Annotated in this window: 217 protein-coding genes, 2 tRNA genes, 1 other RNA gene, 3 pseudogenes and 1 other annotated feature (2 of these 224 cut by a window edge); of the genes and pseudogenes, 115 read left to right on the top strand and 108 right to left on the bottom strand. The window is 58.2% G+C overall.

Annotated elements, in window-relative coordinates; translation table 11 throughout:
* The 4 genes in view from yidC to rpmH are tightly spaced (at most 15 nt apart) and all read right to left on the bottom strand, a layout consistent with a single transcriptional unit that may run on beyond the window.
* On the bottom strand, positions 1-1,028 hold the 5' portion of the coding sequence (gene yidC, locus AC6CWS_RS03650) for a membrane protein insertase YidC (RefSeq protein ID WP_023291460.1). The gene continues 619 nt to the left of window position 1, outside the view; the window shows 1,028 of its 1,647 coding nt (coding positions 1-1,028); the start codon lies at positions 1,026-1,028; the stop codon falls past the left edge of the window.
* A 2-nt stretch (positions 1,029-1,030) separates the two neighbouring features.
* A complete protein-coding gene (gene yidD / locus AC6CWS_RS03645) occupies positions 1,031-1,288 on the bottom strand; it encodes a membrane protein insertion efficiency factor YidD (protein ID WP_004151536.1) in 258 nt (85 codons plus the stop codon).
* A complete protein-coding gene (gene rnpA, locus AC6CWS_RS03640; RefSeq protein ID WP_004151535.1) occupies positions 1,252-1,611 on the bottom strand; it encodes a ribonuclease P protein component in 360 nt (119 codons plus the stop codon). Before rnpA ends, yidD begins: the two co-directional genes overlap by 37 nt.
* 15 nt (positions 1,612-1,626) lie before the next feature.
* Entirely contained in the window at positions 1,627-1,767 is a 141-nt protein-coding gene (gene rpmH, locus AC6CWS_RS03635) for a 50S ribosomal protein L34 (RefSeq protein ID WP_000831330.1), read from the bottom strand.
* Positions 1,768-2,388: 621 nt separating this feature from the next.
* On the opposite strand from rpmH, the gene dnaA reads away from it, so the two are divergent.
* The 13 genes from dnaA to AC6CWS_RS03570 all read left to right on the top strand — a co-directional run bounded on the left by dnaA (position 2,389) and on the right by AC6CWS_RS03570 (position 18,273).
* The gene (dnaA, locus tag AC6CWS_RS03630; RefSeq protein ID WP_017899658.1) at positions 2,389-3,792 is read left to right on the top strand and encodes a chromosomal replication initiator protein DnaA; all 1,404 of its coding nucleotides are present in this window, start codon (positions 2,389-2,391) and stop codon (positions 3,790-3,792) included.
* Positions 3,793-3,796: 4 nt separating this feature from the next.
* Positions 3,797-4,897 (top strand): DNA polymerase III subunit beta, encoded by a 1,101-nt coding sequence (dnaN, locus tag AC6CWS_RS03625; protein WP_004145090.1) that lies wholly within the window; start codon positions 3,797-3,799, stop codon positions 4,895-4,897.
* Positions 4,898-5,041: 144 nt separating this feature from the next.
* Positions 5,042-6,115, top strand: coding sequence for a DNA replication/repair protein RecF (recF, locus tag AC6CWS_RS03620; RefSeq protein ID WP_023291459.1), 1,074 nt, complete (start codon positions 5,042-5,044; stop codon positions 6,113-6,115).
* A gap of 28 nt (positions 6,116-6,143) precedes the next feature.
* Complete coding sequence (gene gyrB, locus AC6CWS_RS03615) at positions 6,144-8,558, top strand: DNA topoisomerase (ATP-hydrolyzing) subunit B (protein ID WP_004202281.1); 2,415 nt, start codon at positions 6,144-6,146, stop codon at positions 8,556-8,558.
* Between the two features lie 200 nt (positions 8,559-8,758).
* Positions 8,759-9,571 carry a sugar-phosphatase gene (yidA, locus tag AC6CWS_RS03610; protein WP_023291455.1) on the top strand — a complete coding sequence of 271 codons (813 nt, stop codon included), beginning with the start codon at positions 8,759-8,761 and terminating at the stop codon, positions 9,569-9,571.
* Positions 9,572-9,721: 150 nt separating this feature from the next.
* A complete protein-coding gene (locus AC6CWS_RS03605) occupies positions 9,722-10,804 on the top strand; it encodes a porin family protein (protein WP_023291454.1) in 1,083 nt (360 codons plus the stop codon).
* A 20-nt stretch (positions 10,805-10,824) separates the two neighbouring features.
* The gene (locus AC6CWS_RS03600) at positions 10,825-11,940 is read left to right on the top strand and encodes a BamA/TamA family outer membrane protein (RefSeq protein ID WP_165476275.1); all 1,116 of its coding nucleotides are present in this window, start codon (positions 10,825-10,827) and stop codon (positions 11,938-11,940) included.
* A gap of 229 nt (positions 11,941-12,169) precedes the next feature.
* The gene (gene dgoR / locus AC6CWS_RS03595; protein WP_032454431.1) at positions 12,170-12,859 is read left to right on the top strand and encodes a D-galactonate utilization transcriptional regulator DgoR; all 690 of its coding nucleotides are present in this window, start codon (positions 12,170-12,172) and stop codon (positions 12,857-12,859) included.
* Positions 12,856-13,734 (top strand): 2-dehydro-3-deoxygalactonokinase, encoded by an 879-nt coding sequence (locus AC6CWS_RS03590; RefSeq protein WP_065883532.1) that lies wholly within the window; start codon positions 12,856-12,858, stop codon positions 13,732-13,734. Before dgoR ends, AC6CWS_RS03590 begins: the two co-directional genes overlap by 4 nt.
* A complete protein-coding gene (locus AC6CWS_RS03585; RefSeq protein ID WP_044525097.1) occupies positions 13,718-14,335 on the top strand; it encodes a 2-dehydro-3-deoxy-6-phosphogalactonate aldolase in 618 nt (205 codons plus the stop codon). Before AC6CWS_RS03590 ends, AC6CWS_RS03585 begins: the two co-directional genes overlap by 17 nt.
* The gene (dgoD, locus tag AC6CWS_RS03580) at positions 14,332-15,480 is read left to right on the top strand and encodes a galactonate dehydratase (RefSeq protein WP_032454428.1); all 1,149 of its coding nucleotides are present in this window, start codon (positions 14,332-14,334) and stop codon (positions 15,478-15,480) included. The genes AC6CWS_RS03585 and dgoD overlap by 4 nt, the downstream gene beginning before the upstream one ends.
* A 177-nt stretch (positions 15,481-15,657) precedes the next feature.
* Positions 15,658-16,995 (top strand): MFS transporter, encoded by a 1,338-nt coding sequence (locus AC6CWS_RS03575; RefSeq protein ID WP_032447014.1) that lies wholly within the window; start codon positions 15,658-15,660, stop codon positions 16,993-16,995.
* A 51-nt stretch (positions 16,996-17,046) separates the two neighbouring features.
* Positions 17,047-18,273, top strand: coding sequence for a YidR family protein (locus AC6CWS_RS03570; RefSeq protein WP_065883531.1), 1,227 nt, complete (start codon positions 17,047-17,049; stop codon positions 18,271-18,273).
* A 1-nt stretch (position 18,274) separates the two neighbouring features.
* On the opposite strand, the gene AC6CWS_RS03565 is transcribed toward AC6CWS_RS03570, so the two are convergent.
* The gene (locus tag AC6CWS_RS03565; RefSeq protein WP_023291451.1) at positions 18,275-18,607 is read right to left on the bottom strand and encodes a YceK/YidQ family lipoprotein; all 333 of its coding nucleotides are present in this window, start codon (positions 18,605-18,607) and stop codon (positions 18,275-18,277) included.
* Between the two features lie 245 nt (positions 18,608-18,852).
* Positions 18,853-18,929 (top strand) — a sequence feature (ROSE (Repression Of Heat Shock gene Expression) occurs in the 5'-region of heat shock genes and acts as an RNA thermometer to modulate expression.).
* Between AC6CWS_RS03565 and ibpA the strand changes: the two genes are divergently transcribed.
* The 3 genes from ibpA to AC6CWS_RS03550 all read left to right on the top strand — a co-directional run bounded on the left by ibpA (position 18,923) and on the right by AC6CWS_RS03550 (position 21,688).
* Positions 18,923-19,336: a small heat shock chaperone IbpA gene (ibpA, locus tag AC6CWS_RS03560; protein WP_004151523.1), complete on the top strand. Its 414-nt coding sequence runs from the start codon at positions 18,923-18,925 to the stop codon at positions 19,334-19,336. It overlaps the preceding feature by 7 nt.
* Before the next feature lie 116 nt (positions 19,337-19,452).
* Positions 19,453-19,881, top strand: coding sequence for a small heat shock chaperone IbpB (gene ibpB / locus AC6CWS_RS03555; RefSeq protein WP_023291450.1), 429 nt, complete (start codon positions 19,453-19,455; stop codon positions 19,879-19,881).
* A gap of 145 nt (positions 19,882-20,026) precedes the next feature.
* A complete protein-coding gene (locus AC6CWS_RS03550; RefSeq protein WP_065883530.1) occupies positions 20,027-21,688 on the top strand; it encodes a putative transporter in 1,662 nt (553 codons plus the stop codon).
* Here AC6CWS_RS03550 and AC6CWS_RS03545 read toward each other — a convergent pair.
* The gene (locus tag AC6CWS_RS03545; protein WP_032454424.1) at positions 21,656-22,402 is read right to left on the bottom strand and encodes a GntR family transcriptional regulator; all 747 of its coding nucleotides are present in this window, start codon (positions 22,400-22,402) and stop codon (positions 21,656-21,658) included. The genes AC6CWS_RS03550 and AC6CWS_RS03545 overlap by 33 nt on opposite strands.
* A gap of 298 nt (positions 22,403-22,700) precedes the next feature.
* Between AC6CWS_RS03545 and AC6CWS_RS03540 the strand changes: the two genes are divergently transcribed.
* The 5 genes from AC6CWS_RS03540 to AC6CWS_RS03520 all read left to right on the top strand — a co-directional run bounded on the left by AC6CWS_RS03540 (position 22,701) and on the right by AC6CWS_RS03520 (position 26,939).
* A complete protein-coding gene (locus AC6CWS_RS03540) occupies positions 22,701-24,323 on the top strand; it encodes an alpha-glucoside-specific PTS transporter subunit IIBC (protein WP_023291447.1) in 1,623 nt (540 codons plus the stop codon).
* Complete coding sequence (locus AC6CWS_RS03535; RefSeq protein ID WP_017899668.1) at positions 24,320-25,642, top strand: 6-phospho-alpha-glucosidase; 1,323 nt, start codon at positions 24,320-24,322, stop codon at positions 25,640-25,642. The genes AC6CWS_RS03540 and AC6CWS_RS03535 overlap by 4 nt, the downstream gene beginning before the upstream one ends.
* Positions 25,643-25,742: 100 nt before the next feature.
* A complete protein-coding gene (locus tag AC6CWS_RS03530) occupies positions 25,743-26,090 on the top strand; it encodes a YidH family protein (protein ID WP_004202264.1) in 348 nt (115 codons plus the stop codon).
* A complete protein-coding gene (locus tag AC6CWS_RS03525) occupies positions 26,080-26,442 on the top strand; it encodes a DUF202 domain-containing protein (protein WP_023291446.1) in 363 nt (120 codons plus the stop codon). Before AC6CWS_RS03530 ends, AC6CWS_RS03525 begins: the two co-directional genes overlap by 11 nt.
* Positions 26,439-26,939 (top strand): radical SAM protein, encoded by a 501-nt coding sequence (locus AC6CWS_RS03520; protein WP_077269670.1) that lies wholly within the window; start codon positions 26,439-26,441, stop codon positions 26,937-26,939. Before AC6CWS_RS03525 ends, AC6CWS_RS03520 begins: the two co-directional genes overlap by 4 nt.
* Before the next feature lie 3 nt (positions 26,940-26,942).
* Here AC6CWS_RS03520 and dsdA read toward each other — a convergent pair whose 3' ends face one another.
* Together dsdA and dsdX are read right to left on the bottom strand one after the other, a co-directional pair.
* Positions 26,943-28,271, bottom strand: coding sequence for a D-serine ammonia-lyase (dsdA, locus tag AC6CWS_RS03515; RefSeq protein ID WP_065883523.1), 1,329 nt, complete (start codon positions 28,269-28,271; stop codon positions 26,943-26,945).
* A 17-nt stretch (positions 28,272-28,288) separates the two neighbouring features.
* On the bottom strand, positions 28,289-29,626 hold the full coding sequence (gene dsdX / locus AC6CWS_RS03510; RefSeq protein WP_065883521.1) for a D-serine transporter DsdX: 1,338 nt from the start codon (positions 29,624-29,626) through the stop codon (positions 28,289-28,291).
* Positions 29,627-29,852: 226 nt separating this feature from the next.
* Here dsdX and dsdC point away from each other — a divergent pair, with 226 nt between their 5' ends.
* Complete coding sequence (dsdC, locus tag AC6CWS_RS03505; protein ID WP_044525088.1) at positions 29,853-30,776, top strand: DNA-binding transcriptional regulator DsdC; 924 nt, start codon at positions 29,853-29,855, stop codon at positions 30,774-30,776.
* 184 nt (positions 30,777-30,960) lie between these two features.
* Here dsdC and emrD read toward each other — a convergent pair whose 3' ends face one another.
* From emrD to tisB, 4 genes are all read right to left on the bottom strand, one after another.
* Positions 30,961-32,145: a multidrug efflux MFS transporter EmrD gene (emrD, locus tag AC6CWS_RS03500; RefSeq protein WP_065883516.1), complete on the bottom strand. Its 1,185-nt coding sequence runs from the start codon at positions 32,143-32,145 to the stop codon at positions 30,961-30,963.
* Between the two features lie 175 nt (positions 32,146-32,320).
* Positions 32,321-33,154: an EamA family transporter gene (locus tag AC6CWS_RS03495; RefSeq protein ID WP_065883514.1), complete on the bottom strand. Its 834-nt coding sequence runs from the start codon at positions 33,152-33,154 to the stop codon at positions 32,321-32,323.
* Between the two features lie 66 nt (positions 33,155-33,220).
* A complete protein-coding gene (locus tag AC6CWS_RS03490; RefSeq protein WP_004202251.1) occupies positions 33,221-33,667 on the bottom strand; it encodes a GNAT family N-acetyltransferase in 447 nt (148 codons plus the stop codon).
* 90 nt (positions 33,668-33,757) lie between these two features.
* Complete coding sequence (gene tisB, locus AC6CWS_RS03485; RefSeq protein WP_004145059.1) at positions 33,758-33,877, bottom strand: type I toxin-antitoxin system toxin TisB; 120 nt, start codon at positions 33,875-33,877, stop codon at positions 33,758-33,760.
* A 630-nt stretch (positions 33,878-34,507) separates the two neighbouring features.
* On the opposite strand from tisB, the gene ivbL reads away from it, so the two are divergent.
* From ivbL to nepI, 9 genes are all read left to right on the top strand, one after another.
* Complete coding sequence (gene ivbL, locus AC6CWS_RS03480; protein WP_002923286.1) at positions 34,508-34,603, top strand: ilvB operon leader peptide IvbL; 96 nt, start codon at positions 34,508-34,510, stop codon at positions 34,601-34,603.
* Between the two features lie 104 nt (positions 34,604-34,707).
* Positions 34,708-36,396: an acetolactate synthase large subunit gene (ilvB, locus tag AC6CWS_RS03475; protein ID WP_065883511.1), complete on the top strand. Its 1,689-nt coding sequence runs from the start codon at positions 34,708-34,710 to the stop codon at positions 36,394-36,396.
* Positions 36,397-36,399: 3 nt separating this feature from the next.
* The gene (gene ilvN, locus AC6CWS_RS03470; RefSeq protein ID WP_017899675.1) at positions 36,400-36,687 is read left to right on the top strand and encodes an acetolactate synthase small subunit; all 288 of its coding nucleotides are present in this window, start codon (positions 36,400-36,402) and stop codon (positions 36,685-36,687) included.
* A 150-nt stretch (positions 36,688-36,837) separates the two neighbouring features.
* Positions 36,838-37,431: a response regulator transcription factor UhpA gene (gene uhpA / locus AC6CWS_RS03465; protein WP_023291438.1), complete on the top strand. Its 594-nt coding sequence runs from the start codon at positions 36,838-36,840 to the stop codon at positions 37,429-37,431.
* Between the two features lie 17 nt (positions 37,432-37,448).
* Positions 37,449-38,930 (top strand): signal transduction histidine-protein kinase/phosphatase UhpB, encoded by a 1,482-nt coding sequence (gene uhpB, locus AC6CWS_RS03460; RefSeq protein ID WP_072199062.1) that lies wholly within the window; start codon positions 37,449-37,451, stop codon positions 38,928-38,930.
* Between the two features lie 11 nt (positions 38,931-38,941).
* Positions 38,942-40,270, top strand: a complete 1,329-nt coding sequence (locus AC6CWS_RS03455; RefSeq protein WP_017899678.1) for an MFS transporter — start codon at positions 38,942-38,944, stop codon at positions 40,268-40,270.
* A gap of 145 nt (positions 40,271-40,415) precedes the next feature.
* Positions 40,416-41,807 (top strand): hexose-6-phosphate:phosphate antiporter UhpT, encoded by a 1,392-nt coding sequence (gene uhpT / locus AC6CWS_RS03450; RefSeq protein WP_065883505.1) that lies wholly within the window; start codon positions 40,416-40,418, stop codon positions 41,805-41,807.
* Between the two features lie 136 nt (positions 41,808-41,943).
* Entirely contained in the window at positions 41,944-42,396 is a 453-nt protein-coding gene (locus AC6CWS_RS03445; RefSeq protein WP_002923278.1) for a DUF1198 family protein, read from the top strand.
* A gap of 261 nt (positions 42,397-42,657) precedes the next feature.
* Positions 42,658-43,851: a purine ribonucleoside efflux pump NepI gene (nepI, locus tag AC6CWS_RS03440; RefSeq protein ID WP_065883499.1), complete on the top strand. Its 1,194-nt coding sequence runs from the start codon at positions 42,658-42,660 to the stop codon at positions 43,849-43,851.
* Here nepI and phnX read toward each other — a convergent pair.
* Together phnX and phnW are read right to left on the bottom strand one after the other, a co-directional pair.
* Entirely contained in the window at positions 43,848-44,657 is an 810-nt protein-coding gene (gene phnX / locus AC6CWS_RS03435) for a phosphonoacetaldehyde hydrolase (protein ID WP_044525083.1), read from the bottom strand. The two genes, nepI and phnX, sit on opposite strands and share 4 nt — an antisense overlap.
* Positions 44,658-44,666: 9 nt before the next feature.
* Positions 44,667-45,770: a 2-aminoethylphosphonate--pyruvate transaminase gene (gene phnW / locus AC6CWS_RS03430; RefSeq protein ID WP_048298587.1), complete on the bottom strand. Its 1,104-nt coding sequence runs from the start codon at positions 45,768-45,770 to the stop codon at positions 44,667-44,669.
* A 141-nt stretch (positions 45,771-45,911) separates the two neighbouring features.
* Between phnW and phnR the strand changes: the two genes are divergently transcribed.
* From phnR to phnV, 5 genes are all read left to right on the top strand, one after another.
* Positions 45,912-46,631, top strand: a complete 720-nt coding sequence (gene phnR, locus AC6CWS_RS03425; protein WP_023291430.1) for a phosphonate utilization transcriptional regulator PhnR — start codon at positions 45,912-45,914, stop codon at positions 46,629-46,631.
* 176 nt (positions 46,632-46,807) lie between these two features.
* The gene (gene phnS, locus AC6CWS_RS03420) at positions 46,808-47,821 is read left to right on the top strand and encodes a 2-aminoethylphosphonate ABC transporter substrate-binding protein (protein ID WP_023291429.1); all 1,014 of its coding nucleotides are present in this window, start codon (positions 46,808-46,810) and stop codon (positions 47,819-47,821) included.
* 5 nt (positions 47,822-47,826) lie between these two features.
* The gene (phnT, locus tag AC6CWS_RS03415) at positions 47,827-48,939 is read left to right on the top strand and encodes a 2-aminoethylphosphonate ABC transport system ATP-binding subunit PhnT (RefSeq protein WP_032454410.1); all 1,113 of its coding nucleotides are present in this window, start codon (positions 47,827-47,829) and stop codon (positions 48,937-48,939) included.
* Positions 48,939-49,799, top strand: coding sequence for a 2-aminoethylphosphonate ABC transporter permease subunit (gene phnU / locus AC6CWS_RS03410; RefSeq protein WP_032454409.1), 861 nt, complete (start codon positions 48,939-48,941; stop codon positions 49,797-49,799). Before phnT ends, phnU begins: the two co-directional genes overlap by 1 nt.
* Before the next feature lie 2 nt (positions 49,800-49,801).
* The gene (gene phnV / locus AC6CWS_RS03405; protein ID WP_032454408.1) at positions 49,802-50,599 is read left to right on the top strand and encodes a 2-aminoethylphosphonate ABC transport system, membrane component PhnV; all 798 of its coding nucleotides are present in this window, start codon (positions 49,802-49,804) and stop codon (positions 50,597-50,599) included.
* 326 nt (positions 50,600-50,925) lie between these two features.
* Here phnV and AC6CWS_RS03400 read toward each other — a convergent pair whose 3' ends face one another.
* The 4 genes from AC6CWS_RS03400 to AC6CWS_RS03385 form a co-directional block, all read right to left on the bottom strand.
* Positions 50,926-52,305, bottom strand: coding sequence for a carbohydrate porin (locus AC6CWS_RS03400; RefSeq protein WP_080901405.1), 1,380 nt, complete (start codon positions 52,303-52,305; stop codon positions 50,926-50,928).
* Positions 52,306-52,450: 145 nt separating this feature from the next.
* Entirely contained in the window at positions 52,451-52,753 is a 303-nt protein-coding gene (locus tag AC6CWS_RS03395) for a PTS lactose/cellobiose transporter subunit IIA (RefSeq protein ID WP_004205145.1), read from the bottom strand.
* Positions 52,754-52,851: 98 nt separating this feature from the next.
* On the bottom strand, positions 52,852-54,174 hold the full coding sequence (locus AC6CWS_RS03390; RefSeq protein ID WP_065882907.1) for a PTS sugar transporter subunit IIC: 1,323 nt from the start codon (positions 54,172-54,174) through the stop codon (positions 52,852-52,854).
* Positions 54,175-54,185: 11 nt separating this feature from the next.
* Positions 54,186-54,500 carry a PTS sugar transporter subunit IIB gene (locus AC6CWS_RS03385; protein WP_023291423.1) on the bottom strand — a complete coding sequence of 105 codons (315 nt, stop codon included), beginning with the start codon at positions 54,498-54,500 and terminating at the stop codon, positions 54,186-54,188.
* On the opposite strand from AC6CWS_RS03385, the gene AC6CWS_RS03380 reads away from it, so the two are divergent.
* Together AC6CWS_RS03380 and AC6CWS_RS03375 are read left to right on the top strand one after the other, a co-directional pair.
* Positions 54,493-54,810: a hypothetical protein gene (locus AC6CWS_RS03380; protein WP_124070018.1), complete on the top strand. Its 318-nt coding sequence runs from the start codon at positions 54,493-54,495 to the stop codon at positions 54,808-54,810. The genes AC6CWS_RS03385 and AC6CWS_RS03380 overlap by 8 nt on opposite strands.
* Positions 54,794-55,735 carry a LacI family DNA-binding transcriptional regulator gene (locus AC6CWS_RS03375; RefSeq protein WP_065882906.1) on the top strand — a complete coding sequence of 314 codons (942 nt, stop codon included), beginning with the start codon at positions 54,794-54,796 and terminating at the stop codon, positions 55,733-55,735. The genes AC6CWS_RS03380 and AC6CWS_RS03375 overlap by 17 nt, the downstream gene beginning before the upstream one ends.
* 64 nt (positions 55,736-55,799) lie before the next feature.
* Here AC6CWS_RS03375 and AC6CWS_RS03370 read toward each other — a convergent pair whose 3' ends face one another.
* The 8 genes from AC6CWS_RS03370 to eefA form a co-directional block, all read right to left on the bottom strand.
* Positions 55,800-56,090 carry a YicS family protein gene (locus AC6CWS_RS03370; protein ID WP_023291415.1) on the bottom strand — a complete coding sequence of 97 codons (291 nt, stop codon included), beginning with the start codon at positions 56,088-56,090 and terminating at the stop codon, positions 55,800-55,802.
* A gap of 106 nt (positions 56,091-56,196) precedes the next feature.
* Positions 56,197-57,099: an EamA family transporter gene (locus tag AC6CWS_RS03365; RefSeq protein ID WP_065882905.1), complete on the bottom strand. Its 903-nt coding sequence runs from the start codon at positions 57,097-57,099 to the stop codon at positions 56,197-56,199.
* Positions 57,100-57,251: 152 nt separating this feature from the next.
* Positions 57,252-58,682 (bottom strand): PTS N-acetylmuramic acid transporter subunit IIBC, encoded by a 1,431-nt coding sequence (gene murP, locus AC6CWS_RS03360; protein WP_023291414.1) that lies wholly within the window; start codon positions 58,680-58,682, stop codon positions 57,252-57,254.
* Between the two features lie 24 nt (positions 58,683-58,706).
* Complete coding sequence (gene murQ, locus AC6CWS_RS03355) at positions 58,707-59,609, bottom strand: N-acetylmuramic acid 6-phosphate etherase (protein WP_065882904.1); 903 nt, start codon at positions 59,607-59,609, stop codon at positions 58,707-58,709.
* A 161-nt stretch (positions 59,610-59,770) separates the two neighbouring features.
* Entirely contained in the window at positions 59,771-60,934 is a 1,164-nt protein-coding gene (locus tag AC6CWS_RS03350) for a multidrug effflux MFS transporter (RefSeq protein ID WP_065882903.1), read from the bottom strand.
* 45 nt (positions 60,935-60,979) lie between these two features.
* A complete protein-coding gene (eefC, locus tag AC6CWS_RS03345) occupies positions 60,980-62,344 on the bottom strand; it encodes a multidrug efflux RND transporter outer membrane subunit EefC (RefSeq protein WP_032454402.1) in 1,365 nt (454 codons plus the stop codon).
* Positions 62,345-62,347: 3 nt separating this feature from the next.
* Positions 62,348-65,455 (bottom strand): multidrug efflux RND transporter permease subunit EefB, encoded by a 3,108-nt coding sequence (gene eefB, locus AC6CWS_RS03340; protein ID WP_101994775.1) that lies wholly within the window; start codon positions 65,453-65,455, stop codon positions 62,348-62,350.
* Positions 65,455-66,579 carry a multidrug efflux RND transporter periplasmic adaptor subunit EefA gene (gene eefA, locus AC6CWS_RS03335; RefSeq protein WP_032454398.1) on the bottom strand — a complete coding sequence of 375 codons (1,125 nt, stop codon included), beginning with the start codon at positions 66,577-66,579 and terminating at the stop codon, positions 65,455-65,457. The genes eefB and eefA overlap by 1 nt, the downstream gene beginning before the upstream one ends.
* A gap of 206 nt (positions 66,580-66,785) precedes the next feature.
* Here eefA and AC6CWS_RS03330 point away from each other — a divergent pair, with 206 nt between their 5' ends.
* Positions 66,786-66,908 carry a hypothetical protein gene (locus AC6CWS_RS03330; protein WP_032454401.1) on the top strand — a complete coding sequence of 41 codons (123 nt, stop codon included), beginning with the start codon at positions 66,786-66,788 and terminating at the stop codon, positions 66,906-66,908.
* Here the strand turns inward: AC6CWS_RS03330 and AC6CWS_RS03325 are convergent.
* On the bottom strand, positions 66,868-66,984 hold the full coding sequence (locus AC6CWS_RS03325; RefSeq protein ID WP_065882911.1) for a hypothetical protein: 117 nt from the start codon (positions 66,982-66,984) through the stop codon (positions 66,868-66,870). The two genes, AC6CWS_RS03330 and AC6CWS_RS03325, sit on opposite strands and share 41 nt — an antisense overlap.
* Between AC6CWS_RS03325 and AC6CWS_RS03320 the strand changes: the two genes are divergently transcribed.
* Complete coding sequence (locus AC6CWS_RS03320) at positions 66,959-67,375, top strand: GNAT family N-acetyltransferase (RefSeq protein WP_004205120.1); 417 nt, start codon at positions 66,959-66,961, stop codon at positions 67,373-67,375. The two genes, AC6CWS_RS03325 and AC6CWS_RS03320, sit on opposite strands and share 26 nt — an antisense overlap.
* A gap of 630 nt (positions 67,376-68,005) precedes the next feature.
* Here AC6CWS_RS03320 and AC6CWS_RS03315 read toward each other — a convergent pair.
* A complete protein-coding gene (locus tag AC6CWS_RS03315; RefSeq protein ID WP_023291407.1) occupies positions 68,006-68,653 on the bottom strand; it encodes a TetR/AcrR family transcriptional regulator in 648 nt (215 codons plus the stop codon).
* Between the two features lie 80 nt (positions 68,654-68,733).
* Between AC6CWS_RS03315 and AC6CWS_RS03310 the strand changes: the two genes are divergently transcribed.
* Positions 68,734-70,227 carry an MDR family MFS transporter gene (locus AC6CWS_RS03310; protein ID WP_032454395.1) on the top strand — a complete coding sequence of 498 codons (1,494 nt, stop codon included), beginning with the start codon at positions 68,734-68,736 and terminating at the stop codon, positions 70,225-70,227.
* On the opposite strand, the gene AC6CWS_RS03305 is transcribed toward AC6CWS_RS03310, so the two are convergent.
* Positions 70,224-71,138: a LysR substrate-binding domain-containing protein gene (locus AC6CWS_RS03305; protein WP_023291405.1), complete on the bottom strand. Its 915-nt coding sequence runs from the start codon at positions 71,136-71,138 to the stop codon at positions 70,224-70,226. The two genes, AC6CWS_RS03310 and AC6CWS_RS03305, sit on opposite strands and share 4 nt — an antisense overlap.
* Positions 71,139-71,233: 95 nt before the next feature.
* Here AC6CWS_RS03305 and AC6CWS_RS03300 point away from each other — a divergent pair, with 95 nt between their 5' ends.
* Together AC6CWS_RS03300 and AC6CWS_RS03295 are read left to right on the top strand one after the other, a co-directional pair.
* Positions 71,234-71,866, top strand: a complete 633-nt coding sequence (locus AC6CWS_RS03300) for a pyridoxamine 5'-phosphate oxidase family protein (RefSeq protein WP_048298581.1) — start codon at positions 71,234-71,236, stop codon at positions 71,864-71,866.
* On the top strand, positions 71,863-72,333 hold the full coding sequence (locus AC6CWS_RS03295) for a nuclear transport factor 2 family protein (RefSeq protein WP_023291403.1): 471 nt from the start codon (positions 71,863-71,865) through the stop codon (positions 72,331-72,333). Before AC6CWS_RS03300 ends, AC6CWS_RS03295 begins: the two co-directional genes overlap by 4 nt.
* 20 nt (positions 72,334-72,353) lie before the next feature.
* Here the strand turns inward: AC6CWS_RS03295 and AC6CWS_RS03290 are convergent, their stop codons facing one another.
* Positions 72,354-72,890, bottom strand: a complete 537-nt coding sequence (locus tag AC6CWS_RS03290) for a carboxymuconolactone decarboxylase family protein (protein ID WP_032433699.1) — start codon at positions 72,888-72,890, stop codon at positions 72,354-72,356.
* Positions 72,891-73,008: 118 nt separating this feature from the next.
* Between AC6CWS_RS03290 and AC6CWS_RS03285 the strand changes: the two genes are divergently transcribed.
* The 3 genes from AC6CWS_RS03285 (at position 73,009) to AC6CWS_RS03275 (ending at position 75,730) form a co-directional block, all read left to right on the top strand.
* On the top strand, positions 73,009-73,914 hold the full coding sequence (locus tag AC6CWS_RS03285; protein WP_023291401.1) for an AraC family transcriptional regulator: 906 nt from the start codon (positions 73,009-73,011) through the stop codon (positions 73,912-73,914).
* Between the two features lie 127 nt (positions 73,915-74,041).
* Positions 74,042-74,851, top strand: a complete 810-nt coding sequence (gene nlpA / locus AC6CWS_RS03280; protein WP_023291400.1) for a lipoprotein NlpA — start codon at positions 74,042-74,044, stop codon at positions 74,849-74,851.
* 24 nt (positions 74,852-74,875) lie between these two features.
* Positions 74,876-75,730 carry a DMT family transporter gene (locus AC6CWS_RS03275; protein ID WP_023291399.1) on the top strand — a complete coding sequence of 285 codons (855 nt, stop codon included), beginning with the start codon at positions 74,876-74,878 and terminating at the stop codon, positions 75,728-75,730.
* On the opposite strand, the gene AC6CWS_RS03270 is transcribed toward AC6CWS_RS03275, so the two are convergent.
* A complete protein-coding gene (locus tag AC6CWS_RS03270; protein ID WP_023291398.1) occupies positions 75,720-76,280 on the bottom strand; it encodes an NUDIX hydrolase in 561 nt (186 codons plus the stop codon). The genes AC6CWS_RS03275 and AC6CWS_RS03270 overlap by 11 nt on opposite strands.
* Positions 76,281-76,448: 168 nt before the next feature.
* Here AC6CWS_RS03270 and AC6CWS_RS03265 point away from each other — a divergent pair, with 168 nt between their 5' ends.
* Both AC6CWS_RS03265 and AC6CWS_RS03260 read left to right on the top strand, forming a co-directional pair.
* A complete protein-coding gene (locus AC6CWS_RS03265; protein ID WP_023291397.1) occupies positions 76,449-77,228 on the top strand; it encodes an MBL fold metallo-hydrolase in 780 nt (259 codons plus the stop codon).
* Between the two features lie 21 nt (positions 77,229-77,249).
* Positions 77,250-78,203 carry a GlxA family transcriptional regulator gene (locus AC6CWS_RS03260; protein WP_023291396.1) on the top strand — a complete coding sequence of 318 codons (954 nt, stop codon included), beginning with the start codon at positions 77,250-77,252 and terminating at the stop codon, positions 78,201-78,203.
* Here AC6CWS_RS03260 and AC6CWS_RS03255 read toward each other — a convergent pair.
* Entirely contained in the window at positions 78,200-79,249 is a 1,050-nt protein-coding gene (locus AC6CWS_RS03255) for an NAD(P)-dependent alcohol dehydrogenase (RefSeq protein WP_044525064.1), read from the bottom strand. The two genes, AC6CWS_RS03260 and AC6CWS_RS03255, sit on opposite strands and share 4 nt — an antisense overlap.
* 362 nt (positions 79,250-79,611) lie before the next feature.
* Here AC6CWS_RS03255 and AC6CWS_RS03250 point away from each other — a divergent pair, with 362 nt between their 5' ends.
* Entirely contained in the window at positions 79,612-80,310 is a 699-nt protein-coding gene (locus AC6CWS_RS03250; protein ID WP_048335600.1) for a winged helix-turn-helix transcriptional regulator, read from the top strand.
* Between the two features lie 49 nt (positions 80,311-80,359).
* On the opposite strand, the gene AC6CWS_RS03245 is transcribed toward AC6CWS_RS03250, so the two are convergent.
* From AC6CWS_RS03245 to AC6CWS_RS03200, 10 genes and pseudogenes are all read right to left on the bottom strand, one after another.
* Entirely contained in the window at positions 80,360-80,650 is a 291-nt protein-coding gene (locus tag AC6CWS_RS03245) for a putative quinol monooxygenase (RefSeq protein WP_048335598.1), read from the bottom strand.
* A gap of 1 nt (position 80,651) precedes the next feature.
* The gene (locus AC6CWS_RS03240) at positions 80,652-81,659 is read right to left on the bottom strand and encodes a zinc-binding alcohol dehydrogenase family protein (RefSeq protein WP_023291392.1); all 1,008 of its coding nucleotides are present in this window, start codon (positions 81,657-81,659) and stop codon (positions 80,652-80,654) included.
* Between the two features lie 112 nt (positions 81,660-81,771).
* Positions 81,772-82,239 (bottom strand): DUF3237 domain-containing protein, encoded by a 468-nt coding sequence (locus AC6CWS_RS03235; RefSeq protein ID WP_032454383.1) that lies wholly within the window; start codon positions 82,237-82,239, stop codon positions 81,772-81,774.
* Positions 82,240-82,708: 469 nt separating this feature from the next.
* A complete protein-coding gene (locus AC6CWS_RS03230; protein WP_048981054.1) occupies positions 82,709-82,996 on the bottom strand; it encodes a hypothetical protein in 288 nt (95 codons plus the stop codon).
* A gap of 1,071 nt (positions 82,997-84,067) precedes the next feature.
* Entirely contained in the window at positions 84,068-86,401 is a 2,334-nt protein-coding gene (locus AC6CWS_RS03225; RefSeq protein WP_498256385.1) for a primase-helicase zinc-binding domain-containing protein, read from the bottom strand.
* 14 nt (positions 86,402-86,415) lie between these two features.
* On the bottom strand, positions 86,416-86,736 hold the full coding sequence (locus AC6CWS_RS03220) for a DUF5375 domain-containing protein (RefSeq protein ID WP_004098169.1): 321 nt from the start codon (positions 86,734-86,736) through the stop codon (positions 86,416-86,418).
* Complete coding sequence (locus AC6CWS_RS03215; protein ID WP_004185275.1) at positions 86,733-86,960, bottom strand: hypothetical protein; 228 nt, start codon at positions 86,958-86,960, stop codon at positions 86,733-86,735. Before AC6CWS_RS03215 ends, AC6CWS_RS03220 begins: the two co-directional genes overlap by 4 nt.
* Positions 86,957-87,151, bottom strand: coding sequence for a host cell division inhibitor Icd-like protein (locus AC6CWS_RS03210; protein WP_498256386.1), 195 nt, complete (start codon positions 87,149-87,151; stop codon positions 86,957-86,959). The genes AC6CWS_RS03215 and AC6CWS_RS03210 overlap by 4 nt, the downstream gene beginning before the upstream one ends.
* A gap of 24 nt (positions 87,152-87,175) precedes the next feature.
* Positions 87,176-87,502 (bottom strand): annotated as a pseudogene (locus AC6CWS_RS03205) (ash family protein); the annotation flags it as partial.
* 2 nt (positions 87,503-87,504) lie between these two features.
* Complete coding sequence (locus tag AC6CWS_RS03200) at positions 87,505-87,771, bottom strand: helix-turn-helix transcriptional regulator (RefSeq protein WP_004174792.1); 267 nt, start codon at positions 87,769-87,771, stop codon at positions 87,505-87,507.
* A 560-nt stretch (positions 87,772-88,331) separates the two neighbouring features.
* Here AC6CWS_RS03200 and sid point away from each other — a divergent pair.
* The 4 genes from sid to AC6CWS_RS03180 all read left to right on the top strand — a co-directional run bounded on the left by sid (position 88,332) and on the right by AC6CWS_RS03180 (position 91,623).
* Entirely contained in the window at positions 88,332-89,069 is a 738-nt protein-coding gene (gene sid, locus AC6CWS_RS03195) for a capsid size-determining scaffold Sid (RefSeq protein WP_498256384.1), read from the top strand.
* Positions 89,066-89,311 carry an ogr/Delta-like zinc finger family protein gene (locus AC6CWS_RS03190; RefSeq protein WP_004185270.1) on the top strand — a complete coding sequence of 82 codons (246 nt, stop codon included), beginning with the start codon at positions 89,066-89,068 and terminating at the stop codon, positions 89,309-89,311. Before sid ends, AC6CWS_RS03190 begins: the two co-directional genes overlap by 4 nt.
* 17 nt (positions 89,312-89,328) lie before the next feature.
* Complete coding sequence (locus tag AC6CWS_RS03185; RefSeq protein WP_498256383.1) at positions 89,329-89,895, top strand: phage polarity suppression protein; 567 nt, start codon at positions 89,329-89,331, stop codon at positions 89,893-89,895.
* Between the two features lie 666 nt (positions 89,896-90,561).
* Positions 90,562-91,623, top strand: a complete 1,062-nt coding sequence (locus tag AC6CWS_RS03180) for a hypothetical protein (protein WP_048979339.1) — start codon at positions 90,562-90,564, stop codon at positions 91,621-91,623.
* 103 nt (positions 91,624-91,726) lie between these two features.
* Here AC6CWS_RS03180 and AC6CWS_RS03175 read toward each other — a convergent pair whose 3' ends face one another.
* From AC6CWS_RS03175 to AC6CWS_RS03160, 4 genes are all read right to left on the bottom strand, one after another.
* The gene (locus AC6CWS_RS03175; RefSeq protein WP_048979340.1) at positions 91,727-92,689 is read right to left on the bottom strand and encodes a HEPN domain-containing protein; all 963 of its coding nucleotides are present in this window, start codon (positions 92,687-92,689) and stop codon (positions 91,727-91,729) included.
* 14 nt (positions 92,690-92,703) lie between these two features.
* Positions 92,704-93,876 carry a tyrosine-type recombinase/integrase gene (locus tag AC6CWS_RS03170; RefSeq protein ID WP_498256382.1) on the bottom strand — a complete coding sequence of 391 codons (1,173 nt, stop codon included), beginning with the start codon at positions 93,874-93,876 and terminating at the stop codon, positions 92,704-92,706.
* A 162-nt stretch (positions 93,877-94,038) separates the two neighbouring features.
* Positions 94,039-94,133: transfer RNA gene (locus AC6CWS_RS03165), tRNA-Sec, on the bottom strand.
* A gap of 137 nt (positions 94,134-94,270) precedes the next feature.
* Positions 94,271-94,420: a hypothetical protein gene (locus tag AC6CWS_RS03160; protein WP_158240154.1), complete on the bottom strand. Its 150-nt coding sequence runs from the start codon at positions 94,418-94,420 to the stop codon at positions 94,271-94,273.
* Between AC6CWS_RS03160 and AC6CWS_RS03155 the strand changes: the two genes are divergently transcribed.
* Complete coding sequence (locus AC6CWS_RS03155) at positions 94,421-94,612, top strand: hypothetical protein (RefSeq protein ID WP_048335595.1); 192 nt, start codon at positions 94,421-94,423, stop codon at positions 94,610-94,612. It begins immediately after the preceding gene.
* A 31-nt stretch (positions 94,613-94,643) separates the two neighbouring features.
* Entirely contained in the window at positions 94,644-95,366 is a 723-nt protein-coding gene (locus AC6CWS_RS03150; protein WP_023291388.1) for a MurR/RpiR family transcriptional regulator, read from the top strand.
* 108 nt (positions 95,367-95,474) lie between these two features.
* Here the strand turns inward: AC6CWS_RS03150 and AC6CWS_RS03145 are convergent, their stop codons facing one another.
* The 4 genes from AC6CWS_RS03145 to AC6CWS_RS03130 all read right to left on the bottom strand — a co-directional run bounded on the left by AC6CWS_RS03145 (position 95,475) and on the right by AC6CWS_RS03130 (position 101,932).
* Positions 95,475-96,854: a family 4 glycosyl hydrolase gene (locus AC6CWS_RS03145; RefSeq protein ID WP_048335591.1), complete on the bottom strand. Its 1,380-nt coding sequence runs from the start codon at positions 96,852-96,854 to the stop codon at positions 95,475-95,477.
* A 12-nt stretch (positions 96,855-96,866) separates the two neighbouring features.
* Entirely contained in the window at positions 96,867-98,426 is a 1,560-nt protein-coding gene (locus tag AC6CWS_RS03140; protein ID WP_048335589.1) for a PTS transporter subunit EIIC, read from the bottom strand.
* A gap of 247 nt (positions 98,427-98,673) precedes the next feature.
* On the bottom strand, positions 98,674-100,389 hold the full coding sequence (locus AC6CWS_RS03135) for an AsmA family protein (RefSeq protein WP_065882901.1): 1,716 nt from the start codon (positions 100,387-100,389) through the stop codon (positions 98,674-98,676).
* A 151-nt stretch (positions 100,390-100,540) separates the two neighbouring features.
* A complete protein-coding gene (locus AC6CWS_RS03130) occupies positions 100,541-101,932 on the bottom strand; it encodes a nucleobase:cation symporter-2 family protein (protein ID WP_004150226.1) in 1,392 nt (463 codons plus the stop codon).
* 283 nt (positions 101,933-102,215) lie between these two features.
* Between AC6CWS_RS03130 and gltS the strand changes: the two genes are divergently transcribed.
* Positions 102,216-103,418: a sodium/glutamate symporter gene (gene gltS, locus AC6CWS_RS03125; protein ID WP_032454381.1), complete on the top strand. Its 1,203-nt coding sequence runs from the start codon at positions 102,216-102,218 to the stop codon at positions 103,416-103,418.
* Positions 103,419-103,638: 220 nt separating this feature from the next.
* On the opposite strand, the gene glpK is transcribed toward gltS, so the two are convergent.
* Both glpK and AC6CWS_RS03115 read right to left on the bottom strand, forming a co-directional pair.
* A complete protein-coding gene (gene glpK, locus AC6CWS_RS03120; protein WP_004873089.1) occupies positions 103,639-105,150 on the bottom strand; it encodes a glycerol kinase GlpK in 1,512 nt (503 codons plus the stop codon).
* Between the two features lie 21 nt (positions 105,151-105,171).
* Positions 105,172-106,023 carry an MIP/aquaporin family protein gene (locus AC6CWS_RS03115; protein ID WP_012967047.1) on the bottom strand — a complete coding sequence of 284 codons (852 nt, stop codon included), beginning with the start codon at positions 106,021-106,023 and terminating at the stop codon, positions 105,172-105,174.
* A 442-nt stretch (positions 106,024-106,465) separates the two neighbouring features.
* Here AC6CWS_RS03115 and zapB point away from each other — a divergent pair, with 442 nt between their 5' ends.
* From zapB to AC6CWS_RS03095, 4 genes are all read left to right on the top strand, one after another.
* A complete protein-coding gene (zapB, locus tag AC6CWS_RS03110) occupies positions 106,466-106,711 on the top strand; it encodes a septal ring assembly protein ZapB (RefSeq protein ID WP_086075620.1) in 246 nt (81 codons plus the stop codon).
* Positions 106,712-106,863: 152 nt separating this feature from the next.
* A complete protein-coding gene (locus AC6CWS_RS03105; protein ID WP_023291381.1) occupies positions 106,864-107,853 on the top strand; it encodes a sulfate ABC transporter substrate-binding protein in 990 nt (329 codons plus the stop codon).
* Positions 107,854-108,048: 195 nt separating this feature from the next.
* Positions 108,049-108,813 (top strand): CDP-diacylglycerol diphosphatase, encoded by a 765-nt coding sequence (locus tag AC6CWS_RS03100; protein WP_023291380.1) that lies wholly within the window; start codon positions 108,049-108,051, stop codon positions 108,811-108,813.
* Between the two features lie 64 nt (positions 108,814-108,877).
* Positions 108,878-110,182: an SLC13 family permease gene (locus AC6CWS_RS03095; RefSeq protein ID WP_065882900.1), complete on the top strand. Its 1,305-nt coding sequence runs from the start codon at positions 108,878-108,880 to the stop codon at positions 110,180-110,182.
* Positions 110,183-110,273: 91 nt separating this feature from the next.
* Here AC6CWS_RS03095 and tpiA read toward each other — a convergent pair whose 3' ends face one another.
* Positions 110,274-111,041: a triose-phosphate isomerase gene (gene tpiA, locus AC6CWS_RS03090; RefSeq protein ID WP_002922909.1), complete on the bottom strand. Its 768-nt coding sequence runs from the start codon at positions 111,039-111,041 to the stop codon at positions 110,274-110,276.
* A 109-nt stretch (positions 111,042-111,150) separates the two neighbouring features.
* Positions 111,151-111,750, bottom strand: a complete 600-nt coding sequence (locus tag AC6CWS_RS03085; RefSeq protein ID WP_023291378.1) for a YiiQ family protein — start codon at positions 111,748-111,750, stop codon at positions 111,151-111,153.
* A gap of 112 nt (positions 111,751-111,862) precedes the next feature.
* Between AC6CWS_RS03085 and AC6CWS_RS03080 the strand changes: the two genes are divergently transcribed.
* Entirely contained in the window at positions 111,863-112,291 is a 429-nt protein-coding gene (locus AC6CWS_RS03080; RefSeq protein WP_004173894.1) for a DUF805 domain-containing protein, read from the top strand.
* Here the strand turns inward: AC6CWS_RS03080 and fpr are convergent, their stop codons facing one another.
* From fpr to gmk, 7 genes are all read right to left on the bottom strand, one after another.
* Entirely contained in the window at positions 112,292-113,038 is a 747-nt protein-coding gene (gene fpr / locus AC6CWS_RS03075; RefSeq protein ID WP_048298571.1) for a ferredoxin--NADP(+) reductase, read from the bottom strand. It abuts the gene before it with no gap.
* Between the two features lie 150 nt (positions 113,039-113,188).
* Entirely contained in the window at positions 113,189-114,199 is a 1,011-nt protein-coding gene (glpX, locus tag AC6CWS_RS03070; protein WP_023291376.1) for a class II fructose-bisphosphatase, read from the bottom strand.
* Between the two features lie 48 nt (positions 114,200-114,247).
* On the bottom strand, positions 114,248-116,329 hold the full coding sequence (recG, locus tag AC6CWS_RS03065) for an ATP-dependent DNA helicase RecG (protein ID WP_102004401.1): 2,082 nt from the start codon (positions 116,327-116,329) through the stop codon (positions 114,248-114,250).
* Positions 116,330-116,334: 5 nt separating this feature from the next.
* Entirely contained in the window at positions 116,335-117,024 is a 690-nt protein-coding gene (gene trmH / locus AC6CWS_RS03060; protein WP_065882898.1) for a tRNA (guanosine(18)-2'-O)-methyltransferase TrmH, read from the bottom strand.
* A gap of 163 nt (positions 117,025-117,187) precedes the next feature.
* Positions 117,188-119,308: a bifunctional GTP diphosphokinase/guanosine-3',5'-bis pyrophosphate 3'-pyrophosphohydrolase gene (gene spoT, locus AC6CWS_RS03055; RefSeq protein ID WP_065882897.1), complete on the bottom strand. Its 2,121-nt coding sequence runs from the start codon at positions 119,306-119,308 to the stop codon at positions 117,188-117,190.
* A gap of 18 nt (positions 119,309-119,326) precedes the next feature.
* Positions 119,327-119,602, bottom strand: coding sequence for a DNA-directed RNA polymerase subunit omega (rpoZ, locus tag AC6CWS_RS03050; protein ID WP_000135058.1), 276 nt, complete (start codon positions 119,600-119,602; stop codon positions 119,327-119,329).
* 54 nt (positions 119,603-119,656) lie between these two features.
* Positions 119,657-120,280, bottom strand: a complete 624-nt coding sequence (gmk, locus tag AC6CWS_RS03045; protein WP_002922664.1) for a guanylate kinase — start codon at positions 120,278-120,280, stop codon at positions 119,657-119,659.
* A gap of 258 nt (positions 120,281-120,538) precedes the next feature.
* On the opposite strand from gmk, the gene ligB reads away from it, so the two are divergent.
* The gene (ligB, locus tag AC6CWS_RS03040; protein WP_065882896.1) at positions 120,539-122,218 is read left to right on the top strand and encodes an NAD-dependent DNA ligase LigB; all 1,680 of its coding nucleotides are present in this window, start codon (positions 120,539-120,541) and stop codon (positions 122,216-122,218) included.
* Positions 122,219-122,223: 5 nt separating this feature from the next.
* Here the strand turns inward: ligB and AC6CWS_RS03035 are convergent, their stop codons facing one another.
* Positions 122,224-122,841: a trimeric intracellular cation channel family protein gene (locus tag AC6CWS_RS03035; RefSeq protein ID WP_002922654.1), complete on the bottom strand. Its 618-nt coding sequence runs from the start codon at positions 122,839-122,841 to the stop codon at positions 122,224-122,226.
* Between the two features lie 275 nt (positions 122,842-123,116).
* On the opposite strand from AC6CWS_RS03035, the gene AC6CWS_RS03030 reads away from it, so the two are divergent.
* Positions 123,117-124,367, top strand: coding sequence for a chloride channel protein (locus AC6CWS_RS03030; protein ID WP_065882895.1), 1,251 nt, complete (start codon positions 123,117-123,119; stop codon positions 124,365-124,367).
* Positions 124,368-124,425: 58 nt separating this feature from the next.
* Here AC6CWS_RS03030 and AC6CWS_RS03025 read toward each other — a convergent pair whose 3' ends face one another.
* The gene (locus AC6CWS_RS03025) at positions 124,426-125,289 is read right to left on the bottom strand and encodes a YicC/YloC family endoribonuclease (protein WP_002922636.1); all 864 of its coding nucleotides are present in this window, start codon (positions 125,287-125,289) and stop codon (positions 124,426-124,428) included.
* 623 nt (positions 125,290-125,912) lie between these two features.
* Here AC6CWS_RS03025 and AC6CWS_RS03020 point away from each other — a divergent pair.
* The 6 genes from AC6CWS_RS03020 (at position 125,913) to pyrE (ending at position 132,224) form a co-directional block, all read left to right on the top strand.
* Positions 125,913-127,613 (top strand): bifunctional lysophospholipid acyltransferase family protein/GNAT family N-acetyltransferase, encoded by a 1,701-nt coding sequence (locus AC6CWS_RS03020; protein ID WP_065882894.1) that lies wholly within the window; start codon positions 125,913-125,915, stop codon positions 127,611-127,613.
* An 89-nt stretch (positions 127,614-127,702) separates the two neighbouring features.
* Positions 127,703-128,668, top strand: a complete 966-nt coding sequence (locus AC6CWS_RS03015) for an HlyD family secretion protein (RefSeq protein ID WP_065882893.1) — start codon at positions 127,703-127,705, stop codon at positions 128,666-128,668.
* Positions 128,661-129,578, top strand: a complete 918-nt coding sequence (locus AC6CWS_RS03010; RefSeq protein WP_065882892.1) for an ABC transporter ATP-binding protein — start codon at positions 128,661-128,663, stop codon at positions 129,576-129,578. The genes AC6CWS_RS03015 and AC6CWS_RS03010 overlap by 8 nt, the downstream gene beginning before the upstream one ends.
* Positions 129,565-130,704 carry an ABC transporter permease gene (locus tag AC6CWS_RS03005; RefSeq protein WP_064158067.1) on the top strand — a complete coding sequence of 380 codons (1,140 nt, stop codon included), beginning with the start codon at positions 129,565-129,567 and terminating at the stop codon, positions 130,702-130,704. The genes AC6CWS_RS03010 and AC6CWS_RS03005 overlap by 14 nt, the downstream gene beginning before the upstream one ends.
* A gap of 96 nt (positions 130,705-130,800) precedes the next feature.
* Positions 130,801-131,517, top strand: coding sequence for a ribonuclease PH (gene rph, locus AC6CWS_RS03000; RefSeq protein WP_023319338.1), 717 nt, complete (start codon positions 130,801-130,803; stop codon positions 131,515-131,517).
* A gap of 65 nt (positions 131,518-131,582) precedes the next feature.
* Positions 131,583-132,224, top strand: a complete 642-nt coding sequence (gene pyrE, locus AC6CWS_RS02995; protein WP_004205073.1) for an orotate phosphoribosyltransferase — start codon at positions 131,583-131,585, stop codon at positions 132,222-132,224.
* 45 nt (positions 132,225-132,269) lie between these two features.
* Here pyrE and slmA read toward each other — a convergent pair whose 3' ends face one another.
* The 3 genes from slmA to coaBC all read right to left on the bottom strand — a co-directional run bounded on the left by slmA (position 132,270) and on the right by coaBC (position 134,641).
* Positions 132,270-132,866, bottom strand: a complete 597-nt coding sequence (gene slmA, locus AC6CWS_RS02990) for a nucleoid occlusion factor SlmA (protein ID WP_004205072.1) — start codon at positions 132,864-132,866, stop codon at positions 132,270-132,272.
* A gap of 124 nt (positions 132,867-132,990) precedes the next feature.
* Positions 132,991-133,449, bottom strand: a complete 459-nt coding sequence (dut, locus tag AC6CWS_RS02985; RefSeq protein WP_004145270.1) for a dUTP diphosphatase — start codon at positions 133,447-133,449, stop codon at positions 132,991-132,993.
* Positions 133,427-134,641 carry a bifunctional phosphopantothenoylcysteine decarboxylase/phosphopantothenate--cysteine ligase CoaBC gene (gene coaBC, locus AC6CWS_RS02980; RefSeq protein WP_004205070.1) on the bottom strand — a complete coding sequence of 405 codons (1,215 nt, stop codon included), beginning with the start codon at positions 134,639-134,641 and terminating at the stop codon, positions 133,427-133,429. Before coaBC ends, dut begins: the two co-directional genes overlap by 23 nt.
* Positions 134,642-134,813: 172 nt before the next feature.
* On the opposite strand from coaBC, the gene radC reads away from it, so the two are divergent.
* The 4 genes from radC (at position 134,814) to mutM (ending at position 137,065) form a co-directional block, all read left to right on the top strand.
* Positions 134,814-135,479, top strand: coding sequence for a RadC family protein (gene radC, locus AC6CWS_RS02975; protein ID WP_017900054.1), 666 nt, complete (start codon positions 134,814-134,816; stop codon positions 135,477-135,479).
* A gap of 216 nt (positions 135,480-135,695) precedes the next feature.
* A complete protein-coding gene (gene rpmB / locus AC6CWS_RS02970) occupies positions 135,696-135,932 on the top strand; it encodes a 50S ribosomal protein L28 (protein ID WP_000091955.1) in 237 nt (78 codons plus the stop codon).
* 20 nt (positions 135,933-135,952) lie between these two features.
* On the top strand, positions 135,953-136,120 hold the full coding sequence (gene rpmG / locus AC6CWS_RS02965; protein WP_002922510.1) for a 50S ribosomal protein L33: 168 nt from the start codon (positions 135,953-135,955) through the stop codon (positions 136,118-136,120).
* A 135-nt stretch (positions 136,121-136,255) separates the two neighbouring features.
* The gene (gene mutM, locus AC6CWS_RS02960; protein WP_032454367.1) at positions 136,256-137,065 is read left to right on the top strand and encodes a bifunctional DNA-formamidopyrimidine glycosylase/DNA-(apurinic or apyrimidinic site) lyase; all 810 of its coding nucleotides are present in this window, start codon (positions 136,256-136,258) and stop codon (positions 137,063-137,065) included.
* Between the two features lie 122 nt (positions 137,066-137,187).
* Here the strand turns inward: mutM and coaD are convergent, their stop codons facing one another.
* The 7 genes from coaD to rfaQ all read right to left on the bottom strand — a co-directional run bounded on the left by coaD (position 137,188) and on the right by rfaQ (position 144,122).
* Positions 137,188-137,667 carry a pantetheine-phosphate adenylyltransferase gene (gene coaD, locus AC6CWS_RS02955; protein WP_004205067.1) on the bottom strand — a complete coding sequence of 160 codons (480 nt, stop codon included), beginning with the start codon at positions 137,665-137,667 and terminating at the stop codon, positions 137,188-137,190.
* Positions 137,664-138,440: a glycosyltransferase family 2 protein gene (locus AC6CWS_RS02950; RefSeq protein WP_032454366.1), complete on the bottom strand. Its 777-nt coding sequence runs from the start codon at positions 138,438-138,440 to the stop codon at positions 137,664-137,666. The genes coaD and AC6CWS_RS02950 overlap by 4 nt, the downstream gene beginning before the upstream one ends.
* Positions 138,440-139,714: a lipid IV(A) 3-deoxy-D-manno-octulosonic acid transferase gene (waaA, locus tag AC6CWS_RS02945; RefSeq protein WP_004205065.1), complete on the bottom strand. Its 1,275-nt coding sequence runs from the start codon at positions 139,712-139,714 to the stop codon at positions 138,440-138,442. The genes AC6CWS_RS02950 and waaA overlap by 1 nt, the downstream gene beginning before the upstream one ends.
* Before the next feature lie 91 nt (positions 139,715-139,805).
* On the bottom strand, positions 139,806-140,795 hold the full coding sequence (locus AC6CWS_RS02940) for a glycosyltransferase (protein ID WP_498256381.1): 990 nt from the start codon (positions 140,793-140,795) through the stop codon (positions 139,806-139,808).
* Positions 140,796-140,824: 29 nt separating this feature from the next.
* Positions 140,825-141,919, bottom strand: a complete 1,095-nt coding sequence (locus tag AC6CWS_RS02935) for a glycosyltransferase (RefSeq protein ID WP_065882890.1) — start codon at positions 141,917-141,919, stop codon at positions 140,825-140,827.
* 2 nt (positions 141,920-141,921) lie between these two features.
* Positions 141,922-143,049, bottom strand: a complete 1,128-nt coding sequence (locus AC6CWS_RS02930; RefSeq protein ID WP_065882889.1) for a glycosyltransferase family 4 protein — start codon at positions 143,047-143,049, stop codon at positions 141,922-141,924.
* Positions 143,046-144,122 (bottom strand): putative lipopolysaccharide heptosyltransferase III, encoded by a 1,077-nt coding sequence (rfaQ, locus tag AC6CWS_RS02925; protein ID WP_048298566.1) that lies wholly within the window; start codon positions 144,120-144,122, stop codon positions 143,046-143,048. Before rfaQ ends, AC6CWS_RS02930 begins: the two co-directional genes overlap by 4 nt.
* Before the next feature lie 111 nt (positions 144,123-144,233).
* Between rfaQ and AC6CWS_RS02920 the strand changes: the two genes are divergently transcribed.
* Both AC6CWS_RS02920 and AC6CWS_RS02915 read left to right on the top strand, forming a co-directional pair.
* Positions 144,234-145,196 (top strand): polysaccharide deacetylase family protein, encoded by a 963-nt coding sequence (locus tag AC6CWS_RS02920; RefSeq protein ID WP_023291361.1) that lies wholly within the window; start codon positions 144,234-144,236, stop codon positions 145,194-145,196.
* A gap of 18 nt (positions 145,197-145,214) precedes the next feature.
* Positions 145,215-146,294, top strand: coding sequence for a glycosyltransferase family 9 protein (locus tag AC6CWS_RS02915; protein WP_032454363.1), 1,080 nt, complete (start codon positions 145,215-145,217; stop codon positions 146,292-146,294).
* A gap of 44 nt (positions 146,295-146,338) precedes the next feature.
* On the opposite strand, the gene AC6CWS_RS02910 is transcribed toward AC6CWS_RS02915, so the two are convergent.
* From AC6CWS_RS02910 to rfaD, 5 genes are read right to left on the bottom strand one after another with little or no spacing between them, the layout of a single operon-like run.
* Positions 146,339-147,508: an O-antigen ligase family protein gene (locus AC6CWS_RS02910; protein WP_065882888.1), complete on the bottom strand. Its 1,170-nt coding sequence runs from the start codon at positions 147,506-147,508 to the stop codon at positions 146,339-146,341.
* Positions 147,486-148,394, bottom strand: a complete 909-nt coding sequence (locus tag AC6CWS_RS02905; RefSeq protein WP_023291358.1) for a WaaZ-like lipopolysaccharide core biosynthesis protein — start codon at positions 148,392-148,394, stop codon at positions 147,486-147,488. Before AC6CWS_RS02905 ends, AC6CWS_RS02910 begins: the two co-directional genes overlap by 23 nt.
* A complete protein-coding gene (rfaC, locus tag AC6CWS_RS02900; protein WP_065882887.1) occupies positions 148,394-149,365 on the bottom strand; it encodes a lipopolysaccharide heptosyltransferase RfaC in 972 nt (323 codons plus the stop codon). The genes AC6CWS_RS02905 and rfaC overlap by 1 nt, the downstream gene beginning before the upstream one ends.
* A 3-nt stretch (positions 149,366-149,368) precedes the next feature.
* Positions 149,369-150,427: an ADP-heptose--LPS heptosyltransferase RfaF gene (gene rfaF, locus AC6CWS_RS02895; RefSeq protein ID WP_044525043.1), complete on the bottom strand. Its 1,059-nt coding sequence runs from the start codon at positions 150,425-150,427 to the stop codon at positions 149,369-149,371.
* An 8-nt stretch (positions 150,428-150,435) separates the two neighbouring features.
* A complete protein-coding gene (gene rfaD / locus AC6CWS_RS02890; protein ID WP_023291355.1) occupies positions 150,436-151,368 on the bottom strand; it encodes an ADP-glyceromanno-heptose 6-epimerase in 933 nt (310 codons plus the stop codon).
* 213 nt (positions 151,369-151,581) lie between these two features.
* On the opposite strand from rfaD, the gene kbl reads away from it, so the two are divergent.
* The 3 genes from kbl (at position 151,582) to AC6CWS_RS02875 (ending at position 154,771) form a co-directional block, all read left to right on the top strand.
* Positions 151,582-152,775 carry a glycine C-acetyltransferase gene (kbl, locus tag AC6CWS_RS02885; protein ID WP_017900044.1) on the top strand — a complete coding sequence of 398 codons (1,194 nt, stop codon included), beginning with the start codon at positions 151,582-151,584 and terminating at the stop codon, positions 152,773-152,775.
* A gap of 12 nt (positions 152,776-152,787) precedes the next feature.
* Positions 152,788-153,813: an L-threonine 3-dehydrogenase gene (gene tdh / locus AC6CWS_RS02880; protein WP_004205051.1), complete on the top strand. Its 1,026-nt coding sequence runs from the start codon at positions 152,788-152,790 to the stop codon at positions 153,811-153,813.
* Positions 153,814-153,982: 169 nt separating this feature from the next.
* Complete coding sequence (locus tag AC6CWS_RS02875) at positions 153,983-154,771, top strand: glycosyltransferase family 2 protein (RefSeq protein WP_023291354.1); 789 nt, start codon at positions 153,983-153,985, stop codon at positions 154,769-154,771.
* A gap of 5 nt (positions 154,772-154,776) precedes the next feature.
* Here the strand turns inward: AC6CWS_RS02875 and AC6CWS_RS02870 are convergent, their stop codons facing one another.
* Genes AC6CWS_RS02870 through gpmM form a run of 3 tightly spaced genes read right to left on the bottom strand, consistent with a single transcriptional unit; the run spans position 154,777 to position 158,559 of the window.
* Positions 154,777-155,730: a divergent polysaccharide deacetylase family protein gene (locus AC6CWS_RS02870; RefSeq protein WP_065882886.1), complete on the bottom strand. Its 954-nt coding sequence runs from the start codon at positions 155,728-155,730 to the stop codon at positions 154,777-154,779.
* Positions 155,731-155,733: 3 nt separating this feature from the next.
* Positions 155,734-157,005 carry a murein hydrolase activator EnvC gene (envC, locus tag AC6CWS_RS02865; protein WP_023291352.1) on the bottom strand — a complete coding sequence of 424 codons (1,272 nt, stop codon included), beginning with the start codon at positions 157,003-157,005 and terminating at the stop codon, positions 155,734-155,736.
* Positions 157,006-157,014: 9 nt separating this feature from the next.
* Complete coding sequence (gpmM, locus tag AC6CWS_RS02860) at positions 157,015-158,559, bottom strand: 2,3-bisphosphoglycerate-independent phosphoglycerate mutase (RefSeq protein WP_065882885.1); 1,545 nt, start codon at positions 158,557-158,559, stop codon at positions 157,015-157,017.
* A 245-nt stretch (positions 158,560-158,804) separates the two neighbouring features.
* Between gpmM and AC6CWS_RS02855 the strand changes: the two genes are divergently transcribed.
* The 5 genes from AC6CWS_RS02855 (at position 158,805) to cysE (ending at position 162,034) form a co-directional block, all read left to right on the top strand.
* Positions 158,805-159,236, top strand: a complete 432-nt coding sequence (locus tag AC6CWS_RS02855; protein WP_023291350.1) for a rhodanese-like domain-containing protein — start codon at positions 158,805-158,807, stop codon at positions 159,234-159,236.
* A 104-nt stretch (positions 159,237-159,340) separates the two neighbouring features.
* On the top strand, positions 159,341-159,592 hold the full coding sequence (gene grxC / locus AC6CWS_RS02850) for a glutaredoxin 3 (protein WP_002922429.1): 252 nt from the start codon (positions 159,341-159,343) through the stop codon (positions 159,590-159,592).
* A gap of 60 nt (positions 159,593-159,652) precedes the next feature.
* A complete protein-coding gene (gene secB, locus AC6CWS_RS02845) occupies positions 159,653-160,120 on the top strand; it encodes a protein-export chaperone SecB (RefSeq protein WP_002922428.1) in 468 nt (155 codons plus the stop codon).
* Positions 160,120-161,139: an NAD(P)H-dependent glycerol-3-phosphate dehydrogenase gene (gene gpsA / locus AC6CWS_RS02840; RefSeq protein WP_004205045.1), complete on the top strand. Its 1,020-nt coding sequence runs from the start codon at positions 160,120-160,122 to the stop codon at positions 161,137-161,139. Before secB ends, gpsA begins: the two co-directional genes overlap by 1 nt.
* 73 nt (positions 161,140-161,212) lie before the next feature.
* Entirely contained in the window at positions 161,213-162,034 is an 822-nt protein-coding gene (cysE, locus tag AC6CWS_RS02835) for a serine O-acetyltransferase (RefSeq protein WP_002922426.1), read from the top strand.
* Positions 162,035-162,136: 102 nt separating this feature from the next.
* Here the strand turns inward: cysE and trmL are convergent, their stop codons facing one another.
* The 5 genes from trmL to AC6CWS_RS02810 all read right to left on the bottom strand — a co-directional run bounded on the left by trmL (position 162,137) and on the right by AC6CWS_RS02810 (position 166,967).
* Positions 162,137-162,610, bottom strand: coding sequence for a tRNA (uridine(34)/cytosine(34)/5-carboxymethylaminomethyluridine(34)-2'-O)-methyltransferase TrmL (trmL, locus tag AC6CWS_RS02830; protein ID WP_023291348.1), 474 nt, complete (start codon positions 162,608-162,610; stop codon positions 162,137-162,139).
* Between the two features lie 104 nt (positions 162,611-162,714).
* A complete protein-coding gene (lldD, locus tag AC6CWS_RS02825) occupies positions 162,715-163,899 on the bottom strand; it encodes an FMN-dependent L-lactate dehydrogenase LldD (protein ID WP_004205042.1) in 1,185 nt (394 codons plus the stop codon).
* Complete coding sequence (gene lldR, locus AC6CWS_RS02820; RefSeq protein ID WP_004205041.1) at positions 163,899-164,672, bottom strand: transcriptional regulator LldR; 774 nt, start codon at positions 164,670-164,672, stop codon at positions 163,899-163,901. Before lldR ends, lldD begins: the two co-directional genes overlap by 1 nt.
* The gene (lldP, locus tag AC6CWS_RS02815) at positions 164,669-166,324 is read right to left on the bottom strand and encodes an L-lactate permease (protein WP_044525040.1); all 1,656 of its coding nucleotides are present in this window, start codon (positions 166,322-166,324) and stop codon (positions 164,669-164,671) included. The genes lldR and lldP overlap by 4 nt, the downstream gene beginning before the upstream one ends.
* Positions 166,325-166,604: 280 nt before the next feature.
* Positions 166,605-166,967: a YibL family ribosome-associated protein gene (locus AC6CWS_RS02810; RefSeq protein ID WP_002922410.1), complete on the bottom strand. Its 363-nt coding sequence runs from the start codon at positions 166,965-166,967 to the stop codon at positions 166,605-166,607.
* A 272-nt stretch (positions 166,968-167,239) separates the two neighbouring features.
* Here AC6CWS_RS02810 and AC6CWS_RS02805 point away from each other — a divergent pair, with 272 nt between their 5' ends.
* A complete protein-coding gene (locus AC6CWS_RS02805) occupies positions 167,240-167,464 on the top strand; it encodes a hypothetical protein (protein WP_002922402.1) in 225 nt (74 codons plus the stop codon).
* Here the strand turns inward: AC6CWS_RS02805 and mtlR are convergent.
* From mtlR to mtlA, 3 genes are all read right to left on the bottom strand, one after another.
* Positions 167,453-168,049 carry a mannitol operon repressor MtlR gene (mtlR, locus tag AC6CWS_RS02800; protein ID WP_002922401.1) on the bottom strand — a complete coding sequence of 199 codons (597 nt, stop codon included), beginning with the start codon at positions 168,047-168,049 and terminating at the stop codon, positions 167,453-167,455. The two genes, AC6CWS_RS02805 and mtlR, sit on opposite strands and share 12 nt — an antisense overlap.
* Positions 168,049-169,197, bottom strand: a complete 1,149-nt coding sequence (gene mtlD / locus AC6CWS_RS02795) for a mannitol-1-phosphate 5-dehydrogenase (RefSeq protein ID WP_023291346.1) — start codon at positions 169,195-169,197, stop codon at positions 168,049-168,051. Before mtlD ends, mtlR begins: the two co-directional genes overlap by 1 nt.
* Before the next feature lie 100 nt (positions 169,198-169,297).
* Positions 169,298-171,205, bottom strand: a complete 1,908-nt coding sequence (mtlA, locus tag AC6CWS_RS02790) for a PTS mannitol transporter subunit IICBA (RefSeq protein WP_023291345.1) — start codon at positions 171,203-171,205, stop codon at positions 169,298-169,300.
* Positions 171,206-171,743: 538 nt separating this feature from the next.
* On the opposite strand from mtlA, the gene AC6CWS_RS02785 reads away from it, so the two are divergent.
* The 7 genes and pseudogenes from AC6CWS_RS02785 to AC6CWS_RS02755 all read left to right on the top strand — a co-directional run bounded on the left by AC6CWS_RS02785 (position 171,744) and on the right by AC6CWS_RS02755 (position 178,009).
* Complete coding sequence (locus tag AC6CWS_RS02785) at positions 171,744-172,112, top strand: DUF3302 domain-containing protein (RefSeq protein WP_023291344.1); 369 nt, start codon at positions 171,744-171,746, stop codon at positions 172,110-172,112.
* Between the two features lie 3 nt (positions 172,113-172,115).
* On the top strand, positions 172,116-173,252 hold the full coding sequence (locus AC6CWS_RS02780; protein WP_023291343.1) for an HlyD family secretion protein: 1,137 nt from the start codon (positions 172,116-172,118) through the stop codon (positions 173,250-173,252).
* Between the two features lie 92 nt (positions 173,253-173,344).
* Positions 173,345-173,953, top strand: coding sequence for a glutathione S-transferase (locus AC6CWS_RS02775; RefSeq protein WP_004152043.1), 609 nt, complete (start codon positions 173,345-173,347; stop codon positions 173,951-173,953).
* A gap of 105 nt (positions 173,954-174,058) precedes the next feature.
* Positions 174,059-175,447 (top strand): L-seryl-tRNA(Sec) selenium transferase, encoded by a 1,389-nt coding sequence (gene selA / locus AC6CWS_RS02770; protein ID WP_065882884.1) that lies wholly within the window; start codon positions 174,059-174,061, stop codon positions 175,445-175,447.
* A complete protein-coding gene (selB, locus tag AC6CWS_RS02765) occupies positions 175,444-177,285 on the top strand; it encodes a selenocysteine-specific translation elongation factor (protein WP_023291341.1) in 1,842 nt (613 codons plus the stop codon). The genes selA and selB overlap by 4 nt, the downstream gene beginning before the upstream one ends.
* A gap of 33 nt (positions 177,286-177,318) precedes the next feature.
* Positions 177,319-177,414, top strand: a pseudogene (locus AC6CWS_RS02760) (IclR family transcriptional regulator); the annotation flags it as partial.
* Positions 177,415-177,523: 109 nt separating this feature from the next.
* Positions 177,524-178,009, top strand: a complete 486-nt coding sequence (locus tag AC6CWS_RS02755; protein WP_065882883.1) for a 4Fe-4S dicluster domain-containing protein — start codon at positions 177,524-177,526, stop codon at positions 178,007-178,009.
* A gap of 42 nt (positions 178,010-178,051) precedes the next feature.
* Here AC6CWS_RS02755 and avtA read toward each other — a convergent pair whose 3' ends face one another.
* A complete protein-coding gene (avtA, locus tag AC6CWS_RS02750) occupies positions 178,052-179,308 on the bottom strand; it encodes a valine--pyruvate transaminase (RefSeq protein ID WP_023291339.1) in 1,257 nt (418 codons plus the stop codon).
* A gap of 167 nt (positions 179,309-179,475) precedes the next feature.
* A complete protein-coding gene (locus tag AC6CWS_RS02745; protein ID WP_065882882.1) occupies positions 179,476-181,509 on the bottom strand; it encodes an alpha-amylase in 2,034 nt (677 codons plus the stop codon).
* A 313-nt stretch (positions 181,510-181,822) separates the two neighbouring features.
* Between AC6CWS_RS02745 and AC6CWS_RS02740 the strand changes: the two genes are divergently transcribed.
* On the top strand, positions 181,823-182,641 hold the full coding sequence (locus AC6CWS_RS02740) for a protein bax (RefSeq protein ID WP_064757123.1): 819 nt from the start codon (positions 181,823-181,825) through the stop codon (positions 182,639-182,641).
* Between the two features lie 61 nt (positions 182,642-182,702).
* Here AC6CWS_RS02740 and xylR read toward each other — a convergent pair whose 3' ends face one another.
* From xylR to xylF, 4 genes are all read right to left on the bottom strand, one after another.
* Positions 182,703-183,881, bottom strand: a complete 1,179-nt coding sequence (xylR, locus tag AC6CWS_RS02735; protein WP_023291336.1) for a D-xylose utilization transcriptional activator XylR — start codon at positions 183,879-183,881, stop codon at positions 182,703-182,705.
* Between the two features lie 233 nt (positions 183,882-184,114).
* The gene (gene xylH / locus AC6CWS_RS02730; RefSeq protein ID WP_065882881.1) at positions 184,115-185,296 is read right to left on the bottom strand and encodes a xylose ABC transporter permease XylH; all 1,182 of its coding nucleotides are present in this window, start codon (positions 185,294-185,296) and stop codon (positions 184,115-184,117) included.
* The gene (locus AC6CWS_RS02725; RefSeq protein WP_044525029.1) at positions 185,274-186,815 is read right to left on the bottom strand and encodes a xylose ABC transporter ATP-binding protein; all 1,542 of its coding nucleotides are present in this window, start codon (positions 186,813-186,815) and stop codon (positions 185,274-185,276) included. The genes xylH and AC6CWS_RS02725 overlap by 23 nt, the downstream gene beginning before the upstream one ends.
* 64 nt (positions 186,816-186,879) lie before the next feature.
* The gene (xylF, locus tag AC6CWS_RS02720) at positions 186,880-187,875 is read right to left on the bottom strand and encodes a D-xylose ABC transporter substrate-binding protein (RefSeq protein ID WP_065882880.1); all 996 of its coding nucleotides are present in this window, start codon (positions 187,873-187,875) and stop codon (positions 186,880-186,882) included.
* A gap of 496 nt (positions 187,876-188,371) precedes the next feature.
* Here xylF and xylA point away from each other — a divergent pair, with 496 nt between their 5' ends.
* The 3 genes from xylA (at position 188,372) to yiaB (ending at position 191,781) form a co-directional block, all read left to right on the top strand.
* Positions 188,372-189,694, top strand: a complete 1,323-nt coding sequence (gene xylA, locus AC6CWS_RS02715; RefSeq protein WP_023291332.1) for a xylose isomerase — start codon at positions 188,372-188,374, stop codon at positions 189,692-189,694.
* Between the two features lie 92 nt (positions 189,695-189,786).
* The gene (xylB, locus tag AC6CWS_RS02710; protein WP_044525028.1) at positions 189,787-191,241 is read left to right on the top strand and encodes a xylulokinase; all 1,455 of its coding nucleotides are present in this window, start codon (positions 189,787-189,789) and stop codon (positions 191,239-191,241) included.
* A 168-nt stretch (positions 191,242-191,409) separates the two neighbouring features.
* Positions 191,410-191,781 carry an inner membrane protein YiaB gene (yiaB, locus tag AC6CWS_RS02705; protein WP_065882879.1) on the top strand — a complete coding sequence of 124 codons (372 nt, stop codon included), beginning with the start codon at positions 191,410-191,412 and terminating at the stop codon, positions 191,779-191,781.
* 28 nt (positions 191,782-191,809) lie between these two features.
* Here the strand turns inward: yiaB and AC6CWS_RS02700 are convergent, their stop codons facing one another.
* Positions 191,810-192,805, bottom strand: a complete 996-nt coding sequence (locus AC6CWS_RS02700) for an acyltransferase (protein ID WP_065882878.1) — start codon at positions 192,803-192,805, stop codon at positions 191,810-191,812.
* A 179-nt stretch (positions 192,806-192,984) separates the two neighbouring features.
* On the opposite strand from AC6CWS_RS02700, the gene AC6CWS_RS02695 reads away from it, so the two are divergent.
* From AC6CWS_RS02695 to AC6CWS_RS02675, 5 genes are all read left to right on the top strand, one after another.
* Positions 192,985-193,284: a YsaB family lipoprotein gene (locus AC6CWS_RS02695; RefSeq protein WP_072096573.1), complete on the top strand. Its 300-nt coding sequence runs from the start codon at positions 192,985-192,987 to the stop codon at positions 193,282-193,284.
* A gap of 127 nt (positions 193,285-193,411) precedes the next feature.
* Positions 193,412-194,323 carry a glycine--tRNA ligase subunit alpha gene (gene glyQ / locus AC6CWS_RS02690; RefSeq protein ID WP_023291326.1) on the top strand — a complete coding sequence of 304 codons (912 nt, stop codon included), beginning with the start codon at positions 193,412-193,414 and terminating at the stop codon, positions 194,321-194,323.
* Between the two features lie 9 nt (positions 194,324-194,332).
* A complete protein-coding gene (glyS, locus tag AC6CWS_RS02685; protein WP_065882877.1) occupies positions 194,333-196,402 on the top strand; it encodes a glycine--tRNA ligase subunit beta in 2,070 nt (689 codons plus the stop codon).
* A gap of 328 nt (positions 196,403-196,730) precedes the next feature.
* Complete coding sequence (gene hokA / locus AC6CWS_RS02680; RefSeq protein ID WP_065882910.1) at positions 196,731-196,883, top strand: type I toxin-antitoxin system toxin HokA; 153 nt, start codon at positions 196,731-196,733, stop codon at positions 196,881-196,883.
* Between the two features lie 301 nt (positions 196,884-197,184).
* Entirely contained in the window at positions 197,185-198,804 is a 1,620-nt protein-coding gene (locus AC6CWS_RS02675) for an ATP-binding cassette domain-containing protein (protein WP_065882876.1), read from the top strand.
* 98 nt (positions 198,805-198,902) lie between these two features.
* Here the strand turns inward: AC6CWS_RS02675 and cspE are convergent, their stop codons facing one another.
* The 4 genes from cspE to AC6CWS_RS02655 all read right to left on the bottom strand — a co-directional run bounded on the left by cspE (position 198,903) and on the right by AC6CWS_RS02655 (position 201,539).
* Positions 198,903-199,115: a transcription antiterminator/RNA stability regulator CspE gene (gene cspE / locus AC6CWS_RS02670; RefSeq protein WP_000014594.1), complete on the bottom strand. Its 213-nt coding sequence runs from the start codon at positions 199,113-199,115 to the stop codon at positions 198,903-198,905.
* Between the two features lie 253 nt (positions 199,116-199,368).
* Positions 199,369-199,659: an HTH-type transcriptional regulator gene (locus AC6CWS_RS02665; protein WP_004205010.1), complete on the bottom strand. Its 291-nt coding sequence runs from the start codon at positions 199,657-199,659 to the stop codon at positions 199,369-199,371.
* Between the two features lie 244 nt (positions 199,660-199,903).
* Positions 199,904-201,259, bottom strand: a complete 1,356-nt coding sequence (locus tag AC6CWS_RS02660; protein WP_023291321.1) for an MFS transporter — start codon at positions 201,257-201,259, stop codon at positions 199,904-199,906.
* Positions 201,252-201,539 (bottom strand): hypothetical protein, encoded by a 288-nt coding sequence (locus AC6CWS_RS02655; RefSeq protein WP_074442644.1) that lies wholly within the window; start codon positions 201,537-201,539, stop codon positions 201,252-201,254. Before AC6CWS_RS02655 ends, AC6CWS_RS02660 begins: the two co-directional genes overlap by 8 nt.
* 160 nt (positions 201,540-201,699) lie before the next feature.
* Here AC6CWS_RS02655 and AC6CWS_RS02650 point away from each other — a divergent pair, with 160 nt between their 5' ends.
* Entirely contained in the window at positions 201,700-202,410 is a 711-nt protein-coding gene (locus AC6CWS_RS02650) for a DUF3053 domain-containing protein (RefSeq protein WP_002921929.1), read from the top strand.
* Between the two features lie 108 nt (positions 202,411-202,518).
* Here the strand turns inward: AC6CWS_RS02650 and ghrB are convergent, their stop codons facing one another.
* The 6 genes from ghrB to AC6CWS_RS02620 all read right to left on the bottom strand — a co-directional run bounded on the left by ghrB (position 202,519) and on the right by AC6CWS_RS02620 (position 208,482).
* The gene (gene ghrB / locus AC6CWS_RS02645) at positions 202,519-203,490 is read right to left on the bottom strand and encodes a glyoxylate/hydroxypyruvate reductase GhrB (RefSeq protein ID WP_023291320.1); all 972 of its coding nucleotides are present in this window, start codon (positions 203,488-203,490) and stop codon (positions 202,519-202,521) included.
* A gap of 24 nt (positions 203,491-203,514) precedes the next feature.
* The gene (locus AC6CWS_RS02640; protein ID WP_004205006.1) at positions 203,515-204,795 is read right to left on the bottom strand and encodes an MFS transporter; all 1,281 of its coding nucleotides are present in this window, start codon (positions 204,793-204,795) and stop codon (positions 203,515-203,517) included.
* Positions 204,796-204,899: 104 nt separating this feature from the next.
* A complete protein-coding gene (locus AC6CWS_RS02635) occupies positions 204,900-205,835 on the bottom strand; it encodes a sugar kinase (RefSeq protein WP_008806889.1) in 936 nt (311 codons plus the stop codon).
* Between the two features lie 3 nt (positions 205,836-205,838).
* Positions 205,839-206,588: a sugar phosphate isomerase/epimerase family protein gene (locus AC6CWS_RS02630; RefSeq protein WP_049013063.1), complete on the bottom strand. Its 750-nt coding sequence runs from the start codon at positions 206,586-206,588 to the stop codon at positions 205,839-205,841.
* Between the two features lie 111 nt (positions 206,589-206,699).
* A complete protein-coding gene (locus AC6CWS_RS02625) occupies positions 206,700-207,716 on the bottom strand; it encodes a LacI family DNA-binding transcriptional regulator (RefSeq protein WP_023291318.1) in 1,017 nt (338 codons plus the stop codon).
* Positions 207,717-207,819: 103 nt separating this feature from the next.
* Entirely contained in the window at positions 207,820-208,482 is a 663-nt protein-coding gene (locus tag AC6CWS_RS02620) for an OmpA family lipoprotein (RefSeq protein ID WP_023291317.1), read from the bottom strand.
* Positions 208,483-208,649: 167 nt separating this feature from the next.
* Between AC6CWS_RS02620 and AC6CWS_RS02615 the strand changes: the two genes are divergently transcribed.
* Positions 208,650-210,980, top strand: coding sequence for a molybdopterin guanine dinucleotide-containing S/N-oxide reductase (locus tag AC6CWS_RS02615; RefSeq protein ID WP_101994707.1), 2,331 nt, complete (start codon positions 208,650-208,652; stop codon positions 210,978-210,980).
* Here the strand turns inward: AC6CWS_RS02615 and AC6CWS_RS02610 are convergent.
* A complete protein-coding gene (locus tag AC6CWS_RS02610) occupies positions 210,949-211,389 on the bottom strand; it encodes an N-acetyltransferase (protein ID WP_065882875.1) in 441 nt (146 codons plus the stop codon). The genes AC6CWS_RS02615 and AC6CWS_RS02610 overlap by 32 nt on opposite strands.
* Positions 211,367-211,948 carry a DNA-3-methyladenine glycosylase I gene (gene tag, locus AC6CWS_RS02605; RefSeq protein WP_064158048.1) on the bottom strand — a complete coding sequence of 194 codons (582 nt, stop codon included), beginning with the start codon at positions 211,946-211,948 and terminating at the stop codon, positions 211,367-211,369. Before tag ends, AC6CWS_RS02610 begins: the two co-directional genes overlap by 23 nt.
* Before the next feature lie 142 nt (positions 211,949-212,090).
* Here tag and AC6CWS_RS02600 point away from each other — a divergent pair, with 142 nt between their 5' ends.
* The 13 genes and pseudogenes from AC6CWS_RS02600 to bcsA form a co-directional block, all read left to right on the top strand.
* Positions 212,091-212,735 (top strand): lipase, encoded by a 645-nt coding sequence (locus AC6CWS_RS02600; RefSeq protein WP_023291313.1) that lies wholly within the window; start codon positions 212,091-212,093, stop codon positions 212,733-212,735.
* 241 nt (positions 212,736-212,976) lie between these two features.
* Positions 212,977-214,182: an L-lactate MFS transporter gene (locus AC6CWS_RS02595; RefSeq protein WP_023291312.1), complete on the top strand. Its 1,206-nt coding sequence runs from the start codon at positions 212,977-212,979 to the stop codon at positions 214,180-214,182.
* A 242-nt stretch (positions 214,183-214,424) separates the two neighbouring features.
* Positions 214,425-216,119 (top strand): kdo(2)-lipid A phosphoethanolamine 7''-transferase, encoded by a 1,695-nt coding sequence (gene eptB / locus AC6CWS_RS02590; protein WP_023291311.1) that lies wholly within the window; start codon positions 214,425-214,427, stop codon positions 216,117-216,119.
* Positions 216,120-216,210: 91 nt separating this feature from the next.
* A tRNA-Pro gene (locus tag AC6CWS_RS02585) sits at positions 216,211-216,287 on the top strand.
* A gap of 34 nt (positions 216,288-216,321) precedes the next feature.
* A non-coding RNA gene (locus tag AC6CWS_RS02580) (RtT sRNA) lies at positions 216,322-216,454 on the top strand.
* A gap of 838 nt (positions 216,455-217,292) precedes the next feature.
* Entirely contained in the window at positions 217,293-218,900 is a 1,608-nt protein-coding gene (dppA, locus tag AC6CWS_RS02575; RefSeq protein WP_023291310.1) for a dipeptide ABC transporter periplasmic-binding protein DppA, read from the top strand.
* Between the two features lie 134 nt (positions 218,901-219,034).
* Positions 219,035-220,054 carry a dipeptide ABC transporter permease DppB gene (gene dppB, locus AC6CWS_RS02570; protein ID WP_002921786.1) on the top strand — a complete coding sequence of 340 codons (1,020 nt, stop codon included), beginning with the start codon at positions 219,035-219,037 and terminating at the stop codon, positions 220,052-220,054.
* 9 nt (positions 220,055-220,063) lie between these two features.
* Positions 220,064-220,966 (top strand): dipeptide ABC transporter permease DppC, encoded by a 903-nt coding sequence (gene dppC, locus AC6CWS_RS02565; protein ID WP_065882873.1) that lies wholly within the window; start codon positions 220,064-220,066, stop codon positions 220,964-220,966.
* A gap of 10 nt (positions 220,967-220,976) precedes the next feature.
* Positions 220,977-221,960: a dipeptide ABC transporter ATP-binding protein gene (gene dppD, locus AC6CWS_RS02560; protein ID WP_023291308.1), complete on the top strand. Its 984-nt coding sequence runs from the start codon at positions 220,977-220,979 to the stop codon at positions 221,958-221,960.
* Positions 221,957-222,970 (top strand): dipeptide ABC transporter ATP-binding subunit DppF, encoded by a 1,014-nt coding sequence (dppF, locus tag AC6CWS_RS02555; RefSeq protein ID WP_023291307.1) that lies wholly within the window; start codon positions 221,957-221,959, stop codon positions 222,968-222,970. Before dppD ends, dppF begins: the two co-directional genes overlap by 4 nt.
* Before the next feature lie 514 nt (positions 222,971-223,484).
* The gene (bcsO, locus tag AC6CWS_RS02550) at positions 223,485-224,015 is read left to right on the top strand and encodes a cellulose biosynthesis protein BcsO (protein WP_065882872.1); all 531 of its coding nucleotides are present in this window, start codon (positions 223,485-223,487) and stop codon (positions 224,013-224,015) included.
* 1 nt (position 224,016) lies between these two features.
* Positions 224,017-224,809: pseudogene (locus tag AC6CWS_RS02545) on the top strand (cellulose synthase operon protein YhjQ/BcsQ).
* 19 nt (positions 224,810-224,828) lie between these two features.
* On the top strand, positions 224,829-225,736 hold the 5' end (the start) of the coding sequence (gene bcsA / locus AC6CWS_RS02540) for a UDP-forming cellulose synthase catalytic subunit (protein WP_023291304.1). It continues 1,204 nt past the right edge of the window; only the first 908 of its 2,112 coding nucleotides appear in the window; the start codon lies at positions 224,829-224,831; its stop codon lies off the right edge, out of view.

Genomic DNA, 225,736 nt, shown 5'->3' with positions numbered 1-225,736 from the left:
AGCTTGAACAGCGGTTGGGAGATGAACCACAGCCAGCCGTAGTCGACGGTCAGATCCAGGTGCGGCGCGACGGCAGCCATTTTGTCCTGAATCGCCGGGCCGACCCACAGCGTGCTCTGCAGTTTGTCGGTTTGACCAGGCTGCACCAGTACCGGCTGAGATTTATAGCCGATAGCGACAATGCCGTTGCCGAGGTTGGCGGTGTAGAAGTTATTCGTCCCGTTATTCTGCGGCACCCACGCGGTGGTGAAGTACTGCTGCAGCATGGCAACCCAACCGTTTTTGGTGCTGACGTTCAGGTTTTCATTGTCCAGGATGGTATCGAATTTGTATTTTTCGTATTTCGAATCCGCGGTGGAGAACGCTGCGCCACGGAAAGTATGCATCGTGGACAGGCCGCCGGTCTGCGTATCGCGACTGGACGGCAGCGCGGCGGTCTGCTTCAGCTGACCGAAGGTCGAGACTTCCAGCGGTTTCTCGCTGGCGTTCTGCACGCTATAACCCACGTTCACCGCATAATCACCGCGTTTCAGGGTGAAGGTCTTGGTGAAGACGTTGCCGGCTTTGTCGGTATAGGTCAGCGGAATAACGATTTCGTTCTGGCCATCAGCCAGTACATACGCATCTTTATCAGCGTTATACAGCGGACGCGGGCCGTTAGCCGGGTTATCCGGGCCGTCACGACCGGTTAAGCCGCTCTGCGCCTGGTAGATAAACTGTGGCGTAGTTTCCAGTAACTGGAACGGTTCAGTCGATTTCAGCGCTTTCGGGTAAGCCGGAAGCAGCGCTTGCTCAACATCACCACCGCGGGTGTTGATGGTCAGATCAAGCACATCAGTTTTAACCGTAATCAGTTTCCCCTGGCCACTGGCCGGTACGCCCTGGTCGGCGGCGCTACCCGCTGCTGTGGTCGTAGTCTGCGTGGTCTGCTGCTGGGGTTGCGGATTTTTGTCCTGCTCCCAGGCTTGCCAGATCATGAAAGACACGAACAACAAAGCGATGATAAGAAGATTGCGTTGCGAATCCATCGTTAGTGTTCTCTGGTATCAAATGGTCCAGGCGGGACGGGATCGTCACCACCAGGGTGTAAAGGGTGGCATTTTAATACGCGTTTCATCGTCAACCAACTGCCTTTTATCACTCCAAACCTGCGTAAGGCCTCAATTCCGTATTGAGAACAGGTTGGGGTGAAACGGCAATGCGGCCCGAGTAGTGGACTAATCAGGCGCTGATAAACTCGAATCAGGCCGATCAGGACCCGCGAGCCAGGCGACAATGGCGGCGCCATAATTTTTCCAACGCTTCCGAGAGAGCACGGTTATCGAGGTCGGCAACCCCTCTTTTCGCCACCACCACGAAATCCATTGGCGGGAGTTCATGTTGACGCAAACGAAAACTTTCACGCGTCAGACGTTTAATCCGATTGCGTTCATGTGCGCGTTTCACGTTTTTCTTGGCGACGGTGAGACCGATGCGGGGATGCCCCAGCGAATTCAGGCGGCCGAGGATGGTGATTTGCGGCGTGCCAGCCCGTTGTGGCTGCTGGAAGACGAAAGTGAAATGACTGGGAGTTAACAAGCGTAACTCCCTGGGAAATGCGAGCTTAACCACGCAGGGTTAGCTTTATTACTTGGAAACGGTCAGACGAGCGCGGCCTTTAGCACGACGACGTGCCAGAACCTGACGACCATTTTTAGTAGCCATACGAGCACGGAAGCCGTGAGAACGGTTGCGCTTCAGTACAGACGGTTGAAAAGTGCGTTTCATGGCGATTTCTACCTAAACTTGAATAAATTCACTGACTTTTGCGTAGACCCGAACGAACTTCGAACGACTTACGCCTCAGCGTGGGTGATTAAAGAGGCCGGATTGTAATAATTGTACACTCCGGAGTCAATTCTCTTTCCTTATTTCTCGCACCTCGTCGCACAAAAAATAAGCTGAGACGCGTGACGAAAACGGGCATTACGCGCCGGGTGGGGGATTATACGGCCTGGCCAGTAAAGCGCAAGGATCCTGAAGGATCTTTGTTAGATCGTTTCCGCCCAAAAGCGGCATAGCTCATTAATTTTTCCAATATGCGGCGGAAATCGTGCTTCACTCCTCCCAGGATCGATTACACTTACCCGGTTTCGATCCTTCCTGTGGATAAATCGGGAAGAATCTGTTGAGAAACACAAGATCTCTTTCTCAGTTTAGGCTATGATCCCCGGTCCCGATCGCGATCCCCGGATCCGCAGCGGGAAATAACCGCAGATAGCGGTTCGCACGTCACCCCTTTTGTGCAGGGGCTTTTCGGCTAATGCAGGGTCTTGTCGACGTGTGCCAACAATCACGATTGTTTCAGTTTTTCTTTGATATCGATTTTATGTTCGAGTGGAGTCCGCCGTGTCACTTTCGCTTTGGCAGCAGTGTCTTGCCCGATTGCAGGATGAGTTACCAGCCACAGAATTCAGCATGTGGATCCGCCCATTGCAGGCGGAACTGAGCGATAACACGCTGGCACTGTATGCGCCAAACCGTTTTGTGCTCGACTGGGTAAGGGACAAATACCTCAATAATATCAATGGACTCCTCAATGATTTTTGCGGTGCGGACGCCCCGCAGCTGCGTTTTGAGGTAGGAGCTAAGCCCGCCAGCTCGCTGCAGAAAGGGGCGGTAAGCCCGGCCGCAGCGACTATCCCGGCGGCGCAGGTGCAGACCGCGCGCGTGGCGCCGACGATCGTGCGCCCTGGCTGGGATAATGTCCCGGCGCCGGCGGAGCCGACCTACCGTTCTAACGTTAACGTGAAACACACGTTTGATAACTTCGTCGAAGGTAAATCTAACCAGCTGGCCCGCGCGGCGGCGCGTCAGGTGGCGGATAACCCGGGCGGCGCCTATAACCCCCTGTTCCTCTACGGCGGAACGGGTCTGGGTAAAACCCACCTGCTGCACGCGGTGGGGAACGGTATCGTGGCGCGTAAACCGAACGCCAAAGTGGTCTATATGCACTCGGAGCGTTTCGTTCAGGACATGGTTAAAGCGCTGCAGAACAACGCCATCGAAGAGTTTAAGCGCTACTACCGATCCGTTGACGCCCTGCTGATCGATGACATTCAGTTCTTCGCTAATAAAGAGCGATCCCAGGAAGAGTTTTTCCACACCTTCAACGCCTTGCTGGAAGGTAATCAGCAGATCATTTTGACCTCGGATCGTTATCCCAAAGAGATCAACGGCGTTGAAGATCGTCTGAAATCCCGCTTCGGCTGGGGGCTGACGGTGGCGATCGAGCCGCCGGAGCTGGAAACCCGCGTCGCGATCCTGATGAAAAAAGCCGATGAGAACGACATCCGCCTGCCGGGCGAAGTGGCGTTCTTTATTGCCAAGCGCCTGCGCTCAAACGTGCGTGAACTGGAGGGGGCGCTGAACCGCGTTATCGCCAACGCCAACTTCACCGGCCGGGCGATCACTATCGATTTCGTGCGCGAAGCGCTGCGCGATCTGCTGGCGCTGCAGGAAAAACTGGTCACCATCGACAATATTCAAAAGACGGTGGCGGAGTACTACAAGATTAAGGTAGCGGACCTGCTGTCCAAACGCCGCTCCCGTTCGGTGGCGCGTCCTCGCCAGATGGCGATGGCGCTGGCCAAAGAGCTGACCAACCACAGCCTGCCGGAAATCGGCGATGCGTTTGGCGGCCGCGACCATACCACCGTGCTGCACGCCTGCCGCAAGATTGAGCAGCTGCGTGAAGAAAGCCACGACATTAAAGAAGATTTTTCCAATTTAATCAGAACATTATCCTCGTGACGCTATGAAATTTACCGTAGAACGTGAACATTTATTAAAACCGCTGCAACAGGTGAGCGGTCCGTTAGGTGGTCGTCCGACGCTGCCCATTCTCGGTAACCTGCTGCTTCAGGTCGCGGACGGCGCGCTGTCGCTGACCGGTACCGATCTTGAAATGGAGATGGTGGCGCGCGTGGCGCTGGTTCAGCCGCACGAAGCGGGCGCCACCACCGTTCCGGCGCGTAAATTCTTTGATATCTGCCGCGGCCTGCCGGAAGGCGCGGAGATCGCGGTGCAGCTGGAAGGCGATCGCATGCTGGTACGTTCCGGCCGCAGCCGCTTCTCGCTGTCGACCCTGCCCGCTGCCGACTTCCCGAATCTTGACGACTGGCAGAGCGAGGTGGAATTTACCCTGCCGCAGGCGACCATGAAGCGTCTGATCGAAGCGACGCAGTTCTCGATGGCGCACCAGGATGTTCGTTACTACTTAAACGGTATGCTGTTCGAAACCGAAGGCAGCGAACTGCGCACCGTCGCTACCGACGGTCACCGTCTGGCGGTCTGTTCGATGCCGCTGGAAGCGTCGCTGCCGAACCATTCGGTGATCGTGCCGCGTAAAGGGGTGATTGAGCTGATGCGGATGCTCGACGGCGGTGATACGCCGCTGCGCGTGCAGATCGGCAGCAATAATATCCGCGCCCATGTCGGCGATTTTATCTTCACTTCGAAGCTGGTTGATGGCCGTTTCCCGGATTATCGCCGCGTACTGCCGAAAAATCCGGATAAACACCTCGAAGCGGGCTGCGATATTCTGAAGCAGGCTTTTGCCCGCGCGGCGATTCTCTCCAATGAGAAATTCCGCGGCGTGCGGCTGTACGTTAGCGAAAATCAGCTGAAAATCACCGCCAATAACCCGGAGCAGGAAGAAGCGGAAGAGATTCTGGACGTGACCTACGCCGGCACGGAGATGGAGATTGGCTTCAACGTTAGCTACGTGCTGGATGTGCTGAACGCGCTGAAGTGCGAGAATGTGCGCATTCTGCTGACGGATTCGGTGTCGAGCGTGCAGATTGAGGATGCGGCTTCACAAAGCGCAGCCTATGTTGTCATGCCTATGCGCTTATAGAAAATATCGGGCTATCTTACTTGCCATTTTCAACCTGGGCTGTGCTCGTCCCTGTCACGTACTTCGTGTACGCTCCAGGGTCTGCGCGCAGTCCGCGTTGAAACTGGCTGCGCCGATTACGCCCTGGCCCGAAGAAACCCAGATATGTCACTGACGCGCTTACTTATCAAAGATTTCCGCAATATTGAACATGCGGATCTCGCTTTATCTCCCGGCTTTAACTTCCTGGTTGGCGCGAACGGCAGCGGCAAAACCAGCGTGCTGGAAGCCATCTACACGCTTGGCCATGGCCGGGCGTTTCGCAGTTTGCAAATTGGCCGGGTGATCCGCCACGAGCAGGAGGCCTTTGTTCTGCATGGCCGTCTGCAGGGCGAAGAGCGGGAAACCGCCATCGGCCTGACCAAAGACAAACAGGGCGACAGCAAGGTGCGTATCGACGGCACCGACGGCCACAAAGTGGCGGAGCTGGCGCACCTGATGCCGATGCAGCTGATTACGCCGGAGGGGTTTACTTTACTCAACGGCGGCCCCAAATACAGAAGAGCATTCCTTGACTGGGGATGCTTTCATAACGAAGCCGGATTCTTCACCGCCTGGAGCAACCTGAAGCGCCTGGTCAAGCAGCGCAACGCCGCGCTGCGTCAGGTCAGCCGTTATGCCCAGCTGCGGCCATGGGATCTGGAATTAATCCCGCTGGCGGAGCAGATCAGCCGCTGGCGTGCCGAATACAGCGCCGCTATCGTCGAAGACATGGCGGATACCTGTCAGCAATTTTTACCGGAATTCTCGCTCTCTTTCTCCTTCCAGCGCGGCTGGGAAAAAGAGACCGACTACGCTGAAGTGCTGGAGCGGAATTTCGAGCGTGACAGAATGTTAACCTATACCGCCCACGGCCCGCATAAAGCGGATTTCCGTATTCGCGCCGACGGGGCGCCGGTGGAAGATACCTTGTCGCGCGGGCAGCTTAAGCTGCTGATGTGCGCCCTGCGTCTGGCGCAGGGCGAGTTCCTCACCCGCGTCAGCGGGCGGCGCTGCCTGTACCTGATAGATGATTTTGCCTCGGAACTCGATGATGCCCGCCGCGGTCTGTTATCCAGTCGCCTGAAAGCGACGCAGTCGCAGGTTTTCGTCAGCGCCATCAGCGCTGAGCACGTTATGGACATGTCGGACAAAAATTCGAAGATGTTCCGCGTGGAAAAAGGTAAAATAACGGATTAACCCAAGATTAAATGAGCGAGAAACGTTGATGTCGAATTCTTATGACTCCTCCAGTATCAAAGTCCTGAAAGGGCTGGATGCGGTGCGTAAGCGCCCGGGTATGTATATCGGCGACACGGATGACGGCACCGGTCTGCACCACATGGTATTCGAGGTTGTGGATAACGCTATCGACGAAGCGCTCGCGGGTTACTGCAAAGATATCGTGGTGACCATCCACAGCGATAACTCCGTCTCCGTCCAGGATGACGGCCGCGGCATCCCGACCGGCATTCACCCGGAAGAGGGCGTCTCCGCAGCGGAAGTTATCATGACCGTCCTGCACGCTGGCGGTAAATTCGATGATAACTCCTATAAAGTCTCCGGCGGTCTGCACGGCGTGGGCGTCTCGGTGGTTAACGCCCTGTCGCAGAAGCTGGAGCTGGTTATCCAGCGCGATAACAAAGTGCACAAGCAGATGTATGAGCACGGTGTGCCGCAGGCGCCGCTGGCCGTGACCGGCGAGACCGACAAAACCGGCACCATGGTGCGTTTCTGGCCGAGCCTGGAAACCTTCACCAACGTCACCGAGTTTGAATACGATATCCTGGCGAAACGCCTGCGCGAACTGTCGTTCCTGAACTCCGGGGTTTCTATCCGCCTGCGCGATAAGCGCGACGGCAAAGAAGATCATTTCCACTACGAAGGCGGCATCAAGGCGTTCGTTGAGTATCTCAACAAGAACAAAACGCCGATCCACCCGAATATCTTCTATTTCTCTACTGAAAAAGACGGTATCGGCGTGGAAGTGGCCCTGCAGTGGAACGACGGCTTCCAGGAAAACATTTACTGCTTTACCAACAACATTCCGCAGCGTGACGGGGGGACTCACCTTGCCGGCTTCCGCGCGGCGATGACCCGTACCCTCAACGCCTACATGGACAAAGAGGGCTACAGCAAAAAAGCGAAAGTCAGCGCCACCGGCGACGACGCCCGTGAAGGCCTGATTGCCGTGGTATCGGTGAAAGTGCCGGATCCGAAATTCTCCTCGCAGACCAAAGACAAGCTGGTCTCCTCCGAGGTGAAATCGGCGGTTGAGCAGCAGATGAACGAACTGCTGAGCGAATACCTGCTGGAAAATCCGTCCGATGCGAAAATCGTGGTCGGCAAAATTATTGACGCCGCGCGCGCGCGCGAAGCCGCGCGTCGTGCCCGTGAGATGACCCGCCGTAAAGGCGCGCTGGATCTGGCTGGCCTGCCGGGCAAACTGGCGGACTGCCAGGAACGCGACCCGGCGCTCTCCGAACTGTACCTGGTGGAAGGGGACTCCGCGGGCGGCTCTGCGAAGCAGGGGCGTAACCGCAAGAATCAGGCGATCCTGCCGCTGAAGGGCAAAATCCTCAACGTTGAGAAAGCCCGCTTCGACAAGATGCTCTCTTCCCAGGAAGTGGCCACGCTGATCACCGCTCTGGGCTGCGGCATCGGCCGCGATGAGTACAACCCGGACAAACTGCGCTATCACAGCATCATCATCATGACCGATGCGGACGTCGACGGCTCGCACATTCGTACCCTGCTGTTGACCTTCTTCTATCGTCAGATGCCGGAGATCGTCGAGCGCGGCCATGTCTATATTGCTCAGCCGCCGCTGTACAAAGTGAAGAAAGGCAAGCAGGAACAGTATATTAAAGACGACGAAGCGATGGATCAGTATCAGATTGCCATCGCCCTCGACGGCGCCACCCTGCATACCAACGCCAATGCACCAGCGCTGGCGGGCGAACCGCTGGAAAAACTGGTTGCTGAGTTTAACGCCACCCAGAAAATGATTGGCCGCATGGAGCGCCGCTTCCCGAAAGCGCTGCTGAAAGAGCTTATCTATCAGCCGACCCTGACCGAGGCCGATCTGGCGGACGAACAGAAGGTGACCCGCTGGGTGAACACTCTGGTCTCCGAGCTGAATGAGAAAGAGCAGCACGGCAGCCAGTGGAAATTTGATCTCCATGAGAACAAAGAGCTGCAGCATTTTGAACCGGTTATTCGCGTTCGTACCCACGGCGTGGATACCGACTATCCGCTGGATAATGAGTTCATTATGGGGCCGGAATATCGCCGTATCTGTACCCTGGGCGAGAAACTGCGCGGCCTGATGGAAGAAGATGCTTACATCGAGCGCGGCGAACGCCGTCAGCCGGTAGCCAGCTTTGAGCAGGCTCTGGACTGGCTGGTTAAAGAGTCCCGTCGCGGCCTCTCTATCCAGCGCTATAAAGGTCTGGGCGAGATGAACCCGGATCAGCTGTGGGAGACCACCATGGATCCGGACAGCCGCCGTATGCTGCGCGTGACCGTCAAGGACGCGATTGCCGCCGACCAGCTGTTCACTACCCTGATGGGTGATGCCGTTGAACCGCGTCGCGCGTTTATCGAAGAGAACGCCCTGAAAGCGGCGAATATCGATATCTAAGCCGTGTGTTCCCCCGGCGCGAGCTTGACCGGGGTAACGGAATGTCTGAGCCCGGTCGCATAGCGCGACCGGGCTTTTCTTTGCCAGTAAAAGGGGAATCCTCTGCTGCGGTTCCATCCCCCTTTCTGGCCGACACTTTTACTGTTTTTTGAGCGGAATCGCGTTAGCATGAGGGAAGACTCATCTTACCCGGGGATCCTATGGCTATTAAACTGATTGCAATTGATATGGACGGCACGCTGCTGCTGCCCGATCACACTATCTCTCCCGCCGTTAAAAACGCCATTGCCGCCGCCCGTGAAAAAGGGGTGAACGTGGTGCTGACCACCGGCCGCCCTTACGCGGGTGTCCACAGCTATCTGAAAGAGCTGCATATGGAGCAGCCAGGTGATTACTGCATCACCTACAATGGCGCGCTGGTGCAGAAAGCCGGGGACGGCAGCACCGTCGCACAAACCGCGCTGAGCTATGACGACTATCGCTTCCTCGAACAGCTCTCCCGCGAAGTCGGCTCCCACTTCCACGCGCTCGATCGCAATACGCTGTATACCGCGAATCGCGATATCAGCTACTACACCGTGCATGAATCCTATGTGGCGACCATCCCGCTGGTGTTCTGCGAAGCGGAAAAGATGGACCCTGAGATCCAGCTGCTGAAGGTAATGATGATCGATGAGCCGGCGATCCTCGACAAGGCCATCGCCCGTATCCCGGCGGAAGTGAAAGAAAAGTACACCGTGCTGAAAAGCGCGCCTTACTTTCTCGAAATACTGGATAAACGCGTCAATAAAGGCACCGGCGTGAAGTCGCTGGCCGATGCGCTGGGTATCAAACCGGAAGAGATTATGGCGATAGGCGATCAGGAAAATGATATCGCGATGATTGAATTTGCCGGCGTCGGCGTGGCGATGGATAACGCCATTCCGGCGGTCAAAGAAGCGGCGAACTTCATTACCAAATCGAACCTCGATGATGGCGTCGCCTTCGCTATTGAAAAATACGTTTTAGCGTAAGCTTCCTTCAGGTCCGGCGTTCGTCGGGCCTGTCTTCTCTTTTTTCATGAACAGATGTTAATCCGCATTTAAATCCCTTATTCCGCACAGGGGATTCTATAAGCTACCCGCCCTCTTTTTTTGCAATTCAGAACTAACATCAGATTTTTCATGAATAAACGCCATTATTTGATGTTGGTTACGCTGCCATTCGCCTCTGTTCAGATTTGCGCGGCCGCGGAACCAACGACGCCGCTCGAACCAGCGTATGCCTATCACGGCGCCGAGCCCGCGGATCTGCCGGCGCCAGAAAGTCGCCAGCCTGCGGCGACAGCATCGTCCTCGCTACTCCCTTTGCTAGGCGACGAGGCCAGAAAGCGTGGCTACGTCCTGCCGCTGCCGTTTGGCGTCAGCATTAACTATATGGATATGCGGCAGAATATTAATGTCGACAGCATTAGCTTCACCGGCCTGTCGCTGGACGGCCGCAATATCGATTGCGGTAAGGATCCTGTTTGTAAACGCGCCGTGAAGCACATTTTCGGAAATGGGCCGGTCTCGCTGGACAACGCCTTCCAGATTGGCGTCGGTAATACGCGGGAAAGCAGCAAAACCGAGACGCTCAAGCTGGATGCCTGGCTGCTGCCGTTTATGAATGTTTATGGTCTCGTCGGACACACCGAGGGGCACTCCATTTCGCAGATTGCCGTCGGGCTGAAGGGGCCGAACGGCAAAGTGGTGCCGATGCCGGGGATGCAGGACCTCGACTTTCGCCTCGATTTTAAAGGCACCACCTATGGGATGGGCACCACGCTGGTGGGCGGCATCGGCAACTGGTTTACCGTACTGGACGCTAACTACACCCAGACGCGCTTTGATATCCTCGACGGCAGCATCGATGCGTTTACCTTTTCGCCTCGCGTAGGCTATCGTTTCAATACGCCATCGGTCGATGCGCTACATCTCCCGGCCGGAAAGCTGAATCTATGGGTCGGCAGCATGTATCAGGACGTGCAGCAAGAGTTTAAGGGTAGCCTTAACGATCTCTCGATGCCGTCGCCGATGCTGCAAAACATGGTCAACCTGGCCAACCAGGACAATCATGGCCGCTTTGATGTGAAACAGCATCTGCAGTCGCCGTGGAACGTGCTGGTGGGAGCGCAGTATGAGCTGACGCAGAATTTTAATATCACCACGGAGTTTGGTTTTGCCGAGCGTAACAGCTTCTTTATCTCCGGCGAGTATCGCTTTTGAGCCGACCGCTTAACCCTGCTCTGTTGCTTCTGACATGGGCGCTATGCGCGCCGGTCCAGGCGCAGGCCATCAGCCGCGAGCAAATCGACGGCTGGCTGCAGCATCTCGGCGCCAGTGATAGATTCGACGCCAGCAAAGGCATTGACTGGGGCGTGATGCCCGGTCCGTTCTATACGCCGGAGCTGGGGCTGGGCATCGGCACTGCCGTCGTCGGTCTCTACCGTCCCGATCCGCAGGATACCACCAGCCAGAATTCCACGCTGACGCTCAGCGGCTACGCCAGCTCCACCGGCGCCTTCGGCCTTAGCGTGAAAAACTACGCTTTTTTTGACCACGACCGATGGAGAATTTTTGTTGATGGATCGATGGCCAACACCCCGACGTATTTCTGGGGACAAGGCTTTCATGCCGGCGATAAAGACAACGAAAAAGAGAAATATACCGCCCAGGTGCTGACCCTGCGCCCGACGGTCTACCGGCAGCTTATCGACAATGTTTATCTCGGCGCCGGATGGTCGCTGGCGGCGCAGAATGCCGATGAGATGGACCATAACGATCTGCCGAAAATTGAAAATACCCCGCAGGGGCCGTCGGTATTCAGCTCGGGCGCCAGCGTCGCGCTCAACTGGGACGATCGCGACTTCGTCCCCAATCCGCGCCGGGGTCAGTATGCCAACTTCCGTTACACCCACTATGCGCCCGGCTTAGGCAGCGATACCCGCTTTGACGAATTTCAGCTGCACTATAGCCATTATCATGCCCTCAGCGAGAAGAGCGTCCTCGCCTGGGAGGCCGATGGCGCTTTCACCCAGGGCGATGTGCCGTGGAGCATGATGCCCCTGCTGGGCAGCGATGAGCGGATGCGCGGCTACTATCAGGGGCGTTATCGCGACAAAAACGTCGTTAGCAGCCAACTGGAATACCGCCGGCAGCTCACCTGGCGACACGGGATTGTGGCCTGGGCCGGGGCGGGAACCATGGGGCCATCCATGGATTCCCTGAATGACGGACGCTGGCTGCCTTCGGCGGGCGTCGGCTACCGCTTTGAATTCAAACCTCGCGTTAACGTTCGCCTCGACTACGGTATCGGCAAAGGCAGCAGCGGCTTTTACTTCCAGGTTGGCGAAGCGTTTTAACGCGTCCTCCCCTTCTTTTTCTCTCTTATCGCCTCTTGCCAGGGCTGCTGCGTTTTAATTTCCATGGATTGTTCTTTTTGTGATCCAAATTGTAGTACAACACAATAATATTGTACTACAGTACGCTCATGTTGATAACGTACAGCATCACGTTAGTAGTACAAACATGAGGCGAAATTCAGCAGCGACGGTAAAGTAGAGCAGTACACATAGAGCACAAGGACTCTCCATGACTCTCAATAAGACCGATCGCATTGTGATCTCGCTGGGCAGACAAATCGTCAGCGGTAAATACGTTCCCGGTTCGGCGCTTCCGGCCGAAGCGGAACTCTGTGAGGAGTTTGAAACCTCGCGCAACATCATCCGCGAAGTGTTTCGTTCCCTGATGGCGAAGCGGCTGATTGAAATGAAGCGCTATCGCGGCGCGTTTGTCGCCTCCAGAAACCAGTGGAACTACCTCGATACCGAGGTGCTGCAGTGGGTACTGGAAAATGACTATGACCCGCGTCTTATCAGCGCCATGAGTGAAGTGCGCAACCTGGTTGAACCCGCCATCGCACGTTGGGCGGCGGAACGCGCCACCTCAAGCGATCTGGCGGAAATCGAGTCGGCGCTGAATGACATGATTGCTAATAACCAAAACCGGGATGCCTTTAACGAAGCGGATATTCGCTACCACGAGGCGGTGCTGCAGTCAGTACATAATCCGGTTTTGCAGCAGCTTAGCGTGGCGATCAGTTCGCTGCAGCGGGCGGTATTTGAACGGACCTGGATGGGCGATGAAGGCAACATGCCGAAAACGCTCCAGGAACATAAAGCGCTATTTGACGCCATTCGGCATCAGGATAGCGACGCGGCAGAGCAGGCGGCGTTGACGATGATCGCCAGCTCGACACGAAGGCTCAAGGAAATCACATGACGGCTCGCTACATCGCAATAGATTGGGGATCGACGAATTTACGCGCCTGGCTGTACCAGGGCGAAGAATGCCTGGAAAGCAGGCAATCTGAAGCAGGCGTAACGCGCCTGAATGGTCGATCTCCCGCTGCGGTGTTAGCGGAAATCACACAATACTGGCGCGATGGCGCCACACCGGTGGTGATGGCAGGTATGGTCGGTAGCAACGTGGGCTGGAAAATTGCCCCTTATTTGCCGCTTCCTGCCGCTTTCTCGGATATTGGCCAGCAGTTAACTGCCGTTGGCGACAATATCTGGATAATTCCCGGCCTTTGCATTTCCCGTGATGATAACCATAACGTCATGCGCGGGGAAGAAACGCAACTGCTGGGCGCACGCGCCTTAGCCCCTTCGTCTGTCTATGTGATGCCAGGAACCCACTGCAAATGGGTACTGGCCGATCGCCTGCAAATTCACGATTTTCGTACCGTTTTGACCGGTGAGTTGCATCATCTGTTGCTTCAGCACTCGCTGGTGGGCGCCGGCTTGCCGCCGCAGGAAACGTCCGCCGATGCATTCGCGGCCGGTCTGCAGCGCGGTATCAACAACCCCGCCGTCCTGCCGCAGCTGTTTGAAGTGCGCGCTTCGCACGTGCTGGGCGCGTTGCCTCGCGAGCAGGTTAGCGAATTTCTTTCCGGCCTGCTGATTGGCGCTGAAGTGGCCACCCTCAGCGCCACGTTCGCCGGAGAGCAGGCGATTACCCTCGTCGCCGGGTCATCGTTAACGTCCCGCTATCAGCAGGCATTCCGCGCCATTGGCCGCGAAGTCACTGCGGTTGCGGGCGATACGGCATTTCAGACAGGAATAAGGAGCATCGCTTATGCAGTGGCAAACTAACCTTCCGCTTATCGCTATTCTGCGCGGTATTACGCCAGACGAGGCGCTGGCTCACGTTGGCGCCGTTATCGACGCCGGTTTCGACGCGGTCGAAATCCCGCTGAACTCGCCGCAGTGGGAGAAAAGTATTCCGCAGGTCGTCGACGCTTACGGCGAGCAGGCGCTTATCGGCGCGGGCACCGTGCTGCAACCGGAGCAGGTCGATCGGCTGGCGGCCATGGGCTGTCGGCTGATTGTGACGCCAAACATTCAACCGGAAGTGATCCGGCGAGCGGTGGGTTACGGCATGACCGTATGTCCAGGCTGCGCCACCGCCAGCGAAGCTTTCAGCGCGCTCGATGCCGGCGCGCAGGCGCTGAAAATTTTCCCGTCATCGGCTTTTGGCCCGGATTACATCAAAGCGTTGAAAGCCGTGCTGCCGCCCGAGGTTCCGGTCTTTGCCGTCGGCGGCGTGACGCCGGAAAACCTGGCGCAGTGGATTAAAGCCGGCTGTGTGGGGGCTGGGCTGGGGAGCGATCTCTATCGTGCCGGCCAGTCGGTTGAACGTACCGCGCAGCAGGCAGCCGCATTCGTAAAAGCGTATCGAGAGGCAGTGAAATGAAAATAACCAATATCACCACGTACCGTTTACCTCCGCGTTGGATGTTCCTGAAGATTGAAACCGATGAAGGCATCGTCGGCTGGGGAGAACCGGTGATTGAAGGGCGCGCCCGAACGGTGGAAGCCGCCGTTCATGAATTTGGCGATTATCTGATTGGTCAGGATCCGGCGCGGATTAATGACCTGTGGCAGGTGATGTACCGCGGCGGCTTTTATCGCGGCGGTCCGATTATGATGAGCGCCATCGCCGGTATTGACCAGGCGTTATGGGATATTAAAGGTAAGGTCCTGAATGCCCCGGTCTGGCAACTGATGGGCGGGCTGGTGCGCGACAAAATTAAAGCCTACAGCTGGGTGGGCGGCGACCGCCCCGCCGAAGTGATTGACGGGATTAAGAAGCTGCGCGGCATTGGTTTCGATACCTTTAAATTAAACGGCTGCGAAGAGATGGGCATCATTGATAATTCCCGCGCGGTTGATGCCGCGGTGAATACCGTGGCGCAAATCCGCGAAGCGTTTGGCAATGAAATTGAGTTTGGCCTCGATTTTCATGGTCGGGTAAGCGCGCCGATGGCCAAAGTATTAATTAAAGAGCTGGAACCGTATCGCCCATTATTTATTGAGGAGCCGGTATTAGCCGAGCAGGCGGAATATTATCCGCGGCTGGCGGCGCAAACGCATATCCCTATTGCCGCCGGCGAACGTATGTTTTCGCGTTTTGAATTTAAACGGGTCCTTGAAGCGGGCGGGGTGGCTATTTTACAACCCGATCTGTCGCACGCAGGCGGTATTACCGAATGCTATAAAATTGCCGGCATGGCGGAAGCCTATGACGTTGGGCTGGCACCGCACTGTCCGCTGGGGCCGATCGCACTGGCAGCCTGTCTGCACGTTGATTTCGTTTCGCATAACGCGGTCTTCCAGGAGCAGAGCATGGGGATCCACTACAACAAAGGCGCCGAACTGCTTGATTTTGTGAAAAACAAAGAAGATTTCAATATGGAAGGCGGCTTCTTTAAACCATTGACGAAGCCGGGGCTGGGCGTGGAAATTGATGAGGCCCGCGTGATTGAGTTAAGTAAAAACGCGCCGGACTGGCGAAACCCGTTGTGGCGGTATGAGGATGGCTCTGTCGCCGAATGGTAAATGCGCGTCATACTTCGCGCTGGTGATGCGTTGGCTGCATTTTCTTACCCTGGTCACATACGATTGTATGCTCCCAGGGATGCGAAAATTTGCCGCCTTTCCCTAGCACAAATTATTTAGCGCATCGCAACATAGTTATTAATACAAAACAAAAACACCCTCTGTAAATTACCGGGCATGGTGAGCGGCTTCGCTATGCCCAAAATCTGGAGACAGATTGCGATGGATATTTCAGTTACCGCTGTAAAAACCGGGCGTCGCCGTTATCTGACGCTCATCATGATCTTTATTACCGTGGTTATTTGTTATGTTGACCGCGCCAACCTCGCCGTCGCCTCGGCGCATATTCAGGAGGAGTTTGGTATTAGCAAAGCGGAAATGGGCTACGTATTTTCCGCCTTTGCCTGGCTGTATACCCTCTGCCAGATCCCGGGCGGTTGGTTCCTTGACCGCGTGGGGTCCCGGCTTACCTACTTTATCGCCATCTTTGGCTGGTCTGTAGCCACGTTGCTACAAGGCTTCGCCACCGGCTTAATGTCGCTCATAGGCCTGCGCGCTATCACCGGGATCTTCGAAGCACCAGCCTTTCCAACCAATAACCGCATGGTGACCAGCTGGTTCCCGGAGCATGAACGCGCCTCCGCCGTCGGGTTTTATACCTCGGGGCAATTTGTTGGCCTGGCTTTCTTAACGCCGCTGCTGATTTGGATCCAGGAGCTATTGAGCTGGCACTGGGTGTTTATTGTTACCGGCGGTATCGGCATTATCTGGTCGCTGATCTGGTTCAAGGTTTATCAACCGCCGCGGCTGACCAAAAGCATCAGCAAAGCCGAACTCGACTATATTCGCGACGGCGGCGGCCTGGTGGATGGCGATGCGCCGGTGAAGAAAGAGGCGCGTCAACCGTTATCGAAAGCGGACTGGAAGCTGGTCTTTCATCGCAAGCTGGTCGGTGTTTACCTTGGGCAGTTTGCGGTAACCTCGACGCTGTGGTTCTTCCTGACCTGGTTCCCGAACTACTTAACCCAGGAAAAAGGCATTACCGCGCTGAAGGCCGGTTTTATGACCACGGTGCCCTTCCTCGCTGCGTTTTTTGGCGTCCTGCTCTCTGGTTGGCTGGCGGATAAACTGGTGAAAAAAGGCTATTCGCTGGGCGTGGCGCGTAAAACGCCGATCATCTGCGGACTGCTGATCTCCACCTGCATCATGGGGGCGAACTACACCAACGACCCGGTATGGATTATGGCGCTGATGGCGCTGGCATTCTTCGGTAACGGTTTTGCCTCCATTACCTGGTCGCTGGTCTCATCCCTGGCGCCGATGCGCCTGATCGGTCTAACCGGAGGCGTGTTTAACTTTGTTGGCGGCCTGGGGGGCATCACCGTACCGCTCGTGATTGGCTATCTGGCGCAGGATTACGGCTTTGGCCCGGCGTTGGTCTATATCTCCGTGGTGGCGCTGATAGGCGCGCTGTCTTATATCCTGCTGGTCGGCGATGTGAAACGTGTAGGCTAAATTTTTGCGATACGCTACCCTGATGCGTAAGTCTCGCATCAGGGTATCGTTATGAAACAAGTCACTTTTGCTCCCCGTCATCATCAGCTTACCAATGTTAATACCTGGACCCCCGACAGCCAGTGGCTGGTGTTCGACGTCCGCCCGTCCGGTGCGTCGTTCACCGGCGAGACCATTGAGCGAGTGAACGTAACCAGCGGCGCGGTGGAGACCATTTATCGTGCCACGCAAGGCGCGCACGTGGGCGTGGTGACCGTGCATCCAACCCAGGAGCGCTACGTGTTCATTCACGGCCCCGAGCGGCCGGATGCGCAATGGCAGTATGATTTTCATCACCGCCGCGGAGTGGTGGCCTTTCAGGATACCGTCGAGAATCTGGACGCCATGGACATTACTGCCCCTTACACCCCCGGGGCGCTGCGCGGCGGCAGCCACGTCCATGTCTATAGCCCCAACGGCCAGCTGGTCAGTTTTACCTACAACGATCATGTGCTGCACGAGCGCGACCCGGCGCTGGATCTGCGCAACGTCGGCGTGGCCGCGCCGTATGGACCCGTGACGCCGCCGGGCCACCATCCGCGCGAATATGGCGGCAGCCACTGGTGCGTGCTGGTGAGCCGCACGACGCCGACTCCCGCGCCGGGCAGCGATGAGATTAATCGCGCCTATGAAGAGGGCTGGGTCGGGAACCATGCGCTGGCGTTTATTGGCGATACGCTGGCGGAAAACGGCGACAAAGTCCCGGAGCTGTTTATTGTCGAGCTGCCGCAGGATGAAGCCAGCTGGAAGCAGCCCGGCGGGGAGCCGCTGGCCGGTACCGCAACCACGATGCCCGCGCCGCCGGCGGGCGTCAGTCAGCGTCGTTTGACCTTCACCCACCATCACCGTTATCCGGGGCTGGTGAATATTCCACGTCACTGGGTGCGCGCCAATCCACAGGCTACGAGCATCGCCTTCCTGATGCGCGACGACGCCGGTGTGGTGCAGCTGTGGCTGATTTCCCCACAGGGGGGCGAGCCGCGGCAGTTGACGCATCACACGTCGGGTATCCAGTCAGCGTTTAACTGGCACCCGTCGGGAGAGTGGCTGGGCTTTGTACTGGAGGGGCGGATTGCCTGCTGTCATGCCGGCACAGGCGATATCACCTTTTTAACCGAGGCGCATGCTCATGCGCCCTCGGCGGACGCGATCGTCTTTTCGCCAGACGGTAAACAGATTGCCTGGATGGAGGAGGTGGACGGTTATCGCCAGCTGTGGGTCACGCAGACCGGGCGATAACTTACTGGGCAGGCATCGGCGCTGGCGGGATCACCGAGTTGGTCGCCAGCGTGGCCTTCTCGCTCTTTTCGACCCGAGATTTGATTGAGCTGTCGGTGCGGAACATATCCCACGGCAGCAGCAGGGTATCCATGACGGCGGTGAACGGCATGTCCAGCGCCACCAGCGATTTCACACCCCAGTTGGTATTGTTGTCCCCCAGCGTTTGCGCACTGGATCGCGTGCCCGGATAGGTTCCCTCTTTGCCACCGGTATGTGACATTACGCTGGAGCAACCGCTCAGGCTTATTATCCCGCTGAACAGGACCAGCTTTAACAGTCGTCTGCTTTTCATTGTTCTTCCATCGTCGTTTCGGGCGTTGAGATAACCTTTTAGCGGTTATATCGGGCCATCCCGTGAATGCATAGCGTTATTGCGCCGCACTGTGGCGGGCATCGCACTTTGCTTTTTGTGCTCCTCCCCCCAGTCTAAGCAATCATCGGCAAACTGCAAAAAAAAACGCCCTCAATCCCTTGAAAAGCACGGGGAGAAACCCATTTTATAGGTGTAACCCACTGAGAATACGCCTGAGGGGTATTCCGGATTACCGCGGCCTGTCCACGATGGAAGGTCATTTTGATTCTCGCTGATTTTCAGGAGCTATTTATTATGCGTAACTTCGATCTCTCCCCGCTTTATCGTTCAGCCATTGGTTTCGACCGCCTGTTTAACCTGCTGGAAAACAATCAAAGCCAGAGCAATGGCGGCTACCCTCCGTATAACGTCGAGCTGGTAGACGAAAACCACTATCGCATCGCTATCGCGGTGGCTGGCTTTGCTGAAAGCGAGCTGGAGATCACCGCCCAGGACAATCTGCTGATCGTCAAAGGCGCCCACGCTGCCGAGCAGAAAGAGCGGACCTACCTGTATCAGGGGATCGCCGAGCGTAACTTCGAGCGCAAATTCCAGCTGGCGGAAAACATTCATGTCCGCGGCGCCAACCTGGTAAACGGTCTGCTGTATATCGATCTGGAACGGGTGATCCCGGAAGCGAACAAGCCGCGCCGTATCGAAATCAACTAATTGTCCCTCTCAGGCCGCGTGGCGGCCTGATGTAACAACCTGCTCGCCGTCAGGGAGCATATGCGAATTCGCGCAATTCGCAGACATTCACTCGCTTCACAGAAGGAGAAAACAGTATGCGTAACTACGATTTATCCCCCCTGCTGCGTCAATGGATCGGTTTTGACAAACTGGCCAGCGCCCTGCAAACCGCCGGTGAAAGCCAGAGCTTCCCGCCCTATAACATCGAAAAAAGCGACGATAACCACTACCGCATTACCCTTGCGCTGGCCGGTTTCCGTCAGGAAGATCTGGATATTCAGCTGGAAGGCACCCGCCTGGTGGTAAAAGGCACGCCGCAGCAGCCGGAAAAAGAGACCACCTGGCTGCACCAAGGGCTGGTGAGCCAGGCCTTCAGCCTGAGCTTCACCCTCGCCGACAACATGGAGGTCTCTGGCGCGACCTTCACCAACGGTCTGCTGCATATCGATCTGACCCGCCATGAGCCTGAGCAGATCGCCCCGCAGCGCATCGCCATCAGCGAACGACCGGCGTTAAATAGCTAATAAAGCAAACTATTGATAAAGCCCCGATTTTCGGGGCTTTTTTGTGCCGGTCTGTTTGCTGGTATTGTGCGCCAGGCTGCATACAACCCGTCTGGCAGCGGTCATAATCCCTGTTAATAGTAATGTTATTCACAGGGACGATACCATGAGTGAGATAGCATTGACGGTCAGCGTACTGGCGCTGGTGGCGGTGATTGGGCTGTGGATCGGCAATGTCAAAATCCGCGGCGTCGGCTTTGGTATTGGCGGCGTGTTGTTTGGCGGCATTATCGTCGGCCACTTTGTCGATCAGGCGGGAGTCGCCCTCAGCAGCCCGATGCTGCATTTTATTCAGGAATTCGGCTTGATCCTGTTTGTCTACACCATCGGTATCCAGGTGGGGCCGGGCTTTTTCGCCTCGCTGCGGGTCTCAGGCCTGCGGCTCAATCTTTTCGCTATCCTGATCGTGATTCTTGGCGGCCTGGTCACGGCGGTGCTGCATAAACTGTTCAATATTCCTCTCCCGGTGGTGCTTGGCATCTTCTCCGGCGCGGTGACCAACACGCCGGCGCTGGGGGCCGGGCAGCAAATCCTGCGCGATCTCGGGGTGCCGTTCGAGGTGGTCGATCAGATGGGGATGAGCTATGCGATGGCGTATCCGTTCGGCATCTGCGGCATTCTGCTGACCATGTGGCTGGTGCGCCTGTTCTTTCGCATCAATGTTGAGAAAGAGGCTCAGCAATTTGAGGAGAGCAGCGGCAACGGCCATGCCCATTTGCACACCATCAACGTGCGGGTGGAGAACCCCAACCTCAATCAGATGGCGATTCAGGATGTGCCGATGCTCAACAGCGACAATATCGTCTGTTCGCGACTGAAGCGCGGTGAGCTGCTAATGGTGCCTGCGCCGGGCACCCTTATCCAGGCCGGCGATCTGCTGCACCTGGTGGGGCGGCCGGAGGATCTGCACAATGCGCAACTGGTGATCGGCCAGGAGGTGGCCACCTCGCTGTCGACGCGCGGCACCGACCTGAAGGTTGAGCGGGTGGTGGTGACTAACGAGAAAGTGCTGGGGAAGAAAATACGCGATCTGCACGTCAAACAGCGCTATGACGTCGTGATCTCCCGGCTTAATCGCGCTGGCGTCGAGCTGGTGGCCAGCAGCAGCGCCAGCCTGCAGTTTGGCGATATTCTCAACCTGGTCGGCCGTCCGGAGGCGATTGACGCCGTGGCCGCCGAGCTGGGTAACGCCCAGCAGAAGCTGCAGCAGGTTCAGATGCTGCCGGTATTTATCGGCATCGGTCTCGGGGTACTGCTGGGATCTATCCCGTTGTTTATTCCCGGCTTCCCCGCCGCCCTGAAGCTCGGGTTGGCCGGGGGGCCGCTGATTATGGCGCTGATTCTCGGGCGCATCGGGTGCATCGGCAAGCTGTACTGGTTTATGCCGCCGAGCGCCAACCTGGCGCTGCGCGAGCTGGGGATCGTGCTGTTTCTGGCGGTGGTCGGGCTGAAATCGGGGGGCGACTTTGTGGCGACCCTTACCCAGGGCGATGGCCTGAGCTGGATCGCTTACGGCATTTTCATCACCGCCATCCCGCTGCTGACGGTAGGCATTCTCGCGCGGATGCTGGCGAAAATGAACTATCTGACGCTGTGCGGCATGCTGGCCGGCTCGATGACCGACCCGCCGGCGCTGGCCTTCGCCAACAATCTGCACGCCACCAGCGGCGCGGCGGCGCTCTCTTACGCTACCGTCTATCCGCTGGTGATGTTCCTGCGGATTATCACCCCGCAGCTACTCGCCGTGCTGTTCTGGGGGCTGAGCTAGCGGGCTGTGCGCCTGGACGCGGCGCAGATGGTAGTCCACCTGATACTCGCTGGCGTTGCGGAACATGACCGAATAGTTAAGAAACTCGCCGCTGTCGCTGTAGGAAAGGGAGGTAATCCGCAGCAGCGGCGTCTGCTCCGGAACGTTCATTGAGCGCGCCAGCTGCCTGTCCGCCAGCACCGGCGTCAGGGTCTCATAGTTCCCGCTGATGATGATCCCGCACTCCTTCTCAATATAATCAAATTTCGATCCCTCCAGATGGCTCAGCGACAGGTTACGGAACAGCTTCACCGGCATATAGCTATCCTCCAGCATCAGCGGCTTGCCGTCGACGAAGCGCACCCGCCGCGAGAAGTAGATCCGTTCATCAATTTTAATTCGCAGCAGGCTGGCGATGGCCGGCGGGGCAGGCATCACTTCGAAGGCCAGCACCTGGCTTACCACCTCTTTACCCTGCTTGCGCAGCACTTCCGCCAGGCCGGTGAGATTGCTGGTTTCATGATGGACGTCTTTACGCGCCACGTAGGTCCCCGAGCCGTGGCGACGGACCACCAACCCCCAGTCCACCAGCAGGTCGATGGCTTTGCGGATGGTCATGCGCGCCACCCCGAACTCCTCGGCCAGTTTTTTCTCTCCCGGCAGCGGGCTGCCGATGGAGAAGTCGGCAGAATTCAGCCGCAGCCGCAGGCGGTCAGCAATGGATTTGTAGATCACCAGTAGTCCTCTTGTACAGGAAAGAGCGAGGTTATTTTCTTCACCTGTTATTAAAAAATAAGTTTTAAGACAGCAGGTTATTATCCATTCATTAGATCGATTTCATCCTTTGGCTTATCGATGTCTAACTTTTGTTAACGAAGTAGACAACTTTGGCCAAATTAAAACCATGAAAGCGATCACGAATCGCAACGGCGCGGCATGTTGTTGGACGGGCAAATTCCTATTCTCGAGTGAGGCCGGTAATCAAGAAAAAGAAGGCCATTCACCCTACGAGTTGTTACATGAGGATTTCCCAATGCTCAGTCAAATACAACGCTTTGGCGGCGCCATGTTTACCCCGGTTTTATTGTTTCCTTTCGCCGGGATCGTGGTCGGTATCGCCATTATGTTGCGCAACCCGATGTTCGTCGGCGAAGCGCTGACCGCACCCGACAGCCTGTTTGCACAGATCGTTCACATCATCGAAGAGGGCGGCTGGACCGTCTTTCGTAATATGCCGCTGATTTTCGCCGTCGGCTTGCCGATTGGCCTGGCGAAGCAGGCCCAGGGCCGGGCCTGTCTGGCGGTACTGGTGAGCTTTCTCACCTGGAACTACTTTATTAACGCCATGGGGATGACCTGGGGCCACTTCTTCGGCGTCGACTTTTCCGTTGAACCCACGGCCGGCAGCGGCCTGACGATGATTGCCGGGATTAAAACCCTCGACACCAGCATTATCGGGGCGATCGTCATCTCCGGCCTGGTGACGGCTCTGCATAATCGCTATTTCGATAAACCCCTGCCGGTGTTCCTTGGTATCTTCCAGGGCTCATCGTTTGTGGTCATTGTCGCCTTCCTCGCGATGATCCCCTGCGCCTGGCTGACGCTGCTCGGCTGGCCAAAAGTCCAGCTGGGTATTGAATCGCTACAGGCCTTCCTGCGCTCTGCCGGCGCGCTCGGGGTGTGGGTCTACATCTTCCTTGAGCGCATTCTGATCCCCACCGGTCTGCATCACTTCGTCTATGGCCCGTTCATCTTTGGCCCGGCGGTAGTGGAGGGCGGACTGCAGGTCTACTGGGCAGAGCATCTGCAGGCGTTCAGCCAGAGTACGGAACCGCTGAAGACGCTGTTCCCGGAGGGCGGCTTTGCCCTGCACGGTAACTCGAAAGTGTTTGGTTCGGTGGGCATTGCGCTGGCGCTCTACTTCACCGCCGCGCCGGAAAATCGCGTCAAGGTCGCCGGCCTGCTGATCCCCGCCACGTTGACCGCGATGCTGGTCGGGATCACCGAGCCGCTGGAATTCACCTTCCTGTTCATCTCGCCGCTGCTGTTCGCCGTCCACGCGGTGCTGGCGGCGTCCATGGCGACGGTGATGTACATCTGCGGGGTGGTGGGCAATTTCGGCGGCGGCCTGCTCGACCAGTTCTTGCCGCAAAACTGGATCCCGATGTTCCATCACCACGCCTCGATGATGTTCATTCAGATAGGTATTGGTCTCTGTTTCACCGCCCTCTACTTCGTGGTCTTCCGCACCCTGATCCTGCGTCTGAACCTGAAGACGCCGGGCCGGGAAGAGAGCGAAATCAAGCTCTACAGCAAGGCTGATTATCAGGCGGCGCGGGGTAAAACCACGGCGGCAGCCGCGCCAGAGACCCGGCTGGGCCAGGCCGCTGGCTTCCTGCAGGCCCTCGGCGGCGCCAGCAACATTGAAAGTATCAACAACTGCGCCACCCGACTGCGCATCGCGCTGGTCGATATGGCGAAAACGCAAAGTGACGACGTCTTTAAAGCGCTGGGCGCCCACGGGGTAGTACGCCGCGGCAACGGGATTCAGGTCATCGTCGGCCTGCACGTTCCCCAGGTGCGCGACCAGCTGGAAAACCTGATGAAAGATTCTCTTTCGACCGAACATACCACCATGACGGAGGCAGTATCATGAAAAAATTCTCAGTTGTTATCGCAGGCGGCGGCAGCACCTTCACTCCGGGCATTGTCCTGATGCTGCTGGCAAACCAGGATCGTTTTCCGCTGCGGTCGCTGAAATTTTACGACAACGACGGTGCGCGCCAGGAGACCATCGCCGAGGCGTGCAAAGTGATCCTCAAAGAGCAGGCGCCGGAGATTGAATTCAGCTATACCACCGATCCGCAGGCGGCGTTTACCGATGTTGATTTCGTCATGGCGCATATCCGCGTCGGGAAATATCCGATGCGTGAACAGGATGAGAAAATCCCGCTGCGCCACGGCGTGCTGGGCCAGGAGACCTGCGGACCGGGCGGGATCGCCTACGGTATGCGCTCTATCGGCGGCGTGCTGGAGCTGGTGGATTATATGGAAAAATATTCGCCGAACGCCTGGATGCTCAACTACTCCAACCCGGCGGCGATTGTGGCGGAAGCCACCCGCCGTCTGCGGCCAAACGCCAAAATCCTCAACATCTGCGATATGCCGATTGGCATTGAAGGGCGGATGGCGCAGATTGTTGGCCTCAAAGACCGTAAACAGATGCGCGTGCGCTACTACGGCCTTAACCACTTCGGCTGGTGGACTTCGATTGAGGATCTCGACGGCAACGATTTGATGCCGAAACTGCGCGAATATGTGGCGAAATACGGCTATGTGCCGCCTTCTAACGACCCGCATACCGAGGCCAGCTGGAACGACACCTTTGCCAAAGCGAAAGATGTGCAGGCGCTGGATCCGCAGACCATGCCGAATACCTATCTGAAATATTATCTGTTCCCGGACTACGTGGTGGCCCACTCCAACCCGGAACGCACCCGCGCCAATGAGGTGATGGATCATCGTGAGAAAAACGTCTTCAGCGCCTGCCGGGCGATTATTGCCGCCGGGAAATCCTCCGCTGGCGATTTGGAAATTGACGAACACGCGTCGTATATCGTCGATCTGGCGACGGCCATCGCCTTTAACACCCAGGAAAGGATGCTGCTGATTGTGCCGAACAACGGCGCGATCCATAACTTTGACGCTGACGCGATGGTGGAAATTCCTTGCCTGGTGGGTCACAACGGGCCGGAGCCGCTGACGGTCGGCGACATCCCGCACTTCCAGAAAGGGATGATGAGCCAGCAGGTGGCGGTGGAAAAACTGGTGGTCGATGCCTGGGAACAGCGCTCTTACCACAAGCTGTGGCAAGCGATTACCCTGTCGAAAACCGTGCCGAGTGCCTCGGTGGCAAAAGCGATCCTCGACGACCTGATTGCCGCCAACAAAGATTACTGGCCGGAGCTGCATTAATCCCCGCCGTTGACCGGCGCCCTGCGGGGCGCCGATGCTTCTCCCCGGTTCCTGATTTACGCTATGCTGAAGCCTGCTGCGCGATGAACAAGGAACCGTCATGAAAATCTCCCGCCTCGGCGAAGCGCCTGATTACCGCTTTTCGCTGGCTAACGAACGCACCTTTCTGGCGTGGATCCGCACGGCGCTCGGTTTTCTTGCCGCTGGCGTCGGTCTTGACCAGCTAGCGCCAGACTTTGCCACGCCGCTGATCCGTGAAATTCTCGCCCTGCTGCTGTGCCTGTTTGCCGGCGGCATGGCCATCTATGGCTATCTGCGCTGGCTGAACAACGAGAAGGCGATGCGCCTGAAGCAGGATCTCCCCTATACCCGGACGCTGCTGGTGATTAGCATCCTGCTGCTGGCGGTGGTGGTCGCGGTGATGCTGCTGGTGCTGTATGGCGGATAAACGCCGGGCGCGGCGGGAAAGCGACCCGGGGCTACAGCCAGAGCGCACCTCCCTGGCCTGGTTTCGCACCCTGCTGGGCTATGGCGCGCTGATGGCGCTGGCGATTAAGCACAGCTGGCACCGCGCCGGACTGCCGTTCTGGCTGTCGATCGGCGTGCTGGCGATAGTGGCGGGGATCCTTTGGGGCTATACCCGCCGTCGTCATCTGATGGACGTCGACGACAGCGATTTTTTGCAGCCGCGGGCGGTTCGTGACAAATTTTTGATCGCACTCGCAGTACTTTCTCTGGCATTCCTGTTTGCTGTTACTCACCTTCAACAGATCGTTTCATTCATTAGGGATATGTCATGACAGGATGTCCGGCGAATTTGCCTCTCACTCATGCCCCCGGCCAGCAACATGACACTCCCTTTCAGGCGGTAGTGGTCGAGGCGGAGCATTGCCGCCAGCCGCAGGCGTTCTATGCGCAGCTGCGTCAACAGGGGCTTACGGCTATCCATTTTGTTCCGCAGCTGGCGGCTGGCGACGCCGCGCTGTGGGGAGAGTTTCTCTGCGCGGTCTTTCACCGCTGGGTGCGGGAAGATATTGGCCGTATCAATATTTTGCTGTTCAGCGAGACGCTGAGCGCTTGGTGCGGCGAGTTGATAACGCAGGCGGGCGCGCCGGCGGCCAACAGCGCCTGCTACGGCTGTCCGTGGCTACGCCTGTGCCGCTGCGGCGAACAGGAAGACCCGCTGTGCGCGGGTTATCGGCAGTTCTACGATCTCAGCGGGCCCTATATGCGAGTGATGCGGGACCTGCGCCGACAGCAGCGGCCGCCAGAGGCGTTGATGCCGCTGCTGCGCTGAAGATTAGCGCCCCTTCGCCAGATACTGCGCCATCTCCTCTTCCGGCACCATTCCGCCGCCGGTGGCCCACACCAGGTGGGTCGCCTGCTGCAGCTGTTGCTCACTCAGTCCTTGCAGCTGATGGTACGCTTTGCTGGCGCAGACGCGCTGCGGCCCGGCCATCCCGGCCAGCGCAGAGGGCTCAAGGCGGATATTTTCCGCTGTCGCCAGCCAGCCCAACATGTCATACATCGTCTGGTCGTCAAGGGTATAGAACCCGTCGAGCAGGCGCTCCATTGCCCGGCCAACGAAGCCGGACGCCCGGCCGACCGCCAGACCGTCGGCGGCGGTCAGGTTATCAATGCCTAAATCCTGCACCGCTATCTGGTCATGAAGCCCGGTGTAGACGCCGAGCAGCATGCAGGGAGAGTGGGTCGGTTCGGCGAACAGGCAGTGAACGTGGTCGCCAAAGGCCAGCTTGAGGCCAAACGCCACGCCGCCGGGGCCGCCGCCGACGCCGCACGGCAGGTAGACGAACAGCGGATGGTCGGCATCGACCACCCGTCCTGCTTTGGCGAACTGCGCCTTCAGGCGCTCGCCGGCCACGGCATAGCCGAGGAACAGCGTGCGCGAATTTTCATCGTCGATGAAAAAGCAGTTCGGGTCGGATTCCGCCGCCTTGCGTCCCTGTTCGACCGCCACGCCGTAGTCCTCTTCATACTCCACCACCGTCACGCCGTGGCTGCGCAGTTTGGCCTTTTTCCACGCCCGGGCGTCCGCGGACATATGTACGGTAACCTTAAAGCCGATGCGGGCGCTCATGATGCCGATCGACATCCCGAGGTTGCCGGTTGAGCCGACGGCGATGCTGTACTGGCTGAAGAACTGTTTAAACTCCGGCGTCAGCAATTTGCGATAATCATCTGCGGTAGTCAGCAGCCCGGCCTCGAGCGCCAGCTTTTCCGCATGGGTCAGCACTTCATAAATGCCGCCGCGCGCTTTGATCGAGCCGGAGATCGGCAGATGGCTGTCTTTTTTCAGCAGCAGTTCGCCGCCAATCGGCTGGCCGAATTTTTGCTCGAGGCGGTGCTTCATTGCCGGAATGGCGACCACTTCCGATTCGATGATCCCGCCGCTGACGGCCGTTTCCGGGAAGGCTTCCGCCAGATAGGGCGCGAAGCGCTGAAGGCGGGCATGGGCGTCCTGCACGTCGTCGGCGGTCAGGCCGACGTAAGGCAATCCCTCCGCCAGAGGGGTGGTGGCGGGGTTAAACCAGGTGGTTTCTTTCAGGGCGATCAGATCCTGCACAAGCGGGAAGGTCGCGGTCAAGGTAGTCAATTCAGCGTGTTTCATCATACGTCTCTTTGCGCTCAGATAATGAAAGAAAGCAGGAAGGTGGCGGCCAGTGCAAGTAGCGACGCGATAAAAGTCGCCGTCGTGTAGTACTTGAACGTTTCACTGAGGCTTGCGCCGCAGTACTGTTTGACCAGCCAGAAGAGGGAATCGGTGACGATCGTGCAGCCAATGGCGCCGGAACCGATAGCAATAGCGATGATCTCCGGGCTGACGCCGGGATAGAGCGGCAGCATCGGCGCGACGATGGCGGTGGCGCCCATCATCGCCACGGTGGCGGAGCCGACGGCGGCGTGCAGGATAAGCGCCACCAGCCAGGCCAGCAGAATCGGGTGCATATCGAGGTTCGACAGGATCACCGCCAGGCTATCGGCCAGGCCGCTGGATTTTAAGATCGCGTTGAACGCGCCGCCTGCGCCGATAATCAGCAGGATGTTGGCGATCGACCCAAAGCCATTTTCAGTATGGGTTAGCAGGACGCCCATCCCCATTTGCCGACGAATGCCGAGCATGTAATACGCGACAAAGACGGCGATAAACATCGCGGTGATGGGGTTGCCGATAAATTCCAGCACCGTATACAGCGTGCCGCCTTTCGCCATGTTCAGTTCGGCGACGGTTTTCACCAGCATCAGGCCAATCGGCAGCAGTACGGTAAACAGCGTGGCGCCGAGCGACGGCAGCGTCGACGCCTCGCGGACCTCAAGATTGGCAAATTCGGCCGGGACCGGTTTGTACGGCAGGCGGTTGCCTAACGCTCGGAGAAACAGCGGGCCGCCAACCAGCGAGGCGATCAGACCGACCAGCAGGCCATAGACAATCACTGTGCCAATATCGGCGCCCAGTTTGTTAGCGACAAACAGGGCCGCCGGATGCGGAGGGACCACGCAGTGCACCGCCATCAGCGCGGTACACAGCGGAATAGCCAGCTTCAGCAGCGAGGTGTTGGTTTTTTTGGCGATGGAGAAGGCCAGCGGGATCAGCAGGACCACGCCGACTTCGACAAACAGCGTGATGCCGCAGATCAGGCCGACCAGCACCATAATCACGTCCGCCGACAGCCAGCGGCAGCGCTGCAGCGTCAGGCCGATGCGCTCCGCCGCGCCGGAGACCTCCATCATCTTGCCGAGAATGGTGCCGAGGCCGATCACCGCCGCCAGGAAGCCCAGCGTGCCGCCGATCCCGCTCTCAATGGCGTTGACCATCTCCAGCGGGCCCATTCCCATCATCGCGCCGACGAGAAAGCTCGCCAGCAGCAGCGCCAGAAAAGGATGAAACTTCAGTTTGACGATCGTTAAGACGATTAACACGATGCTGATCAGCAGCGTGCTCACAACCCAGACTTGCGAACCCATATTCCACCTCGCCTGTGAAAAATCTGGCCTTATTGAAGCGAGAAACCTCATGGGCTGACAAACGATATAAATGGGCTTTAAGGTGAGGAGAATTGAATCAAATGGGTGATTTGGCTCAAAAACAGACCATTAAACATGCTGTGGGTCAAATTAATTCACCCTTTAGCGGCAAAACCGGCGTGATTTTTTTATCATCAACAGCCACTGTATTAGCCAGGAGCGCGTGATGGATGTGCTAAAAAACATAGGTACCCGGCTGCTGAACGGCTGGCAGCTTTCCAGGCTGTCGACCTTTGAAGTAGCGGCGCGGCACGAGTCGTTTGCCCTGGCCGCCGACGAGCTGGCGCTCACGCCTGGCGCCGTCAGCCACCGGATTAATCAGCTGGAAGCGGAGCTGGGGATCCTGCTCTTTGTCCGCTCGCATCGCAAAGTTGAGCTGACGCGTGAAGGTAAGCGGGTCTACTGGGCGCTGAAGTCGTCGCTGGATGGCCTCAATCAGGAGATCCTCGACATCAAAAACCAGGAGCTCTCCGGCAGTCTGACGGTCTACTCGCGGCCCTCTATCGCCCAGTGCTGGCTGGTGCCGGCTCTGGGAGACTTTACCCGCCGTTACCCGGCCATCTCCCTCACCGTGCTGACCGGCAACGAGAACGTTAACCTGCAGCGGACGGGCATCGATCTGGCGATCTATTTTGATGATGCGCCGTCGTCGCAGCTGAGCCACCATTTTCTGATGGATGAGGCGATCGTGCCGGTATGTACGCCGAATTACGCGCACCAGCGGCAGTTAATGTCGAATCCGGGTAATCTGCGCCACTGTACCTTGCTCCACGACCGCCAGGCATGGAGCAACGATTCCGGCACCGATGAGTGGTATAGCTGGGCGCAGCAGTTTGCGGTGGACCTGCCGCCATCGTCGGGCATTGGCTTCGATCGTTCCGATTTAGCGGCGATCGCGGCGATGAACCACCTCGGGGTGGCAATGGGGCGTAAGCGGCTGGTGCAGAAGCGGCTGGAGAGCGGGGAGTTGATCGCCCCGTTTGGCGATATGACGCTGAAATGCCACCAGCACTACTATGTGACCACCCTGCCGGGTCGCCAGTGGCCGAAAATCGACGCCTTTATCGAGTGGCTGCATAGTCTGACCTGAAAATGAGCCGGGCTACCCCTCTGTGATGTTGGACAGGCCGGGTAAGGCGTGAGCCGCCACCCGGCAACATTACGGTACGGCGCCTGATAACCGCCCGGCGGCGCTGCGCTTGCGCGGGCCTACAGAGGACAGAACGGTAGGCCGGGTAAGGCGTCAGCCGTTATCCGGGGAGCGGCCGCCGCGCTTATACCGGCTGCTGATGATGGGTAAAGCGCGAGGCCAGCGGCAGCCAGCACAGCAGAATCAACAGGCCCATCAGCATCATCAGCAGCCCGAGACTGCTCTGACCGGTTTGCGGCATCATTGCTGACAGCCAGGCCAGCACGCCGGAACCGATATTCTGCAAGCCGCCAACCAGCGCCCCGGCGGTACCGGCGAGGAACGGGAATGGCTCCATCGCGCCGCTGGTGGCCAGCGGGAACAGCATGCCGGCGCCAAAGAAGAACAGCGCCGCCGGCACCAGCAGGGTCCAGACGGTCATAACGCCCAGCAGCCCCGGGATCCACATCATCAGACCCGCCAGCAGGCAGCAGATAACCGATTGCCACATCAGGGTCGGGAAACGCTTGTTCGGCCGGCCGGCAAACCAGGCGCCGAAGAAGGCGGCCGGGATCGGCAGAATAAACAGAATACTCACCGCCATGCTGCTCAGGCCGAGCACCGCGCCCATCAGTACGCCGGAACAGGCTTCGAATACCGCAATTCCCGCCAGGCCGCCGATCAGCATGAGCAGGTAACAGTTAAAGGCGCCGGTGCCGAACAGCGTTTTGTAGCTGGCCAGAAGTTTGGTGCGCGGCGCGCCCTCCGGGCGCGTTTCCGGCATCCATTTCGCCATGCTAAAGGTCACCCCCGCGCACAGCACCAGCAGGAAGGCGTAACAGGCGCGCCAGTTCCACAGGGTGTCGAGGATGCCGCCGAGCAGCGGGGCAATCAGCGGGCTGACCAGAATTCCCATATTTAACAGGCTATTGGCATGACGCAGTTGGGCGCCTTCGTACAGATCGCGGGGCAGGGTGCGCGCCATCACGCCGCCGACGCCGGTGCCCATCCCCTGCATGGCGCTGGCGGCGATCAGCACCGGCAGGCTATGGGTGGTAATGGCTACCAGCGTCGCCAGCATAAAAATCGACATCCCGACGAGGATCACCGGGCGGCGACCCACGCGGTCGGAGAGCGGGCCGTAAAACAGCTGTGAAATACCGTAGGTCAGCAGGTAGGCCGCCATTACGCTTTGTACCGCCCCTTCGCGGACGTTCAGCGTGACCGCCATGTCGGCGATGGCCGGAATATAGATGGTCTGCGCCATCTGGCCGACGGCCACCAGCAGTACCAGCATCAACAACAAATTGAAGTTTTTATGCCGTTTCATGTCGATGAATACTTTGTGAGTAAATAAAAATGAAGAATATGTGACTGGCACACACCGTAAACGATGGAGGAATCTACCATATAAAAATGACATAACAACTGCAAAGTGCCGATTGTTGAGGGAATTCCAGGCAGATTATGTAAACAGGAACGGCAACTAATGTTGCCATTTCAGGCTACGCGAGGCGCAGGAGGATCGCCCCGGCGGCAATCCCGCAGGCGGCGACGATGCGCAGCGGCATCAGTTGCTCTTTCAGGACGATAAACGCGATCAGCGCGCCGAACAAAATGGAGGTTTCACGCAGCGCGGCGACCACCGCCAGCGGCGCCTGGGTCATCGCCCACAGCGCCAGGCCGTAGGAGCCCATGGTGCCGATCCCGCCGAGGATACCTTTTCGCCAGTGCAGGCGCAGATAGCGGCTGGCTTCAGCGCGGCGGGTCATCATTGCCCAACTTAGCAGGCAGAAGCCGTTCATAAAAAAGGTCCACAGGGTGTAGCCCAGCGCCGAGCCCGCCAGCCGGACGCCGGTGCCATCCACCAGCGTATAGCCGGCGATAAAGCAGGCGTTGATCAGCGCCAGCACGATGCCTTTGCGGGAGCTGGCGCGGCCGTTAAAGGCCATCGCCAGAATGGCCAGGCAGATGACGCCGATGCCCAGCCAGGCCAGCGGCGACAAACGATCGCCGAGAAACAGCACGCTTATCGCCGCCACCAGCAACGGGGCAGTCCCCCGCATCAGCGGATAGGTCTGGCTCATATCCGACACCTGATAGGTCTTCGCCACCAGCACCGTATACACCACCTGTAACGCGCACGACGCCAGCAGATAGGGGGCGCTGGCCAGCGTGGGCTGCGGGGCAAAGGGCAGCATCACCAGGGCGATCAGCGCGGCCGAGCCGCTGACGCCGATCGCCGCGTACATTTTATCGCCGCTGGCTTTGACAATAGCGTTCCAGCTGGCGTGCAGCAGGGCGGCGAACAGCAAAATGCAGAATACGGTGAGGGTCATCGCAGACAGGTTCAACAGTGAAGGTCACCGGACTGTAACACGCGCCCGCGCTGCCAGCCAGCGGGGCTACAGCGAACAAAACAGGCGATGCGTCACCCGCGGTTCATCGTACACCGGGCGGAAGCCAAGTCTTTCATAAAAGGGCCAGGCCTGCGCCGGAGCGTGGGTGTTGAGAAAATCGAACCAGGCGCTGGAGTGGGTGATAACCGAGACCAGCAGCTGCTGGCCGATCCCCCGGCGGCGGTAGCGCTCGCTGATGTAGAGGTGGCGAATACGCCCGGCCCGCGGCTGGGGGCTGAAGGGATCGCTATTGATGCCGCATACCCCAACCAGCTGGTGATTCACGAAGGCGCCCAGCAGCGTTTCGCCCGGCGCGGTAAAGCGGTTTTTGCCGCTCTGCCAGTTTTCCGCCAGGCGGCGCAGCATATTGAAATGCTGTTCAAGGCTTTCGGTGCGCAGCGCCGCGAACCCCGGGGCATCCGGCGTCGTGGCGGCAATTAACAGGGGTGGCATAGCTTCCTCCATCAAGTCATCCCGGGACGCCCGGCGGGCGCCTGCAGGGGGGCGGTTTCCCGCCCCCCTCAGGTGCGACTTGAACCTGAATCAGCGGAACTGTTTCAGGACTGCATCAAGTAGTTGCAACACAGCAACCATGAGTTTCAGGATTAAAATAATAATATCCATTCCGCCCATACGCGCGTCTCCTGTGGTTAAGGAGCACAATAAGCTGACGTACCTTTCCGCTGCCCGTTGTCAGCTTATCCCTGCCTGTCGCCGGCGGCGTCGCCCTGGCCTGTGGTGGCTCCTTCCGTGGACGGCTTCCCGGCCCGCCGCCTGCAACGACAGGGGTGCGCAGCGCTGAACCACGCGTTGCCGCGCGGGCCAGTAACTGCACGTTGTTGACGTAACACAGTGTGCTCTCTCGGGGTTAAGGCACTGACGGCACCACCCGTTTCAGCCAGGACTTCGTTGCGCCGGTCAAACTTGCGGCCCCCGAATGGCACACCGTGAACACACCCAGTATAGATAAATACTGTATGGATGAACAGTATTTTTTGGACAAATCCGCCGCGCTATCCCATACTCTATGACAGAGAAAAACCGACCTTAAATTGCGCGAACTGCAGCGATCGCGTATACTTTTGGCGTTGACGTAATACAGTGTGCTTGCGGCTACCACCTGTAACCATGCTGATAAAAACCTCGCTCCGGCGGGGTTTTTTGTTTTCTGCCCTTTTGCGCCGAACTGTGATCTTTCGCGCAAATTTTCGTGGATGAAAATAAATCCATTGTGAAAACGTAAAACCTGTGTTTGTATAAATTCAGCTTATTTTTCGACACAACAGGTCCCTAATGAACGCAACCCTGATCGCTTCGACCCTACTAAAAACCGCGCCTGCCGCGGTGGTCGTCGTGTCTGTGGTGGTCGTCGTCGGCAATGCGCCGTAGGGTCCGGAACAACACGAATTCCAAACCCCGCCGGCGCAAACCGAGCGGGGTTTTTTGTTGGCGAGCCCCCCGGTAAAGTCGGCCCAGAAGAAAAGGACTGGAGCATGGCAAGTTCGGGCACCACATCAAACACAATGCGCTTTACCGGCGCGCAGCTGGTTGTTCATTTACTGGAACGCCAGGGTATCACTATGGTTAGCGGCATTCCGGGCGGCTCCATCCTGCCTATCTACGATGCCTTAAGCCAGAGCACGAAGATCCGCCACATCCTGGCGCGCCACGAGCAGGGCGCGGGCTTTATCGCCCAGGGGATGGCGCGTACCGAAGGCAAACCGGCGGTCTGTATGGCCTGCAGCGGCCCGGGGGCGACGAACCTGGTGACGGCGATCGCCGATGCCCGCCTGGATTCGATTCCGCTGGTCTGCATCACCGGCCAGGTGCCGGCATCGATGATCGGCACCGACGCCTTCCAGGAAGTGGACACCTACGGCATCTCTATCCCCATCACCAAACATAACTATCTGGTGCGCGACATCGCCGAGCTGCCGCAGGTGATCAGCGACGCCTTCCGTATTGCTCAGTCCGGGCGTCCCGGACCGGTGTGGATAGACATTCCTAAGGACGTACAGTCGGCGACCATTGAGCTGGAAACGCTGCCGGAGCCGGGCGAGCGCGCCGCAGCGCCGGCATTCGCCCCCGAAAGCGTGCGCGAAGCGGCGGCGATGATCAACGCGGCGAAGCGTCCGGTGCTCTATCTGGGCGGCGGGGTGATTAACGCGCCGCAGGAGATCCGTGAGCTGGCGGAAAAAGCCAACCTGCCGACCACCATGACCCTGATGGCGCTGGGCATGCTGCCGAAGGCGCACCCGCTGTCGCTGGGGATGCTGGGCATGCATGGCGCGCGCAGCACCAACTTCATTCTGCAGGAGGCGGATTTACTGATTGTTTTAGGCGCGCGTTTTGATGACCGGGCGATTGGCAAGACCGAGCAGTTCTGCCCGAACGCGAAGATTATCCACGTCGATATCGACCGCGCCGAGCTGGGCAAAATTAAGCAACCGCACGTGGCGATTCAGGGCGATGTGGCGGAAGTCTTAGCCCAGCTGAACCCGCAGGTTGAGGCACAGCCGCGCGAGGAGTGGCGCCAGCTGGTGGCCGACTTGCAGCGCGAATTCCCCTGCGCCATCCCGCAGGAAAGCGACCCGCTCTCCCATTATGGCCTGATTAACGCCGTGGCCGCCTGCGTGGATGATGAAGCGATCATCACCACCGACGTAGGCCAGCACCAGATGTGGACGGCGCAGGCCTACCCGCTCAACCGTCCGCGGCAGTGGCTGACCTCCGGCGGTCTTGGCACCATGGGCTTCGGCCTGCCGGCGGCGATCGGCGCGGCGCTGGCGAATCCGCAGCGCAAGGTTATCTGCTTCTCCGGCGACGGCAGCCTGATGATGAATATTCAGGAGATGGCCACCGCCGCTGAAAATCAGCTGGATGTAAAAATTATCCTGCTGAACAACGAAGCGCTGGGGCTGGTGCATCAGCAGCAGAGCCTGTTCTATCAGCAGGGGGTTTTTGCCGCCACCTATCCGGGGATGATTAACTTTATGCAGATTGCCGCCGGTTTTGGCCTGCAAACCTGTGATTTAAATAACGAAGCCGATCCGCAGGCAGCGCTGCAGGCGATCATCGACCGTCCGGGGCCGGCGCTGATCCACGTGCGCATCGACGCGCAGCAGAAAGTGTATCCGATGGTACCGCCGGGTGCGGCTAATACTGAAATGGTGGGGGAATAAGCCATGCAAAAACACTGTGATAACGTCATCCTGGAGCTCACCGTCCGCAACCACCCCGGCGTCATGACCCACGTCTGCGGGCTTTTTGCCCGCCGCGCGTTTAACGTCGAAGGTATTCTCTGTCTACCGATTCAGGGCAGCGAACACAGCCGCATCTGGCTGCTGGTGAACGACGATCAGCGTCTCGGGCAGATGATTAGCCAGATTGAAAAGCTGGAAGATGTCACCAAAGTGGCGCGTAACCAGTCCGATCCCACCATGTTTAACAAAATTGCGGTGTTCTTCGAGTAACGCTCAAGGCTTGAACAGCTAGGCGCTTACCGCTAAGGTAAGCGCCTTTGCCGGATGGCGCTGCGCTAATCCGGCCTACAGGGAGTGAATCCGTAGGCCGGATAAGGCGTTTACGCCGCCATCCGGCGCTTTCAGGCACCAGGAAACACCATGACCACCATCGCCCTTATTGACGATCATTTGATTGTCCGCTCCGGCTTTGCTCAGCTGCTGGGGCTGGAAACTGATTTTCAGGTTGTCGCCGAATTTGGCAGCGGCCGCGAGGCGCTGGCGGGGTTGCCGGGGCGCGGCGTTCAGGTCTGTATCTGCGATATCTCGATGCCGGATATTTCCGGGCTGGAGCTGCTCAGCCAGCTGCCGAAGGGGATGGCGACCATCATGCTGTCGGTGCACGACAGCCCGGCGCTGGTCGAGCAGGCGCTCAACGCCGGCGCGCGTGGCTTTCTGTCGAAACGCTGCAGCCCGGACGAACTTATCGCCGCGGTGCGCACGGTGGCGGCGGGCGGCTGCTATCTCACGCCGGATATCGCCATGAAGCTGGCCGCCGGGCGTCAGGATCCGCTCACCAAACGCGAACGTCAGGTGGCGGAAAAGCTGGCGCAGGGCATGGCGGTAAAAGAGATCGCCGCTGAGCTCGGGCTGTCGCCGAAAACCGTCCACGTTCACCGCGCCAACCTGCTGGAAAAGCTGGGCGTCAGCAATGACGTCGAGCTGGCGCGCCGCATGTTTGACAGCTGGCAATGAAGAACTTACTCCCGCGCCTGCTGTCGGTGATCGGCTGCGCCTTTATCTTCGCCGCCGCCTGGTTTTGTCTGTGGAGCATCAGCCTGCATCTGGTGGAGCGCGCCGATCTGGCGGTGCTGCTGTTCCCCTTCGGCCTGCGGCTGGGGCTGATGCTCCAGTGCCCGCGCGGCTACTGGCCGGTGCTGCTGGGAAGCGAGTGGCTGCTGATCTTCTGGCTGACGCAGGAAGTGGCGCTGGCGCATCCGATAATATTGATGACCGGAAGTCTGCTGACCCTCCTGCCGGTGGCGCTGATCTCGCGATATCGCCAGCAGCGCGACTGGCTGACGCTTCTGCGTCAGGGCGGGGCGTTAATGGCCGCCGCGCTGCTGCAATCGCTGCCCTGGCTGGCGGAGGGGGACGAGGGGCTTAACGCCCTGCTGTTGACGCTCACCGGCGGCCTGACCCTGGCGCCGACCTGTCTGGTGTTCTGGCACTACCTCACCAGCACCGTCTGGCGGCCGCTGGGGCCGTCGCTGGTGGCGCAGCCGGTAAACTGGCGCGGGCGGCATCTGATCTGGTATCTGCTGTTATTCACCATAAGCCTGTGGCTGCAGCTTGGGCTGCCCGCCGAGCTCTCCCGCTTTACCCCGTTTTGCCTCGCGCTGCCGATTATCGCTCTGGCCTGGCACTACGGCTGGCAGGGAGCGCTGATCGCTACGCTGATGAACGCGATCGCCCTGATTGCCAGCCAGACCTGGCACGATCACCCCGTCGATCTCCTGCTTTCGCTGCTGGCGCAGAGCCTCACCGGGCTGCTGCTGGGGGCGGGGATCCAGCGATTGCGCGAGCTGAACCAGTCGCTACAGAGCGAGCTGGCGCGCAATCGGCGGCTGGCGGATCGTCTGCTGGAGACTGAAGAGAGCGTGCGCCGCGACGTTGCCCGCGAGCTCCACGATGATATCGGGCAGACCATCACGGCAATACGCACCCAGGCGGGGATCGTCCAGCGGCTGGCGCCGGACAACGCCAGCGTTCGCCAGAGCGGCCAACTGATTGAACACCTGTCGCTGGGGGTGTATGACTCGGTGCGTCGCCTGCTGGGCCGTCTTCGTCCGCGCCAGCTTGACGACCTGCCGCTGGAGCAGGCGGTACGTTCTCTGATGCGCGAAATGGAGCTGGAGGACCGCGGCATCGTCAGCCATCTCGACTGGCGGATTAACGAGGCGGGGCTGAGCGAAAACCAGCGCGTGACCCTGTTCCGCGTCTGCCAGGAGGGACTGAACAATATCGTCAAGCATGCCAGCGCCAGCGCCGTGACCCTGCAGGGCTGGCAGCAGGAGGAGCGACTGATGCTGGTGCTGGAGGATGACGGCTGCGGCCTGCCGCCGGGCTCCAGCGCGCAGGGGTTCGGTCTGACCGGCATGCGCGAGCGCGTGACCGCCCTGGGGGGCACGCTGACGATCTCCTGCACCCACGGTACACGGGTGTGCGTCAATCTACCGCTGCGTTACGCCTGAGAGGATCGCCGATGTTCGCCTTTTTAAAAGCCCCGCCGGACGCCGCGCCGATTAGCGATAAACGCGAGCTTGATGCGCGTTATCGCTACTGGCGTCGCCATATCCTGTTGACCATCTGGCTGGGCTACGCGCTGTTCTATTTCACCCGCAAAAGCTTTAACGCCGCGGTTCCTGATATTCTCGCCAGCAACGTGCTGACCCGCAGCGATATCGGTCTGCTGGCCACGCTGTTCTACATCACCTACGGACTGTCGAAATTTTTCTCCGGTATCGTCAGCGACCGCTCCGACGCCCGCTATTTTATGGGGCTGGGGCTTATCGCCACCGGGGTGGTGAATATTCTGTTCGGTTTTTCTTCCTCACTGTGGGCCTTCGCCCTGCTGTGGGCGCTGAACGCCTTCTTCCAGGGGTGGGGCTCGCCGGTCTGCGCCCGGCTGCTGACGGCCTGGTATTCACGCACCGAACGCGGCGGCTGGTGGGCGCTGTGGAATACGGCGCATAACGTGGGCGGCGCGCTGATCCCGATGGTGGTGGGAGCGGCGGCGCTACATTACGGCTGGCGCGCGGGGATGACCATCGCCGGCGGCCTGGCGATCCTCGCCGGATTATATCTGTGCTGGCGGCTGCGGGATCGTCCGCAGGCGGTGGGGCTACCCGCCGTAGGCGACTGGCGTCACGATGCGCTGGAGATTGCCCAGCAGCAGGAGGGCGCCGGGCTGACGCGCAAAGAGATCCTCACCCGCTACGTGCTGGCCAACCCCTATATCTGGCTGCTGTCGCTGTGCTATGTGCTGGTGTACGTGGTGCGGGCGGCGATTAACGACTGGGGCAATCTGTATATGTCGGAGACGCTTGGCGTCGATCTGGTGACCGCTAACTCGGCGGTGACCATGTTCGAGCTGGGCGGATTTATCGGCGCGCTGGTGGCGGGGTGGGGCTCGGATAAGCTGTTTAACGGCAATCGCGGGCCGATGAACCTGATCTTCGCCGCCGGAATTTTGCTGTCGGTTGGCGGCCTGTGGCTGATGCCGTTCGCCAGCTACGTGATGCAGGCGGCCTGCTTCTTCACCACCGGTTTCTTCGTCTTCGGCCCGCAGATGCTGATCGGCATGGCGGCGGCGGAGTGTTCGCATAAAGAGGCCGCCGGGGCGGCCACCGGGTTTGTCGGCTTGTTCGCGTATCTTGGCGCGTCGCTTTCCGGCTGGCCGCTGGCGCAGGTAATGGATATCTGGCACTGGACCGGATTCTTCGTGGCGATCGCGATTGCCGCCGGCATTTCCGCGCTGCTGCTGCTGCCTTTCTTAAACGCCCAGGCGCCGCGCGCGGCCAGTGAAGCGTGATGCATCTCACTCTTTCGCCGAGAATGGGGCAAAACTAGGAAATATTCCCGGTTTCACCTGGACGCCGTCTCAGGCCAGACGGCGCGCTGATTTTTACAATGCCTGGCTATGACGCAGGCATAAAAAATCAGCTCAGGAGATACCCATGCTGGCCTTTCTGAATCAGGTTCGTAAGCCGACCCTGGATCTGCCGCTCGACGTGCGGCGCAAAATGTGGTTCAAACCTTTCATGCAGTCCTATCTGGTGGTCTTCATCGGCTACCTGACCATGTACCTGATCCGCAAGAACTTTAATATTGCGCAGAACGACATGATCTCCACCTACGGGTTGAGCATGACGCAGCTGGGGATGATTGGCCTGGGCTTCTCCATTACCTACGGCGTAGGGAAAACCCTGGTTTCCTACTATGCCGATGGCAAAAACACCAAGCAGTTCCTGCCGTTTATGCTGATCCTCTCCGCCATCTGCATGCTGGGCTTTAGCGCCAGCATGGGCGCGGGTTCCACCAGCCTGTTCCTGATGATCGCCTTCTATGCGCTGAGCGGTTTTTTCCAGAGCACCGGCGGCTCGTGCAGTTATTCCACCATCACCAAGTGGACGCCTCGCCGTAAGCGCGGCACCTTCCTCGGCTTCTGGAATATCTCTCACAACCTCGGCGGCGCCGGCGCGGCGGGCGTGGCGCTGTTTGGCGCCAACTATCTGTTCGACGGCCACGTGATCGGCATGTTTATCTTCCCGTCGATTATTGCGTTAATCGTCGGCTTTATTGGCCTGCGCTATGGTAGCGACTCCCCGGAATCCTATGGCCTCGGCACGGCGGAAGAGCTGTTTGGCGAAGCGATCAGCGAAGAGGATAAAGAGACCGAAGAAAACGCGATGACCAAGTGGCAGATCTTTGTTGAGTACGTGCTGAAAAACAAAGTGATCTGGCTGCTGTGCTTCTCCAACATCTTCCTCTACGTGGTGCGTATTGGTATCGATCAGTGGTCCACCGTGTATGCCTTCCAGGAGCTGAAGCTGTCTAAAGAGGTGGCGATTCAGGGCTTTACCCTGTTTGAAGTCGGCGCCCTGGTTGGCACGCTGCTGTGGGGCTGGCTGTCGGACCTGGCCAACGGCCGCCGCGCGCTGGTGGCCTGCATCGCGCTGGCGCTGATTATCGCCACCCTCGGCGTTTATCAACATGCCAGCAACCAGTACGTCTATCTGGCCTCGCTGTTTGCGCTGGGCTTCCTGGTGTTTGGTCCGCAGCTGCTGATCGGCGTCGCCGCCGTCGGTTTCGTACCGAAAAAAGCGATCGGCGCCGCCGATGGGATCAAGGGTACTTTCGCCTATCTGATCGGCGATAGCTTCGCCAAGCTTGGCCTCGGGATGATCGCCGACGGCACGCCGGTCTTCGGTCTCACCGGCTGGGCCGGCACCTTTGCGGCGCTGGACGCCGCCGCCATCGGCTGTATCTGCCTGATGACCATCGTGGCTATCTTCGAAGAGCGTAAAATTCGCCGCGAGAAAAAGAACCGTATTTTGCAGACCGCCTGATTCACCAGGTATTGGGTAACCTTGCCCGGCCTTCGCGCCGGGCTTTTTTATTTCTTGCGCATTATGCCAGGTCCGGCAGTCGACAGCAGGCAAATTCCCATTATGATAGTCAGGCCGCGATTGGATGAGAGGATGCATGATCTGGATAGGACTGGCCACCCTGGTAGTGGTGTTTGTTGTGGGATTTCGGGTGCTTACCTCTGATTCACGCCGCGCGATCCGCCGCCTGAGCGAACGCCTTGGCATTACGCCCGTCCCGCTGGAATCGATGATCGATCAGCTGGGTAAAACCGCCGGCAATGAGTATTTGCGTTACCTGGAACGGCCGAATGAAGCGCATCTGCAGAACGCCGCGCAGGTGCTGCTGATCTGGCAGGTCGCGATTGTCGACGCCAGCGAAAAAAACCTGCATTACTGGTATCGCCTGATGCAAAAAGCGCGTTTAGCGGCGCCGATCACCGAGGCGCAAATCCGTCTGGCGCAAGGGTTTCTGCGCGAGCTGGATCCGGATGTGAGCGATTTGCATAACCTTCAGCAGCGCTATAACGACCTGTTTCTCCCGGAAGACGGCGTGCACTGGTTGCACTGATATCATTGTTATCCGGCCTGTGGTTAATCGCTTTTGTGTGCCGGATGGCGGCTGCGCCTTATCCGGCCTACGGTTTACGCACTCGTCACTTGTAGGCCGGATAAGCGTAAGCGCCATCCGGCAGAATGACGAGGCCTGTATTCTCAGGCTACGCTTTTGTATTACGTTATGAAAAGCGAGAAGAGTTGCGAAAACGTTAAATGCGTCACAAACAAAATGTTACACTGCGCAGCTTTCCGCCACTTTCTTCGCAGGTCACTCATGAGTCATTCAAATGAAGCCAAAACCCACGCACGCGAGCTCGCGCGACCAAACTGGTCGGCAGTTTTCGCGGTTGCTTTCTGCGTCGCCTGCCTGATTACCGTCGAATTTCTACCGGTCAGTCTGCTGACGCCGATGGCGCTGGATTTAGGCATCTCCGAAGGGATGGCCGGGCAGTCGGTGACGACGACGGCATTCGTCGCGATGTTTTCCAGCCTGTTTATCACTTCCGTCATTGGCAAAACCGATCGCCGCTACGTGGTGATCCTCTTTTCGCTGCTGCTGACCCTTTCCTGCCTGTTGGTGTCCTTTGCCGATAGCTTCACCCTGCTGCTGCTGGGACGCGCCTGTCTGGGGCTGGCGCTCGGCGGTTTCTGGGCGATGTCAGCCTCGCTGACCATGCGTCTGGTGCCGATGCGCGTGGTGCCGAAAGCGCTGTCGATTATCTTCGGCGCGGTATCCATCGCGCTGGTGATCGCCGCCCCGTTGGGCAGTTTTCTTGGCGGGCTTATCGGCTGGCGCAACGTGTTTAACGGCGCGGCGGTGATGGGCGTGCTGTGTACGTTCTGGGTGCTGAAAGCGCTGCCGTCGCTGCCGGGTGAATCGGCAGCTCAGCAGCAAAAAATGTTTGGCCTGCTGAAGCGGCCGGGGGTGATGGCCGGCATGTGCGCCATTTTCATGGCTTTTGCCGGACAGTTCGCCTTCTTTACCTATATTCGCCCGGTGTACATGACCCTCGCCGGGTTTGATGTCGATGGCCTGACGCTGGTGCTGCTGAGCTTTGGTATCGCCAGCTTCATCGGCACGTCGCTCTCCTCGGTGCTGCTCAAGCGCTCGGTGAAAGCGGCGCTGGCGATTGCGCCGCTGGTGCTGACCGCCTGCGCGGCGGCGCTGGTGCTGTGGGGGGAAAGCAAAATCGTCGCCTCGACGGTGGCGATCATCTGGGGCTTCGCGTTCGCGCTCATCCCGGTGGGATGGTCAACGTGGATCACCCGTTCCCTCTCCGATCAGGCGGAAAAAGCCGGGTCGATTCAGGTGGCGGTGATCCAGCTGGCCAACACCTGCGGGGCCGCGGTCGGCGGCATTGCGCTTGACCATTTAGGCCTGCTGTCGCCGCTGGTGTTGTCCGGGGTATTGATGCTGTTTACCGGCCTGCTGGTGGCGACCAAAGTGAAGGTGAATTCACCCGCTTAAGGCCGCTCGCCTTTTGCCAGCCGGGCGTTGATATCCGCAATCACCCCCGGCAGGTCCGCCAGGGTATCAACCACATAATGCGCCCCGGCGGCATACAGCTTGCCTGCCGCCCGCTCGCGACGGGTGGCGATTTCCTCTTTCGACATCGCCTGATACGCCTCCCAGGTGGCGCCAAATTCATTTCCCGACACCGCCAGGCCGACGCTCCACATCCCGGCATGTAACCCTTCGCTGATGCCCGGCGCGGCGTCGTCGACCTTCACGCAGTGGGCCACATCGTCTATGCCCAGGGCAATCACGTTCTGCAGCGCCATCCACGGCCCGGGACGCCCGCCGGCGGCAAGGTCATCGGTGGCGACCCAGTGGTCCGGGGCATAGCCCTGGGCGGCGGCGGCTGGAACCAGTTTTTCCATCACCGGGCGCGGATAGCCCGAGCAGGAGCCGATCTTCAGTCCGTCGGCGCGCAGCGCGGCGAGGGTGTCGACCACGCCGGCGATCGGAGCGGAAAAATCGACAACCTTAGCGATTTGCAGCGGCATAAACGCGGCGTAGATCGCATCGATATCAGCGGCCGTCATCGCCCGGCCAAATTTCGCCTGCCAGCGGCTGTCGACCGACGGCAGTTTGCCCAGCGCCTCAATGTGCTGCCATTTGCCAAGCCCCATTGGCACGCGGGCCTCTTCAAGGGTGATCTCAATATCGAAGGCCTGGCGGAAGGCCTCGACGAAAATTTGCGTCGGCGCGAAGGAGCCGAAGTCCACGGTGGTGCCGGCCCAGTCGAGAATGAGTGCGGTGATACGGTTCATGGCGGTTCCTTATTGTTTCCAGTACATGGCGTTGTCGATGGCCGCCAGCAGGGCGGTGATGTCGGCGTCGTAGACTTCGCCGATGTTGCCGATGCGGAAGCAATCGCTTTGCGACACTTTGCCGGGATAGATCACGAAGCCCTGATCTTTCAGCTTCTGGTAGAAGGTGTGAAAGCGATACTGCGGCGCATCCGGTGAATAAAAGGCGGTAATGATCGGCGAGTGCAGGCTGTCGTCGAGCAGCGGCCGGAAGCCGAGCGCGCGCATTCCGGCTACCAGTCGGCGCTGATTGCGGGTATAGCGCTGATGGCGGGCGCTGACGCCGCCCTCCTGGGCCAGCTCTTTCAGCGCCTGGGCGAAGGCCAGCACGGTATGGGTCGGCGAGGTGAAGCGCCACTTGCCGTGGTTATCCTCCATACAGCGCCACTGGGCGTAAAGATCCAGCGACAGCGAGCGCGAGCGGCCTTTGCAGGCGGCCAGCTCCGATTCGCGGGCGATGACGAAGGCGAAGCCCGGCACGCCCTGAATGCACTTGTTGGCAGAGCTTATCAGGTAGTCAATATTCAGCGCGGCGATATCCAGCGGAATGCCGCCGAAGCTGCTCATCGCATCGACGATATAGCGTTTGCCATACTCTTTCGCCAGCGCGGCCACCTCTTCAATCGGGTTGAGCATGCCGGTGGTGGTTTCGCTATGCACCATCGCGATATGGGTGATCGCCGGGTCATCCCGCAGGATCCGCGCGATCGCCGCGGCGTCCGGGCGGACGACTTCGCCGCAGTCGTAAGGGTGGAAGGCGATACCCATCCGCTGCGCCATCTCAATCATGCGCGCGCCATAGGCGCCATTGCTGACGATCAGCACTTTGCCCTGTTCGCCGATGACGCTGCCGAGCACCGCTTCGACCGCGTAGCTGCCGCTGCCCTGCAGCAGCACCGCCGTATACCCGGCGGCCGGGGTGGCCAGCTGCACCAGCTGCTGACGAATGGTCTGTACCACGCCGAGATTGTAATCATCATCCCAGGTGCAGCTATCGAATAACATCGCCTCTTTCACCGTGCGGGAGGTGGTTAGCGGGCCGGGGGTCAGCAGCAGGTAGTTCCGAGAAGTCATTTGTCTCACCATTTGGTCTATACCAGATTGGTATTTATCATGGAGACAAAGCCGGGGCAGGGTCAAAGGAAATGTGGCGCTGCAACAAAAAATTCATCTGGCTATGTATAATGAGCGCACCAAAAGTGGCAGCGAGTAAACATGAAATCACCCTCTGGCGAGATGCCGCAATACCTGATGATTAAGGCGCAGCTGCAGGCGCGTATTCAAAACGGCGCCCTCAAAAGCGGCGATAAATTGCCTTCCGAGCGCGAGCTGTGCGCGTTGTTCAACACGACCCGTATCACCGTGCGCGAGAGCCTGGCGCAGCTGGAGGCCAGCGGCGTGATCTACCGCGCCGACCGCCGCGGCTGGTTTGTGACGCCGGAGCGGCTGTGGCTGGATCCGACGCAGAACACCAACTTCCACAAGCTGTGTCTCGAGCAGGGACGTGAGCCGAAAACGGTGCTGCTTGATGGCCGGTTATCCGCCGTGCCGCTGGATGTGATGGCGCCGCTGGCGCTGCAGCCCTTCGATCAGGTCTACCTGCTGACCCGCCTGCGCTATGCCGACGGGCGTCCGGTGTGCTATTGCGAAAACCACTGCCTGCCGGCCCGGGTGCCGGAGCTGCTGCGCCACGATCTCAACGGCAGTCTGACCGAGATTTATCAGAGCCAGTACGACCTGATCTATACCAGTATGCATTTGTCGTTTTATCCCACCTCCATGCCGCCGCAGGCCGCAGCGGCGTTGGGGGTGATGGAGGGGCGCCCGGCGCTGCTGCTGCGCAGGCTGAATTACGATCAGCACGGGCGTATTCTTGATTACGATATCGAATACTGGCGGCATGACAGCCTGCGGATCGAAGTCGATACCCATTGATTTTATTGCATTAATCCTTCCCGTGTCCCCGGTGGCGTCAGCGTTAACCGGGGCTATGCCTCCCCTCGTTTTAACTCTTTCGACACACTTCTTTCATCGTTTTGTCATAAACCCTCGGTAGCGTGAAGGCAAATCTGGTCTACACCAGAATAACCAACTGCGATGAGGCTAACACGATGAAACTCTCCCGACTTGCCCTGCTGTCCCTGTTCGCGCTGACCAGCTCCCCGGTTTGGGCGGACGGCGTCGTCACGGTTTACTCCGCCGACGGCCTGCATGACGGCGATAACAGCTGGTATCAGAGCCAGTTCGACGCCTTCACCAAAGCGACGGGCATCAAAGTGCAGTATGTGGAAGGCGGCTCCGGCGCGATTGTCGAGCGTCTGGCGAAGGAGCGCACCAATCCGCAGGCCGACGTACTGGTCACGGTGCCGCCGTTTATCCAGCGCGCCGCGAAAGAGCAGCTGCTGGCCACATTTACTCCACAGGGCAGCGCGCAGATCCCTGGCGCCAACGACCGCTATTCGCCGCTGGTGAACAACTATCTGACCTTCATCTATAACGGTCAGTTGCTGAAAACCGCGCCGGCCAGCTGGCAGGATCTGCTGGATAGCCGCTTTAAGAATAAGCTCCAGTATTCCACGCCGGGCCAGGCGGGGGACGGCACCGCGGTGATGCTGCAGGCCTTCCACAGCCTTGGCGGTAAAGACGCTGGCTTTGCCTATCTTGGCAAGCTCCAGGCCAATAACGTCGGCCCATCGGCCTCCACCGGCAAGCTGACGGCGCTGGTCAACAAAGGCGAGCTGTACGTCGCCAACGGCGATCTGCAGATGAACCTGTCGCAGATGGCGCGTAACCCGAACGTGAAAATTTTCTGGCCGGCGGATGATAACGGCGAGCGCAGCGCGCTGGCGCTGCCCTACACCATCGGGCTGGTGCAGAACGGGCCGAACAGCGAAAACGGCAAAAAGCTGATTAATTTCCTGCTGGATAAACCGGCGCAATCCAGCGTCAGCGCGCGCTCCTGGGGCTTACCGGTACGCAACGACGTGGCGCCGGATGACGCTAACTTTAAGGCGGCGCAGGCGGCGCTCGACGGCGTGAAGCGCTGGGAACCCAACTGGGACGACGTTGCGCTTTCTCTCTCGGCGGATATCGCCCGCTGGCATAAAGTGACCGATAGCGAGTAAGCCTGATGTTAATGAAAACGACCGTCACGCCTTCCCCATCGCTGGCGGGGACTTCCGGGATCACCCTGGACTCGCTGCGCGTTTCCTACCACGGCAACGTGGTCTTAAAACCGCTGTCATTGACCATTGAACCCGGTGAGGTGCTGGCGCTGATTGGCCCTTCCGGTTCCGGGAAAACCACCGTGCTGCGGGCGATTGCCGGATTTGTGCAACCGGCTGGCGGGCGGATCCTGATCGGCGACACGGACGTCACCCACCTGCCGCCTTACCAGCGCGGGCTGGCGATGGTGGTGCAGAACTACGCGCTGTTTCCCCATATGAAGGTGGAAGACAACGTCGCCTTCGGCCTGCGGGCGCAAAAGCAGCCCAGGGCGCTGATCGCCGGGCGGGTGACTGAAGCCTTAAAAATCGTTGGTATGGCGGACTACGCCACCCGCTATCCGCATCAGCTTTCCGGCGGCCAGCAGCAGCGCGTCGCGATAGCCCGCGCCATTGCCGTGCGTCCTCGGGTGTTGTTGCTTGATGAACCGCTGTCGGCGCTGGATGCGCAAATTCGTCATAACATGGTGGAAGAGATTGCCCGTCTGCACCGCGAACTGCCGGAGCTGACCATCCTCTACGTCACCCACGATCAGACCGAAGCGCTCACTCTGGCGGATAAAATCGGCATTATGAAAGACGGGTCGCTGATCGCCCATGGCGAAACGCACGAGCTGTACCACTATCCGCCGAACCGCTTTAGCGCCGAATTCCTCGGCCGCGCCAATATCCTGCAGGCGACGGCGCTGACCGATAGTCTTCAGCCGGGTCTGGTTAACGTGAGCTGCGGCGGCGGCCTGGTTAACGCCTTCAGCCGGGGCGGGCTGCATGGCAACAACAAGCTGTTATGCATTCGCCCGCAGCATATGAGCCTGGCGCCGCGATCGGCAACCAGTAATCGCCTCAACGCCACCCTGACTTCGGTACACTGGCAGGGCGATCTGACGCATCTGCTGTGCGACGTCGCGGGCGAAGCGGTGCGGATCGTCATGACTCACGTCAACCCCCTGCCGCGCGCGGGCGACAAGCTGGCGCTCTACTTCGAACCTGGCGATGCGGTTCTGATCGAGGAGCAATGATGGCGCAAACCTTAATCCTTACGCGCCCGGCGCGAAACCTGCGCCCTTACCTGTGGCTGGCGTTGCCGCTATTGGTGCTGGCGACGCTGTTTTTCTATCCGCTGTTGCTGATCGCCGAACAGGCGCTGCGCGACGCCAGCGGCAACCTGAGCCTCGAAACCTTCTGGCAGGTGATTGACTCAAAACGCTTTATTGGCGCGCTGCTCAATACCTTACAGATTGCGGTGTTCGCTACCCTTGGCTGCCTGGTGCTCGGCAGCGTTTTGGCGCTGATTCTGGTTTTTATTCCGTTCCCCGGCAGCCAGCTGATTTGCCGGGTGATCGATACTTTTATTGCGCTGCCGACCTTCCTTATCACTCTTGCGTTCACCTTTATTTACGGCTCGGCGGGGCTGCTCAACGGCGCCCTGATGGCGCTGTTCGCCTTTGAACTGCCGCCGGTGGACTTCCTCTATTCGATTAACGGCGTGATCCTGGCGGAGATCACCGTCTTTACGCCGCTGGTGATGCGCCCGTTGATGGCCGGACTGCGGCAGATCGATAAGAGTCAGCTGGAAGCGGCGAGTATTCTTGGCGCTCACCCGCTGCGGGTGATGACCCAGGTTATCTTCCCGGCGGCGCTGCCGGCGCTGATGGCGGGGGGCAGCCTGTGCCTGCTGTTGACCACTAACGAGTTCGGTATCGTGCTGTTTATCGGCGCCAAAGGGGTCAATACCCTGCCGATGATGGTCTACAGCAAGGCGATTCTGGAGTCGGATTACAGCGTGGCCTGCATGATCGCGCTGATGAATATTCTGCTGTCGCTGGGGCTGTTTATGCTCTATCGGCTGGCGGCGGCGCGCACTGGCGTAAGGAGTTAACGATGTTGATTTGGTCGCGTAAAGGCCGCGCGGCGGCGGGCGCGCTGGCGGTGACGCTCTTTGCCGGCATCTTCCTGCTGCCGCTGGCGGTAATTTTGCTCTCCAGCCTGAGCCAGCAGTGGAACGGCCTGCTGCCCACCGGCTTTACCTTTGCCCACTTTGTTAACGCTTTTCGCGGCGCGGCGTGGGATTCGCTGTTTTCCAGCCTGATGGTGGGCTTCTGCGCCAGCCTGCTGGCGCTGCTGTGCGGGATGTGGGCGGCGCTGGCGCTGCGCCAGACGGGCGCGAAGCTGCAGAAATATCTTGGGTTGATGTTTTATCTGCCCAGCGCCATCCCCTCGGTTTCCGTGGGACTGGGCATTCTGGTGGCCTTCAGCCAGGGGCCGCTGCAGATGAATGGCACCTTCTTTATCGTCCTGGCGGCGCATTTCGTGCTGATCTCGGCCTTTACCTTCAGCAACGTGACCACCGGGCTGGCGCGAATTTCCGCTGATATTGAAAACGTCGCCTCCAGCCTGGGCGCTTCCCCGTGGTACCGCCTGCGCCATGTGACGCTGCCGCTGATGACGCCATGGATGATCTCGGCGCTGGCGCTGAGTTTATCGCTGTCGATGGGGGAGTTGGGAGCGACGGTGATGATCTATCCGCCGGGCTGGACCACCCTGCCGGTGACCATTTTCAGCCTGACCGATCGCGGTAATATCGCCGATGGCTCGGCGCTGACCATCGTGCTGGTGGGCGTCACGCTGCTGTTGATGATGAAGCTGGAGCGCATCGCCCGTCGTTTGTGTCAGAGATAAAGAGTGGATGTCGTCATGCGGGGCTGGCGCCTGACCGCCCGGCGGCGCTGCGCTTGCCGGGCCTGGGGGAGATATCCCGTAGTCCGCTTCAGAAACGTAGGCCGGATAAGGCATTTATGCCGCCATCCGGCACTACCGCGGGTATGGAGCTTGAAGTGTCCTGCCCGGCGGCGCTGCGCTTGCCGGGCCTACAGGGGGAGCCCGCAGGAAGGAACGTAGGCCGGATAAGGCATGTATGCCGCCATCCGGCATAAATGGAGCGCACCAGTCGTAGCCCGGCTAAGCGTAGCGCCAGCCGGGAACGCTCCTTCGACAACGCTATCGCATCAGAACCACGCCTCAAACATCCCGCCGACGTTCAGCGAATCCAGCTGCTGGTCTTTGGTGCCGTTGACCTTCGCGGTATGCTCGTTGTCCACCTGACCGCCAGTCACGTAGAAGCGCAGCATCGGACGGAACTCCGGCCCCATGCCGATGGCGATGTTCTGCGACAGCGTCAGCTTCCAGCCGTGGTTATCCCCGCCCTGGTCGTAGTCCACGCGCTGGTAGCCCGCTTCCAGCCAGGTGGAGTGCACGTCGTTCCAGAAGTACATCGGCCGCACGATGGCGCCGTAGTTTTTGCGGTTGTCGGTATTATCTTTGCCGTTGTCATAGTCGTGGAAGGCCAGCAGATATTCCACCTGCGCCTGCTGGGTGAACTTATGGCTGCCCTCGAAGCTGGCGTAGACCGTGGTCAGGTCGTCGGTTTTGTTGTAGACGCTGTTATCCGAGTTGTCGGAGTAGCGCAGGATCACCTTGTTCACTCCGCTGTCGTTGGTGTGGCTCAGCACCAGGCCGCCCTGCCAGGCTTCGAGACGCGCGTCGCTGTCCACCGCCTTCGAGTCAAAGCCGTAGTTGGCGTACACCTCGACGTCGATCGGCCCGGCCTTGATGTTGTGGGTTTTGGTGGTCAGCGCGTAGTGGCCGTTGTCCCCGGTGTCGGAGCTGCCGGTACAGGTGATGCGCGACGGGTTGGTCTCGTCGGCCATCACTTCCGGGCTACAGGATTTCACCTGCGACACCGCCGCCACGTCGAACTGCACGCCGCCGATATCGAAGTTCTTCACCCCGGCGCCCTGGCCGTCGTGGTTCATCCAGAAGTAGTCGTTGATCCCCTGTTGCGGACGCTGGTGGAAGTCGCGGCCGGCCCAGATATAGGCGTTGGGGTTGGATTCCAGCACGTTGGTGACGCCGACGTAGGCCTTCTTCAGGTTAACCTCGTCGCTCCAGTGGTCGAACATGACGTTGAGATCCCAGATAGCCCCCTGCGCGCTTTTGAAGGCTTTACTGATCTGGAATTCGCCGCCGTTGCTTTCGTTGCCCAGACGGCCGATCGCCGAGGCGCCGTTATAGGAGCCGTCGACGCCGACATATTTCTGGTCGCCGGTCTGGAAATGGGCGCCATAGCGGGCATAGCCGCTGAACTTGAGGCCGAACGGAATGGCCATATCCGGCGAGGCGGCGGTGGTCTGCGGGTTGGTAATGACGTCGACCTTTTTGTCGGCCGCGGCGTCAATTTTCGCCTGGCGGTCGGCCAGCGCTTTATCAACGGCTTTGGCGACGATGGCGTCGATCTGTTCCTGAGTAAATTCTTGCGCCATTACGGAAATTGGGCACAGCGCGGCGACAACCGCCATGGCTAAAGGCAGTTTTTTCACAGTATTCATGGTTATCTCGCTTTAATAATTAATATATTTCAGATAATAACCATCCCATTCTGGCTAAAATAAATAACCAAAATAAGCTGATTTGTTTTTTTAGGGTACAGCGACGCCGGAGAGAAATATTCTCGCTGACGTTATTCCATATTAATTAACGCTGGTACAGATGGATTAATTCTTCTGAGAACTCGCGGGCCAGCAGCGAATTCATCAGATGATCCTGGGCATGTACCATAATAAGCGTCATAGGCTGACGCGCTTCACCGGCATCCTGCTCGATGAGCTGTGTCTGCATCTGATGCGCCCGGCGGGCGTAACCGTCGGCCTCATTTAAGAGTAAACGCGCTTCGTCGATATTTCCGGTTCGGGCCGCATGCAGCGCTTCAAAACATAATGAGCGTGACTGTCCCGCATTGACGATAATTTCCATTACCGCATCTTCTAATTCAATCATGTGTATTCCTGAGGTCTTTATTATTTAATAATGCAGTGAAAGTCCTTTTTCTGCATTATGACGCTGTCATCATATTATCTCTCCGGGGCGGAGAGGAATTAGCTAACGGTTTCTGCCACCGGAACGCTATTTTTGGTTTTCTCAACTTCGGTTTTCATTAAGGAACGTTCATAGGCGCGCAGGAACGGCAGGTAAATCACCGCCGACATCACCATGCAGATAAGGCACATCACTACCGGGCTCAGCGTCCAGTTAGCCGCCCACGAGGCGCCAATCGGTGCCGGCGTGGTCCACGGAGTGAGAGACACCACCTGGCTCAGCCAGCCAAGACGCGTCGCGCCGTAAGCCAGCACCGCGTTGACCATCGGTACGCAGACGAAGGGGATAAACATCATCGGGTTCATGATGATCGGCGCCCCGAACAGGATCGGCTCGTTGATATTAAAGAAGCTCGGCACGATGCTCATCTTGCCGATGGTGCGCAGATGAGTGGCCCGGCTACGCAGCAGCAGGAAGGCCAGCGGCAGGGTCGAACCGACGCCGCCAATCAGCAGATAGTGATCCCAGAAACCCTGCAGATAGACGTGCGGCAGCACCGTGCCGGCCGCCAGCGCCGCCTGGTTTGCCGACAGGTTGGCCATCCAGAACGGGTTCATAATGCCGGTGACAATCAGCGAGCCGTGGATCCCGGCGAACCAGAAAATCTGGCACATCAGAACGGAGAGCAAAATCGCCGGCAGCGAGTCGGAGGCGGAAACCAGCGGCTCCAGCAGATGCATGATCGCCTGCGGCAGGATCATCCCGGTCTGCGCTTCGATAAACAGGTTCAGCGGATGCAAAGTACCAATCACCACCAGCACCGGGATCAGGATTTCAAATGAACGGGCGACGCCGGTCGGCACCTCTTTCGGCAGACGGATGGTGATGTTGTTTTGCTTCAGCCACGCGTAGACGCGGGTGGAGTAGATGGCGGTGATCAGGGCGGTAAAAATGCCCTGGCCGGACAGATACTGAGTGGAAATTTTACCATCGGCATAGGGCGCGGCGACCAGCAGGAAGGCCATAAACGCCAGCAGACCGGACATCACCGGATCGAGCTGAAACTGACGACCGAGGCTGGCGCCAATGCCGACCGAGATAAAGAAGGTCATTACGCCCATGCTGAGGTTAAACGGCAGCATCAGCTGTTCGCGGTAGTGCTGGGAGAAATCGAGCCAGCCGCGGGCAAAGCCGTTGGTGGTATCGGGTGAAAACGGCGGAAAGATAAATACCAGCATGAAAGAGCCGATGATCATAAACGGCAATGCGGCAGTGAAGCCATCGCGGATAGCGATAACATATTTCTGCTGCCCAAGGCGTCCTGCCAGCGGAGTAATAGATTGCTCGATCACGGCAATCATGGACTGATACAGAGAACTCATTTCAACACCTCTCAGTGCGCCGCTGGGATCAGCGACAGAGCATAATTCAGGACGTTGTCTCCCCGCTGCATGCCGTAGTCCATCGTATCGATGGGCTGAACCGGAATGTTCAGGGAAGCCGCTTTGTCAGACAGGGTTTTCAACATGTATTTCACCTGGGGGCCAAGCAACACCACCTGATACTGCGGAAACTGGATGTCAAATTCGGAAACGCCATAGGCGTCAATCTGCACCGGCAGATCACGTTCATTCGCCGCCTCCACCATCTTTCTGACCAGCAGACTGGTGGACATTCCGGCAGAACAGCACAGCATAATCTTGTACATCGACGACCATCCTCAAAATGTAAAAAGTTATTGCGTGGATGATTTGATATCAGACGGAAACCGGTTTCCATTTATAAAAAGCAGAACTGTGATAGTGGTCAAGATCTCCTGCTTATGGGGCGGATTTATTGGATTTGGCTCACATTATTCTGTCGATTTGGCGATGTTTTGCGCTGAAATGGAAAATCGGTTTCCAAACAAATGGCGAAATGGATATACTGCGCTGGTCATAATTGAAGCGATTCAGGTTTACGGGATTTTAGCGGGGCGCGGCGCCCGCGCAGGGGAAAATGATGTCGACAATCAATGATGTTTCACGACTTGCCGGGGTTTCCAAAGCCACGGTGTCGCGAGTGTTGAGCGGCTCACGTGGCGTGAAGGAGGCCAGTCGTCAGGCGGTGCTGCAGGCGGCGGAAACGCTCAATTACCGGCCAAACATGATAGCCCAGTCGTTGCTTAGCCAGTCCACCGGCTGCATCGGCGTCATCTGCGCCCAGGACAATATCAATCAAACCACCAGCTATCTCTACGCCCTGGAAAAACAGCTCAGCCAGCACCAGAAGCACCTGCTGCTGCGCTTCGCCAACACCAGCAGCGGCGTGATGAACTCGCTGGAGGAGTTGACCTGCGGGCTGTGCGATAACGTGCTGATCATCGGCGCGCGTTTTCCTCTGAATATTAACCGCCCGGACGTGGTGCTGGTGGACTGCCTCGACAGCGAGGGCGAAAACAGCATTCAGTTCGATCACGCCTTCGCCGCCGAAACCGCCTGTCACTATCTGATAAGCCAGGGCAGAAGGCAGATTGCGCTGATCCATCCCCAGAGCAGCGGCTTCGCCGATCAGGTGCTGCTGGGCTACAAGCACGCGCTGGAAAAAAACTTTTTGCCGTTTAATCGCAATCTGGTGTTTTTGGATAACACCTCGCCGTCGGTGGCGGTGCAGGAGCTGGTCAATAACGCCACGACGCTGAACTTTAATGCGCTGCTGGTGAGCGATGAACAGCAGGCGCAGCGCGTGGTGCCGCAGCTGCAGGCGTTTAACCGCGCCGTTCCGCAAAATGTGATGGTGTTTAGCCTCGCCGGATCGTTACAGCTGCCCGGTATCCCGACTATCCCGGCGATTGAATATTCCATGGACGCGATGGCGTCGCGGATCGTCAACTGGTTGACCGCGAAAACGGACAACCCGGGCGGCAGCCCGCTGCGCGGCGATTTAATTATTCCGAAGCACTAAACGCAGCACTCACCGAGATCTCCCGCCGTCTGTCCACGACAGGACGGCGGTCATGCCGAGATGGCTATTTGGCCGGACAGACGATTTTGTCGATCGCGGCCTGGTAGCTTTTCTGGTTATTGCGCTCTTTCGCCAGCGTTGCTTCGCGGACCGCGTTCTTGTTGCCGTCGGTCGCCAGCACGTTATTGGCAAAATCGTTGTCGCTGAGGTGGCTTGCTGGCGCGCATTTTTCCTTCACCGCTTTAAGCACCTGCTGCTTTTGCTGTTCGAACTGCAGGCTTTGCAGCGGTGATTCAGCCCACGCCGACGTGGCGCTCAGGGCGGTGACCAGGCATACCATCCAACATGCTTTCATCAGGCTTCTCCTTCCGTAATCGCTTCCGTCAACTATATGCGCAGGCGGGCAAACACGCAAATAGCGGTTAATTTAACTTGTTGAAAAGGCGTTTGTTATCATCGCCTCAGGCGGCTCTCACCCGCCGCCGCGAGTCGATGGCGATCAGCACCACCGAGGCCAGGATCAGCAGAGTGCCCAGCCAGTCCGGCAGCGTGAAGGTGATCCCCAGCAGCAGAAGCGACAGCAGGGCGCTGCTCAGCGGTTCGGCACAGCTGAGGATCCCGGCTTTGGCGCCGCCAATCTTCTGCGCGCCGTTAAGATAAAGGCTGAAGGTCAGCGAAGTACCGATCACCACCAGGTAGAAAAAGGCTAACAGCAGGCTGCCGTTAACCACAAAATCGGTGCCCTGGCCGCCATAAAACGGCAGCAGAATCGCGCCGCCGAACAGCATGCTCCATCCCACGATCGGCAGCGTCCCGTAGCGGGCAATCAGCGACGAGGGATAGGTGGTATAAAACGCGGCGGCAAACGCCGAGGCGATCCCCCAGAACAGCGCCGCCGGCGAAATCGACAGCGTCGTCGGGTTGCCGTGGGTCACCAGCAGAAAGGTGCCAGCCAGCGAGGTGCAGATAGCCCCCAGCACCAGCGGAGTGGGACGCGCTTTACGGGCGAGGGCGAACCAGGCGACGATGATCGTCGGGGACAGGAACTGCAGCACCGTGGCCGTGGCGGCATTCGATTTTTCAATGGTCATCAGAAAGGTGAACTGCACGGTTAACGCGCCAAACAGCGAGAAAAACAGCAGGCTGAAGGCGTCGCGGCGGTTTTGCAGCACGCGGAAAATGCGGTCGCCGTGAACAAAGCCGAGCATCAACAGGATCATCCCGGCGAACAGCAGACGCGTCATGGTCAGAAACGGCGACGACATCTGGCTTTCCTGCATAATAAACTGCGCGCACACCCCGGAACTGCCCCACAGCACGGCGGCAATCAGTACGTTCAGCATCCCTTTTTTGCTGGAGCCCATCTTTTCCTCTGGCGAAATATGACAAAGGGGAATCATAGCATGCGCCCGCCCGGGGCGGCGGGGCAGGAAATGGTAGTCGGGCGCGGCGGTACAACTATTTTGCAGGCCCGGTAAGGCGAAGCCGCCGCCGGGCATTAACCGACAATCGCGTTCTAACTTAAATCGACATTTTTACTGCCGAACAGCCAGGTGAGCGCAAAGCCGCACAGGTAGGAGACCGCCAGTCCGCCGGCGTAGACCGCCATCCCGGCGTAAATCCCGCTGCCGGAGGTCATCAGCGGCAGCGCCACCAGTCCGGACGGACCAAACACCGTGTTCAGGCCGACCGGCAGCCCCAGCCAGGCGATCAGCCCGACGAAGAAGCCGCCGCAGGCGCCGCCGAGGCAAGCGGTGACAAACGGCTTCATCCGCGGCAGGGTGACGCCGTAGATTAGCGGCTCGCCAATCCCGAGGAAGCCCGGAATAATTGCCCCCTTAATCTGGGTTCGCAGCAGCGAATCGCGCTTCGCCCGCCAGAACAGCGCCAGCGCCGCCCCCACCTGCCCGGCCCCGGCCATCGCCAGGATTGGGAACAGCGAGTTAAAGCCCTGGGCATCCACCAGCGCAAAATAGACCGGGACAAACCCCTGATGGACGCCGAACATCACCGCCAGTAGGAACAGACCGGCCAGCACCGCCGAGCCAAACGGATTGCCGTTAAGATGCAGGAACAGCCACGACATGCCGGTAAACAACCAGCCGCCAATCGGCATGATCACCGTAAAGGTCACCGCGCCCATGATCAGCAGCGTCACCGCCGAGGTGAGGATCATATCGAGGTTGGCCGGCATGACCCGCCGCACCTGGCGTTCAACCCACGCCCCAAGGATGGCGGCGATCAATACGCCGATGATATTGCCGCGCGGATCGATACCGTGGCCGAAGAAGGTGGAGATCCCGGCGTAGACGCCGCTGGTCGCCTCCGGGTTGTAGCCCAGCACGAACAGTGAGGCGATAATCGCGCCGTTCACGCCGGAGCCGCCGAACGCCTTCTGGGCGTTATAGCCAATCAGGATACTCAGGAAGGTGAACATCCCTTTGCTGAATACCTTCATATAGCCAATCAGCGCCACCAGGCTGGCGTTCGGATGGGCGTTCTCCAGCACGAAAACCTGTTCCGCCAGGGTGGCGAAGCCCAGCAGCAGCCCGACGGCGATAAAGCCGGGGATCAGCGGCGTAAAAATGGTGGCGAATTTGGCGAGAAACTTCTGCACCGCGCTGGTCTGCTTGCCCTTCAGCGCCTGTTTTTTCTCCGCCGCGACGTCGGCCAGCGTCGGCGCGGCGGGCGCCTCCTCCAGCAGGCCGTTCATCATCTCGGCGGCGGTTTGCGCCTTGCCGGGGCCGAGCACCACCTGGAACTGCTCGTCGCTGACGATCACCCCCATCACGCCGTCAATCTGGCGGATGGCGGCGGTGTCGGCCAGGCCTTCATCGCGCAGGGTCAAGCGCAGGCGCGTCATGCAGTTGCCTGCCTGCGCGACGTTAGCGGCGCCGCCTGCGTGGGCGAGGATCCGCGCTATCATCTCTTTCGTTATTTTTGCCATTGCCCGTTACCTGTCTGTCGGCGCTCAGGTGTTGCTGAGCGCCTTGCGGATGTAGCCGTTGTTTTTCGCCAGCAGCGACTGCGCCTCTTCGGCGCTTAAGTCCGCCAGCACCATCACGATCGCCGTTTTACAGTGGCGGCCGCAGGCCTCCAGCGCCTTCTGGGCAGTGGGACGATCGCAGTCGGTCGCCTCCATCACGATGGAAACCTGGCGCTCAATCAGCTTGGCGTTGGTCGCTTCGACGTCGACCATCAGGTTGCTGTAGACCTTGCCGACGCGAATCATCGCCCCGGTGGAGATCATGTTCAGCACCAGCTTCTGCGCGGTACCGGCTTTCAGGCGGGTCGAGCCGGTCACTACCTCCGGGCCGACCACCGGGGTGATGGCGACGTCCGCCAGCTGAGCCATTTCGCCATGCGGGTTACAGCTGACGATGGCGACAAAGGCATTCTGACGATGGGCATACTCCATGGCGCCAATGACGTACGGCGTGCGTCCGCTGGCCGCCAGCCCCACCAGTACATCGCGGTTGCTGAAGTTCAGGTTCTGCAGATCCATCGCCCCCTGCGCTTTGTTGTCTTCCACGTTTTCCACGGCGCTGAGAATCGCTTTATGTCCGCCGGCGATGATCCCCACCACCTGCTCCGGGCGGGTGCCAAAAGTCGGCGGGCATTCGCTGGCATCGAGGATCCCCAGACGCCCTGAGGTGCCAGCGCCGATATAAATCAAGCGGCCACCGGCCTGCAGCGCCGTCGCGACCTTATCCACCACCTCGGCAATCTGCGGCAGATAGGGCGTAATCGCCTGGGCCACCTGCTGGTCTTCCTGGTTTATCACCGTCAGCATCTCGAGGGTGGAAAGGGTGTCAATGTTGGCGCTGTTGGCGTTGCGTCGCTCGGTCAGCAGTTTGCTCAGGTCAATACTCATAGAAACCTCGTTATTCTCAGTCGTGCGCAGTATAAGGAATTATTTATTCCTTGCCTGTGAAGAGTATCACGATTAGTTCGAGGAGAATAATATGAGAGTTGTAGAGATGGCGGGAAATAGTGCGGTAATCAAGGTGGAATATTTTATTACCGCACCTGCGTTTAGCGCGCGCCGCGCGGCTGGCTGAGCCCCATCAGCAGCGCCAGCAGGTAGCAGATCGCCATCGCGAGGCTCATCTTCAGCATCGTTTCGCCGCCGAGGCCCGCCAACGGCGCGGCGATGCCGCCGAAAACAAACATCAGGGTGCCCATCAGCGCGGACGCGGTCCCGGACTGGGCGGCGTCGACGGCGCTCATCGCTTCCGCGCCGGCGACGGTACTGATGCCGCTCATCAGCGACACGGTAAAAAACAGGCCGACCAGCGCCAGAACCGGCAGCTGCAGCCAGGCAAACAGCAGCATGATCGCCGCGCAGCCCACTGCCAGCGTCAGGCCGCCGCGCAGCAGGCCTTCGGCGCTGAAGCGGCGCGCCAGACGGGAAAAGATCATCGCCGCGATAATCAGCCCGATACCGTTCAGACCAAACAGCAGGCTGAACTGCATGGCGCTCATGCCGTATTCGCTCTGCATTACGAAGGAAGAGGAGCCGATGTAGGAGAACAGCCCGGCCATCATAAACGCCTGAATCAGGCAGAAGCGCAGAAAACGACGATTCTTCAGCACCGGCTGGCCGGGCCGCTGGCGGGCGGCATGGGTCGCCGCGGCCGGGCGCGTTTCCCGCAGGATAGTCAGGCTCATGACCAGCAGCGCGCCGCCAATGGCGGCCATCGTCCAGAAGAGAATTCGCCAGTCGAAGGCGGTGATCACGTAGCCGCCCAGCACCGGGGACAGGACCGGCGCAATGCCGTTCACCGTCATCAGCAGGGCGAAAAACTGGGTCAGCAGGGTGCCCTGGTATTTATCGCGGGCGATGGAGCGCGACAGCACCGAGCCGCCGGCGCCGGCGAAGCCCTGTAAAAAGCGCCAGACAATCAGCATGTTGATATCCTGGGTCAGGGCGCACATCGCCGAAGAGAAGATAAACAACAGCAGGGACAGCGCCAGCGGTTTCAGGCGGCCAATCCGGTCGCTCAGCGGGCCGAAAAACAGCTGACCCAGGCCGAGGCCAATCAGCGCGGCGGTCAGCGACAGCTGGGTCTGAGTGCTGGTGGCCTGCAGCTGCTGAGTGATCTCCGGCAGCGCCGGCAGATAAAAATCCGTGCACAGCGGCCCAATGCCCGATAGCAGGCCGAGGATCAGCGCCCAGGAGAGGGAAACACGTGGCATAACGATTCCTTACAGAAGCCGGGCGCGGTCGCCCGGCGGGTGAAATTAACTGGCGCCGCCGCCCAGCGACTGCCAGAGGGTGATCCGGTTATTGAGGTCGGTTTGCTGCAGGGACAGCAGCGTCGTCTTCGCCGACCACAGCGTGCGCTGGGCGGTGAGCACCGACAGATAATCGCCGACCCCAGCCTGATAGCTCTTCATGGCGATATCCAGCGAGGTCTGCTCGGCGGCGACATACTGTTGCTGGGCATCGAGCTCTTCATTTAGCGTTTCCCGGCGCGCCAGCGCATCGGCAACGTCCTTAAAGGCGCTCTGAATCGATTTCTCGTAGGTGGCGATCAGCCCCTTCTTCTCCGCTTCCGCATAGCGCAACTGCGCCAGGTTGCTGCCGCCGGTGAACAGCGGCAGGCTGATGGAGGGGGCGAACGACCACACCTGCATCCCGTGGCTGAACAGCGACGACAGCGAGTCGCTGCCGACGCCGGCGCTGGCGGTCAGGGAAATCGACGGGAAGAAGTTCGCCCGCGCCGCGCCGATATCGGCATTGGCGCTCTTCAGATTATGCTCCGCTTCCTGAATATCCGGCCGGCGCAGCAGCACCGACGATGACACCCCCGCCGGCACCAGGGCGATGCAGTTATCCCCGAGACTGTCGAGGGTGCCGGGCAGCAGGCTCTCCGGCACGGTTTCCCCCGCCAGCAGGTTAATAGCGTTTTTATCCTGCGCCACCAGCGTGCGGTAGCTGGCGACGCTGGCGCGCGCCTGCTGATAGACGCTTTCCGCCGAGCTTAAATCGCCGGCGGAGGCGGTGCCCACCGCCATCTGACGGGCGACGATGTTGCGCGAGTTTGCTGCGCTGTCCATGGTCTGCTGCGCCAGCGCCAGATTGCTGTTATCCGTCGCCAGCGTCACCCAGGCGGTGGTCAAATCGGCAATCATCGTCAGCCGGGTATTCTGCGCGGTGAATTCGCTGGCAAGCCAGGTTTCGCGCGCCGCGCGCGACAGGCTCTGGTTCTTGCCAAACAGATCCAGCTCGAAGCTGGAGACCGCGCCGTCGGCCTGCGAAGCGGAGCTCAGGCCGCTGGCCACCGTTTTGCTGCGCGTATGGCTCAGCTCGGCATCGACGGTGGGAAACAGCGACGCCCGCGTCTCGCCGTACTGGGCGCGCGCGGCCTCGATATCGGCCAGCGCCTTTTGCACATCGCGGTTGCTGTTCAGCGCGATACTGACCACTTTTTTCAGCCGCGCGTCATTGACCACTTTCTGCCAGTCGCCGACCACCGCCGTCGATTCGCCGTGCGCCCCGGGCAGGGTAGCCGGCACCGGCGCGGCCGGGCGATCATAATGCGGGTCAAGCGAGACGCAGCCCGCGGTCAGGAGCGCTATAAACATAAAACTCAAACGAAACATACCTTACTCCTGAGAAGGACGTTGGCGGGTGAAGAAGCGTTTCACCAGCACGAAGAACAGCGGTACGAAGAACACCGCCAGCAGGGTGGCCGTCAGGGTGCCGCCGATGATGCCGGTGCCGATCGCCACGCGGCTGTTGGCCCCGGCGCCGGTGGCGATGGCCAGCGGCAGCACCCCGGCGATAAACGCCAGCGAGGTCATGACAATTGGGCGCAGACGGGTCTGCGCGGCGCGGATCGCCGCCCGGGAGAGCGAATAACCCTCATCCACTGCGGATTCAGCGAACTCCACGATCAGGATGGCGTTCTTCGACGACAGGCCGATGGTGGTCAGCAGCGCCACCTGGAAGTAGACGTCGTTGCTTAAGCCGCGCAGCGTCGCCGCCAGCGCCGCGCCGAGCAGGCCGAGCGGGATGACCATGATCACCGAGAACGGCACCGACCAGCTCTCATACAGCGCCGCCAGGCACAGGAACACCACCAGAATCGAGATGGCGTACAGGCTCATCGCCTGGCCGCTGGCCAGCTTTTCCTGCAGCGAAATGCCGCTCCACGCCCAGGTGGAGCCCGCCGGCAGGCTGTCGGCCAGCTTTTCCATCTTGTCCATCGCCGCGCCGGAGCTGAAGCCGGCGGCGTTTTCGCCCTGGATCTCAAAGGCGGCGGAGCCGTTGTAGCGCACCAGGCTTTCCGGACCGTATTGCCAGTGGGTGGTGGCGAAGGCGGAGAAGGGCGTCATGCTGTTATCGCTGCCGCGAACGAACCATTTGCCGAGGTCGGAGGGCACGGCGCGCGCGTCGCTCTCGCCCTGGATGTACACCTTCTTCACCCGGCCGCGGTCGATAAAGTCATTCACGTAGGTACCGCCCCAGGCGCTGGAGAGGGTATCGGTCACGTCGCTCAGCGACAGCCCCAGCGAGACCGCTTTGTTGTTATCGATATCCACCTGCAGCTGCGGCATCTGCGGCAGGTCGTTGGCGCGCACCGACTGCAGCTCGCCGCTCTGGTTGGCCGCCGCCAGCAGCTGACTGCGCAGCTTCATCAGGCTGTCGCGGTCGGTACCGCCGCTGGCCATCAGCTCGAAGGTGAAGCCGTTGCTCTGTCCGAGACCGTCCACCGACGGCGGGGTCATGGCGAACAGGGTGGCGTCGCGGATCGTCCCCAGCTCTTTATTGGCGCGCAGGGCGATGGCCTGGGCGGTATTGTCGTCGCCTTTGCGCTGCGACCAGTTGTTCAGCGACACGAAGGCCATCCCGGCGTTCTGACCGCTGCCGCTAAAGCTGAAGCCGTCGACGGTGAAAATGACGTTGGTATTGGCTTTCTCTTTGGTCAGGAACCAGTCGGTGACCTGGCGACGCACCTCGGCGGTACGCACCGCGGTGGCCCCGGCGGGCAGGGTGTACTGGACCATGATCTCCCCCTGGTCCTCCACCGGCAGAAAGCTGCCCGGCAGTTTCCACATCGCCAGCGCCATCGCCCCGCAAATCAGGACGTAAGCGCCCATCATCACCGCGCCACGGCGCAGGCCGCCGAGCACGCGGCGCTGGTAGCCCACTTCCGTGCGCCCCCACAGGCGGTTAAACGCGCCGAAGAACCCTTTGGTATGAGGCCTGGAGTGGCTGAGCAGCGCGCCGCACAGCGCCGGGGTGAGGGTCAGGGCCACCACCACCGACAGCATCATCGCCGAGATAATGGTCACCGAGAACTGGCGATAAATGACCCCGGTCGAGCCGCCGAAGAAGGCCATCGGCAGAAAGACCGCCGACAGCACCAGGGCGATCGCCACCAGCGCGCCGGAGATTTCGCCCATCGATTTTTCGGTGGCTTCCCGGGCGGGCAGCCCTTCGTCGCGCATAATGCGCTCAACGTTCTCCACCACCACGATGGCGTCGTCCACCAGCAGGCCGATCGCCAGCACCATGGCGAACAGCGTCAGGGTGTTAATCGAGTAGCCGAACAGCGCCAGCACGCCGAAGGTGCCAAGCAGTACCACCGGCACCGCCACCGCCGGGATCAGCGTGGCGCGGAAGTTCTGCAGGAACAGATACATCACGCAGACCACGAGGATAATCGCTTCGAAAAGGGTCTGAATCACGTCTTCGACCGAGATTTTGATGAACTCGGTGCTGTCCTTTGGATAGGCGATATCGTAGCCCTGCGGCATCTGACGATGGAATTCGGCGATTTTGCTTTTTACCAGGGTCGCGGTGTCCAGCGCGTTGGCGCCGGGGGCCATCATCACCGCGATCCCGGCGGCCGGGTGGCCGTTGAGATTGGCGGTAGCGGTGTAATCCTCGCTGCCCATCTCCACCCGCGCGACATCGCTCAGGCGCACCACCGAGCCGTCGGCCTGGCTTTTCACGATGATCGCTTTGAACTGGTCAGGGGTTTGCAGCCGCGACTGCGCGCGCACGGTGGCGGTCAGCTGCTGGGCGCTGGACGATGGCAGGGCGCCGATTTTACCGGCGGAGACCTGCACGTTCTGGGCCTCAATCGCCGACTGGACGTCGGAAGGCATCAGCGAGTAGGAGGCGAGTTTAGTCGGGTCCATCCAGACGCGCATCGCGTATTCGGCGCCGAACACCTGCAGGCTACCGACGCCCTCTACGCGCGCCAGCGGGTCCTGCAGGTTGCTGACCAGCCAGTCGGAGATATCGGAGCTGGTGGCGCGGTCGGTTTTGTCATACACCGCGAGGATCAGCAGGAAGCTGCTCTGCGATTTTTCCACCGTCACGCCGGACTGCTGGACTTCGCTCGGCAGCCGCGATTCCGCCTGCTGGACTTTGTTCTGCACCTGCACCTGGGCGGTGTCCGGGTCGGTCCCCTGCTCAAAGGTGACGGTGATGCTGACCGAACCGTCGGAGCTGCTGGTGGAGCTGAAGTAGAGCAGATGGTCGAGGCCGGTAAGCTGCTGCTCGATCACCTGGGTGACGCTGTTCTCCAGGGTTTCGGCAGAGGCGCCGGTGTAGGTGGCGGAGATTTTCACCGCCGGCGGGGCGACGTCCGGGTACTGGCCCACCGGCAGAGTGCGGATCGCCAGCACGCCGGCGAGCATAATCAGAATGGCGATCACCCAGGCAAAGACCGGGCGACGCACGAAGAAACGGGAGAACATCAGGCGTTGCCTCCGTTATTGTTGACGGCAACGGCCTTCACCGTCTGGCCTGGGGCCACTTTACCCGTGCCTTCGACGATCAGCTTGTCGCCCGCTTTCAGGCCGCTCAGCACCAGCCATTTATCGCCGTAGGTGTCGCCGGTTTCCACGGCGCGCTGCGCAACTTTGTTGTCGGCATCGACCACCAGCGCCGTGGCGTCGCCTTTGGCATCGCGGGTAATCCCCTGCTGCGGGGCGAGGATCGCGTCGTTCATGATGCCTTCATCGATGCGCGCGCGGACAAACATCCCCGGCAGCAGGACGTGCTGCGGGTTGGGGAAGATGGCGCGCAGGGTTACCGAGCCGGTGGATTCATCGACGGCGACTTCGGTGAGCGCCAGACGCCCTTTTTCGCTGTAGGTGCTGCCATCTTCAAGGATTAACGTCACGCTGAGGGTATCGCTGTTGCTGGCCAGGCTTTGTTTGCGTAAACGCAGGAGATCGACGCTGGATCGCGTCAGATCGACATACATGGTGTCGAGCCCGCGGATCGTCGCCAGCGCGGTATCCTGATCGGCGGAGACCAGCGCCCCCGGCGTGACCGACGAGATGCCGATGCGCCCGGCAATCGGCGCGGTGACGGTGGTCCAGTTCAGGTTGATGCGCGCGCTCTCCAGCGCCGCTTTCTTCGATGCCACGCTGGCCTTGTCCTGGGCGCAGGTGGAGGCGGCGTCGTCGGCATCCTGGCGGGAGACGCCGTTATCCCGGACCAGCGACGCGTAGCGCTGAGCCTTCTGGCAATCGGAGACCACCAGCGCCTGGGCCTGTTTCAGCGCCGCCGCCGCTTCATTCCAGGTCGCGCGATAGCTGGAGGGATCGATCTGGTAAAGGGCCTGCCCGGCCTTCACCATATCGCCTTCGGTAAACAGGCGCTTCTGGATGATGCCGCCCACCTGCGGGCGTACTTCGGCGCTGAGCGAGGCGGTGGTGCGGCCGGTGAGCTGGCTGACTACCGGAACCGGCTGGCTTTGCAGAGTGACCACGCCCACTTCCGGCGTGGGTTGCTGCGGGGCAGATGTCTGCGCATTATCGCATCCGCTGAGGAGAAATAATGCTGTCGCGATGGGAGCTATGATGTATTTCATTATATTTTCTCAAGATATAAGACGTCCGCCCCGTTTATTTAAAAACGAGGGAATAGGTTGGGCGCTGAGGCATTTTCGGCTAAGCGAAAATGACAAAAAAGGAACACAGATGTTCCTGAACGTGATTGTTATTGTGTCTCCGCTGAAGCCAACCTCTTCGGCCTTCAGGAGGTGAAAAGCGCATCTCCTCTGGTTTTGTGGTGAGAATGATCATTCTCATTTTTTCCCATTATACGATCCGCCGCGATAATGGAAAGGTTTTTTTGCTTACTTTTAGAACGCAAAAAATTAAGGCAAATAATCATGGAGAAAATAAGAATTTTTTGTGAAAGTGGAGAGGAAAAATAACCTTTCGGCACAGCGATACTGGAGATAGTTAATGGCGTTAATTATTACAAAAAGCATTAATCCCGACGACCAACAAGAATTGTTTGCCGGTCTGCGGCACTATAATCAGCAGTATCTTGATGCGGCGCAGTTTGGCGATCTGGGCGTTTACTCCCGCGATGCGCAAGGGGTGATGCAGGGCGGGCTGATTGCCAAACGTAAGGGTAACTGGCTGTGCATTGAGTATCTGTGGGTCAGCGAAGCGACGCGCGGTCGCGGACTGGGGAGCGAGCTGATGCAGGAGGCGGAGCGGCAGGCGCAGGCGCTGGGCTGCAGCCATCTGCTGGTGGATACCTTTAGCTTCCAGGCGCTGCCGTTTTATCAGAAATTAGGCTATCAGCTGCAGATGTCGCTGCCCGACTTCCCGCATGCGGGGATGCAGCGTCACTATTTGTCGAAGGCGCTGTAACGGTCCTGATATCGCCGGGCGGTCAGGTACCGTACCTGTGATTGTGCCGGATGGCGGCATAAATGCCTTATCCGGCCTACACAGTTCTCCCGTCGTTTCGCCCCACCCAGGACCGGCAAGCGCAGCGCCGCCGGGCAGGATATCAGGCACGGCACCTGTATTCTTGCCGGGTGGCGGCTGCGCCTTACCCGGCCTACGGTTCGTGCTGTGCCCGCCATGATGCCGAGCGGCTACCCACTTGCGCGACTGAAACTGCCGGTGCTGGCGGCCTCAAAATCGCTGAGACGTTCCCGGAAGGCCGGGGCAGCCCGCATGGATGCGGGCTGAGGGCCGTGTTTTGCATGGATGCTGCCTCGGCCCGACCCGAAGCCTGCAGGGATAAGTCGAAGGTACCGCGTAGCGGCGATTTTGCTGGCCGGAGCCCGGGGGTACAGGGGGCGGCGGCGACTGGCCGCCCCCTGTGCGCTCCCTGCGCCATGCCAGGCATAACGCAGAAGAAATATCGGGAGCGCAATCTGCCCGGACATAACATAGAAGTTGTAGCCCTGCTAAGCGTAGCGCGAGCAGGGAAAATCCCGGATGGCGGCGCGTGGCGCCTTATCCGGGCTACAAAAGCGTCAAAACCACGCCTTAACCCCCGACGCCATGGCCCATTAACGCCAGCGCGTGGCTGACGATGGTCTGGCGGTCAACCGCCTGTAAACGCGGATCGCTGTGGATGCGCGAAAACGGCACCAGCACCAGGCTAATCACCGTGGTAAACAGCAGCTCCGGCGACAGCGCCGGGTTAATCTTGCCCTCCCGCTGCCAGCGGCGCACCGCCTCCAGCATCACCTGAAAACGCTCCTCGCCGAAGCGGGCGTCCATATGCTGACGCAGGATCGGCATCTCGCCGATGATCTCCTGCATCCACAGCGGCGCGAACCAGGCGTTTTTCTCCGCCATGTGCGCCAGCGTCTCGACCATCATCGTCAGCGCCAGCACCGGGTCCTGCGGATGGTCGACAAAGATGCGGCTGATGTGGTTGCGCAGCGGCATAAAGCGCTCTTCGATCAGCTGCGTCACCAGCGCATCCCGCGAACTGAAATAGTAATGCAGCATCGCCGGCGTCACCCCGGCCTCTTTGGCGATGGCGTTCAACGACACGCGGGCCGCGCCGTCGCGGGCAAACAGCGTCAGGGCGATGTCCATCAGCTGTTCGCGGTTGGCGGTACCCGGTTTTTTACCGCGCGGCCGCCCCGGGCGGCGGGGGGTATCCTGATCCTTTTGTGCTGTCATGATATGGCGATCTCTTGACCCGACTCATTCTTTCACTAAATATTAATTATGCATTTAATTAATATCAAGCGAGTGTTGTGATGACTTCTCAAGTCGCGAACCCACCGGTGCAGTCGATACGCCTGCTGTTTAGCGCCTTGCTGCTGGTGATGCTCCTCTCCGCGCTGGATCAGACCATTGTCTCCACCGCGCTGCCGACGATTGTCGGCGAACTGGGCGGGCTGGACAAGCTTTCCTGGGTGGTTACCGCCTATATCCTCAGCTCCACCATCGCGGTGCCGCTGTACGGTAAATTCGGCGATCTGTTCGGCCGCAAAATCGTGCTGCAGGTGGCGATTGGGCTGTTTCTTGTCGGCTCCGCCCTCTGCGGGCTGGCGCAGAACATGACCCAGCTGGTGCTGATGCGCGGCCTGCAGGGGCTCGGCGGCGGCGGCCTAATGGTCATCAGCATGGCGGCGGTGGCCGACGTCATCCCGCCCGCCAGTCGTGGCCGCTATCAGGGGCTGTTCGGCGGCGTTTTTGGCCTGGCGACGGTGATCGGCCCGCTGATCGGCGGCTTTTTGGTGCAGCACGCCTCCTGGCGCTGGATCTTCTACATCAACCTGCCGCTGGGCCTCTTCGCGCTGCTGGTGATCGGCGCGGTATTCCACAGCAGCAATAAACGCAGCCAGCATGAGATTGACTGGCTGGGGGCGATTTACCTCAGCATGGCGCTGCTGTGCATCATCCTGTTTACCTCGGAAGGGGGCAGCGTTCATGCGTGGAATGACCCGCAGCTGTGGTGCATTCTGGCCTTCGGCATCGTGGGGGTCATCGGTTTTATCTACGAAGAGCGAATGGCCGCCGAGCCGATTATTCCGCTGTCGCTGTTCCGCAACCGCAGCTTCCTGCTGTGCAGTCTGATCGGCTTCGTCATCGGCATGTCGCTGTTTGGATCAGTCACCTTCCTGCCGCTCTATCTGCAGGTGGTGAAGGAGGCGACCCCCACCGAGGCCGGACTGCAGCTGATCCCCCTGATGGGCGGCCTGCTGCTGACCTCGATTATCAGCGGGCGGATTATCAGCCGTACCGGTAAATATCGCCTGTTTCCGATCCTCGGTACCCTGCTTGGCGTGACCGGCATGGTGCTGCTGACCCGGATCACCATTCACTCACCGCTGTGGCAGCTGTACCTGTTTACCGGCGTGCTGGGGGCGGGTCTGGGGCTGGTGATGCAGGTGCTGGTCCTGGCGGTACAGAACGCGATGCCGGCGAAGCTTTACGGCGTCGCCACCTCCGGCGTGACCCTGTTCCGCTCGATCGGCGGCTCCATCGGCGTGGCGCTTTTTGGCGCGGTGTTCACGCACGTGCTGCAGAGCAACCTGCAAAAGCTGTTGCCGGAAGGCGCGGTACTGCCGCCGGGAATGAATCCGGTGGCGGTGCAGCACCTGCCCGCGGATATCCGCCTTGACTATCTCGACGCCTTCGGCGCGGCGATCCACGCGGCGTTCCTCATGGCGGCCTGCATTATGGCGGTGGCGTTTGTCCTCTCCTGGCTGTTAAAGGAGGCGCCGCTGAAGACCGCGACGCACTAAGCGGCCCCGGCGATGCGCAGCAGCGCCTGACGCAGCGCCGGCGCGGCAAAATCGATAAATTTTCGCAGCTTAAGCGGCGCCAGGTCCCGGGCGGTATACAGCAAATGGACCGGCGCCGGCTCCGGCTCGACGCGCTCCAGCAGCAGACGGAGCTCACCCTGTCGCAGGCCGTCCAGCGCCTGATAGTGCAGTAAGCGAGCTACGCCCACCCCCAGCCGCGCGGCATCGGCAGCGCTCTCCGGCGTGGTGACCGATAACGCCGGCGGCAGGTTAATCAACTGGTCCTCGCGCTCAGCGGCGCGAAAGCGCCAGCCGCGATAGGGCATCGGCGATTCAATGCGGATGATCGGCAGCGCCGCCAGATCGCGCGGCCGCTGCGGCTCGCCGTATTTCGCCAGCAGCGCCGGATGGGCGCAGGCCACGATGCGCATCCTGCCGAGGCGGGTGGCCACCATGCTGCTGTCCGCCAGGTCGCCTATCCGCACCGCCAGATCGATATGGTCGCCCACCAGGTCGGCGTTACGATCGCTGAGCAGCAAACGGACGTGAATCTGCGGGTAACGGGCGATGAATTCAGCGATCACCGGGAGAACGTGCTGGCGCCCAAACATTGTCGGCGCAGAGATCACCAGCTCGCCTTTCGGTTCCTGATACTCGCCCGTCGCCTGGCGTTCGGCGTTTTCCACCTCCTCAAGGATCCGCCGCGCGGCAGCGACATAATCGACCCCGGCGTCGGTGAGCGTCAGTTTGCGGGTGGTCCGCGCCAGCAGGCGCACCCCCAGCGCGTTCTCCAGCTCGCCGATATGGCGGCTGACGGTGGTCAACGGCATATTCAGCGCCCGCGCCGCCGCCGACATACTCCCCAGCTCGGTCACTTTCACCAGCAGCGCCATCGCGCTTAATCGATCCATTATTCTCCCGATTTTTGGAAAGATGATTGCCACGAAACCAGTATTATCATTTTTCGCAGTACAGTCCATGATGGCGCCAGACAACAGGAGGCGCTATGGCAGCAACCTTTCTCGATATCGCCATCACCCCGGACGTGATGGATGTGCAGCATGAAATGGGCAGCGACCAGCTGTGGCAAACGCCGCACAGCCGCCGCCAGGCCGACCGCTTCGGCGACAGCGAAGCGGGGATGATCGCCACCCGCGACAGCTTTTATCTGGCGACGGTGTCGCAGAGCGGCTGGCCCTACATTCAGCATCGCGGCGGCCCGCCGGGGTTTCTGCATCTGCTGGACGATACCACCCTGGCGATGGCGGATTTCGGCGGCAACCGTCAGTACATCACCACCGGCAACCTGCGCGGCAGCGACCGGGCCTGCCTGTTTTTGATGGATTATCCGCGCCGTGCCAGGCTGAAAATCTACGCCACCGTCGAGGTCGTGGCGGCAGAGAACCACCCGCCGCTGCTGGCGCAGGTGGCGCCGGCCAACTATCGCGCCCGCATCGAGCGCCTGTTTCTTTTTCATCTGCAGGCGTTTGACTGGAACTGCCCGCAGCACATTACGCCGCGCTACAGCGCGCAGCAGGTGGCGGAGTACAGCCAGAACCTGCAGCAACGTATTCATGACCTGGAGCAGGAGAATCAGCGCCTGCAGCAGCAATTAGCCCGCAGAGGAGAGTCAGCATGACCGAACAACGTCCCCCGTTACCGCCGTTTACCCGCGACAGCGCTATTCAGAAGGTCCGCGCCGCGGAAGATGGCTGGAACAGCCGCGATGCCGAAAAGGTCGCTCTGGCCTACACCATGGACAGCGAATGGCGCAACCGCAGCGAGTTTGTCCACGGCAGGGGGCAAATTGTCGAATTCCTGCAGCGAAAATGGCGTAAGGAGCAGCAATATCGGCTGATTAAGGAGCTGTGGGCATGGCAGGAAAATCGCATCGCCGTGCGTTTCGCCTATGAGTGGTGCGACGACAGCGGCAACTGGTTTCGCTCGTACGGCAATGAAAACTGGGAGTTTGATCAGCACGGGCTGATGCAGACGCGCTACGCCTGCATCAACGATCTGCCGATCGCCGAAAGCGAGCGCCTGTTCCACTGGCCCCAGGGGCGTCGCCCGGACGATCATCCGGGGCTCAGCGACCTGGGGCTGTAAAACCGGCGCTGCGCGACGGATTAATCGGCTTTCGGGAAGTCGACCACCGTGTCGTTAACCCGGTTCACCATATTGGTGAACAGGATCGCGCTGATGGCGCTGATAATCTCAATCACCTGCTGGTCGCTAAAACCGGCGTTGCGCAGCGCGGCGACGTCGGCTTCCGGCAGCGTGCCGGTGGTGGTCACCAGCGTCTGCGCAAATTTCACCAGCGCATCAAGCTGTGCCTCTTCCGCATACTCCCCGCGGCGCAGGGCGTGGATCTGTTCGCTGCTGAAGCCGGCTTTTTTCGCCATCAGCGTATGTGCGGCCAGGCAGTAGTCACAGCCGGTGGCTTCGCTGACCGACAGGTTAATGGCTTCCAGCTGTTGGGCGCTGAGGCTGCCTTTATGTAGCATCGCATTGTGCGCCAGCGCCTGCTGCAGCGCGGCCGGCGAGTGGCCGCCGATGGCCAGGTAGGCATTCGGCACTTTGCCCATTGCTTTTTTGATCCCGGCGAAAATATCGGCGGCTTTGCCGGTGGCGTCTTGTTCACGGATATCAGCTAAACGGCTCATGGTTAACTCCTGTTGTTTTCGAGGGTGTGTGTTGGCATTGGGGTCATCTTAGGCGGTTGCCGCATGCTAGACTGGCGGTCTTCGTCTCACCTTTTTGTCTTATCGTCTCAGGAGAAGCATGGACAGTCTCAGTCATCTGCTGGCGCTGCTGGCGCCGCGCTGCGAAGTGAACCTGCACTGTCGCTTCGGCGGCCGCTGGCAGGCCGGGCACCAGCAAATGCGCAGCGGCGTGGTGCCATGGCACGTGGTGCTGCGCGGCGAGGGGCGGCTCAACGTCGGCGGCCAGACCCATCACCTGCGCGCGGGAGATGTGGTCCTCCTGCCGCACGGTTCGCCGCACCTGATGGAGAGCCTGGTGGAGTGGGGCCAGGTGCTGCCGGTGGCGCATCGCTTTAACGGCACGGTGACGGAAATGCGCGCCGGCCCGGCGGAGGGAGCGCTGGAGATGCTGTGCGGCGAATTCTATTTTGGTCCGCACGTCAGCTGGCTGTTCACTGAGGCGTCGACGCTGATCCATCTCCATACCGATGCGCGCGAAGACTGCCCGGAGCTGCAGCCGTTGCTTAACATACTGGTCCGCGAAAGTCTGGCGCAGCGTCCCGGCGGCAGCGCTATCGTGCGCAGCCTCGGCGATACGCTGCTGGTGCTGCTGCTGCGCATGCTGCTTGGCGAGCAGCAGCCGCCAGGCGGGCTGCTGCGTCTGATGAGCGATGAGCGCCTGATGCCGGCGGTGCTGGCGGTGATGGCGACCCCGGAGCAGCCGTGGACGCTGGAAACCATGGCCGCCCGTGCCTTTCTGTCGCGGGCCACCTTTGCCCGCCATTTTGCCCGCGTTTATCACCTGACGCCGCAGGCGTGGCTGTCGCAGCTGCGAATGGCGCTGGCCGCCCGGCTGCTGCGCCTGGAGCGTCAGACCAACCTCGAGGTCATTGCCGAACGCTGCGGCTTTCAGTCGCTGGCGTCCTTCTCGAAGCGCTTCAAAATGCGCTATGGCGTGACGCCGGGCGAGTGGCGACGGGGCTAGCGCTTCGCGCCGGGCGAAGATGATTTTATTTCCGGTTGCGTGGTTTGCTGTTTATTACCCCACCCGAAAGTCGCTATAGTTTTGCACGAAAAAAACAACGACAGTCAGGACGGACAGGGTGAAGAGGATGAGATTACGTTTACGTGCCGCCGCCGCGGTAATGCTGGCGGGTCTGGCGCTGGTCGGCTGCGACCAAAAGGGTAATGAAGCGAAGCACATTAAGGTCGGCGTGATTAACGGCGCTGAACAGGATGTGGCGGAAGTGGCGAAGAAAGTGGCCAAAGAGAAGTATGGTCTGGAGGTTGAGCTGGTGGGGTTCAGCGGCTCGCTGTTGCCTAACGAATCGACCAACGCCGGGGATCTGGACGCCAACGTCTTCCAGCATCGGCCTTTCCTTGAGCAGGACAACAAAGCGCATAACTACCATCTGGTGGCGGTAGGCAATACCTTCGTCTTCCCGATGGCCGGCTATTCGCGCAAGATAAAGTCAGTCGCCGAACTGAAAGACGGCGCGACGATCGCTATCCCCAACGATCCGACCAACCTCGGGCGGGCGCTGCTGCTGCTGCAAAAAGAGAAGCTGATAACCCTCAAAGCCGGTACCGGCCTGCTGCCGACGGCGGTGGATATCACCGACAACCCGCATCATCTGAAAATTATGGAGCTGGAAGGGGCGCAACTGCCGCGCGTACTCGACGATCCTAAAGTCGACGTGGCCATCATCAGCACCACCTACCTGCAGCAAACCGGGCTGTCGCCGGTTCGCGATGGCATCTTTATCGAAGATAAAAACTCGCCCTACGTGAACATCATCGTGACCCGTGAAGACAATAAAGACGCGGAAAACGTGAAGGAGTTTATGCAGTCGTACCAGTCGCCGGAGGTGGCGAAGGCGGCAGAGACTATCTTCAACGGCGGCGCGGTGCCGGGCTGGTAAGCCAACTTACAGGGAGAGGCGCGTATGGTACGCCAACGGCAGGCCGATCTGCTGCTGATTGCCGCGACGGTGATTGCCGCCTGCGGCTGGATTTTTTCCCGCGAGGCGATCGCCGGCATGCCGGTATTCGCGTTCCTTGGGCTGCGCTTTTTCTTCGCCGCGCTGCTGCTGCTGCCGTTTTGCCGCGGGTTTCGCCCGCAAAAGCAGCACTGGCCAAAGCTCATCATCAGCGGGCTATGGTTTGCGCTCAACCTCTGCCTGTGGATCTACTCGGTCTCCACGACGGCGTCGCTCGGCGAAGGGGCGTTTATCATGAGCCTGTCGATGATGTTCGTCCCGCTGACCGCGTGGGTGATGATGAAGGTGCGTCCGCCGCGGGCCTGGTGGGAGTGCCTGCCGATCGCGGTGGTGGGCCTGGGCCTGCTCAGCCTGCACATGCCGATAGTCTTCCATCCCAGCCAGGGCTGGTTTTTGCTGACGGCGCTAGTGCAGTCCATCTGGTTCTGTTACACCAGCCGCTGCGCGCGTGAAGTCCCGCTGATCCCCCTGACCACCGTCCAGCTGGCGATCACGGGTATCGTTGGGTTGACCCTCTCCGCTGCCGTTGAACGCTGGGACCAGCCGATGACCCTGCCGACCTTCGGCTGGCTGGTGGCCAGCATTGTCATCGCCACCAGCCTGCGCTTCGGTCTGCAGATGAAGGGGCAGAAGTACGCGGCGGTGGCCAGCGCGGCGATCATTATGGTGCTCGAACCGCTGCTGACGGTCATTGCCGCCGCGCTGTGGTATGGCGAACAGCTGCCGCTGCAGAAGATTATCGGCGGCGTACTGATCCTGGTTGCCCAGCTGTGGTTCCGCTGGCGGATGCTTAAGCCGTAGCCTGCCCGGTGCGCGGTTGCGCCATCAATTGCAGCAGCGGCACCAGCGACAGCCCGTCCGGCATTTCGCCGCGGGCGATCAGCTGGTTTATCTCCTCAAAGGTAAACCAGCCGGTTTCCATCACTTCATCCTGATCCGCATCCATCCCCACCCAGCGTAAACCGGTGGCCAGCCAGGTGATAAACAGCTGGTCGCTGCTGCCGTAGGAGGGGTTGAAGCGCATGATCTCCTCGACGCGTTGCGCCTGCCAGCCGGTCTCTTCCCGCAGCTCGCGCAGCGCGGCCGCCGCCGGATCTTCCCCTTCGTCAACGCCGCCTGACGGAATGGCCCACACCACCTTGTCGATCAGGTAGCGGTAGTGGCGAATCAGCAGCACTTTGTCATCCTGGATAGCCACAATCCCCACCGCCGGGCGCGGATAGTGAATGGCGTAAAAGTCGCGGCGCTCGCCGGGGGCGATATCAATACCCACCTTGCGCATGCTGAACCACGGCGTCTCGGCGATGACCTGCGGGTCGTGCATATCGGCGGCGGTCAGTTTTTTCTTCATCCTGCCACTCCTGTCAAAAATGGAGCCTTCAGAACAACATAGCCGGAGGCGGATAGCAATCGCCGCAGGTTGGCCCGATTTCATCGATCCTTGCCCAAATGCCCCTATTGCGCCAGGCTGGTACTCAGTACGATGTTCGTCAAATCACCCCCCCTGAGGAACGCCAACATGAACATCACCCATATCCGTAACGCGACCCAGATTATTGAATACGCCGGGAAAAAGTTTCTGATCGATCCGATGCTGGCGGACAAGGGCGCCTGGCCGGGTTTTCCGGGCACCGCGCGCAGCGAGCTGCGCAACCCGCTGGTGGCGCTGCCTTTTTCCCGCGATAAAATCATCGACGTTGACGCGGTGATCGTCACCCATACCCATGACGATCACTGGGACGAGGCGGCGATCGCCGCGATCCCGAAAACCCTGCCGGTGTTCGTCCAGCACGAAGCCGACGGCGCGTTGCTGCGCAGCCAGGGTTTCCAGGATATCCGCCTGCTGACGGCAGACAGCGAATTTGCCGGCGTGCGCCTGCTGAAAACCACCTCCGGCCAGCACGGCAGCGATCGCACCTACGCGGTGCCGGCGATGGCCGAACGCCTGGGCGAGGCCTGCGGCGTGCTGTTTCGCCATCCGCAGGAGAAGACGCTGTGGCTGGTGGGGGATACCATCTGGCGTGATGAAATTGCAGCCGACCTGCTGAAGCTGCGCCCGGACGTGGTGGTCCTCAACGCCGGCTACGCCCACGTCATCGGCTTTGGCCCGATTATCATGGGCAAAGAGGATCTCCTGAACGTACACTTCACCCTGCCGGAAGCGAAAATCATGGCGATTCACCTGGAAGCGGTCAACCACTGCCTGGTGAGCCGGGAAGAGATGCGCCAGTATGCGCTGGATAATCAGATAGCCGAGGTAGTGTGTATCCCGCAGGATGGGGAAACTGTGGTTTATTAACGTGCGCAAGGGGAAGGAACGATGAAACTCACCGACGTGGCGATTGTTGCCGTAGAGGGCTTTAGCCCGTTTCATTACGCCGTTCCCTGCATGCTGTTTGGCGATTCGGTCTCTGAAAGCAAACGCTTTAACCTGCACATTTGCGCCGAGCGGCCGGGGCTGCTGCGCGCCCGCGACGGCTTTGCGCTGTACGCCAGCGGCGATTACGCCGTGCTGGAACAGGCGGATATCGTGGTGGTGCCTTACTGGGGCGAGGTTGACCGCCGCCCGCCGCAGGCGCTGCTTGATAGCCTGGTGCGGGCCCGGAATAACGGCGCGGAAATCGTCGGTCTGTGCCTCGGCGCGTTCGTCCTGGGCTACGCCGGGCTGCTGGACGGGAAACGCGCGGCGACCCACTGGGAGTTTGAGCAGGATTTTCAGCGCCGGTTTCCGCAGGTGCGGCTGGATATCAACGCCCTGTATGTCGACGACCAGCGGATCATTACTTCGGCGGGCACCGCGGCGGCGCTGGACTGTTGCCTCTACATCATCCGCCAGCGTTTCGGCAGCCTCGCGGCCAACCAGATCGCCCGGCGGCTGATTGTTTCACCGCACCGCGAGGGCGGCCAGGCGCAGTTCATCGCCCAGCCGGTGCCGAAAAACACCCGCGATGCGCGAATCAACTGCCTGCTGGATTATCTGCAGCAGCATATTGCCGAGCCGCATAATCTCGATTCGCTGGCCCGGGTGGTGGCGATGAGCCGCCGCAGCCTGACCCGCCACTTCGCCCGGGCGACCGGGATGAGCATTACCGACTGGCTGACCGCCGAACGCCTGCGCCGCAGCCAGAGCCTGCTTGAGGCGGGCGATCTGCCGGTTGAGCAGGTGGCGGAGGCGGTGGGTTATCTCTCTGCCGTCACCTGGCGTCAGCAGTTTAAAGCGCGCTTTGGCGTCAGTCCGACCGAATGGCGGCGCACCTTTCGCCGCGGCGCTTAGCCGGCGAGGGTCGCGCTGTCGATCACGAAGCGGTATTTCACATCGCCCTTGACCATTCTTTCCCAGGCTTCGTTGATCTCATCGCCGCGGATCAGTTCGATATCGGCGACGATGCCGTGTTCAGCGCAGAAGTCGAGCATCTCCTGAGTTTCCGCGATCCCGCCAATCATCGACCCGGCAATCGACCGGCGGCGGATGATCAGATTGAACACTTCCGGCGACGGATGCGGCGTGGCCGGAGCGCCCACCAGCGTCATGGTGCCATCGCGCTTCAGCAGCGTGGTGAAGGCATCGAGATTATGCGGCGCCGCCACGGTGTTGAGGATGAAATCGAAGCTTTTGACGTGGGCCGCCATTTCGTCTTCGTTACGCGACACCACCACCTCATCGGCGCCCAGCGCTCTGGCCGCATTACGCTTGGATTCGGAGGTGGTAAAGGCCACCACGTGAGCCCCCATGGCGTGGGCCAACTTGATTCCCATATGCCCAAGGCCGCCGATGCCGACCACGCCGACTTTTTTACCCGGCCCGGCGTGCCAGTGGCGCAGCGGCGAGTACGTCGTGATCCCGGCGCACAGCAGCGGCGCGACGGCGGCCAGCTGCGCTTCGGGATGGGTTATCCGCAGCACGTAGTGTTCTTTAACCACGATCTGCTGTGAATAGCCGCCCAGGGTGTGGCCCGGCGCGTCCTGGGTCGGTCCGTTGTAGGTCAGCACCATATGGTCGCAGTAGTTCTCCAGCCCCTCAGCGCACTCCTCGCACTGTTGACAGCTATCGACCATGCAGCCGACGCCCACCAGATCGCCGACGGCGTAGCGCGAGACAGCGTCGCCGACCGCGGTGACCCGGCCCACAATTTCATGCCCCGGCACGCAGGGATAGAGCGTTCCCGCCCATTCCGATCGCGCCTGGTGGAGATCGGAGTGGCAGACGCCGCAGTAGGCGATGGCGATCTGCACATCCTGCGGCCCCGGTTCACGGCGGGTGATGGCCATTGATTCCAGCGGCTGGCTGGCGGAGTAGGTACCTATAGCGTTGATCAGCATAGCGAAACCTCTTGATCGAATAGAGCGGGAGATGGATGCGGGTGGTCAGTGGCATCGATAAGGGTAGCCTGGACTGGGAGAGATGCGAGGGGGAAAGCGGCATCAGGCACGGCGTAAGCGAGCGAGTCGCCGGAGCCGCAATTTATAAGACAGGTTTATCATTTAAGCGGCTAAGCCGTATAAATATTTACGAAAATTATTGTTTTTTAGTGATGTAAAATCGAGGTAAACAGCTTATGCCGATAATAATGCTTACACTCTTTTTATTATGGAAACGACTTGGTTTTTATTCATGATTGCGCGTGTTGATACTATTACCGCTGAAAATCATGCCCTTCAACCTGACTTAATGACACAACACGATGTCGAAACCTGACGCCAACGGCCAGAATTCCCGGTCATTACCCTCTTTTTTTTATGGACGACGAACAAAACCGTTACCTGCGGTGGAATCCTTATTATCCGCGTTCCGGCCTGTCAGCACCCCTTTTGAACTGGCGCAGTCAAACTATTACCATTTTCCCTTGGCCCAAAGCGAATCCGGCTTCATTCTCCTCGAAGAAGGCGTGGCTTCAGTTTGCTTTGCGGAAAATCAACTGGTGATATCGACGGTCCTCGCCCCGGCTATATTGGGATTAATTGATAATTATGGCGTGTTTAACGGGCTCCCGGATAAACGCCACTGTTCTCTGTTTGCTGAGACGGATTTAAGCGGGCGCTGGATAGCGCATCAGGCCGCGGTCAATATCCTGAATGAGAAAAACCTGTGGCAGGAGATGGCCCATATCCTGACGCAGCGGTTGATGGTGTTGAGCATGCGCGAGCAGGAGCTGCTGGGGGTGGACTCTTACCAGATGGTGCGCATCCTGTTAATGGAGCTGGCGGTCTATTCGGAGACGTATCGTAGACAGATCAATGTATTAAGGTTTATCCAGCGGCGTACCAACCTGTCGCGTAGCCGCATTATGTCGATTCTGTCGGAGCTGCGCAAAGGCGGTTATATTATTATCCACCGCGGGGTGTTGATGACTATCGCCCAACCGCTTCCCGCCAATTTTTGAGCCTGGCAGGCGAAGGGCGTGATTTGTCGCCCCCCACCTGCTGGTCCGCTTAGGGCTCAATCGCCGTCAGGTAGTCCAGCCGCAGCGGCTCAGCCAGCAGACGCTCCATCTGCGTAATAAACGCCTGAAAATAGGGCATCTCTACATGCGCATCGAGGGCGTCTTGCCCACGCCACGCTTCGCGCATGTAGAAAGTGTCCGGCGCGTCACGCAGCTGGAACAGCGCGTAGTCGAGATTGCCCGGCTCCTGTCTCGTCGGCAGGAGCAGCTTCTGCAGGGCCTGGCGCAGCGCGTCCGTTTGGCCTGGTTTCGCCTTGAGCACGGCGAGCAGGGTTATCATCTTAAAATCCCTCCAGCACAATCTTGCCCACCGCGCGTCCGGTTTCCAGCTGGCGATGCGCTTTCTGCAGATTGTCGGCAGTGATGGCGCCGTAGTGTTCGCCGAGGGTGGTTTTAATCGTGTGGTTGTCGATCAGGGCCGCCACGCGGGTCAGCAGCTGATGCTGGGCGATCATGTCATCCGTCTCAAACATTGAGCGGGTGAACATAAATTCCCAGTGCAGGGAGAGGCTTTTGGCTTTCAGCGGCACCACGTCCAGGGTCTCCGGATCATCAATCAGCGCCAGCTTGCCCTGCGGGGCGAGGGCGTCAATCAGCGCGTTGAAGTGCTGGTCGGTGTTGGTCAGGCTGGCGACATGGGTCACCGCGTTGATGCCGATACGCGCCAGCTCGTCGGCGAGCGGCTTGCTGTGATCGATAACATGGTGCGCGCCCGCCTCGCGGACCCACCGTTGACTCTCCGGACGCGAAGCGGTGCCGATCACCGTCATGGCGGTCAGTTTGCTGGCCAGCTGGGTCAGGATCGAGCCCACGCCGCCCGCCGCGCCGACGATCAGCAGCGTGTCGCCCGCGTTACCGCCTTCCGCGACGCCGAGACGGTGAAACAGCAGCTCCCAGGCGGTGATCGCCGTCAGCGGCAGCGCGGCGGCGGAGGCATTATCGAGGGTGCGCGGTTTGTGCGCCACCAGGCGCTCATCCACCAGCTGATATTCACTGTTGCTACCGGCCCGGCCCAGGGCGCCGGCGTACCAGACCTCATCGCCTGGCGCGAACAGCGTCACTTCCTCGCCGACGGACTGCACCACGCCAACGGCGTCCCAGCCCAGCACCCGCGGCGTGTCGCCCCGGAAGCCGGCGCGCACTTTGGTGTCTACCGGATTGACCGAGACCGCCTTCACGGCAACCAGCAGGTCACGCCCGTGGGCGGAGGGGACCGGCAGGTCGATCTCGGTTAAAAAAGGGATATTGTCGCCGTCAGCGGCGGCTTGAGTAATGGCGATAGCTTTCATAACTGCTCCGGTCTGTGAATCGGGTGAATAAAGCGATGACGCGATAGTAGACCGGTGCCGGGAGGGGAAAAACGGGTTAACGGCAATAACAGTTATATGCAGAAAGTGAAAATCAGCCCACCTGATAGAAATCGAGCATCACCCCATCCTGAGTACGCCCGCCGGCGCAGATAAACAGCGAGGTGGTTAGCCAGCTGAGCGCGGGGGTATCCACCTCGAAGGTGGGGACAGTGCGAAAATAGATATCTTCCGGCGGAATAGTGCTAAAAAAGCGCATATCGTCGGCGAACAGTTGGTCATGATAGTGGGCCGGCACCCGGCGGATACCGTTGTTTTCCACGTACACCGTCCCTTCCTCCACCTGCAGGGCATAGCGGGCGGATAGCCTGCATGTGCCGTCGGGCCCGATAATCTGGCTATCGACGCCGCCGGGCAGCACGTGGCCGCGCAGTTGACCCGAGACGCTGCCGCCGAGAATCGGGATCAGCTGGCGCTTGCCGGTCTGCGGACTGCGGGAGACTATCACCGGTTTATCAACCTGGATGGTAATGGAAAAACAGTGTCTCAGTTCGGGGGTCATCATGGCTCTCCTGTTTCGGTTAGCAACGGCACGCGGCCTTTGCGCCAGTGTAACGGGTTTGCAGGAGACAAAATAACGCAGGGTTTGGATGAAAATGATTGGCTGAGATGATGGGTTTTGCGACTCAGTTTGGTTGGGCGTGGCTGTGGGCGAGCAGAGGCAAACTGGCGGAAGATCACAGGAGTAATATTATTGTTGTATCTTGTTGTTTTTGTTTGGATTTATAAATATAAAATTATTTTTTATACATATACTTATACGCATTTGCTTGACTGAAAAGCTATCTATAGATAAAGCACCAGTGACTGTTCTTATCAAAAAACTTTTTTTTAGAAAAACTGTTCACACTGTTCACTATGCATTTTTATCTTTATTATTCATATGGTTATGTGGTGAATAGTTGGTGAACAGTGAATACTTTACTGTTCACCTCTAAGGTTTGCCATCGAATGTAGAGAAGGAGCATATGTCAAATGCTAAAGAACTCAATTGCTTCTGTAATATTATTCATCATCTGCTTATTACCGCTTGTTACCGCCTGATGCAAAAGGCCAGAGAGCATAGCATTACGTGTTTCAGCTGGTATGACGCAGGGACTGAGTATTCCACGCGACTGTGGGTATCCATCCCAATGAACTCCAAGTTCTTTAGTGCCCCCGTTGTATTCGTGTTTATGGTCATAGTAACCATAAATTAATACCATTCCGTCGTCTTCATGGAATGGCTTAGAATTTTTCCAGTACGAAATCATTTTCATTTTTGTTTCCTTTAATATCAATGCGTTAAGTTAGGATTGCTGTACCCTGAAAGAGAGCAAGAGCTCGTTTATAATCAATTGCATGTTTTCCATGCGGTGTCGCCTTGATGAATATGCGCATTTCTTGCGGAGAAAATGAGAAATTTTTCGGTAGCCCAAGCTTTCTCTTTACTGCACCATCCGCTGAATTACACTGATCACAGATTAGCGTCTCAGGAAATCGGGGGACATCTAAACCCCTGTAGTCAGCAGAATGGTCGTGGTGTTTGTGTAAAGCTGCAACCCAGTCCATGGAAGCATTCTGTGTCTTCGGGAATCTGAGTGTCCATCTCATAATCTGAAATTTACTGCGCCCACACCCAGGGCAGATCCAGTCGTCTCCCGTTGCTTTCCATAGTCTATGGTAATGGAGTCCAGTATGGTTCTGATAATCTTCGTATGTAGGCGTTTTGTTCTTCATCATTTCACTGGTGCTCCACATTCGTTGGGTGATGCCTTTCAATATGGGCTTCTCCGCCATCAGGTACAAACCACAAGAACATAAATAGCGGATCTTTCCGAGCGAGGATTTGTCAGAGGTCAACAATTCACTTGCCACTTGCTAGGGGAAATTCTCACACCTTCAGTGTATCAAGGTGCGGCAAGGAATTTTATGCAGGTTTCACAGTGGAAAAAATAAACTCCCGTCCAGACAGTCACTTCCGTATTGGATATGCTTACAAAAGCAGCTTTCATTTTTCCGCTACATCCATCTTGGAGTTATGGTGTTAATAATCATCGTAATTGCAGATACATAGCTATCGATCTATTTCATTCACTGTGCAATAACCATTTCTCCATTGATTAACACAGACTGATATTCTCATCGCCCGCTTTTGGCTCTGAGTAGACTGATAAGTCTCGAGGGTAAAAAGTTTTTTCTGGAAAAACTGTTCATACTGTTCACTTGGTGTTTTTATTGTTTAATTTCATTATGTTATCTGGTGAACACTCAGTGAACAGTGAACACTTTACTGTTCACTCTGCCCGTTGTGCAGGTAAAAAAAGACCGGCAATGCCGGTCCGGGTAGGTTATGTTGCGGTGGGTTCGTCACACTTCGGCAGCCAGTCGGCGTTGCTTTCCTCCCTGAGGGCGAGATTGGTCTGCATGCCCTGATTTGTGCGGCGTTTATCGTAATTCAGACCGTATTCTTTCAGCATGGCTGAGAGCCCCTTGCCGAACATGGTCAGGCTGAGCGCATTCCTGTAGCCGTGGGCCTCCATGTACACCAGATAGGCGTGATACAGGTACAGACGCGGCTGGCGCGGGATAATATTGGCGTTCCCCATATACATCCCGTCAGGCTCCGGCAACGCTTCAAGATAGCCGCAAAAATCAAACGTCGGGTCAGCGTCGCGCTTGATGCTCAGTGCCTCATCGGAGTTCTGCTGCGACTGAAGCAGTGAACGGGCACTCATCGGGTCGCTGAACTGCTGCATTAACTGGCGCACGATGACGGCCAGCTCGCGGGCGATTTTATCCCTGAGCTGCGGGTCGCGTTCTTCCGGGGCTATCTGCTCCGGGAAGTGGATGATTACCCGGCGACGTGACACGCCGCCGCTGCGGTCGGTAAAGCGCATCGGGTTATTGTTCACGGCCAGAATCACCGCCGGAATATGTGTCGAGTACGGATTCTGGTATTTCGGGTCGACCGACACCGCATCGCCGCCGGTGATGGCCTTGAGCCCGGCACCGTCCCCGCTCCATTTCTCCTGGTCAGGCAGACGAATGAGCGAGAAGCCAATCAGGGAGGCACGCTTACGGGGGTCTTCCAGCGTGTCGATATCGGCTGATGTGGCGTTATCCTCTCCGGCCAGCATCGTGGCGATTTCGGCGAGAATACTTTTCCCGCTGCCGCCGGGGCCGGTCACTTCGAGAAAGAGCTGCCAGTCGTAGCGGTTCGCCAGCACCATAAACAGCGCGGCCAGGATCACGTTACGTTTTGTCGGGTTGCCACTGGCCGCCCGGTCGAGCCAGCGCCAGAAGTTAGGCGCATGGGTTTCCAGCGTTTCCCCTTCTACCGGCGGGGTGAAATCCACATCGCACAGGGTGCGCAGCCAGTGCGATTTGCTGTGCGGGCTGAATATCCCACTTTGGGTATCGAGTACGCCGTTGCGAAAACCAATCAGACGGCGCGCCGGTGCCTCCTGCTGCGGAATAATCAGCTTCAGCGTCTCCACCACAGAGGTGATTCTCCCCGACGAGAACGGGGCGCGTACGCGCTGGAATAAATCAGCCACACTCCGTGAAAAAGTGGCGGCCGGGATATTTTTCCAGATGCCGTTTTCATAGCGGGACAGGAGCTGGCCGTTGGCGTCCACGGCCAGCGCTTCGCCGTAATGCTCATGCACCCGCCAGGCCTTGTCGCTGGGGCCCATGGCGGTAAATTCCGCCTCGCTCATGGTGTCAAACGGGCTTTGTGCCGCTGGCCGGATCGCGGCATAAATGGCTTTCCGCGTGGCGTCTTCCCCTTTCAGCATCATCGCATCATTCCAGTCACCAAACACCGGCGGCAGGGCGACAACGCCCTCACAGGCCTGAGCGGCCGCAGCGGCTTTTGTCTGGCCGTCGCCGTTCAGGTCACGGTCGGCGGCGAGGATAATCTGACAGGCCGGGTGTTTCTGACGGGCCAGGCTCGCCAGAGAAAGAAGGTTCACGGACGACAGCGCCACCATGACGGTTTCCCCGGTCAGGTGATGCACGGTAAGGGCCGTTGCAAAGCCCTCCGCTATCCACAGACGTTTTCCGGCCTGTTTCTGCCCGTCGATGAGATGGCATGCCCCTTTGACCTGCCCGCCCTTCAGGGTGCGCTTGAGCCCCTCAGCATTAATAAGCTGGAGGTTAACCAGCGCGCCGGTTTCGTCATACAGCGGCACCACCACATCACCGGCACGGTAAGCCACGCCGCCGGTTTTGTGAGACGCGGTCAGCGTCAGACACTCACGACCGGCAAAGCCCTTGCGGGTCAGGTAAGCGTTGCCGGTGGCCGGGCTGGTTTTTTCCAGCAGTCTGACGGCCAGCGCGGCCGCTGCTTTGCGGTCGGCCTCCGTTCCGGCGTCTGCGGCCGCCACCACCTCCGGGGCCACTGGTGGCAGATGGCCGGTGACGGCGCTCACCTTCCCGGCGGCCTCGGATGCCGATATGCCGAACACCTTCTCAACCAGTTTCAGGCCATCACCGGCGCCGCACTGGTTACAGAACCATGTGCCGCGCCCCTCTTTATCGTCAAAGCGGAACCGGTCAGCGCCGCCACACACCGGGCAGGCCTGATGGCGGTTTTTTATCACCTTCATTCCCAGCGCCGGAAGAATACGCGGCCAGTGGCCGCACGCCTGTTTTACGGTGTCCGTTACGTTCATTTTCATTGTTTTTTTCTCCCTCAGTGCAGTACAGGCGATGTGATATGGCGGGCGCAGAGCTCATCCATCACGGCGAGTCCGAGGAAGGACAGCGACGGGGCGGCTTTCAGCGGCCCGGCCTCCATCAAATCTTCCAGTAATGCACAGGCAATCAGACGGCCTTTTTCCTCGCCGTGCTGGCGCAGATAGAAGCCCTCCAGCTCGGCGGCGATGGCACTTTCCAGCGCGTCGAGGGTGAGGTGGGGATAGCGGTGCTGACGTTCGCACAGGGTCAGCCAGGCACAGGCCACGGCGCGGCGATACAGGGCAGCACGCAATACAGGCGGCAGAGGCGTTTTCATACGTTGCCCTCCCCGGTGAACCAGCGGTGGTTGCAGCGCTCGACCACGCCGTCGAGCTGGGCGGTCATCAGGTAAATCACGGAGGTGAGCTGTAACTGCTGAGTCGGGTCACGACGCAGGGAGGTACAGTCCTGCACCTGCATCAGGTCGCTGACGAGCTGGCCGACATTGCGCATATGCTCAAGGCATTCGAGGTCACGGGCAGTAATCGTGGAGTGTCTCATGCACGCACCTCCGCCACCGGCAGACGCCCGGCAAACGAGAGGACGTAATCGCGAACGAGGGACTGGCGTGCAGCGTGTTCATCCCCGGCGACGGCGCGGAGCATACAGATGCGGAGCTGACGGTCTGCGCGACGAACGGCGGCAAATGCAAAGACAAACTGCGGGTGTGACGGGGTGAGGGTCGTAGCCATAGCGGCAACCTCCAATAAGTAGCGGTTATCACTACCACCAGAGCTGCAAATCTCATGGGTGGTAGCCCGGACGGGGTTTGCAGTACCGGCCTTATTGGAAACCGGCCAGCCCGAAGGCTGCCCCACCCGGACCACCATTATCTGACAGGAGCCACGGTGAAAACACCACAGCCCGAAAAATAGGTGTGTCTGAGCAACGACATAAAAAAACACGCATGGCGCGTGTTGTGTCGCCAATAAGTTACACGGGCTGCAAATCCCGGCTGCCGATTTTGCGACAGCGGCGAAACTATACCTGGAAACGGCAAAGGGAAGCAAGCCAGAAAAAGGGGCTTTTTGCGGAACGGGCATCATCATGCGTCATAGCCCCGGTTGCGTTCGGCGATACGGTCAGCCATCCACCCGGTGATTTCCGACTGCGCCCACGCCACATTTTTTCCGCCGAGGGAGATTTGTTTCGGGAAAGCCTCCCGGCTGATGAGGTCGTAAATCGTGGAGCGGGACAGCCCGCACAGATGCATCACTTCGGGCAGGCGGATAAAGCGCTCGTGAACGGCGTCAGAGACCGGCATCAGCGGCGCGGCAGGGGCAGAAGACGGGGAAGAAAAAGCGGTGTGCATCGGGCTACCTCATAAAGTCCATACAGTGCCGGTCGTGTCCGTCCGGCCTCGGGTAGCGCTCTATTTTCAGCATAAAACGGGGCATTGCAACAAGGCGGGATGTGCCTGTCATTGACACAATGCAGGTCAAAAAACACCCACATGGTAAATAAAGGGCAATATGGGGCAATGTGGTACATCCTCGCCCATCCTGAGAAAGTAAAATCATTAATATCAATGGATAGCGGGATAATTAACAGGGAGAAACATTTAATAAACCTTTTTTCTTCCCGTCCTGCCACAAAGAAAAGTGAACAGTAGTGAACAGTCGGTGAACACTTCCGACCTCAACTGTTCACCACTTAACTTACTGTATTACTTATTCTTTTATTTAAAGTGAACAGTAGTGAACAGTTATATGTAAAAAAACAAACGGTGAGTATGCTTTTCCTGAGACCTTTCTCTGGCAAGCCGGGTTTTAAAGTCTTGTTTGTGCCAGCACTGCCACAACCGCAACAGGTCGTGTTGTTGTGTGTGCCCCGGCAGAATCACCTCATGTTGAAACCACGAGGAAATCTGCCATGACCGACAACACCTTTATCCCTGATTACCTGAAACCGGCGCTGGAGCGACTGGCCGCCGCCAGAGCGGCCCATCTTGAACAGGCCCGCCGAATGGAGGACACCCTGACGGCCATCACCCGCGCGGAGGAGCAGAAAGCGGAGCTGGAGGAGGACAACGGGAGCGATACCCGCACCTGGCGCGCCGCTTTCCGTGCCGGGGGTGCCATGCTGACCGATGAGCTGAAAAGCGGCCATATCGAACGCGTGGCCCGCCGGGAGCTGGCGCAGGAATGCCACAACCTGACCGAAGTGCTGGCCTTTGAACGTGACCAGCTGAAAGCCACCTGCAACAGCACCGCGCGGGCATTCCGCCAGGCGCATCATGCTGTGCTGAGTAAATACGCTGAGGAAGAGCTTAACCGCGCGCTGAATGACACCCTCGGGCCACTGGTCCGGGCGATGGTGCTGAAAGCAGAGGTGATGGAAAATCCGCTGGCCAACACCACCGGCCATCAGGGGTATATCGAGCCGGAGAAAGAGGTCATGCATCAGGTGGTGACCTTCCTGACCAGGAAAGTGAGCGCCTTCTCCGTCACGCCAGCCGATGAGCCGGTGCTCTCCCTGACCGGCTTCCCGGCCGTCGCGCTTGCGCATATGGACCACGACGCCGCCAGCACGCCCGGCGAGCGTAAGGTCTGGCAGGAGAAAATGCGTCAGCGCGAGGCTGACCTGAAAGCGCGGGGGTTGCTGCCATGATGCACTGTCCGTTCTGCAAAAAGTCGGCGCATGCCCGCACCTCCCGCTATCTGTCGGAGAACGTCAAACAGCGCTATCACCAGTGCACCAATATTGAGTGCTCGGCGACGTTCCGCACCACTGAAGCCATCGACGAGGTTATCCGTCCTCCAGCGGAGAAAGCGCCGCCTGTCGCGGAGCCGGTCACACCCCCGGCGCCCCGTAAAGTGCAGGGCTGCTACAGCTCGCCATACCGTCATTAATCAGGGGAGAACTGACCATGACCACCCTCACGCTACAGCAGGCTTTTGAGGCCTGTCAGAAGAACGAAACCGCCTGGCTGAACTGTAAAGCCGAACTGGCGGCCGCAGAGCAGGAATACCGCGAGCAGGTGCTGGCCGGGGATGAGCGTATACCGGGCAGAATGCAGACACTGCGCGATATTATCGATGTCAAAAAATGGGAGATAAATCAGGCCGCCGGGCGCTATATCCGCTCCCATGAAGCGGTGCAGCGCATCAGTATCCGCAACCGGCTGAATGACTTTATGCAGGCACACGGTGCTGAACTGGCGGCCACGCTCGCCCCGGAGCTGATGGGGCTCAGCCAGCAGCCCGCACTCCTGACCGGCCATGCGCTCGACCGTTCGGCGCATTACCTGCGCGAAGCGCTGTCCGTGTGGCTGAGTACCGGTGAAGAAATTAATTATTCGGCAGAAGACAGCGATATTTTAACGGCCATCGGATTCAGGCCTGACGCGGCTTCGCGGGTGGATAATCAGGAAAAATACACCCCCGCACAGAGCCTGATTTATGCCCGCCGGCGCGCGGAACTGGCCAGTAAGTAGCTCCGCAAAAAATCCCCGAAAATACCGCTATTTTTCCCGAATTAAGCCATGCATCCACAGGGTGCATGGTTTTGCATGCGTTCCTCCGTCCCGTCACTCCCTTCGCAACCCTGTCCCGGCGCGGCCTGAGCCTGCCCATGCACCTGCATTAAAACCGACCCACGAAGCGGGCAGGCGAGGCGGGGAAAGCACTGCGCGCCAGCGGTAAAGTATTTATTTAATGATATTTAATTTCGCGGCCTGAGCGCGTCGCTGCGCTGCGCGGATTCGCGGGAGAGTCGGTGGGTGGTGCGGTGCTGTTCGAGAGCGTGGCGAGCCTCTGAGGCGGTCAGGTGAAGTGCAAGAAAAGGCCGTCAGGAGGATGAGGGAAATTAGTCATTTCGGTGTTTCAGGTGAGGGCTATGAAGCGGCTCAATACTTTCCTGATCTTTATGTGCCTGTAGCGGCATGTAACCTCCCTACATCCGCATGAAGCGGGCTTGGCGGGGAGAGTATTGCGCGCTAATGTCATAACTTGACTGACGAGGAATAGGCCGAATATGTATGAGCCTTTCGTAGTTTGTGCTTCCGCAAGATCTGGGGTACAAATATCCTGATAGGGTATCTGGGAAGCTGGTTTAGCTTGAAATCAGTGATAATCAAAGCATCACGATGAGGGATTAGAATATGCGTAATAATGAATACCCCCATGGTATAGTGATTGCAGTTCATCCATATCCGAGGTATTTGAATAGTGATTGGATTCTGCATACGTATATAAGTGAACATAAAGAGCCTTTTAGATGGAAAAAAAAGGTGGATTTTTTTGAGCCATTTGACTATGGGTTAGTTTTTAGTACTTATCAAGAAGCATTAAGTGCAGCCGATAAAATAAATAAAGTGATTCGAGATGCAATTAACCAACTAGACGCTCCTCAAGAAATTAAGCACTCATATTTTTTAAGGGCTGAAAAGGCAATAATGTCTAGGGGGAGACTCAAAAATGAAGAAGATCTAATGTTTAATGAAGCGTTAAGAATTACTTCTTCGTTGCCGCGACCTAAAGATAGTGAAGTCATTATTAAAATTAATGCATATAGGCGAGCAGATATTTCCATAAAAGATGAATTGCTAAAAGAGATTAAAATTAACCCCTTAATTGAAATTGCTCATTTGAAAGAAAACAGGATGGTTATTGGAAAAAATGAAAAAGGTGAGTGGGGGCGTTATCTCTATTACAACGAACGGACCACCCAAGTAGCATTTAGAGAAAAGATTTCAAGGTCTTTCGGTTTTTCAGGCCGTGAGCACTGGGGGAAAGTTAAGTCTGAAATTAGACTGAAACTATTACCACGAGCAAATGAGCTTTTACAACTTGCGAGTGTAAAAAGAATGCTTGCAGAGGCATATTCTCATGGGCATAAAGTTTTAATGGCAGGGGGATATGTATTTTGGTACGAGGAAAATGGTGATATTGGATGGACAGTAAAAACTACTAATAGCAATGAATCGATCAAAAATGGTGAAAGCATTTGGCATGATGGGACAATTATATCAAAAAACCATGGAAGGATCGTAGTTTTCCCATACATTAAAGAAAATGGAGAAAAAGTTCAGGGACATACTAAAAATGCCCCTCATGATGGAAAAGCTAAACCTCGACATCCTAGCGAGTATGTTGAGTTGCCGTTTCACATTCTTGAGGATGACTTGATGGTCGGTCTTTTTGGTGAACTTAAATATGAGTGAAATTGTGAAGCTATAATTCGTTGGCTTCAATAATTTAGCACTTCAGCACCTGCCCGCCCAATGAGGCGGTCAGGTGACGAACGCATTTCTAGTAACACAACTACTATACTTGAACGCCAAGTAATAATTTTTCCTTGAAATATTTTTCAAAGCTATCTTTGTTACCGTTAAATATTGTCATAAGTTCATCGGAATCTAATATTATATTCATGATCACTCTAAGATAATTATCTAGTTTAATGCTTTCTTCTGGTAATTTCCCTACTCTATCAGACTTCAAACTATCACCGTGGGTAACTTTAGAGCGAATATTATAGAATGATTTAATATCATCAAATGTCTTGATGGGATCATAATCATATGGTTTCAAGAAAATAGAAACGCGCTCAGATAATTTGTGTGAGAGTTCAGAGTTATCTGTTGAAAATAAACTCTCTAGTGCACTGCAGTAATGCGATATTTTCATTGCAGGATCAAATTCTCGTTTTGCTGACTTAATGAAACTGAAAGCTCTACCATATCGAGAATATTTTGAATCCACAAAGGAATTAAACACAGTAGAATTATTTTTGTATAGATGAGTTTGAATTTTGTGATTTGTATCTTCCCATTTAATTAAATCATCTCTGCTAAACTCAATATCAGTATGTCTATTTCCCCCAGCTAACGTAAACAGGCTTAATAAACTATTATTAGACCATTCAGAGAATGTTTTACGATCAGTTTTATTGCAGTATGCTATCTCGCAAAGCATACCATTATCTTTAATCAGCCAAGAGGTACTAACAAGCATGTCTATCCATAAAAGCCAACTCATCACTGCATCACCACTTGATGTTGATGGGGAAAAAAAATCATCTTGAAGGTCGGCATAAATTATGTGGTTTGCATTATATAAATGCTCGTATTCAATAATGCCTGTAAAGGATTTAATTTCTTTATTAAGTATTTTTCTTATTTTCTTTCGATCTCTTATCAGTGTTACACCGGGAAGGAGATCAAAATCATCAAAGTTATCGCCCGTAACATGCATGAATCTCAATGTTGTGTAAAATTTAAAATGCATAATTTCCCACCATGTTATTTTCTTGGGTATAATTCATCACAATACCACTGCATCATGTTTTTTCTTTTCTCTAGGTAAAGAGCGTGGTTATATGTTCCTCGAATAGTATTTTTATCCATATGAGCTAATTGCATTTCAATCCATGCACTATTAAAACCCTTTTCATGCAATATAGTCGACATGGTATGCCTGAAACCATGGCCTGTTGCACGCCCTTTGTAACCAAGTAACTCAATCACTTGAGTCACACTTTCTTTGCAAATTGGCTTACTGCGGTTATTCCTGCCGATAAAAATGTAAGAATAATGACCGGTAATGGGCTTGAGCTGCTTAAAGAGTTCAATCACTTGAGTAGATAAAGGGACAATGTGAGGCCTACGCATTTTCATCCTTTCTGCTGGGATTTCCCAAATTGCCTTTTCTAAATCGATTTCATCCCACGTAGCAAAGCGCATTTCCTGCGTCCTCACACCAGTTAACATGACTATCTTAGTCGCATTTTTAGTGATGATGCTGCCGGTATAGGCTTCAAGATCTCTGATAAAATGAGGCAATTCTTCGGCGGATAAAAAAGGATGATGCTTTTGCTTCGGCACGGCTAATGCGATAGCTAAATCAGGGGCAGGGTTGTATTCAGCTCGGCCAGTTATGATCGCGTAGCGAAAAACCTCTCCACACCGCTGGCGTATCTTGCGTGTTTTCTCCAGTGCTCCACGTTTCTCTATTCGTCGCAGCACTTCAAGCAATTCTAACGGTTTGATCTCACCGATAGGACGTTTGCCGATGAACGGGAAAACATCTTGTTCGAAAGTCTTAATGATTTCGTCACGGTATGCCACTGTCCAGCGGTCAGCTTTGTTTGCATGCCATTCGCGGCTTATGGCTTCGAATGAGTTTTCTGTTGAAAGCTGCTGTGCCAGTTTTTGCGCTTTCCGTTTCTCAACCGGATCAATGCCAGTAGCAACTTGCTTGCGGGCGACCTCGCGCTTTTCACGAGCTTCAGCGAGGCTTATCAAGTCGTAGCTGCCAAATGACATTAACCGCGCTTTCCCAGCAAGGCGGAAACGGAACCGCCAGCCCTTCGAACCATCGGGATTAATAAGCAATGACAGGCCTTGCCCATCGTTCAATGTATATGGCTTGTCCTGGGGCTTTGCTCGTTTGATTTGTATGTCTGTCAGTGCCATGTGTATAAGTCAAAAATGTGTATAAAAAATCTATACACATCACTATACATATTTTTCATGGATTCAGGGAGAACTTGTCGGACAGTTACGGATGAGTGATTAACTATGTACTTTGAAAATAAAGGGATTTTTAGACATTCTCGGATAGCGGCGGAGCAATTTTGGCGGAAGATCACAGGAGTTGAACCTGCCCGGGACCGCTGGCGGCCCCAACTGGATTTGAAGTCCAGCCACCTCACCGGAGATGACGATCTTCCGCGCCTCGATTGCTACATGGAGGCGGGGCGCATTATAGCTACTTTCAGCCGTTTACCACATACCTGAACGCACTTTTTTACTGTTAAAACTGGACTTTGCAGAACAGTCTGAGACAAATCCGTTCAAAATCCATGAGTTACACTTTTTCATGCTCTTTCAGGCTAACGCGATCGCAGAATACATGAAACATATTCTGATAATGACCTAATTCATCTTCCTGCGGCAAAGGCTGATAAAAAATGTAACCGGTACCCATCTGTGGTGCCGCCAAGGGAATTGTGCCCATATGAAAGATCCTGTTTTGTCCGTCAAAGAGAAAATTGGCTACGGCATGGGCGACGGCGCCACCCTCACCATTATTCTCGCCTTGTTCACCCTCGTTCCGGCGGAGAGGGTTTTTTTATTCCATTTTTGTACAAAAAGTAACATTCATTTCAGTCTGGTGACTCAGGCCGCAGACGCTATTCCTGAACGGTGATAGCGTATGCTGCCGCTGAGAGGAGCCCGCCATGGACTTAGAAAATATCTTTCGTGACGTGAAGCTAAGCAAAACGGAAATGACCGTGCTGCGCTTTATCCAGAACGACCCGGAGCTGTGTATCCGCCAGGGGATCCGCGCCGTGGCGGAGCAGTGCTACAGTAACCCCTCCTCGCTGGTGCGGTTGGCGAAAAAGCTTAAGTTCAGCGGCTGGCTGGAGCTGGTCTATTTCATCAAGTTCAATATCACCATGCCGAAGCTCGATGTCACCAACGATATCGACTATATGAGCATTCAGCCGGCGGAGGCGCTGACGCCGCTGCTGGCAAGCCTCGCGCAGCAGCGCGTCCTGATCCACGGCAGCGGTTTTTCGCAGTTGATTGCCCAGTATATTTATAACAAGTTCCTCGTCACTGGGGTGAATGCCAGCCTGGCGCTGTGGCCGGATTACGAAATCCTTGAGCAGAAAAACGCCGCTCGCTTCGACTCCATCTGGATCATTTCTAAATCCGGGCGCAGCAGCTCGGCGCTCAACTGGGTGAAGGCCATGGAGGGGAAGGAGATCAACCTGGTCTGCTTTACCGGCGATTATCAGAGCCCGCTGGCGCAGGCTGCGGATACGGCGTTTATCATTCACGATCCGCAGAAGTTCGACGATGATATTTACTGGAGCAACCCGTTTTTCGGCTACTGCATCCTAGGCTTTGAGCGGCTACTGAAGATGTGGTTTACCCGTGCACCTGGCAACAGGTAGCTCCGCTAAGCGCAGTGCCGCCGGGCAATATATCAGGCGCCGCGCCACCATGTTGCCGGGTGGCGGCTGCGCCTTACCCGGCCTACGCCTCCAGGTCCGGTCAGTGATTTACCGCCAGGCGGCGAACTGCTTATCGTCGAGATAAGCTTCGACCAGGGTTTTCGCCAGCGACCAGGAACCGATCAGCGGGTGCGCCATCAGCGCCCGCACCGCCAGCGACTTATCCTGCTGCAGGATCGCCGCTACCGCCAGCCGCTCATACTCTTTCACGCAGGAAATCATATTCTTCTGCGCCGTCGGCACCTTCGTCGGCGTGACCGGCTTGAGGCCCTCCCGGCTCAGGTCGCAGCTGATCTCAATCACGTCGTCAGGGCGCAAAAAGTCGAGCGTGCCATTATTCTGGATCGACACCACGATCCGCTTGGTGGTGGTGCTGTTCACCGCTTCCAGAATATCCAGCGCCACCCCGGCATAGCCGCCGGTGTCCGGCTCTTCGATAAACTGCCGCAGCGTCAGCGGCTCGCGGGTATGAAATTTCTCCTGCCGGGATTCGTTCTGCATATAGCTGTTTTCCCGGCGCAGGTAGTGCTGCATCCAGATATTGAAGGCGGCTTCCGGCTGCGTTCTGGCATCCACGGTGCGCAGCGCCTGGCGCATCTCCTGATTGATACGGGCGATTTGCTCCCCGCGCGTTTCGCCTGCCCCCTGAATCGCCTTCAGCGCCTCGTCGCGATAGTAGTAATAATAGAGATATTCGTTGAGTAACTGGTTATCGCACAGCCGCACCAGCTCGGGTGAGAAGTACTGCATCGCGGTCTTCTGGTACAGCGCCGGGCTGGCGATCAGCCGCTCGGTCACCGCTTCCCCGCGCACGGTGAAGTGGGTAAACCAGGAGAAATGGTTCAGCCCATAGCATTCCACGCTCAGGTCGCGCTCCTCACAGCCGAGGATCGCCGGCAGTTCACGAATCAGCTCGGAAGGCGCATCGCAGATCCCATAGACCCGACGCTTAAAGCCGGACTTGACGATCGCTTCCGTCACCAGGCCTGACGGGTTGGTAAAGTTAAACAGAATGGCGTCTTCGGCGGCATGGGCCTCGATCAGCCGGCAATAGTCGAGGATCGCCGGGATCGAGCGCATGGCCATCGCGAAGCCGCCGGCGCCGGTGGTCTCCTGGCCGAGGGTGTTATGTTGCAGCGCAATGCGCTCGTCGCGAATGCGGCTTTCATCGCCGCCGACCCGCAGGGTGGTAATAATATAATTGGCGTTTTGCAGCGCCGCGACCGGGTCGGTGGTGGTCGTGAAATGAATATCCGGGCGAATGGTCGTAAATACATAGCGGGCAATTTCGCCGAATATCGCCAGATTATCCGCAGAGTTATCGAGAAAAACCACCTCCGTTAAACCAATGCGGTGAGCATTATATGCCAGAGATTTCGCTAAAAATGCAGAGCGAACGCCGCCCCCGCCTAATACGGTTAATTTCATACAAACTCCTCATTAATTTTCTGCTAACCAGTTATCAACCCGGGAACGTACCTGTCCCACTTTTACGCCATAAATAACCTGAACTTCATTACGATTGCGCACCACGCCGTTGGCGCCGGTATTTTTTAATTGCGCGTCATCAACTTGCGCCATATCGCGCACGGCTACGCGCAGACGAGTAAAACAATTATCGACGGAGAGAATATTCTCCTTGCCCCCGAGGCCGCGGATAATGTCATCGGTAACCGACTGCGGCTGCGCGACTTTCTGGCGGTACTCCGCTTTGCTGTAGAGCTTCACGCTCTCGTCATCTTCCCGGCCCGGTGTTTTCAGATTCAGCCTCACCACCAGGGTGCGGAAAATCACGTAGTAGACGGCGAACTGGCCGATCCCGATAAGGACATATCCCGGCCAGCGCGTTAAGGAGACCGGCAGCGGCAGGTTATAGATCAGAAATTCGATCAGGCCCGATGCGCCCCAGGGGCGTACGGTGAAGAGGTCGCAAATGGCCTGCGAGGCGGCGGTTAACGTCGCATGGATCACCCACAGCAGCGGCGAGACAAACAAAAAGGTGAACTCAATCGGCTCGGTGATGCCGGTCAGCATGGAGGTGATAATCGCCGGCAGCAGAATCGCCTTAGCCATTACTTTTTTCTCCGGCTTCGCGGTGTGGTAGAACGCCAGCGAGGCGCCGGCGAGGCCGAAGATGGTGGTCATCCCTTGCTGTGAGAAGCGTAGGGCCTCATTCATCACCGGGGTCAGATCCGGGTGGCGCATATAGGCGAGGAAAATGGCCTGGGTACCGGAGACCACCTGGCCGTCCACGTTCAGGGTGCCGCCAATCTGGGTGAGCTGGAAGGGGGACCAGACAAAATGGTGCAGGCCGGTCGGGATAAGAAATTTTTCAAAGAAACCATAGACGAAGACCCCGGCGACCCCGGCATTTTTCATAAAGCCGGTGAGGGCGGAGATGCCGTGGGTCATAAACGGCCAAATCCAGGTAAAGGCGATGGCGTAGAAGATAACCACCGGCGTCATCGCCACCAGCGTCAGCTTGGCGCCGCCGTACATCGACAGCGCGCCGGGCAGGTCAATGGTAGAGACTTTATTGTGCACCCACGCGATGGTGCAGCCGAGAATAATGCCAAGGAAAACGCCCATATCCACCACCACAAAGCCCAGCAGCTGGGTTTGCCCGGTGCCATAATATTCACCGTTAATTTTTTCGGCGAGTCCGTGGGTGTGTTCCAGCCAGGAGTGGTTGGCGCCAAGAAACATAATGAAGCACATCACCGCAACCAGCGCGACTTCGGTTTTTTTATCTTTTGCCAGACCATAGCTAATGCCGACGCAAAATAATAAGCCAAGGTTGCCAAATAAAGGCCAAAAGGTGTCGCCGAGCATCTGCCCAAGCTGGTGCAGGAAACTGGTTTCAGCAATTAATGTCGGATTAGTTAATACTGAACTGAGGGCCAGAATTAAGCCAATGACCGGCAAGAACAATACGGCGCCGATCATGGCCCGGGAGAATTTTTGCATATTCTCCAGAATACGCTGACGTATTTCAGGCATGATTGATCCTTTTATATTTTTGTAGGGACAGGGAGCGGTTTTTTATCGACTTCCAGTATTTTGGTTATAGCAACTCTGATATTTGAAGGGAACCAGTAGCGGTAAATAGGCACAGATAGCCGCTTATTGCACACAGGTTTCAGAATGCCTGCAGACCCTCTCCCTGACAGGGAGAGGGCGTAGCCAGAGCGGCGTTTTTGCTGAGAAGCTTTCCCTCTCCCGTGGGGGAGAGGATGATGGGATATCGCTATGGCGTGACGGGAGCGGGCGCTGGCGCGGCGGGGGCGGTATTGACCTCGCCGTTGCGCATCGTTTGCGCCACCTGCTGTTTCTCCATGTTCACGGCGCTAAGCTGTGCGTTGACCGTCGGCTTGAGCGGGGCATCGGCCTGCACGCTGCCGCTGGCGGTCAGCTGGAGATTGCCATCCCCGCTGATGGGGAGCGAAGGCCAGCCCCAGGCCTGCAGAATATTCAGCGGCACGCCGCGGCCGTTCAAGCTCAGATTGACCTGGCGCTGCGGCAGCTGGGATACCGCGGCGGTGGCCTGCAGAATACCGCGCTCGGTGAACGCGCTGAGCTCAGTGATATTGAGCGTCGACGCCGTGGCGCTCAGCTTGAGTGAAGGGCGGCGCACGTCAATTCGGTTAAAAGTCGCCGCCGCGGCGTTCAGCGTCGCACTACCGTTCCACACCCCCCAGCTGCCGTTTTTCACCAGCTGAAGCTCGCCGCCATAGCCATCGAGAGCGGTAATTTGCCATGGGAAGGCAGGGTCCACATCGATGATCAGGTTGCGGCTGGCGCTGAATTTTTTCAGCGTCAGGCTTTGCAGCCAGGCCGGCAGCGGCGTCATCCACAGCGGCTTCCAGTTCGCCGGCAGCGTGTACTCCAGCCCGGCGAAGGCGGTGTCGTCGAGCACCAGCGCGTTACCGGCGCGCAGCCAGTTGCCGGAAGTTCGCACCATGCCGCCCTCCCAGCGCGAGGAGAACTGGCGCAGGGCAATCCCCTGGGGTGAAAATTCGGCATTCACGATCGGGTCGAAAAAGTGCAGCGAGCCGTAGATAAATTCGCTGGCATTCATCGACAGCGTGCCGTCCTGGCTCTGCCAGCCGCCGTGGCTGAGCGTCAGGTTGCGCAGGTTCAGGTCGAGGTCGGTTACCGCCCAGTCCGGCCCCTGCAGGCGGGCGTCGGTGATATCCAGGCGGCCAATCTGCAGAGAGGGGACCGTGGTTAACGGCGCGAAAAAGTCGGCCAGCGAGGCGGCGCTCTGCAGTCGGATCTCATTTAGCTGAAGGTTATCCACCAGCCAGCTGCCGTCGGCGCTGCGTTTCGCATTGCCGGTTAAGGTGCCGCGGGCGACATCGGCGCCGAGGGTGGAGAGGGTGACCTCGCCCTGATCAATCTTGCCCTGAATCAGGACGTTGCTGGCTTCGACGCCGTTGAGCGTCATTGAACCCGCGCTCATCTGGATCTGTGCCGTTTTCCCCAGCACATTGCCTGCCTCCGGCGCCCATGGGCTGACGCCGCCGGTGACGCGCTGCGCGCTGAGCGTCCAGCCGGTTTCCGGACTATTGAAAGCCATATTGCGCAACATCAGCCGGTCGGCAGCGAACGGCAGGTCGGCAGAGTGGGGGGACAGATTCAGGGTGCCGTCGTTAAGGACAATCTCATCCGCATGCAGCGGGTCGCTAAACTGGCGGGTGCTGAAACCAATATCGACCGTTTTCGCCACCAGGGTTGCCGGCTTGCCTTCCCGGCCAAAGGTGACGTTTTGCAACTGCACATGCAGAGGGGAGGAGAAATCATGATCCATCGCATCGAAGGAGACCTGCCAGCCGGTGCCATTGCTGAGCCAGGCGCTGGCCTGGCGGGCGCCCCAGTGGGTTTGCAGCAGGAACCACGCGCCAACCATGACGAGCAGCAGAGCGACTAGCAGCCAGAGAATCAGCTTTCCAAGAAATTTCATGGTCTTCCATTCTGTGAGATGCACATAACCGTGTTATGCCCGATTTAGGCGCACTTCTCAAGGCAGGCGTGGTTTATTTCCGTGACGGAGCAGGCGGTGGAGGACAACAGGGGGGCGTCCCGGCCGATGGCACGACCGGGGGCGCGTTAAATCAGGCTTTTTCCGGCGGGAAAATTAAATTCAGAACAATCGCCGTGATACCGCCGGCGGCGATGCCGGAGGAGAGCAGATTCTTCAGCCAGTCCGGCGCGAACTGCAGGATCAACGGCTGTTGCGACACGCCGAGGCCCACCGCCAGCGACAGGGCGATAATCAGGATCGCCCGGCGATTCAGCGGCTCGCGGGAGACGATGCGCACGCCGGACGCGGCGATGGTGCCGAACATCACCAGCGTGGCGCCGCCGAGCACCGGCTCAGGGATATGCTGTACGAAACCGCTCACCGCCGGGAACAGCCCGAGGACGATCAGCATCAGCGCTACCACAAAGCCGACGTAGCGGCTGGCGACGCCGGTCAGCTGGATCACGCCGTTGTTCTGGCCGAAGCAGGAGTTCGGGAAGGTGTTGAAGACCGCGGAAACAAAGGAGTTGAGGCCGTTAGCCAGCACGCCGCCTTTCAGACGTTTCATATACAGCGGACCGGAGACCGGCTGCTCGGAGACATCGGAGGTGGCGGTGATATCGCCGATGGTTTCCAGGGAGGTGATCATAAACACCAGCATCAGCGGCAGCAGCAGGCTCCAGTCGATGCCGAGGCCATAGTACAGCGGCGTCGGAACGGTGATGAGGCTGCTGTTGGTCGGGGCGGTGTTGGCCGGCAGCATATCGAGGAACCACGCCGCCAGATAGCCCGCCGCCATGGCAATCACCAGCGAAGCGATGCGCAAATAGGGATTACGCTGGCGGTTGAGAATGATGATCAGCGCCAGCACGATGCCCGCCAGCAGCAGGTTCTTCGGCGCGCCGAAGGTGTGGTCGGCCATCGCCGCGTAGCCGCCGCCGATGGAGGTCAATCCGACCTGAATCAGCGACAGGCCGATAATCATCACCACCACGCCGGAGACCAGCGGGGTAATGATGCGGCGCGCCAGATGCAGGACGCGGGAGAGAACCATTTCCGTGCAGCTGGCCAGCATCAGGGTGCCGAACAGGGCGGCCATCATTGTCGGGACGTCGGCGCCGCCGGTTTTCAGCGCGGTGCCGCCCATGATGAGTGGGGCGACAAAGTTGAAGCTGGTGCCCTGGATGGAGAGCAGTCCGGAACCGACCGGGCCCCAGGCTTTGATCTGAATAATGGAGGCCACGCCCGAGGCGAACAGCGACATGCTGATGATATGTTGGGTATCTTGCGCCGGGAGACCGAGAGCCTGGCAGATTAACAGCGCCGGGGTGATCACCGCGACAAACATCGCCAGCAGGTGCTGGAAGGCGGCGAACAGGGTTTGCGGTAGCGGTGGGCGATCTTCGAGGCGGTAGATTAATTCGCTGGCTGGTTTATGCGCAACCGGTTGCGCATTTTCTGACTCTGCGGTGTTAACGGACATCACAAGCAATCCCAAGGTGGCAAAGCGGGAATTTTATCGGACTGTAGACCAAAAGCAAACGTTTGCCAGCGTTTGCCCATAAAAATTTATGCAGTGAATATGCGCAACGAGATAATTAACATTTTGTATGCTAAATCGCATCATTCAGGATACAAAATATGTTTTTCTGTCATTTTTTCCGCCGTTCTGCGTAAAATCCCCCTCTGACTCCTCATGATGAGAAGCTAAAGACACCAGGAATATCGTCGCGTGTGAATGGATCATGCGCCATAAGGAGCTTTTTATGTTTCATCTCGATACCTTATCGACGCTCGTTGCCGCAACGCTTGTGCTGTTACTCGGCAGAAAACTCGTCCAAACCGTTCCCCTCCTCAAGCAATACACCATTCCTGAACCTGTTGCCGGCGGTCTGCTGGTGGCGCTGGCGCTGCTGGTGCTAAAAAAAAGTATGGATATCGAAATTGATTTCGATATGAGCCTCAAAGATCCGCTGATGCTGGCGTTCTTCGCCACCATCGGGCTTAACGCCAACCTCGCCAGCCTGCGGGCGGGCGGCAAGGTGCTGGGTACCTTTCTGATTGTGGTGGTTGGTCTGCTGCTGCTGCAGAACGCCCTCGGTATCGGCATGGCGAAGCTGCTGGGGCTGGATCCGCTGATGGGTCTGCTGGCCGGCACTATCACCCTTTCCGGCGGCCACGGCACCGGCGCGGCGTGGAGCAAGCTGTTCATTGAGCGCTATGGTTTTGCCAATGCCACGGAGGTGGCGATGGCCTGCGCGACCTTCGGCCTGGTGCTCGGCGGTCTGATCGGCGGCCCGGTGGCGCGTTACCTGGTGAAGCACTCTTCCTCTCCTGACGGGACGCCGGACGATCAGGTAGCGCCGACCGCCTTTGAAAAGCCGGACGTAGGGCGGGTGATCACGTCGCTGGTGCTGATCGAGAGTATCGCCCTGATCGCCATCTGTCTGACGCTGGGCAAGGTGGTTGCGCAACTGCTGGCGGGCAGCGTCTTTGAGCTGCCGACCTTCGTCTGCGTGCTGTTTATCGGCGTGATCCTTAGCAACAGCCTGGCGCTGGCGGGGTTGTATCGGGTGTTCGATCGCGCGGTGTCGGTGCTGGGCAACGTCAGCCTGTCGCTGTTCCTCGCCATGGCGCTGATGAGCCTCAAACTGTGGGAGTTGGCCTCCCTGGCGCTGCCGATGATTATTATCCTGGCGGTCCAGGCGTTGGCGATGGCGCTGTATGCGGTATTCGTCACCTACCGGATGATGGGCAAAAACTACGATGCCGCGGTGCTGGCGGCGGGCCACTGTGGGTTTGGTCTGGGGGCAACGCCGACGGCGATTGCCAATATGCAGGCGATTACCGACCGTTTTGGCCCGTCGCACATGGCCTTCCTGGTGGTGCCGATGGTGGGGGCGTTCTTTATCGATATCGTCAACGCGCTGGTGATTAAGCTGTTTCTGCTGCTGCCGGTGTTTGGCTGATAAAAACCCGGAGGCGGTGCGCTACCTGATTATGCGGTCTGCGGGCTGTGTAGCCCGGGTAAGGCGTTTACGCCGCAACCCGCGGATACCCCGGGATTTATGCGTTGGCGCGGCTTCTCCCCGGCTCGCGCTGCGCTTAGCCGGGCTACGGGGTGTGCGGCCTGCTGGTTGTATCCCGGCCAAGGCGTTTACGCCGCCAGCCGGGAATACCTCAACAATCTTACGCTTCGTCGTGCTCTTCCCACGCCAGGGCGCGTTTCACCGCTTTCTTCCAGCCGCTGTAGCGATAGTTGCGCTCGGTGGTTTCAATGCCCGGGCGGAATTCGCGCTCAATCACCGCTTTCTCCTGCAGCTCATCAAGGTTCTGCCAGAAGCCGACCGCCAGCCCGGCCAGATAGGCGGCGCCCAGGGCTGTGACTTCGCGCACTTCCGGACGCTCCACACGGGTGCCGAGGATATCGGACTGGAACTGCATCAGGAAGTTGTTGGCCACCGCGCCGCCGTCCACGCGCAGGGCGTGCAGACGGATACCGGAATCAGCCTGCATTGCTTCCAGCACGTCGCGGGTCTGATAGGCGATGGACTCCAGCGTCGCACGGATAATGTGGTTCGAGTTCACGCCGCGGGTGAGGCCGAAAATCGCGCCGCGGGCATACGGGTCCCAGTAGGGCGCGCCAAGACCGGTGAACGCGGGCACGACATACACGCCGTTGGTGTCCTTCACTTTGGTGGCGAAGTACTCGGAGTCGAACGCATCGCTGATGAGCTTCATCTCGTCGCGCAGCCACTGAATGGAGGCGCCAGCCATAAACACCGCCCCTTCCAGAGCGTAGTTCACCTCGCCGCGCGGACCGCAGGCGATGGTGGTCAGCAAACCGTGAGTGGAGGTCACCGCTTTTTCGCCGGTGTTCATCAGCATAAAGCAGCCAGTGCCATAGGTATTTTTCGCCATCCCTTCCTTGACGCACAGCTGGCCGAACAGGGCCGCCTGCTGGTCACCGGCGATCCCGGCGATAGGAATACGGGTCCCGCCTTTACCACCGATGTTAGTCTGGCCGTACACTTCGGACGACTTGCGCACTTCCGGCAGCATGGCGCGCGGAATATCCAGCGCGTCGAGCATCTTGTCGTCCCAGTCCAGGTCGTGGATGTTGAATAGCATGGTGCGCGAGGCGTTGGTGTAGTCGGTGACGTGCACGCGACCCTGGGTCATCTTCCAGATAAGCCAGGTGTCCACGGTGCCAAACAGCAGCTCACCGCGCTTCGCACGCTCACGGGAACCTTCGACATGGTCGAGGATCCATTTCACCTTGGTGCCGGAGAAGTAGGGGTCCACCACCAGGCCAGTGGCCTTGCGGATATACTCCTCCATCCCGTCACGCTTGAGCTGCTCGCAGATCTCTGCGGTGCGGCGGCACTGCCAGACGATGGCGTTATAGATCGGTTTGCCGGTCTCACGCTCCCACACCACCACGGTCTCACGCTGGTTGGTGATACCGATGGCCGCGATCTGATCGGAGTTGATATCCGCTTTGGCCAGCGCTTCGACCAGCGTCGAGCTTTGGGACGCCCAGATTTCCATCGGGTCGTGTTCGACCCAGCCTGGCTTAGGATAAATTTGTTCGAATTCTCGCTGGGAGACGCTGACGATATTGGCATCATGATCCATCACAACGGCCCGGGAGCTGGTAGTGCCCTGGTCAAGCGCAACGATATATTTTTTGTCGGTCATAGTCGGTGTCCCGTAGTCAGATTACAGCGAAGCTTTATGTTGAGTGGTGGAAGAGGAGGGGCTCTGTTGCTCTTCGTCCACGCAGGTGTCGCAAGGCAGGTGGCGGCCAATCAGCTTACGATAGCTGAACGCGCCCAGCGCCGCGCCGACCACCGGTGCGCACAGCGGCACCAGGAAATAAGGAATATCTTTGCCGCCGGTGAAGGCGACATCACCCCAGCCGGCCAGCCAGGCGAAGGCTTTCGGGCCGATATCACGCGCCGGGTTCATGGCGAAGCCGGTCAGCGGGCCCATGGAGGCGCCAATCACCGCGATCAGCAGGCCGATCAGCAGCGGCGCCAGCGGGCCGCGCGGCACGCCGTTGCCATCGTCGGTCAGCGCCAGGATGACGCCCATCAGGATAGCGGTAATCACCATCTCTACCGCGAAGGCCTGCACAAAATTGATATGCGGGTTCGGGTAAGTGGAGAAGATGCCAGCCAGATCAAGGCTTTCCACGCTGCCGCGTACCATATGGTGAGTGGTTTCATAATCGAGGAAAAGATTGTAATAAAGCCCGTAAACTAATGCCGCAGCGCAAAAGGCGCCAGCGAATTGCGAAATAATAAAAGGAACCACTTTGCGGCCATCGAAGCAGGCGAACAGCCAGAGCGCGATGGTCACCGCAGGGTTAAGGTGCGCACCGGATACCCCGGCGGTCAGGTAGATCGCCATGGCGACGCCCAGACCCCAGATGATGCTGATTTCCCATTGTCCGAAGCTGGCTCCCGCGACCTTGAGCGCAGCCACGCACCCAACGCCGAAAAAGATCAACAACCCGGTACCGAGGAACTCTGCGATGCACTGGCCTTTTAAGGTTGATGTTTGGCTCATAATCGAATCCTGAAGCGTGGTGATGATTATTGTATGTAGGGCGGTCACAGACGACCATATTGCCATGTAGGCATAGTGTTAATTTATCGTTAACGAGCAAAAGCGAGAAATATCGAACTTCAAATGTGTGTACCACGTCAAGAAAATGAGCGTTTTCGCGCCATTCGCGCGCATTGAGCGCGCTGCCGGAGCGTTTCACCTCGCATTTTGTTAACCATAAAATTAACAATGGCTCATGAAGTACGAGCGAACTGCGCTGAAAGTACCAGGTAAAGACTGAAAAGTGTTGCAAACCGCAATCTGCGCGGCTTGCCGCTGGACAGGGGAGGCGGGGATTCATACAATCGACGATAACACCGCTATGTGCGCTAATTTTCGTTAAGGCGGGACCGCGTATACGAAACACCAGTTTCTATCAACGCCTTGCAAGTTCAGGAGAGGTATGACGATGTCATTAGAAGTGTTTGAGAAATTAGAATCTAAGGTTCAGCAGGCGATTGATACCATCACTCTGTTGCAGATGGAAATCGAAGAGCTGAAAGAAAAGAACAACACCCTGGCGCAGGAAGTTCAGAGCGCGCAGCATGGTCGTGAAGAGCTGGAGCGCGAAAACAGCCAGCTGAAAGAGCAGCAGCAGGGCTGGCAGGAGCGTCTGCAGGCGCTCCTGGGCCGCATGGAAGAAGTCTAATCGCTTCGCGCCCTCTCCCGCCAGGGAGGGGGTGATCCTTATCCCTTCCTTTATTCTCGCAAGTTATAGCCAATCTTTTTTTATTCTTTAATCATTGAATCGCTTTCTGGCACGCTTAGCCCATCACAACACGACATAAAGAGAGCGGTGCGATGAATAAGTGGGGCGTAGGGTTAACTCTGTTGCTGGCATCCGCCAGCGTTCTGGCAAAAGACATTCAGCTATTAAACGTATCTTATGATCCAACGCGCGAGCTGTACGAACAGTACAACAAAGCGTTCAGCGCGCACTGGAAGCAGGAGACCGGCGACAACGTGGTGATCCGCCAGTCGCACGGCGGCTCCGGCAAGCAGGCGACCTCGGTGATTAACGGTATTGAAGCGGATGTGGTTACGCTGGCGCTGGCCTACGACGTCGACGCGATCGCCGAGCGCGGCCGTATCGATAAAAACTGGCTGAAGCGCCTGCCGGATAACTCCGCGCCCTATACTTCCACCATCGTGTTCCTCGTCCGTAAGGGCAACCCGAAACAGATCCATGACTGGAACGACCTGATCAAACCGGGCGTGTCGGTCATTACCCCGAACCCGAAAAGCTCCGGCGGCGCTCGCTGGAACTACCTGGCGGCCTGGGGCTATGCCCTGCATCAGAACCATGGCGACCAGGCGAAAGCCCAGGAGTTCGTCAAGGCGCTGTATAAAAACGTGGAAGTGCTGGACTCCGGCGCGCGCGGTTCGACCAATACCTTCGTAGAACGCGGGATCGGAGATGTGCTGATCGCCTGGGAAAACGAAGCGCTGCTGGCGACCAACGAACTGGGCAAAGACAAGTTTGAAATCGTGACTCCGAGTGAGTCGATTCTGGCTGAGCCGACCGTTTCGGTGGTCGATAAAGTCGTGGATAAGAAAGGCACCCGCCAGGTGGCGGAAGCGTACCTGAAGTATCTCTACTCGCCGGAAGGCCAGGAGATTGCGGCGAAGAACTTCTACCGTCCGCGCGATCCGAACGTGGCGAAGAAATATGCTAATGAATTCCCGAAACTGAAGCTGTTCACCATCGATCAGGAGTTCGGCGGCTGGACGAAAGCGCAGAAAGCGCACTTCTCCAACGGCGGCACCTTCGACCAGATTAGCCAGCGTTAAACCTCTCCAGCCCCGCTCCGGCGGGGCTTGCTGCCATCGCCCTGCAGTGGCTGTGCTTGCGCAGGCCTACAGGCTGCCAGCGTAGCCCGGGCAACGCGCCAGACGCCATCCGGAAAAGCGCCCCGCCCGTCATCTGTTTTCATTTAGTCATCAAATTACGTTACTCTTCCGCTTCAGGCTTAACAGGGAATGAAAATGAGAAGAGTAAGATACTTTTTGCTGGCGCTGCTGGTGGCGATCCTCGCGGCGCTGGCCGGCGGCTACTACTGGCTGCACTCTGGCAACCCGGACGCGTTGCGCAAGATTGTTCTGCAGCAGTGCGTTCCCCATCAGCAACAGCAGCAAAACCCGTCGCCGTGCGCCGAAGTGAACCTCAAGGGCGGCTATGTGCTGTTTAAAGACCGTAACGGCCCGCTGCAGTATTTGCTGATGCCGACCTACCGCATTAACGGCACCGAAAGCCCGCTGCTGTTGGATCCGCTGACGCCCAACTTCTTCTGGCAGGCCTGGCAGGGGCGTGAAATCATGAGCCAGCGCCACGGCGCGCCGGTCCCGGATAACGCGGTATCGCTGGCAATCAACTCGCGCAGCGGACGCACGCAAAACCATTTCCATATTCATATCTCTTGCCTGCGCCCCGATGTGCGCGCGCAGTTAGATAAGGATGCGGCGGCGATCAGCAGCCGCTGGCTGCCGCTACCGGGTGGGCTTGAGGGCCATGAATACCTGGCGCGCCGGGTGACGGAGGCGGAGCTGGCCCAGCGCAGCCCATTCCTGATGCTGGCGGAAGAGGTGCCGGAGGCGCGTCAGCATATGGGACGCTTCGCGCTGGCGATGGCCCAGCAGAGCGACGGCTCGCTGGTGCTGCTGGCGACGGAGCGTAACCTGCTCTCCCTGAACCGGGCCTCGGCGGAAGAGATTCAGGATCATCGCTGCGCCATCCTTAACGCAAACCACTAGTTCTGGCGTTTACCTGTCTTACCTGTCGTCGTATTCTTGCTGAAAAAAACGACAGGAGACAGGCATGTCGCTCTGGCTTACCCACCCGCTGTTCCTCCCTTCACTGATTGTCGGCGTCACCATTGTGCTCTGGGCGACGTCGCTGCTGCCGGAGTTTATCACCGCGCTGCTGTTTTTCGCTGCGGCGATGATGGCGAAAATCGCCCCGCCGGAGGTGATCTTTGGCGGCTTTGCCTCCTCGGCCTTCTGGCTGGTGTTCAGCGGCTTTGTGCTCGGCATCGCGATCCGTAAAACCGGGCTGGCGGACCGGGCGGCGCAGGCGTTGTCGGCGCGGCTAACCGACTCCTGGCCGCGGATGGTCGCCAGCGTGGTACTCCTCAGCTACGCCCTGGCGTTCGTGATGCCTTCCAACATGGGGCGCATCGCGCTGCTGATGCCGATCGTGGCGGCGATGGCCCGCCGGGCGGGCATTGCCGACGGTAGCCGCGGCTGGTTCGGCCTGGCGCTGGCGGTGGGGTTCGGCACCTTTCAGCTGTCGGCGACCATTCTGCCCGCCAACGTGCCGAATCTGGTGATGAGCGGCACGGCGGAAGGCTCGTACGGTATCCACCTGAATTATGTCCCCTATTTACTGCTGCATACGCCGGTGCTTGGCTGGCTGAAAGGGGCGGCGCTGGTGGCGCTAATCTGCTGGCTGTTTCCTGGTAAGCCGCATCCGCCGCGCGACCTGGCGCCGCTGCCGGCGATGAGCCGCGACGAGAAGCGTCTGGCGTGGCTGCTGGCGGTGGTCCTCACGCTGTGGGTGACCGAGAGCTGGCACGGCGTCGGCCCGGCGTGGACCGGCCTGGCGGCGGCGGTGGTAACGCTGCTGCCGCGGGTGGGCTTTATCAGCGGCGAGGAGTTTGCCAGCGGCGTGAATATGCGCACCTGCATCTACGTCGCCGGGATTCTGGGGCTGGCGATCACCGTCACCCAAACCGGGATTGGCGGCGTGGTGGGCAATGCGCTGCTGGAAGTGATGCCCCTGGATAAAGACAATCCTTTCACCAGCTTTCTCGCTCTGACCGGGATAACCAGCGCGCTGAACTTTATTATGACCGCCAACGGCGTGCCGGCGCTCTACACCACCTTTGCCCAGAGCTTTGCCGACGCCACCGGCTTCCCGTTGCTGAGCGTAATTATGATTCAGGTACTGGGCTATTCCACGCCGCTGCTGCCGTATCAGGCGTCGCCGATCGTGGTCGCGATGGGGTTAGGCAAGGTCCCGGCGAGGGCGGGGATGCTGCTGTGTCTGGCGCTGGCGGCGGTGAGCTATTTGATTTTGCTGCCGCTGGACTACGCCTGGTATCAGCTGTTGGGGAAACTGTAGCGGCAAAAAAAGCCCGGCTTGCGCTGTGCGAAGCCGGGCTTCAGAGAGTTATCAGTCATCCCGGTCGCGTGTCGCCACCGGGAAAAGCGGATTAGGCTTTTTTCGCCGCTTCTGCAGCTTTCACGATCACCGCGAAAGCGTCTGCTTTCAGGGAAGCGCCGCCAACCAGCGCGCCGTCGATGTCCGGCTGGGTGAACAGCTCTGCTGCGTTGCCAGCGTTAACGGAACCGCCGTACTGGATGATCACTTGCTCAGCGATTTTGGCGTCAGCTTTAGCAATGTGGTCACGGATGAATTTGTGCACCGCCTGAGCCTGAGCCGGGGTCGCGGATTTGCCGGTACCGATAGCCCATACGGGTTCGTAAGCGATAACCACGCCTTCGAAAGCGGCAGCGCCCTGCGTTTTCAGTACCGCGTCGATCTGACGCGCGCAAACTTCTTCCGTTTTGCCCGCTTCGTTTTCCGCTTCGGTTTCACCGATGCACAGTACCGGAGTCAGACCCTGCTCTTTCAGCACGGCGAATTTCTTCGCGATCAGCTCGTCGGATTCTTTGTGGTAGGTACGACGCTCGGAGTGGCCGATGATGATGTACTGCGCGCCGATATCTTTCAGCATTTCGGCGGAGGTTTCACCGGTGAAAGCGCCGGACAGGTTCACGTCAACGTTCTGCGCGCCCAGGTGGATGTGGCTGCCTTCTGCCGCACGCTTAGCCAGGTCCAGATACATTTCCGGCGGGGCGATGGCAACTGCACAGCCGCTTACGCCAGCCAGCTCGGTACGCAGGTTCGCAACCAGTTCGTTTACCATGTGGCGGCTGCCGTTCAGTTTCCAGTTACCCATCACTAAAGGATGTCGCATTTTAATTCTCCACGCTACTTAAGCGAATTAAGGAATATAGCCGCCCCCGAGGGCAGCATGGTCTGTGAAACAGTATAGAGACTCGTCACTGGAAAGGCTTTGCTTTTTGTCATTTATTGTTACCTTCCAGCGTTTCAGATAGCGCCAGCTTAATCGGTTCAATAGCGAAGGTCAGACCCTTTTCGCCATGATCTGCCACCACATAGCGCACGGCGCCCTCGGTGTCGGCGAAGTAGCGTTTGCCTTTGCCGGCGGTCAGGAGTTTCTGCAGTTTTTGCTGGCTCTGCGCCGGGCTAAGGGTGGGCACGAAGGCGCGGATCATGGCGCTCATATACTCCAGCGCTTTGGCCTTCGCCGCTTTTTGCTCCGGCCCCTGGATCGGCAGCCAGGTGATCTGCATGGATTTGATCTTCAGCGTGCCGCGCTCCAGCGCAGTGGAGGCATAGAGATTTTCGTTTATCTTGCTGGCGGCGCGGGTCAGGTTAGCCCGATCGCGGCTGGTTGATATGGAACGGAATTCATTCAGAGGCAGCTTCGGGTTATCGGCGTTAAATTTTTCCCGGAACTGGCTGATCGACAGGTCAAAGCTCGGCGCGCCGGCGAGCAGGTAGGGGGCAGCGGTCGTCGATTCGCTTTCTGCGGACAACGCGTGCGGGCCGACGGCAAGACCCATCAGCCCACTGAAACACAAGATTGTCCACTTCTTCATGCCCGTCGTTCCTTTTTTTTCCTGCTGACGATTAAATCGGGAAGCGCGGCGCTTGTCAAAAAGTCACGACGCCAGGGTAAACTACGCAGACGATGATGATAAGGAAAAACGCATGACCCTACAGCAGTGGTTATTCTCAATTAAAGGGCGCATTGGCCGCCGCGATTTCTGGATCTGGATTGCCATCTGGCTGGTGACCATGAGCGCTCTGTTCACCCTGGCAGGGAGCAATCTGCTTAATCTGCAGACGGCGGCGTTTATTATCGTCTGCCTGCTGTGGCCGACGGCGGCGGTGGTGGTGAAGCGACTGCACGATCGCGGCAAATCCGGACTGTGGGCGCTGCTGATGATTTTGGCGTGGATGCTGCTGGCGGGGAACTGGGCGATGCTGCCGCAGGTCTGGCAGTGGGGCGTCGGGCGTTTTGTGCCGACGCTGATTATCGTCATGATGCTGATCGACCTGGGGGCGTTTGTCGGCACCCAGGGCGAGAATAAGTTCGGCAAGGAGACCCAGGACGTGCGCTGGAAAGCGGACGCCTGATTACCAGTAGTGCTCCGCCGTCATGTGGCCCGGCCGGCGACGCAGATGTTTGGTCATCTGCCGGGTCTCTTTTAACAGCTGTTGGGTATCGCGCACCATCTGCGGGTTGCCGCACAGCATCACATGGCTGGTGTCGTTGGTCATCGGCAGGCCGACCGCCTCCTCCAGCGCCCCGGTTTCAATCAGGAACGGCACCCGGCCGGTCAGCGAGCCTGCCACGGTTTCGCGGCTGACCACCGTCTGGATGCGTAATTTGCCGGCGTAGCGCTGCTCAAGCTCGCGCATCAGCGGCAGATAGCTCAGGTCCGCAGCGTAGCGCACGGCATGGACCAGCACCAGATGGTTAAAGCGCTCAAGATCTTTGCCTTCCTGGAGAATCGACAGGTAAGGCCCAAGCGCGGTGCCGGTCGCCAGCATCCACAGGGTATCGCAATCCGGTACTTCCTCGAGGACGAAGAAGCCAGCCGCTTCGCTCACCACCTGGACCTCATCGCCCGGCTTCAGCGCCGCCAGACGCGGGCTCAGTTTGCCTTCCGGGACGGTGACCAGATAGAACTCGAGATCGGGATTGCCGGGAGCGTTGACGTAGGAGTAGGCGCGCTGCACGCGTTCGCCGTCGATTTCCAGCCCGAGCTTGGTAAATTGCCCGGCGGTAAACGGCTGAACCGGCGCCCGCACGTATAAACTGAACAAGGCGTCCGTCCAGTACTCCACTTTTGTCACTTTGCCGCTAACCCAGTCCGCCATCGTCTTCTCCTGTTGCCAAGCGATGCTTTATCTTCGGCCCAGACGGGCAAGATTTCCACCCCGCAGGCGCAAGAAAGCTCTATTGATCAAATATAAACGAAGAACAGGACAACCGCCCGCGGACGGTTGCCTGGAGGAGAGAAAGCGGTATTACAGGATGTGCTGCTGGACGTCCGGATCTTTACGGTCGAGGTAATGAATCGACTGGATCCGACGGATGGTGCGCGACTTGCCGCGGATCAGCAGCGTCTCGGTGGTGGCCATATTGCCCTTACGGGTGATGCCGTCCAGCAGATCGCCTTTGGTGATGCCGGTGGCGGAGAAGACGACGTTATCGCTGCGCGCCATTTCATCAAGGCGCAGCACTTTACCCGCTTCGATGCCCATGGTTTTGCAGCGCGCCAGCTCGTTTTCACCGATGCGACGATTCTCTTCACTGTCGCCCTTCACGTGGTGACGAGCCAGCAGGCGGCCCTGCATATCGCCGTCGAGCGCGCGGATCACCGCGGCGGAAACCACCCCTTCCGGCGCGCCGCCGATGCCGTACAGCACGTCGACTTCGCTATCCGGCATGCAGGTGAGAATGGAGGCCGCGACGTCGCCATCGGGAATGGCGAACACGCGCACGCCCAGTTGCTGCAGCTGAGCAATCACCGCGTCGTGGCGCGGTTTCGCCAGCACGGTGACGGTCAGCTCGCCCAGCGGCTTGTTCAGCGCGCGGGCGATATTGCGCAGGTTCTCTTCCAGCGGCAGACTGAGGTCGATAGCGCCTTTAGCGCCCGGGCCGACAATCAGCTTTTCCATATACATATCCGGCGCGTTGAGGAAGCAGCCTTTATCGCCGACCGCCATCACCGCCAGGGCGTTAGCCTGGCCCATCGCCGTCATCCGGGTGCCTTCGATGGGATCGACGGCGATATCCACCGCATCGCCCTTGCCAGTGCCCACTTTTTCGCCGATATAGAGCATCGGCGCTTCATCGATTTCGCCCTCGCCGATGACGATGGTGCCGTCGATATTGACGAGGTTAAGCATAATGCGCATGGCGTTCACCGCTGCGCCGTCGGCGGAGTTTTTATCGCCGCGGCCCAGCCATTTATAGCCCGCCAGCGCGGCGGCTTCGGTGACACGCGAAAATTCGATGGCCAGTTCTCGTTTCATAATCCACTCATTGTGTAGAAAAATTGCCCGCAGCGCGGCAAAAGCGCGCTACGCGTTGGAATAGCGTTCGGTTTCCGGCATCCAGCGCTCGATCAGCGCCTGGGCCTGCAGCGGATAGCGTTCATGAATGTGGCGCGCAATGCGCTGAACGTCGGGGATCATCGCCTGATCGCGCAGTAAATCCGCCACTTTAAACTCGGCGTTGCCGGTCTGGCGTGTGCCGAGCAGCTCGCCGGGACCGCGAATTTCAAGGTCTTTCTGGGCGATGACGAAACCGTCGTTGCTGTCGCGCAGCACCTGCAGACGCTTCTGCGCCGTTTTAGAGAGCGGCGATTTATAGAGTAGCACGCAGTGGGAAGCGACCGCGCCGCGCCCGACGCGCCCTCTGAGCTGGTGCAGCTGCGCCAGGCCCAGACGTTCCGGGTTTTCGATAATCATCAGGCTCGAGTTCGGCACGTCGACACCGACTTCAATGACCGTCGTGGCTACCAGCAGGTGCATTTCGCCCTGCTTGAAAGCCTGCATCACCGCCTGCTTTTCCGCCGGTTTCATCCGCCCGTGCACCAGACCGATATTCAGCTCCGGCAGCGCCAGCTTGAGCTCCTCCCAGGTGGCTTCCGCCGCCTGGGCCTCCAGCAGATCGGACTCTTCGATGAGGGTACAGACCCAATAGGCCTGGCGGCCTTCGTGGGTGCATGCGTTGCGCACGCGGTCGATAATATCGCTGCGCCGGGTGTCCGGGATGGCGACGGTGGTCACCGGGGTTCGGCCCGGCGGCAGCTCGTCGATAACCGAGGTATCGAGGTCGGCGTAGGCGGTCATCGCCAGGGTGCGCGGGATCGGCGTGGCGGTCATGATCAGCTGATGCGGATGAAAACCCTGCTGCTGACCTTTCTCCCACAGCGCCAGCCGCTGGTGTACGCCGAAGCGGTGCTGTTCGTCGATAATCACCAGCGCCAGGCCATTAAACTGCACCTGTTCCTGGAAGATGGCGTGGGTGCCGACAATCATCTGCACCTCGCCGCTGGCGATCGCGTCCTGCTGCGCCTGGCGGGCTTTGCCTTTCTGTTTTCCCGCCAGCCAGCCGACTTCAATGCCCAGCGGTGCAAACCAGCTGCGGAAGTTATTGGCGTGCTGCTCGGCGAGCAGTTCGGTGGGCGCCATCAGCGCCACCTGTTTGCCGTGGGCGATAGCGCGCAACGCGGCCAGGGCGGCGACCAGCGTTTTACCGGAGCCGACGTCGCCCTGCACCAGGCGCATCATTGGCACGTCCAGCGTCATATCGCGCTCGATCTCGGCGGTGACCCGCGCCTGCGCGCCGGTGGGCTTAAAGGGCAGGGAGGCCAGCAGCTGATTTTTCAGGGTATCGTTGGCGCCGAGCGGCAGGGCATGATAGCGCTGGGCGCCTGCCCGCAGCGCCAGCATGCTGAGGTTGTGCGCCAGCAGCTCTTCCAGAATCAGGCGTTGCTGCGCCGGGTGCTTGCCGCTTTCCAGCTCGCTAAGCAATAACGATGGCGGCGGACGATGCAGGGTGCGCAGCGCCTCCGGCAGGCTCATCATCCCCTGCGCCAGCTCCGGCGGCAGGAGTTCGCCGATAGCGCAGGTCTCCAGCAGCTCGAGCGCCTGATCGGTGAGCTTGCGCAGGGTCGCCTGCTTAATGCCCTCGGTAGTCGGATAGACCGGCGTTAGGGTTTCCTGCAGCTCCGGGGTGCTCATATCGCCCTGGACGCGATATTCCGGGTGGATCATTTCGGCGCCGTACTTCCCGCGTTTGGCTTCACCGTAGGCCAGCACGCGTCGACCGGTCGCGAGGCTGTTTTTCATCGCCGCGTTGAAGTTGAAAAAGCGCATGGTGAGGATGCCGGTGCCGTCGCTGATCTGGCAGGTCATCATTCGGCGACCGCCGAAGGTGATATTGCTGTTGAGCACTTCGCCTTCCACGGTGGCATAAACGCCGGGAAGCAGATCGGCTATCGGGTAAAGATGGGTGCGATCTTCGTAGCGCAAAGGCAGGTGCAGCAGCAGATCCTGTACCGTATGCAGGCCGATCTTCACCAGCTTGCTGCTCTGCGCAGCCCCGACACCGGTGAGTGAACTGAGCGGAACGGCATCTAACAGGCGGCCTGACATCGGGTTTACCTCGCAGCCTGCATGGTGGCCCACCACGCGGCATCGGCTTCCACTTCGCCCTGCTCGTTAACGTGGGGGTAAGGCAGCCCTTTTTGTCTCGCGACGCGGGCCAGCACCGGATAGCCGCCTTCAAACAGCAGGCGCTGTTGCTCTTCCGGCGGCAGCATGCTGTTGGCGCGTTGGTACATCCCGGCATTCTGTCGCTGCCGCTGGGCTTCATACAGGATCAGCGCCGAGGCGACGGAGACGTTCAGCGACTGCACCATGCCGATCATCGGGATAATAATGTCCTGATCCGCCAGGGCCAGCGCTTCCTGAGTGATGCCGGTTTTCTCCTGACCCATCAGGATGCAGGTTGAGCGCGTATAGTCGATTTCACGGAAATCGATGGCTTTGTCGGAAAGATGGGTGGCGAGGATTTGCATACCCTGGCCTTTGAGGTGGCCGACGGCATCTGCGATGGTACGGTGGGTTTTCACCTGCACCCAGCTGTTGCTGCCCGCGGCGGCGGAGGCCATGGTGCGCATCCGGCTGCTCGGCCAGACCGCGTGCACCTCGTGTACGCCAACGGCGTCTGCGGTCCGGATGACCGCAGAGACGTTATGGGGCTTATGGACCTGCTCCATGCAGACCGTCAGGTCAGGCTGACGCCTGGCGAGCATCTCGCAGATACGCGCATAACGCTGTGAATTCATTACTCTTAATCCTTCGAATTACCTCTTTAGCCGCTGCGGATCACGCGGCCCATCCCTGGGCCTCGCCCCTGACGGGGGCGCTGCAGGCAGCGTTCAAATCTGCTCCCGGCAGATTTGTCATTCGCTTGCCGCCTTGATGCAATTCGAATGTTTTGTCTAAAAGCTAATTTCGGTTACGGGTGACTTTAATCACGTCCGGCATGACGCGTATTTTGCGCATGATATTCGCCAGATGCACGCGGTCGCGGGCGGTCAGGCGGATAAAGGCGCTGTATACGCGGCCATCTTTCTCTTCCGTATTCAGGCTCTGGATATTGGAAGAGGCGGTGTTGATCGCCGCCGTCAGGTTAGCCAGTGCGCCCTGGTGGTTAAACATATCCACCTTGATCTCTGTAATGAACTCCTGAGCGGTCTCTTTATCCCACTCAACCGCCATAAATTTCTCCGGCTCTTTCTGGTAGCCGCGGATGTTACGACAGGATTCATGATGGATAACCAGCCCTTTGCCGGGACTGACGTGGGCGATAATCGGGTCACCGGGGATCGGGCGACAGCACTTGGCGAAAGTGATCAGCACGCCATCGGCGCCTTTGATCGGCAGATGGCCGTGGTTTGAGGCACTGGCCGGCACCGGCGCCGCAGCGGCTTCGCCCTGCTGCAGGTTTTTCGCCACCACCACGCTCATGGCGTTGCCCAGACCGATCTCCGCCAGCAGATCGTCAAGCGAGGCCAGCTTCATCCGGTCGAGCTCGCGCTGGATATTCTCCGGCGGGATCTCGGCGAGTTTGCGGCTACCGCCCAGCGCGTGGTTAAGCAGACGACGGCCAAGGCTGACCGAGTCATCGCGCTTGAGGTTTTTCAGCAGCTGACGGATTTTGGCGCGCGCCTTCGAGCTGACGACAAAGTTCAGCCAGGCGGCATTCGGACGTGCGCCCGGCGCGGTAATAATTTCGACAGTCTGACCGCTGGAGAGCGGCTGCGACAGCGGATAGGGCTGGCGGTCGACGCGCGCGCCGACGCAGGCATGGCCGATATCGGTATGCACCGCATAGGCGAAGTCCACCGGCGTGGCGCCAGCGGGCAGTTCGACAATGCGCCCTTCCGGGGTGAAAACGTAAATCTCATCGGGGAACAGATCGGATTTAACGCTCTCGATAAATTCAAACGAGCTGCCGGCGCTCTGCTGCAGCTCCAGCAGGCTTTGCATCCAGCGCTGGGCGCGGATTTGCGCGGTGGTGCTGCTTTCGCCGCCGTGCTCTTTATAAGCCCAGTGCGCCGCGACCCCCATCTCCGCCATCTGGTCCATGTCTTCGGTACGAATTTGTACCTCGACCGGGACGCCGTGGGGGCCGATCATCGAGGTGTGCAAAGACTGATAGCCGTTCGCTTTCGGAATAGCGATGTAATCTTTGAAACGACCTGGACGCGGTTTATAGAGGCTGTGCATCTGGCCAAGCACGCGGTAGCAGACATCGGCATCATGGACGATAACGCGGAAGGCGTAGATATCCATGATCGAGTGAAAACGCTGCTCTTTGAGCACCATTTTGCAGTAGATCGAGTACAGATGCTTTTCGCGACCGCTGACGCGGCAGGGGATCCCCGCTTCCTGCAAACGCCCTTCGATTTCCGAGAGAATCTTTTGGATCATCTCTTTACGGTTGCCGCGCGCCGCTTTGACCACCTCTTTAATGACGCGGTAGCGGTTCGGGTACAGCGCCTCAAAGCCCAGCTCTTCGAGCTCGGTTTTGATGTGATGGATACCTAAACGGTGCGCCAGCGGGCTGTAGATTTCCAGCGTTTCGCGGGCGATGCGGCGGCGTTTATCCGGGCGTAGCGAGCCCAGGGTACGCATGTTGTGGGTGCGGTCGGCAAGCTTGATGAGGATGACGCGGATGTCCTGCACCATCGCCATGATCATTTTGCGAAAGTTTTCGGCCTGTGCCTCTTTCTTATCGCGGAACTTGAGCTTATCAAGTTTCGATACCCCCTCTACCAGTTCGGCGACGCTTTTACCAAAAAGCTGTTCCATGTCCTGGTAGGTGGCGGGAGTATCTTCAATCACATCATGCAGCAGCGCGGCCATCAGCGTTTCGTAGTCGAGCTTCATCTCGGCCAGAATACAGGCTACCGCGACCGGGTGCGTGATATAAGGTTCACCGCTTGAACGTGTCTGACCCTCGTGAGCGTCACGTGCAACGAGATACGCCTGCCGCAGACGTTTGATCTGGTCTTCCGGCAGGTAGTTTTGAATCAGCTGATTCAGGCTTTCAAACAGATACAAGGGCGACCCGCTGTGTGATTAACGACGACCTTCAGCAATCGCGGTAACGGCTTGTAATTCAGCGGCTTCCTGCTCTTGCTGTTCCTGGCGCTCACGTACGTCGAGGATCTGGTTGTTGATCAGACCTTCTTCGATTTCGCGCAGTGCGATTACGGTGGTTTTATCGTTTTCTTCCGGTACCAGCGGATCCTTTCCGCCTACCTGCATCTGACGAGCGCGACGCGCGGCGACCAGTACCAGGTCAAAACGGTTACCAATTTTCTCTACAGCGTCCTGAACAGTTACGCGTGCCATACTTAAAATGCTCCACAGGTGAAGAAATGACTGGGCATGATACTGAATGTGGGTTCAGTCTGCCAATAGTTTGGTGATTAAAGCGCCATGTCGCTGCTTTTGGCGGCTCATGCGCAGACGTTCAGCGCGGATGATATTTTTCAGGTCGCTCAGGGCGGTGTCAAAATCATCGTTCACAATCAGGTAATCATATTCGGCGTAATGGCTCATTTCCGCAACGGCCTGGGCCATTCGTTTCGCGATCACCTCTTCGCTGTCCTGGCCGCGGCCGCGCAGGCGACGGTCCAGTTCATCTTTTGACGGCGGCAGAATAAAAATGCTGCGTGCGCCAGGCATGCTTTTACGGATCTGCTGCGCGCCCTGCCAGTCGATATCGAGGAAGACATCAACGCCGGTCGCCAGCACCTGCTCGATCGCTTTACGCGACGTGCCGTAATAGTTGCCAAAGACTTCTGCATGTTCCAGAAACGCGTTTTCGCCAATCATCGAGCGGAATTCGTCGTGATTCACGAAGAAATAATGTTCGCCGTGCACTTCACCCGGACGCGGCGCCCGCGTGGTATGGGAAACCGATACCTGGGTGTCATACAACGGTTGGGTTTTTAATAAAGCCTGAATCAGGCTGGATTTACCCGCGCCGCTAGGGGCGGAAACAATATAAAGCGTGCCTTGAGCCATGAGTGTCTTTTGTATGTGGTTATCGAAAGAGGTCCTACATACGAGCCTATTATACACGTCGCCGCGGCGTGACGCAGTCCTTGTCACACTTTTTGCCGCTGTTTCTTTCATTTTGCCTGCCGTTTTCCTGAATTCGCCAGCCGTTGCTGCAACGAGGTGTAAATCCTGGAAGGCGCTTCGCAGGGTGAAAAAGCGCCCGTCGCGGTTTCCGGCATTCTGCCGCAGACTCTCCGCCAGGTGATGAAGGAGGGGACAGCAATGCGTAAAGGAGGAGGGTGGCTGGCGATAGGGATGTTCTCCGCCAGCGCGCTGGCGACGTGTCCGGACTGGCCGCCGGCCAAAGGCAGAGAGGAGATCGCACGTCTACATCAGCAGATTGACGCCTGGAACGAGGCTTACTGGCGACAGGGCGCCAGCGAGTTGAGCGATGACGTTTACGACCAGCTCACCCTGCGCCTGGCGCAGTGGCGGCAATGCTTTCCGGGCGCAACGCCTGAGGATGACGATCTGCCTCCGCCGACTGGCGATACGCGTCATCCGGTCGCCCATACTGGCGTGCGCAAGCTGGCGGATGAGGCCAGCGTGGCCCGCTGGATGAAAAATAAAGCCGACCTGTGGGTACAGCCTAAAGTGGACGGCGTGGCGGTCACCCTGGTCTATCGCCAGGGGCATCTGGTTCAGGCTATCAGCCGCGGGGATGGCCTGCGCGGTGAGTTGTGGACCGCCCGAGCGCGGCAGATCCCGGCGCTGGCGAAGTTGACGACCGGCGAACTGGCCAACAGCGTGCTGCAGGGGGAGCTATTTCTGCGTCGGGAGGGGCATATTCAGCAGCAGGCTGGCGGAATGAACGCGCGGGCGAAAGTCGCCGGGTTGATGATGCGGGCTGACGCGGCGGCGGCGCCGCTCAGCCAGCTGGACGTTTTTATCTGGGCCTGGCCAGACGGTCCCTCGGATATGCGCCGTCGACAGCAGCTGCTGGCGCAGGCGGGGTTTGGCTATAGCGGACAATACACCCATTCGATAACGCGCGTTGAGCAGGTGGCGGAGTGGCGCCAGCGCTGGTATCGCTCGCCGCTCCCCTTCGTCAGCGATGGCGTGATTGTGCGTGAAGGACGCGAACCGTCGGGGCGCGTCTGGTCACCGGGAAGGGGCGAGTGGCTGGCAGCCTGGAAATATCCTCCGGCATCGCGGGTGATGGAGGTACGGGCGATCCATTTCAGTACTGGCCGCAGCGGCAGACTCAACGTAGTGGCTGAGCTTGAGCCCCAGCGGCTGGATGACAAACGCGTGCAGCGGGTTAACGTTGGCTCTGTGAGCCGCTGGCAGGCGCTGGATATTGGGGTTGGCGATCAGCTGCAGATCAGTCTGGCAGGCCAGGGTATTCCACGGATCGACGCTGTTGTCTGGCGGACGGTCGAGCGCCATAAACCGACGCCGCCGGCGGCGAAATTCAATGCGCTAACCTGCTATTTCGCCACCCCCGAGTGCAGCGAACAGTTTCTTTCCCGGCTGGTCTGGTTGTCATCAAAGTCGGCGCTGGATATCGATGGCGTAGGGGAAAGCGTATGGCGCGTTATTCAGCAGCAGCACCCGATGGAGCATCTTTTTTCCTGGCTGGCGCTCACGCCGGAGCAGCTGCAGGCGATGCCGGGGATCTCGGCTGCCCGCGGGCAGCACCTCTGGCATCAGTTTGATCTTATTCGTAAACGGCCTTTTATACGCTGGGTGCTGGCGATGGGGATCCCGGTGCCCCAGGGGGTGCTGGCGCGGCCTGGCAGTGAAAACTGGCGCCTCCTCACGGCAAAGAGTGAAGCGCAATGGCGCACGCTGCCGGGCGTGGGGGCGATCAGAGCCCGACAGTTAGTGGCTTTCCTGCATGACCCTGACGTGGCGGCGCTGGCGCAATGGCTTAGCGGACAGCGCATCCCCGGGTTTTGAGGCGGTTAGTGGGCGTCGTGGGTGTAGTGGAAGACCGGTAGCCCGAGCTTCCAGCGCAGCGCCAGCATGCGGGCGGTAAAGCCGAACAGCAGCGTGGCCAGGACCACCACATCGTGGCTGCTGACGTAGTGTTGCAGCGCTATATAGAGTACCGCTGCGGCAAACGAGATCCCGGCATACAGCTCTTTCTGGAAGACCAGCGGAATGCGCTTGCAGAACATATCGCGCAGTACGCCGCCGAAAACGCCGGTGATGACCGCAGCTATAGAGGCGATAACCGGGCCTTCGCCCATATCCAGGGCGATCTGCGCGCCGATGATGGAAAACACGATCAGCCCCAGCGCATCCAGCACCAGGAAAAGCCGGCGAAGGTGCGGCATTACCGGGGCGGCAATTGTGGTAAGGACGGCGGCGACGGCGACGATAATGACGTATTCCGGATGCTTCACCCAGCCGAGAGGATAGTGTCCCAGCAGGATATCGCGAACAGAACCCCCGCCCAGCGCGGTCGCGGTGGCGATAATAATGACGCCAAACGTATCCATCCGCCGACGACCGGCAGCCAGCGCTCCGGTCATGGCTTCCGCAGTGATACCGATTAAATACAGAACATGAAGCAGCATAGATCCCCCCAGACAGTGGCCGGCAGGTTAACGATTTGTGCGCAGGATCACGATTGATATTTTCTAAAGTGAAGTCATTAGGCCAGGAAAAAGTAATGACAACATGGCTTACATTGGCTTTATTTGGCGGTTAAGTATTATTTTTTGAATTTTTACAGATTAGAAAAAGTAATGACTTATTCCCGATCGGTTATCTATATTGAAAACGCTAAGAATACCTAATGTTTAAGTCCCGACCTTTATCCTTTTATTTTCTTTCTCGAGGAGATGAGAAAATGCGTGTCGCCGCCGGGAAAAAACAATCTCTGACTCGCCTGATGGCCGTGGTATTAACCGGGATTCTGGCCGGTCTGTCCGGTATGGCGCTGGCGCTGATTTTACATGCCATTCAGCACCTGGCTTTTGGCTACAGTCCAGCGCATATCGTCGGTTCGGTATCATTTTTACAGGGCGTCACGGCGTCGCCCTGGCCACGTCGCATCGCGGCAATCGTGGCCGGCGGCATCGTCGCCGGATTTGGCTGGTGGCTGCTTGGTCGCTATGGGCAGAAGCGGGTTTCCATTGCCGCGGCGGTGGCTAACCCTTCCGTCCCCATGCCCGCGGGCACCACGACGATCCACGCTCTGCTGCAGATCGTCACCGTAGCGCTGGGGTCCCCGCTTGGCCGCGAAGTGGCTCCTCGGGAAATGGGCGCGCTGGGAGCGGGGATGGTGGCGCGTAAGCTGCGCCTGCTGGAGGATGAAACCCGTACGCTGATTGCCTGTGGGGCGGGCGCGGGCCTGGCGGCGGTGTATAACGTCCCGCTGGCAGGGGCGTTGTTCACCCTCGAGGTCATGCTGCTGTCGTTTAGCTGGGAAAAAACGCTGGCGGCGATAATGACCTCGGCGATTGCCGCCTGGACGGCCACCCTCGGGTTAGGGGATGAATCGCAATACCATTTTGTTTCCAGCGCGCTTCCGCACACCTTTCTCTGGTGGGCGATTCTGGCGGGCCCGATTCTTGGCGCCGGCGCCTGGCTCTTTCGCAAAGCGACCAGCGCAGCGCGTTCACGCGTGCGAAGTAACTGGCAGATGCCGGTGTTCTGTCTGCTAGCGTTTTCGCTTCTGGCCGTCCTTAGCCTCTGGTTCCCTGCGCTACCGGGCAATGGCAAGGGGCCGATGCAGCTGGCGCTCAGCGACGGGCTGCCTCACTCCATGGTCGCGATCCTGTTAGGGCTGAAGCTGGTGGTGATCCTGGCGGTGTTGCGCGGCGGCGCGGAAGGCGGGTTGTTAACCCCGGGGCTGGCGGTGGGCGGGCTGGCCAGCCTGCTGCTCTGCGCGCTCTGGCAATCAGGGTTCCCTGGCGGAGATGAAAGCAGTTTCGCCCTGGTGGGGGCAGCCGCTTTTCTCGCCGCCTCCATGCAGATGCCGCTGACGGCGGTGGTGCTGGTGATGGAGTTCACCCACATGGATCACAGCTATCTGGCCCCGACGCTGCTGTGCGCGGCAGGGGCGTTTTTGACCTGCCGGGTACTGGATAAAAAATAGTGCTTTTGAAATGAATGAAAAAAGGCCGGTAAACCGGCCTTCAGAAAGGTATCTGAGATTACTCGATATTCTGGATCTGCTCGCGCATTTGCTCGATCAGCACTTTCAGCTCAATCGCAGAGTTGGTGACCTCGGCATTGATCGATTTTGACGCCAGGGTGTTCGACTCACGGTTGAACTCCTGCATCATAAAGTCGAGACGGCGACCCACAGCCTCTTTCTTTTTCAGAATGTTGTAGGTCTCTTTTACGTGGGCTTCGAGGCGGTCCAGCTCTTCGGCAACGTCGATACGCTGCGCCATCAGCACCAGCTCTTGCTCGAGACGGTTATTCTCCAGCTGCACTTCCGCATCTTCCAGCTTGGCGACCAGACGCTCGCGCTGCCACTGGAGAATTTCCGGCATATGAGCGCGAACTTTCGCCACTTCGCCGCTCACGCCTTCAAGACGCTGCTCGATAAGCGCTTTCAGCGCCTGGCCTTCCGTTTCGCGAGCGACGATGAAGTCATCCAGCGCGCCGTCAAGGGCTGCCAGAATGTCGGCGGCGATGGCGTCAAGATCCTGTTCTTTGGCGGCCATCACGCCCGGCCAGCGCAGGATATCAACCGGATTGATTTCCCCTTCATCGCTCTGCATTTTTACCCAGTTGGCGGCGTTAACCAGCTGTTTAGCTAGCTTTTCGTTGAGAATCAGTTCGCCCTGAGCGCTGGGGTCTTGTTCAAAACGCAGGGTGCATTCGACTTTACCGCGAGTCAGGCGGGCGCGAATGCGCTCGCGTACCACGGGCTCCAGGCTACGGAACTGCTCCGGCAGGCGGAAGTACGTTTCCAGATAGCGCTGGTTTACCGAGCGCAGCTCCCATGCGGCGCTACCCCAGTCACCCTTGATTTCACGGCGGGCATAGGCGGTCATACTGCGGATCATAGACGTTCCTGTTTTCGTAATAATGAATGCAAGGATTATAGCTATGCCGGCGGTGACTTAACAGGAATAGTGATGAAATACTTCAAGACTGATTTTTTAAGGGACATAGCTTCGCTGTATTTAATGCGATTACTTTGCTTAGTGAAATCTATCCTTTTATAGCGGATAGGAAATAAGCTTTGATTCTTTCGCGGCTTAAGCATCATTATGCTGTTAATTTTTATCAAATGAATTCTGTCTATTCGCAGTAAAGCTATCTCTCCCTGCTTTCAGGCAGAATAAAAAAGAGTGAAAAATCGTAGGCCTATTTTTATTATTGAATGTGAGTATGATCATCCACATGTTTTTGTATCGTCTTAAAGCTATATCGTGGTATTTTTTACAAAGTATAACCGCCAAAAATGTTATGGGGTATTACCTTTAACTATTATGTATGCTTTTTCTGAATTCAATATGACAAAAGTATTAATATCTCTGTTGGGTGCATTCTCTTCATGAATATAATCAATTTAATTATATTTATTTGTTTTGTAATGGCAATGATTTAACTTTATGTAGTATTGTCCGGCAGCAAGATCGCGAGTATAGTCATTTTAGATGAGTTCTATAAAAAGGATTTTAATATGGGCACTATCTTTGATAAAGTCATTAGAGAATTTTTCCCAAATACAAATATACCCTTTTGGAAAAAATGGCTTTTCAGGTCCGCTTTCGGCAATAAGAAATTTACTCGCATAATATATAACGATCGGTTAGTTAATCAAAGTGGAGTCGAATGGGTTAATTCGGTCGTCGATCTCCTTGAATTGCAATGTGCAACCGAACAACATCAATTTAATAACATACCCGAAAATGGGGCAGCGGTTGTTATTTCAAATCATCCAACAGTCATCGATGGTCTTGCTTTAATACATACGGTCTCCCGGGTGAGGAAAGATATAAAAATAATTGCCAACCACATTTTGCCAATTATATTTCCACAGGTGGCAGAACTGACCATTGGTATTGAAAATATGGCCGGTAAGATGAGCCATAAAAAATTTAGAGAGATGAACAATCATCTGCGAGAGGGAGGTGTATTAATTATATGTCCAGCGGGTAAACTGGCTAACTGGTCTCTTTCAGGTTTACAGGAGCATAAGTGGAACCCCGGTTTTTTACAGCTGGCGATGAGAAATAATGCGGCGCTGGTGCCTATTCATATTACGGGTAAAAACAGTAACGTTTATTATCTTACTGCAACGATCTGGCGGCAACTGTCGAATATAATGGTTATTCGTGAAGCTCTCCGCCATCGTGGAAAGACCATGGGAATCAATATCGGACAGCAAATAACCTTATCTTCATTGCAAAAATACAATAAAGATCTTTCTGCAGCAGCTAATGTATGTTTGATGCACCTCCAGAGCATAGGGAAGAATGGAGCAGCTCTTGTCGATACGATTTCGCCACAAGGACTAAAAGAAGATAGAGAGGATTTAATAAGTGCGATAGATGAGTGCGAAATATTAAGACAGTTTGATGATGGAAGAAAATTATTGATTTATCGCTGCAAAACTGGCCGTTTCTCACCAATTATTGATGAGTTAGGACGCTTACGCGAACGCTGTTATCGCGATATTGGTTCAGGGTCCGGTAAAGATAGAGATAATGATATTTTTGATGAAAGTTATTATCACATTATATTGTGGGATCCTGCTGAAACAGAAATTCTGGGGGCGTACCGTCTCGTTCCTGTTGGCGAGCAACTCGCCCGCCATGGAATAGCTGGCCTCTATAGTAATAGCTTATTTAAATATCATGATAGCGCCTATTTGTGCTTAGAGCAGTGTGTAGAAATAGGTCGTGGCTTTATCCAGAAACCTTATCAAAAAGGTAATGTTCTTGATTATTTATGGCAAGGTATATTCGATTTTATAAAAAGATACCCCAACTATAAATATTTATTAGGTGTGTTGACTATCCCAGGATCTTTTCCTGAAGAGGTACAGAAACTGATTGTGAGTTTTTATAATATGTACTTTCCCACCACGACTGATTTTTGTACACCAATAGCCCTGTTCACGGTAGAAACTACACAAAGCGATAGTCCTTTTAGCGGAAACGATTTTAGCGAAGACTGGAGTATGTTAAATCATCTTCTGAGAGAAAAAGGTTATAAGCTGCCCTGGCCTTTTAAACAGACTGCTAAATGGTTCTCTCCAGGTGGGTCGTCGATTATTTCATTTACTAAAGATGAGGCTTTTAACTCGATAGCTGGGTTAAATCTGAGCGCTATTGATAAATTGAATGAAGTATACGTTAAACATTATTTAAAAGACTGAGTTGACGATGACTAACGGGTACTGGAGTAATAATGCTTTAATCCAGCCGTCAGTAATAAGGGAAATGATATGCGTATGGATACGTTTTAATGCAAAAACCAGTAACTAAATGCTTTGTCATGATTTCGATGCTAATACTCTCGGGATGTGATAACAAACCGGATAACATGCTATCTGGTTATTCACATGGTGAATTTGTATACCTTTCTTATTCTGGTAATGAAAAAATAGAACGAATCTTCATTAATAAGGGCGATAATGTCACTCCAGGACAGGAGTTAGTGAAGATTGACTCCTTCGATGCACAAAATATTTTCCTGCGTGCTGAAGAAAAACTTTCAGCTGAGAGCGCAATATTACGAAATCTGGAATCGGGAGAGCGGCCAGAAGAGCTGGATATTATACGGTCACAGCTAAAAAAAGCCCAATCGGCAGAATCACAGGTAAAGCGGCAGCTTGGGCGATATCGTCATCTTTATGCCAGCCATGCCATATCGCGGGCGGAATGGGAGGATATCAGGGATGAGTTAACGCAAAAAGGCGCACAGGTTGAAGAGTTAATTAATCAACTCAAGGCACGGCAACTACCGGCCCGTCAGGATGAGATTAGCCAACAGCTCTCGATGGTGGCCGCGGCAAAACTCGAACGTGATAAAGCGCTTCGGGATGTTCAGCAAACGACGATTGTATCTCCAATAAATGCCAAAGTTTTTGATATTATATATCGTGTTGGGGAGCGTCCTTCAGCCGGCAGACCAATAATCAGTCTGTTACCACCTGAGAATATAAAAGTACGCTTCTTTATACCCGAGGCGATGCTCGGTAAATTTAATATCGGGACGAAGGTAAGACTTTTATGCGACGGTTGTGCCGAACCTATTTCTGGCGTTATTAATTATATCAGTCCTGAAGCAGAGTTTACGCCCCCGGTTATTTACAGTACGAAACGCCGTGAAAAACTTATTTTTATGGCCGAGGCGATCCCTGTCCTGGAGCAGGCTGAACGGATGAAAATCGGCCAGCCGTTTGATGTGGAGATTATTGGCAATGAATAATCTTTGTATTGATGTGAAAAATCTTAATAAACATTTTGGCGAACATCATGTCGTAAAGGATTTCTCATTACAGGTGGCAAAAGGCGAGATTTATGGTTTTCTTGGTCCGAACGGTAGCGGAAAAACGACATCGATACGGATGATGTGCGGTTTGATTACGCCCGATTCAGGTGAAGGTTTTTGTCTGGGTATGGACATCTTCACTCAGCGGGATAAAATAAAACAAAAGATAGGCTACATGACTCAGTATTTCTCGATGTGGGGAAATTTAACTATTCGGGAAAACTTATTTTTTATTGCACGATTATATGGCCTCGACCAGCGTAAGGCCCGGGTTGAAGATGCGCTTACAGAATTAGGTCTTACTTCCCGACAGCACCAGCTGGCTAAGGAACTTTCTGGCGGCTGGAAGCAAAGAATGGCCCTCGCCGCCTGCATGTTGCATGAACCTGTTTTGCTGTTTCTGGATGAACCGACCGCTGGCGTGGATCCAAAAGCGCGACGGGAGTTCTGGCAAATGCTGCATCAGCTCTCTGACAAAGGGATCTCAATGCTGGTGAGTACGCATTATATGGACGAGGCTGAGCGCTGCCATAAAGTTGCTTACCTCTCTTATGGCCGGCTACTGGCGAATGGCACTATTGCATCGATTATCGCTTCGCAGAATCTTATTACCGTGAGAACCAGCGGCGCTGGGCTGACGGTGCTTGAAAGCCAGCTCCAGCGCTTGCCGGATATTGAACAAACGGTCATTTTTGGCAATCAGCTTTACGTTACTTCCAGAGATGAAGCGAAGTTAGCATCCGCGCTATTTGCTTTTAAACAACAGGGTTATGAGTTCTGCCAGGTCGATACCAATCTGGAAGACGCATTTACCTATCTGATGAAAAACAATTGTGAAAAAAATTAATTTAAACTTCTCTCTAACCCGCTGGTTCGGTGTGGTTATTAAGGAGATCCACGAATTACGTCGTGATAAAGTCAGTATCAGCATGGTACTCCTTACCCCTATTTTTCAGCTGATCATTCTTGGCTATGCGATAAATATGGACCCGCATCATCTTCCTACCGCATTACTGAATTACGATAGCGAACGCATGAGTCAGGTTTTTGTGACAGGAGCGCAAAATACCGGATATTTTTCGATGATACCTGTCGATTCTGAAGAGGCAGCTCAGAAAGCATTTGTTCGAGGTGATGTCACTTTTATCGTAACGATCCCTGAGGGGTTTACGCGCAAGATGCTGCGTGGAGAAAAACCTCAGCTGCTCATTCAGGGGGATGCTATCGATCCGATGACCACGGGAAATGCGTTAAGTGCTCTGGTGCAGGTTGCGAAATCGATGTTTCAGCAAGACTTGCCGGGTGAAATGCGTGTAGAGCAAAAAGAGGATGATTTTGAACTTATTATCCATCGCATGTTTAACCCGGAGGGGATCACCCAGTTTAATACGATTCCCGGTATTATGGGGTCGATACTCAGTACAACCTTGATCCTGATGACCGCTCTGTCGATTACTCGTGAGAGAGAAAACGGTGCGTTAGAAAATTTACTGGTTTCTCCTTTGACCGGGCTTGAGGTCATTGTTGGTAAGATAACACCTTTTGTTATCATTGGCCTGTTTCAGGCGACGTTAATTCTGATTGCCGCCGTTCTGTTATTTGATATTCCTCTTCATGGCAGCGTTTTCCTGCTTTTTTTAGTGTTGTTGATTTATGTCTTCCTCTGCCTGTCAATCGGCATTGGTATTTCTGGCATAGCGCAAAACCAACTGCAGGCGCTGCAAATGTCGTCATTTTATTTTATCCCTTCCATTATGCTGTCTGGCTTTATCAGTCCTTTTATTAGTATGCCCGACTGGGCGAAAGCCATTGGCTCCTGTTTGCCGCTGACCTACTTCATCCGGTTGGTAAAGGGCATTATGCTGAAAGGGTATTCTGCGACGGCATTATTACCCGATCTGTTGCCGCTGATTGGCCTGGCGGTGATAGTGATCGGCGTAGGGTTGAAATCTTATCGGAAAACGCTGGACTGACATTATGTGCGCGCCCGGCAGGTGTTGGCATAGGCTTTTCGCCATGAAATTCGTATAATGCGCCCTTACATTCGTTTCAAGCCGGAGATTTCTATCATGCGTCCAGCAGGTCGTAGCGCCAACCAGGTGCGCCCCGTTACCCTGACCCGTAATTACACAAAACACGCTGAAGGCTCTGTGCTGGTTGAATTCGGTGATACCAAAGTGCTGTGCACCGCCTCCATTGACGAAGGCGTACCGCGTTTCCTGAAAGGACAGGGACAGGGGTGGATCACCGCTGAATATGGCATGCTGCCGCGTTCAACGCACACGCGTAACGCGCGTGAAGCGGCAAAAGGCAAACAGGGCGGCCGGACGATGGAAATTCAGCGCCTGATCGCCCGTGCGCTGCGCGCGGCGGTTGATCTGAAAGCGCTGGGCGAGTTTACCATCACCCTCGACTGCGATGTGCTGCAGGCCGACGGCGGCACCCGCACCGCGTCTATTACCGGTGCCTGCGTGGCGCTGGCCGACGCGCTGAATAAGCTGGTGGCGGCCGGCAAGCTGAAAACTAACCCGATGAAAGGGATGGTGGCGGCGGTCTCTGTTGGGATCGTTAATGGCGAAGCCATCTGCGATCTGGAGTACATCGAAGACTCTGCCGCGGAAACCGATATGAACGTGGTGATGACCGAAGATGGTCGCATCATCGAGGTGCAGGGTACGGCAGAAGGCGAGCCGTTCACCCATGAAGAGCTCCTCACTCTCCTGGCGTTAGCCCGAGGGGGGATCGAATCCATTATTACGACGCAGAAGGCGGCGTTAGCAGATTAGTTTTTAAGGCGACTGAGAAGTCGCCTTTTTTTTGACCGTAAAAAAGTAAGATGAGGAGCGAATCCATGAAGCCGTATCAGCGCCAGTTTATTGAGTTTGCGCTTAGCAAGCAGGTTCTTAAGTTTGGCGAGTTCACGCTGAAATCCGGGCGTAAGAGCCCCTATTTCTTTAACGCCGGCCTGTTTAACACCGGGCGCGATCTGGCTCTGCTGGGCCGTTTTTATGCCGAGGCGCTGGTGGATTCCGGGATTGAGTTCGACCTGCTGTTTGGCCCGGCCTACAAAGGGATCCCGATTGCCACCACCACCGCGGTGGCGCTAGCCGAACACCATGACCGCGACCTGCCTTACTGCTTTAACCGTAAAGAGGCAAAGACTCACGGCGAAGGCGGCAATCTGGTCGGTAGCCCACTGCAGGGCCGGGTCATGCTGGTGGATGATGTGATCACCGCCGGTACGGCGATTCGCGAATCCATGGAGATCATCCAGGCCAACGGCGCGCAGCTGGCGGGTGTGCTGATCTCCCTGGATCGTCAGGAGCGCGGCCGCGGCGAAATCTCCGCCATTCAGGAAGTGGAGCGGGATTACGGCTGCCAGGTTATCTCGATCGTCACCCTGAAAGAGCTGATCGCTTACCTGGAAGAGAAACCGGAGATGGCGGAACACCTGGCGGCAGTTCGCGCTTATCGCGAAGCCTACGGCGTGTAACGAAAATGCCCGGTAAGCAGAGCGCTACCGGGCAATGCAAAAAAACTACTGCAGCTGTGCGGCGACCAGCGGCCAGCGGGCGTCGAAATCATCCGTCGGACGGTATTTGAACTCGCTGCGCACAAAGCGCGACAGCATGCCCTCGCAGAAGGCCAGCAGCTGGCTGGCCAGCAGCGTTTCGTCGAGAGTATAGCCTTCGCCTTCGCGCATTTTTTTCTCGCGCATCACCTGACGCAGCTGCACTTCGATGCGTTCAAAAAGCTGGTTGATACGGCCCTGCAGCCGATCCTGTTCGAACATCAGCGCGTGTCCGGTGAGGATGCGCGTCAGCCCAGGATTACGCTCGCCAAACCCAAGAATCAACAGAACAATCAGGCGCAGGCGCGCGGATGTGTCCTTCTCATCTTTCAGAATCAAATTGATGCGCGTAATCAGACTGTCTTCAATGAACTCGATCAGGCTGTCAAACATGCGGGTTTTGCTGGGAAAATGGCGATACAGCGCGGCTTCAGAAACGCCGACGGAAGCCGCCAGTTTCGCGGTGGTAATACGTTGGCTACCATCGCTGGATTCCAGCATTAGCGCCAGAGATTGAAGTATTTCTTCGCGACGATTCCGTTTCGCAGTTTGCTTTTCTGCCATGTTTTAAAATACCCCTGAAAATAAGCACTTGTCAGGCAGACATCCACAACGCGACCGCAAACCAGAGTTTGCGGTGATGTTATTGCATTATGCGCGTTGGGATGCAGATTCCGTGTTGCTGGGCTTATTTACGCCCTGAGTGACCGAAGCCGCCTTCGCCGCGGTCGGTGGCATCGAAAGATTCCACCAGGTTAAATTCCGCCTGCACGACCGGCACAAAGACCATCTGCGCGATACGTTCGCCCGGCTCGATAATAAAGCTCTGCTGACCGCGGTTCCAGACGGACACCATCAGCTGCCCCTGGTAATCGGAGTCGATAAGGCCCACAAGGTTGCCGAGCACCACGCCGTGCTTATGACCCAGGCCCGAGCGCGGCAGGATCACCGCCGCCAGAGAGGGATCGGCGATATGAATCGCAAGGCCGGTCGGCAACAGCGTGGTTGCGCCCGGCGCCAGCTCTACGGCGTCGTCGAGACAGGCTCGCAGGTCAAGTCCGGCGGAGCCGGAGGTGGCATAGGTCGGCAGCGGAAATTGCTGGCCGACACGCGGGTCCAGAATCTTAACGTCGATTTTTTTCATCATAACGGGTCACGATCTCGTCGAGTAATAATTGGCCCAGGAGTTCCTTGCGCTCAAGTGGTAAGCGCTTTTCCCCATCCTGCCAGAAAAGGTGTAATGCGTTGCTATCGCTGTTAAATCCCTGATTAGGCTGGGAAACATCGTTGGCGCAAATCAGGTCGAGGTTTTTGCGGGCACGTTTTTGCCGCGCATATTCTTCCACATTATTCGTTTCGGCGGCAAACCCAACGACGTAGGGGCGATGCGATTTTAGCGCTGCAACCCCGGCGACGATATCCGGGTTTTTAACCATTTTTATTGTTAATTCATCACCTTGTTTTTTTATTTTATCTTCGGCGATGGCGGCGGCTCGGTAATCCGCCACCGCGGCGCAGCCAATAAAAATGTGCTGCTGCTGAGCGCTGGCCTGGACGGCCGCTTCCATTTCCAGCGCGGTAGTGACATCAATGCGCTGTACAAAGGGCGGTGTCGGTAGCGATACCGGTCCGCTGACCAGGGTCACGTTCGCGCCGCGCTGCGCGGCGGCGGCGGCAATCGCGAAGCCCATCTTACCGGAGCTGTGGTTTGAGATGTAACGTACCGGATCCAACGGCTCACGGGTCGGGCCCGCGGTAATCATGAGGTTGAGATGTTGCAAATCTTTGACAGGGGAGGCGAAATGCTGTGCGACCATCTCCACGATGGTTAACGGATCGAGCATTCGCCCCGGGCCGACGTCGCCGCAGGCCTGGCTACCGCTGTCCGGCCCCCACAGCAGCAGGCCGCGGGATGCGAGCGTCTGCAGATTATGCTGGGTGGCCTGCGCGCGATACATCTGCTGGTTCATGGCGGGCAAGACGGCAACCGGGGAAGGGGTGGCGAGACAGATCGTCGACACCAAATCATTGGCCATGCCTGCCGCCACGCGGGCGATCAAATCGGCGGTCGCCGGGGCGAGGATCACCAGGTCGGCCCATTTTCCGAGCTCAATATGGCCCATGGCCGCTTCCGCCGCCGGATCGAGCAGGCTGTCGGAAACCGGATAGCCGGATACCGCCTGCAGGCTGAGTGGGGTGATGAACGCTTTTGCCGCCTCCGTCATTGCGACACGCACTTCCGCGCCGCGTTCACGTAGTCGCCGTACCAGTTCCGGGGTTTTATACGCCGCGATACCGCCGCTGACGCCCAGGACGATTTTTTTACCCGCCAGAGTCATCATGATGTATTCCTGTTGCCGTAGACCAGAATCCGCGCATCTTATCACAATCCTGCCGCCGTCGTGCCTCTGACGGGCATTCACTTTGCGAGCGGCTACGCAGGGTGAAAAGCGGCGGGTCGGCAGCGTCGTCAGGTTGTGCCAGGATAGGCTGATTCACGCAGGAGGGCGCATGGACGGAACGGAAAATCTGATGCCACGGGAGAAGATGCTGCAATTCGGCATCGAGGCGCTGACGGATGTTGAGCTACTGGCGCTGTTTCTGCGCATTGGCACACGCCGTCAGGATGTGCTGAGCTACGCCCAGGCGTTATTGCAGCGTTTTGGTTCGCTCTACGCTCTGCTTTCCGCTGATAAAGCGCAACTGGTTGCCGTTGACGGGCTGGGGCTGGCGAAATATGCGCAACTGAAGGGGATTGCCGAGCTGGCGCGGCGCTATTTTAGCTCGCAGCTGGTTGAGGAGGCCGCGCTGGTCACCCCCTCGATGACGCGGGAATTTTTGCAAAGCCAGCTGACGGAAGAGGAGCGCGAGATCTTTATGGTGATCTTTTTAGATAATCAGAACCGCGTGTTGAAACATAGCCGCCTTTTTTCTGGTACTCTTAGCCACGTTGAGGTGCATCCGCGAGAAATTGTACGCGAAGCCATCAAAGTGAACGCCGCCGCCGTGATCCTTGCGCATAATCATCCCTCCGGTAGTCCGGAGCCGAGTCAGGCTGACAGGCTGATTACCGAAAGGGTAGTAAAGTGTTGTCGATTCATGGAGATACGTGTGCTTGACCATCTGGTTATCGGCCGCGGTGCGTATGTATCTTTTGCCGAACGTGGCTGGATTTAGCCCCGAACTGGCGATCCTTCGGGATCTTTGTCTGTTCGGGACTTGAGCACATCGCCGAGTCAGCGTATACTACGCCACCTTTGAGAATCTCGGGTTTGGCATTTGGGCCTGGCAGTCGAGAGTTCACATTGAACTGCGATGACCAGGCTGTAAAGCCTGACGAGGCGCCAATACCCCATACGAAGCTCGAGCTAATTTGATTTTTGGAGAATAGACATGTCCCGAGTCTGCCAAGTTACTGGCAAGCGTCCGGTGACCGGTAACAACCGTTCCCACGCACTGAACGCGACTAAACGCCGTTTCCTGCCGAACCTGCACTCTCACCGTTTCTGGGTTGAGAGCGAGAAGCGTTTTGTCACCCTGCGCGTATCTGCTAAAGGTATGCGTGTAATCGATAAGAAAGGCATCGATACAGTTCTGGCTGAACTGCGTGCCCGTGGCGAAAAGTACTAAGTACTTAGAGGAAATAAATCATGGCTAAAGGTATTCGTGAGAAAATCAAGCTGGTTTCTTCCGCTGGTACTGGTCACTTCTACACCACCACGAAGAACAAACGTACCAAACCGGAAAAAATGGAACTGAAAAAGTACGATCCGGTTGTACGTCAGCACGTTATCTACAAAGAAGCTAAAATCAAATAATTTTAGCCTCCTTGTATAAAAACCCCGCTCCGGCGGGGTTTTTTGTTTTTAAAACTCCCCCATATTGCTTTCACACACTCCCTTTTCAGCCACCTGTCCGTGAAGCACAATACGCCGGGTAAATGGAGGAAAATCATGCCTGAATTACCAGAGGTTGAAACCAGCCGCCGCGGCATTGAGCCGCACCTGGTTGGCGCAACCATTCTGCACGCCGTCGTGCGCAACGGACGGCTGCGCTGGCCGGTTTCTGAAGAGATTTATCGCCTGAGCGACGTTCCGGTGCTCAGCGTGCGTCGTCGCGCCAAATACCTGCTTCTGGAACTCCCGAACGGCTGGATCATTGTCCATCTCGGGATGTCGGGAAGCCTGCGCATCCTGAGCGAAGAGCTGCCTGCGGAAAAACACGATCACGTTGATCTGGTTATGAGTAACGGTAAAGTCCTGCGCTATACCGATCCGCGCCGCTTTGGCGCCTGGCTGTGGACCAAAGAGCTGGAAGGCCACCCGGTGCTGGCGCATCTGGGGCCGGAGCCGCTGAGCGACGCCTTCAACGCCGATTATCTCCAGCAGAAATGCGCGAAGAAGAAAACCGCGATCAAACCCTGGCTGATGGATAACAAGCTGGTGGTGGGCGTCGGCAATATCTACGCCAGTGAATCGCTGTTCTCCGCCGGGATCCACCCTGACAGGCTGGCGTCCTCACTGTCGCGGGACGAGTGCGAGCAGCTGGTGAAGGTGATTAAGCTGGTCCTGCTGCGTTCGATAGAGCAGGGCGGCACCACGCTGAAGGACTTCCTGCAAAGCGATGGCAAGCCCGGCTATTTTGCCCAGGAGCTACAGGTCTATGGCCGCAAGGGCGAACCCTGCCGGATCTGCGGCACGCCGGTTGTCGGGACCAAGCATGCCCAGCGGGCGACCTTTTATTGCCGCCAGTGTCAGAAATAGTCACCGGAACAGGAATGATTGTCGGCCAGGTCAGCGGACCTGCGGGGGCGCATCTGGTGGGCCGGGGACGTTTGTAGGCCAGATAAGCGCAGCGCCAGCCTGGCTCATGCCCAGCAGATACGTTACTTCAGCTTATTCAACAGCGCCTGGTGGACGTTGGCTGGCAGGAAGTGAGAGACATCGCCCTGGTGGCGCGCGACTTCTTTGACCAGCGAAGAGGAGATAAACGACCACTCTTTGCACGGCATCAGGAACACGCTCTCAAGGGTGGGCATCAAATGGCGGTTCATATGGGCCAGCTGCATCTCATATTCGAAATCCGCCACCGCCCGCAGGCCGCGGATCAGGATATTGGCCTGCTGCGCGCGCGCGAAGCTGGCCATCAGGTCGCTGAAGCCGACCACCTGAACATTCACCAGGTGGGCCGTCGCCTGCTCCGCCAGCGCAATACGTTCATCAAGGCTGAACATCGGCTTTTTACTCGGGCTGGCGGCGATAGCCAGCACCACTTTATCGAACATACTCGCCGCGCGGGTGACGATATCGATATGGCCATTGGTGATGGGATCGAAGGTACCCGGATAGATCGCTTTTGTGCTCATGATGACTCTTTCTCCGAGTAGCCGTGGCTCAGCGCCCACAGCTCGGTATATTTCGTAAACGTATACTGCGCGTTGACCATCGCCAGTAACCAGCCCTGCTTACCGTCCAGCACCCCACCGCGCAGCAGCAGCGTTTTCAGGAACGCGCCCAGCGTGTGGCTGAATATCCCCGCCATCGAGGTCTTCTTGCCCTTCTGGTGGCGTTCTAGCGCCCATGCGGCGGCATACGCCAGCTGTTTTTGCTGAAAGCCAGCGAAGTCGCGGCACGTCAGATGCAGGAGATCGCCGGTCAACGGAATGACCTCGGCGCCCAGGCTATCCAGCGATTCATGGACCAGATTATCGTTATAGCGGTAACGGGCGCGTTCGTACAGGCGCAGGACGCGATCGGGGTACCAACCGCTGTGGCGCATAAAGCGTCCGAGAAAATAGTTACGGCGGGCGATGCTGTAGATGGCGCCGCGCTGCGGGGCTGCCAGTACCGTAAGAATAGCCTGCCTGAGTTCCGGCGTGACGCGCTCATCGGTATCGATCATCAACACCCAGTCGCCGGTGGCGTAGTCCTGCGCGCGCTGGCGCTGAATGCCATAGCCTCGCCAGTCGGTATGGGTATAGACCTGCGCCCCGAGGCGGCGAGCCAGCTCGACGGTGCCGTCGGTACTGCCGGAGTCGAGGACGATAATTTCATCCGCCCAGCTAACGGAGTCCAGACAATCCGGCAGCAGGTCCGCTGCATTTTTGGCGATCATCACCACGGAAAGCCGGTTCGACATTAATGACTCCGCTGCGGCAGGTAAGGTTGCAGTAACTGTAGCAGACGCGACAGCGCGCCCTGGTTTTGGTGCAGCACTTCCACCGCGTGACGGCCATACCACAGGCGGTAGTCTTCATCGGTCAGCAGCGTGGAAACCTCTTTGACCAGCGAGTTAGCGTCGGTAACGGTGATCAGGCCATCGTCCTGCTGCAGCTTGGCGCAGATATCTTTGAAATTGAAGGTATGCGGCCCCATCAGCACCGGAATGGCGTGCGCCGCCGGCTCGAGCGGGTTATGGCCGCCGCGCTCCACCAGGCTGCCGCCGACGAAAGCGAGGTCGGCAATGCCGTAGAGCAGCATCAGTTCGCCCATGGTATCGCCAATGACCACCTGGGTACTGGAGGAGGGGATCTCGCCGGTGCTGCGCAGAGTGAAGCTCATTCCGGCTTTTTGCACCATGTCGCGGGCGTCAGGGAAGCGCTCCGGATGGCGAGGAACAAGGATCAGCAGCAGGTTCGGAAAGGTCTCCAGCAGCTTTTTATGCGCCTGGAGGATAATTTGCTCTTCGCCATCGTGGGTGCTGGTGGCAATCCAGACTTTGCGGTGCGGCGCCCATTGCCGGCGCAGCGTCACCGCGCGGGCCGCCAGCTCTGGCGTGACGGAGATATCGAATTTCAGGCTGCCGGTGACCGCCAGCTGGTTGCGCTTCAGTCCCAGCGCGAGGAAGCGGTTGCCATCTTCTTCATTCTGCGCGGCGATAAGCGTAATACGGCTCAACAGGCGGCGCATAAAGCCGCCCAGCTTGGCATAGCCTTTGGCGGAACGTTCGGACAGGCGGGCGTTGGCAATCACCAGCGGGATCTTACGCTTATGCAGCGCGGCTACCATATTCGGCCACAGTTCGGTCTCCATGACGATCACCAGCTTCGGCTGAACGGTGTCCAGGAAGCGGTTCATGGCGCCGGGCAGATCGTAGGGCAGATAGACGTGATGGACATCTTTGCCGAAGGCCGACATGGCGCGCTCGGAGCCGGTCGGCGTCATGGTGGTGACGGTGATCGGCAGAGAAGGGTAGCGGTGGCGCAGGGCGCGAACCAGCGGGATGGCGGCTAAGGTCTCGCCGACGGAAACGGAGTGCAGCAGAATGCCATCCGGCTCTACCTTGTTCTGACAGAAGCCATAGCGTTCCGCCCAGCGTTTACGGTAGGCAGGAGCCTTACGACTGCGCAGCAGCAGCCGCAGCCACACCAGCGGCTGAATAAGGTAAAGTAGGGTGGTATAAAGCAATTCCAAACTATTTATCCGTTCTCTGTTTTGGCGGGCAAATTCTAAGCATTTAGCCCGCGTAAAGCTATCTCTTTGGCGGAAACAGCGGGTTTTTGGTCTATCCCGCGTGGCGATAACGCTTAATACGCAGATAACGGCGTCCCAGGCGCCAGCGTAAACGGAAAGTACAGGCGTTTTTCCAGATTAACCGCCAGATACCGCGGTCGAAGAATTCTTTAATGATAACATGCTTTTTCGACTCATCTTTCATACTGTCGAAGGTGTGGATGATCCCCAGGCCTTCTTTGGCGATCTGCCAGCGACAGGCGGCGATATGGCGCACTTTGTCCGGGTAACGCTGGTTGATCGCCTCCAGCATCTCCAGAATTTTCATGTAATGGCGCGCCGAACGCATCAGCGTGTCGTCGTTGTCCGGCTTATGCGACACCGACTCAGAGTGGATGTAGTAATCATAGAATTGCTGACTGGTGTACTGCACGCGCTCCGCGGCCAGCAGCGCCTCTGTGGTCCACGGGATATCCTGATGGCGCAGGCCGGGCTCGAAATGGAAGTGATGCTGGCGGATAAAATCGTGGCGATAGATATTGAGCCAGGTGACGTGCAGAAATTTCCGCGAGTCCAGGGCCTGCTTGAGCCAGACATGGCCCGGCAGCACACCGGTCGAGGGCAAGCGATCCAGCGGAAAGATCGGGTGGCTCTCGCGGCGCTTTTCGTACACGTAGGTGCCGTTGCAGGTGGCGACATCGAGATGTGCTTTCTCCGCCATCTCCAGCAGCGTGCGATACATGCCCGGATAGAGTTTATCGTCGATGTCCGGAAACGCGAGGTACTTGCCGCTGGCAACCGCCAGGCCGGTATTGCGCGCGACCGAGACGCCCTGGTTTTCCTGCTCCAGCACCTGGACGTTCTGCAGCCGATCCCGCCATTCGGCGATCACCGCCAGGCTGTTGTCCGTCGACCCATCGTTCACCAGGATCGGTTCATAGCTGTCCAGCTGCTGCTGTTCAATGCACTCAAAGAATTGCGCAAGAAATTTCTCACCGTTGTAGACGGCAGCCACGATGCTCAGTAAAGGCGTTTGACTCATAAATCTTCGATCCTGGTTAACTAACGGCGTCAGATGCGCTGCAGCTGACGGTACTGCTGACAAATGGACACGACGCTGAATTTTTCCAGCGCGGCATCGTCGATGGCCGGCGGGTTATGGTAAATGCTTTGCATCGTCTGAGCCAGCGCCGGACTGGTGAGATCCGCCAGACCGCGGGCAAGTTCGCCGGTGAGGATCTCGGTGACGCCGCCGGGGCAGCGGGTGCTGGCGACCGGGGTATGCAACAGCAGCGCCTCCACCACCACATTGCCGAATCCTTCGCTATCCGAGCTCAAAACCAGCATCCGCGCGCCTTTGATCCACGGTAAGGGGTTTTCCTGAAAACCTTTGAACCACACCCGGTCGTCAATCTGCAGCGTTTTGGCCAGCTGGCGCAGGCGCTGCTCTTGCTCCGGTTTCCCCTGGCCTAACAGCACCAGCGGCGCGTCGATGCCGCTTTGCGCGTAGGCTTCGAGCAGGCGGTCGTGGCGTTTGCCGGGATGGAAGCGGCCGACGTGAATCAGGTAGTCGCCGTCCGGGCGCTCGCTGTCGGCTTCCGCCCCGGCGCGCAGGGCGGCGATATCGAAGGGGTTATAGATGGTTTTCAGCTGCGCCGGGCGCAGGGCGAAGGCGTCCACCAGATCGCACCCCACGGCGTCGGAAACCGCTACCACGTTGCGCCCCTGGTAAATCCGCTTAATTTTCTGCTGCTTCATCCAGCGGTCAAAGCCGGTACGGTGACCAAGATAAGAGGCCGAGAAGACGCCGTGCAGGCAGAACCAGACGTTGCGCTCGCGCAGCGCCCGGCTGCGGGCGACGATGCGGTCTGTTTTGTGCAGGTTGGAGAGCACAAGGTCAAATTGTCCCTGCTGCTCGGCCCGGATGACCGCGGCGTCCAGCTGGCGGGCGCGGCGGGACAGCTCGGTCAGCTTGCGCCACGGTTTGCGGCAGCGATCGGCCACCACCTGGTAGTCGAGCCCCTCGGGCAATGGGTACTCGCAGACGTCGCGTAGCGAAATGAGCGAGACCCGATCGCCGTCGCGCAGGAACTGCGCCGCCAGGGTGAGAACCACTTTCTCCGCGCCGCCGCCGGGCAAACCGTCAATCACAAATAAGATGCGCATCGTTATTTCACCAGATCCTGATAAAGGGAAAGCAGCTGGGTTGAGAGGCGCTCGCTGGTGCAGGTCATGATGCGCTCGCGGGCGCGGTCGCCTTCCGCGGAGCCCAGCGCGCGGGCAGGCAGGGCCATCACCGCCTGCTGCAGCGCCGGGATATCCAGGGCGTCGCAGACGTAACCGTTGTGGCCGTTGACGACAAACTCTGCCCCGCCGCAGCCGGTGGTGGTGATCACTGGCAGACCGCAGGCCATTGCCTCAAGGATGACGTTGGGGAACGGATCGTAGAGGGTCGGCAGCAGCAGGCCATCGGCCATCTGATAGAACGGCAGCGTCTCCGACTGCATGCCGAAGAAGCGCACCCGCGCTTCGCAGCCGAGGCTTTTCGCCAGCGCCTGATAGCGCGGCTGATCTTTATCTTTGCCAACCACCAGCAGATAGCGATCGGTCGGGGCGATGGCGCGGATCGCCGCCGCCAGCCCTTTACGCTCAAAGCCGGAGCCGACGTAAATCAGGCAGGTTGCCTGCAGCGGCAACTGCCATTTGGCGCGTAAGGCGGCAAAGGTTTCTTCGCCCGGCGGCAGGAAACGCTGGTTATCAATGGCGTTATAGATAACGTGGATCTTGTCCGCCGGCAGGCCAAAGTCTTCGATGATCTCGCGTTTGATCATCTCGGCGTTGCAGATCACCCCGCGCAGATGCGGGTCTTCGTACATCTCCCGTTCCGCTTGCATCACATAACGGTGGTAGCGGTCGGCGAACAGCAGGCGGCTTTTCCAGGCCGGTAAAATGCGCGAGCGCTGTTGCAGCCAGCGGCGATGAACGCCGTCGCCGGCGCGGTAGAGATCGCAGCCGGGAATACGCTCATGGCTCTGCACCAGGTCGAAACATTCGCGCTGCCAGAGCGCCCGCGCGGCGTTGGCAAACCCGCGCTCGCGGCTGATGCGCCCCCATTTGCGCGGATTACAGATATGGATCTGCCAGTCCGGTTTCACCGGCCCCTGCCATTCGCGGGTGATGACGTTCAGCTGCAGATGACTGCTGTCGAGGGCTTCCAGCGCGCGGGAGACAAACCGTTCTGCGCCGCCGTCCGGGCGGTACTTCTGCCGCACCAGAGCCAGCCTGAATTTACTCATGCCAGTACCTTTTTCGCCGCCGCGATCACGGCGTCGGTAGGAATTAAATCGAGATAACGTTCGTCGGTGTTGGTGTTGATGGCGTCCGGGTCGGGCAGCGGACCGAAGTCGCCTGCCCAGATCACCTCGCCTTTCGCCTGCCACGGACGCCAGAAGGTCAGCTTCGAGGGGCCGAACAGGGCGACCAGCGGAGTGCCGAGAGCCGCAGCCATATGCATCGGCACCGAGTCGACGCCGATAAACAGCCGGGCGTGATCGATCACCGCCGCCAGCTGGCGCAGCGTTAACTGGCCGGCTAAAGAGTGCAGCCGCGCCTGCGGGCAGCCGGCGATGATGGTCTCCACCATCTTCTTCTCTCTATCGTCGGGGCCGGAGGTGAGTACCACCGCGTACCCTTCGGCGGACAGCGCGTTGATCAGCGCGCTCATCCTGTCTTCGCGCCAGCATTTAAAGAACCAACGCGACGTTGGCTGGATGACGATGTAGTTATCCCGGAAGTCCTCCGGCAGCAGGGCGCGGCTGGTGGCCCAGTCTGCTTCGCTGTAGCCCATCCGCGCCGGGGCGTCGTTCAACTGGATACCGAGTGGAGCGAGGATAGAGAGATTCTGCTGTACCGTATGCAGCTGATTATGCTGTTGGGTGGCGGCCAGCGCGGTGTGGCAATAGCGCCAGAACGGGTGGCGACGCTTCGGAAAATCAAAGCCGATCCGCGTCGCGGCGCCGGTCAGTTTGCTGATAATCGCGCTCGGCCACTGGTCGGCAAGGTTGAGCACCATATCGTATCGCTGCTGGCGCAGCGTCTGAATGAGCTGCCATTGCATCTTCAGCTGATGCTTTTTCCCCTGCTTTTTCCAGCGGCGGTCGAGACCATAAATATGGTGGATATCGGGGTTGGCGGCGAGCATATCCCGGGTCTCTTCATACAGCAGGACATCCACGCTGGCGGCGGGATACTGCTGTTTCAGCGCGTGAATAAGCGGGGTGATCAGCAGCATGTCGCCATGATGGCGCAGCTTAATGACCAGGATCCGCGCCGGGTTCAAGGGGCTGCGGGAGAGGGTTTCAGGCGTCATACTCTGTTCTTCATCCAGGATAAGGGTTCCGATTCTAGGGGATCAGACAGATTGAGAGAAGCGTTGTATTGCTCTACCATGACCCGATACGTATGGCCTGAGGACGTTTTCGTGCACAATCCCGCATTTCTCATCACGATTGATACAGAGGGCGATAACCTCTGGCAAAAACATGACAGCATCACCACCGAGAATGCGCGTTATCTCCCGCGTTTTCAGCAGCTTTGCGAAAAGTATGGCTTTAAACCGGTCTATTTGACCAATTATGAAATGGCCATCGATCCCTTTTATATCGAATTCGCCAGAGACGTGATTGCCCGCGGCACCGCGGAAGTCGGTATGCATCTGCATGCCTGGAACAGCCCGCCGACCGAGCCGCTGACCGCCGATGACTGGCGGCATAAGCCTTATCTCATTGAATACAGCGATGCCATGATGCGTGAGAAGGTCGACTATATGACGCGTCTGCTGGAGGACACCTTCCAGACCAAAATGGTTAGTCATCGCGCCGGGCGCTGGGCCTTTGACGAGCGCTATGCGCGTCTGCTGGTGGAGTACGGGTATCAGGTGGATTGCTCGGTGACCCCGCGGGTGAACTGGAAGACCGCCAAGGGGGCGCCGCAGGGCGATGGCGGGACCGATTATCGTCGCTTCCCGCAGCATGCCTATTTCCTCGATGAAAATGACATCAGCCGCGAGGGCCGCTCGCCGCTGCTGGAAGTGCCGATGAGCATTCAGTACAAGCACTCCGCGTGGATGAACAGCGTGAAGCAGGGCTACGACCGCCTGCGCGGCAAAGTGCGTTCCCCCTCCGTGCACTGGCTGCGTCCGATGGGCGGCAACGTGGAGACGATGAAAAAAGTCGTCGAACAAACGTTGACGCAGGGCAATGACTACGTGGAATATATGCTCCACTCTTCAGAATATATGCCCGGCGGCAGCCCCACGTTCCAGAATGAACGGGATATTGAGCGTTTATACGCTGACCTTGAAGCCTTTTTTAGCTGGCTGGCGCCGCAGGTGAAGGGCATGACGTTGGCAGAATATTACCAGCGGAAAATCACACAGCGCTAACACAGCTCAAGGTACCGTATGCGTATCCTTAAACAATTGACGCGGAAAAAGAACGCTTTTTTCCGCGGTATTAAATTTAATTTAATTAACTATCGATACAGAAATAAGCCGGCGCGCAAACCCTTCGACCCGGCCCCCGTGCGCCGCGTGCTGCTATTGCGCCTGGACGATAAAGTCGGCGATATGGTGGTGACCACCGGCTGCGCCAGAATACTGGCCGAACGGGGATATCAGGTTTCGGTGTTAACCGGACCAATATGCTGCGAAATATTAGCCGGCTCAGAATTCATTGAGCAAGTATATTTATATCGACCACGCATGTCCTTAAATACGTTACGGGCGGCGGGTTTTGATGCGGTTATCGATTTTGATGACGTGACCAGCTATGAACGCTTTAAATTACTCGCCGATTTACGGGCGACCAGCGTGATTGGCTTTAATAAAGAGCCCTATAAACTTTACGATCATTCGATCGCTTTTTTTGACAGCAACAGCCATATTTCCCTGCGCTATCAGCAGGTGGTGAAGCTTTTTGGCGTCGTTGACGACCAGCCATACGACTATCATCTCCCCGGCTGTCGCCATGAGCGGGAGAAAGTGGCGCGCTTGCTTTCCCAGGCCGGAGAGGTCGCACTGCGCATCGCCATTAACCCTTTTACCGCCTCTGAGGATAAAGACTTCTGTCGTCATCAGGTGGCGACCCTGGTCGAGCGGCTACATGCTCTGCCTTACCGGGTCTGTATCGTGATGGTGGGTCGCAGCGAGAAAATTCAGCAGCTGGGGCTGGATATGGCGCTGTACGTCGCCGACAGCACTATCAACTCCGCCGTGGAGGTGATTCGCAGCTGTGATTTAGTCATTACGCCGGACACCTCGATCGTGCATATCGCCCGCGCTTTCGATAAACCGATGGTGGCGGTCTATAACAAACGCAAACTCAAGGATACCGGGCTGCCCGGCTATCATATCTGGGCGCCGGGCTATGACAAAGCGAGGCAGATCGTTTGTGAAGAAGCGAATGTCGCCGATGTGGCGATTGAGTCGGTATGGCCGGTGATTAAAGAGCAGGCCGACCGGCTGGTCGCCGCCCGCAGTTAATAGAAAAGTGAATATAAAAAAGGGCCGTCAGCGGCCCTTTCTTGTTAACGCTTTTCCGCCAGCCCTTTGCTGAGCGCAATGCCCAGCGGCAGCCAGAACAGCACCCAGGTCTCCCGGGGGTTGCTGATGATAAACATCCCCTGCGAGGCCATAAATACCAGCGCGTAAAACAGGATCGCCAGACTGTAGCGGCTGTCGGAGCGGCGCTTGCGCCACGCCTGCCACAGTCCGCAGGCAATGACCGCCAGCAACAGCAGTAAACCCACGATGCCGCCTTTCAGCAGGGCGCCCATATATACGCTGTGGGTGGTGGTGATGTGTTCGCCGCTGTAGTTGATGAAATCCAGTTCATAGCTGAAACCGCGTCCCAGCCAGGGCTGGCTGGCCATCTCCGACAGCGTATGGTGCCAGATGCTCAGGCGCAGCCCGCTTTGGGTGCCCAGCTCTTCGAAACGGGCGAGCAGCATGTCGCCCACCGGCGTCATGACCAAAAGCAGAGCCACCAGCACGGCCAGCGCAGCGGCGATCAGCAGGTTGCGGCGGGTGAAGACATGCAGGTGCAGCGTACAGCCGACCGCCAGCACCAAGGCGATGATCGGCCCGCGGCTTTGGGTCAGCAGCATCATCACCAGCATGATGGCCACTGGCAGATAGAGCCAGTGGCTGGCTTTTTCTTTCAGTAGCATGCCGCAGATTAAGATGCCGATGCCGCAGTATCCGGCAAGGTCGATAACGTTTGTTGGCCCGGGGTTCTCGGGGGAGACCGCTCGTTCGGTGAGGACCAGGGTGTGGTCGAACATCAGCGTCCACAGCGAGAGCGCGGTGACCCCGCCAACCACCGCCAGCATGGCCAGGCGGCGGGTTCGTTCGTCGCTGAGCAGCATCGCCATCAGCAACAGATAGCCCGTCAGGTACACGCCGTGGGTGATCGGCGAGTCGATATGCTGCGGCGTATGGCCCCACAGGTTACTGAGGGCGTAATAGATAAAGAAGACCGCCAGCAGCGCCCAGGTCTGCCACTGTTCGCGTAACACGCCGGCCAGCGCCTGGCGGTTTTCCGGGCGTACCAGCGAGAGCAAGAGCAGCAGGATCGATAAATGCAGCAGGTTATTGGTCCGGGTGGACATGCAAAAAATCGCGCTGAAAAATAAAAACAAAGGAAAAACAATCGAGTAACCCTGTCTGGCGTAGTTACTCATTTTTAAAGTACTCATTAAACGCAACCTTTTCGAAAATAGTGTCCGGCACAGCGCTTTCTGGTGAAAAATTAATTACCCGGATCTGGCGTTGCTGCAGTACCTGCGCGGCATGCGCAAAGGAGGGCATGACGAGGGTATCCACTTTTGTTGCCAGGTACGAAGGCAATTTTTCTTGTTGTGTTTCGTAGAATCGCGGCTGGTTGAAGTTAGTCATATCCAGACCGCTCACCAGGATAGTGCTGAAGCCCAGCCAGGCGAGGATCTGCAGCGCCCAGTAGACCACCGTGCCGGCATCAAAGACGCCCTGGCGAATATCGGTGCTAAAACAGATATCCGGGCGCTGGGGATGAAAGCACATCGCCGGATTCTGCTGGTAAGTGCGCTTTATCGCTTCGCTGGCGACTTTCGGCTGGTAAATCTTATAGCAACCGTCCTCAATCAACGCCAAACGGCAGCGCAGCGCGTCCGCATGGCGATCGACGATTTTGGCGATCCCATGCATGGTGGTGAACAGCAGAATGTCCGGCTGACTGACGATGGCGCGGATAATGTCCGGCTTCTTATCGAAAAACTCCATGTCGACGATGGTATAGAGCGAAAAGTGCAGGCGGTCGGCAAGATGCCAGGCGCCATTGACGCCCATCACCGGGATCGTTTTCGACAACAGGGAAAAATCGATATTGCGGGTCGAAGGGCCAGTGGCGGTCAGCAGGACTTCGCCCTGCATGCTGTTTTTCAGCGCGCTCAGGCTGACCAGCGGCACCGTTTTCCCTTTATAGCGCAACGCGCTGATTTCGCCGCTCGGCGCGCGGGTGATGCGGGTAAAAGGCCACAGATTTTCATTGTGACGATAAGCGCGAGGGCGGGTGTAGCGATAGATCTGCTTAAACAGGGATCCCATCAGAGCAGCCCCTGATTTTGCAGAAGAAGATGAACCCGGCTGGCGGTAATATCGCCGGTGCTAGCGCTGTTTTCCGGCCGCACGATGTGCTGGTTTTTACCGTATCCGCCAATCAGCCCCGGATCGGTCGGGCCGTAGAGCGTGAAGTTCGGTTTATCCAGCGCGGCGGTCAGATGGCTCAGGCCGGTATCGACCGAGACGACGGCCCGGGCGCTGGCCAGAACCTGCGCCACCTGCTCAAGGCTCATGCGCGGCAGCACTTCAACATATTCCCGGCCTTCCGCCAGCCGCTTCGCCCGCGCCTCTTCGTGCGGGGCGCCCCACGGCAGCTTAATGCGGACGCCGCTGTCGGCCAGCAGATCGAGCAGTTCCTGCCAGCGGTTTTCCGGCCAGTGCTTATCGTCGCGGGTGGTGGCGTGCAGGAACACCAGATAGGGGGCGGCAGCGCTAGCCTCGTGCTGCAGGAAATGGCGCGCAATGGCGTAATCCCCCTGGGTTTGGGGTTTCGCGTAGCCGAGGCTTTTGGCGAACAGCTCGCGGGTACGCTCCACCGCGTGCTGCTGTTTCGCAATGTGGTGGCGGCGGTTGTAAAACAGGCTGGCCAGCGGCTCGCGGGCCGTTTGCCAGTCCATACCATGCTTGACGCCGTGCGCCAGACGGGTGACCAGCGCAGCGCTTTTCACCAGCCCCTGGGCGTCGATAATGGCGTCATACTTGACCGCCTGGACGGCCTCGCGAAAGGCTTTACGCTCCGCTTTGATCGGCGCGGAGAACCAGGCTTTACGCCAGCGGCGGATCGCCACCGGGATCACCCGCTCGACGCTGTCATGCCAGGAGGGGATCTGCGCGAAGCCTTCTTCCACAACCCAGTCGAAGCGGATGCCGGGGATGGCCTGCGCGGCGTCGGTCAGCGCGGGCAGCGTGTGCAGCACGTCGCCCATCGATGAGGTTTTTACAATCAATACCCGCATCCGCTACGCTTCCTCGTGCCCGGTTTTTTCCGTCAGCAATTCGTTCAGCTCTTGCAGGACGCGCTCTGGCGTAATGTCGATCAGGCTCTGATGATAACCTTCCGCGGCATCGCCTTTGCGCACCTTGTGGTAGCCGGTAATCAGACGGATCACGCGCGCTTTATGCGACAGCGGCGGGGTAAAGTCCGGACTGCTCGGGCCATACAGCGCCACCAGCGGGCGGTCCAGCGCCGCGGCGACGTGCATCAGCCCCGAATCGTTAGTCACCACCGCTTTACAGGCGGCAATCAGGATCACCGCCTGCTCCAGCTGGGTTTCACCCGCCAGATTCCGGCACCAGGCCTGCTGCTCGCTGCTGAGGGCGGCGATGATCTCTTTGCCGGCCTCGTTATCTTTTGCCGAGCCAAATAGCGCAATCTGATAACCATCGTCGATGAGCTTTTTCGCCAGCGCAGCATAGTGATAGTGCGGCCAGCGTTTTGCCGGGCCGAACTCCGCGCCGGGGCAAAAGCCGATGATCGGCCGATCGTTGGACAGGTTAAAGGCGCTGCAGGCCTGCGACTTTTCCCCTTCGTTGACCTGCAGCTGCGGCCATAGCAGCGGCTGCGGCAGATCTTTGGCGCAGCGCATCACGCCGTTGTCGTAGGCCAGCGCCACGTAGCGTTCCACCATCAGCGGCCAGGCGTCTTTGTCCAGCACCCGGGCGTCGTTGAGCAGGCCGTAGCGCATCTCGCCGCGCCAGCCGGTGCGTAGCGGGATGTTGGCAAAGAAGGGGACTAATGCCGATTTAAACGAGTTTGGCAGCACGTAAGCGCGATCGTAGCGACGCTCGCGCAGGCTGTGGCCGAGCTTGCGGCGTTCGCCGATAGCCAGCGCGCCGTGGCCCAGCGGCATCGGGATCGCTTCGTTCACTTCCGGCATGCGCGATAACAACGGACGACACCAGGCTGGCGCCATCACGTCGATAATCGCCTGGGGATAGCGCGCCCTGAGCGTACGATAAAGACTTTGCGACATCATCATGTCGCCCACCCAAGACGGGCCTACCACCAGAATTTTCATGTTATCTCTTACGCATCCCGATTCAGCCAGGCCATATACTCCGTTACGCCTTCGGCAACGGTTTTGAACGGTTTGTCATAGCCCGCTTTACGCAGGTTAGTCAGATCCGCCTGGGTGAACGCCTGGTAGCGGCCTTTCAGTTTGTCCGGGAATGGGATGTACTCGATGCTGCCTTTTTTGTGGTACGCCAGGGTCGCGTCGGCGACGGCCTGGAAGGATTCCGCGCGGCCCGTGCCGAGGTTGAAGATGCCGGAAACGCCGTTTTCCCAGAACCACAGGTTGACGTCAGCCACGTCGCCGACGTAGACGAAGTCGCGCTTGAAGCCGTCGCTGCCTTCGAACAGTTTCGGACTTTCGCCATTATTCAGCTGGGTGTTGAGGTGGAAAGCGACGCTCGCCATGCTGCCTTTGTGGCCTTCGCGCGGCCCGTAGACGTTGAAGTAGCGGAAGCCGACGATCTGCGAATTGGCTTCCGGCAGGATCTGACGAACGTATTCATCGAACAGGAATTTGGAGTAGCCGTAGACGTTTAGCGGCTGCTCATACTCGCGAGACTCGATGAAATCGCTGGTGCGTCCACCGTAGGTGGCCGCCGAAGAGGCGTACAGGAACGGAATTTCGCGCTCCAGGCAGTAGTGCAGCAGCTCTTTGGAGTACTGATAGTTGTTGTCCATCATGTACTTGCCGTCCCACTCCGTGGTGGAAGAGCACGCGCCTTCGTGGAAGATAGCGTCAATGTCGCCGAACTCTTCGCCTGCCATAATCTGGATCAGAAAGTCTTCTTTATCCATGTAGTCAGCGATATTCAGGTCAACCAGGTTCACAAACTTGGTGCCGTCTTTCAGATTGTCGACAACCAGAATGTCGGTAATGCCCTTGTCATTCAGCGCTTTAACGATGTTGCTGCCGATAAAGCCTGCGCCGCCGGTTACGATGATCATAACTGTACCTTTGAAGTTGAGAGCCCGGAGACAATCCGGACATGAATGCTCATATCATATCACCACATGAGCAAGCCTACAGCCATTCGCAGAATAAGGTGCTGGGCTGACGTGATTTATGCTGCAAATAATTCATTCAGGCATGCATCATCTCGTATCAGCGTATAGCTTTGGGTAATATGTGCCAAATTTTGCCGAATCTGGAGAGTTGCAATGCGTGGTGATTTCTACAAACAGTTAACTAGCAATCTGGAGACCGCTCGGGCTGAAGGCTTGTTTAAAGAAGAGCGCATCATCACCTCGGCGCAGCAGGCGGACATTACCGTCGGCGACAGCCACGTGATTAACTTCTGCGCCAATAACTATCTGGGTCTGGCCAACCACCCGGCGCTGATCGACGCGGCGAAATCCGGTATGGACAGCCACGGCTTCGGGATGGCCTCGGTACGCTTCATCTGCGGCACCCAGGATACGCACAAGCAGCTGGAGAAGAAGCTGGCGGATTTCCTCGGTATGGAAGACGCGATCCTCTACTCCTCCTGCTTTGACGCCAACGGCGGCCTGTTTGAAACGCTGCTCGGCCCGGAAGACGCCATTATCTCCGACGCCCTGAACCATGCCTCGATCATCGACGGCGTGCGCCTGTGTAAAGCAAAGCGCTTCCGCTATGCCAACAACGATATGCAGGAACTGGAAGCGCGTCTGAAAGAAGCCCGCGACGCTGGCGCGCGTCACGTGCTGATCGCCACCGACGGCGTCTTCTCGATGGACGGTGTGATCGCCAACCTGAAAGGCGTTTGCGACCTGGCGGATAAATACGATGCGCTGGTGATGGTCGATGACTCCCACGCCGTCGGCTTCGTCGGCGAAAACGGCCGCGGCTCCCACGAATACTGCGATGTGATGGGGCGCGTCGACATCATCACCGGCACGCTGGGTAAAGCGCTGGGCGGCGCCTCCGGCGGCTACACCGCCGCACGCAAAGAGGTGGTCGAGTGGCTGCGCCAGCGTTCCCGTCCGTATCTGTTCTCCAACTCTCTGGCGCCGGCCATCGTGGCCGCCTCCATCAAAGTGCTGGAGATGGTCGAAGAGGGCGCAGACCTGCGCGATCGCCTGTGGGCCAACGCGCGTCTGTTCCGTGAAAAAATGACTGCGGCAGGCTTCACCCTGGCGGGTGCCGACCACGCCATCATTCCGGTGATGCTGGGTGAAGCGGTGGTGGCGCAGAACTTTGCCCGCGAACTGCAGAAAGAAGGGATCTATGTCACCGGCTTCTTCTATCCGGTGGTACCGAAAGGCCAGGCGCGTATTCGCACCCAGATGTCGGCGGCGCATACCCCTGAACAAATTGAGCGTGCGGTGGAAGCCTTTACCCGCATCGGCAAACAACTGGGCGTCATCGCCTAATAAGGGTGTGAGATGAAAGCGTTATCCAAACTGAAAGCGGAAGAAGGCATCTGGATGACCGACGTACCGGAACCGGAAGTCGGCCATAACGATCTGCTGATTAAAATCCGCAAGACCGCCATTTGCGGGACCGACGTGCACATCTACAACTGGGATGAGTGGTCGCAGAAGACCATTCCGGTGCCGATGGTGGTCGGGCACGAATATGTCGGCGAAGTGGTGGGGATTGGCCAGGAAGTGCGCGGCTTTAAGATTGGCGACCGCGTCTCCGGCGAAGGGCATATCACCTGCGGTCACTGCCGTAACTGCCGCGCGGGCCGTACCCACCTGTGCCGCAACACCATCGGCGTGGGCGTCAACCGCCCGGGCTGCTTTGCCGAGTATCTGGTGATCCCGGCCTTTAACGCCTTTAAAATTCCCGACAATATCTCTGATGACCTGGCGTCCATCTTCGACCCATTCGGCAACGCCGTGCACACCGCGCTCTCCTTCGATCTGGTAGGGGAAGACGTGCTGGTCTCCGGCGCCGGTCCGATCGGCGTGATGGCGGCGGCGGTGGCGAAACACGTCGGCGCGCGTAACGTGGTGATCACTGACGTTAACGAGTACCGTCTCGAGCTGGCGCGCAAAATGGGCGTCACCCGCGCGGTGAACGTGGCGAAAGAGAACCTCAACGACGTGATGGCTGAGCTGGGGATGACTGAAGGTTTCGACGTGGGTCTGGAGATGTCCGGCGCGCCGCCGGCGTTCCGCAGCATGCTGGATACCATGAACCACGGCGGCCGTATCGCGATGTTGGGTATCCCGCCGTCGGATATGTCCATCGACTGGACCAAGGTCATCTTCAAGGGGCTGTTTATCAAAGGGATCTATGGTCGCGAAATGTTCGAAACCTGGTACAAGATGGCGGCGCTGATCCAGTCTGGCCTGGATCTTTCGCCGATCATCACCCACCGCTTCGGCATTGACGACTTCCAGAAGGGCTTTGACGCCATGCGCTCCGGTCAGTCCGGTAAAGTGGTTCTGAGCTGGGAATAACGCCTCCGGTCTGTTGTAAACATCAGCAAAAAAGGCGCCTGCGGGCGCCTTAATTTAGATTTGGATAACATTTTTAGCCTGCTTAATATCAAGCGCACAATTTCTACATCGATTTTACGGTTATTCGCTTATACAGTGTGTTTAGTCGCGGTTTAACTTTGAAACGATCATGCTTAAACTCTCCGTATGCTTACTGACCTGTAACTCTGCACGTCTGCTCATGGAGGTGCTGCCCCCGCTGCTGAAGGTGGCTGATGAGTGTATTGTCGTCGACTCCGGTAGCACCGACGAAACGGTCTCTATTTGTCAGCAGTTTGGTCTCACCGTCCATCATCATGCCTATAAAGCCCACGGCGCGCAGATGAACTATGCCATCGGGCTGGCCAGCCATGACTGGGTGCTGTGCATGGACAGCGATGAAATTCTTGATAACGACGTCGTGGCGGCCATTCAGGCGCTAAAAGCGGGGGAGGAGCCTGACCCGGCCTGCGCCTGGCGTTTGCCGCGCTACTGGTTTGTGCTTGGCACGCAGGTGCGGACGATCTACCCCATTTCCTCGCCGGATTACCCGGTGCGCCTCTTTAACCGCCAGCAGGCGCGATTTAACGACCGGCCGGTGGATGACCAGGTGGTCGGACACGCGCGCTCCGTCAGGCTGCCGGGCTTTGTACGCCATGACACCTTTTATTCGCTGCATGAAGTGTTTAATAAGCTGAACAGCTATACCACCCGGCTGGTGAAGCACCAGCAGATCACACCTTCGCTGACGCGGGGGATCGTCAGCGCGATTGGCGCTTTCTTTAAGTGGTATCTGTTCAGCGGGGCGTGGCGCTATGGCAAAGTCGGCGTGGTCACCGGCCTGTACGCCACGTTTTACAGCTTTCTCAAATATTTTAAGGCGTGGTACGCCCACGAAGATAACCAGGCGCCCGTCGCGCAAAAGCGAACGGACCCCTGAGTGGTCTAGCTGCCGGGATTGTCCCAGCCCTGCCATTTGAGGCGATAGTACTGGACCAGCGCGCTCTGGCTGATGCTGTCGCTGAGGATAGTGAAGAAGCGGCTGGCGTTCACGGGCTCCAGCGGGCGCTTCGGCTTGCAATACTTCACGCCGTGGAACGGATTACGCGGCTTCTGCTGCTGCGGCGTTTGTTGCGCAGGCGGCTGAGCGTAGTTTGGCGTCGAGTTGTCGACCTGCGGCTCGTTGAGCAGGCTGCTCGGGCGCACCAGCGTGATATCCGGCGGCAGGTTATAGACCATCTGCTGCAGCACCCGCACCGTCGTCGGATGGGGATGGCCAATGGCTATCGCCGAACCGTTACGCCGCGCCAGGGCGATGGCGCGGTTGAACTGAGTGCGGATATCGGCTTCATTCTGCGTATCGTCCAGAAACACCTTACGCTTAATCACCTTCACCCCGGTGCCCTGCGCGGCGCGCATGGCCTGGGTATTGCCGATGGTCACGCTGTCGAGAAAATAGAGATTGTAGCGCTCCAGGGCCTGCATCACCTTCTGCATGCCAAACAGGTTGGAGGTCATCGCGCTGCCCATATGGTTATTCAGCCCGACGGCGTAGGGGACTTTGCCATAGGCCTCGCGGATGATGCGCTCGATCTCCTCGCTGCTCATTTCGGGACGCAGGGTGTCTTTTTCCAGCGGCTGTTTGCTGAGCGGCGCCATCGGCAGGTGGATGAGCACTTCATGGCCCAGATTATGCGCTTTCGTGGCCATTTCCCGGGCGTGCGGCGCGTTCGGCAGCACGGCGACGGAGATAGTGGACGGCAGCGCCAGCACCTGATTTTCGGTCTGCGGGCGGTAGCCAAAATCGTCAATAACGATGGAGAGTTTGCCAGCGAACGCTGGCGCCGCCAGAGCCAGCGAACCGGCTACGGCAAGAGCAATTGCGCGAAATTGAAGCAAAACTTATCTTCCCAACCACGGCTGTGGATTGACCGCCTGACCCTGGCGGCGAATTTCGAAATAGAGCGACGGACGGCCCTGACCGCCGCTGCTGCCTACGAGCGCGATAGGCTGACCGGCACGCACCTGCGTACCGACGCTGACCAGCGCGCTTTGGTTATAGCCATACAGGCTCATGTCGCCTTTGCCATGCTCGACCACCACCACCAGACCATAGCCCTGCAGCCAGTCGGCCAGAATGACCCGACCATCGGCAATCGCTCTGACTTCGGTGCCTTCAGACGCGGCGATAACCATCCCTTTCCAACGTAGTTCACCTTGCAGCTGTTCGCCATATCGATGAAGGAGCGGACCGCGAACCGGCCAGAACGCCTGACCGCGCGGCGAGCCCAGCCCACCGGTGCGTGACATCAGCGAACGCTCGCTTTCCGTTGGTTTATAGGTGGTGCCTTTGCGCGATGCTTCCTGCTGGCGGTCGCGCACCGCCTGCGCATCGCGAGCTTCCCGATCGGCACGGGCTTTGGCGGCAGCCTCCGCCTGGGCGATACGACCGCGTAGGCGCGATTCGTTAGCCCGCAATTCACTTAACTGTTGCTGACCCCGCTGAATGGAGGACTCCAGGCCGGAAAGGGTCTTTTTCCGTTCGTTACGCGCCTGCTCCAGCTTCGCCTGCTGGGCTTTTTGCTCGTAGACCAGCGTCTGCTGCTGGCTCTGCTTCTCTTCGAGCATCGACTTTTGCACCGCCATCTCTTCGCGCGTTTTCTTCAGTTCCGCGATGGTTTCCTGGCGGGCCTGGTTGAAATAGCTGAAATAGACCTGCATCCGCTGATTGCGCTGACCCTCTTCACCGCTCAGCACCATCTGGATGCCGGTATGCGGCCCCTGGCGGAACGCCGCGTCAAGCTGCGCGGCGAGGTTACGCTCCTGAGACGCGCGCTGGCGCTCCAGCTTCGCGAGAGAAGCGTTCATCTCGTCAATCTGCTTATTGAGCTGGTTCAGGCTGTCCTGGGTTTCGCGCAGTTTGCGGGCCGCGGCGGCGATCGCCTCTTCCTGCGCTTTGAGCTGAGCGAGCAGGCTTGCGCGCTGCTGCTGCTGTTGCTTAATCGCCCGCTGCCTGGCGGCGATGTCGGCCTGGATGGACTTTAGCTGATCGCGATCGTCGGCGTGCGCAGATGACGCGCACAGTAATACGCCAGCGCTGAGCGCGCTGGCGTAAAGGACGGATCGAACTGCCGTTGCGATCCATGTAGTTGAATACGTCGCCTTTCCCCTCATGGGGAAGGATTATTCCACGATGAACAGCGGCTTGCCAGTCATCTCTTGCGGGATTTCCATTCCCATCAGCGACAGCATGGTCGGGGCGATGTCGGAAAGTTTGCCGCCATTGACCGCTTTAACCGCTTTGTTACCGACGTAGATCAGCGGAACCGGCAGGTTGGTGTGGGCGGTGTGCGCCTGGCCGGTGGCCGGGTCGCGCATCTGTTCGGCGTTACCGTGGTCGGCGGTGATCAGCAGCTGGCCGCCAACGGATTCCACCGCCTGAGCCACCTGATCGATACAGTGATCCAGCGCTTCAACGGCTTTCACTGCCGCTTCCATCACGCCGGTATGGCCAACCATATCGCCGTTCGGGTAGTTACAGATGATGGTGTCGTACTGGCCGCCTTTGATGGCCGCGACCAGTTTTTCGGTCAGCTCGGCGGAGCTCATTTCCGGCTGCAGATCGTAGGTCGCCACTTTCGGCGAGTTAATCAGAATCCGCTCTTCGCCTTTGAACGGCTCTTCTACGCCGCCGTTGAAGAAGAAGGTGACGTGGGCGTATTTCTCGGTTTCGGAGATGCGCAGCTGGGTTTTATCGTGCTTCGCCATCCACTCGCCGAAGGTATTGGCCAGCGAGGCGGGCGGGTAGGCGCAGGCCACTTTGATGTCGGCGGCATATTCGGTGAGCATCACGAAGTCGAGGTTAACCACTTTCTTACGCGCAAAGCCGTCGAAGTCGGCGTTGACGAAGGCGCGGGTGATTTCGCGTGCGCGGTCAGCACGGAAGTTCATGAAGATCAGCGCATCGCCATCTTCCATCGCGGCATCGGCCTGGCCGGCGGCGCGGATCACGGTCGCTTTCACGAACTCGTCGTTTTCGTCACGGGCGTAGGCAGCCTGCAGGCCGGCGACGGCGGTATCGGCCTGGAATTCGCCTTTCGCCAGCGTCATCAGATCGTAAGCCTGCTCAACGCGATCCCAGCGGTTGTCGCGGTCCATGGCGTAGTAGCGGCCAATGAGCGACGCGATGCGGCCCTTGCCCAGCGCGGCAAATTTGGCTTCGAATTTTGCCAGCGTTTTTTCCGCGCTGCGCGGTGGGGTGTCACGACCGTCGAGGAAAGCGTGCAGGTAGATCTTCTCTGCGCCGCGCTCTGCCGCCAGCTCCACCATCGCCATGATGTGATCTTCATGGCTGTGAACGCCGCCCGGCGACATCAGACCCATGATATGTACCGCTTTACACGCGGCAACCGCTTTATCGACCGCGGCGGTCAGTACCGGATTGGCGAAGAAGGTGCGTTCTTTAATTTCCACATCGAGACGGGTCAGGTCCTGATAGACGATACGACCGGCGCCCAGGTTGACGTGGCCCACTTCGGAGTTCCCCATCTGACGGTCCGGCAGGCCAACTTCCAGGCCGGATGCATCGATCAGGGTATGCGGACGTTTGGCCCAAAGGGCGTCCATTACCGGCGTTTTAGCGCTGTAAATGGCGTTATCCTGTTGGTCTTCGCGATAGCCGTAGCCATCCAGAATCACCAGTACCATAGGTTTTTTAGTAACCGACATTGCGACAACCTCATGCTCAAAGACAGAAATTTTGCGTAATTTTACTACAGCTGAATCGTTTAAATCCCCGTGAAAGATCAAAGAAAGGGAGCGGCCGGGCCGCGGCGCGTCAGCGAGAACGGCTTTTTTTCGCCGCCGCCCGCAGAAAATACATTACATCGCGCTCACTGGCTGTAATTGCCGCAAGGCACAGGTATACTCCTTTCCTGGTTTTTTTCTCACTTAGTCGGGAGTTGTAACCCCCCATGCAAGAAATTATGCAATTCATCGGCCGTCACCCTGTTCTGAGCATCGCGTGGATCGCGCTGCTGGGGGCGGTGCTGTTCACCACCTTCAAGGGCCTGATGTCGAAAGTTAAAGTCATCACCCGTGGTGAAGCGACGCGTCTTATCAATAAAGAAGACGCGGTGGTGGTCGACCTGCGTCAGCGTGACGATTTCCGTAAAGGCCATATTGCCGGCGCCATCAACCTGCTGCCCAGCGATATCAAAGCGAATAACGTCGGCGAGTTGGAAAAACACAAATCGCAACCCATTATTGTGGTAGACGGTTCCGGCATGCAGGCGCAAGAGCCAGCCAGCGCGCTGAACAAAGCCGGGTTTGAAAAAGTCTTTGTACTGAAAGAGGGCATTGCTGGCTGGAGCGGCGAAAACCTCCCTCTGGTACGCGGCAAATAACTTACCTCGCGTGGTGATGCCGCCGCGTTTTCCCCTTCGCGCCTGACGTGAGGGGAACACAGGCTGCGGCGTAAAACCCTCAGGGTAATAACAGGAGTGAAGTCATGGCCAATATTGAGATCTACACCAAAGCGACCTGCCCGTTCTGCATCCGCGCGAAAGCGCTGCTGAATAGCAAAGGCGTAACGTTCCATGAGTTGCCGATCGATGGCGATGCCGCGAAGCGTGAGGAGATGATCCAGCGCAGCGGACGGACGACGGTTCCGCAGATTTTTATTGATGCGCAGCACATTGGCGGCTGTGACGACTTGTATGCGCTTGATTCACGTGGTGGACTTGATCCCCTCTTGCGCTAATTTTTGCGCGCTTTCCCTGCCGGGAGCGCGTATTTAAGGACAACACGAAAGGGTTTTACTATGTCAGAACAAAACAGCACCGAAATGACCTTCCAGATCCAGCGTATCTATACCAAAGATATCTCTTTTGAAGCGCCGAACGCGCCGCAAGTTTTCCAGAAAGACTGGCAGCCGGAAGTTAAACTTGATCTGGATACCGCCTCCACCCAGCTGGCTGAAGGCGTTTATGAAGTGGTGCTGCGTGTAACCGTGACCGCTGCGCTGGGCGAAGAGACCGCGTTCCTCTGCGAAGTACAGCAGGGCGGTATTTTCTCCATCGACGGCATTGAAGGCACCCAGATGGCGCACTGCCTTGGCGCATACTGCCCGAACATTCTGTTCCCGTACGCGCGCGAGTGCATCACCAGCCTGGTTTCCCGCGGTACCTTCCCGCAACTTAACCTTGCGCCAGTGAACTTCGATGCGCTGTTTATGAACTATCTGCAGCAGCAGGCTGGCGAAGGTGCTGAACAACATCAGGATGCCTGATGAACGCACTTAATGCTGCAATGACTGTGATCGGTGCCGGCTCTTACGGCACCGCTCTTGCCATCACCCTGGCAAGAAATGGCCACCACGTTGTGCTCTGGGGCCATGACCCGAAACATATCGCGACGCTGCAACACGATCGCTGCAACGCCGCGTTCCTTCCCGATGTGCCTTTCCCGGATACGCTGCATCTTGAAAGCGACCTGGCCACCGCCCTGGCCGCCAGCCGCGATATTCTGGTGGTGGTGCCAAGCCATGTGTTTGGTCAGGTGTTACGCCAGATTAAACCGCTGATGCGTCCTGACGCGCGTCTGGTATGGGCGACCAAAGGTCTCGAGGCTGAAACCGGTCGTCTGCTGCAGGACGTGGCGCGTGAAGCGCTGGGTGATGATATCCCGCTGGCGGTGATCTCCGGGCCAACCTTCGCCAAAGAGCTGGCCGCCGGCCTGCCGACGGCGATTTCGCTGGCGGCGACGGATCCGCAGTTTGCCGAGGATCTGCAGCACCTGCTGCACTGCGGCAAGAGCTTCCGCGTCTACATCAATCCGGACTTTATCGGCGTCCAGCTCGGCGGCGCGGTGAAAAACGTCATCGCCATCGGGGCGGGGATGTCGGACGGCATCGGCTTCGGCGCCAATGCGCGGACGGCGCTGATTACCCGTGGCCTGGTGGAAATGTCTCGCCTTGGCGCGGCGCTGGGCGCCGACCCGGAAACCTTTATGGGCATGGCCGGCCTCGGTGACCTGGTGCTCACCTGCACCGACAACCAGTCCCGTAACCGTCGCTTCGGCATGATGCTTGGCCAGGGGATGGACGTGCAAAGCGCCCAGGAAAAGATTGGCCAGGTGGTTGAAGGCTACCGCAATACCAAGGAAGTTCGCGTTCTGGCACAGCGTTTAGGTGTCGAAATGCCAATAACCGAGGAAATTTATCAGGTATTGTATTGCGGAAAAATTGCGCGCGAGGCAGCATTGACCTTATTGGGTCGCGCCCGCAAGGACGAGCGCAGCAGCAATTAGCTTTCCTTTGTCACCTGAATGACCCTGCCAGCGCAGAACTGGCAGGTCATTACCATATCGCCTGGAGTATGCAATGCCGTGTGAAGAACTGGATATCGTCTGGAATAATATTAAAGCCGAAGCCCGGGCTCTGGCGGACTGTGAGCCAATGCTCGCCAGTTTTTACCACGCAACGCTACTCAAGCATGAAAATCTGGGCAGCGCGCTGAGCTATATGCTGGCCAACAAGCTGGCTTCCCCGATTATGCCGGCTATCGCCATTCGCGAAGTGGTGGAAGAAGCCTACGCCGCCGACCCGGAAATGATCGCCTCGGCGGCCTGCGATATTCAGGCGGTGCGCACGCGTGACCCGGCGGTGGATAAATACTCGACGCCGTTGCTCTATCTGAAGGGTTTCCATGCCCTGCAGGCCTATCGTATCGGCCACTGGCTGTGGACTCAGGGCCGGCGTGCGCTGGCGATTTTCCTGCAAAACCAGGTGTCCGTCTCTTTCCAGGTGGATATCCACCCGGCGGCGAAAATCGGCCGCGGGATTATGCTCGACCACGCCACCGGTATTGTGGTCGGTGAAACGGCGGTGATTGAGGATGACGTCTCTATTCTGCAGTCGGTCACCCTTGGCGGTACTGGTAAAACCAGCGGCGACCGTCACCCGAAAATTCGCGAAGGCGTGATGATTGGCGCCGGGGCGAAAATCCTCGGCAATATCGAAGTCGGGCGTGGGGCGAAGATTGGCGCCGGTTCGGTGGTATTGCAGCCGGTTCCGCCGCACACCACCGCCGCAGGCGTGCCGGCGCGTATCGTCGGCAAGCCGGAGAGCGACAAGCCGGCGATGGATATGGATCAGCATTTCAACGGCATCCACCACACTTTCGAGTACGGCGACGGGATTTAACGTCTTGCCCGGCGGCGCTGCGCTTACCGGGCCTACGATCTCTCCCCGCCCAGCATGTCGCCCGGATAAGGCGCGGTGCGCCGCCATCCGGGAAGGGGTCAGTTAGCTGCGCAGCACGGCGCCTGGATACCCCAGCTGCCGCCAGGCCTCGTACACCACCACCGACACCGCGTTTGACAGGTTCATGCTGCGGCTGTCCGGCATCATCGGAATCCGAATTTTCTGCTCCGGCGGCAGGGCATCAAGGATGCTGGCCGGCAGACCGCGGGTTTCCGGACCAAACATCAAGAAATCGCCATCCTGATAGCTCACCGCGCTGTGCGCCGGCGTACCTTTGGTGGTCAGGGCGAACAGACGCTGCGGCTGCGCGCTGGCGATAAACGCCGCGTAATCGGCGTGGCGCTGCACGGCGGTGAACTCGTGATAGTCCAGTCCGGCGCGTCTCAGGCGCTTATCGTCCCAGGTGAAGCCCATGGGCTCAATGATATGCAGACTGAAGCCCGTGTTGGCGCACAGGCGGATAATATTCCCGGTGTTCGGCGGGATCTCTGGTTCGAATAACACGATGTTCAGCATACTGCCCCCTTAATTGCGGGGGGCAGAATAGCAGATATTTGGTCAACCCTCACCCCGGCCCTCTCCCTGAGGGTGAGGGCCGGGGGAGAGCAAAACGGCGCAGCTTATGCCGCGTTATGCTGCTTCAGCGCATCGAAGGTCTGCAGCGCCTCCGCGTTCTGCACCAGCGAATCACGGCTAATGTCCGCGATGGTTTTTGCGCCGGTCAGGGTCATCGCCACCTTCATCTCTTTCTCGATCAGATTCAGCAGATTCGCCACCCCCTGCTTGCCGTGGGTCGCCAGGGCGTACAGGTAAGCGCGGCCCAGCAGTACGCTGTCGGCGCCCAGGGCGATCATTCGCACGACGTCGAGACCGTTGCGGATGCCGCTGTCGGCGAGAATGGTAATGTCGCCTTTCACCGCGTCGGCAATCGCCGGCAGGGCGCGGGCGGAGGAGAGCACGCCGTCAAGCTGGCGGCCGCCGTGGTTGGAGACCACAATGCCGTCGGCGCCGAAGCGCACCGCGTCGCGGGCGTCCTCCGGGTCGAGGATCCCTTTGATCACCATCGGTCCGTCCCAGAAATCACGGATCCACTCGAGGTCTTTCCATGAAATCGACGGATCGAAGTTATTCGCCAGCCAGCCGATGTAATCCTCCAGGCCGGTCGGCTGGCCGAGATAGGCGGAGATATTCCCCAGATCGTGCGGACGGCCGTTGAGGCCAACGTCCCATGCCCACTGCGGATGGGTGACCGCCTGCCAGTAGCGGCGCAGGGCGGCGTTCGGGCCGCTCATGCCGGAATGGGCGTCGCGGTAGCGGGCGCCGGGAGTCGGCATATCGACGGTAAAGACCAGCGTTGAACAACCCGCCGCCTTCGCGCGCTCTAGCGCATTACGCATAAAGCCGCGGTCGCGCAGAACATACAGCTGGAACCACATCGGCCGCTTGATGGTCGGGGCGACCTCTTCGATCGGACAGACGGAAACGGTGGAGAGGGTAAACGGAATGCCTTTGTCATCCGCTGCGCCGGCGGCCTGCACTTCGCCGCGGCGGGCGTACATTCCGCACAGCCCCACCGGCGCCAGCGCCGTCGGCATCGCCAGCTTCTCGTTGAAGAGGGTGGTCTCGAGGCTCAGGTCCGACATATTGCGCAGAATACGCTGGCGCAGCGCCACGTCGGAAAGGTCCTCGACGTTGCGGCGCAGGGTATGTTCGGCGTAAGCCCCGCCGTCGATATAGTGGAACAGGAACGGCGGCAGGATACGCTGGGCGGCGGCGCGATAGTCGCTGGCGGCGGAAATAATCATCACGAATTCTCCCTGGAATTATCAATAGCATCGCCGGGCAGGCGGGTAATTCGCGCCTGGCGGGCCTGGTCTTCATCAAAACGTTTAATGGTGGCGTGGACAAAACCTAAGTGGGCCATCATCGCCTGGCGCGCCGCCTCGGCGTCGCCGGCGACAATCGCCTCCATGACGGCCTGGTGCTGTTCGGTCAGGCGGGCAAAAACCGGCGGCACCAGATACATCCGCTGACGGCTCTGCTTGACGGAGGAGTGCAGCAGGTCGAAAAAGCCGCGCATGGTTTGCAGGAGCACCACGTTATGCGAGGCTTCGGCGATGGCCAGATGAAAGCGGACGTCCGCCTGCGAGGCGATATCCGGGTCTTCGCTCTGGGTCGCTTCAAAGCACAGGCGAATTTTTTCTTTATCGGCGTCGGTGGCCCGCATCGCCGCGTGCCACGCGGTGCTGGCTTCGATGGCGTGGCGGGCCTCGAGGATGTCGAAGCTGTAGTCAGGGTCATCGGCCAGCAGCGTCTTCAGCGGCTGGACGATGTTTTGCTCCGACCACGGCTCATGCTGGAAGCGGACGAAAGTGCCGCCGCCGCGACGGCTCAGCAGCACCCCTTCATTGACCAGCATCGCCAGCGCTTCGCGCAGGGAATTGCGCGAGACGCCGAGCTGAGCGGCGAGCTGGCGCTCGGCGGGCAGTCGCATGCCCGCCTCCAGCTGTTGTTCTTCAATCAGCGCCCGGACGCGACGCGCCACGTCGTCGGCCAGGCGTTTAGGCATCACTATCACGGTATCATCCAGGTTAAAACGTAGGCCTGCAGCGTAGTGATCAGGCCCACCATGCAGGTGAAGATCAGGCTGTGTTTGACGGTAAAGCGGAACAGATCCGACTCTTTACCCACCAGGCCTACCGCGGCGCAGGCGATGGCGATCGACTGCGGGGAAATCATCTTGCCGGTGACGCCGCCGGTGGTATTGGCCGCGACCAGCAGGATATCGGAGACGCCAATCTGCTGCGCCGCCGTTGCCTGCAGCGCGGCGAACAGGGCGTTAGACGAGGTGTCCGAACCGGTCAGGAATACCCCCAGCCAGCCCAGGAACGGCGAGAAGAAGGTAAACGCGTGGCCGGTATGGGCCAGCGCCAGGGCCAGGGTCGACGACAGCCCGGAGTAGTTGGAGATAAAGGCGAACGCCAGCACCATGCCGATAGAGTAGATCGGCAGCGCCAGGTCCTTCAGCGTTCCGGCGAAGGTGGTCAGCGCGTCTTTCGGCTTCATGCGCAGCCAGACGATGGACAGCAGGGCGGCGAACAGAATGGCGGTGCCGGTTGCCGACAGCCAGTCAAACTTATAGATGGCGGCGTAAGGCGTCGCGGCGCTGACCACCGGCGGCATGCGGGCGACCATTTTGTCGAGGAACGGCACCGAAATATTGATGACGAAGTCATACATCGCGCCGCCCGGTGCGAACAGCGCTTTGAACGGCGGCACGCTCCACAGGGTCACGGTGGCGGTCAGGAACAGGAACGGCGACCAGGCGCGGATCACTTGTCCCGCGGTGTAGCGCGTGCGGGCCAGCGTCATATCCACCTGCGAGGCGCCGATATCGCCAAAGCGGAAGATGCGCACCGGCTGCCAGCGTTTGAGGAACAGGGTCAGGCAGACCAGGGAGACCAGCGATGAGATGATGTCCGGCAGCTCCGGGCCAAGGAAGTTAGAGCTGAGGTACTGGGCGATAGCAAACGAGCCGCCTGCTACCATCACCGCCGGCCAGGTCTCTTTGATGCCCCGCCAGCCGTCCATAATCGCCATGATCCAGAACAGCACGATAATGGTCAGGAACGGCAGCTGGCGGCCCACCATCTGGCCGATGGCGAAGCTGTCGATACCGGTCACCTGACCGGCCACCAGGATCGGGATGCCCATCGCGCCGAAGGCCACCGGCGCGGTGTTGACGATCAGGCACAGGCCTGCGGCATACAGCGGGTTAAACCCGAGGCCGACCAGCAGCGCCGCGGTAATCGCCACCGGCGCGCCAAATCCCGCCGCCCCTTCGAGAAAGGCGCCGAACGAGAAGCCGACGATCAGCATCTGCAGGCGCTGGTCAGGCGTAATCGACAGGATCGACGAGCGGATAATGTCGAACTGTCCGGTCTTCACCGAGATTTTATAGACGAAGACTGCGGCAATAATAATCCAGGCGATGGGCCACAGTCCGTAGAAGAAGCCATACACCACCGAGGCCAGGGCGCGGTCCACCGGCATTTTATAGAACAGCAATGCGACGGCCAGGGCGATCGCAACGGTCCAGGTAGCGGCGAGATAGCCTTTCAGTTTGAGCTTTATCAGCGCAAAAAAGAAAAACAGAATCGGTAGCGATGCGATAAGACTGGATAACCAGATATTACCGGCGGGATCGTAGTTTTGTTGCCAGAGATTCATGCAGGGTCTCCATCGGGCCGCCAGGACGGGTGGGCTGAGTCTGCGCTCTTTGCCGACCCGTCGTAGGTAAAATTGGCCCGGCCAATTAGGGATAGCAGGGTTGATGACAACGAATGGTTAACCAGATGTTACTCTTAGGCAACGGGTTTGTGATGTATTTTGATGGATTTGTGAACTGCCGGGGGTAGATAAAATTATTGGTTGGACCAATCGGCCGGGCAGGGAACGAAAAAGGGGGGGTAGGACAGAATAACCCTCTCCGAACGGAGAGGGCTGGGGATCAGAATTCGCTGCGGGCGAAACCGGTCATCTCTTTCAGGCCCATTTCCCGGCCCAGGGCGGTCATCGGATGGACGACCACCAGGCCGCGGACGCTTTTCTTCAGCTTGCCCATATCGGCCTGCTCTTTTTTGGTAATCGCGCGGCGGAACGGCAGGCTCATCAGCTTCTGCGCCTCTTTGCTCAGCTTCTGGCTCTGGACGGAACGCAGACGTTCAATCTCCGTTTCCAGAGTGGCTTTTTCTTTCTCCAGCTCCGCGTATTTATCGGCAGCTTCCACCAGCGACAGCTCGGCCTGCTGGTGGCGGATGGCGTCGAGACGATCGCTCAGACGTTTGATTTCATTCTTTTCGACTTCTTTCATGGTGATTTGATCTGTTAATAAAGGGGCTTCATTCGCCTATAGTATGTGCCGTGACCGCTATTGTTGATAGCTATTTATCAAAAATTCGCCGTTTATCGCCGTCAGAATACGATACCTTAATCTGCTAATAATTTGAATTTTATAATTATTACTTCCGATACCCGCGCTAATTTCATTTCTGTGAAGCCTGTCGGCAGATAAGCACGTTTTCCTTAACCCACGCCGGTGAATTGGCTAATGCTTAATCAGATTATTCCCAAAAGGAGGACGTGATGGCAAAGATCGGCGACGGCGTACCACGTTTAATCGACAAAGCGGTTGATTTTATGGCTTCCAGTCAGGCGTTTATGGAGTATTTGAAAAAGTCTCCGCGGCTGCAGCATGTACCGCGAGATATCCCTCAGGATAAGGAAGCGTTGTTTCTGCAGCGTCTGGAATATTATCGTCAGCTTTACCGGCCGACCTGCGACCAGACGGAGCCGGAATCAGAGCGTTGATTTCTGGAAGGCTTTTTTTAAGCTGATTCGTGAAATCAGCTCAGTCAGGGACAACACCATCGTTGAACGCACCATCTGCTGGTAACGCAGTTTCTGCATTGCCAGCAGTTCGGCGTCGCTGTCATCAAACTGCGGCGTTGGCGGCAGGGCGGCGACGCAGTGCAGTTCGCCGAACGGACCGATAATTTCGTCGTCGGTAAAGCTGTACTCATTGCCGTCGTGATTAAGCTCTTCGCGCAGGGCCATCAGCAGCTCGGCGTCTTCATATTCGGCACGACTTATCACCCCAAGGCCATAAATCAGCTTCAGGCGTACTGAGAGATCGCCGAGCGGCCCGCTGCCCTCCAGCAAGGGCTCGACGGCGTATTTCACCGCGTAGTCGTCTTTACGGAACACCTGAAGCACCAGAATATTGACCGCTTCCGTTAACAGCTCGACGGTGGCGATCAGGAAGCTTCGTACGGTTTTGCCAGCATTCAGACGCTCAAGCACACGGTTTTCAAATGCTTGTGTTTCTTCCATCATTGCCTGCATATCTGACAGGAGTCGTAATGGGCGCGACGTCGGCCGCGCCAGGTTGTGCATCATTTTACCGCGTTGTAGTCGTTAACGGCCTCCGCGACGACATCGCTTGCCGCGTCAAGGCCGGAAATCTGCGCCAGCGCGGCCTGCGGCCCTTTGTCGGCGATCAGTGTCGCCAGCTCCTGCGCCTGCGGATCGTCTTCGCTACGGAAATGCATCGCCGCCGCAATCCCTTTCACCAGATTGCGGTGCGGCAGGCCGTATTCCAGCGTACCCAGCAGCGGCTTAATTAAACGGTCGCCGGCGCTCAGTTTGCGCAGCGGCTGACGGCCTACGCGCTCGACATCGTCTTTCAGGTACGGGTTCTCGAAACGGCCAAGAATTTTCTGGATATAAGCCGCGTGCTTCTGCGGGTCAAAGGCGTAGCGTTTGATCAACACCGCGCCGCTCTCCTCCATCGCGCCCTGCACGACGGCCCGAATTTTCTCGTCGAGGATCGCGTCGCGAATCGTCTGGTGGCCCGCCAGTTTTCCGAGGTAGGCGGTTATAGCATGCCCGGTGTTTAAGGTGAAGAGCTTGCGTTCGACAAATGCCATCAGGTTATCAGTTAATTCCATTCCCGGGATGGTCGGCAGTTCGCCCTTGAACTGGGTTTTATCGACGATCCATTCGCTGAAGGTTTCCACGGTGACTTCCAGCGGGTCATGGGTAGCGGACGCCGATGGCGGCACAATACGGTCAACGGCGGAGTCGACGAAGCCGATATGGGTTTCCACCCACGCTTTATCTTCCTCCGCCAGAGCGTTAAATACGTGGCCTTTTAACTGCGTGGTGCCGCGCACCATGTTTTCGCAGGCGATAATGTTCAGCGGGCGTTCAGTGCCCTGCGCCTTGCGCTTCGCCAGCCCTTTGGCGATGGCCGGGGCGATGCGCTCAAGAACGACGGGACCGACGGCGGTGGTCACCAGGTCGACGCTGGCGATCAACTCCACTACCTCGTCGCCAATGCTGCTGACGGCATTCACGCCGGAGACGGTATCCACCTGCTCATTTTCGCCAACGACGTGAACCTGGTAGCTATGACGGGCATTCAGGGCATCAAGTACGGTCTGATTGACATCGGCAAACGTCAGGTCGATGCCCGCGTCAGCCAGCAGTTTACCGATAAAGCCACGTCCGATATTACCTGCGCCAAAATGTAATGCTTTCATAGTATTAACCTTCAATTAATGTTTTTACCTGAGAGGGTTGGGGTGAGGCTTTTTCCCTCACCCCAACCCTCTCCCAAAGGAGAGGGTTGGATAGCGCTGATTATTTATTCAGCAGCGCCAGTACGTCGTCGACGCTGGTGGTTTTCGCCAGGCGCTCAATCACCGTTTCGTCATCCAGCGCGTTGGTCAGGCTGGTAATCACCTGAATGTGCTCGTTGTTGCGGGCGGCGATGCCGATCACCAGGCGGGCAACATCGTCTTCATCTTCCCCAAAGCGCACCCCTTCCGGGTACTGGCAGAAGACGACGCCGGTTTTCAGCACGCGGTCTTTCGCTTCGATGGTGCCGTGCGGCACCGCGATGGACTCGCCGAGATAGGTCGAGGTCAGTTTTTCGCGGTCCAGCATCGCCTGCACATATTCCGGCTCGACGTAGCCGCCTTTCACCAGCTGCTCGCCGGCGAAGCGAATGGCTTCTTCTTTGGTGGCCGCTTTGCGACCGAGGAAGATGTTATCCGCACCCAGCTTGAACAGGTTTTTGTCCGTATCATCAAAGCTGTCTTTCAGGCTATCGGTGACTTTGACTTCGTTGTCGATGTGGCGCTGGGCCGCCACCAGACGCTCGGTCAGGCTGGTGTACAGACCGCTGTCGAGGAAGTTGGTCAGCGAAATATGCTGCGCCTGCGGTACCTGGCGCATGGCGCGCTCGGTCAGGTCTCGGTGGGTGATCACCAGGTCAACATCCGGCGGCAGATTATTGATGGCGCTGTTGGTGACCGAGATGTTGCTCAGGCCGGCATCCTGCACTTTCTTGCGCAGTACCCCGGCGCCCATGGCACTGGAGCCCATCCCGGCGTCGCAGGCGACGATGATTTTACGCACATGGCTCAGGTCGTTGGTGACATTGCCAGCCGCCAGCGGGTTGGCGCCTTTGGATTCCGCTTTCATGTCATGCATACGACGGGTCGCGGCTTCGATATCGTCTTCTTCTTTGACTTTGCTGGTCTTGAGCAGAACCGCAGAGACGACGAAGGAGACCGCCATCGCGGCGATAATGGCTGCGATGTTCGCGAAGTAGGCCCCTTTCGGCGTCATCGCCAGCACCGCCAGGATAGAGCCCGGGGAAGCCGGAGAGACCAGACCGCCGTTGAGGATGGTCAGGGTGAAGACACCGGTCATCCCGCCGAGGATAACGGCCAGGATCAGACGTGGGTTCATCAGCACGTACGGGAAGTAGATTTCATGGATACCCCCCAGGAAGTGGATGATAGCCGCCCCGCCTGCAGACTGTTTAGCGCTGCCGCGGCCAAAGAACATGTACGCCAGCAGAACGCCCATCCCCGGACCCGGGTTAGCTTCAATCAGGAAGAAGATGGATTTACCCAGCTCGTGGGACTGCTGAATACCCAGCGGCGAGAAGATACCGTGGTTGATGGCGTTATTGAGGAACAGGATTTTTGCCGGTTCGACGAAGATAGACGCCAGCGGCAGCATGTCGTGCGCCACCATGAAGTTAACGCCAGCCGCCAGAATTTTCGACAGAACTTCTACCGCCGGGCCGATGCCGAGGAAGGCGAGAATGGCGAGGATCATCCCGATGATGCCGGCGGAGAAGTTATTCACCAGCATTTCAAAACCGGATTTGATCTTACCGTCTACCCAGTTATCGAATTTCTTGATGCAGTAGCCGCCCAGCGGGCCGGCGATCATGGAGCCGAGGAACATCGGCATATCCGCGCCGACGATAACGCCCATGGTGGTGATCGCCCCGACCACGCCGCCACGTTCGCCGCCGACTAATTTACCGCCGGTGTAACCGATCAGCAGCGGCAGCAGGTAGGTGATCATCGGACCGACCAGCTTCGCCAGCGTTTCGTTTGGCAACCACCCTGTCGGAATGAAAAGCGCGGTGATGATACCCCACGCGATAAACGCGCCGATATTCGGCATCACCATATTGCTGAGAAAACGACCAAAGCTTTGCACTTTGATCTTGATATCGGATGACATAAAACACCCCTTCTTCTGTTTTGCGTATCGCGCAGGCTAAAAGCCCGAGGTTTGTTGTTAATGTGGCGGCAGAGGTAGCCGGGCCCTGATTGATAGTGCGAAATCTGGCACTGAATCGTTTAGCTGTCCAGCCAGCGCCCTTAAGTGTGAGTTAGATCACATGAATATAGGGGGCGGAGCGGGTTTTGTAGTGATTGCGATCACATAATGGCTGTGTAAAAAAACAACAGGCCGCCGTTTTTGCCGCTAATCTGCGTTTTTGTGTGATATTTGTCACAATTTTGTTTCGTGTTTTTGTTGTTTGTTTGTGATTTTGATCACAAAGAATTTCACGGTGGATTTTTGCCGCTGTGATCTCGGCCCGGTTTTGCGGCCAGGGCGAGGCGGCGCTGTAACTAAGCAACCATGTTTGTTAAATAACTTTTTTCCGCCGGATGGCAAAAATGAAAGGGGTGAATTATGCTCAAATCAGCGGTCCGGATATCAGTGGGCCGTGATTAAAATTCATATAAATTATTAGCGTAAAGCCGAGGGAATTATGTTTCTCAATTATTTTGCGCTGGGCGTTCTGATCTTCGTTTTTCTGGTCATTTTTTATGGGATTATCATTATTCACGATATTCCTTATTTAATTGCCAAAAAACGCAACCACCCCCATTCCGATGCTATTCATGTCGCCGGATGGGTCAGTCTTTTTACGCTCCACGTCATCTGGCCGTTTTTATGGATATGGGCCACGCTGTACCGGCCTGAGCGCGGTTGGGGCATGCAGCATAAGGCGAATACGGACCCCGACGAACCTGAAAAAGAGACGGATATACAACAGCTTCGCCAACGACTGAGCGACCTTGAACATCAGGTGGCGGCCATCCAGCGGCCACAGTCCACCGCTGCGGCGGAGAAATAAACTATGGATCTGTTGATCATTTTGACCTACGTGGCCATCGCCTGGTCGATATTTAAAATCTTCAAAATACCGGTTAATAAATGGACGGTTCCCACCGCGGCGCTGGGGGGCGTATTTATTGTTAGCGCGCTTATTTTATTAATGAACTATAACCACCCTTACACCTTTCTGGCGCAAAAGGCGGTAATATCTATTCCTATTACGCCGCAGGTGACCGGGGTCGTCAGCAGCGTCACCGACAAAGCGAATCAGCGCGTCGAAAAGGGCGAGGTGTTATTTACCATTGACCCGGCGCGCTACCAGGCGCGGGTCGATCGCCTGCAGGCCGACCTGGTGACAGCGCTGCACAGTATTAACACCCTCAAGGCGCAGCTCTCTGAAGCCCAGGCCAACACCACCCGCGTGTCGGCGGAACGCGATCGCTTATACAAGGACTATCAGCGCTACCTGAAAGGGAGCCAGGCGCGGGTGAATCCGTTCTCGGAAAGCGACATCGATAACGCCAGGCAGAATTATCTGGCCCAGGATGCGCTGGTCAAGGCGTCGGTGGCGGAGCAGGCGCAGATCCAGAGCCAGCTGGATAGCATGATCAACGGCGAACAGTCGCAAGTGGCCAGCCTGCGCGCCCAGCTGGCGGAGGCGAAATATAATCTCGATCAGACCACCGTGCGGGCGCCCAGCGATGGGTATATCACTCAGGTGTTGATCCGTCCGGGGACCTACGCCGCCTCGCTGCCGCTGCGGCCGGTGATGGTGTTTATCCCCGAGCAAAAACGGCTGATCGTCGCCCAGTTCAGGCAAAATTCGCTGTTAAGGCTGGAGAAGGGCGACGACGCGGAAGCGGTGTTTAATGCCCTGCCCGGACAGGTGTTCCACGGTAAACTGGTGAGCATTTTACCGGTGGTGCCCGGGGGGACCTATCAGGCGCAGGGGGCGTTGCAGTCGCTGACCGTGACGCCGGGCAGCGATGGCGTGCTGGCGACCATCGAGCTCGATCCGAATGCCGAAATTGATGCGCTACCCGATGGCATCTACGCTCAGGTGGCGGTCTACTCCGACCATTTCGCCCACGTTTCGGTGATGCGTAAAGTGCTGCTGCGCATGACCAGCTGGATGCACTACCTCTATCTCGACCATTAATGCGATCGGCGGCAGGTTGAGCGGGAGGCTCACCTGCCTTTTACCTCGCCCTGAGCCATACTCATATCTTTGTTGGCGATAAGGAGCAGGCTATGAAACTGATCGGCAGCTACACCAGTCCCTTTGTGCGCAAAATATCAGTGATCCTGCTGGAAAAGCGCATCCCTTTTGAGTTTGTCAACGAATCCCCCTACAGCGAAAGCAACGGCGTGGCGCGCTATAACCCGCTGGGCAAAGTGCCGGCGCTGGTGACGGATGACGGCGAATGCTGGTTTGACTCCCCGGTTATCGCCCAGTATCTCGAGCTGCTGGGCGTGGCGCCGCCGATGATCCCCGCCGATCCCAGAGCCGCTCTCAGGATGCGCCAGCTAGAGGCGCTGGCGGATGGGGTGATGGAGGCCGCCCAGGCGCTGGTGCGCGAAAAGGCTCGCCCCGCGGCCCAACAGTCAGAGCAAGAGCTGCTCCGCCAGCGGGAGAAAGTGGCGCGCGGCCTCGACAGGCTGGAAGCCTGCGCGGCGGACGGGACGCTGCGCGGCGACGAGGTCAATCTGGCGACCATCTCCACGGCCTGCGCCATCGCCTACCTGAATTTTCGCCGGGTGGCGCCGGGCTGGTGCGCCACCCGGCCGCAGCTGGTGAAGCTGGTGGATGCGCTGTTCCAGCGCGCCAGCTTTGCGCGCACCGAACCGCCGCGGACTTGACCCAGGCAGGTAACAGTTTGCGCAAGGAGGCGTTACAATCGCCGCTGATTGTTGACTCCCTCTCCCGTCGGGAGGGGGGAAAATAACTTACCGCCAGGCCCATTGATGACTACCGAAATTCGTGCGCTTTATACCCGGCTTCCGGCCATTGACCGCTTACTCCGCGACCCCGCTTTTTCCTCCCTGCTGGCGCAGCACGGCCATTCGCAGGTGGTGACGCAGCTGCGCCAGATGCTGGACGAGGCGCGGGAACAGATCCGCCAGTGTCAGACACTGCCTGACTGGAGCCATGACTGGCTGAGCGCCTGCGCGCAGCGGCTGACCGCCAGAAGGCAGAGCGCCCTGCGTCCGGTGTTTAATCTCACCGGTACGGTGCTGCACACCAATCTCGGGCGCGCCATCCAGGCTGAGGCGGCGGTGGAGGCGGTCGCCAGCGCGATGCGCGCGCCGGTGACGCTCGAATATGATCTCGACGACGCCGGGCGCGGCCATCGCGATCGCGCCATTGCCGATCTGCTGTGCCAGATCACCGGCGCGGAAGATGCCTGTATCGTGAACAACAACGCGGCGGCCGTTCTGCTGATGCTGGCGGCTACCGCCAGCGGCAGGGAGGTGGTGGTCTCCCGCGGCGAGCTGGTGGAGATCGGCGGGGCGTTCCGCATCCCCGACGTGATGCGCCAGGCGGGTTGTCAGCTGCACGAAGTGGGCACCACCAACCGCACCCATGCCAAAGACTATCGCCAGGCGGTGAATGACAATACCGCCCTGCTGATGAAGGTCCACACCAGCAACTACAGCATTGAAGGCTTTACCAAAGCCGTCGACGAAGCGGAGCTGGCGGTCATCGGCCGCGAGCTGGACGTCCCGGTGGTGGCCGACCTGGGGAGCGGGTCGCTGGTGGATCTCAGTCAGTATGGCCTGCCCAAGGAGCCGATGCCGCAGGAGATGATCGCCGCCGGGGTGAGCCTGGTCAGTTTCTCCGGCGACAAACTGCTTGGCGGCCCGCAGGCCGGAATTATCGTCGGCAAACGCGCGCTGATTGCCCGCCTGCAAAGCCATCCGCTGAAGCGGGCCCTGCGCGCGGATAAAATGACCCTCGCGGCGCTGGAAGCCACGCTGCGCCTCTATCAGCATCCGGAAGCGCTGCGGGACACCTTACCGACGCTGCGCCTGCTCACCCGCCCGGCGGACGAAATCCGCCGGCAGGCCGAACGTCTGCAGCCTGCCCTGGCGGCACACTATGCTGATTTTGCCGTCAACGTGGCAGCCTGCCAGTCGCAGATTGGCAGCGGCTCGTTACCTGTCGACCGTCTGCCTGGCGCGGCGTTGACCTTTACCCCGCATGACGGCCGCGGCAGCCGGCTGGAGGCGCTGGCGGCCCGCTGGCGCGCGCTGCCGTGCCCGGTGATTGGCCGCATTTATGACGGTCGGCTCTGGCTGGACCTGCGCTGTCTGGAAGATGAAACCCGGTTTATGGAGATGTTGTTACGATGATTATTGCCACCGCTGGACATGTTGACCACGGCAAAACGACGCTGCTGCAGGCGATAACCGGCGTGAATGCCGATCGTCTGCCGGAAGAGAAAGCGCGGGGAATGACGATCGATCTCGGCTATGCCTACTGGCCGCAGCCGGACGGGCGGGTGCTGGGATTTATTGACGTGCCCGGGCACGAAAAGTTTTTGTCCAACATGCTGGCGGGGGTGGGAGGGATCGACCATGCGCTGCTGGTGGTGGCCTGCGATGACGGCGTGATGGCGCAAACCCGCGAACACCTGGCGATCCTGCAGCTGACCGGAAAGCCGACGCTGACGGTAGCGCTCACCAAGACGGACCGCGTGGCGGCCGCCAGGGTGGCGGAGGTTCAGGCGGAGGTCGAGCAGACCCTGCGCGAACTGGGCTTTGACGCCGCCGCTTTCTTCCCCACCGCGGCGGTGGATAACATCGGTATTGCCGAACTGCGCAGCCATCTGCTACAGCTTGCGGAGCGCCCCCATCCACAGCAGCGGCGTTTTCGCCTGGCGCTGGATCGCGCCTTTACCGTCAAAGGGGCGGGGCTGGTGGTCACCGGGACGGCGCTCTCCGGCGAAGTTCGGGTCGGGGATACTTTGTGGCTCACCGGCGTCAACGCGCCGATGCGCGTCCGCGGCCTGCATGCCCAGAATCAAGCGGTTGAGCAGGCGCACGCCGGGCAACGCATTGCGCTGAATATTGTCGGCGATGCGCAGAAAGAGGCATTGCACCGCGGCGACTGGCTGCTCTCCTCACCGCCGCCGGAGCCTGCAGAGCGGGTGATTGTCGAACTGCAGTGCCATACGCCGCTCAGCCAGTGGCAGCCGCTGCATATTCACCACGCTGCCAGCCACATCACCGGCCGGGTGTCGCTCCTGGAGGGCGGCCTGGCGGAGCTGGTGCTGGATACTCCGCTGTGGCTGGCGGATAACGACCGGCTGGTGCTCCGCGATATCTCCGCTCGCTTGACGCTGGCCGGCGCACGGGTGGTGACGCTGGATCCCCCGCGCCGCGGCAAGCGTAAACCGGAGTATCTGCAGTGGCTGCACGCCCTGGCGGCGGTCGGCGCTGACGATGCGCAGGCCCTGGAGCTGCATCTGCAGCGGGACGCCGTCCGGCTTGAGCGCTTCGCCTGGGCGCGGCAGCTGAGTGAAGCCGGAATGGCGGCCTTGATCCAGCGACCGGACTATCTGCAGGCCGGACAGCGCCTGCTTAGTGCGCCGCTTGCCGCCCGCTGGCAGCGAAAATTGCTGGATGCCCTGGCGCGCTACCATGAGCAGCATCGTGACGAACCGGGCCCTGGCCGGGAGCGCCTGCGCCGCATTGCGCTGCCGATGGAAGAGGAAGCGCTGGTGCTGCTGCTGATTGAGCAGATGCGCGAGAGCGGATTAGTCCACAGCCATCACGGCTGGCTGCATCTGCCCGAGCATAAAGCCGGGTTTACCGACGAGCAGCAGGCGGTCTGGCGGAAGGTGGAGACCCTGTTCGGCGATGATCCCTGGTGGGTGCGCGATCTCGCGCGCGAAGTCCATGTTGAAGAGTCCCTGATGCGCGCGGTGCTGCGCCAGGCGGCGCAACAGGGGATGATTACCGCGATCGTCAAAGATCGTTACTACCGCAACGATCGCATTGTGCAGTTCGCCCAGCGGGTGCGCGAGCTGGATCAGCTGCGCGGCTCAACCTGCGCGGCGGATTTTCGCGATACCTTAAACGTAGGGCGGAAGCTGGCGATCCAGATCCTCGAGTATTTCGATCGGATTGGCTACACCCGCCGTCGCGGCAACGATCATATCCTGCGCGATAAAGCATTGTTTCTTTAATCATTAACGCCGGCTCCCCGGCGGGCTTCGTGCCGGAGAGCAGGCGAAAAGAACGTGCCGCTGCGTGAAACCGCGGAGGCGATCTCACGTGAGCTGGGTTTCCCGGTGCGTGAAGCGTCAGGCAAATGACCACATCCTGCATGCCATCTGACTAAAAACAGCGCTGATTCCATTCAGGATCAAAGCGCGGGCAGGGATTATTCTGGCACCCTGCGGTTTTATCCCCAGGGAGCAGAGGATGAACCGGTTTCTTATTGCCAATGCCCAGCAGTGTATTGGCTGTCGTACCTGTGAAGTGGCCTGCGCGGTGGCGCACCAGCAGGCGCAGGATCTCTCCATGCTGTCGACAGGCCATTTCACGCCGCGTATCCGGGTGGTGAAAAGCGGCGAGATATCAACGGCGACGGCCTGTCGGCAGTGCGAGGATGCGCCTTGCGCCAGCGTCTGCCCGCAGGGGGCGATTCGTCGGGAGGAGGACGTTTGGTGGGTCGATCAGCGCCGCTGCATCGGCTGTAAAAGCTGCATGGTGGCCTGCCCGTACGGCGCAATGACCGTCACGGTGGTGAACCAGCAGGCGCAGGCGCTGAAATGCGATTTATGTCACCACCGCGCCGAGGGGCAGGCCTGCGTAGCCGCCTGCCCGACGCAGGCGCTGCGGGTGATGGCTCCCGCGGAGCTGGAGGCGCTATGCGCGCAAAAACGCCAGCGGCTGGCGCTGGCGTGAGCGGGTCCGCTAACGGGCGTTTCCCGTCAGCGGCGTCAGGGATTAGGCTTCCTGTTCGCGCCAGGCGAATTCAACCTCTTCTGCGAGAATTTTCACCCCGGCCTCGATTTTTTGCGGGTCCGGCACATAGTTCATGCGCATGCACTGGTGGGTATGCGGCCACGGTTTATCGAGTCCCGGGAAGAAGAAATCCCCCGGCACCATCAGCACGCCGCGCTTTTTCAGCCGCTGATACAGCAGCTCGGTGGAGATCGGCAGATCCTTAAACCACAGCCAGAGGAAGATCGCCCCCTCCGGTTTGTGAATAAGGCAGCGCTCCTCCGGCAGATAGCGGCGAATAATGGCGATGGTCTCCTGCACCCGCTGGTAATAGAAGGGTTTGATCACTGTCTCTGACAGGCGCAGCAGATCCTGACGTTTAATCATTTCACACATCATTGCCGGCCCTATACCGCCGGGCGCGAGGCTGATAATGCCGTTCATGTTGCTGATGGCGGTGATGATTTTCTCGTTGGCGATGATAATCCCGCAGCGGCTGCCCGGCAGGCCCAGCTTGGACAGGCTCATACACAGCACGATGTTCGGATTCCACAGCGGTCGGGCGTCGCTGAAAATAATGCCCGGGAACGGCACGCCGTAGGCGTTATCAATCACCAGCGGGACCCCATGCTGATTCGCCAGCGCATCCAGTTTGATCAGCTCTTCATCAGTGATGACGTTGCCGGTCGGGTTGGTGGGACGCGAGACGCAGATCATCCCGGTCTCTTCCGTCACCTGCAGATGCTCAAAATCAACGTGGTACTTGAACTGGCCTTCCGGCAGCAGTTCGATATTCGGCCGGGTGGCAACGAACAGATCCTCTTCCAGGCCGGCATCGGCATAGCCGATATATTCCGGCGTCAGCGGGAACAGCACCTTACGGGTGGTGCCATCTGCCCGACGGCCTGCGAACAGATTAAACAAGTAGAAAAATGCGCTCTGACTGCCGTTTGTTAGCGCAATATTCTGTGGTTCGATCTCCCAGCCCAGCTCGTCGCGCAGCATCTTCGCCAGCAGGCTCAGCAGCTCGCTTTTGCCCTGCGGACCATCATAATTACAAAGCGCATCAAGGGCTTTGCCATTATCCAGCATGTCGGAGAGCAGCTGCTGGAAGTAGTCATTCATCTCCGGGATCTGAGCGGGGTTGCCGCCGCCCAGCATAATAGCGCCCGGCGTGCGCAGACCGTCATTAAGGTCTTCCATCAGGCGGGTAATGCCTGAATGACGGGTGAATTTGTCGCCGAAAAGGGAAAATGTCATCGCGAATCGTCTGTCGGTGGTTCTGGAAAGTGGCTAACCATAACGCCAGCGCCAGCGTGGTGCAAATCGAAGGGAAGGGGGATGTTTTTGTTTTTATCCTGTGAATCGATCTTTTATCAGTGTATTGTGCTGACTGGCTCCCCGCCGGGCAGGGAGCCACTCCTGCTTTACTGCTGTTGTCCGGCCCAGATGACCATCACTTTGTCTTCACCGCTCTCGCGCACGAATCCGTAACCCCGCGGCATTGACAGCGTTGTCTGTTTGCCCATACCGATCGCCGGATGGCGCGCGCGGAACTGGCCGATCTTCTGCCAGTGGGTAACGCTGCGGGCCGCTTTACCGTTGACATCCTGCCAGTTCATCTCTGAACGGGTGCCCTGCAGCGGGTCCGAGCCGGTGGGGCCGAACGGGCGTGACGACTCGTCACCATAGAAGATCTGCACGGCGCCAGGGGCCAGCAGCAGCAGCTCTGCCGCCGTGGTGCCGCCTTCGCGGAACAGGCGCGTATCGTGCGAGGAGAGGTAGCTCAGGACGTTAAAGCTCTGCAGCTTGTCCGCCATTTGCTGCCAGGTGAGGTCAATGTTGGCCATGCAGTTAGCCGCTTTCGCCGCCTGGTCCTGGTAGTCGAAATTGATCATCGCATCAAAACCGTGGCGATAGTAATCGCTCTCCATCACCCCGTGTCCCCAGGCTTCGCCGGTCATCCAGAACGGCGCCGCATCCAGCGCTTTATCCGGATTGGCTTTCTTCCACTCCGCCAGCGCGGCGGTGGCCTGGGTTTTTAACTGCTGCCAGGCGTCCATCTCCACATGTTTAGCGGTATCGACGCGGAAGCCGTCGATGCCGTAGTCGCGCACCCACTGGCTCAGCCAGTGCGTCAGGTAGTCGCGCGGCGTATAGCCCGGGATCGCTTTCGCCGCAGTGTCCGGTTTATGGCTGTAGAAGTTCGGCAGGCCCGACACCTCCTTCGATTCGGTTTTCAGATCCGGCAGGAAGGCCAGCGACATGGTGAGATCGTCATAGCCCGGGTTGTCGTAATCGCCGATATCGGTGCGGATCCACTTCTTGCCCCACCATTTCTCCCACCCAGCTTTATCGCTGAAGTTGATATAGTCGTTAAAGCTGTGCCAGGTCTGGCCCGCGCCGGGCTTCCAGTCCGTCCAGCGCTCGCCGAGGGTTTTTTTCAGCTCATCCCCTTGCAGATACAGGGAGCCGAACTGGAACTCCTGCATGTCGGCCAGGGTGGCGTAACCGGTATGGTTCATCACCACGTCGAACAGAATACGTATTCCGCGCTTATGCGCTTCATCCACCAGCCGACGGAGATCGGCTTCGGTCCCCATATTGGCGTCCAGTTTCGACCAGTCCTGAGTGTAATAGCCGTGGTAGGCGTAGTGAGGGAAATCGCCTTTCGTCCCGCCGCCGACCCAGCCGTGGATCTGCTCGAGCGGGGAGCTGATCCACAGGGCATTGACCCCCATCTGCTGCAGATAATCCAGCTTGCTGGTTAATCCCTGCAGGTCGCCGCCGTGGAAGGTGCCTATCTCCTGCATGCCGTCTTTATGTCGGCCATAGCTATTGTCGTTGGCCGGATTACCGTTCACGAAGCGGTCAGTCAGGACGAAGTAGACGGTGGCGTTGTGCCAGTCGAACGGCGCCGGCGCGGCCGTCTCGGCGCGCTCGAGCAGCAGCAGACCATTGCTGCCGAAGGCGGGCTGCAGCGTGATTTTGCCGCCGCTGACGGTCGCGACATTGCCGCTGTAGAAATCGCGAACCTTGCTGCCCTCCGGGAAGGTTTTACTGACGTCGAGGGTGAGAGGTTTTCCATCCCACTTCGGACACTGGCGGATCTGCGGCGCCGCGGCGCTGGCCTCTTTTTCATCCAGCGAAATCATCATCGTCGGCGTGCCGGAGCGGGTATCCACTTCCAGGGTATACAGACCCTGGCGGAAGACGCGCCATTGCGGCGGCGTGCCGCGACAGGGTTCCATGGAGAGCATCTGGTTGAGCTTAATGCCGCCGGAAGGCTGCCAGCACTGTTGGTCAAAATTTAGCTGCAGGGGACGTGTACCCTTCTCAACCACTTTCTGGCTGATGAAGCGACCCGTCCCCTCTTCGGTAAAAGCAGGGAAGTCGGCGGTAGTCCAGGCGGCAAAGGCCATCCCAGGCACGAATAACGTGGCAAGCGCAGCGAGTTTCATTGCGGGATCCTTGAGCGGTTTTTAGCTAGTGTGCCTTGTTGCCGCGCGAGTGAACTCCTCCCGACGGACGTTTTGCCAGGAGGATGAAAAGGGGTGAGTGACACCGCTCAAAAAATAGGCTAAAAATGAGACGAAGCTAGCATTTTCGCGCTAGCGATGCGGCGCAGAAACCGATTTCAGATGACAGCAATTCGGAATTGGACTATTTCTGTTGATGCTCTCAGTGCGTATTTTTGATACTATTAGCGATTCAGCTATCGTTTTTTTGTGAAAAACAAGGTGTTGGAATGCATATATCCGACCAGGAGACCTGATGATATCGAATCCCATACGACGATATGGGGCCGCCATACTTATGTTACTAACCTGCGTCTTTTCAGGTAGTGTGTTGGCAACAACGCACACAGCAACAAAGAGTCATAAAGCCCCAACGGTTAAGAAGATAAGTAGTACTAAGGTAAGCAGTAAACAAGAGTATTCTCGCAATAGTGTAAAGAGCAGTTCACTTCCTGACTTGCGAAAATACCCTTCCGGAACACCAAGGAAAAAAGCGTTTCTCCGGACGGTCATGCCTTATATTACCAAGCAGAATCAGGCGATTACTGCGGATCGTAACTGGCTTGTTTCCAAGCAGTACGATGCTCGCTGGTCGCCGAGCGAAAAGGCGCGCCTGAAAGACATCGCGACACGTTATAAGGTGAAGTGGTCAGGCAATACGCGTCATGTGCCCTGGAACGCGCTGCTTGAGCGTGTCGACATTATTCCGAACAGCATGGTCGCGACCATGGCGGCGGCGGAAAGTGGCTGGGGTACTTCCAAGCTGGCGCGTGAGAACAACAATCTGTTCGGCATGAAGTGCGGCGCTGGTCGCTGCCGCGGCGCGATGAAAGGCTACTCGCAGTTTGAGTCGGTGGAGCAGTCGGTGCAGGCTTACGTCACAAACCTGAACACTCACCCGGCCTATTCCTCTTTCCGCAAATCGCGCCTGCAGCTGCGCAAGGCGGATCAGGAAGTAACGGCCAGCACCATGATTCATAAGCTGAAGGGGTATTCGACCAGAGGGTCGAGCTACAACAACTATCTCTTCGCGATGTATCAGGATAACCAGCGGTTAATTGCCGCGCACATGTAATGTGCTGATCTACGTGATTATTCATGCCCGGCGCGCAAGCCCGGGCATTTTTCTTTGCTCTCTACATCATGACTTCACTGTGCCGGTCACGGTACTCCTTCGGCGTCACGTCGTACTCTTTCTTAAACACCGAATAGAAATATTGCAGCGACGGGTAGCCGCACATCTGTGAAATTTCATTGATCGACAGGCTGGTGGATACCAGCAGGCTGCGCGCCTTTTCCAGTTTCTCGCTGTGGATCACCGTGTGGATGGTCTCCCCGACCTCCTCTTTAAAGCGTTTCTCCAGGTTGGAGCGTGAAATGCCGACGGCGTCGAGCACCTGCTCCACCTTGATGCCTTTGCAGGCGTTGTTGCGAATGTAATGCATCGCCTGAATCACGGAGGGATCGTTTAACGACCGGTAGTCGGTGGAACGTCGTTCAACGACGCGCATCGGCGGGATCAGCTGGCGCTGCAGCGGGAGCGCCTCGTTATTCAGCAGCCGGTGGAGCAATTTTGCCGCCTGATAACCCATCTGGCGGGTGCCCTGGGCGACGGAGGAGAGGGCGACGCGCGAGAGGTAGCGGGTCAGCTCCTCATTATCGATGCCAATAACGCACAGTTTCTCTGGCACCGGGATATGCAGCAGCTCGCAGGCCTGCAGGACGTGGCGGGCGCGCGCGTCGGTGACGGCGATAATGCCGGTTTGCGGCGGCAGCGTTTGCAGCCAGTCGGCGAGCCGGTTTTGCGCGTGCTGCCAGTTTTCCGGCGCCGTCTCCAGCCCCTGGTAGACCACGCCGCGGTACTTCTCCTTCGCCACCAGCTGGCAGAAGGCATACTCGCGCTCTACCGCCCAGCGTTTACCGCTGGAGGTGGGCAGTCCGTAAAACGCGAAGCGGTGTACCCCTTTTTCCTTCAGATGAAGAAAGGCGCTTTCCACCAGCGCGGTGTTGTCCGTGGCGATATAGTGGACCGGCGGGTACTGCTCTGGCTGATGATAAGAGCCGCCGACGCCGACGATGGGGACGTTGACATCGGCCAGTAGCTTTTCGATTTCGGGATCGTCATAGTCGGCGATAACGCCATCGCCTAGCCACTCTTTGATGTTTTCGATTCGTGCCCGAAAATCCTCTTCAATAAAGATATCCCACTCCAGCTGAGAGGCCTGCAGATACTCGCCTACACCCTCAACCACCTGGCGGTCATAAGCTTTGTTGGCGTTAAATAACAGCGTAATACGGTGACGCTTTTCAAACATAGATGATGTTCCTGCTCTAACCCCGGTCATACCCCTTCATTCATGATGTTGCCGATGGCCTGGCTTTCTCATTCACCCCAGCCACGTACGCGATACGCGGCTGGGATGCGCCGTCTGCAACCCGAATGCTGTTGGGTATACACTACCGGCTAATGCCCGAGATATTTCAAGCGCCTTATGGCGAAGTTTGGTGGTAGCGCAAAGAATTCAGACATTCTTCAGAGAGCGCTTCCTTACGCGCGCCGCTTGGTGGCGGAGTCCATCCACACCGCCAGCAGCAAAATGGCGCCTTTGACGATATATTGCCAGAAGGTGGCGACGTCCATCATGCTCATGCCGTTATCCAGGGCCGACATAATAAACGCCCCCATTACCGCCCCGGCGACACTGCCGATACCGCCCGCCAGGCTGGTACCGCCGATGACGCAGGCGGCGATGGCGTCCAGTTCGGCGATGTTGCCCGCCGAGGGGGATCCCGCGCCAAGGCGCGAGCTGAGGATCAGTCCGGCAATGGCGACCATCAGGCCGTTAATGGCAAACACCGCCAGCTTGGTACGCTCGACGTTAATCCCGGACAGGCGTGCCGCCTCCAGGTTGCCGCCGATGGCGTAGATGCGGCGGCCAAAGGCGGTGCGAGTGGCCATGAACAGGCCTGCCAGCAGCAGGGCGGCGAGGATCAGTACCGGCGTCGGCACGCCGCGATAGTCATTGAGCAGCCAGATTGCGCCCAGCACAATCACCGCGGTAATGGCCTGGCGGCCAACGGCCGTGGTGGAGGACGCGGTCGCCAGACCTAACGCCTGCCGACGCATCCGTCCGCGCCACTGCCAGATAATGAACGCCGCCATGCCGACAACGCCGATGCCAAAGCCAATGCCATCGGGCAGGTAGCTTTGGCCGATCTGCGCCATCGCCGGGCTGGTGGGCGAGACGGTGGTCCCGTTGGTGATGCCGATCAAAATGCCGCGAAACGCCAGCATCCCGGCGAGGGTGACGATAAACGAGGGGACCTTGCGATAGGCCACCCACCATCCGTTCCATGCGCCGAGCAGCAGCCCCATCACCAGCGTCACCAGAATGGTGAGCGGCAGCGGCCAGCCGAGCCAGACGTCAAAGATCGCCGCGGCGCCGCCCAACAGCCCCATCATCGAGCCGACGGACAGGTCGATTTCTGCCGAAATAATCACAAACACCATGCCGACGGCGAGGATGCCGGTGATGGCCGTCTGGCGCAGCAGGTTGGAGATATTGCGCGCGCTCAGGTAGGCGCCATCGGTAACCCAGGTGAAAAACAGCATAATGACGACGATCGCGGCGATCATCACGAAGACCTGGAGGTTCAGCCCCTTCAGCGCTGGCAGGGCGGTGGGGGCGGTTGGGGTAAGTTTGATTTCAGACGACGTGTTCTTCGACATGGCGTTCGCTCCTCAGCGCGGCTTCCATCACCTGTTCCTGGGTCAGATGTTGATTAACCAAATTGGCTTTTAGCCTGCCTTCGTGCATGACCAGCACCCGATCGCTAAGACCAAGCACCTCGGGCAGTTCGGATGAAATGACAATGACCGCGATGCCCTGCTGCACCAGCTGGTTAATCAGTTTATAAATTTCATACTTCGCCCCGATATCGATGCCGCGGGTGGGTTCGTCGAGGATCAGAATGCGTGGATTCAGCAGCAGACAGCGGGCCAGAATCGCCTTTTGCTGGTTGCCGCCGCTCAGGCGGCCAATCGCCAGCTCCGGCGAGGAGGTTTTAATTTTCAATCGCTGAATGGACTGCTCAATACAGTGCTGCTCGGCGGCGTCGTCCAGGCTGCTCATCGCGCCGGTGAACTGGCTGAGCGCCGCCAGGGTAATGTTCTTACCCACCGCCATCACCGGCACGATGCCGTCTTTTTTGCGGTCTTCCGGCACCATGGCGATGCCGTGGCCAATGGCCTGCTGACAGTTAGTGATGCTGACCGGCTGGCCATCAATGAAGATCTCCCCCTGCCAGCGCCCCGGCCAGACGCCGAACAGGCACTGCACCGCCTCGGTCCGTCCGGCGCCGACCAGCCCGGCGATGCCGAGGATCTCCCCGCGATGCAGGGAAAACGAGACGTCGTTGACCCGTTTAATATGACGGTTTACCGGGTGCCAGGCGGTTAAATGTTCGACCCGCAGGATCTCTTCGCCGTGGGCGTGCGGTTCGCTGGGATAGAGCGCGGTGAGCTCCCGGCCAACCATCATGGTGATAATGTCGTCTTCGCTCATGCCGCTGGCGTCGCGGGTGCCGATATGCTGGCCGTCGCGGATCACGCAGATCGTATCGGAGATCGCTTTGACCTCATTGAGCTTGTGCGAAATATAGATGCAGGCGATATCGTGGTTTTGCAGATCGCGAACGATCGCCAGCAGCGTCGCGGTCTCTTGTTCGGTTAAGGAGGCGGTTGGTTCGTCGAGGATCAGCAGGCGCACCTGTTTATTCAGCGCCTTGGCGATCTCCACCAGCTGCTGCTGACCGAGGCCGAGGTCGCCGACGCGGGTGTCGGGCGAAATGGGCAGATTGACCTGCGCCAGCAGCTTCTGGCAGCGCAGCGTCATGGTTTCATAATCCAGCAGGCCGTGGCGGGATATTTCGGCGCCGAGGAAAATGTTCTCCAGCACGGTGAGATGTTTCACCAGCGCCAGCTCCTGATGAATAATGGCGATGCCTTTACGTTCGGTATCGCGAATATGGTTTGCCTGCAGCGTTTCGCCGGCAAAAATAATCTCGCCCTCATAGCTTCCGTGCGGATAGATACCGCACAGCACCTTCATCAGCGTCGATTTTCCCGAACCATTTTCACCGCATAACGAGACCACCTCGCCAGCGTTCAGGCGCAGGCTGACATTGTCCACGGCCTTAACGGCGCCGAAGGTTTTGGTGATGTTCTTCATTTCGAGTAGCCAGGCCATAAAGACTCCGCAAAAGTGATATCCGGCGGGACGAAAATGACGCCCCGTAGCGGGGCGTCAGCCATTACAGTTCACTCTTTTTATGGAAACCGTCTTTAATCACCGTGGCGTCGATATTCTCTTTATTCACTTCAATTGGCGTTAACAGGCGCGAAGGGACATCTTTTAAGCCGTTATTCAGCGTGGTGTCAGACTTCGGCTGCTTATCGATGCCCAGCTCAACGGCGATTTCGGCGGCGTTGGTGGCCAGGGTGGTAATCGGTTTATAGACGGTCATCGTCTGGGTACCGGAAATAATGCGCTTCACGCCCGCCAGGTCAGCATCCTGACCGGAGATCGCCACTTTGCCTGCCAGCCCCTGGGCGGTTAAGGCCTGGATGGCGCCGCCGGCGGTTGCGTCATTGGAGGCCACCACGGCATCGATTTTGTTATTATTCGCCGTCAGCGCGTTTTCCATTATTTTCAGCGCGTTTTCCGGCAGCCAGCCGTCAACCCACTGATCGCCGACAATCTTAATTTTTCCCTCATCGACATACGGCTTGAGGATCTTCATCTGGCCGGCGCGGAACAGTTTGGCATTATTATCCACCGGCGAGCCGCCCATCAGAAAATAATTACCCTGCGGCACTTTGTCGACCAGGCTTTGCGCCTGCATTTCGCCGACTTTTTCATTGTCGAAAGAAATATAGAAATCAATATCGGCATTATTAATCATGCGATCATAGGCCAGCACTTTAATACCTTCCTGCTTGGCCTCTTTAATAACGTTACTGAGCACCTGACCGTTATAAGGAATAATGACCAAGACATCGACGCCGCGGTTGATCATGTTTTCAATTTGCGACATCTGCGTTTCTTCATTGCCATTGGCGGACTGGACAAAAACTTTGGCGCCTAAGGATTCCGCTTTATTGACGAAAATATCGCGGTCTTTCTGCCAGCGTTCCAGACGCAGATCGTCGATGGCCATGCCAATCTTCACTTCTTTCGCCATCCCCGCCATGCTGGCGAGCAGGAGGGAGCTGGCGCAAAGCGTAAGGCAAAGGTTCTTTATCTTCATAATAACGATACCTTTTTTGTAAGGGTAGGTAAGACGAACGGAAAAATAATGTTTGATACATGAGGTTGCGGATACGTTACAGATTCTTAACGCGGAAAGCAGGGCTGGCAATTACCGGTTCTTATTTTGCAGTTATGAAATTTCGTTTAATGCGCAAATTATGACGACGATCGTATTTTATTCATGCACACTCTTATTATTGCACTGGACCTCTCTGACAGGACGGCAGAAGAACGCGCCGATATTATTTTTTGCGAGCTGGCGCACGTTTGTGGATTCTCTCAATGGCGGTGTGAAATAACGTAATTGAGGAAAATGAAAGCGAAATTCTATATTGGCTTAAACCCGTCATACTTCAAGTTGTAGGTGTGTTGGTGACATTCGTTGCTTCGCCCCCTGGTTATCGGGGACTCGCGCTCCTGCCGCCTTCCTGCAACTCGAATTATTTAGGGTACCTGATTGGTTATTCGCCGCATCTCTGAATATGGAGTTCTCTATGCAGACCTATTTCGATCAACTCGATCGCGTTCGTTACGAAGGCCCGAAATCCGCTAACCCGCTGGCTTTCCGTCATTACAACCCGGATGAACTGGTGCTGGGCAAACGGATGGAAGATCATCTGCGTTTTGCGGCCTGTTACTGGCACACCTTCTGCTGGAATGGCGCCGATATGTTTGGCGTGGGCTCCTTCGACCGCCCATGGCAGCAGCCTGGCGACGCCCTGGAGATGGCCAAACGCAAAGCCGATGTGGCGTTCGAATTTTTCCATAAACTCAACGTGCCTTACTACTGCTTCCACGACGTTGACGTCTCGCCGGAAGGAAGTTCGCTCAAGGAGTACAGCAATAACTTCGCCCGGATGGTCGAGGTGCTGGCGGAGAAGCAGCAGCAGAGCGGCGTCAAGCTCCTGTGGGGGACCGCAAACTGCTTCACCAACCCGCGCTACGGCGCCGGCGCGGCCACTAACCCGGACCCGGAAGTGTTTAGCTGGGCGGCCACCCAGGTGGTTACCGCCATGAATGCCACCCATCAGCTGGGCGGCGAAAACTATGTCCTGTGGGGCGGTCGCGAGGGCTATGAAACCCTGCTGAATACCGACCTGCGCCAGGAGCGTGAACAGATTGGCCGCTTTATGCAGCTGGTGGTGGAGCATAAGCATAAAATCGGCTTTAAAGGCACGCTGCTGATCGAGCCCAAACCGCAGGAGCCTACCAAGCATCAGTATGATTATGACGCCTCTACCGTGTACGGCTTCCTCAAGCAGTTTGGTCTGGAAAAAGAGATTAAACTGAACATTGAAGCCAACCATGCGACCCTTGCCGGCCACTCGTTCCATCATGAGATCGCGACGGCCATCGCGCTGGGGCTGTTCGGTTCCGTCGACGCCAACCGCGGCGATCCGCAGCTGGGCTGGGATACCGACCAGTTCCCGAACAGCGTCGAAGAGAACGCGCTGGTGATGTATGAAATTCTCAAAGCGGGCGGCTTCACCACCGGCGGCCTCAATTTTGATGCGAAAGTGCGCCGTCAGAGCACCGACAAATACGATCTGTTCTACGGCCATATCGGCGCGATGGATACCATGGCGCTGTCGCTGAAGGTCGCGGCGCGGATGATCGAAGACGGTGAGCTGGATAAACGCGTGGCCAAACGCTACGCCGGCTGGAACGGCGAGCTGGGGCAGCAGATCCTTAACGGGCAGATGACCCTCAGCGACATTGCCCAGTACGCCGCTCAGCATCAGTTGGCGCCGCAGCATCGCAGCGGCCAGCAGGAACAACTGGAAAACCTGGTCAACCATTATCTGTTTGACAAGTAATCATGCGGCGGCGCCCGGCGTGACCGGGACCGCCACCAGGATGCTCTGTTCGCGCCACGCTCAGCCGTGGCGCGCGTTTAAGGAGAGGTAGTATGTATATCGGCATCGATCTGGGGACATCGGGCGTCAAAGCCATTCTGCTCAATGAGCAGGGTGATGTGGTGGCATCGCATACCGAAAAACTCACCGTCTCGCGTCCGCATCCGCTGTGGTCGGAACAAGATCCCGAGCAGTGGTGGCAGGCTACGGACACGGCGATGAAAGCCCTGGGCGCGCAGCATAGTCTGCGCGACGTGAAGGCGCTGGGGATCGCCGGGCAGATGCACGGCGCCACCCTGCTGGATAAATCGCTACAGGTGCTGCGTCCTGCCATTTTATGGAATGACGGCCGCTGCGGCGAAGAGTGCCAGCTGCTGGAGGAAAAAGTCAGCGCTTCCCGGCAGATCACCGGCAACCTGATGATGCCGGGCTTTACGGCGCCGAAGCTCTTGTGGGTGCAGCGCCACGAGGCGGCGGTGTTCAGCCAGGTCGATAAAGTGCTGTTGCCGAAGGATTATCTGCGTCTGCGGATGACCGGCGAGCTTGCCAGCGATATGTCTGACGCCGCCGGTACCCTGTGGATGGACGTCGCCCGACGCGACTGGAGCGATGAGATGCTCGCCGCCTGCGATCTCAGCCGGGACGCGATGCCGGCGCTGTTTGAAGGCAGCGACGTCACCGGGCAGCTGCGTCCGGAGGTGGCGCAGGCGTGGAATATGCCACAGGCGCTGGTGGTGGGGGGCGGCGGCGACAACGCCGCTGGCGCGGTCGGGGTCGGCATGGCCGATGCCGGTCAGGCGATGCTGTCGCTGGGCACTTCAGGTGTGTATTTCGCGGTCAGCGAAGGGTTCCTCAGCAAGCCTGAAAGCGCAGTGCATAGCTTTTGCCATGCGCTGCCGGGCCGCTGGCATCTGATGTCGGTGATGCTCAGCGCGGCCTCCTGTCTGGACTGGGCGGCGAAATTAACCGGTCTCGCCAGCGTGCCGGCGCTGATTGCGGCGGCGCAGTCAGCCGACGAGAGCGCTGGTCCGGTGTGGTTCCTGCCCTATCTGTCGGGCGAACGCACGCCGCACAACAACCCGCAGGCCAAGGGCGTCTTCTTCGGCTTGACGCATCAGCATGGGCCGGCGGAGCTGGCGCGGGCGGTGCTGGAGGGGGTGGGCTATGCGCTGGCGGACGGCATGGACGTGGTTCACGCCTGCGGCATCAAGCCGCAGAGCATCACCCTTATCGGCGGCGGGGCGCGTAGCGCTTACTGGCGACAAATGCTGGCGGATATCAGCGGCCAGCAGCTCGATTACCGTACCGGGGGCGACGTCGGCCCGGCGCTGGGGGCGGCCAGGCTGGCGCAGCTGGCGGTGCACGGCGAAGCCGACCGCGCCGGGCTGTTGTCGCCGCTGCCGCTTGAGCAAGCGCATCGCCCGGACGATCGCCGAGTGGCCCACTATGCGCCACAGCGGGAAACCTTCCGCCAGATTTATCAGCAGCTGAAACCGCTGATGTCATAGCCTCAGTCCGTCCGGCAACGCCGGGCGGATTACTTCCCTGAATGTCCCGGCTACATCCATCCAAAAAAGCGTATTTGTTTATTCCGAAATCTCCGTTTGGCCGTGCGTAACCTGAGGCATCGCCGGGGGAGTCGGTCATAATCAGCCCCTGTCGACCAGGGAGGTGAGATGAACACAAAACGCAATATTGCCAGGGTGATGATGGCAGCAGGATCGCTGGTTTATCTGCTCGGTATCTGGCGAACCTGCCCGTTGTTTAGCGGTAAAGGTTATTTTCTCGGCGTACTGGTGATGGGGATGTTTGCCGTCCTCGCCCATCAGCGCGCCAGACGGTGGCAGGAACAGGACGACGGTTTTATTGCCTTATGCCGGCTGGTGCTGCTGCTATCGGTCGGCCTGCTGCTGGTAGGCGCCTGGTATGTGCCGGCAGACTGGCATGAAAAAGCCGTCTATATCGCGGCATGGTTTGTCTGCTTATATGGCGCATCTGCGACCCCCGAACGGGCCCGCGTCGCCCGCGTGGTGCAAAAAACGGAATAGGCGCCCGGTTGTCCGATGCGCCGGGCCGTTAGCTGACCAGCCGGCGGCGATCAACCCGCTGCACCAGGCCGGACAACAGCAGGCTGCCGAGCAGGGCGGCGCTGAAAATCCACACAATATCCAGCAGCGGCCAGCGGCTCAGTTCCAGATGGCTGGCGCGCAGCGCATGCACAATCAGGGCATGGAAGCCGTAAATTCCCAGAGAATGACGTGCAATACATTCGATACCGGGCAGGGGACGCGCGTTCAGCCAGTTTTTGGCGAGCGTCAGCAGGGCGACCGCGCAAACGAACACCGCCGGCCCGCAGTAGAGATACCAGGTGTCGCCGAAGTCCCCGCGCCAGCGTAGCTCATGCAGCGTGCCGCGGGAGATGACCCACACGGCGGCGAGGAACAGCGCGGCGCAGAGCGGGGTCAGCCATTTTTTATCGGTATCCAGGGTGCCAATGGCCCTGCCCAGCACGCCGTAGAGCACGTAATAAAAGGTGTCGCCATTGATATAGAGGTTGACCGGCAGCCACTCAATCCCGGCGGCTTTGACGCCAACCATGTTGGGGTTGGCCAGAATGCCGAGGATCGCCATCAGCGCCAGCAGCATTTTGCCGTTGACGGATTTAACCTGAATAAGCGGCGAGAGCAGATAGATAACGGCGATAGCAAAGAAAAACCACAGGTGGTAGAAGACGGGCTTCTGCAGCAAATTCTTTAACGACAGCCCGACGTTAATATGGGTAAACAGCGCGATATACAGCAGAGACAGCGCGCTATAGAACGCAATGCACAGGCCAATCCGCCAGAAATGGCGCGGCTGGGCGCTGCGTTCCCCAAAAAACAGATACCCCGAGATCATAAAAAACAGCGGCACGCTGACGCGGGAGGCGGAATTGAGCAGATTGGCGATATCCCATTGCAGCAGGGTAATCGTATGCGGATGAGTGATATACCAGCTGGTACTGTGGATCATCACCACCATCATGCAGGCAATGCCGCGCAGGTTGGTGATCCAGTGTATCTTTTCTTGCATCAGTCCCTCAAAGTCTACTGGCGATATAAGGTCTGACCCGCCTTATGCCCCGGTGTCGCACGAGATTAGTCTGAGTTTTTGATCACAGACTTGTCGCTGTTTCATGATATTCGCAAAATACCTGTAATACTGGATCTTTGCGATAACAACTTGCTGACAAGGCGGTGGAGGAGAACGTGGTGAAAGGTGTCGTTTCCATAATGCTGGCGCTGCTCCTTGCGGGCTGCAGCGAGACCGTTTCCCCGCCGGCGCAAAAGGCGCAGCGCGCGCATATTACACCGCAAACTACGCTCAATATGGCGCAGCTTTGCAAGGATCAGGCCGCTATCCGCTATAACACGCAAACGCAGTTAGTTGACGTGAACCATCTTGAACAATTCCAGGCGAGCTATGAGCTGTCGGGTCGTACCGGCAAGAATGAACGTTTCATCTGTTCCTTTGACCCCGACGGCCAGTTTATGCATCTTTCGATGCGCTGAATCGACCCCGCCTGGCGTAAATTTCGTCCGTTTTCCTGAAACTACGCCGTTTCGTACTGTATATCTCGCAGCCAGCGGGTATACTGACTCCTTCCTTTAAATCCACACGTATCCAGCACGAAATCATATGCAAAAGTTTGATACCAGGACCTTCCAGGGCCTGATCCTGACCTTACAGGATTACTGGGCTCGTCAGGGCTGCACCATTGTTCAACCACTGGACATGGAAGTCGGCGCCGGCACCTCTCACCCGATGACCTGCCTGCGCGCGTTAGGGCCGGAGCCGATGGCGACCGCCTACGTACAGCCTTCCCGTCGTCCAACCGATGGCCGCTATGGCGAAAACCCGAACCGTTTACAGCATTACTATCAGTTCCAGGTGGTGATTAAGCCTTCTCCGGACAACATCCAGGAGTTGTACCTCGGGTCGCTGAAAGAGCTGGGTATGGACCCGACCATTCACGACATTCGCTTCGTCGAAGACAACTGGGAAAACCCGACGCTGGGGGCCTGGGGTCTGGGTTGGGAAGTGTGGCTCAACGGCATGGAAGTGACGCAGTTCACCTACTTCCAGCAGGTGGGCGGCCTGGAGTGTAAGCCGGTGACCGGCGAGATCACCTACGGCCTGGAGCGTCTGGCGATGTACATCCAGGGCGTCGACAGCGTCTACGACCTGGTCTGGAGCGATGGCCCGCTGGGTAAAACCACTTACGGCGACGTGTTCCACCAGAACGAAGTGGAGCAGTCCACCTATAACTTCGAATACGCCGACGTCGATTTCCTCTTCTCCTGCTTCGAGCAGTATGAGAAAGAGGCCCAGCATCTGCTGGCGCTGGAGACCCCGCTGCCGCTGCCGGCCTACGAGCGTATTCTGAAAGCGGCTCACAGCTTCAACCTGCTGGATGCGCGTAAAGCCATCTCCGTCACCGAGCGTCAGCGCTATATCCTGCGCATTCGCACCCTGACGAAAGCAGTGGCGGAAGCGTACTACGCTTCCCGTGAAGCGCTCGGCTTCCCGATGTGCAACAAGAATAAATAAGAGGCGGCCATGTCTGAGAATACTTTTCTGGTGGAAATCGGCACTGAAGAGCTGCCACCAAAAGCGCTGCGCAGCCTGGCGGAATCTTTTGCTGCGAACGTGACCGCGGAGCTGGATAACGCCGGCCTCGCGCACGGTAAAGTGGAATGGTTTGCCGCCCCGCGTCGTCTGGCGCTGAAGGTGACCAACCTGGCGGCGGCGCAAGCCGATCGCGAAGTGGAAAAACGCGGCCCGGCCGTTGCCCAGGCGTTCGATGCCGAAGGCAAGCCAAGCAAAGCGGCCGAAGGCTGGGCGCGCGGCTGCGGTATTACCGTCGATCAGGCCGAACGTCTGACTACGGACAAAGGCGAGTGGCTGCTGTATCGCGCCCATGTGAAGGGCGAAAGCACCGAAGCGCTGCTGCCGAACATGATTGCCAGCTCGCTGGCGAAGCTGCCGATCCCGAAACTGATGCGCTGGGGCGCGTCTGACGTCCACTTCGTGCGCCCGGTTCACACCGTCACGCTGCTGCTGGGCGATAAGGTGATCCCGGCTACTATCCTCGGTATCCCGTCCGATCGCGTGATCCGCGGCCATCGCTTTATGGGCGAGCCGGAATTCACCATCGACCATGCCGACCAGTACCCGCAGATCCTGCTGGAGCGCGGTAAAGTCATCGCCGATTACGAACAGCGTAAAGCTAAAATCAAAGCCGATGCGGAAGAGGCGGCGCGTAAGATTGGCGGTCAAGCCGATCTGAGCGAAAGCCTGCTGGAAGAAGTCACCTCGCTGGTGGAATGGCCGGTGGTGCTGACGGCGAAGTTCGAAGAAAAATTCCTCGCGGTGCCGTCTGAAGCGCTGGTTTACACCATGAAGGGCGACCAGAAGTACTTCCCGGTTTACGACAACGCCGGTAAGCTGCTGCCGAACTTTATCTTCGTCGCCAACATCGAGTCGAAAGATCCGCAGCAGATCATCTCCGGTAACGAGAAGGTGGTCCGTCCGCGTCTGGCCGACGCCGAGTTCTTCTTCAACACCGACCGTAAAAAACGTCTGGAAGACAACCTGCCGCGTCTGGAAACCGTGCTGTTCCAGCAGCAGCTGGGTACGCTGCGCGACAAGACCGATCGCATTCAGGCGCTGGCGGGCTGGATTGCCGAGCAGATTGGCGCTGACGTGAACCACGCGACCCGCGCGGGCCTGCTGTCTAAGTGCGACCTGATGACCAACATGGTCTTCGAGTTCACCGACACCCAGGGCGTGATGGGGATGCACTACGCGCGCCACGATGGCGAAGCGGAAGATGTGGCCGTGGCGCTGAACGAACAGTATCAGCCGCGCTTTGCCGGCGACGCGCTGCCGTCTAACCCGGTGGCCTGCGCGGTGGCGATTGCCGATAAGATGGACACCCTCGCGGGTATCTTCGGTATCGGCCAGCATCCGAAAGGCGATAAAGACCCGTTTGCGCTGCGTCGCGCCGCGCTGGGCGTCCTGCGTATCATCGTCGAGAAGAACCTGAACCTCGATCTGCAAACGCTGACCGAAGAAGCGGTGCGTCTGTACGGTGAGAAGCTGACCAACGCCAACGTGGTTGATGACGTGATCGACTTTATGCTGGGCCGCTTCCGCGCCTGGTATCAGGACGAAGGCTACGGCGTCGACACTATCCAGGCGGTACTGGCGCGTCGTCCAACCCGCCCGGCGGATTTCGATGCGCGCATGAAAGCCGTATCGCACTTCCGTACCCTGGAAGAGTCCTCCGCGCTGGCGGCGGCGAACAAACGTGTCTCCAACATCCTCGCGAAATCCGACGAGACGCTGAACGACATCGTTCACGCTTCCGTGCTGAAAGAAGCGGCGGAAATTAAGCTGGCGGGCAATCTGGTGGTGCTGCGCGACAAGCTGCAGCCGTACTTCGCCGCAGGCCGCTATCAGGATGCGCTGATTGAGCTGGCCGCTCTGCGCGAGCCGGTGGATGAGTTCTTCGAAAACGTGATGGTCAACGCCGAAGACAAAGATGTCCGCATCAACCGTCTGACGCTGCTGTCCAAACTGCGTGAACTGTTCCTGCAGGTGGCGGATATTTCTCTGCTGCAGTAAGCGTATCGGTAATAATAAAAAACCTGCCTCAGGGCAGGTTTTTTTTATACCTGAAATATAAGTAGTCGAACCGATAATAATTCAGTCATTGATATTTTAATTATTTACATTGATCAATAAAAAATATTTTAAGAATATATAAACATAATTTCGCAAGTTATTTACGCTAGAATGGCGGCGGGTGCTTGAGACTGTGTGTCTCAGGTATTCAGCGGGAGACAGACAGAGAAAAGCCCCACCTGATAGTCATCAAAGTGAGGCTCCCCTAATGCATGAACACCATAAGCGTAGCCTCTTACTTGTTGAAAATCAACACGGGAGGCGAGGTGTGCTGCGAAAGTATCTGTTGTTTGGCTTAATAGTGATTTGCTTCACTGTTTTATTATTGACCTGGATGGTTCGTGATTCGCTATATGAATTACAGCTCAGGCAGGGAAATAGTGAGCTGGTGGCATTCTTAGCCTGTGATAGTAAACAGTAAGAGCATCTGGCGGGGATCTATCCCCACTATGCTTGCAGTGTCAGGCATTCTCAATGCACCCTTTCATTGTTCACCAAATAAATCATTTGCCTCCTGATATCAGGAGGCCTTTTTATTTTTAAACGATTGTTGAATTAAACGGGCTTGAAATTCATAGCGGAGTGTGGCTATCCTATGCCCCGACGAATCCCTCGTCTCACTGGAGCGCGCCCTACAAATGAACAAACACGACTGATGAACTTCACGCCTTACCTCGCAGACGTTGCGGGTAGGGGAGTATTGATTTCATTCAGGAGTGCTTATGGCTCATTGCGCCCACATCCCCGCTTTTGTTTTACATCAGGTCACCTGTCAGTTTGCGACGGGGCAGACCCTGTTTGGTCCTCTCAACGTCTCGCTGGAACCGTCCCTTTGCGGTCTGGTCGGCCGGAACGGCGTCGGTAAGTCGCGTCTGTTGCGCCTGCTGGCGGACCTTGATTCTCCTGCCGGTGGCCATATCGAGCGCGCGGCTTCCATTGCCTGGGTGGCGCAGCAGCCGACGCTTACGCCGGAGACCACCCTCGCTACGCTGCTGGGCTATGCGCCGGTCTTTGACGCCTTGTTCCGCCTTGAACAGGGCCATGGACTGGCCGACGATTTCGAGCTATTGGATGGCCACTGGGATCTCCCCGATCGGCTGAGTTTAGCTTTCCGTGATGCCGGTCTCCCGCCGTTCTCTGCCGATCGTCCCGCTATTTCACTCAGCGGCGGCGAGCGGATGAAGGCCCTGCTGTGCGGTGCCTTCGTCTCGGGCGCCGATTATCTGCTGCTGGATGAGCCCACCAACCATCTGGACAGTGTGGGGCGAGAGTGGCTCTATCAGCAGCTGGAAAACTGGCACGGCGGAGCTTTGATCGCCAGCCACGATCGTCAACTGCTGGCGCGGATGCCGAGGATCATCGAGCTGACGCCGACGGCGCTGCGCAGCTACGGCGGCAACTATGACGAATATCAGCGGCAGCGCGAGGCGGAGCAGCAGGCGGCGCGCGCGGCGCTGGACCATGCGACGACCGAGCGGCGACGCACCCGCGCGCGAATGCAAAAAGAGCATGATGCTGCCCAGCGGCGCTCGGCGCAGACACTGCGTACCGTTGATACCCTGAATATCGCCTCTTTCGAACGCGTGAAGTACAAAGGCGCGGCAAAAGAGCGTCCGGGAACGCTGCGCCGTCAGCATCGTGAACAGAACAGCAGTCTGAATGGCGCTGTGCAGCAGGCGCGAGAGCGGGTGGAAGAGGATACGCCGGTGATGTTCACCCTGCCAGGCAGCGAAGTGGCGGCGGGCAAGCAGGTGCTGGTCGTGGAAGCATTGCAGCTCGCCCATTCCCCCGCTGCGCCGCTGGACTGGCGCGTGGATGGTCCGATGCGCGTTGCGCTGCGAGGGCCGAACGGCTGCGGCAAAACTACCTTGCTGAAAACGCTGCTGGGGCTGGAGCAGGCCGCCTCAGGCGATGTCCGGCTGTCGGTGAGCGCCGCTTATCTGGATCAACATCTGACGCAGCTGGATCTGTCGTTATCGGTGATAACGCATCTGAGCCTGGACGATACTCCGCTGGATGAGGGGCTGCTGCGGACCCGTCTGGCGCAGCTGCAGCTGGGCGCCGATAAGGTCAACCTGCCGCTGGCGGCGCTCAGCGGCGGCGAACGCCTGAAAGCGGCCCTGGCCTGCGTACTCTGGCGACGCGATCCGGCCCAGCTGCTGTTGCTCGATGAGCCGACCAACCATCTCGATTTAGCGTCGACACAGGCCATTGAGTGTGCGCTGGCGACGTTTCCCGGCGCGTTGGTGGTGGTGTCGCATGACGAGGCGTTTCTGCAGGGGTTGAAACTCACCCACAGCCTGACGTGGGGGGAAACGGGCTGGCACGATACCCGACTCTGAATGCCCGGCAGCCGCCATCGTATGCTGGCGGCGGCTGGCGACAGATAAAAAAAATCCCCGCCATCAGGCAGGGATTCTCGATTCTTAGCGGCTTGAACTTACAGAGAAGTTACGTTGCCAGCTGCCGGGCCTTTAGCGCCGCTTTCGATGGTGAAGGAGACTTTCTGACCTTCGTCCAAGGATTTGTAGCCATCGTTCTGGATAGCAGAGAAGTGTACGAACACGTCTTTAGAGCCATCGTCAGGAGTGATGAAGCCGAAGCCTTTGTCAGCGTTGAACCATTTTACGATACCAGTCATTTTACCGGACATAGTGAATTACCTTTAAAAAAATAAGTGAGCCTTGCGGCGTAGCGGTCTGGACTACAGATTTAAAGCGATAAAGGGAAAGTTCACTACGGGGGTATCTTTGGATAACCTTAGAAGGACTGCTCTATTCGACTGCTCTGTGGTCTGTACATCAAACCTGCGAGCATTAACGCACGTTCAGCACCTGATAGCAAACTTTTTTTTTACGGCGCAGCGGCAAAAGCTCCCTTACTGGCCCTTGCCGCTGCGCGCTGGATTAATCGAGTAACTGTCTTGAAAGCTGCGGATTGGCCTGAATCAGGCGCATTAATTTCAGCTCTGTGGGGGACGGTCTTACCCGTCTCGACTCCCACTCTCTTACCATGGCGACGCTCACGCCCATGGCGTTGGCGAAGTCGTCAATCTTAAGTCCAGTGCCTTTACGCAGCTGTTCAAATTCACTAAACACAGTGGACTTACGGTTTGAGGTAAGTGTCTGATTATCGTCCTTAAAAACGATGTGTTCCAGGCTGCTCAGCAGTTCAAACACGGGATCTTTATATTCCATTGAGAACTCCTTTTATCACACAGCGGAAGAGATTTTTCTAAAGCTCTTTAAGAATAGTCAGAAAAAGGCGTAAAGGATGGTAACGTCCGTGATTATTTGCCAGCAGGTTATCGAATCGGCCCCGTCAGCCAAACGGCAACGGGGCCTAAGAGAATGATTACTAACGCGATGGCGTGGCTTCGAAAATTTTTGTAAACGGATAAGAAAAAAGCGGCAAAGCCGGCGCGGGCCGCCGGCTTATCGATCAGGCTTTCTGCAGACCTCTCGCGTCCTCTGTCGCCACGGGCGCTGATTTACTGACCCGGTATTTAATCAGCAGCGCGATGGCTGACAGGAACGCCGGGATGGCCAGCAGAGTGAAAATGGTCTCAAAAGAGAGCTGGGCCTGCATCAGGAAGGCGCCGCTGAACGCACCGAGGATCCCGCCGAAGCGGCCGATTCCCAGCATCCAGGCGACGCCGGTGGCGCGCCCTTGCGTCGGGTAGAAGCCTGCCGCCAGCGCCGGCATCGACGACTGCGCGCCGTTCATAATACTGCCGGCGATAAACACCATCACTCCCATCAGCGCCAGGCTGCTGGTGGAGAAGCCGACCAGACAGACGAAAACGCCGGTCAGCAGCCAGCCGACGGCTACCACCTTATTGGGGTTGATCTTGTCCATCAGGGCGCCGAGGATCAGCACGCCAATTCCGCCGCCGAGCGGGAACAGCGCGGTGATAATTGAGGCCTGACTCATTGATGCGCCGGTTTCACGGATCAGCAGCGGCAGCCAGCTGGTCAGGAGATAGAAGATCAGCAGACCCATGAAGTAGGTCAGGCACAGCATCACGGTACCCACTGCGTAGCGCGGGGAGAAAATGACGCCGATAGCCGACTTCTCTTTCACCTGGCCTGCTTCGCGCAGCTCAAATTCCACCGCCTCCGGCAGCGGCGCGATACGCCGCAGGATGGCGGCAATGCGCTGCGCCGGCTGACGCTTCACCACCAGATAGCGGGCGGACTCCGGCAGCAGGAAAATTAAGGCCACCGCCAGCAGGAGAGGCATCACGCCGCCCAGCACCAGCACGCTCTGCCAGCCATAGTGCGGGATCATCCAGGCGGATAAAAAGCCGCCCAGCGACGATCCCATCGGAAAGCCGACGAACATCAGGTTCACCAGCAGCGCCCGACGGCGCTCCGGCGCATATTCGCTCATTAGCGTCGCGGCATTGGGCATCGCCGCGCCGAGGCCCAGGCCGGTCAGGAAGCGCAGCAGCGTCAGCTGGTTAAGGCTGGTGGCAAAGGCGGTGAGCAGGCTGAATCCGCCGAACACCACGATCGACATAATCAGTACTTTCTTGCGGCCGATACGGTCAGCCAGTGGTCCCGCGGTTAACGCGCCGACCGCCAGGCCAACCAGCGCGGCGCTCATCACCGGGCCGAGGGCTGATTTTTCCACGCCCCATTCCTGGACCAGGTCGGAGGCGATGAATCCGATGATCGCGGTGTCGAACCCGTCCATCGCGACGGTGATGAAGCAGAGCGCGAGGATCATCCACTGGTAGCGGGTGAAGGGGTGCTCGTTGATAAAGGCCTGAATGTCGATGGTTGTCTTAGTCATACGGCTTTCCTGGCAGACTGAGCGAGGGACAGAGGTTTGTTATTATCGTCGCCTTCGCGTCGTTGAGATTGGTTTGTGCGATAATCGAACGCATCGCCGTTAATCGCTCATTCATCAAATCATTGAAGCGCTGACCAGGCAATCCGGGCGGGCGCCAAAGCGTGCGATTATCGTCCGCTTCCGGGCGAGGCGCCGGTTGATGGATTTTTTGTTTAAAGAATATCAATAAGTTACGTGATATGCGTCGGCCTGATTTAAAGCGCATATTTGTGATGCGCATAACAGACGCGCCAGGCGGCGATAGCGGCGTATGGAATGGCGTTTTTCCTGCGTAAGATTAGCAGTAAAGGGTATCCTGCGAGGCCGAGCTGGACTATCCTTGTCAGCGTCTGGCACGTGTGTGTCTTTGTGCGCTTTTTTTGGCTGAAAGGAGTAAAAAAATGGCGACAGGAAAGTCCTGCTCTCGCTGGTTTGCGGCTATGGCGGCCTTATTAATGGTGGTTAGCCTGAGTGGGTGTTTTGATAAAGAGGGCGATCAGCGCAAAGCGTTTATCGACTTCCTGCAGAATACGGCGATGCGTAGCGGTGAACGACTGCCGACGCTGACCGCCGATCAGAAAAAACAGTTTGGGCCGTTTGTCTCTGACTACGCGGTGATCTACGGCTACTCGCAGCAGGTGAGCCAGGCGATGGACGCTGGTCTGCGCCCGGTGGTGGATAGCGTCAATGCGATCCGTGTTCCGCAGGACTATATGACCCAGCGCGAGCCGCTGCGTCAGGCGAACGGCGCGTTGGGCGTGCTCAGCCAGCAGCTGCAGAATGCCAAAATGCAGGCTGATGCCGCGCATGGCGCTCTGAAGCAGGCTGACGATCTCAAGCCGGTCTTTGATCAGGTATATGCCAAGGTCGTCACCGCGCCAGCCGACGCGCTGCAGCCGCTGATCCCGGCCGCGCAGATCTTTACCCAGCAGCTGGTTCAGGTGGGGGATTTTGTCGCTCAGCAGGGGACCCAGGTGAGCTTTGTGGCCAACGGCATTCAGTTCCCGACCTCGCAGCAGGCCAGCCAGTATAATGCGCTGATTGGGCCGCTGGCGGCGCAGCATCAAGCGTTTAATCAGGCATGGACGGCGGCGGTGAACGCCACCCGCTAATGCCCCGTCTGGCTGACGTGAGCTGCGGCGAACGGGCTGGATGACGGACAGAATGCAAAAAGAACCCGGGGAGGGCGATGGCCGCCGCTACCCGGGTTTTTTTATGGCTTATTTTACCTGCGGATTGACGCAGTTTTTCTCGACCTTGCCGTTCAGGGCATCGATCAGGTTATCCACCGCGCAGGCCGCCATGTTGTAGCGCGTCTCATGGGTGGCGGAGCCGATATGCGGCAGCGCGACGACGTTCGGCAGGCTCAGCAGCGGCGAATCTTTAGCCAGCGGCTCGTGCTCGAAGACATCAAGGCCGGCAGCGTGAATCTCCCCCGCCTGCAGGGCGGCGATCAGCGCCTGCTCATCGACCACCGGGCCGCGCCCGGCGTTAATAAAGATGGCGGAAGATTTCATTTTGGCGAACTGCGCCTGACCGAACAGATGGTGGGTCTCTTCGCTCAGGGGCAGGATCAGGCAGACAAAATCGGCTTCCTGCAGCAGGGTATCGAGATCGCAATAGCGGGCGTTGAAGCGCTCTTCTGCCTGCGGATGCTGGCGGCGCGCGTTGTACAGGATCGGCATGCCGAACCCGAAGTGGGCGCGCTGCGCCAGCGCCATGCCGATGCGGCCCATGCCGACGATACCTAAGGTTTTATGGTGTACGTCGGTGCCGAACCAGTCTGGCCCAATGCTCTTCGTCCACTCGCCCGCTTTGACGCGCTCCGCCACTTCCACCACCCGGCGGGCGGTGCTCAGCACCAGCGCCATGATCGTGTCGGCGACTGTCTCGGTCAGCACGGTCGGGGTATGCATCAGCAGCACCCGGCGGGCGTTCAGCGCCTCGACGTCGAAGTTGTCATAGCCAACGGACACGGTGGAGGTCGCACGCAGCTTCGGCATCTTCTCCAGCAGCGCGGCGTCAACCTTTTCGCTGGAGCCCAGCAGGCCCTCAGCCTGGGCGAAGGCCTCAGCGTGCTGCGAAACGGTCTCCGGCCGCAGGTTTTTCACCTGAGTGACGGAAAAGTGCTCCTCCAGACGCTGTAGCAGGTCGTCGGGAAGCGTTTTATAGAGAATGACAGACGGCTTCATGCGAATCTCCGTAGTGTGAGTCGTTCAGGCGTGATGAGCGCCAAGTGGAAGGTTTTGATTATTAGCAGGCTTAACAATCAAAGTCAGCCATACTGAGGCGAAAAGCGCCACCCCCATAAAAATATAGGAAGCTGCGGGGCTGCCGGTGGCGCCGTTCAGGTAGCCGACAAACCACGAGCCGCAGAAGGAGCCCAGGGCGCCCATGCTGTTGATCAGCGCCATCGCGCCGCCGGCGACGTTGCGTGGCAGCATTTCCGGAATAATGGCGAAGAAGGGGCCGTAAGGCGCATACATTGCCGCACCAGCCACCACCAGCAGGGTGTAAGAGACCCAGAAGTGGTTGGCGCCGACCGCCCAGGAGCCGATGAAGGCCAGTCCGCCAATCAGCAGCAGCGGCCAGACGAACAGTTTACGGTTCTGCATTTTATCGGAGGCCCAGGAGACCACGATCATGGCGATAGTCGCCGCCAGGTACGGAACCGAAGAGAGCCAGCCCACTTCCACCATCCCCATATTTTCGCCGCCGCTGCGGATAATCGACGGCAGCCACAGTACAAAACCGTACACGCCGATGCTCCAGGCAAAGTACTGAGCGCAGAGCAGGATCACGTTGCGGGAGCGGAAGGCCTCGCCATAGTTACGCACCGCTTTGATGCCCTGCTGTTCACGATCCAGTTGTTCCTGCAGCGCGGCTTTTTCACTCTCCGCCAGCCAGGATACCTGCGACGGTTTATCTTTCACCAGCACCCACCAGCAGAAGGCCCAGATCACCGCCGGCACCCCTTCGATGATGAACATTTCCCGCCAGCCGAAGGCCTGAATCAGGTAGCCGGAGACCACCGACATCCACAGGACCGTCACCGGGTTGCCGAGGATCAGGAAGGTGTTGGCCCGCGAGCGCTCGGATTTGGTGAACCAGTTGCTGATATAGATCAGCATCGCCGGCATCACCGCCGCTTCGACGACGCCGAGGATAAAGCGAATGGCCGCCAGCGCCGGGATATTATGCACAATCCCGGTCAGGGAGGCGCAGCCGCCCCACAGGATCAGGCAGATAAAGATCAGTTTGCGAACGCTGCGGCGCTCCGCATAGATAGCGCCGGGGATCTGGAAGAAGAAGTAGCCGAGGAAGAACAGGGCCCCCAGCAGGGAGGAGATCCCCTTGGTGATGCCCAGGTCTTCGGTAATGCCTGCCGCGGAGGCGAAGCTGAAGTTGGCGCGGTCAAGGTACGCCAGGCTATACGTGATAAACACGATAGGCATGATGTACCACCAGCGTTTCGTTGCATTTGTTGAGCTATTCATAGGCTTGCCTCTGTCAATGAGGTGACATACGTCCGTCGAAACGGACGCTGCTGTGCCGCGCTGCAGGTAGGGTACAGGACGGCTGTTATTGTTGCGTATAAATGTTATTCGCCCAGCGCGTCGCGGGTGGGCAGCCCCTCGCTGTCGCCCTGGACCTGAATGGCCAGCGAACCGATTTTATTGCCGCGGTTCACCGCCTGAAGCAGGGTTTTGCCTTCCAGCAGGGCGCTAATCACCCCGACGGCAAAGCCGTCGCCGGCGCCGACGGTATCGACGACGTTTTCGACTTTGATGGCATCAACCGTTCCCTGTTCGCCGCTGGCGCTCTTGAACCAGGCGCCGTCGCAGCCGGTTTTAATGACCACCGCCTTGACGCCGCGCGAGAGATAGAAATCGGCGATCCCTTCCGGGGTCTGTTGGCCGGTGAGGATGACGCCCTCTTTTAAGCCTGGCAAAACCCAGTCAGCCTGGAAGGCGAGACGGTTGAGTTTCTCCACCATCTCGGCTTCGCTTTTCCACAGCACCGGCCGCAGATTGGGGTCGAAAGAGAGGGTTTTGCCCTCGGCTTTCATGACCTTCGCCGCATGCTCCAGCAGCGCATATGAGCTTTCAGAGAGCGCGGCGGCCACGCCGCTCAGGTGCAGATGACGGGCGCTGGTGAAGTAGTCGGCGCGAAAATCGTCCGGCGACAGATGGCTGGCGGCAGAACCTTTACGGAAATATTCCACAATGGGATCGGTTCCATTTTCGACTTTCGATTTCATCTGGAAACCGGTAGCGAAGCGGTTGTCGATGGCGACAGCGTGGCTATCGATCCCCTCTTTCGCCAGCGATTGCAGTACGAAGCGGCCAAAGCTGTCGTTGCCGACGCGGCTGACCCAGCCGACCTTCAGACCCAGGCGCGCCAGGCCGGTGGCGACGTTCAGCTCAGCGCCGGCGACACGTTTCATAAAATGCTCCACCTCGGCCAGATCGCCGGTTTCGGTGGCGACAAACATGGCCATAGCTTCGCCGATGGTGATGACATCTAAATTTTCCACGGCTTATTCCTCGCGTAACAGGTTGACGTAGCGGCGGGTCACGGCCGTCAGGTCATGGCCAGTCAGCGGAAACTCGATTCCACGCGGCGCGTCGGCGGGAAGATTATCGAGCAGGGCCAGCCAGCGGTCGGCGGCCTGATCCGGCGGCACAGCGCGGAACTTCTCCTGATGAGGCTCCGCCGCTTTTACATGAATATAGCTGACCGCCGGCGCAAGATGGCGGGCGGCCTCTTCCGGCGAATCGCCGACCCACAGCCAGTTGCCCATATCAAACGTTAAGGTGATCGGCAGCTGATGGACCCGACAGGCGGCTTTGAAGCGCTGCATCGGCGCCAACTGGCCGCAGTCGGTCTGGTCATTCTCCACCACCAGCGCCATGCCGCTGTCGCTGAGGATATCGCGCAGTTCGTCGAGCTGCTGGTTGTGGCGGAAATGGCCAAGGGAGAGCTTCAGCCACAGGGCGTTAAGAGTCTGCGCTTCCGCGAGCAGCGTCGGGAGATGCGGGTTAAGCTCGCCGTTGTCGGCGAACAGCGCCTGGGGCGCGGAGTAGCAGGCCAGCAGGCCGTGGCGCTCAATGGTGGCGGCCAGCGTCGGCAGGGCGTTGAGCTCTTCGGCGCTGAACAGCTCGCGGCGGATTTCGACGCCGTCCGCGCCGGCGTCGGCGATAAACGGCAGGACGGCGGCCTGGCCGCCTAAGGATTTAACATGGTCATTACCATACGCAGCGGTAACGACAATAATTTTTCTGGCCATCGCGCTCTTACTCCCGGCGTTTGTTGCTTAATCTCCTTATTACGCTAGATGGTATCGGTTCCATAAGAAAGGGCGAGATGTTTAATTTATGATCGGCATCACGAAGGATCGTTAACGGGAAGTTGATCCGCGGACGATAAGCTCGCCGGAGAAGACCCGCTCGCAGATGGGGTCGTTACTGCCAGCAATGCGCCGAATCACCTGTTCCACCGCCGCGTAGCCGATCTGCCACGTCGGCTGTTTGAGGGTGGTGATGCCGACGCCAGCCAGCTCCGCCCACTCCAGTTCGTCGAAGCCCAGCAGGCCGATATCGCTGCCCCAGATCAGGCCGACGCGCTTCAGGGCGCGGGCCACCTGCAGCGTCAGTGCGCCGTTGGCGGAGATCACCGCTTTGCGCATCCCGCGGTGGCGGGCGTGGAACTGGCGCAGGACGTTGTCCATCATCGCGCCGTCGTTGAGCTGCACTTCGGCGTTTTCGGCCACCACGCCGTGGTGGCGGGTGAGCGTGGCGCGGAAGGCGCTCAGGCGCTCGCGGCGGGTATTGACCGACCCCAGCGGTTCGCTAAGAAACAGGATGGCCTCAAAGCCTTTCTCCACCAGGTGTTCGGTGGCGGTGGTGGCAGCCTGGGCGTTATCAAGCCCGACCACATCGCAGGCGAAATCGGGGATTTTACGGTCAATCAGCACCATCGGCAGGGCCGACTGCTGCAGGCGGTTCAGGCCATCCTCCCGCATGCCGACCGCGTTGACCACGATGCCTTCCACCTGGTAGCTGCGCAGCAGGTCGAGGTAGTGCAGCTCCTGATCAAGCTCGTTATTGGTGTTACACACCAGCAGAGTGAAGCCCTTTTCCCGGCAGGCCGCTTCAATGCCGCTCATAACGTTGACCGAATAGGGGTTGGTGATATCGGCGATGATCAGGCCGATGAGGCGGGTTCGGCCGTGCTTGAGGCCGCGGGCCATCAGGCTGGGGCGGTAGTCGAGTTCGGCAATGGCTTGTTCAATACGTGATAACAGATCGTCGGAAAGCAGATGCTTCTCGCCGTTAAGATACCGTGAAATGCTGGTTTTGCCGGTCTTTGCGGCTTTCGCCACATCGCTAATGGTTGCACGCGCCGCTTTCGCCATGGTGGCTTCCTTTGCTGAAAATCTGCCAACACCTTAGCGCGAAAAATAGCGATATCAAGCATTTTGCCCGGCAGAGGCGCGGCCGGGCAACATGAGGATGCGCTTATTGCAGCGGGCTGAGGGTGATTTCCACGCGACGGTTCTGCGCCTTGCCTTCCGCCGTGCTGTTGCTGGCGATGGGGTTCGCCGGGCCCATGCCGGTGGTGCGAATGCGGTTGGCCGCCACGCCCTGGGTGATCAGCGCGCTGGCGACGCTGTCAGCACGCTGCTGCGACAGACGCATATTCAGGTCCTTACTGCCGGTGCTGTCGGTGTAGCCGACAACGTTAACGGCGGTTTTCTCATACTCTTTCAGCACCATGGCCACGCCGGTCAGGGTGTTGGCGCCGGCCGGTTTCAGGTTGGCGCTGTTGCTGTCGAAAGTGACGTTATTCGGCATGTTCAGCACGATGTTGTCACCATTTCGCGTCACGCTGACCCCGGTTCCCTGCATTTTGTCGCGCAGCTTCGCTTCCTGCACGTCCATGTAGTAGCCAATGCCGCCGCCCAGCGCCGCGCCTGCCGCTGCGCCAATCAGCGCGCCTTTGCCGCGGTCGTGTTTGGAGGAGGAAAGCGCGCCGACGCCAGCGCCCACTAAGGAGCCAATACCTGCGCCAATACCGGATTTGCCAGCTTCACGCTCACCGGTATAGGGGTTGGTGGTGCAGCCGGAAACGGCCAGGGTGCCGCTGACCAGAGCCGCAATCATAAGTACGCGTTTTTTCATTTAATGTCCTTAATCCTTTTTATTCTTTGCCACAGCGAACGTGACGGTTGATTATGACGCGCGAATACGTAGAAAATTCCCCGCATACCATCTCATTTTGTAAATAACATTGAACGGCGCCGATTCGCGCCGTCACCACACCTGCCTTCGCTGACCAGGAGCCGCCTTTGCCAACCTCATCTGCAACCAAAACCATTTTAACCGCCGCCCACTGGGGACCGATGCTGGTGGAAACGGACGGGGAAAACGTCCTCTCCTCCCGCGGCGCGCTGGCGACGCCGTTTGCCAATTCGCTGCAAACGGCGGTGCGCGACCAGGTGCACAGCAAAACCCGCGTGCGCTACCCGATGGTGCGCAAAGGCTTTCTCGCCTCTCCGGACAAGCCCCAGGGGGTCCGCGGTCAGGATGAATTTGTGCGGGTGAGCTGGGAGCAGGCGCTGGATCTGATCGATGCCCAGCATCGTCGGATCCGCGAAAGCTATGGACCGGCCTCCATTTTTGCCGGCTCCTACGGCTGGCGTTCTAACGGCGTCCTGCATAAGGCGGCCACCCTGCTGCAGCGCTATATGAGCCTGGCGGGCGGCTACACCGGCCATCTCGGGGATTACTCCACCGGCGCGGCGCAGGCGATCATGCCTTACGTCGTGGGCGGCAATGAGGTATATCAGCAGCAGACCAGCTGGCCGCTGGTGCTGGAGCACAGCGAGGTAGTGGTGCTGTGGAGCGCCAACCCGCTGAACACGCTGAAAATTGCCTGGAACGCCTCCGACGAGCAGGGTATCCCGTGGTTCGACCGGCTACGCCAGAGCGGAAAGCGCTTGATCTGCATCGATCCGATGCGATCGGAAACGGTCGATTTCTTTGGCGATTCGATGGAGTGGATCGCGCCGCATATGGGCACCGACGTCGCGTTGATGCTGGGTATCGCCCATACGCTGGTGGAGAATGGCTGGCAGGACGACGAGTTTCTTGCCCGCTGCGCCAGCGGCTACGAGATTTTTGCCCGCTATCTGACCGGTGAAAGCGACGGCGTGGCGAAAACCGCCGACTGGGCGGCGGCTATTTGCGGCGTCTCAGCTGATAAGATCCGCGAACTGGCGAAACTTTTCCACGAAAACACCACCATGCTGATGTCTGGCTGGGGCATGCAGCGCCAGCAGTATGGCGAGCAGAAACACTGGATGTTGGTCACCCTGGCCGCGATGCTGGGGCAGATTGGCACCCCCGGGGGCGGGTTTGGACTTTCCTACCATTTCGCCAACGGCGGCAACCCGACCCGCCGCGCGGCGGTGCTGGGCTCGATGCAGGGGAGCGTGGCCGGAGGCGTGGACGCTGTGGAGAAGATCCCGGTCGCGCGGATTGTCGAGGCGCTGGAGCATCCGGGTGCGGAGTATCAGCACAACGGCATGGCGCGGCGCTTCCCCGATATTCGCTTTATCTGGTGGGCCGGCGGCGCCAACTTTACCCATCACCAGGATACCAATCGCCTGATTCAGGCCTGGCAGAAGCCAGAGCTTATCGTCATCTCCGAATGCTTCTGGACCGCCGCCGCGCGTCATGCCGATATCGTTCTGCCGGCGACCACCTCGTTTGAGCGCAACGATCTGACGATGACCGGGGACTACAGCAATCAGCATCTGGTGCCGATGAAGCAGGTGGTCGCCCCGCGGGGTGAAGCGCGCGATGATTTCGCGGTCTTTGCCGACCTCAGCGAACGTTGGGAGGCGGGCGGCCGCGAGCGCTTTACCGAAGGGAAGAGCGATCTGCAGTGGCTGGAGACCTTCTATCAGATGGCCGCCCGGCGCGGCGCCCAGCAGCAGGTGACGCTGCCGCCGTTTGCCGAATTCTGGCAGGCTAACCAGCTGATTGAGATGCCGGAGGCGCCGGAGAATGCCCGTTTCATCCGCTTCGCCGCCTTCCGCGACGATCCCCTGGCCAACTCGCTGAAAACGGCGAGCGGTAAAATTGAGATCCACTCGCCGACCATCGCCGCCTTTGGCTACGCCGACTGCCCGCCGCACCCGATGTGGCTGGAGCCCGACGAGTGGCATGGCAACGCCGAGGCGGGGCAGCTGCAGCTGCTGTCGGCCCATCCGGCACACCGTCTGCACAGTCAACTGAACTACTCCGCGCTGCGCGAACGCTATGCCGTCGCCGGACGTGAACCGTTGACTATTCATCCGCAGGATGCCCGGGCGCGGGGGATTGCCGATGGCGATCTGGTGCGGGTGTGGAACGCCCGCGGTCAGGTGCTGGCCGGCGCGGTGGTGACGGAGGGGATCCGCCCGGGGGTGATATGCCTGCATGAAGGGGCGTGGCCCGACCTGGATCCGGTGGCGGGCATCTGCAAAAACGGGGCGGTGAACGTCTTAACCAAAGATATCCCGACATCCCGGCTGGGCAACGGCTGTGCCGGGAACACCGCCCTGGCGTGGCTGGAGAAATATACCGGCCCGGCGCTGCCGCTTACAGCATTTGATCCGCCGGCCAGCGCATAATCCAGGTGGGGTGTTGAGTATCGTCCTGCCATGCGCAATCTTCAATGCGGAAGCCTTGCGCATGGTAGAAACTGACCGCTGATTCGTTTTTCTGGTAAACCTCAAGGCTAAGCCAGGCGTAGTGCTGCTTGACTTCATCCAGCAGCGCCTGGCCAATGCCCTGGCGGATGGCGTCCGGCGCGACGAACAGCGCGCCGACGAAGCGGGACTCCAGCACGCTGACAAAGCCTTTTAGCTCTCCGTCGCGCTCCCAGACCCAGGTGCTGGCGGCGGGAAGATAGACGTCCCGTACCACCGCGACGCTGTCGCGCCAGTAGCTTTCGCTGATAAAGGGATGGGCATGGATCGTACTATCCAGCCACAGGGCCAGCAGCGGTGTATTATCTTTAGCGACCCACTTGCGGATCATCCTGACCTCCCGGGTGACAGAAGCAGCCGGTGACATGGTCGTTGACCAGCCCGCAGGCCTGCATAAAAGAGTAACAGATTGTCGAACCGACAAACTTAAAGCCGCGTTTTTTCAACGCTTTAGAAAGCGCATCAGAGGCCGGCGTCGTGGTCGGGATCTCCGCCAGTGTCGCCGCGCGGGTGACCTGCGGCGCATTGTCGACGAAAGACCAGACAAAATCAGTGAACGACTCGCCATTTTCCTCCATCGCCAGATACGCCCGGGCGTTGCCGATAATGGCCTGGATTTTTCCCCGATGGCGGATAATCCCGGTATCCTGTAGCAGCCGCTCGACATCATCGTCCCCCATCGCCGCCACGCGCACCGGATCGAACTGGTGAAAAGCCTGGCGATAGTTCTGCCGTTTTTTTAACACCGTGATCCACGACAACCCGGCCTGCTGGCCTTCAAGGCAGATCATTTCAAACAGCCGCTGGGACGCTTTTTGCGCGACACCCCATTCGGTATCGTGATACTCGATATATAACGGATCCTGACTCACCCATCCGCAACGCTGCATAGCTATTTCTCCCTCTGCGCTAAAAAAGTGGACGCCCCGGCTTGACGACTGAAAGATAAAGATAATAGTTAATACAGGGAAATCGTATCCCCAAAAAAACACAGCAATAATGCCGATTCGGCTCTTTTCTGGAGTCGCATTAATGATAATAAAGAAATGCAATGGCCTCCGGGGGTTCTTGTTCCCGGTGTGCGTATCCGTCTGGGTATCGTGTGTCTCTGGAGCGAATGCCTGGCAACAGGAATATATCGCTATCGATACAAAAAGTAATACGTCGGAACGTTATACATGGGATAGCGATCACCAACCACGCTATGAAGATATCCTCGCCGAGCGGATGAAGTCGTCTGAAACGCCGGGCGGACTGGCGTTAAACCAGGGGCTGGCGCCGCCTGACAGCAGCCGTGGGATGAGCGTCGGCTGGAATTATCTGCTGGCAAACGGCATGACCTCCGGGCCGGTGGCCAGCCTGCGCAGCGACTACAGCGCGCCGGCGACGAAAAGCGTTGGCGAGACGGGATATGTCAACACGCTCGGCTGGCGTATGGATTATCAGTCGCTGTGGGGCGTGCACCCCTGGGCTCAGGTGAGCTATAACCAGTCGCTCGCCAGCGATGCCTGGTCGCCGACCACTCGCGCCAGAGAGGGCGGCTGGAGTGATGTCACCCTGGGCGCCGATATGCCGCTGGGATCGCATGTGGCGGCATGGGCCACCCTGTCGCAGGCGGATAATGTCCCGTCGGGGGAAAATACGCTCTATCTGATGGGGGTCAGCGCCAACTTTTGAGCGGGGATTGTTACGCGTTTGAAACGATGCGGTTATTGTTAAATCTCAGTAATGGCGCATTTCTGTGAGATAGCGCACACTAACTTTTTTGCTGATATTCGCGGAATGAATGTCATGCAATGCCATTCATTCCGCCATTAATGCATTTCATTCCCTGCTGATGGCAGTTCATGCCTTTTTCCCCCACTGGATGAGGGGCCTTCGCTATTGTGGCGGCAGTTAATTTATCAGGACAACTGCTATGAACGCTGCAAACCGTCAATCGACCCGCTGGCTTACGCTTATCGGCACCATCATCACCCAATTCGCTCTCGGTTCGGTTTATACCTGGAGCCTGTTTAACAGTTCACTGTCTGACAAACTGGGCGAACCGGTGAGCCAGGTCGCCTTCTCCTTTGGCCTGCTGAGCCTCGGGCTGGCGCTCTCCTCGTCGGTCGCCGGCAAGCTGCAGGAGCGTTTCGGCGTGAAGCGCGTCACCATGGCCTCCGGGATCCTGCTCGGACTGGGCTTCTTCCTGACCGCGCACTCCAACAGCCTGATGATGCTGTGGCTGAGCGCGGGCGTGCTGGTGGGGCTGGCGGACGGCGCCGGTTATCTGCTGACCCTGTCGAACTGCGTGAAGTGGTTCCCGGAACGCAAAGGGCTGATTTCCGCCTTCTCCATCGGTTCCTATGGCCTCGGCAGCCTGGGGTTCAAATTCATTGATACTCATCTGCTGGCCACCGTCGGTCTGGAAAAAACCTTCGTCATCTGGGGCGCTATCGTGCTGGTGATGATCGTCTTTGGCGCGACCCTGATGAAAGATGCGCCAAATCATACGGCGACCACCGCGGCCAACGGCGTCGTGGAAAACGACTTTACTCTCGCCGAATCGATGCGTAAACCGCAGTACTGGATGCTGGCGGTGATGTTCCTGACGGCCTGCATGAGCGGTCTGTATGTGATTGGCGTGGCGAAAGATATCGCGCAGGGGATGGTCCATCTGGATGTCGCCACGGCGGCCAATGCGGTAACGGTTATCTCAATCGCTAACCTTAGCGGTCGCCTGGTGTTAGGTATCCTGTCCGATAAAATCTCCCGCATTCGCGTGATCACCCTCGGTCAGGTGGTGTCGCTGGTGGGGATGGCCGCGCTGCTGTTCGCTCCGCTGAATGCCATGACCTTTTTCGCCGCGATTGCCTGCGTCGCCTTTAACTTCGGCGGAACCATCACCGTCTTCCCGTCGCTGGTCAGTGAATTCTTCGGTCTGAACAACCTGGCGAAAAACTATGGCGTCATTTATCTGGGCTTTGGTATCGGCAGCATCTGCGGCTCCCTCATCGCTTCGCTGTTCGGGGGCTTCTACGTCACCTTCTGCGTGATCTTCGCTCTGCTGATTATTTCGCTGGCGCTTTCCACCACCATTCGTCAGCCGAAAGGCAGTGTCTATAGCGAGGCGCACGCCTGAAACCTGCAGCGTGAAACGTGCCCCTGATTAATACCCTAAGCAAATAGTGCCAATCCAGCCAAATGTTTTGTAAATGTTTGGCTGGATCACATTCCCTCCTGATACTTTTCCCGTTCCCTGTGGTCTACTTATCGCGCTTTGTAGAGGTTTCTGATAACCAACCCTAACGCACCCTATTAGCCTACTGACTCATGCCACAGCGTCAGGCGGTGTTTTATTCTTCTTTTTCCAGGTTTGCTTGCATGAAATATATTAGAACGATGACGCAGCAGAAGCTTAGTTTTTGGCTGGCGCTGTACATCGGCTGGTTTATGAACGTCGCCGTTTTTTTTCGGCGTTTCGATGGTTATGCTCAAGAGTTCACTTTCTGGAAAGGGCTTTCCGGTGTCGTTGAACTGGTGGCCACGGTCTTTGTCACCTTCTTCCTGTTACGTCTTCTGTCGCTGTTCGGCCGCCGTATCTGGCGCATTCTGGCGACGCTGATTGTTCTGTTTTCCGCCGCCGCCAGTTATTACATGACGTTCCTCAACGTGGTGATTGGCTACGGGATTATCGCCTCGGTGATGACCACCGATATCGACCTGTCGAAAGAGGTCATCGGCTGGCACCTGATCCTCTGGCTGGCGGCGGTGAGCGCGCCGCCGCTGCTGTTTATCTGGAGCAACCGTTGCCGTCATACGCTGCTGCGCCAACTGCGTACCCCGGGTCAGCGGGTTAAAAACGTGCTGATCGTGGTGCTGGCCGGCCTCATCGTCTGGGGCCCCATCCGCCTGCTTGAGCTGCGCCAACACGATGTAGAGCGCCATTCTGAAGTGGATATGCCGAGCTACGGCGGGGTGATCGCCAACTCCTACCTGCCATCGAACTGGCTGTCGGCGCTGGGGCTGTACGCCTGGGCGCAGGTGGATGAATCCTCAGACAACAAATCGCTGATTAACCCGGCGAAGAAATTTACCTACGTCGCCCCGGAAGGGCTCGATGACACCTACGTGGTGTTTATCATTGGCGAAACCACCCGCTGGGATCATATGGGCATCCTCGGCTATAGCCGCAACACCACGCCAGAGCTGGCGAAAGAGAAGAATCTGGTCGCCTTCCGCGGCTACTCGTGCGATACCGCCACCAAGCTGTCGTTACGCTGCATGTTTGTGCGTCAGGGCGGGGCAGAGGATAATCCGCAGCGGACCCTCAAAGAGCAGAACGTCTTTGCGGTGCTGCATCAACTGGGCTTCAGCGGCAATCTGTACGCCATGCAGAGTGAGATGTGGTTCTACAGTAACACGATGGCCAACAATATCGCCTATCGCGAGCAGATTGGCGCCGAACCGCGTAACCGCGGCAAGAGCGTTGACGATATGCTGCTGGTGGATGAGATGAAGCGCGGTATGGCGCAGGGCAACGCCTCCGGTAAGCACCTGATCATCCTGCATACGAAAGGCTCGCACTTTAACTATACCCAACGCTATCCGCGCAGCTTCGCCCAGTGGAAGCCGGAGTGTGTCGGCGTCGACAACAAATGTTCTAAAGCGGAGCTGATTAACTCCTACGACAACAGCGTGACCTATGTCGATCACTTTATCGTCAGCGTCCTCGACCAGCTGCGGGATAAGAAAGCGATTGTGTTCTATGCCGCCGACCATGGCGAGTCGATTAACGAGCGCGAACATCTGCACGGTACGCCGCGCAAGATGGCGCCGCCGGAACAGTTCCGTGTGCCGATGATGGTCTGGATGTCGGATAAATATCTGGAGAATCCCGATCATGCCGCCGCGTTCGCCCATCTGCAGCAGCAGGCCGCGATGAAGGTGCCGCGACGCCACGTCGAGCTGTACGACACCATTATGGGCTGCCTCGGCTATACCTCGCCGGATGGCGGGATCAATGAGAACAACAACTGGTGTCGCGTGCCGGCTTCGAAGAAAGCGGCGAAGGAATAGCAATAGTGGCGAGATTCTCGCCGCTTGATTGATTTTTTGCTAATAAGGCATTGACGGGGGTGCATCCCAGCAGTAAGATGCGCCCCGCATTCGGTGATTGGCGCAGCCTGGTAGCGCACTTCGTTCGGGACGAAGGGGTCGGAGGTTCGAATCCTCTATCACCGACCAAATTCAAAAAGCCTGCTCAATGAGCAGGCTTTTTTGCATCTGCGGCCAGTGAGGATGAGAACCTCCGGGGGCAGGAGGTTCGACTCGAGCGGAGCGAGAGAACGTTGCGTCAGCAACGGCCCGCAGGGCGAGCCACAAAGTGGCGAGTCATCCTCTATCACCGACCAAATTCAAAAAGCCTGCTCAACGAGCAGGCTTTTTTGCATCTGTAGCCTGTGAGGATGAGAACCTCCGGGGGCAGGAGGTTCGACTTGTGTTCCGTAGGCCCGCGCAAGCGCAGCGCCGCCGGGCATCATCAGCGCGCTACTGGCCAAAAACCCCATCAAAATCACAAAAAACGTCTTTATCCCCATTTCCAGCCAGCTGTTCGCTATTTTGTGACATCTTCCATTGCATTTTTTTATCGATGAACAGATCTTTTTTCGCGAAGCTTATGGCTAAATGCAGCATTTTCCGCTGTGCGTTTTAACGTTCACGCTATTAATCGCTCACATATTGGTCACATAGTAAGAAATTTTTCTCATTTGCTGGCATTGTTTCCCACTGGGTGTCGCACCTTAATAAGGTCTTTATTCTGCATATTCGCCTGTAGCATAAATTTCTCTGCTGAAAATAGCGTCTTGAAGTTTTTTTAATCTTTGCCTGCCGTTTCTCACGCTGGATGTAAAACCCGGCTGGCTGTATTGACGTTTCCCCATTCTGTTGACAGATTGTAGGGCATGAGGGGCATTTCATGGAGAATCCGTACTGCAACTCAGTCGTTTTTGCGAAAGGAATCCCCATCTCTCTCTACGCCTTCGGGCACCACCGACCGGACCGGGTATATTCTAAATAGTTCGCGCTGCGGGAAGGCGGCAAGTTTGCGAATCCCCAGGAACATAGATAACGATGTGACTGGGATAATCGAGCGCAGCCACCGCATCCGTGGTTCGAAATATGACGAATAAAAATAAATAAAGGTCTGGCGGATATATGCAAACAACATCACAGTTTTGGAGCAGAATAATGAGTATTTCCTTGAAGAAATCAGGGATGCTGAAGCTTGGTCTGAGCCTGGTCGCCATGACCGTCGCCGCCAGCGTGCAAGCGAAAACCCTGGTTTATTGTTCAGAAGGCTCGCCGGAAGGCTTTAACCCACAGCTCTTCACCTCTGGCACCACCTATGACGCCAGTTCCGTACCCATCTACAACCGCCTGGTCGAATTCAAAACCGGTACGACGGAAGTTATTCCGGGACTGGCTGAGAAATGGGAAGTTAGTGCGGACGGTAAAACCTATACTTTCCACCTGCGTCAGGGCGTGAAGTGGCAGGATAATAAAGACTTTAAACCAACCCGTGACCTGAACGCCGATGACGTGGTGTTCTCCTTCGATCGTCAGAAGAATACCAATAACCCGTACCATAAAGTTTCTGGCGGCAGCTATGAATACTTTGAAGGGATGGGATTACCAGACCTGATTAGCGAAGTGAAGAAAGTGGACGATAAAACCGTCCAGTTCGTCCTGACCCGCCCGGAAGCGCCGTTCCTCGCTGACCTGGCCATGGACTTCGCTTCCATTCTCTCTAAAGAGTATGCCGACAACATGCTGAAAGCCGGCACGCCGGAAAAAGTAGACCTCAATCCTATCGGTACCGGTCCATTCCAGCTGCTGCAGTACCAGAAAGATTCCCGCATTCTGTATAAAGCCTTCCCGGGCTACTGGGGCACCAAGCCGAAGATCGATCGTCTGGTCTTCTCCATCACCCCGGATGCCTCCGTGCGCTACGCCAAGCTGCAGAAAAATGAGTGCCAGGTGATGCCGTATCCTAACCCGGCGGACATCGCGCGCATGAAGGAAGATAAAAACATTACCCTGCTGGAACAGCCGGGTCTGAACGTCGGTTATCTCTCCTTCAACACCGAGAAGAAACCGCTGGACGAGGTGAAAGTTCGTCAGGCGCTGACCTACGCGGTTAACAAAGAAGCGATCATCAAAGCGGTTTACCAGGGCGCAGGCCAGGCGGCGAAGAACCTGATCCCGCCGACCATGTGGGGCTATAACGACGACGTCAAAGACTACACCTACGATCCGGAGAAGGCGAAGCAGCTGCTGAAAGAAGCGGGCCTGGAAAAAGGCTTCACTATCGACCTGTGGGCGATGCCGGTACAGCGTCCGTATAACCCGAACGCCCGCCGTATGGCGGAGATGATCCAGGCCGACTGGGCCAAGATTGGCGTCCAGGCCAAGATCGTCACCTACGAGTGGGGCGAGTATCTGAAACGCGCGAAAGCGGGCGAGCACCAGACCGTCATGATGGGCTGGACCGGCGACAACGGGGATCCGGATAACTTCTTCGCGACCCTGTTCAGCTGCGCCGCGGCGAAAGACGGCTCCAACTACTCGCGCTGGTGCTATAAGCCGTTTGAAGATCTGATTCAGCCGGCCCGCGCCACCGACGACCACAACAAGCGTATTGAACTGTACAAACAGGCTCAGGTAGTGATGCATGACCAGGCTCCGGCGCTGATCATCGCTCACTCCACCGTTTACGAGCCAGTGCGTAAAGAAGTCAAAGGCTATGTGGTGGATCCGCTGGGTAAACACCACTTCGATAACGTCTCTGTCGAATAATAAGCACGATGCCTGACCCCCTCTCCCCGCGTGGGAGAGGTGGGGGGCGTATTCCCGCTATTCCGGGGAATGCTTTTGTGAGCAATACAGACGCCCTGTCGCCAGGCGGGACGTCACTAGAGAGAATCCGGGTTATGTTGCAGTTTATTCTCCGACGTCTGGGACTTGTCATCCCGACATTTATCGGTATCACCCTTCTCACCTTTGCCTTCGTCCATATGATCCCCGGCGATCCGGTGATGATTATGGCGGGCGAACGTGGTATTTCCCCCGAACGTCACGCGCAGCTGCTGGCCGAAATGGGCCTTGATAAGCCGCTGTGGCAGCAATATGCCCACTATATCTGGGGCGTGCTGCACGGTGATTTAGGCATCTCGCTGAAAAGCCGCATTCCCGTGTGGCAGGAGTTTGTCCCGCGCTTTAAAGCCACCCTTGAGCTGGGCGTCTGCGCGATGATCTTCGCCGTCGCCGTCGGCATTCCGGTGGGCGTGCTGGCTGCGGTAAAACGCGGCTCCATCTTTGACCACACCGCGGTGGGCCTGGCGCTGACCGGCTACTCGATGCCTATCTTCTGGTGGGGCATGATGTTGATTATGCTGGTTTCGGTACAGCTGAACCTGACGCCGGTCTCCGGGCGCATCAGCGATACGGTGTTCCTTGACGATACCCTGCCGCTGACCGGCTTTATGCTGATCGACACCGCCATCTGGGGCGAGCAGGGCGACTTTATTGACGCCTTAATGCATATGATCCTGCCCGCCATCGTGCTGGGCACCATTCCGCTGGCGGTGATCGTGCGTATGACCCGGTCGTCGATGCTGGAAGTGCTCGGCGAAGACTACATCCGTACCGCGCGCGCCAAAGGCCTGACCCGGATGCGGGTGATTGTGATCCACGCGTTGCGTAACGCGATGCTGCCGGTGGTCACGGTGATTGGCCTGCAGGTGGGCACGCTGCTGGCGGGCGCCATCCTGACGGAAACCATTTTCTCATGGCCTGGTTTAGGCCGCTGGCTGATCGACGCGCTGCAGCGTCGCGATTATCCGGTGGTGCAGGGCGGGGTGCTGCTGGTGGCGACGATGATTATCCTCGTCAACCTGCTGGTCGACCTGCTGTACGGCGTGGTGAACCCGCGTATCCGGCATAAGAAGTAAGGGGCCATCATGTCACAAGTTACTGAAAATAAAGTTATCACTGCGCCGGTGCCCATGACCCCGCTGCAGGAGTTCTGGCACTATTTCAAGCGCAATAAAGGGGCGGTGGTTGGTCTGGTGTACGTGGCGGTGATGATCATTATCGCCGTGTTCGCCAACTTCCTCGCCCCGTATAACCCGGCGGATCAGTTCCGTGATTCGCTGCTGGCGCCCCCGTTCTGGCAGGAGGGCGGCAGCCTGGCGCATCTGCTCGGCACTGACGACGTGGGCCGCGATATTCTGTCTCGCCTGATGTATGGCGCGCGCCTGTCGCTGTTGGTGGGCTGCCTGGTGGTGGTCCTGTCGCTGATCCTCGGCGTGGTGCTCGGCCTGGTGGCGGGCTATTTCGGCGGGGTGGTGGACTCGGTCATCATGCGCGTCGTCGATATTATGCTGGCGCTGCCGAGTCTGCTGCTGGCGCTGGTGCTGGTGGCTATCTTCGGCCCCTCCATCGTCAACGCCTCGCTGGCGCTCACCTTCGTGGCGCTCCCGCACTACGTGCGTCTGACGCGCGCGGCGGTGCTGGTGGAGGTCAACCGCGACTACGTGACCGCCTCCCGCGTGGCGGGCGCCGGGGCGATGCGCCAGATGTTCGTCAATATTCTGCCTAACTGTCTCGCGCCGCTGATCGTTCAGGCGTCGCTGGGCTTCTCTAACGCCATTCTCGACATGGCCGCGCTGGGGTTCCTCGGCATGGGCGCGCAGCCGCCGACGCCGGAGTGGGGCACCATGCTCTCCGACGTATTGCAGTTCGCACAGAGCGCCTGGTGGGTGGTGACCTTCCCGGGCGTGGCGATCCTGCTGACGGTGCTGGCATTTAACCTGATGGGTGACGGTCTGCGTGACGCGCTCGATCCCAAACTGAAGCAGTAAGAGGTTCGAGATGGCGTTATTGAATGTAGATAAATTATCGGTGCATTTCGGCGATGAAAACGCGCCGTTCCGCGCCGTGGACCGCATCAGCTATAGCGTGAAGCAGGGCGAAGTGGTCGGCATCGTCGGGGAGTCTGGATCCGGTAAATCCGTCAGCTCGCTGGCGATTATGGGCCTGATTGATTACCCCGGCCGGGTGATGGCGGACAAACTGGAGTTTAACGGCCGCGATCTGCAGCGCATCTCTGAAAAAGAGCGGCGCCAGCTGGTGGGGGCGGAGGTGGCGATGATCTTCCAGGATCCGATGACCAGCCTCAATCCGTGCTATACCGTCGGCTACCAGATTATGGAAGCGATTAAAGTCCATCAGGGCGGCAATAAGCAAACCCGCCGCCAGCGGGCCATCGACCTGCTGAACCTGGTGGGCATTCCCGATCCGGCGTCGCGGCTGGACGTCTATCCGCATCAGCTTTCCGGCGGGATGAGCCAGCGCGTGATGATCGCGATGGCGATTGCCTGTCGGCCAAAACTGCTGATTGCCGATGAACCGACCACCGCGCTGGACGTGACCATTCAGGCGCAGATCATCGAGCTGCTGCTGGATCTGCAGCAGCAGGAGAATATGGCGCTGGTGCTGATCACCCACGACCTGGCGCTGGTGGCCGAGGCCGCGCATAAAATTATCGTTATGTATGCCGGTCAGGTGGTGGAGACTGGCGATGCGAAGGATATTTTCCGCGCGCCGCGTCATCCATACACCCAGGCGCTGCTGCGCGCGCTGCCGGAGTTCGCCCAGGATAAAGCGCGTCTGGCGTCGCTGCCGGGCGTGGTGCCGGGGAAATATGACCGTCCCAACGGCTGCCTGCTGAACCCGCGCTGCCCCTATGCTACGGATAAATGTCGTAGCGAAGAGCCGGCGCTCGCGGATCTCACTGGCGGCCGCCAGTCTAAATGTCACTACCCACTCGATGATGCCGGGAGGCCTGGATTATGAGTACGCAAAAGGCCGCCACGCCACAACCGCTGTTGCAGGCCATTGATCTGAAAAAACACTACCCGGTGAAGAAGGGGTTATTCGCCCCGGAACGGCTGGTGAAGGCGCTGGACGGCGTCTCCTTTACCCTTGAGCGCGGTAAAACGCTGGCGGTGGTGGGGGAGTCGGGCTGCGGTAAATCGACCCTCGGTCGTCTGCTGACGATGATTGAAATTCCCACCGGCGGCGAGCTCTATTATCAGGGGCAGGATCTGCTTAAGCACGACCCGCAGGCGCAGAAGCTGCGGCGGCAAAAAATCCAGATTGTGTTCCAGAACCCCTACGGTTCTCTGAACCCGCGTAAAAAAGTGGGGCAGATTCTGGAAGAGCCGCTGCTGATTAACAGCAGCCTGAGCAAAGAGCAGCGCCGCGAAAAAGCGCTGGCGATGATGGCGAAAGTGGGCCTGAAAACAGAGCACTACGATCGCTACCCGCATATGTTCTCCGGCGGTCAGCGCCAGCGTATCGCCATTGCCCGCGGGCTGATGCTCGATCCGGACGTGGTGATTGCCGATGAGCCGGTCTCCGCGCTGGACGTTTCGGTACGCGCTCAGGTGCTGAACCTGATGATGGATCTGCAGCAGGATTTAGGGCTGTCCTACGTGTTTATCTCCCACGACCTGTCGGTCGTCGAGCATATCGCTGATGAAGTGATGGTGATGTATCTCGGCCGCTGCGTGGAGAAGGGCACCAAGGAGCAGATCTTTAACAATCCGCGTCATCCATACACCCAGGCGCTGTTGTCGGCGACGCCGCGTCTGAACCCGGACGACCGTCGCGAGCGGATTAAGCTGACCGGCGAGCTGCCGAGCCCGCTGAATCCGCCGCCGGGCTGCGCCTTCAACGCGCGCTGCCGCCGGCGCTTCGGCCCCTGCACCCAGCTTCAGCCGCAGCTGAAAGATTACGGCGGCCAGCTGGTGGCCTGCTTTGCCGTCGACCAGGATGAGAATCCGCAAAAGCCCCACGCCTGATGGCACGCTCCCGGTCCGATGACCGGGAGCTTCTCTCCCGCCGGAGATGAAATCCGACGATATCGCCTTTTATCGCAGTGAATGCCACGCTCTCGGAGCATTCTTCGTCGATTATCCGAAAAAATAAGACTTTCAGTCCATTTTTATAGAATTAAAGAGAAATTAAAATGGTTCAGGTTTATTCTTTCGCTTATCTGACGCTATGATTCTATCATCGCGAAATACCTTTATATAAAAACGAATGGGAAGCGCGGTGGTTGCGGGGCTTAAGGATGTACGCATACCTAAAAAATGGGGCTATTCTTCTCAAAGGGAAATGTTAGTGTAGCGATACTTCTGCCGTGGAATCACACCGAAAATCAAAATCTAAACTATTATAACCCTGTCAATCGTGTGTATTGGTACGTCTCCACCGGCGCTTTTTCTGCCATACCAGAGACGTCACGATATTTTAAATATACTCAGAAAATAACAACAAACTTAATATGAAATTTTTAAAATCATGAGGTTATCAATGAACCATTATGATGATCTGCAGCGCTTTCAGGAAAAAACGCGGACGCAAAACCTCAACTTTCAGGATCTTTCATCGCAAGCCGCCACGCGGGAGCATGGAGACTGGGCGATCCTCAATCAGCTCAATCCCGGTGCAGAGAAACCCTCTTCCCTGGCGCTGGGAGGCTCGGTCTCCGCGCCGTTGCCGCAGTCGGTGCCTGCAGATCTGTTCCGCCAGGTAGAGGCGGCCGTCGCAGTGGCGCCAGCCTCTGATCCTGTTGCGTCTGCCGCGCCAGCGGCCCCGCAGCCGGTCGTGGAGACCGCCGCAGCCGCGCCGGAGCCGGTCAGGCAGGAGCCTGCGGTGGCCCCTGCGCCTCCCATCCCGGCGCCTGAACCGGCAATGGCTCCGCCGCCGAGAATGGCCCCCCGACCCGCGCCCGCCGCCGAGAACTATGCCCACCTGTTCGCGACGAAAAGCGCAGAGCCGGTGGCGAAAAATAAAGACCAGCCTTTGAAATCACTTCTGGAAAGGATCGCAACATGCCGTTGATTTGCGTCTGTTCACCGAAAGGTGGCGTAGGGAAAACGACCCTTGCGGCCAATTTAGCCTATGCGCTGGCGCGGACCGGCAGCAAAGTTCTGGCGCTGGATTTTGACGTCCAGAACGCTCTGCGTTTGCATTTTGGCGTGCCGCTGAACGATGAGCGCGGCTACGTGGCGAAGGCGCTGGAAATGCACGACTGGAGCCAGTGCGTGCTGAGCGCCGGCAGCAATATTTTCGTCCTGCCGTATGGCGAAGTGAGCGAAGCGCAGTGTCAGGCGTTTGATGAGCAGCTGACTCACAACGACCATTTTCTCCAGCGCGGTCTCTCCGCGCTGCTGAATTATCCCGGGCTGATCACCATCGCCGATATGCCGCCAGGGCCTTCGCCGGCGCTAAAGGCGCTGACGGGTCTGGCGGACCTGCATCTGATCCCGCTGCTGGCGGATACCGCCTCGATGTCGACCCTGGCGCACGTGGAAAAACAGCGCCTGACCGGCGCGGCGCTGAATCACAAGCATGGGCACTATTTCGTCATTAACCAAAGCGATAGCCGTCGCCAGGTCAGCCGGGACGTCACCAGCCTGATGGAAGAAAAACTGGGCGAACGACTGCTTGGCATTGTCCATCGTGATGAAAGCGTGGTGGAGGCCAATGCGTCGCAGAAGTCGATTCTGGACTTTAACGCCTCCTCGGCAGCGGCCTTCGATATTGAAATTATTGCTAAAAAAATATCTTCGCTGTTGGGTATCCATATTGGCGATGGCACGGTGCACAGCCAGCCACGCATGTCAGGGCTTTAACTTATTGCAGGGCTGCTGAATGAAAAAATCTCTTTTTTGGTTGCTGGCGCTGGTGCTCTCTCCGGTCGCCGTGCTGGTAGTGATCACGCCGATGGACAGCCAGAAGCAGTACATCTTTGGTCTGCTGAGCATTGGTATTCTGTTTCTGATGGGTTTCAGCAAACGGCGCAGCATCTCGGTGATCATGGTCGTCACTTCGCTGCTGATGTCCACCCGTTACATGTATTTTCGCCTCACGCAGACCCTGCACTTCAACTCAGCCATTGAAACCATTCTCGGCATGGGGCTCTTTCTGGCGGAAGTCTATATCTGGGTAATGCTGCTGCTTAACTATCTGCAGACGGTCTGGCCGCTGAAGCGCGGCATTGTTCCGCTGCCGGATGATATGAGCAAGTGGCCGACGGTCGATATCTATATTCCGAGCTATAACGAACCGCTGGAGGTGGTGCGTGACACTGTCCTCGCGGCACAATGTATTGATTATCCAAAAGATAAAATGAAAATCTATCTTCTGGATGACGGTAAGCGCAGCGAGTTTGCCGTGTTCGCCGCCGACGTCGGAGTGGGCTATATTACCCGCAACGACAACAAGCACGCCAAAGCGGGGAACCTCAACCACGCGCTGACCCTGACCCAGGGAGAGCTTATCTGCGTCTTCGACTGCGACCACGTCGCCACGCGCGTGTTTCTGCAGGCCACCGTCGGCGGCTTTCTGAAAGATCCGATGCTGGCGCTGGTGCAGACGCCGCACTACTTCTATTCCCCGGATCCGTTCGAGCGCAACCTCTCCGTCGGGCGCAATATTCCGAACGAAGGGATGCTGTTCTATGGCCCGATTCAGCAGGGCAACGATAACTGGAACGCCACCTTTTTCTGCGGCTCCTGCGCGGTGATCCGCCGCGAGGCGCTGGCGCAGATCGGCGGTTT

This window comes from Klebsiella sp. M041, from assembly GCF_059759695.1.
This window is presented reverse-complemented; position numbering and strand designations above follow the sequence as displayed.

Bases quoted from the DNA above. Each gene is read 5' to 3' on its own strand.
- yidD (WP_004151536.1), bottom strand. From the start codon at position 1,288: ATGGCGCCGCCATTGTCGCCTGGCTCGCGGGTCCTGATCGGCCTGATT.
- rpmH (WP_000831330.1), bottom strand. From the start codon at position 1,767: ATGAAACGCACTTTTCAACCGTCTGTACTGAAGCGCAACCGTTCTCAC.
- dnaN (WP_004145090.1), top strand. From the start codon at position 3,797: ATGAAATTTACCGTAGAACGTGAACATTTATTAAAACCGCTGCAACAG.
- recF (WP_023291459.1), top strand. From the start codon at position 5,042: ATGTCACTGACGCGCTTACTTATCAAAGATTTCCGCAATATTGAACAT.
- gyrB (WP_004202281.1), top strand. From the start codon at position 6,144: ATGTCGAATTCTTATGACTCCTCCAGTATCAAAGTCCTGAAAGGGCTG.
- yidA (WP_023291455.1), top strand. From the start codon at position 8,759: ATGGCTATTAAACTGATTGCAATTGATATGGACGGCACGCTGCTGCTG.
- AC6CWS_RS03605 (WP_023291454.1), top strand. From the start codon at position 9,722: ATGAATAAACGCCATTATTTGATGTTGGTTACGCTGCCATTCGCCTCT.
- dgoR (WP_032454431.1), top strand. From the start codon at position 12,170: ATGACTCTCAATAAGACCGATCGCATTGTGATCTCGCTGGGCAGACAA.
- AC6CWS_RS03590 (WP_065883532.1), top strand. From the start codon at position 12,856: ATGACGGCTCGCTACATCGCAATAGATTGGGGATCGACGAATTTACGC.
- AC6CWS_RS03585 (WP_044525097.1), top strand. From the start codon at position 13,718: ATGCAGTGGCAAACTAACCTTCCGCTTATCGCTATTCTGCGCGGTATT.
- dgoD (WP_032454428.1), top strand. From the start codon at position 14,332: ATGAAAATAACCAATATCACCACGTACCGTTTACCTCCGCGTTGGATG.
- AC6CWS_RS03575 (WP_032447014.1), top strand. From the start codon at position 15,658: ATGGTGAGCGGCTTCGCTATGCCCAAAATCTGGAGACAGATTGCGATG.
- AC6CWS_RS03570 (WP_065883531.1), top strand. From the start codon at position 17,047: ATGAAACAAGTCACTTTTGCTCCCCGTCATCATCAGCTTACCAATGTT.
- AC6CWS_RS03565 (WP_023291451.1), bottom strand. From the start codon at position 18,607: ATGAAAAGCAGACGACTGTTAAAGCTGGTCCTGTTCAGCGGGATAATA.
- ibpA (WP_004151523.1), top strand. From the start codon at position 18,923: ATGCGTAACTTCGATCTCTCCCCGCTTTATCGTTCAGCCATTGGTTTC.
- ibpB (WP_023291450.1), top strand. From the start codon at position 19,453: ATGCGTAACTACGATTTATCCCCCCTGCTGCGTCAATGGATCGGTTTT.
- AC6CWS_RS03550 (WP_065883530.1), top strand. From the start codon at position 20,027: ATGAGTGAGATAGCATTGACGGTCAGCGTACTGGCGCTGGTGGCGGTG.
- AC6CWS_RS03540 (WP_023291447.1), top strand. From the start codon at position 22,701: ATGCTCAGTCAAATACAACGCTTTGGCGGCGCCATGTTTACCCCGGTT.
- AC6CWS_RS03535 (WP_017899668.1), top strand. From the start codon at position 24,320: ATGAAAAAATTCTCAGTTGTTATCGCAGGCGGCGGCAGCACCTTCACT.
- AC6CWS_RS03530 (WP_004202264.1), top strand. From the start codon at position 25,743: ATGAAAATCTCCCGCCTCGGCGAAGCGCCTGATTACCGCTTTTCGCTG.
- AC6CWS_RS03525 (WP_023291446.1), top strand. From the start codon at position 26,080: ATGGCGGATAAACGCCGGGCGCGGCGGGAAAGCGACCCGGGGCTACAG.
- AC6CWS_RS03520 (WP_077269670.1), top strand. From the start codon at position 26,439: ATGACAGGATGTCCGGCGAATTTGCCTCTCACTCATGCCCCCGGCCAG.
- dsdA (WP_065883523.1), bottom strand. From the start codon at position 28,271: ATGAAACACGCTGAATTGACTACCTTGACCGCGACCTTCCCGCTTGTG.
- dsdX (WP_065883521.1), bottom strand. From the start codon at position 29,626: ATGGGTTCGCAAGTCTGGGTTGTGAGCACGCTGCTGATCAGCATCGTG.
- dsdC (WP_044525088.1), top strand. From the start codon at position 29,853: ATGGATGTGCTAAAAAACATAGGTACCCGGCTGCTGAACGGCTGGCAG.
- emrD (WP_065883516.1), bottom strand. From the start codon at position 32,145: ATGAAACGGCATAAAAACTTCAATTTGTTGTTGATGCTGGTACTGCTG.
- AC6CWS_RS03495 (WP_065883514.1), bottom strand. From the start codon at position 33,154: ATGACCCTCACCGTATTCTGCATTTTGCTGTTCGCCGCCCTGCTGCAC.
- AC6CWS_RS03490 (WP_004202251.1), bottom strand. From the start codon at position 33,667: ATGCCACCCCTGTTAATTGCCGCCACGACGCCGGATGCCCCGGGGTTC.
- ivbL (WP_002923286.1), top strand. From the start codon at position 34,508: ATGAACGCAACCCTGATCGCTTCGACCCTACTAAAAACCGCGCCTGCC.
- ilvB (WP_065883511.1), top strand. From the start codon at position 34,708: ATGGCAAGTTCGGGCACCACATCAAACACAATGCGCTTTACCGGCGCG.
- ilvN (WP_017899675.1), top strand. From the start codon at position 36,400: ATGCAAAAACACTGTGATAACGTCATCCTGGAGCTCACCGTCCGCAAC.
- uhpA (WP_023291438.1), top strand. From the start codon at position 36,838: ATGACCACCATCGCCCTTATTGACGATCATTTGATTGTCCGCTCCGGC.
- AC6CWS_RS03455 (WP_017899678.1), top strand. From the start codon at position 38,942: ATGTTCGCCTTTTTAAAAGCCCCGCCGGACGCCGCGCCGATTAGCGAT.
- uhpT (WP_065883505.1), top strand. From the start codon at position 40,416: ATGCTGGCCTTTCTGAATCAGGTTCGTAAGCCGACCCTGGATCTGCCG.
- AC6CWS_RS03445 (WP_002923278.1), top strand. From the start codon at position 41,944: ATGATCTGGATAGGACTGGCCACCCTGGTAGTGGTGTTTGTTGTGGGA.
- nepI (WP_065883499.1), top strand. From the start codon at position 42,658: ATGAGTCATTCAAATGAAGCCAAAACCCACGCACGCGAGCTCGCGCGA.
- phnX (WP_044525083.1), bottom strand. From the start codon at position 44,657: ATGAACCGTATCACCGCACTCATTCTCGACTGGGCCGGCACCACCGTG.
- phnW (WP_048298587.1), bottom strand. From the start codon at position 45,770: ATGACTTCTCGGAACTACCTGCTGCTGACCCCCGGCCCGCTAACCACC.
- phnR (WP_023291430.1), top strand. From the start codon at position 45,912: ATGAAATCACCCTCTGGCGAGATGCCGCAATACCTGATGATTAAGGCG.
- phnS (WP_023291429.1), top strand. From the start codon at position 46,808: ATGAAACTCTCCCGACTTGCCCTGCTGTCCCTGTTCGCGCTGACCAGC.
- phnT (WP_032454410.1), top strand. From the start codon at position 47,827: ATGTTAATGAAAACGACCGTCACGCCTTCCCCATCGCTGGCGGGGACT.
- phnU (WP_032454409.1), top strand. From the start codon at position 48,939: ATGGCGCAAACCTTAATCCTTACGCGCCCGGCGCGAAACCTGCGCCCT.
- phnV (WP_032454408.1), top strand. From the start codon at position 49,802: ATGTTGATTTGGTCGCGTAAAGGCCGCGCGGCGGCGGGCGCGCTGGCG.
- AC6CWS_RS03400 (WP_080901405.1), bottom strand. From the start codon at position 52,305: ATGAATACTGTGAAAAAACTGCCTTTAGCCATGGCGGTTGTCGCCGCG.
- AC6CWS_RS03395 (WP_004205145.1), bottom strand. From the start codon at position 52,753: ATGATTGAATTAGAAGATGCGGTAATGGAAATTATCGTCAATGCGGGA.
- AC6CWS_RS03390 (WP_065882907.1), bottom strand. From the start codon at position 54,174: ATGAGTTCTCTGTATCAGTCCATGATTGCCGTGATCGAGCAATCTATT.
- AC6CWS_RS03385 (WP_023291423.1), bottom strand. From the start codon at position 54,500: ATGTACAAGATTATGCTGTGCTGTTCTGCCGGAATGTCCACCAGTCTG.
- AC6CWS_RS03375 (WP_065882906.1), top strand. From the start codon at position 54,794: ATGTCGACAATCAATGATGTTTCACGACTTGCCGGGGTTTCCAAAGCC.
- AC6CWS_RS03370 (WP_023291415.1), bottom strand. From the start codon at position 56,090: ATGAAAGCATGTTGGATGGTATGCCTGGTCACCGCCCTGAGCGCCACG.
- AC6CWS_RS03365 (WP_065882905.1), bottom strand. From the start codon at position 57,099: ATGGGCTCCAGCAAAAAAGGGATGCTGAACGTACTGATTGCCGCCGTG.
- murP (WP_023291414.1), bottom strand. From the start codon at position 58,682: ATGGCAAAAATAACGAAAGAGATGATAGCGCGGATCCTCGCCCACGCA.
- murQ (WP_065882904.1), bottom strand. From the start codon at position 59,609: ATGAGTATTGACCTGAGCAAACTGCTGACCGAGCGACGCAACGCCAAC.
- AC6CWS_RS03350 (WP_065882903.1), bottom strand. From the start codon at position 60,934: ATGCCACGTGTTTCCCTCTCCTGGGCGCTGATCCTCGGCCTGCTATCG.
- eefC (WP_032454402.1), bottom strand. From the start codon at position 62,344: ATGTTTCGTTTGAGTTTTATGTTTATAGCGCTCCTGACCGCGGGCTGC.
- eefB (WP_101994775.1), bottom strand. From the start codon at position 65,455: ATGTTCTCCCGTTTCTTCGTGCGTCGCCCGGTCTTTGCCTGGGTGATC.
- eefA (WP_032454398.1), bottom strand. From the start codon at position 66,579: ATGAAATACATCATAGCTCCCATCGCGACAGCATTATTTCTCCTCAGC.
- AC6CWS_RS03330 (WP_032454401.1), top strand. From the start codon at position 66,786: ATGATCATTCTCATTTTTTCCCATTATACGATCCGCCGCGATAATGGA.
- AC6CWS_RS03320 (WP_004205120.1), top strand. From the start codon at position 66,959: ATGGCGTTAATTATTACAAAAAGCATTAATCCCGACGACCAACAAGAA.
- AC6CWS_RS03325 (WP_065882911.1), bottom strand. From the start codon at position 66,984: ATGCTTTTTGTAATAATTAACGCCATTAACTATCTCCAGTATCGCTGT.
- AC6CWS_RS03315 (WP_023291407.1), bottom strand. From the start codon at position 68,653: ATGACAGCACAAAAGGATCAGGATACCCCCCGCCGCCCGGGGCGGCCG.
- AC6CWS_RS03310 (WP_032454395.1), top strand. From the start codon at position 68,734: ATGACTTCTCAAGTCGCGAACCCACCGGTGCAGTCGATACGCCTGCTG.
- AC6CWS_RS03305 (WP_023291405.1), bottom strand. From the start codon at position 71,138: ATGGATCGATTAAGCGCGATGGCGCTGCTGGTGAAAGTGACCGAGCTG.
- AC6CWS_RS03300 (WP_048298581.1), top strand. From the start codon at position 71,234: ATGGCAGCAACCTTTCTCGATATCGCCATCACCCCGGACGTGATGGAT.
- AC6CWS_RS03295 (WP_023291403.1), top strand. From the start codon at position 71,863: ATGACCGAACAACGTCCCCCGTTACCGCCGTTTACCCGCGACAGCGCT.
- AC6CWS_RS03290 (WP_032433699.1), bottom strand. From the start codon at position 72,890: ATGAGCCGTTTAGCTGATATCCGTGAACAAGACGCCACCGGCAAAGCC.
- AC6CWS_RS03285 (WP_023291401.1), top strand. From the start codon at position 73,009: ATGGACAGTCTCAGTCATCTGCTGGCGCTGCTGGCGCCGCGCTGCGAA.
- nlpA (WP_023291400.1), top strand. From the start codon at position 74,042: ATGAGATTACGTTTACGTGCCGCCGCCGCGGTAATGCTGGCGGGTCTG.
- AC6CWS_RS03275 (WP_023291399.1), top strand. From the start codon at position 74,876: ATGGTACGCCAACGGCAGGCCGATCTGCTGCTGATTGCCGCGACGGTG.
- AC6CWS_RS03270 (WP_023291398.1), bottom strand. From the start codon at position 76,280: ATGAAGAAAAAACTGACCGCCGCCGATATGCACGACCCGCAGGTCATC.
- AC6CWS_RS03265 (WP_023291397.1), top strand. From the start codon at position 76,449: ATGAACATCACCCATATCCGTAACGCGACCCAGATTATTGAATACGCC.
- AC6CWS_RS03260 (WP_023291396.1), top strand. From the start codon at position 77,250: ATGAAACTCACCGACGTGGCGATTGTTGCCGTAGAGGGCTTTAGCCCG.
- AC6CWS_RS03255 (WP_044525064.1), bottom strand. From the start codon at position 79,249: ATGCTGATCAACGCTATAGGTACCTACTCCGCCAGCCAGCCGCTGGAA.
- AC6CWS_RS03250 (WP_048335600.1), top strand. From the start codon at position 79,612: ATGTCGAAACCTGACGCCAACGGCCAGAATTCCCGGTCATTACCCTCT.
- AC6CWS_RS03245 (WP_048335598.1), bottom strand. From the start codon at position 80,650: ATGATAACCCTGCTCGCCGTGCTCAAGGCGAAACCAGGCCAAACGGAC.
- AC6CWS_RS03240 (WP_023291392.1), bottom strand. From the start codon at position 81,659: ATGAAAGCTATCGCCATTACTCAAGCCGCCGCTGACGGCGACAATATC.
- AC6CWS_RS03235 (WP_032454383.1), bottom strand. From the start codon at position 82,239: ATGACCCCCGAACTGAGACACTGTTTTTCCATTACCATCCAGGTTGAT.
- AC6CWS_RS03230 (WP_048981054.1), bottom strand. From the start codon at position 82,996: ATGAAAATGATTTCGTACTGGAAAAATTCTAAGCCATTCCATGAAGAC.
- AC6CWS_RS03225 (WP_498256385.1), bottom strand. From the start codon at position 86,401: ATGAAAATGAACGTAACGGACACCGTAAAACAGGCGTGCGGCCACTGG.
- AC6CWS_RS03220 (WP_004098169.1), bottom strand. From the start codon at position 86,736: ATGAAAACGCCTCTGCCGCCTGTATTGCGTGCTGCCCTGTATCGCCGC.
- AC6CWS_RS03215 (WP_004185275.1), bottom strand. From the start codon at position 86,960: ATGAGACACTCCACGATTACTGCCCGTGACCTCGAATGCCTTGAGCAT.
- AC6CWS_RS03210 (WP_498256386.1), bottom strand. From the start codon at position 87,151: ATGGCTACGACCCTCACCCCGTCACACCCGCAGTTTGTCTTTGCATTT.
- AC6CWS_RS03200 (WP_004174792.1), bottom strand. From the start codon at position 87,771: ATGCACACCGCTTTTTCTTCCCCGTCTTCTGCCCCTGCCGCGCCGCTG.
- sid (WP_498256384.1), top strand. From the start codon at position 88,332: ATGACCGACAACACCTTTATCCCTGATTACCTGAAACCGGCGCTGGAG.
- AC6CWS_RS03190 (WP_004185270.1), top strand. From the start codon at position 89,066: ATGATGCACTGTCCGTTCTGCAAAAAGTCGGCGCATGCCCGCACCTCC.
- AC6CWS_RS03185 (WP_498256383.1), top strand. From the start codon at position 89,329: ATGACCACCCTCACGCTACAGCAGGCTTTTGAGGCCTGTCAGAAGAAC.
- AC6CWS_RS03180 (WP_048979339.1), top strand. From the start codon at position 90,562: ATGCGTAATAATGAATACCCCCATGGTATAGTGATTGCAGTTCATCCA.
- AC6CWS_RS03175 (WP_048979340.1), bottom strand. From the start codon at position 92,689: ATGCATTTTAAATTTTACACAACATTGAGATTCATGCATGTTACGGGC.
- AC6CWS_RS03170 (WP_498256382.1), bottom strand. From the start codon at position 93,876: ATGGCACTGACAGACATACAAATCAAACGAGCAAAGCCCCAGGACAAG.
- AC6CWS_RS03160 (WP_158240154.1), bottom strand. From the start codon at position 94,420: ATGGGCACAATTCCCTTGGCGGCACCACAGATGGGTACCGGTTACATT.
- AC6CWS_RS03155 (WP_048335595.1), top strand. From the start codon at position 94,421: ATGAAAGATCCTGTTTTGTCCGTCAAAGAGAAAATTGGCTACGGCATG.
- AC6CWS_RS03150 (WP_023291388.1), top strand. From the start codon at position 94,644: ATGGACTTAGAAAATATCTTTCGTGACGTGAAGCTAAGCAAAACGGAA.
- AC6CWS_RS03145 (WP_048335591.1), bottom strand. From the start codon at position 96,854: ATGAAATTAACCGTATTAGGCGGGGGCGGCGTTCGCTCTGCATTTTTA.
- AC6CWS_RS03140 (WP_048335589.1), bottom strand. From the start codon at position 98,426: ATGCCTGAAATACGTCAGCGTATTCTGGAGAATATGCAAAAATTCTCC.
- AC6CWS_RS03135 (WP_065882901.1), bottom strand. From the start codon at position 100,389: ATGAAATTTCTTGGAAAGCTGATTCTCTGGCTGCTAGTCGCTCTGCTG.
- AC6CWS_RS03130 (WP_004150226.1), bottom strand. From the start codon at position 101,932: ATGTCCGTTAACACCGCAGAGTCAGAAAATGCGCAACCGGTTGCGCAT.
- gltS (WP_032454381.1), top strand. From the start codon at position 102,216: ATGTTTCATCTCGATACCTTATCGACGCTCGTTGCCGCAACGCTTGTG.
- glpK (WP_004873089.1), bottom strand. From the start codon at position 105,150: ATGACCGACAAAAAATATATCGTTGCGCTTGACCAGGGCACTACCAGC.
- AC6CWS_RS03115 (WP_012967047.1), bottom strand. From the start codon at position 106,023: ATGAGCCAAACATCAACCTTAAAAGGCCAGTGCATCGCAGAGTTCCTC.
- zapB (WP_086075620.1), top strand. From the start codon at position 106,466: ATGACGATGTCATTAGAAGTGTTTGAGAAATTAGAATCTAAGGTTCAG.
- AC6CWS_RS03105 (WP_023291381.1), top strand. From the start codon at position 106,864: ATGAATAAGTGGGGCGTAGGGTTAACTCTGTTGCTGGCATCCGCCAGC.
- AC6CWS_RS03100 (WP_023291380.1), top strand. From the start codon at position 108,049: ATGAGAAGAGTAAGATACTTTTTGCTGGCGCTGCTGGTGGCGATCCTC.
- AC6CWS_RS03095 (WP_065882900.1), top strand. From the start codon at position 108,878: ATGTCGCTCTGGCTTACCCACCCGCTGTTCCTCCCTTCACTGATTGTC.
- tpiA (WP_002922909.1), bottom strand. From the start codon at position 111,041: ATGCGACATCCTTTAGTGATGGGTAACTGGAAACTGAACGGCAGCCGC.
- AC6CWS_RS03085 (WP_023291378.1), bottom strand. From the start codon at position 111,750: ATGAAGAAGTGGACAATCTTGTGTTTCAGTGGGCTGATGGGTCTTGCC.
- AC6CWS_RS03080 (WP_004173894.1), top strand. From the start codon at position 111,863: ATGACCCTACAGCAGTGGTTATTCTCAATTAAAGGGCGCATTGGCCGC.
- fpr (WP_048298571.1), bottom strand. From the start codon at position 113,038: ATGGCGGACTGGGTTAGCGGCAAAGTGACAAAAGTGGAGTACTGGACG.
- glpX (WP_023291376.1), bottom strand. From the start codon at position 114,199: ATGAAACGAGAACTGGCCATCGAATTTTCGCGTGTCACCGAAGCCGCC.
- recG (WP_102004401.1), bottom strand. From the start codon at position 116,329: ATGTCAGGCCGCCTGTTAGATGCCGTTCCGCTCAGTTCACTCACCGGT.
- trmH (WP_065882898.1), bottom strand. From the start codon at position 117,024: ATGAATTCACAGCGTTATGCGCGTATCTGCGAGATGCTCGCCAGGCGT.
- rpoZ (WP_000135058.1), bottom strand. From the start codon at position 119,602: ATGGCACGCGTAACTGTTCAGGACGCTGTAGAGAAAATTGGTAACCGT.
- gmk (WP_002922664.1), bottom strand. From the start codon at position 120,280: ATGGCTCAAGGCACGCTTTATATTGTTTCCGCCCCTAGCGGCGCGGGT.
- ligB (WP_065882896.1), top strand. From the start codon at position 120,539: ATGCGTAAAGGAGGAGGGTGGCTGGCGATAGGGATGTTCTCCGCCAGC.
- AC6CWS_RS03035 (WP_002922654.1), bottom strand. From the start codon at position 122,841: ATGCTGCTTCATGTTCTGTATTTAATCGGTATCACTGCGGAAGCCATG.
- AC6CWS_RS03030 (WP_065882895.1), top strand. From the start codon at position 123,117: ATGCGTGTCGCCGCCGGGAAAAAACAATCTCTGACTCGCCTGATGGCC.
- AC6CWS_RS03025 (WP_002922636.1), bottom strand. From the start codon at position 125,289: ATGATCCGCAGTATGACCGCCTATGCCCGCCGTGAAATCAAGGGTGAC.
- AC6CWS_RS03020 (WP_065882894.1), top strand. From the start codon at position 125,913: ATGGGCACTATCTTTGATAAAGTCATTAGAGAATTTTTCCCAAATACA.
- AC6CWS_RS03015 (WP_065882893.1), top strand. From the start codon at position 127,703: ATGCAAAAACCAGTAACTAAATGCTTTGTCATGATTTCGATGCTAATA.
- AC6CWS_RS03010 (WP_065882892.1), top strand. From the start codon at position 128,661: ATGAATAATCTTTGTATTGATGTGAAAAATCTTAATAAACATTTTGGC.
- rph (WP_023319338.1), top strand. From the start codon at position 130,801: ATGCGTCCAGCAGGTCGTAGCGCCAACCAGGTGCGCCCCGTTACCCTG.
- pyrE (WP_004205073.1), top strand. From the start codon at position 131,583: ATGAAGCCGTATCAGCGCCAGTTTATTGAGTTTGCGCTTAGCAAGCAG.
- slmA (WP_004205072.1), bottom strand. From the start codon at position 132,866: ATGGCAGAAAAGCAAACTGCGAAACGGAATCGTCGCGAAGAAATACTT.
- dut (WP_004145270.1), bottom strand. From the start codon at position 133,449: ATGATGAAAAAAATCGACGTTAAGATTCTGGACCCGCGTGTCGGCCAG.
- coaBC (WP_004205070.1), bottom strand. From the start codon at position 134,641: ATGACTCTGGCGGGTAAAAAAATCGTCCTGGGCGTCAGCGGCGGTATC.
- radC (WP_017900054.1), top strand. From the start codon at position 134,814: ATGGACGGAACGGAAAATCTGATGCCACGGGAGAAGATGCTGCAATTC.
- rpmB (WP_000091955.1), top strand. From the start codon at position 135,696: ATGTCCCGAGTCTGCCAAGTTACTGGCAAGCGTCCGGTGACCGGTAAC.
- rpmG (WP_002922510.1), top strand. From the start codon at position 135,953: ATGGCTAAAGGTATTCGTGAGAAAATCAAGCTGGTTTCTTCCGCTGGT.
- mutM (WP_032454367.1), top strand. From the start codon at position 136,256: ATGCCTGAATTACCAGAGGTTGAAACCAGCCGCCGCGGCATTGAGCCG.
- coaD (WP_004205067.1), bottom strand. From the start codon at position 137,667: ATGAGCACAAAAGCGATCTATCCGGGTACCTTCGATCCCATCACCAAT.
- AC6CWS_RS02950 (WP_032454366.1), bottom strand. From the start codon at position 138,440: ATGTCGAACCGGCTTTCCGTGGTGATGATCGCCAAAAATGCAGCGGAC.
- AC6CWS_RS02940 (WP_498256381.1), bottom strand. From the start codon at position 140,795: ATGAGTCAAACGCCTTTACTGAGCATCGTGGCTGCCGTCTACAACGGT.
- AC6CWS_RS02935 (WP_065882890.1), bottom strand. From the start codon at position 141,919: ATGCGCATCTTATTTGTGATTGACGGTTTGCCCGGCGGCGGCGCGGAG.
- AC6CWS_RS02930 (WP_065882889.1), bottom strand. From the start codon at position 143,049: ATGAGTAAATTCAGGCTGGCTCTGGTGCGGCAGAAGTACCGCCCGGAC.
- rfaQ (WP_048298566.1), bottom strand. From the start codon at position 144,122: ATGACGCCTGAAACCCTCTCCCGCAGCCCCTTGAACCCGGCGCGGATC.
- AC6CWS_RS02915 (WP_032454363.1), top strand. From the start codon at position 145,215: ATGCGTATCCTTAAACAATTGACGCGGAAAAAGAACGCTTTTTTCCGC.
- AC6CWS_RS02910 (WP_065882888.1), bottom strand. From the start codon at position 147,508: ATGAGTACTTTAAAAATGAGTAACTACGCCAGACAGGGTTACTCGATT.
- AC6CWS_RS02905 (WP_023291358.1), bottom strand. From the start codon at position 148,394: ATGGGATCCCTGTTTAAGCAGATCTATCGCTACACCCGCCCTCGCGCT.
- rfaC (WP_065882887.1), bottom strand. From the start codon at position 149,365: ATGCGGGTATTGATTGTAAAAACCTCATCGATGGGCGACGTGCTGCAC.
- rfaF (WP_044525043.1), bottom strand. From the start codon at position 150,427: ATGAAAATTCTGGTGGTAGGCCCGTCTTGGGTGGGCGACATGATGATG.
- rfaD (WP_023291355.1), bottom strand. From the start codon at position 151,368: ATGATCATCGTAACCGGCGGCGCAGGCTTTATCGGCAGCAACATCGTT.
- kbl (WP_017900044.1), top strand. From the start codon at position 151,582: ATGCGTGGTGATTTCTACAAACAGTTAACTAGCAATCTGGAGACCGCT.
- tdh (WP_004205051.1), top strand. From the start codon at position 152,788: ATGAAAGCGTTATCCAAACTGAAAGCGGAAGAAGGCATCTGGATGACC.
- AC6CWS_RS02875 (WP_023291354.1), top strand. From the start codon at position 153,983: ATGCTTAAACTCTCCGTATGCTTACTGACCTGTAACTCTGCACGTCTG.
- envC (WP_023291352.1), bottom strand. From the start codon at position 157,005: ATGAGGGGAAAGGCGACGTATTCAACTACATGGATCGCAACGGCAGTT.
- gpmM (WP_065882885.1), bottom strand. From the start codon at position 158,559: ATGTCGGTTACTAAAAAACCTATGGTACTGGTGATTCTGGATGGCTAC.
- AC6CWS_RS02855 (WP_023291350.1), top strand. From the start codon at position 158,805: ATGCAAGAAATTATGCAATTCATCGGCCGTCACCCTGTTCTGAGCATC.
- grxC (WP_002922429.1), top strand. From the start codon at position 159,341: ATGGCCAATATTGAGATCTACACCAAAGCGACCTGCCCGTTCTGCATC.
- secB (WP_002922428.1), top strand. From the start codon at position 159,653: ATGTCAGAACAAAACAGCACCGAAATGACCTTCCAGATCCAGCGTATC.
- gpsA (WP_004205045.1), top strand. From the start codon at position 160,120: ATGAACGCACTTAATGCTGCAATGACTGTGATCGGTGCCGGCTCTTAC.
- cysE (WP_002922426.1), top strand. From the start codon at position 161,213: ATGCCGTGTGAAGAACTGGATATCGTCTGGAATAATATTAAAGCCGAA.
- trmL (WP_023291348.1), bottom strand. From the start codon at position 162,610: ATGCTGAACATCGTGTTATTCGAACCAGAGATCCCGCCGAACACCGGG.
- lldD (WP_004205042.1), bottom strand. From the start codon at position 163,899: ATGATTATTTCCGCCGCCAGCGACTATCGCGCCGCCGCCCAGCGTATC.
- lldP (WP_044525040.1), bottom strand. From the start codon at position 166,324: ATGAATCTCTGGCAACAAAACTACGATCCCGCCGGTAATATCTGGTTA.
- AC6CWS_RS02810 (WP_002922410.1), bottom strand. From the start codon at position 166,967: ATGAAAGAAGTCGAAAAGAATGAAATCAAACGTCTGAGCGATCGTCTC.
- AC6CWS_RS02805 (WP_002922402.1), top strand. From the start codon at position 167,240: ATGGCAAAGATCGGCGACGGCGTACCACGTTTAATCGACAAAGCGGTT.
- mtlR (WP_002922401.1), bottom strand. From the start codon at position 168,049: ATGCACAACCTGGCGCGGCCGACGTCGCGCCCATTACGACTCCTGTCA.
- mtlD (WP_023291346.1), bottom strand. From the start codon at position 169,197: ATGAAAGCATTACATTTTGGCGCAGGTAATATCGGACGTGGCTTTATC.
- mtlA (WP_023291345.1), bottom strand. From the start codon at position 171,205: ATGTCATCCGATATCAAGATCAAAGTGCAAAGCTTTGGTCGTTTTCTC.
- AC6CWS_RS02785 (WP_023291344.1), top strand. From the start codon at position 171,744: ATGTTTCTCAATTATTTTGCGCTGGGCGTTCTGATCTTCGTTTTTCTG.
- AC6CWS_RS02780 (WP_023291343.1), top strand. From the start codon at position 172,116: ATGGATCTGTTGATCATTTTGACCTACGTGGCCATCGCCTGGTCGATA.
- AC6CWS_RS02775 (WP_004152043.1), top strand. From the start codon at position 173,345: ATGAAACTGATCGGCAGCTACACCAGTCCCTTTGTGCGCAAAATATCA.
- selA (WP_065882884.1), top strand. From the start codon at position 174,059: ATGACTACCGAAATTCGTGCGCTTTATACCCGGCTTCCGGCCATTGAC.
- selB (WP_023291341.1), top strand. From the start codon at position 175,444: ATGATTATTGCCACCGCTGGACATGTTGACCACGGCAAAACGACGCTG.
- AC6CWS_RS02755 (WP_065882883.1), top strand. From the start codon at position 177,524: ATGAACCGGTTTCTTATTGCCAATGCCCAGCAGTGTATTGGCTGTCGT.
- avtA (WP_023291339.1), bottom strand. From the start codon at position 179,308: ATGACATTTTCCCTTTTCGGCGACAAATTCACCCGTCATTCAGGCATT.
- AC6CWS_RS02745 (WP_065882882.1), bottom strand. From the start codon at position 181,509: ATGAAACTCGCTGCGCTTGCCACGTTATTCGTGCCTGGGATGGCCTTT.
- AC6CWS_RS02740 (WP_064757123.1), top strand. From the start codon at position 181,823: ATGATATCGAATCCCATACGACGATATGGGGCCGCCATACTTATGTTA.
- xylR (WP_023291336.1), bottom strand. From the start codon at position 183,881: ATGTTTGAAAAGCGTCACCGTATTACGCTGTTATTTAACGCCAACAAA.
- xylH (WP_065882881.1), bottom strand. From the start codon at position 185,296: ATGTCGAAGAACACGTCGTCTGAAATCAAACTTACCCCAACCGCCCCC.
- AC6CWS_RS02725 (WP_044525029.1), bottom strand. From the start codon at position 186,815: ATGGCCTGGCTACTCGAAATGAAGAACATCACCAAAACCTTCGGCGCC.
- xylF (WP_065882880.1), bottom strand. From the start codon at position 187,875: ATGAAGATAAAGAACCTTTGCCTTACGCTTTGCGCCAGCTCCCTCCTG.
- xylA (WP_023291332.1), top strand. From the start codon at position 188,372: ATGCAGACCTATTTCGATCAACTCGATCGCGTTCGTTACGAAGGCCCG.
- xylB (WP_044525028.1), top strand. From the start codon at position 189,787: ATGTATATCGGCATCGATCTGGGGACATCGGGCGTCAAAGCCATTCTG.
- yiaB (WP_065882879.1), top strand. From the start codon at position 191,410: ATGAACACAAAACGCAATATTGCCAGGGTGATGATGGCAGCAGGATCG.
- AC6CWS_RS02700 (WP_065882878.1), bottom strand. From the start codon at position 192,805: ATGCAAGAAAAGATACACTGGATCACCAACCTGCGCGGCATTGCCTGC.
- glyQ (WP_023291326.1), top strand. From the start codon at position 193,412: ATGCAAAAGTTTGATACCAGGACCTTCCAGGGCCTGATCCTGACCTTA.
- glyS (WP_065882877.1), top strand. From the start codon at position 194,333: ATGTCTGAGAATACTTTTCTGGTGGAAATCGGCACTGAAGAGCTGCCA.
- AC6CWS_RS02675 (WP_065882876.1), top strand. From the start codon at position 197,185: ATGGCTCATTGCGCCCACATCCCCGCTTTTGTTTTACATCAGGTCACC.
- cspE (WP_000014594.1), bottom strand. From the start codon at position 199,115: ATGTCCGGTAAAATGACTGGTATCGTAAAATGGTTCAACGCTGACAAA.
- AC6CWS_RS02665 (WP_004205010.1), bottom strand. From the start codon at position 199,659: ATGGAATATAAAGATCCCGTGTTTGAACTGCTGAGCAGCCTGGAACAC.
- AC6CWS_RS02660 (WP_023291321.1), bottom strand. From the start codon at position 201,259: ATGACTAAGACAACCATCGACATTCAGGCCTTTATCAACGAGCACCCC.
- AC6CWS_RS02655 (WP_074442644.1), bottom strand. From the start codon at position 201,539: ATGCGCATCACAAATATGCGCTTTAAATCAGGCCGACGCATATCACGT.
- AC6CWS_RS02650 (WP_002921929.1), top strand. From the start codon at position 201,700: ATGGCGACAGGAAAGTCCTGCTCTCGCTGGTTTGCGGCTATGGCGGCC.
- ghrB (WP_023291320.1), bottom strand. From the start codon at position 203,490: ATGAAGCCGTCTGTCATTCTCTATAAAACGCTTCCCGACGACCTGCTA.
- AC6CWS_RS02640 (WP_004205006.1), bottom strand. From the start codon at position 204,795: ATGAATAGCTCAACAAATGCAACGAAACGCTGGTGGTACATCATGCCT.
- AC6CWS_RS02630 (WP_049013063.1), bottom strand. From the start codon at position 206,588: ATGGCCAGAAAAATTATTGTCGTTACCGCTGCGTATGGTAATGACCAT.
- AC6CWS_RS02625 (WP_023291318.1), bottom strand. From the start codon at position 207,716: ATGGCGAAAGCGGCGCGTGCAACCATTAGCGATGTGGCGAAAGCCGCA.
- AC6CWS_RS02620 (WP_023291317.1), bottom strand. From the start codon at position 208,482: ATGAAAAAACGCGTACTTATGATTGCGGCTCTGGTCAGCGGCACCCTG.
- AC6CWS_RS02610 (WP_065882875.1), bottom strand. From the start codon at position 211,389: ATGATCCGCAAGTGGGTCGCTAAAGATAATACACCGCTGCTGGCCCTG.
- tag (WP_064158048.1), bottom strand. From the start codon at position 211,948: ATGCAGCGTTGCGGATGGGTGAGTCAGGATCCGTTATATATCGAGTAT.
- AC6CWS_RS02600 (WP_023291313.1), top strand. From the start codon at position 212,091: ATGATAATAAAGAAATGCAATGGCCTCCGGGGGTTCTTGTTCCCGGTG.
- AC6CWS_RS02595 (WP_023291312.1), top strand. From the start codon at position 212,977: ATGAACGCTGCAAACCGTCAATCGACCCGCTGGCTTACGCTTATCGGC.
- eptB (WP_023291311.1), top strand. From the start codon at position 214,425: ATGAAATATATTAGAACGATGACGCAGCAGAAGCTTAGTTTTTGGCTG.
- dppA (WP_023291310.1), top strand. From the start codon at position 217,293: ATGAGTATTTCCTTGAAGAAATCAGGGATGCTGAAGCTTGGTCTGAGC.
- dppB (WP_002921786.1), top strand. From the start codon at position 219,035: ATGTTGCAGTTTATTCTCCGACGTCTGGGACTTGTCATCCCGACATTT.
- dppC (WP_065882873.1), top strand. From the start codon at position 220,064: ATGTCACAAGTTACTGAAAATAAAGTTATCACTGCGCCGGTGCCCATG.
- dppD (WP_023291308.1), top strand. From the start codon at position 220,977: ATGGCGTTATTGAATGTAGATAAATTATCGGTGCATTTCGGCGATGAA.
- dppF (WP_023291307.1), top strand. From the start codon at position 221,957: ATGAGTACGCAAAAGGCCGCCACGCCACAACCGCTGTTGCAGGCCATT.
- bcsO (WP_065882872.1), top strand. From the start codon at position 223,485: ATGAACCATTATGATGATCTGCAGCGCTTTCAGGAAAAAACGCGGACG.